Source organism: Pseudomonas sp. FG43, from assembly GCF_057809175.1.
In genome coordinates, this window is the sequence record NZ_JBMDJL010000002.1 from 229,080 (window position 1) to 459,765 (window position 230,686).

At 58.9% G+C, this 230,686-nt stretch carries 194 protein-coding genes, 1 tRNA gene, 2 pseudogenes and 1 riboswitch (2 of these 198 only partly in view); of the genes and pseudogenes, 79 read left to right on the forward strand and 118 right to left on the reverse strand.

Annotated features, from left to right (window positions below):
* From ACODS3_RS03850 to ACODS3_RS03860, 3 genes are all read right to left on the reverse strand, one after another.
* Positions 1-104: the 5' end (the start) of a DUF1345 domain-containing protein gene (locus tag ACODS3_RS03850; RefSeq protein WP_201003097.1), read on the reverse strand. Its footprint begins 550 nt before the window's first position; 104 of the gene's 654 nt are visible here — the first part of the coding sequence; its start codon is at positions 102-104; the stop codon falls past the left edge of the window.
* A 133-nt stretch (positions 105-237) separates the two neighbouring features.
* A complete protein-coding gene (gudD, locus tag ACODS3_RS03855) occupies positions 238-1,590 on the reverse strand; it encodes a glucarate dehydratase (protein WP_201017713.1) in 1,353 nt (450 codons plus the stop codon).
* A gap of 37 nt (positions 1,591-1,627) precedes the next feature.
* Positions 1,628-2,953 (reverse strand): MFS transporter, encoded by a 1,326-nt coding sequence (locus tag ACODS3_RS03860; RefSeq protein WP_201003353.1) that lies wholly within the window; start codon positions 2,951-2,953, stop codon positions 1,628-1,630.
* A 158-nt stretch (positions 2,954-3,111) separates the two neighbouring features.
* On the opposite strand from ACODS3_RS03860, the gene ACODS3_RS03865 reads away from it, so the two are divergent.
* The 4 genes from ACODS3_RS03865 (at position 3,112) to ACODS3_RS03880 (ending at position 6,693) form a co-directional block, all read left to right on the forward strand.
* A complete protein-coding gene (locus ACODS3_RS03865; protein ID WP_489033325.1) occupies positions 3,112-3,420 on the forward strand; it encodes a hypothetical protein in 309 nt (102 codons plus the stop codon).
* A 37-nt stretch (positions 3,421-3,457) separates the two neighbouring features.
* Positions 3,458-4,165, forward strand: a complete 708-nt coding sequence (locus ACODS3_RS03870) for a FadR/GntR family transcriptional regulator (protein ID WP_221607157.1) — start codon at positions 3,458-3,460, stop codon at positions 4,163-4,165.
* Positions 4,166-4,352: 187 nt separating this feature from the next.
* Entirely contained in the window at positions 4,353-5,444 is a 1,092-nt protein-coding gene (locus ACODS3_RS03875; protein ID WP_201017711.1) for a sugar diacid recognition domain-containing protein, read from the forward strand.
* A 112-nt stretch (positions 5,445-5,556) separates the two neighbouring features.
* Complete coding sequence (locus tag ACODS3_RS03880) at positions 5,557-6,693, forward strand: glycerate kinase (protein WP_489033328.1); 1,137 nt, start codon at positions 5,557-5,559, stop codon at positions 6,691-6,693.
* Between the two features lie 155 nt (positions 6,694-6,848).
* Here ACODS3_RS03880 and ACODS3_RS03885 read toward each other — a convergent pair whose 3' ends face one another.
* Positions 6,849-7,859: a LacI family DNA-binding transcriptional regulator gene (locus ACODS3_RS03885; protein WP_201003090.1), complete on the reverse strand. Its 1,011-nt coding sequence runs from the start codon at positions 7,857-7,859 to the stop codon at positions 6,849-6,851.
* A gap of 187 nt (positions 7,860-8,046) precedes the next feature.
* Here ACODS3_RS03885 and ACODS3_RS03890 point away from each other — a divergent pair, with 187 nt between their 5' ends.
* The 7 genes and pseudogenes from ACODS3_RS03890 to ACODS3_RS03920 all read left to right on the forward strand — a co-directional run bounded on the left by ACODS3_RS03890 (position 8,047) and on the right by ACODS3_RS03920 (position 15,664).
* Complete coding sequence (locus tag ACODS3_RS03890; RefSeq protein ID WP_489033330.1) at positions 8,047-9,225, forward strand: Gfo/Idh/MocA family protein; 1,179 nt, start codon at positions 8,047-8,049, stop codon at positions 9,223-9,225.
* Positions 9,222-10,298 carry a sugar phosphate isomerase/epimerase family protein gene (locus tag ACODS3_RS03895; RefSeq protein ID WP_304573892.1) on the forward strand — a complete coding sequence of 359 codons (1,077 nt, stop codon included), beginning with the start codon at positions 9,222-9,224 and terminating at the stop codon, positions 10,296-10,298. Before ACODS3_RS03890 ends, ACODS3_RS03895 begins: the two co-directional genes overlap by 4 nt.
* A 55-nt stretch (positions 10,299-10,353) precedes the next feature.
* Positions 10,354-11,589 carry an MFS transporter gene (locus tag ACODS3_RS03900; RefSeq protein WP_489033333.1) on the forward strand — a complete coding sequence of 412 codons (1,236 nt, stop codon included), beginning with the start codon at positions 10,354-10,356 and terminating at the stop codon, positions 11,587-11,589.
* 100 nt (positions 11,590-11,689) lie between these two features.
* Positions 11,690-12,490 carry a sugar phosphate isomerase/epimerase family protein gene (locus ACODS3_RS03905; protein ID WP_489033335.1) on the forward strand — a complete coding sequence of 267 codons (801 nt, stop codon included), beginning with the start codon at positions 11,690-11,692 and terminating at the stop codon, positions 12,488-12,490.
* 193 nt (positions 12,491-12,683) lie between these two features.
* Positions 12,684-13,451: pseudogene (locus tag ACODS3_RS03910) on the forward strand (MCP four helix bundle domain-containing protein); the annotation flags it as partial.
* 18 nt (positions 13,452-13,469) lie between these two features.
* On the forward strand, positions 13,470-14,309 hold the full coding sequence (locus ACODS3_RS03915) for a methyl-accepting chemotaxis protein (protein ID WP_405046113.1): 840 nt from the start codon (positions 13,470-13,472) through the stop codon (positions 14,307-14,309).
* Positions 14,310-14,419: 110 nt separating this feature from the next.
* Positions 14,420-15,664, forward strand: a complete 1,245-nt coding sequence (locus ACODS3_RS03920) for a D-mannose isomerase (protein ID WP_489033337.1) — start codon at positions 14,420-14,422, stop codon at positions 15,662-15,664.
* Between the two features lie 6 nt (positions 15,665-15,670).
* Here ACODS3_RS03920 and ACODS3_RS03925 read toward each other — a convergent pair whose 3' ends face one another.
* Complete coding sequence (locus ACODS3_RS03925) at positions 15,671-16,759, reverse strand: AbrB family transcriptional regulator (protein ID WP_201017703.1); 1,089 nt, start codon at positions 16,757-16,759, stop codon at positions 15,671-15,673.
* Between the two features lie 121 nt (positions 16,760-16,880).
* Between ACODS3_RS03925 and ACODS3_RS03930 the strand changes: the two genes are divergently transcribed.
* Both ACODS3_RS03930 and ACODS3_RS03935 read left to right on the forward strand, forming a co-directional pair.
* Complete coding sequence (locus ACODS3_RS03930) at positions 16,881-17,783, forward strand: LysR family transcriptional regulator (RefSeq protein WP_304573896.1); 903 nt, start codon at positions 16,881-16,883, stop codon at positions 17,781-17,783.
* A 96-nt stretch (positions 17,784-17,879) separates the two neighbouring features.
* Positions 17,880-18,098, forward strand: coding sequence for a hypothetical protein (locus tag ACODS3_RS03935; RefSeq protein ID WP_201017701.1), 219 nt, complete (start codon positions 17,880-17,882; stop codon positions 18,096-18,098).
* A 157-nt stretch (positions 18,099-18,255) separates the two neighbouring features.
* Here ACODS3_RS03935 and ACODS3_RS03940 read toward each other — a convergent pair whose 3' ends face one another.
* Entirely contained in the window at positions 18,256-18,750 is a 495-nt protein-coding gene (locus tag ACODS3_RS03940) for a nucleoside 2-deoxyribosyltransferase (RefSeq protein WP_489033340.1), read from the reverse strand.
* A 160-nt stretch (positions 18,751-18,910) separates the two neighbouring features.
* Here ACODS3_RS03940 and ACODS3_RS03945 point away from each other — a divergent pair, with 160 nt between their 5' ends.
* Complete coding sequence (locus ACODS3_RS03945; RefSeq protein WP_489033544.1) at positions 18,911-20,563, forward strand: VRR-NUC domain-containing protein; 1,653 nt, start codon at positions 18,911-18,913, stop codon at positions 20,561-20,563.
* A gap of 2 nt (positions 20,564-20,565) precedes the next feature.
* Here ACODS3_RS03945 and ACODS3_RS03950 read toward each other — a convergent pair whose 3' ends face one another.
* Positions 20,566-20,859 carry a hypothetical protein gene (locus ACODS3_RS03950; RefSeq protein ID WP_201017699.1) on the reverse strand — a complete coding sequence of 98 codons (294 nt, stop codon included), beginning with the start codon at positions 20,857-20,859 and terminating at the stop codon, positions 20,566-20,568.
* A gap of 415 nt (positions 20,860-21,274) precedes the next feature.
* Here ACODS3_RS03950 and pstS point away from each other — a divergent pair, with 415 nt between their 5' ends.
* The 4 genes from pstS (at position 21,275) to pstB (ending at position 25,034) form a co-directional block, all read left to right on the forward strand.
* The gene (pstS, locus tag ACODS3_RS03955) at positions 21,275-22,294 is read left to right on the forward strand and encodes a phosphate ABC transporter substrate-binding protein PstS (RefSeq protein ID WP_201017698.1); all 1,020 of its coding nucleotides are present in this window, start codon (positions 21,275-21,277) and stop codon (positions 22,292-22,294) included.
* A gap of 84 nt (positions 22,295-22,378) precedes the next feature.
* Entirely contained in the window at positions 22,379-23,374 is a 996-nt protein-coding gene (pstC, locus tag ACODS3_RS03960) for a phosphate ABC transporter permease subunit PstC (RefSeq protein ID WP_201017697.1), read from the forward strand.
* The gene (gene pstA / locus ACODS3_RS03965; RefSeq protein ID WP_201017696.1) at positions 23,371-24,255 is read left to right on the forward strand and encodes a phosphate ABC transporter permease PstA; all 885 of its coding nucleotides are present in this window, start codon (positions 23,371-23,373) and stop codon (positions 24,253-24,255) included. The genes pstC and pstA overlap by 4 nt, the downstream gene beginning before the upstream one ends.
* Positions 24,255-25,034: a phosphate ABC transporter ATP-binding protein PstB gene (pstB, locus tag ACODS3_RS03970; protein ID WP_025259634.1), complete on the forward strand. Its 780-nt coding sequence runs from the start codon at positions 24,255-24,257 to the stop codon at positions 25,032-25,034. The genes pstA and pstB overlap by 1 nt, the downstream gene beginning before the upstream one ends.
* On the opposite strand, the gene ACODS3_RS03975 is transcribed toward pstB, so the two are convergent.
* Positions 25,015-25,962, reverse strand: a complete 948-nt coding sequence (locus ACODS3_RS03975) for a LysR family transcriptional regulator (protein WP_201003064.1) — start codon at positions 25,960-25,962, stop codon at positions 25,015-25,017. The genes pstB and ACODS3_RS03975 overlap by 20 nt on opposite strands.
* A gap of 167 nt (positions 25,963-26,129) precedes the next feature.
* Between ACODS3_RS03975 and ACODS3_RS03980 the strand changes: the two genes are divergently transcribed.
* Entirely contained in the window at positions 26,130-27,134 is a 1,005-nt protein-coding gene (locus ACODS3_RS03980) for an alpha/beta fold hydrolase (protein ID WP_489033344.1), read from the forward strand.
* 66 nt (positions 27,135-27,200) lie between these two features.
* Here ACODS3_RS03980 and ACODS3_RS03985 read toward each other — a convergent pair whose 3' ends face one another.
* The gene (locus ACODS3_RS03985) at positions 27,201-28,034 is read right to left on the reverse strand and encodes an HDOD domain-containing protein (protein WP_201003060.1); all 834 of its coding nucleotides are present in this window, start codon (positions 28,032-28,034) and stop codon (positions 27,201-27,203) included.
* Between the two features lie 528 nt (positions 28,035-28,562).
* On the opposite strand from ACODS3_RS03985, the pseudogene ACODS3_RS03990 reads away from it, so the two are divergent.
* The 5 genes and pseudogenes from ACODS3_RS03990 to ACODS3_RS04010 form a co-directional block, all read left to right on the forward strand.
* Positions 28,563-29,594 (forward strand): annotated as a pseudogene (locus tag ACODS3_RS03990) (HAMP domain-containing protein); the annotation flags it as partial.
* A 93-nt stretch (positions 29,595-29,687) separates the two neighbouring features.
* Positions 29,688-30,452 carry a methyl-accepting chemotaxis protein gene (locus ACODS3_RS03995; protein WP_374063376.1) on the forward strand — a complete coding sequence of 255 codons (765 nt, stop codon included), beginning with the start codon at positions 29,688-29,690 and terminating at the stop codon, positions 30,450-30,452.
* A 125-nt stretch (positions 30,453-30,577) separates the two neighbouring features.
* Complete coding sequence (phnN, locus tag ACODS3_RS04000) at positions 30,578-31,144, forward strand: phosphonate metabolism protein/1,5-bisphosphokinase (PRPP-forming) PhnN (protein ID WP_489033346.1); 567 nt, start codon at positions 30,578-30,580, stop codon at positions 31,142-31,144.
* A 157-nt stretch (positions 31,145-31,301) separates the two neighbouring features.
* On the forward strand, positions 31,302-32,123 hold the full coding sequence (locus ACODS3_RS04005; RefSeq protein WP_489033348.1) for an alpha/beta fold hydrolase: 822 nt from the start codon (positions 31,302-31,304) through the stop codon (positions 32,121-32,123).
* A 149-nt stretch (positions 32,124-32,272) separates the two neighbouring features.
* Positions 32,273-33,568: a nitrate regulatory protein gene (locus ACODS3_RS04010; RefSeq protein WP_201017692.1), complete on the forward strand. Its 1,296-nt coding sequence runs from the start codon at positions 32,273-32,275 to the stop codon at positions 33,566-33,568.
* A gap of 3 nt (positions 33,569-33,571) precedes the next feature.
* Here ACODS3_RS04010 and ACODS3_RS04015 read toward each other — a convergent pair whose 3' ends face one another.
* Positions 33,572-33,763, reverse strand: a complete 192-nt coding sequence (locus ACODS3_RS04015) for a hypothetical protein (RefSeq protein WP_201017691.1) — start codon at positions 33,761-33,763, stop codon at positions 33,572-33,574.
* Between the two features lie 94 nt (positions 33,764-33,857).
* On the opposite strand from ACODS3_RS04015, the gene ACODS3_RS04020 reads away from it, so the two are divergent.
* The 3 genes from ACODS3_RS04020 to ACODS3_RS04030 are packed head-to-tail and all read left to right on the forward strand — an operon-like array spanning position 33,858 to position 36,916.
* Complete coding sequence (locus ACODS3_RS04020; protein ID WP_201017690.1) at positions 33,858-35,192, forward strand: CmpA/NrtA family ABC transporter substrate-binding protein; 1,335 nt, start codon at positions 33,858-33,860, stop codon at positions 35,190-35,192.
* 27 nt (positions 35,193-35,219) lie between these two features.
* Positions 35,220-36,095, forward strand: coding sequence for a nitrate ABC transporter permease (gene ntrB, locus ACODS3_RS04025; RefSeq protein ID WP_201003048.1), 876 nt, complete (start codon positions 35,220-35,222; stop codon positions 36,093-36,095).
* Positions 36,096-36,106: 11 nt separating this feature from the next.
* A complete protein-coding gene (locus ACODS3_RS04030) occupies positions 36,107-36,916 on the forward strand; it encodes an ABC transporter ATP-binding protein (protein ID WP_201017689.1) in 810 nt (269 codons plus the stop codon).
* Between the two features lie 68 nt (positions 36,917-36,984).
* Here ACODS3_RS04030 and ACODS3_RS04035 read toward each other — a convergent pair whose 3' ends face one another.
* The 9 genes from ACODS3_RS04035 to ACODS3_RS04075 all read right to left on the reverse strand — a co-directional run bounded on the left by ACODS3_RS04035 (position 36,985) and on the right by ACODS3_RS04075 (position 47,545).
* Positions 36,985-37,884 (reverse strand): AEC family transporter, encoded by a 900-nt coding sequence (locus ACODS3_RS04035; protein ID WP_489033352.1) that lies wholly within the window; start codon positions 37,882-37,884, stop codon positions 36,985-36,987.
* 60 nt (positions 37,885-37,944) lie between these two features.
* The gene (locus ACODS3_RS04040) at positions 37,945-39,465 is read right to left on the reverse strand and encodes an amidase (RefSeq protein WP_201017687.1); all 1,521 of its coding nucleotides are present in this window, start codon (positions 39,463-39,465) and stop codon (positions 37,945-37,947) included.
* A 50-nt stretch (positions 39,466-39,515) separates the two neighbouring features.
* Positions 39,516-40,688 carry a M20 family metallopeptidase gene (locus tag ACODS3_RS04045; RefSeq protein WP_489033354.1) on the reverse strand — a complete coding sequence of 391 codons (1,173 nt, stop codon included), beginning with the start codon at positions 40,686-40,688 and terminating at the stop codon, positions 39,516-39,518.
* Complete coding sequence (locus ACODS3_RS04050; protein WP_489033356.1) at positions 40,685-42,112, reverse strand: M20 family metallopeptidase; 1,428 nt, start codon at positions 42,110-42,112, stop codon at positions 40,685-40,687. The genes ACODS3_RS04045 and ACODS3_RS04050 overlap by 4 nt, the downstream gene beginning before the upstream one ends.
* Entirely contained in the window at positions 42,109-43,095 is a 987-nt protein-coding gene (locus ACODS3_RS04055) for an ABC transporter ATP-binding protein (protein WP_201003036.1), read from the reverse strand. The genes ACODS3_RS04050 and ACODS3_RS04055 overlap by 4 nt, the downstream gene beginning before the upstream one ends.
* Positions 43,092-44,093: an ABC transporter ATP-binding protein gene (locus tag ACODS3_RS04060; RefSeq protein WP_489033358.1), complete on the reverse strand. Its 1,002-nt coding sequence runs from the start codon at positions 44,091-44,093 to the stop codon at positions 43,092-43,094. The genes ACODS3_RS04055 and ACODS3_RS04060 overlap by 4 nt, the downstream gene beginning before the upstream one ends.
* 16 nt (positions 44,094-44,109) lie before the next feature.
* On the reverse strand, positions 44,110-45,018 hold the full coding sequence (locus tag ACODS3_RS04065) for an ABC transporter permease (protein WP_201003032.1): 909 nt from the start codon (positions 45,016-45,018) through the stop codon (positions 44,110-44,112).
* 8 nt (positions 45,019-45,026) lie between these two features.
* A complete protein-coding gene (locus ACODS3_RS04070) occupies positions 45,027-45,944 on the reverse strand; it encodes an ABC transporter permease (protein WP_201003030.1) in 918 nt (305 codons plus the stop codon).
* An 80-nt stretch (positions 45,945-46,024) separates the two neighbouring features.
* Positions 46,025-47,545 (reverse strand): ABC transporter substrate-binding protein, encoded by a 1,521-nt coding sequence (locus tag ACODS3_RS04075; protein WP_201017684.1) that lies wholly within the window; start codon positions 47,543-47,545, stop codon positions 46,025-46,027.
* A gap of 187 nt (positions 47,546-47,732) precedes the next feature.
* Between ACODS3_RS04075 and ACODS3_RS04080 the strand changes: the two genes are divergently transcribed.
* The 4 genes from ACODS3_RS04080 (at position 47,733) to ACODS3_RS04095 (ending at position 51,561) form a co-directional block, all read left to right on the forward strand.
* Complete coding sequence (locus ACODS3_RS04080; protein WP_201003026.1) at positions 47,733-48,641, forward strand: LysR substrate-binding domain-containing protein; 909 nt, start codon at positions 47,733-47,735, stop codon at positions 48,639-48,641.
* A 146-nt stretch (positions 48,642-48,787) separates the two neighbouring features.
* Positions 48,788-49,693: a GTP cyclohydrolase FolE2 gene (folE2, locus tag ACODS3_RS04085; RefSeq protein ID WP_304573910.1), complete on the forward strand. Its 906-nt coding sequence runs from the start codon at positions 48,788-48,790 to the stop codon at positions 49,691-49,693.
* Between the two features lie 11 nt (positions 49,694-49,704).
* Positions 49,705-50,265, forward strand: a complete 561-nt coding sequence (locus tag ACODS3_RS04090) for a gamma carbonic anhydrase family protein (protein ID WP_025259656.1) — start codon at positions 49,705-49,707, stop codon at positions 50,263-50,265.
* A 129-nt stretch (positions 50,266-50,394) separates the two neighbouring features.
* Positions 50,395-51,561 (forward strand): acetyltransferase domain-containing protein, encoded by a 1,167-nt coding sequence (locus tag ACODS3_RS04095; protein ID WP_201017682.1) that lies wholly within the window; start codon positions 50,395-50,397, stop codon positions 51,559-51,561.
* A gap of 790 nt (positions 51,562-52,351) precedes the next feature.
* Here ACODS3_RS04095 and ACODS3_RS04100 read toward each other — a convergent pair.
* Both ACODS3_RS04100 and ACODS3_RS04105 read right to left on the reverse strand, forming a co-directional pair.
* Positions 52,352-53,080: a DUF4198 domain-containing protein gene (locus ACODS3_RS04100; protein ID WP_489033363.1), complete on the reverse strand. Its 729-nt coding sequence runs from the start codon at positions 53,078-53,080 to the stop codon at positions 52,352-52,354.
* Between the two features lie 20 nt (positions 53,081-53,100).
* Positions 53,101-55,221 (reverse strand): TonB-dependent siderophore receptor, encoded by a 2,121-nt coding sequence (locus tag ACODS3_RS04105; protein ID WP_489033365.1) that lies wholly within the window; start codon positions 55,219-55,221, stop codon positions 53,101-53,103.
* A 322-nt stretch (positions 55,222-55,543) separates the two neighbouring features.
* On the opposite strand from ACODS3_RS04105, the gene ACODS3_RS04110 reads away from it, so the two are divergent.
* Positions 55,544-56,197, forward strand: coding sequence for a hypothetical protein (locus ACODS3_RS04110; protein WP_201017679.1), 654 nt, complete (start codon positions 55,544-55,546; stop codon positions 56,195-56,197).
* 79 nt (positions 56,198-56,276) lie between these two features.
* Here ACODS3_RS04110 and cuyB read toward each other — a convergent pair whose 3' ends face one another.
* A complete protein-coding gene (gene cuyB, locus ACODS3_RS04115; RefSeq protein ID WP_489033367.1) occupies positions 56,277-57,773 on the reverse strand; it encodes a cysteate racemase in 1,497 nt (498 codons plus the stop codon).
* Positions 57,774-57,784: 11 nt separating this feature from the next.
* On the reverse strand, positions 57,785-59,080 hold the full coding sequence (locus tag ACODS3_RS04120; RefSeq protein WP_489033369.1) for a dicarboxylate/amino acid:cation symporter: 1,296 nt from the start codon (positions 59,078-59,080) through the stop codon (positions 57,785-57,787).
* Positions 59,081-59,307: 227 nt separating this feature from the next.
* Here ACODS3_RS04120 and ACODS3_RS04125 point away from each other — a divergent pair, with 227 nt between their 5' ends.
* A complete protein-coding gene (locus ACODS3_RS04125) occupies positions 59,308-60,222 on the forward strand; it encodes a LysR substrate-binding domain-containing protein (RefSeq protein WP_201017676.1) in 915 nt (304 codons plus the stop codon).
* A 64-nt stretch (positions 60,223-60,286) separates the two neighbouring features.
* Positions 60,287-60,922 carry an OmpH/Skp family outer membrane protein gene (locus tag ACODS3_RS04130; RefSeq protein ID WP_201017675.1) on the forward strand — a complete coding sequence of 212 codons (636 nt, stop codon included), beginning with the start codon at positions 60,287-60,289 and terminating at the stop codon, positions 60,920-60,922.
* 87 nt (positions 60,923-61,009) lie between these two features.
* Here ACODS3_RS04130 and ACODS3_RS04135 read toward each other — a convergent pair whose 3' ends face one another.
* The 23 genes from ACODS3_RS04135 to ACODS3_RS04245 all read right to left on the reverse strand — a co-directional run bounded on the left by ACODS3_RS04135 (position 61,010) and on the right by ACODS3_RS04245 (position 90,371).
* On the reverse strand, positions 61,010-61,600 hold the full coding sequence (locus ACODS3_RS04135; RefSeq protein ID WP_304573915.1) for a biliverdin-producing heme oxygenase: 591 nt from the start codon (positions 61,598-61,600) through the stop codon (positions 61,010-61,012).
* 85 nt (positions 61,601-61,685) lie between these two features.
* Positions 61,686-63,809, reverse strand: coding sequence for a hypothetical protein (locus tag ACODS3_RS04140; protein ID WP_489033372.1), 2,124 nt, complete (start codon positions 63,807-63,809; stop codon positions 61,686-61,688).
* A gap of 3 nt (positions 63,810-63,812) precedes the next feature.
* Entirely contained in the window at positions 63,813-65,147 is a 1,335-nt protein-coding gene (locus ACODS3_RS04145; protein ID WP_489033374.1) for an efflux RND transporter periplasmic adaptor subunit, read from the reverse strand.
* The gene (locus tag ACODS3_RS04150) at positions 65,144-65,908 is read right to left on the reverse strand and encodes an efflux RND transporter periplasmic adaptor subunit (RefSeq protein ID WP_051427722.1); all 765 of its coding nucleotides are present in this window, start codon (positions 65,906-65,908) and stop codon (positions 65,144-65,146) included. The genes ACODS3_RS04145 and ACODS3_RS04150 overlap by 4 nt, the downstream gene beginning before the upstream one ends.
* Positions 65,898-67,595 (reverse strand): TolC family protein, encoded by a 1,698-nt coding sequence (locus ACODS3_RS04155; protein ID WP_489033377.1) that lies wholly within the window; start codon positions 67,593-67,595, stop codon positions 65,898-65,900. The genes ACODS3_RS04150 and ACODS3_RS04155 overlap by 11 nt, the downstream gene beginning before the upstream one ends.
* 23 nt (positions 67,596-67,618) lie before the next feature.
* Complete coding sequence (locus tag ACODS3_RS04160; RefSeq protein ID WP_489033379.1) at positions 67,619-73,237, reverse strand: beta-propeller fold lactonase family protein; 5,619 nt, start codon at positions 73,235-73,237, stop codon at positions 67,619-67,621.
* Positions 73,238-73,279: 42 nt separating this feature from the next.
* Entirely contained in the window at positions 73,280-74,809 is a 1,530-nt protein-coding gene (locus ACODS3_RS04165; protein WP_489033381.1) for a pilus assembly protein TadG-related protein, read from the reverse strand.
* Positions 74,810-74,925: 116 nt separating this feature from the next.
* The gene (locus tag ACODS3_RS04170; protein ID WP_201017668.1) at positions 74,926-75,504 is read right to left on the reverse strand and encodes a TadE/TadG family type IV pilus assembly protein; all 579 of its coding nucleotides are present in this window, start codon (positions 75,502-75,504) and stop codon (positions 74,926-74,928) included.
* A complete protein-coding gene (locus ACODS3_RS04175; protein WP_304573921.1) occupies positions 75,501-76,013 on the reverse strand; it encodes a TadE/TadG family type IV pilus assembly protein in 513 nt (170 codons plus the stop codon). Before ACODS3_RS04175 ends, ACODS3_RS04170 begins: the two co-directional genes overlap by 4 nt.
* Before the next feature lie 8 nt (positions 76,014-76,021).
* The gene (locus tag ACODS3_RS04180) at positions 76,022-76,903 is read right to left on the reverse strand and encodes a tetratricopeptide repeat protein (protein ID WP_489033383.1); all 882 of its coding nucleotides are present in this window, start codon (positions 76,901-76,903) and stop codon (positions 76,022-76,024) included.
* 26 nt (positions 76,904-76,929) lie between these two features.
* Complete coding sequence (locus ACODS3_RS04185; RefSeq protein ID WP_122320849.1) at positions 76,930-77,883, reverse strand: type II secretion system F family protein; 954 nt, start codon at positions 77,881-77,883, stop codon at positions 76,930-76,932.
* Positions 77,884-77,911: 28 nt separating this feature from the next.
* Positions 77,912-78,892, reverse strand: a complete 981-nt coding sequence (locus tag ACODS3_RS04190; protein WP_201002978.1) for a type II secretion system F family protein — start codon at positions 78,890-78,892, stop codon at positions 77,912-77,914.
* An 11-nt stretch (positions 78,893-78,903) separates the two neighbouring features.
* Positions 78,904-80,271 (reverse strand): TadA family conjugal transfer-associated ATPase, encoded by a 1,368-nt coding sequence (locus ACODS3_RS04195; RefSeq protein WP_201017664.1) that lies wholly within the window; start codon positions 80,269-80,271, stop codon positions 78,904-78,906.
* Between the two features lie 16 nt (positions 80,272-80,287).
* Positions 80,288-81,520: a CpaE/TadZ family protein gene (locus ACODS3_RS04200; protein WP_489033386.1), complete on the reverse strand. Its 1,233-nt coding sequence runs from the start codon at positions 81,518-81,520 to the stop codon at positions 80,288-80,290.
* 10 nt (positions 81,521-81,530) lie between these two features.
* On the reverse strand, positions 81,531-82,196 hold the full coding sequence (locus ACODS3_RS04205) for a CpaD family pilus assembly lipoprotein (protein ID WP_201017662.1): 666 nt from the start codon (positions 82,194-82,196) through the stop codon (positions 81,531-81,533).
* A 14-nt stretch (positions 82,197-82,210) separates the two neighbouring features.
* On the reverse strand, positions 82,211-83,737 hold the full coding sequence (locus ACODS3_RS04210) for a type II and III secretion system protein family protein (RefSeq protein ID WP_201017661.1): 1,527 nt from the start codon (positions 83,735-83,737) through the stop codon (positions 82,211-82,213).
* A 57-nt stretch (positions 83,738-83,794) separates the two neighbouring features.
* A complete protein-coding gene (cpaB, locus tag ACODS3_RS04215) occupies positions 83,795-84,721 on the reverse strand; it encodes a Flp pilus assembly protein CpaB (RefSeq protein ID WP_122320856.1) in 927 nt (308 codons plus the stop codon).
* A 20-nt stretch (positions 84,722-84,741) separates the two neighbouring features.
* Positions 84,742-85,299: an A24 family peptidase gene (locus tag ACODS3_RS04220; RefSeq protein ID WP_201002967.1), complete on the reverse strand. Its 558-nt coding sequence runs from the start codon at positions 85,297-85,299 to the stop codon at positions 84,742-84,744.
* Positions 85,300-85,323: 24 nt separating this feature from the next.
* A complete protein-coding gene (locus ACODS3_RS04225; RefSeq protein ID WP_201002965.1) occupies positions 85,324-85,524 on the reverse strand; it encodes a Flp family type IVb pilin in 201 nt (66 codons plus the stop codon).
* Between the two features lie 134 nt (positions 85,525-85,658).
* Positions 85,659-87,038: a sensor histidine kinase gene (locus ACODS3_RS04230; protein WP_489033390.1), complete on the reverse strand. Its 1,380-nt coding sequence runs from the start codon at positions 87,036-87,038 to the stop codon at positions 85,659-85,661.
* Positions 87,025-87,690 (reverse strand): response regulator transcription factor, encoded by a 666-nt coding sequence (locus ACODS3_RS04235; RefSeq protein WP_025259684.1) that lies wholly within the window; start codon positions 87,688-87,690, stop codon positions 87,025-87,027. Before ACODS3_RS04235 ends, ACODS3_RS04230 begins: the two co-directional genes overlap by 14 nt.
* Before the next feature lie 210 nt (positions 87,691-87,900).
* Positions 87,901-89,859, reverse strand: coding sequence for a DNA topoisomerase III (locus ACODS3_RS04240; protein ID WP_201002961.1), 1,959 nt, complete (start codon positions 89,857-89,859; stop codon positions 87,901-87,903).
* Between the two features lie 158 nt (positions 89,860-90,017).
* Complete coding sequence (locus ACODS3_RS04245; protein WP_304573927.1) at positions 90,018-90,371, reverse strand: ArsR/SmtB family transcription factor; 354 nt, start codon at positions 90,369-90,371, stop codon at positions 90,018-90,020.
* A gap of 150 nt (positions 90,372-90,521) precedes the next feature.
* Here ACODS3_RS04245 and ACODS3_RS04250 point away from each other — a divergent pair, with 150 nt between their 5' ends.
* Complete coding sequence (locus ACODS3_RS04250; protein ID WP_304573928.1) at positions 90,522-91,268, forward strand: glucose 1-dehydrogenase; 747 nt, start codon at positions 90,522-90,524, stop codon at positions 91,266-91,268.
* Between the two features lie 120 nt (positions 91,269-91,388).
* On the opposite strand, the gene nirD is transcribed toward ACODS3_RS04250, so the two are convergent.
* Together nirD and nirB are read right to left on the reverse strand one after the other, a co-directional pair.
* Positions 91,389-91,769, reverse strand: coding sequence for a nitrite reductase small subunit NirD (gene nirD / locus ACODS3_RS04255; RefSeq protein ID WP_201017655.1), 381 nt, complete (start codon positions 91,767-91,769; stop codon positions 91,389-91,391).
* Positions 91,769-94,327 (reverse strand): nitrite reductase large subunit NirB, encoded by a 2,559-nt coding sequence (gene nirB / locus ACODS3_RS04260; RefSeq protein WP_304573929.1) that lies wholly within the window; start codon positions 94,325-94,327, stop codon positions 91,769-91,771. The genes nirD and nirB overlap by 1 nt, the downstream gene beginning before the upstream one ends.
* A gap of 437 nt (positions 94,328-94,764) precedes the next feature.
* Between nirB and ACODS3_RS04265 the strand changes: the two genes are divergently transcribed.
* Together ACODS3_RS04265 and ACODS3_RS04270 are read left to right on the forward strand one after the other, a co-directional pair.
* A complete protein-coding gene (locus ACODS3_RS04265) occupies positions 94,765-95,259 on the forward strand; it encodes a GNAT family N-acetyltransferase (protein ID WP_489033394.1) in 495 nt (164 codons plus the stop codon).
* 60 nt (positions 95,260-95,319) lie between these two features.
* Positions 95,320-96,231: a LysR family transcriptional regulator gene (locus ACODS3_RS04270; protein ID WP_489033396.1), complete on the forward strand. Its 912-nt coding sequence runs from the start codon at positions 95,320-95,322 to the stop codon at positions 96,229-96,231.
* A gap of 196 nt (positions 96,232-96,427) precedes the next feature.
* Here the strand turns inward: ACODS3_RS04270 and ACODS3_RS04275 are convergent, their stop codons facing one another.
* The 4 genes from ACODS3_RS04275 to ACODS3_RS04290 all read right to left on the reverse strand — a co-directional run bounded on the left by ACODS3_RS04275 (position 96,428) and on the right by ACODS3_RS04290 (position 101,661).
* Positions 96,428-97,681, reverse strand: a complete 1,254-nt coding sequence (locus tag ACODS3_RS04275) for an OprD family porin (protein WP_489033398.1) — start codon at positions 97,679-97,681, stop codon at positions 96,428-96,430.
* A gap of 89 nt (positions 97,682-97,770) precedes the next feature.
* Entirely contained in the window at positions 97,771-99,075 is a 1,305-nt protein-coding gene (locus ACODS3_RS04280; protein WP_201017648.1) for a CitMHS family transporter, read from the reverse strand.
* A 117-nt stretch (positions 99,076-99,192) separates the two neighbouring features.
* Positions 99,193-100,503 (reverse strand): dicarboxylate/amino acid:cation symporter, encoded by a 1,311-nt coding sequence (locus ACODS3_RS04285; protein ID WP_201017647.1) that lies wholly within the window; start codon positions 100,501-100,503, stop codon positions 99,193-99,195.
* Between the two features lie 75 nt (positions 100,504-100,578).
* Entirely contained in the window at positions 100,579-101,661 is a 1,083-nt protein-coding gene (locus ACODS3_RS04290; RefSeq protein WP_201017646.1) for a 4-oxalomesaconate tautomerase, read from the reverse strand.
* Between the two features lie 167 nt (positions 101,662-101,828).
* Here ACODS3_RS04290 and ACODS3_RS04295 point away from each other — a divergent pair, with 167 nt between their 5' ends.
* Complete coding sequence (locus ACODS3_RS04295) at positions 101,829-102,719, forward strand: LysR family transcriptional regulator (RefSeq protein ID WP_027901660.1); 891 nt, start codon at positions 101,829-101,831, stop codon at positions 102,717-102,719.
* Positions 102,720-102,783: 64 nt separating this feature from the next.
* On the opposite strand, the gene ACODS3_RS04300 is transcribed toward ACODS3_RS04295, so the two are convergent.
* The 4 genes from ACODS3_RS04300 to ACODS3_RS04315 form a co-directional block, all read right to left on the reverse strand.
* Complete coding sequence (locus tag ACODS3_RS04300; protein ID WP_489033402.1) at positions 102,784-103,575, reverse strand: ABC transporter ATP-binding protein; 792 nt, start codon at positions 103,573-103,575, stop codon at positions 102,784-102,786.
* Positions 103,572-104,594, reverse strand: a complete 1,023-nt coding sequence (locus ACODS3_RS04305; protein ID WP_201017644.1) for a FecCD family ABC transporter permease — start codon at positions 104,592-104,594, stop codon at positions 103,572-103,574. Before ACODS3_RS04305 ends, ACODS3_RS04300 begins: the two co-directional genes overlap by 4 nt.
* Complete coding sequence (locus ACODS3_RS04310; protein ID WP_489033404.1) at positions 104,591-105,604, reverse strand: ABC transporter substrate-binding protein; 1,014 nt, start codon at positions 105,602-105,604, stop codon at positions 104,591-104,593. Before ACODS3_RS04310 ends, ACODS3_RS04305 begins: the two co-directional genes overlap by 4 nt.
* A gap of 133 nt (positions 105,605-105,737) precedes the next feature.
* Positions 105,738-105,935, reverse strand: a riboswitch (cobalamin riboswitch).
* A gap of 19 nt (positions 105,936-105,954) precedes the next feature.
* Positions 105,955-106,671: a FadR/GntR family transcriptional regulator gene (locus tag ACODS3_RS04315; RefSeq protein WP_489033406.1), complete on the reverse strand. Its 717-nt coding sequence runs from the start codon at positions 106,669-106,671 to the stop codon at positions 105,955-105,957.
* Positions 106,672-106,781: 110 nt separating this feature from the next.
* Between ACODS3_RS04315 and ACODS3_RS04320 the strand changes: the two genes are divergently transcribed.
* Positions 106,782-107,507, forward strand: coding sequence for a FadR/GntR family transcriptional regulator (locus tag ACODS3_RS04320; RefSeq protein WP_489033408.1), 726 nt, complete (start codon positions 106,782-106,784; stop codon positions 107,505-107,507).
* A 62-nt stretch (positions 107,508-107,569) separates the two neighbouring features.
* Here the strand turns inward: ACODS3_RS04320 and ACODS3_RS04325 are convergent, their stop codons facing one another.
* The 12 genes from ACODS3_RS04325 to ACODS3_RS04380 all read right to left on the reverse strand — a co-directional run bounded on the left by ACODS3_RS04325 (position 107,570) and on the right by ACODS3_RS04380 (position 124,755).
* The gene (locus ACODS3_RS04325; protein ID WP_122321208.1) at positions 107,570-108,292 is read right to left on the reverse strand and encodes an oligogalacturonate-specific porin KdgM family protein; all 723 of its coding nucleotides are present in this window, start codon (positions 108,290-108,292) and stop codon (positions 107,570-107,572) included.
* Between the two features lie 133 nt (positions 108,293-108,425).
* Entirely contained in the window at positions 108,426-109,190 is a 765-nt protein-coding gene (locus ACODS3_RS04330) for an ABC transporter ATP-binding protein (RefSeq protein ID WP_201017639.1), read from the reverse strand.
* Between the two features lie 10 nt (positions 109,191-109,200).
* Positions 109,201-110,040 carry an ABC transporter ATP-binding protein gene (locus ACODS3_RS04335; RefSeq protein ID WP_201017638.1) on the reverse strand — a complete coding sequence of 280 codons (840 nt, stop codon included), beginning with the start codon at positions 110,038-110,040 and terminating at the stop codon, positions 109,201-109,203.
* A 19-nt stretch (positions 110,041-110,059) separates the two neighbouring features.
* Complete coding sequence (locus ACODS3_RS04340) at positions 110,060-110,965, reverse strand: ABC transporter permease (protein ID WP_200985972.1); 906 nt, start codon at positions 110,963-110,965, stop codon at positions 110,060-110,062.
* Entirely contained in the window at positions 110,965-112,002 is a 1,038-nt protein-coding gene (locus ACODS3_RS04345) for an ABC transporter permease (protein WP_025259706.1), read from the reverse strand. The genes ACODS3_RS04340 and ACODS3_RS04345 overlap by 1 nt, the downstream gene beginning before the upstream one ends.
* A gap of 31 nt (positions 112,003-112,033) precedes the next feature.
* Positions 112,034-113,656, reverse strand: coding sequence for an ABC transporter substrate-binding protein (locus ACODS3_RS04350; protein ID WP_463531560.1), 1,623 nt, complete (start codon positions 113,654-113,656; stop codon positions 112,034-112,036).
* A 76-nt stretch (positions 113,657-113,732) separates the two neighbouring features.
* The gene (locus ACODS3_RS04355) at positions 113,733-114,887 is read right to left on the reverse strand and encodes a mandelate racemase family protein (protein ID WP_489033412.1); all 1,155 of its coding nucleotides are present in this window, start codon (positions 114,885-114,887) and stop codon (positions 113,733-113,735) included.
* Between the two features lie 375 nt (positions 114,888-115,262).
* A complete protein-coding gene (locus ACODS3_RS04360; protein ID WP_201017635.1) occupies positions 115,263-116,936 on the reverse strand; it encodes an ABC transporter ATP-binding protein/permease in 1,674 nt (557 codons plus the stop codon).
* Complete coding sequence (locus ACODS3_RS04365) at positions 116,933-119,755, reverse strand: M16 family metallopeptidase (protein WP_489033414.1); 2,823 nt, start codon at positions 119,753-119,755, stop codon at positions 116,933-116,935. Before ACODS3_RS04365 ends, ACODS3_RS04360 begins: the two co-directional genes overlap by 4 nt.
* A gap of 49 nt (positions 119,756-119,804) precedes the next feature.
* On the reverse strand, positions 119,805-122,639 hold the full coding sequence (locus tag ACODS3_RS04370; RefSeq protein ID WP_201017633.1) for a TonB-dependent receptor: 2,835 nt from the start codon (positions 122,637-122,639) through the stop codon (positions 119,805-119,807).
* Positions 122,640-122,794: 155 nt separating this feature from the next.
* Entirely contained in the window at positions 122,795-123,832 is a 1,038-nt protein-coding gene (locus ACODS3_RS04375; protein ID WP_489033416.1) for an AraC family transcriptional regulator, read from the reverse strand.
* Between the two features lie 8 nt (positions 123,833-123,840).
* On the reverse strand, positions 123,841-124,755 hold the full coding sequence (locus ACODS3_RS04380; protein ID WP_489033418.1) for a GGDEF domain-containing protein: 915 nt from the start codon (positions 124,753-124,755) through the stop codon (positions 123,841-123,843).
* A 335-nt stretch (positions 124,756-125,090) separates the two neighbouring features.
* On the opposite strand from ACODS3_RS04380, the gene ACODS3_RS04385 reads away from it, so the two are divergent.
* The 5 genes from ACODS3_RS04385 (at position 125,091) to ACODS3_RS04405 (ending at position 131,654) form a co-directional block, all read left to right on the forward strand.
* Entirely contained in the window at positions 125,091-127,607 is a 2,517-nt protein-coding gene (locus ACODS3_RS04385) for a TonB-dependent receptor (protein ID WP_489033420.1), read from the forward strand.
* Between the two features lie 61 nt (positions 127,608-127,668).
* A complete protein-coding gene (locus tag ACODS3_RS04390; protein WP_489033422.1) occupies positions 127,669-129,597 on the forward strand; it encodes a phytase in 1,929 nt (642 codons plus the stop codon).
* An 86-nt stretch (positions 129,598-129,683) separates the two neighbouring features.
* A complete protein-coding gene (tolQ, locus tag ACODS3_RS04395) occupies positions 129,684-130,394 on the forward strand; it encodes a protein TolQ (RefSeq protein WP_201002910.1) in 711 nt (236 codons plus the stop codon).
* Between the two features lie 10 nt (positions 130,395-130,404).
* Positions 130,405-130,851 carry a protein TolR gene (gene tolR, locus ACODS3_RS04400; protein ID WP_489033424.1) on the forward strand — a complete coding sequence of 149 codons (447 nt, stop codon included), beginning with the start codon at positions 130,405-130,407 and terminating at the stop codon, positions 130,849-130,851.
* On the forward strand, positions 130,848-131,654 hold the full coding sequence (locus ACODS3_RS04405) for an energy transducer TonB (protein WP_489033426.1): 807 nt from the start codon (positions 130,848-130,850) through the stop codon (positions 131,652-131,654). Before tolR ends, ACODS3_RS04405 begins: the two co-directional genes overlap by 4 nt.
* 20 nt (positions 131,655-131,674) lie before the next feature.
* Here the strand turns inward: ACODS3_RS04405 and ACODS3_RS04410 are convergent, their stop codons facing one another.
* The 3 genes from ACODS3_RS04410 to ACODS3_RS04420 form a co-directional block, all read right to left on the reverse strand.
* Positions 131,675-132,667: a FecR family protein gene (locus ACODS3_RS04410; protein ID WP_489033428.1), complete on the reverse strand. Its 993-nt coding sequence runs from the start codon at positions 132,665-132,667 to the stop codon at positions 131,675-131,677.
* Between the two features lie 121 nt (positions 132,668-132,788).
* On the reverse strand, positions 132,789-133,301 hold the full coding sequence (locus ACODS3_RS04415; RefSeq protein WP_025259719.1) for a sigma-70 family RNA polymerase sigma factor: 513 nt from the start codon (positions 133,299-133,301) through the stop codon (positions 132,789-132,791).
* Positions 133,302-133,459: 158 nt separating this feature from the next.
* Positions 133,460-135,085 carry an NADP-dependent glyceraldehyde-3-phosphate dehydrogenase gene (locus tag ACODS3_RS04420; RefSeq protein ID WP_489033430.1) on the reverse strand — a complete coding sequence of 542 codons (1,626 nt, stop codon included), beginning with the start codon at positions 135,083-135,085 and terminating at the stop codon, positions 133,460-133,462.
* 161 nt (positions 135,086-135,246) lie between these two features.
* Here ACODS3_RS04420 and ACODS3_RS04425 point away from each other — a divergent pair.
* The 3 genes from ACODS3_RS04425 to ACODS3_RS04435 all read left to right on the forward strand — a co-directional run bounded on the left by ACODS3_RS04425 (position 135,247) and on the right by ACODS3_RS04435 (position 138,059).
* Positions 135,247-135,322 (forward strand) — tRNA-Asn (locus ACODS3_RS04425).
* Positions 135,323-135,902: 580 nt separating this feature from the next.
* Positions 135,903-137,204 (forward strand): Nramp family divalent metal transporter, encoded by a 1,302-nt coding sequence (locus tag ACODS3_RS04430; protein WP_304573944.1) that lies wholly within the window; start codon positions 135,903-135,905, stop codon positions 137,202-137,204.
* Between the two features lie 360 nt (positions 137,205-137,564).
* A complete protein-coding gene (locus ACODS3_RS04435; RefSeq protein WP_489033432.1) occupies positions 137,565-138,059 on the forward strand; it encodes a hypothetical protein in 495 nt (164 codons plus the stop codon).
* Positions 138,060-138,189: 130 nt separating this feature from the next.
* Here the strand turns inward: ACODS3_RS04435 and ACODS3_RS04440 are convergent, their stop codons facing one another.
* Both ACODS3_RS04440 and ACODS3_RS04445 read right to left on the reverse strand, forming a co-directional pair.
* Positions 138,190-139,758 carry a sensor domain-containing diguanylate cyclase gene (locus ACODS3_RS04440; protein WP_489033434.1) on the reverse strand — a complete coding sequence of 523 codons (1,569 nt, stop codon included), beginning with the start codon at positions 139,756-139,758 and terminating at the stop codon, positions 138,190-138,192.
* A 194-nt stretch (positions 139,759-139,952) separates the two neighbouring features.
* Positions 139,953-140,828: a LysR family transcriptional regulator gene (locus ACODS3_RS04445; protein ID WP_489033436.1), complete on the reverse strand. Its 876-nt coding sequence runs from the start codon at positions 140,826-140,828 to the stop codon at positions 139,953-139,955.
* A 137-nt stretch (positions 140,829-140,965) separates the two neighbouring features.
* On the opposite strand from ACODS3_RS04445, the gene ACODS3_RS04450 reads away from it, so the two are divergent.
* Complete coding sequence (locus ACODS3_RS04450) at positions 140,966-141,391, forward strand: VOC family protein (protein WP_025259725.1); 426 nt, start codon at positions 140,966-140,968, stop codon at positions 141,389-141,391.
* A 92-nt stretch (positions 141,392-141,483) separates the two neighbouring features.
* On the opposite strand, the gene mqo is transcribed toward ACODS3_RS04450, so the two are convergent.
* On the reverse strand, positions 141,484-143,121 hold the full coding sequence (gene mqo, locus ACODS3_RS04455; RefSeq protein WP_201007284.1) for a malate dehydrogenase (quinone): 1,638 nt from the start codon (positions 143,119-143,121) through the stop codon (positions 141,484-141,486).
* A gap of 915 nt (positions 143,122-144,036) precedes the next feature.
* Here mqo and ACODS3_RS04460 point away from each other — a divergent pair.
* Positions 144,037-144,339, forward strand: a complete 303-nt coding sequence (locus ACODS3_RS04460) for a putative quinol monooxygenase (RefSeq protein ID WP_304573948.1) — start codon at positions 144,037-144,039, stop codon at positions 144,337-144,339.
* Between the two features lie 6 nt (positions 144,340-144,345).
* On the opposite strand, the gene ACODS3_RS04465 is transcribed toward ACODS3_RS04460, so the two are convergent.
* On the reverse strand, positions 144,346-144,840 hold the full coding sequence (locus ACODS3_RS04465; protein WP_201007281.1) for an Lrp/AsnC family transcriptional regulator: 495 nt from the start codon (positions 144,838-144,840) through the stop codon (positions 144,346-144,348).
* A gap of 142 nt (positions 144,841-144,982) precedes the next feature.
* Here ACODS3_RS04465 and ACODS3_RS04470 point away from each other — a divergent pair, with 142 nt between their 5' ends.
* Positions 144,983-145,933: a DMT family transporter gene (locus tag ACODS3_RS04470; RefSeq protein ID WP_201017620.1), complete on the forward strand. Its 951-nt coding sequence runs from the start codon at positions 144,983-144,985 to the stop codon at positions 145,931-145,933.
* 256 nt (positions 145,934-146,189) lie between these two features.
* Positions 146,190-146,639, forward strand: a complete 450-nt coding sequence (locus tag ACODS3_RS04475; protein WP_374063374.1) for a (R)-mandelonitrile lyase — start codon at positions 146,190-146,192, stop codon at positions 146,637-146,639.
* A gap of 69 nt (positions 146,640-146,708) precedes the next feature.
* Here ACODS3_RS04475 and ACODS3_RS04480 read toward each other — a convergent pair whose 3' ends face one another.
* Both ACODS3_RS04480 and ACODS3_RS04485 read right to left on the reverse strand, forming a co-directional pair.
* Positions 146,709-147,467: a carboxymuconolactone decarboxylase family protein gene (locus ACODS3_RS04480; protein ID WP_201017618.1), complete on the reverse strand. Its 759-nt coding sequence runs from the start codon at positions 147,465-147,467 to the stop codon at positions 146,709-146,711.
* Positions 147,468-147,486: 19 nt separating this feature from the next.
* Positions 147,487-148,071 (reverse strand): nucleotidyltransferase family protein, encoded by a 585-nt coding sequence (locus tag ACODS3_RS04485; RefSeq protein WP_463530783.1) that lies wholly within the window; start codon positions 148,069-148,071, stop codon positions 147,487-147,489.
* Between the two features lie 230 nt (positions 148,072-148,301).
* Here ACODS3_RS04485 and ACODS3_RS04490 point away from each other — a divergent pair, with 230 nt between their 5' ends.
* From ACODS3_RS04490 to ACODS3_RS04510, 5 genes are all read left to right on the forward strand, one after another.
* Positions 148,302-148,916 carry a TetR/AcrR family transcriptional regulator gene (locus tag ACODS3_RS04490; protein WP_304573952.1) on the forward strand — a complete coding sequence of 205 codons (615 nt, stop codon included), beginning with the start codon at positions 148,302-148,304 and terminating at the stop codon, positions 148,914-148,916.
* A gap of 79 nt (positions 148,917-148,995) precedes the next feature.
* Positions 148,996-150,105, forward strand: coding sequence for an efflux RND transporter periplasmic adaptor subunit (locus tag ACODS3_RS04495; protein ID WP_201017615.1), 1,110 nt, complete (start codon positions 148,996-148,998; stop codon positions 150,103-150,105).
* Positions 150,102-153,182 (forward strand): efflux RND transporter permease subunit, encoded by a 3,081-nt coding sequence (locus ACODS3_RS04500; RefSeq protein ID WP_201007271.1) that lies wholly within the window; start codon positions 150,102-150,104, stop codon positions 153,180-153,182. The genes ACODS3_RS04495 and ACODS3_RS04500 overlap by 4 nt, the downstream gene beginning before the upstream one ends.
* Positions 153,183-153,223: 41 nt before the next feature.
* On the forward strand, positions 153,224-154,516 hold the full coding sequence (fabF, locus tag ACODS3_RS04505; protein WP_201017614.1) for a beta-ketoacyl-ACP synthase II: 1,293 nt from the start codon (positions 153,224-153,226) through the stop codon (positions 154,514-154,516).
* A 76-nt stretch (positions 154,517-154,592) separates the two neighbouring features.
* Positions 154,593-155,177, forward strand: coding sequence for a flavin reductase family protein (locus tag ACODS3_RS04510; protein WP_201007264.1), 585 nt, complete (start codon positions 154,593-154,595; stop codon positions 155,175-155,177).
* 43 nt (positions 155,178-155,220) lie between these two features.
* Here ACODS3_RS04510 and ACODS3_RS04515 read toward each other — a convergent pair whose 3' ends face one another.
* Positions 155,221-156,612 (reverse strand): aldehyde dehydrogenase family protein, encoded by a 1,392-nt coding sequence (locus tag ACODS3_RS04515; protein ID WP_201017613.1) that lies wholly within the window; start codon positions 156,610-156,612, stop codon positions 155,221-155,223.
* Between the two features lie 102 nt (positions 156,613-156,714).
* Here ACODS3_RS04515 and ptrR point away from each other — a divergent pair, with 102 nt between their 5' ends.
* The 4 genes from ptrR (at position 156,715) to ACODS3_RS04535 (ending at position 159,313) form a co-directional block, all read left to right on the forward strand.
* Positions 156,715-157,602: a putrescine utilization regulator PtrR gene (ptrR, locus tag ACODS3_RS04520; RefSeq protein WP_201017612.1), complete on the forward strand. Its 888-nt coding sequence runs from the start codon at positions 156,715-156,717 to the stop codon at positions 157,600-157,602.
* A 65-nt stretch (positions 157,603-157,667) separates the two neighbouring features.
* Positions 157,668-158,366, forward strand: coding sequence for an alpha/beta fold hydrolase (locus ACODS3_RS04525; RefSeq protein WP_201017611.1), 699 nt, complete (start codon positions 157,668-157,670; stop codon positions 158,364-158,366).
* Positions 158,367-158,467: 101 nt separating this feature from the next.
* The gene (locus ACODS3_RS04530; protein ID WP_201017610.1) at positions 158,468-158,848 is read left to right on the forward strand and encodes a VOC family protein; all 381 of its coding nucleotides are present in this window, start codon (positions 158,468-158,470) and stop codon (positions 158,846-158,848) included.
* 69 nt (positions 158,849-158,917) lie between these two features.
* Positions 158,918-159,313 (forward strand): DUF4280 domain-containing protein, encoded by a 396-nt coding sequence (locus ACODS3_RS04535; RefSeq protein ID WP_025259740.1) that lies wholly within the window; start codon positions 158,918-158,920, stop codon positions 159,311-159,313.
* A gap of 136 nt (positions 159,314-159,449) precedes the next feature.
* Here the strand turns inward: ACODS3_RS04535 and ACODS3_RS04540 are convergent, their stop codons facing one another.
* From ACODS3_RS04540 to tssB, 11 genes are all read right to left on the reverse strand, one after another.
* Entirely contained in the window at positions 159,450-160,130 is a 681-nt protein-coding gene (locus ACODS3_RS04540) for a hypothetical protein (RefSeq protein ID WP_489033445.1), read from the reverse strand.
* Positions 160,131-160,167: 37 nt separating this feature from the next.
* Positions 160,168-160,713 (reverse strand): toxin-antitoxin system YwqK family antitoxin, encoded by a 546-nt coding sequence (locus ACODS3_RS04545; protein ID WP_304573958.1) that lies wholly within the window; start codon positions 160,711-160,713, stop codon positions 160,168-160,170.
* 11 nt (positions 160,714-160,724) lie between these two features.
* Positions 160,725-162,731 carry a type VI secretion system Vgr family protein gene (locus ACODS3_RS04550; protein WP_489033447.1) on the reverse strand — a complete coding sequence of 669 codons (2,007 nt, stop codon included), beginning with the start codon at positions 162,729-162,731 and terminating at the stop codon, positions 160,725-160,727.
* Positions 162,732-162,770: 39 nt separating this feature from the next.
* The gene (locus ACODS3_RS04555; RefSeq protein ID WP_489033449.1) at positions 162,771-163,892 is read right to left on the reverse strand and encodes a hypothetical protein; all 1,122 of its coding nucleotides are present in this window, start codon (positions 163,890-163,892) and stop codon (positions 162,771-162,773) included.
* 73 nt (positions 163,893-163,965) lie between these two features.
* Entirely contained in the window at positions 163,966-166,530 is a 2,565-nt protein-coding gene (gene tssH / locus ACODS3_RS04560; protein WP_489033451.1) for a type VI secretion system ATPase TssH, read from the reverse strand.
* A gap of 2 nt (positions 166,531-166,532) precedes the next feature.
* Positions 166,533-167,552: a type VI secretion system baseplate subunit TssG gene (tssG, locus tag ACODS3_RS04565; protein WP_489033453.1), complete on the reverse strand. Its 1,020-nt coding sequence runs from the start codon at positions 167,550-167,552 to the stop codon at positions 166,533-166,535.
* Positions 167,516-169,312, reverse strand: a complete 1,797-nt coding sequence (gene tssF / locus ACODS3_RS04570; protein WP_489033455.1) for a type VI secretion system baseplate subunit TssF — start codon at positions 169,310-169,312, stop codon at positions 167,516-167,518. The genes tssG and tssF overlap by 37 nt, the downstream gene beginning before the upstream one ends.
* Complete coding sequence (gene tssE / locus ACODS3_RS04575; protein ID WP_489033457.1) at positions 169,296-169,745, reverse strand: type VI secretion system baseplate subunit TssE; 450 nt, start codon at positions 169,743-169,745, stop codon at positions 169,296-169,298. The genes tssF and tssE overlap by 17 nt, the downstream gene beginning before the upstream one ends.
* Positions 169,746-169,760: 15 nt before the next feature.
* Positions 169,761-170,258 carry an Hcp family type VI secretion system effector gene (locus ACODS3_RS04580; protein WP_117164857.1) on the reverse strand — a complete coding sequence of 166 codons (498 nt, stop codon included), beginning with the start codon at positions 170,256-170,258 and terminating at the stop codon, positions 169,761-169,763.
* Between the two features lie 75 nt (positions 170,259-170,333).
* Positions 170,334-171,821 (reverse strand): type VI secretion system contractile sheath large subunit, encoded by a 1,488-nt coding sequence (gene tssC / locus ACODS3_RS04585; RefSeq protein WP_201001872.1) that lies wholly within the window; start codon positions 171,819-171,821, stop codon positions 170,334-170,336.
* 34 nt (positions 171,822-171,855) lie between these two features.
* Entirely contained in the window at positions 171,856-172,410 is a 555-nt protein-coding gene (gene tssB / locus ACODS3_RS04590; RefSeq protein WP_201001873.1) for a type VI secretion system contractile sheath small subunit, read from the reverse strand.
* Between the two features lie 194 nt (positions 172,411-172,604).
* Here tssB and ACODS3_RS04595 point away from each other — a divergent pair, with 194 nt between their 5' ends.
* From ACODS3_RS04595 to tssA, 5 genes are read left to right on the forward strand one after another with little or no spacing between them, the layout of a single operon-like run.
* Complete coding sequence (locus tag ACODS3_RS04595; protein ID WP_201017602.1) at positions 172,605-173,075, forward strand: YajG family lipoprotein; 471 nt, start codon at positions 172,605-172,607, stop codon at positions 173,073-173,075.
* A gap of 51 nt (positions 173,076-173,126) precedes the next feature.
* Positions 173,127-174,461, forward strand: coding sequence for a type VI secretion system baseplate subunit TssK (gene tssK, locus ACODS3_RS04600; protein WP_304573964.1), 1,335 nt, complete (start codon positions 173,127-173,129; stop codon positions 174,459-174,461).
* Positions 174,462-174,479: 18 nt separating this feature from the next.
* The gene (locus ACODS3_RS04605) at positions 174,480-175,250 is read left to right on the forward strand and encodes a DotU family type IV/VI secretion system protein (RefSeq protein ID WP_201017600.1); all 771 of its coding nucleotides are present in this window, start codon (positions 174,480-174,482) and stop codon (positions 175,248-175,250) included.
* Entirely contained in the window at positions 175,247-179,062 is a 3,816-nt protein-coding gene (locus ACODS3_RS04610) for a type VI secretion system protein (protein WP_489033462.1), read from the forward strand. The genes ACODS3_RS04605 and ACODS3_RS04610 overlap by 4 nt, the downstream gene beginning before the upstream one ends.
* Positions 179,059-180,132, forward strand: a complete 1,074-nt coding sequence (gene tssA / locus ACODS3_RS04615) for a type VI secretion system protein TssA (protein WP_201017598.1) — start codon at positions 179,059-179,061, stop codon at positions 180,130-180,132. The genes ACODS3_RS04610 and tssA overlap by 4 nt, the downstream gene beginning before the upstream one ends.
* Before the next feature lie 106 nt (positions 180,133-180,238).
* Here tssA and ACODS3_RS04620 read toward each other — a convergent pair whose 3' ends face one another.
* A complete protein-coding gene (locus ACODS3_RS04620; protein ID WP_489033464.1) occupies positions 180,239-181,156 on the reverse strand; it encodes a LysR substrate-binding domain-containing protein in 918 nt (305 codons plus the stop codon).
* A gap of 186 nt (positions 181,157-181,342) precedes the next feature.
* Between ACODS3_RS04620 and ACODS3_RS04625 the strand changes: the two genes are divergently transcribed.
* The 4 genes from ACODS3_RS04625 (at position 181,343) to ACODS3_RS04640 (ending at position 185,384) form a co-directional block, all read left to right on the forward strand.
* Positions 181,343-182,092 carry an SDR family NAD(P)-dependent oxidoreductase gene (locus tag ACODS3_RS04625; RefSeq protein WP_489033466.1) on the forward strand — a complete coding sequence of 250 codons (750 nt, stop codon included), beginning with the start codon at positions 181,343-181,345 and terminating at the stop codon, positions 182,090-182,092.
* Between the two features lie 93 nt (positions 182,093-182,185).
* On the forward strand, positions 182,186-183,490 hold the full coding sequence (locus ACODS3_RS04630) for an MFS transporter (RefSeq protein WP_201001881.1): 1,305 nt from the start codon (positions 182,186-182,188) through the stop codon (positions 183,488-183,490).
* Between the two features lie 17 nt (positions 183,491-183,507).
* On the forward strand, positions 183,508-184,368 hold the full coding sequence (locus ACODS3_RS04635; RefSeq protein WP_201001882.1) for a transketolase: 861 nt from the start codon (positions 183,508-183,510) through the stop codon (positions 184,366-184,368).
* The gene (locus tag ACODS3_RS04640; RefSeq protein WP_201001883.1) at positions 184,365-185,384 is read left to right on the forward strand and encodes a transketolase family protein; all 1,020 of its coding nucleotides are present in this window, start codon (positions 184,365-184,367) and stop codon (positions 185,382-185,384) included. The genes ACODS3_RS04635 and ACODS3_RS04640 overlap by 4 nt, the downstream gene beginning before the upstream one ends.
* A gap of 223 nt (positions 185,385-185,607) precedes the next feature.
* Here ACODS3_RS04640 and ACODS3_RS04645 read toward each other — a convergent pair whose 3' ends face one another.
* From ACODS3_RS04645 to ACODS3_RS04665, 5 genes are all read right to left on the reverse strand, one after another.
* Positions 185,608-188,763 (reverse strand): efflux RND transporter permease subunit, encoded by a 3,156-nt coding sequence (locus ACODS3_RS04645; RefSeq protein WP_489033469.1) that lies wholly within the window; start codon positions 188,761-188,763, stop codon positions 185,608-185,610.
* A 7-nt stretch (positions 188,764-188,770) separates the two neighbouring features.
* Positions 188,771-189,949 (reverse strand): efflux RND transporter periplasmic adaptor subunit, encoded by a 1,179-nt coding sequence (locus ACODS3_RS04650; RefSeq protein WP_489033471.1) that lies wholly within the window; start codon positions 189,947-189,949, stop codon positions 188,771-188,773.
* An 82-nt stretch (positions 189,950-190,031) separates the two neighbouring features.
* Positions 190,032-190,769, reverse strand: a complete 738-nt coding sequence (locus ACODS3_RS04655; protein WP_489033473.1) for a hypothetical protein — start codon at positions 190,767-190,769, stop codon at positions 190,032-190,034.
* A 198-nt stretch (positions 190,770-190,967) separates the two neighbouring features.
* Entirely contained in the window at positions 190,968-192,356 is a 1,389-nt protein-coding gene (locus ACODS3_RS04660) for a heavy metal sensor histidine kinase (RefSeq protein ID WP_304573971.1), read from the reverse strand.
* Positions 192,353-193,057 carry a heavy metal response regulator transcription factor gene (locus ACODS3_RS04665; RefSeq protein WP_201017591.1) on the reverse strand — a complete coding sequence of 235 codons (705 nt, stop codon included), beginning with the start codon at positions 193,055-193,057 and terminating at the stop codon, positions 192,353-192,355. The genes ACODS3_RS04660 and ACODS3_RS04665 overlap by 4 nt, the downstream gene beginning before the upstream one ends.
* A 301-nt stretch (positions 193,058-193,358) precedes the next feature.
* On the opposite strand from ACODS3_RS04665, the gene ACODS3_RS04670 reads away from it, so the two are divergent.
* From ACODS3_RS04670 to ACODS3_RS04685, 4 genes are all read left to right on the forward strand, one after another.
* Positions 193,359-194,528, forward strand: coding sequence for a PQQ-dependent sugar dehydrogenase (locus ACODS3_RS04670; protein ID WP_489033476.1), 1,170 nt, complete (start codon positions 193,359-193,361; stop codon positions 194,526-194,528).
* Between the two features lie 322 nt (positions 194,529-194,850).
* Positions 194,851-195,183 carry an antibiotic biosynthesis monooxygenase gene (locus ACODS3_RS04675; RefSeq protein WP_489033478.1) on the forward strand — a complete coding sequence of 111 codons (333 nt, stop codon included), beginning with the start codon at positions 194,851-194,853 and terminating at the stop codon, positions 195,181-195,183.
* Positions 195,184-195,262: 79 nt separating this feature from the next.
* Positions 195,263-196,549 (forward strand): NTP/NDP exchange transporter, encoded by a 1,287-nt coding sequence (locus tag ACODS3_RS04680; RefSeq protein ID WP_489033480.1) that lies wholly within the window; start codon positions 195,263-195,265, stop codon positions 196,547-196,549.
* A 134-nt stretch (positions 196,550-196,683) separates the two neighbouring features.
* On the forward strand, positions 196,684-197,592 hold the full coding sequence (locus ACODS3_RS04685; RefSeq protein ID WP_025259770.1) for an AraC family transcriptional regulator: 909 nt from the start codon (positions 196,684-196,686) through the stop codon (positions 197,590-197,592).
* 2 nt (positions 197,593-197,594) lie between these two features.
* Here the strand turns inward: ACODS3_RS04685 and ACODS3_RS04690 are convergent, their stop codons facing one another.
* The 8 genes from ACODS3_RS04690 to ACODS3_RS04725 form a co-directional block, all read right to left on the reverse strand.
* Complete coding sequence (locus ACODS3_RS04690) at positions 197,595-197,960, reverse strand: c-type cytochrome (protein WP_236249374.1); 366 nt, start codon at positions 197,958-197,960, stop codon at positions 197,595-197,597.
* A 30-nt stretch (positions 197,961-197,990) separates the two neighbouring features.
* Positions 197,991-200,228 (reverse strand): xanthine dehydrogenase family protein molybdopterin-binding subunit, encoded by a 2,238-nt coding sequence (locus ACODS3_RS04695; RefSeq protein ID WP_304573974.1) that lies wholly within the window; start codon positions 200,226-200,228, stop codon positions 197,991-197,993.
* Positions 200,229-200,242: 14 nt separating this feature from the next.
* Positions 200,243-200,716: a (2Fe-2S)-binding protein gene (locus ACODS3_RS04700; RefSeq protein WP_201017585.1), complete on the reverse strand. Its 474-nt coding sequence runs from the start codon at positions 200,714-200,716 to the stop codon at positions 200,243-200,245.
* A gap of 55 nt (positions 200,717-200,771) precedes the next feature.
* Entirely contained in the window at positions 200,772-201,494 is a 723-nt protein-coding gene (locus ACODS3_RS04705; protein ID WP_236250160.1) for an NADPH-dependent F420 reductase, read from the reverse strand.
* 11 nt (positions 201,495-201,505) lie between these two features.
* A complete protein-coding gene (locus ACODS3_RS04710) occupies positions 201,506-202,483 on the reverse strand; it encodes an aldo/keto reductase (RefSeq protein ID WP_201017584.1) in 978 nt (325 codons plus the stop codon).
* 274 nt (positions 202,484-202,757) lie between these two features.
* Positions 202,758-203,093, reverse strand: coding sequence for a hypothetical protein (locus ACODS3_RS04715; protein WP_201017583.1), 336 nt, complete (start codon positions 203,091-203,093; stop codon positions 202,758-202,760).
* 161 nt (positions 203,094-203,254) lie between these two features.
* Positions 203,255-206,368 (reverse strand): efflux RND transporter permease subunit, encoded by a 3,114-nt coding sequence (locus ACODS3_RS04720; protein WP_489033484.1) that lies wholly within the window; start codon positions 206,366-206,368, stop codon positions 203,255-203,257.
* A 15-nt stretch (positions 206,369-206,383) separates the two neighbouring features.
* Positions 206,384-207,589 carry an efflux RND transporter periplasmic adaptor subunit gene (locus tag ACODS3_RS04725; protein WP_489033486.1) on the reverse strand — a complete coding sequence of 402 codons (1,206 nt, stop codon included), beginning with the start codon at positions 207,587-207,589 and terminating at the stop codon, positions 206,384-206,386.
* 136 nt (positions 207,590-207,725) lie between these two features.
* Between ACODS3_RS04725 and ACODS3_RS04730 the strand changes: the two genes are divergently transcribed.
* Positions 207,726-208,421 (forward strand): TetR/AcrR family transcriptional regulator, encoded by a 696-nt coding sequence (locus tag ACODS3_RS04730; protein ID WP_201017581.1) that lies wholly within the window; start codon positions 207,726-207,728, stop codon positions 208,419-208,421.
* Positions 208,422-208,437: 16 nt separating this feature from the next.
* Here the strand turns inward: ACODS3_RS04730 and ACODS3_RS04735 are convergent, their stop codons facing one another.
* Together ACODS3_RS04735 and ACODS3_RS04740 are read right to left on the reverse strand one after the other, a co-directional pair.
* Entirely contained in the window at positions 208,438-209,739 is a 1,302-nt protein-coding gene (locus ACODS3_RS04735; RefSeq protein WP_201001899.1) for a cation:dicarboxylate symporter family transporter, read from the reverse strand.
* A gap of 69 nt (positions 209,740-209,808) precedes the next feature.
* Positions 209,809-211,164, reverse strand: a complete 1,356-nt coding sequence (locus ACODS3_RS04740; protein WP_122321231.1) for a class-II fumarase/aspartase family protein — start codon at positions 211,162-211,164, stop codon at positions 209,809-209,811.
* Between the two features lie 116 nt (positions 211,165-211,280).
* Here ACODS3_RS04740 and ACODS3_RS04745 point away from each other — a divergent pair, with 116 nt between their 5' ends.
* A complete protein-coding gene (locus ACODS3_RS04745) occupies positions 211,281-212,024 on the forward strand; it encodes a GntR family transcriptional regulator (RefSeq protein WP_122321295.1) in 744 nt (247 codons plus the stop codon).
* On the opposite strand, the gene ACODS3_RS04750 is transcribed toward ACODS3_RS04745, so the two are convergent.
* From ACODS3_RS04750 to ACODS3_RS04765, 4 genes are read right to left on the reverse strand one after another with little or no spacing between them, the layout of a single operon-like run.
* Positions 211,975-212,853 (reverse strand): sugar phosphate isomerase/epimerase family protein, encoded by an 879-nt coding sequence (locus ACODS3_RS04750; RefSeq protein ID WP_201017579.1) that lies wholly within the window; start codon positions 212,851-212,853, stop codon positions 211,975-211,977. The two genes, ACODS3_RS04745 and ACODS3_RS04750, sit on opposite strands and share 50 nt — an antisense overlap.
* 1 nt (position 212,854) lies before the next feature.
* Complete coding sequence (locus ACODS3_RS04755) at positions 212,855-214,096, reverse strand: NAD(P)/FAD-dependent oxidoreductase (protein ID WP_489033489.1); 1,242 nt, start codon at positions 214,094-214,096, stop codon at positions 212,855-212,857.
* 14 nt (positions 214,097-214,110) lie between these two features.
* Positions 214,111-214,431, reverse strand: coding sequence for a MocE family 2Fe-2S type ferredoxin (locus tag ACODS3_RS04760; protein WP_122321237.1), 321 nt, complete (start codon positions 214,429-214,431; stop codon positions 214,111-214,113).
* Between the two features lie 45 nt (positions 214,432-214,476).
* Positions 214,477-215,574 (reverse strand): fatty acid desaturase family protein, encoded by a 1,098-nt coding sequence (locus tag ACODS3_RS04765; protein WP_489033490.1) that lies wholly within the window; start codon positions 215,572-215,574, stop codon positions 214,477-214,479.
* 178 nt (positions 215,575-215,752) lie between these two features.
* On the opposite strand from ACODS3_RS04765, the gene ACODS3_RS04770 reads away from it, so the two are divergent.
* Positions 215,753-216,811, forward strand: coding sequence for a LacI family DNA-binding transcriptional regulator (locus tag ACODS3_RS04770; protein ID WP_489033492.1), 1,059 nt, complete (start codon positions 215,753-215,755; stop codon positions 216,809-216,811).
* Positions 216,812-216,942: 131 nt separating this feature from the next.
* On the forward strand, positions 216,943-217,440 hold the full coding sequence (locus ACODS3_RS04775; protein ID WP_304573983.1) for a hypothetical protein: 498 nt from the start codon (positions 216,943-216,945) through the stop codon (positions 217,438-217,440).
* A gap of 195 nt (positions 217,441-217,635) precedes the next feature.
* On the opposite strand, the gene ACODS3_RS04780 is transcribed toward ACODS3_RS04775, so the two are convergent.
* Positions 217,636-218,013, reverse strand: a complete 378-nt coding sequence (locus ACODS3_RS04780) for a hypothetical protein (RefSeq protein ID WP_489033493.1) — start codon at positions 218,011-218,013, stop codon at positions 217,636-217,638.
* Between the two features lie 16 nt (positions 218,014-218,029).
* Complete coding sequence (locus ACODS3_RS04785; RefSeq protein WP_489033494.1) at positions 218,030-218,809, reverse strand: DUF4198 domain-containing protein; 780 nt, start codon at positions 218,807-218,809, stop codon at positions 218,030-218,032.
* Between the two features lie 314 nt (positions 218,810-219,123).
* On the opposite strand from ACODS3_RS04785, the gene ACODS3_RS04790 reads away from it, so the two are divergent.
* Complete coding sequence (locus tag ACODS3_RS04790; RefSeq protein ID WP_489033496.1) at positions 219,124-220,680, forward strand: sensor domain-containing diguanylate cyclase; 1,557 nt, start codon at positions 219,124-219,126, stop codon at positions 220,678-220,680.
* Between the two features lie 42 nt (positions 220,681-220,722).
* Here the strand turns inward: ACODS3_RS04790 and ACODS3_RS04795 are convergent, their stop codons facing one another.
* Positions 220,723-223,833, reverse strand: coding sequence for a multidrug efflux RND transporter permease subunit (locus ACODS3_RS04795; RefSeq protein WP_489033498.1), 3,111 nt, complete (start codon positions 223,831-223,833; stop codon positions 220,723-220,725).
* A gap of 33 nt (positions 223,834-223,866) precedes the next feature.
* Positions 223,867-225,027, reverse strand: a complete 1,161-nt coding sequence (locus tag ACODS3_RS04800) for an efflux RND transporter periplasmic adaptor subunit (protein ID WP_201001910.1) — start codon at positions 225,025-225,027, stop codon at positions 223,867-223,869.
* Positions 225,028-225,205: 178 nt separating this feature from the next.
* Between ACODS3_RS04800 and ACODS3_RS04805 the strand changes: the two genes are divergently transcribed.
* Positions 225,206-225,757, forward strand: a complete 552-nt coding sequence (locus ACODS3_RS04805; RefSeq protein WP_201017567.1) for a TetR/AcrR family transcriptional regulator — start codon at positions 225,206-225,208, stop codon at positions 225,755-225,757.
* A gap of 69 nt (positions 225,758-225,826) precedes the next feature.
* On the opposite strand, the gene ACODS3_RS04810 is transcribed toward ACODS3_RS04805, so the two are convergent.
* The 5 genes in view from ACODS3_RS04810 to ACODS3_RS04830 are tightly spaced (at most 14 nt apart) and all read right to left on the reverse strand, a layout consistent with a single transcriptional unit that may run on beyond the window.
* Positions 225,827-227,215, reverse strand: a complete 1,389-nt coding sequence (locus ACODS3_RS04810) for an isochorismate synthase (RefSeq protein WP_489033501.1) — start codon at positions 227,213-227,215, stop codon at positions 225,827-225,829.
* Positions 227,212-227,535, reverse strand: coding sequence for an isochorismate lyase (locus ACODS3_RS04815; protein WP_025259794.1), 324 nt, complete (start codon positions 227,533-227,535; stop codon positions 227,212-227,214). The genes ACODS3_RS04810 and ACODS3_RS04815 overlap by 4 nt, the downstream gene beginning before the upstream one ends.
* A 14-nt stretch (positions 227,536-227,549) precedes the next feature.
* A complete protein-coding gene (locus ACODS3_RS04820; protein WP_489033503.1) occupies positions 227,550-229,121 on the reverse strand; it encodes a (2,3-dihydroxybenzoyl)adenylate synthase in 1,572 nt (523 codons plus the stop codon).
* A gap of 12 nt (positions 229,122-229,133) precedes the next feature.
* Positions 229,134-229,898, reverse strand: a complete 765-nt coding sequence (locus ACODS3_RS04825; protein ID WP_201001915.1) for a thioesterase II family protein — start codon at positions 229,896-229,898, stop codon at positions 229,134-229,136.
* 4 nt (positions 229,899-229,902) lie between these two features.
* Positions 229,903-230,686: the 3' portion of a Gfo/Idh/MocA family oxidoreductase gene (locus ACODS3_RS04830; protein WP_201001916.1), read on the reverse strand. The gene runs 299 nt beyond the window's last position; 784 of the gene's 1,083 nt are visible here — the last part of the coding sequence; its start codon lies beyond the right edge, outside the window; it ends in the stop codon at positions 229,903-229,905.

A 230,686-nucleotide genomic window follows, 5' to 3' on the forward strand; every position in this document is an offset into this window, starting at 1 on the left:
GTAAAGGTGGCGTGAGGATAGAGGAAGACTGAAGCGATGCCGCCAGTCAGGCCCAGTAGCGTAGCCAGGCTCAGGCGTGGGTGAGTACGAGCGATATGCAACATGACGGTCAGTCGCGACAAAATGTTGCACACACCATAGCACGTCATGATCCGGGCAAAAAAACGGCGCGTAAGGGGGTTACGCGCCGGTTGCCATGAGTAGAGAGGGCAAGACTGTTGATCAGGTATAACGGGGTCAGCGCACCAGGCAAGGCTGCTTGTTGTTGAACTCCCAGTTCGGAATCAGGAACTGCATGGCAACTGCGTCGTTGCGTGCGCCCAGGCCCATGCCTTTGTAGAGTTCGTGAGCCTTGTTGAGCTGGTCCACATCCAGCTCGATACCCAGCCCCGGTTTTTTCGGAACCTGCACATGGCCACCGATGATCTGCAATGGCTCTTTGGTCAAGCGCTGGCCGTCCTGCCAGATCCAGTGGGTGTCGATGGCGGTGATATCGCCCGGTGCAGCGGCAGCCACATGGGTGAACATCGCCAGTGAAATATCAAAGTGGTTGTTGGAGTGCGAGCCCCAGGTCAGGCCCCACTCGTTGCACATCTGGGCCACGCGCACCGAACCTTGCATGGTCCAGAAGTGCGGGTCGGCCAGCGGAATGTCGACGGACTGCAACTGGATCGCATGGCCCATTTCACGCCAGTCGGTGGCGATCATGTTGGTGGCGGTCTTCAGGCCCGTGGCGCGGCGGAACTCGGCCATGACTTCACGACCGGAGAAGCCGTTTTCAGCACCGCACGGGTCTTCGGCATAGGCCAGCACATGATGCTGGTCGCGGCACAGACGAATCGCTTCTTTCAATGACCAGGCCCCGTTCGGGTCCAGGGTGATGCGGGCATCGGGGAAGCGCTCGGCCAGCGCGGTCACGGCTTCGATTTCCTCGTCACCGCGCAATACGCCGCCTTTGAGCTTGAAGTCCTGGAAGCCATAACGGCTGTGGGCGGCTTCGGCCAGGCGCACCACGGCTTCGGGAGTCAGTGCTTTCTCGTGACGGACCCGGAACCAGTCGTTATCGGCATCCGCTTCACTGCGGTAGGGCAGGTTGGTCTGGTGCTGGTCGCCGACATAAAACAGGTAACCGAGCATTTCCACGGCATCGCGTTGCTGACCTTCGCCCAGCAGGGCGGCAACCGGTACTTCCAGATGCTGGCCGAGCAAGTCCAGCAGCGCGGCCTCCAGTGCCGTGACGGCGTGAATGGTAATGCGCAGGTCGAAGGTCTGCTGGCCGCGGCCTCCCGAATCGCGTTCGGCAAATGCCTGGCGCACATTGTTGAGAATCTTCTGATAAGTGCCGATGCTGCTGCCGACCACCAGAGAGCGGGCGTCCTCCAGTGTCTGGCGAATGCGCTCGCCGCCGGGTACTTCGCCAACGCCTGTATTACCGGCGTTGTCCTTGAGAATCACGATATTGCGGGTGAAGTACGGGCCATGCGCGCCGCTGAGGTTGAGCAGCATGTCGTCGTGACCGGCCACCGGCACGACCTGCAGGCTGGTGATGACCGGGGTTTTGCTGGCGGTATGTACGTTCTGAGTGTTCATGGTCTGATCCTGTAAAAATGCTCGTCCGGGCGAGTGATCAATGGCTGGTCGATGTCTGGACGGCGGCAACCGGTGTGGCGCCAGGCTTGGGCTTGTTGCGGGCGGCAAAGACGATGATCGCGGCAATGATCGAAGTTGCCGTCAGGCCATAGAGTCCGCCTTGAATCGAGCCTGTGTTCTGCTCAAGGATGCCGAAGGTGGTGGGTGCCACGAAGCCGCCCAGGTTGCCCACCGAGTTGATCAGGGCGATGACTGCCGCGGCGATCCGAGCATCCAGATAGGCTTGCGGGATTGGCCAGAACAGTGACGATGCCGACTTGAAGCCCAGTGCAGCGAAGCAGATGGCGACAAAGGCAAAGATCGGGCTGCCGGTGGTGGACAGGAACATCCCGGCGGCTGCGATCAGCAGGGCGGCGGCAACCCAGGCCTGCTGGTTTTTCCATTTGGCCGATAGCGAAGCGAAGGCGTACATGCCGATGATCGACAGCAACCATGGGATCGAGTTGAAGAAGCCGACCTGGATATCGCTCAGATCGCCCATTTTCTTGATGATGCTGGGCAGCCAGAACGTTGCTGCATAGATCGTCAGCTGAATGAAGAAGTAGATCAGGCAGAACAGAATGATCTGGCTGTCCTTGAGCAGCTTGCCCAGCGACGGCTTGATGGGGGTTGCCGCCTCGCGAGCCAGTTGCTCGTCGTCGATGGCCTTGACCAGGGCGTCCTGTTCTTCACGGGTCAGCCACTTGGCGTCGTGAGGCTTGGAGTCCAGCCAGAACCAGACAAAGAAGCACAGCCCTACCGAGAACATGCCTTCGATGAAGTACATCCACTGCCAGCCTTTCATGCCCAGGCCACTGATCTGCAACAGCAGGCCTGAGAGCGGACCGGCAATCAGCGAAGCAATGGCCGAGCCGCTGAGGAAGATGGCAATGGCCTTGCCGCGTTCGGCTCCCGGCAACCAGCGCGTGAAGTAGTAGATCACGCCCGGGAAGAAGCCGGCTTCGGCCACGCCCAGCAGGAAACGCAGGATATAGAAGTGGGTTTCGTTCTGAATGAAAGCCATGCAGGAGGCGACGATGCCCCAGGTGAACATGATGCGTGTCAGCCAGATTCGGGCGCCGACTTTTTGCAGCAGCAGGTTGGACGGTACCTCGAACAACGCATAACCGATGAAGAACAGGCCGGCACCCAGGCCATAGGCCGCAGCACCAATGCCCAGATCATGCTCCATGTGCGAACGCACGAAGCCGATGTTCACTCGGTCGATGTAGTTGACGATAAACATGATGACGAAAAGCGGCAGGACGTGGCGCTTGACTTTGGATATGGCCGAACTCAGGACCGGATCCTTGTGGTCAGCTATCCCGGGATTGGATGTGCTCAAGGTTGAATCTCCCACTCGTTGTTTTTATGCGGGTCTTTGCAAGATGTGTCCCTTGCATTGTCGGTCATCATACAAGTAAAAGTGTGTTGCGCAAGCCCCCTCGTCGCTTGGTCTGAGTCATTTTTTTCGTTTATGGAGTGAGTGATGTTCTGGGTAAAGAGTTGAATTTTTCAGGGGTTTTGTCGATTTATACCCTTTATTTGTTGGGTTTTATGGCTTTTTACGGAGTTTTTGATTGTGTCGTGGCAGGTGTTGATGAAGCGGTTTCGGTGAGTAGGTCGCACAAAAAAATCAGGTGGCGCGAAAGACGGTATTCTCAAGGATATGATTACTTGTCTGACAAGTTAGACAAGTGCCGATCCCTTGGCGAATGGGCACTTCAGGTGCTATCCGGTGGTATGATCCGGCCTATCGCCGACCTTGCATTTGTTGTTTCAGACAAGTGAGAAGGTCAGAAACCCGGTGTTTCAGGACATGACCGTCATGCAAGAACCCATCGCCTCCTCGAAGCGTCGCCAGCACAGCCTGGCCACCGATCTGGTCACGGAACTCAGCCAGCGGATTCTGCTGGGCAAGATTGCTCCCGGCCAGAAACTGCCGTCCGAGAACGAGATCGTTCGTGAGCATGGCGTCAGTCGCACCGTGGTGCGTGAAGCGATTTCCAAGTTGCAGGCGTCCGGGCTGGTCGTGACCCATCATGGCGTCGGCACTTTCGTGCTGGAGCGCAGCGACCAGACCGGGCTGCGGCTCAAGGTTGAAACGGTTTCCAGGGTGCGGGACATCATCGAGCTGCGCATCGGTCTGGAAACCCAGGCGGTGGCACTGGCTGCGCTACGTCGTACCGATGAGCAACTGGCGGCGATGCGTCAGGCGCTGGATGACTATCAGGATCTGCTGGCCAACGAAGACAGTTGTGTAGAAGCCGACAAGCGTTTCCACATGCTGATCGCCGAAGCGACAGGCAACCCGTATTTCATTGAAATCATGCAGCACCTGGGCAGCGCGATCATTCCCCGCACACGCATCGCCTCAAGCGAACGCGCCGGTGCCAGCATGGCTCCTCACGGCTATCTGGCCAACCTCGAACATGAAGCCCTGCTCAGTGCCATTCGCCGTAAAGACCCCGATGCAGCAAGGGCTGCAATGTGGACTCACCTGAGCAACAGTCGCGAACGCCTGGTCCCGCTGTAGGAGCAATCGGGCGGCGCTCCGCTCATTCTCGAAGACGGGGCATTTCGCGAATGAACTCGCTCCTGCGCCGTCCGCCTTGGGCTACAGACAAGCACCAAACTTGCAGGCACACTCCAGACCTCAATAAATCCAAAAATGTATCCCATGTCTATCCAGTCAAAGCCTTTCCCACTGCAGGTTTCCCTCCATGTTCGCCCTTGATCGAGTGCTGGCTCAGGACATTGTCGACCGGGCCATGGCGATTCTTCCGTACAACGTCAATGTCATGGACTATCTGGGCATCATCATCGGCAGTGGCGATCCCGAGCGTTTGTGTACCCGGCATGAAGGGGCGCAACTGGTACTGGCCAACAGTCGGGTGGTGGAGATCGATTCCCAGGCGGCACTGCATCTGGGTGGCGTCAAACCTGGTGTGAACCTGCCACTGATGCTCGACCACAAACTGGTCGGCGTGCTCGGCATTACGGGGGAGCCGGACGAGGTTCGGGTCTACGGCGAACTGGTGCGCATGACTGCCGAGATGCTGATGGAGCACCGTCGTCAGCAGGCTGATCGCCAGTGGCGTTTGCAGCGCAGTGAAGACCTGCTGGCCCGGTTACTGTTGCAGGATTGCCCGGAAAGCCTGGTGGATGAAGCCCGACAACTGGGTCTGCAACCTCACTTGCCGCGTCAGGCGGTGTTGATCCGTCTGGCCGAGCAGACTTCCACAGCGAGCCAACTGGTGGCCTGGCTCAATGGCCGCTACGCCGACAGTTGGTGTGTGATGCGCGAGCCGACGCTCTTGTACTGGTGTCGGGCGCAGGGCAAGGATCGGGACGATGCCTTGCTGCTCAAGCAGTTCGACGAACATGGCTGGCCGGTGCTACGCATGGCCACCGCAGAGCCATCGGCCGATCTGCCTGCCTTGCGCCATGCCTGCATCGCTGCGCAGGATCTGCTGGATTACGCCAGTCAGTCGCGCCCCGATCAGCGTCTGTTACGTCTGGGGGCTTATCGCCTGCCGGTGCTGTTCTGGCGTCATCGGCACGACTGGCTGGCCCGGGAAGTCGCCGAGCCGATTGGCCGTTTGCACAATCATGGTCAATTGCTGGAAACCCTGTGCAGCTGGTTCGAGTACAGCGGTGAGAGTCAGGCGTGCGCCGAAGCCTTGGGCATCCATCGCAACAGCCTGCGCTACAGGCTGGAGAAGATTGCCGAGCTTACCGGGTGCGACCCTTACAAGACGGATGATTTGTTGCGTTTGTACCTGGGTGTACAAATGACGCCAAGGTCTGGTTGAGCGCGAATTTTTGTTCAAATGACCGATAACCTTTGAGAATCATTGTGCGAAGGGCAGGCGGAAAATCCATGGTGGAGTGAGAACATCCCTGCATCGGATATGGAGAACAACAATGAAAATCGTCATCGCCCCCGACTCTTTCAAGGACAGCCTCAGTGCCCAGGCTGTCGCTACTGCCATTGCCAGCGGCCTCGCCGAAGTCTGGCCGACTGCCGAACTGATCGAATGCCCGATGGCCGACGGTGGCGAAGGCACCATCGAAGCCGTATTGGCCGCCTGCAACGGACAATTGATGAGCGCTGAAGTCCGCGGGCCTCTGGAAAGCCCGGTTCAAGCCCATTGGGGCTGGCTGCCCCACAGCCGCACCGCGATTATCGAAATGGCCATGGCCAGCGGCCTGCAATTACTGACCCTCGAACAACGCAACGCCTGCATCACCACGACTTACGGCACTGGCCAATTGATTGCCGCCGCGCTGGATGCCGGAGCGCAACGTGTGATCCTGGCCATTGGCGGCAGTGCGACCAACGATGCAGGCACTGGCATGCTATCAGCGCTCGGTGCTCGCTTTCTTGATGGCAACGATCAGCCGTTGGCACCGGGTGGCCTGGCATTGGCGCAACTGGCTCGCGTCGATCTGAGCGGGTTTGATCCGCGTCTGTCCGATGTACGCTTTGAAATCGCCGCCGATGTGGACAACCCGTTGTGCGGCCCGAACGGTGCATCGCATATTTTCGGCCCACAGAAAGGCGCATCTCCTGAACAGGTGCTGGCGCTGGATACAGCCCTCGGGCATTTTGCCGATCTGTCCGTGCAAGCTGTCGGTCAGGATCTGCGTGACAGCCCCGGCAGCGGTGCCGCTGGCGGCATGGGCTTTGCTGCCAAGGCCTATCTCAAGGCTTCATTCCGGGCGGGTGTGGAAGTGGTCGCCGATCTCACCGGTCTCGAACAGTCGCTGGTGGGGGCTGATCTGGTGATTACCGGGGAAGGGCGTTTCGATGCCCAGACCCTGCGCGGCAAGACGCCCTTTGGTGTTGCCAGGGTTGCCGCCCGTCATCATGTGCCGGTAATCGTGCTGGCCGGCACCCTGGGCGAGGGCTATGAGCGCTTGTACGAACACGGCATCAGCGCCGCGTTTGCCCTGGCCAACGGCCCTATGACCCTGGACGAAGCCTGCCGCAATGCCGCAAGCCTGCTGCATGACCGGGCACGTGATCTGGCGCGGGTCTGGCGTCTGGCGGGGTCTTGAACTGCATGGTCGGCCTGTGACCGCACAAGTAACACTCAGATCGCTGTCGCGGCCAAGGCCCCTCCCACAGTGGTGGATTGCACCCAGGCAGTTGGGCATTAACCCAGCCGTTGTGTCAGTTGTGGGAGGCAGCTTGCTGGCGACATGGCCTCTTATCACCGCCCTCTGAAACCAGGCGCAGCCGTGCTGTTACGTAACGTCAATTCAAACGGCAGTACGATATGGCGCTGTTCAATGGGCTTCTTTTCAATCAGTGCGATCAGCATCTCGACGGCAGTCTGACCGAACGCTTCGGCAGGCTGGGCGATGGTGGTCAGGGGCGGGTCGCAATAGGCCGCCAGCGGAATGTCGTCGAAGCCCACCAGTGAAAGGTCTTCAGGCACGCGCAAGCCTTGTTCCTTGATGCGTTTCAGTGCGCCGATGGCCATTTCGTCGTTCTCGCAGAAGAGCGCGGTGGGCCGTTCGGGTAATTCCAGTATGGCGCTCGCGCCGTCATAGCCGGCTTTGAGGCTGAAGTTGCCGTGGCAGATCAGCGTGGGGTCGAAGTCGATGCCGGCCTGTTCCAGAGCGTCAAGGTAGCCGGCCACGCGGTCGCGGGTCAGCGGGCTGCTTCTGGGGCCTTTGATCAGGCCGATTCGGCGATGTCCCAGGGCGATCAGGTGCTCGGTCATGGCTTTGGCCGCCGCATGATTATCCAGGCTGATGGTGGGATGGCGGCCATCCCTGATCACTTCGCAGGCGTTGACGATAGGCGGCAAGTCGGCGCTGGAGCAGGGCGTGTCATAAGGATCGTAAGCGCGCAGTTGAATCACGCCATCTGCCTGATGGGCATAAACCAGCTCGGCGAATGTCCGTTCGATTTCCTCGCGTCCCTGGGTATCACACAGCAGCAGTCGATAACCGGCAGCCTGGGCGGCCTGTTGAGCGCCGCTGATCACTCGGGCAAAGAAGGTGTTGGCGATGGTCGGCACCAGAATGACCAGATTGGCAGTCTTGCGAGAACGAAACTGCACTGCCATGAGGTTGGGGCGATAACCGGCCTGTTCCACGGCAGCATTGACTTTGTCGCGAGTCTCGGGGAGCACGCGCTCGGGGGACTTGAGCGTTCGGGACACGGTGGCTACCGAGACGCCTGCCAGGCGGGCCACTTCACGGATATTGGACAAAACCACCTCGTTTCAAGCTGTGTGGCCTGCGAGCTTACCGCAGGTTGGTCGTGTTCAGAAAACTTCCCGGACCCCGATTCGGGGTTTGACACCCGACATGGGAGGGGATAACTTCTCGCCACGATGTAACCGGTTACATTTCTGTAAAACCTGGGCTTGGCCTTGCTTCAAACAGAGAAGGTTCGCGATGAATGCAGCAATTCCAAAAATAAGAATGGGGTTTGTCGGCGGAGGTGAGGGCGCGTTCATTGCCAAGGCTCACCGCCAGGCCGCGGGGCTCGATGGGCGCTATGAGCTGGTGTGCGGCGCGTTCAGCCGGGATGCACAAAACAATCGCAACACAGGCGCGGCGCTGGGTTTGCCAGGGGCACGCTGCTACGACGACTGGCAGCACATGCTCGAAGCCGAGCGTGCGCTACCGGCAGACCAGCGCATGGAGTTGCTGGTGATCGTCACCCCCAATCATCTGCATGCACCCATTGCCAGCCAGGCGCTGAGCGCGGGGTTTCATGTGTTCAGCGAAAAACCCGCAGCGTTGAATCTGGCCGAGTTGCTGGCCTTGAAAGACGTTGTCGGTCGCAGCAATCGTCTTTATGGCCTGGCCCACACTTATCTGGGTTATCCGATGGTCTGGCAGGCCCGCGAGATGGTGCGCAGCGGCGTGATCGGCGAACTGCGCAAGGTCATTGTCGAGTACCCCCAGGGCTGGCTCAGCCAGGATGTTGCGGGGCAGGGCAACAAGCAGGCCGACTGGCGAGACCGGCCCGAGCAGTCCGGAGCGGGCGGTTGCATTGGCGATATAGGCACCCATGCCTTTTCCCTGGCGGAATTCGTGGCGGGTCAGTCGATTGTGCAGTTGTGCGCGATGCTGGGTGTACACATCGAAGGCCGACAACTGGACGATGATGCCTCGATGCTGTTCAAGATGGCCGAAGGCGCCAGCGGCGTGCTGATTGCCAGTCAGGTCTGCGCCGGTGAAGAGAACCCGCTCAGGATCCGCCTCTACGGCAGCAAGGGTGGTCTGGAATGGCGCCAGGAAGATCCCGCCAGCCTCATTCATCGTTCTCTCGATCAGCCTTTAAGCATCTTGCGTTCGGGCCTCGGCCAGCCCTGGTTGTGCGACGCCGCCAGTCAGCGCATGCGTTTACCCGCAGGACATCCCGAAGGTTATCTAGAAGCCATGGCCAACCTCTATGGTGATTTCGCCACTGCCATTCGTGCCGATATCACCGGCAACGATGCCGCCGGTGTGCCTGGCATCGACGTCGGGTTGCGCGGCATGGCCTTTATCGAAACCGTGATCGCCAGCCATCGCGGCGACGCCAAGTGGACCGGACTGGTCTGCACCCAAGGAGCACAGTCATGAGTCAGGCATCCACACGCTTGCGTGGGCCGGGCATTTTTCTCGCTCAGTTCATCTCCTCGGACGCACCGTTCGACACGCTGGCCAATATTGCCCGCTGGGCTGCGTCCCAGGGTTACAAAGCGATTCAGTTGCCGACGCTCGGCACGCAGTACATCGATCTGGCACGCGCCGCCGAAAGCCAGAGTTATTGCGATGAGTTGAAAGCCGTCTGCGCCGAGGCCGGGGTCGAGATCAGTGAACTGTCGACGCACTTGCAAGGCCAGTTGGTGGCCGTGCATCCGGCCTTCGACACGCTGTTCGATGACTTTGCACCGGCTCACCTGCGCGGGAAGCCACAAGCCCGTACCGAATGGGCAATCGACCAATTGAAGCTGGCCGCACGGGCCAGTCAGCGTCTTGGGCTGACGGCGCACGCGACTTTTTCCGGCGCGTTGCTGTGGCCTTATGTCTATCCATGGCCGCAACGCCCCAGCGGTCTGGTGGAGCAGGGCTTTGCCGAGCTGGCGAAACGCTGGTTGCCGATCCTCGATTGTTTCGAGGAGGCGGGCGTCGACCTTTGCTACGAGATTCATCCCGGCGAAGACCTGCACGATGGCGCTTCGTTCGAGCGTTTTCTCCAGGCCGTCGATCACCATCCACGGGCGACGATTCTGTATGACCCCAGCCATCTGCTGCTTCAGCAAATGGACTACCTGGGCTTCATCGACCGCTATCACGACCGGATTCGCATGTTCCACGTCAAGGATGCAGAGTTTCGTCCCGACGCCCGCTCCGGTGTTTACGGGGGCTATCAGGGCTGGGTCGAGCGTGCGGGCCGCTTTCGCTCTCTGGGTGATGGACAGATCGATTTCAAATCCATCTTCAGCAAACTGACGCAATACGATTTTTCAGGCTGGGCCGTGCTGGAGTGGGAGTGCTGCCTCAAGGACTCCGTACAGGGTGCCGCTGAAGGTGCCGAATTCATTCGCCAGCACATGATCACCAAGACACAGAAGGCATTCGACGATTTCGCCAGCGTGGCCGCCGATGAGCGATCCAATCGCCGGTTATTGGGGTTGCCACCCGACGCCTGAACCTACACCTGAACTCAATGCTGTTTACCGCTATAAAAATAAAACGGTGACTGTTATGACCAATATGACTGTGCGTCTTAGCACAATGATGTTCCTGCAGTTCTTTATCTGGGGAGGATGGTTCGTCACTCTGGGTACTTTTCTCTCCACCAGCCTGGGTGCCAGCGGCAGCCAGGTCGGAATGGCATTTTCTACACAATCATGGGGCGCGATTATCGCGCCCTTTATCATCGGCCTGATCGCCGACCGCTATTTCAACGCTGAACGTATCCTTGCCGTGCTGCACCTGCTGGGCGCGGTGTTGTTGTATCAACTGTATCGTGCGCCTGACTTCAGCCAGTTCTATCCGTACCTGCTGGGCTACATGATCATTTACATGCCGACCCTGGCCCTGGTGAACTCGGTGGCGTTCCGGCAGATGAAAGACCCGGCACTGGAATTTGCCCGTATTCGCGTCTGGGGAACCATCGGCTGGATCGTGGCTGGCGTGGTGATCAGCTTTGTATTTGCCTGGGACTCCCAGGCCGCTATTTCGTCCGGTGCTCTGCGTAGCACCTTCCTGATGTCATCCATTGCGTCTCTTGCACTGGGGCTTTACAGCTTTACCTTGCCAGCTACGCCTTCGCAGAAGTCCGACTCGCGCCGTGACGGTTTCAGGCAGTTGCTCGGGCTTGATGCCTTGGGTCTGTTGAAGGACCGCAGTTATCTGGTGTTCTTTATCGCTTCGATCCTGATCTGCATTCCGCTGGCTTTTTATTACCAGAACGCCAATACGTTTCTGGCGGAAATCGGTGTGGCCAACCCCACGGCGAAAATGGCTGTGGGTCAGGTTTCCGAAGTGGTGTTCATGCTGCTGTTACCGCTCTTCATTCACCGCTTCGGTATCAAGATTGCCTTGTTGGTGGGGATGCTGGCCTGGGCGTTGCGTTATCTGCTCTTCGCCTACGGCAATAATGGCGACCTGGCTTTCATGCTCTTCGCGGGCATCGCCTTGCATGGCATCTGTTATGACTTCTTCTTTGTCTCGGGCCAGATCTATACCGACGCCAAAGCCTCGGAACGCTTCAGAAGTTCTGCCCAAGGGCTTATTACCCTGGCCACCTACGGCGTGGGAATGCTGATCGGCTTCTGGGTTGCCGGGCATGTCTCCGATTATTACGCAGGCCCCGAGGGGCATCTATGGCGCAGCATCTGGTTATTCCCTGCGACCTTTTCACTCGGTGTCGTGCTGGTCTTTCTGCTGGCGTTTCGCGATTCGCGACCTGCCGGTATTGCGCTTTCCAAGTCGTGAATATACCAATAACCAATATAAGGAAGTTGCCATGGGTTTCATGAAGTCTGCCGCACTGTCTGCACTATTTATCGGGGTCGTATCTGGAGGAAGCGCAGCGATGGCTGCGCCGCCTTCAAGTGCAACCAGCCCGATTGCCCTGCAAATGTATACGCTGCGCAATGCCGGTACGCTTGAGCAGCAATTGGCGATGGCAAAAAGTGCAGGCTTTCGCTCGGTCGAGGTCGTGGGTAACCAGGGTGTTACAGCCAATGAACTCAAGTTTCTGCTGGATAAGTATCAGTTGAACGTGGTCTCTTCCCACGAACAGCTGGCAACCTTGCGCAACAATCTTCCCGCTACCATTGCCTTCAACCAGACCATTGGCAATAAGGTTCTGGTACTGCCCTGGCTTGATCCGGCCGACCGGCCAACCGATGCTGCTGGCTGGCGCAAGCTGGGTGGGGAGCTGGATCGTCTGGGTGCCAGGCTGCGCGAGTACGGCATGAAGCTGGCATACCATAACCACGACTTTGAAATGAAAAAGTACCAGGGCAAAACCGCCTTTGAGTGGCTGGTCAGTTCTACAAGGCCCGAGAACCTTTTGCTTGAAGTCGATGTGGCCTGGATTTATCGCGGCGGCCACGATCCGGCCCGTTTTATCAGACAATATGCCGGTCGACTGTTTGCCATCCATGCCAAGGACAACTCCGGAATCGGAGTGCGTGACGACGAAATGAACTTCGCACCCTTGGGTGAAGGGTTGTTGAGCTGGAAAGAAATCATTCCCGCTTATGAGCGCACCGATAGACCTCTCTATATCGTCGAACATGATCTGCCAAAGGACCCGGCAGCGATCATCACGACCGCAAGACAAAACCTGCTTGCCGAGTTGGCTGCTGAGCGGGCTTCCAGCAAGTGAAGGTATAAAACCGGGGCGGAGTCTGTGGGCGACAGGCTCCGTCGCAACAATGTCATTGACGTAAAGAGTGTTGTGGCTGTTTGAAAAATGATGTCGCCCGGCTCTCAAGAAGCGTCATGGCACGTCGATATGTTAGGTGGTTGTCTGACAACGCTGCTGCAAAACTGCCTTTCAAAATATAAGAGTCCTCGCCATGAACTTACGCAAATTGACTATCGCTCGCCGTGCGGGCCTGGGTTTTACCCTGATTTCCCTGCTGGTTGCGTTGTTGGGTTGGTTCGCTCTGGTACAGATGTCTGCGATTCGCCAAAGCGAGATTGCGGTTGAGACCAATTGGCTGCCTAGCATGCGCGTAGTCAACGACATTCGTGAAACCATGCTGCGTATTCGTACGATTTCCCTGCGTATGGCTCTGGACCCGGACCCGAAGAATATTCCTACCTATCGCAGTCAGATGGACGTGCGTAATCAGGATCTGGCCAAGAAGCTCGATATCCTCGACAAGTTTGTCGATACCCCGGAAGAAAAGGCCCTCGCCGACCAGTTCCGCGTCAGCCTGGCTGAATATCAGAAAGCCCTGGAGCGCTCATTTGTGCTCGCTGGCCAGAATGACAGCGCCGGCTTGAACAAGCTGCTGCTGGTCGATATGAAAACCATTGTCGATGGCTCGGGCAAACAACTGAGCGACATGGGTGAGTTCTACAACCAGAAGGTCGATGCCGAAGGCAAGGCCGCCGAGATTCAATATGACCAGTCACGCAATATCGTGATTGCGTTCGTGATCCTTGCCGCTCTGGGCACTATTGGTCTGGCTCTGTTGCTGACCCGCAGTATCGTCAGGCCGCTGGAGAGTGCAGTGTCTGCCGCCGAACATGTGGCCAAGGGTGATCTGACCCATGACATCGTGGTTGATGGCAGCGATGAAGTCACTCGCCTGCTGCGTGCGCTGGAGCAGATGCAAGCCAACCTGCGTCTGGCCATGCGCAATATCAGCAGCTCCGCCACTCAGTTGGCATCCGCTGCTACCGAACTCAACTCGGTCACTGAAGACAGCTATCGCGGCCTGAATCAACAGAACGCCGAGATCGATCAGGCTGCCACGGCCATCAACGAAATGACCTCGGCTGTCGAAGAAGTGGCACGCAACGCGGTGTCCACCTCCGATGCTTCCAACCACTCCAGTACCTCGGCCAAGGCCGGCCAGGCGCGGGTGATCGAAACCGTTCAGTCGATCCAGACCCTGACCACCAACGTGCAGGCCACTTCGGCACTGGTCCAGAACCTGGCCGATCAGTCCCAGGACATCGGCAAGGTGCTGGATGTGATCCGCTCCATCGCCGAACAGACCAACCTGCTGGCGCTCAACGCGGCCATCGAAGCTGCGCGGGCCGGTGAGTCCGGTCGTGGTTTCGCGGTGGTGGCTGATGAGGTGCGGGCACTGGCTCATCGTACCCAGCAGTCGACCCTGGAAATCGACACCATGGTCAGCGCCATGCGTAACGGTTCGGCGCAAGCCCTGGAGTCGATGATGACCAGCCGCGACCGTGCAGATTCCACGCTGTCGCTGGCTCAAGGTGCGGGTGAGTCCCTGAGCGAAATCACTTCGTCGATCAATCAGATCTCCGAACGCAACCTTGTGATCGCCAGCGCTGCTGAAGAACAGGCCCAGGTGGCCCGTGAAGTGGACCGCAATATTGTCAATATCCGCGACCTGTCCATGCAGTCGACTCAGGGCGCGAACCAGATCAGCGCCTCCAGCCATGAGCTGTCGCGCCTGGCTGCCGACCTGAATCAGGTCGTGTCCAACTTCAAGGTCTGAAGCAGAACCTTTACAGGTCCGCTTGCCGCTGACCGACCGTGGCGCGCATGATTGCCCACGGTCGGAAAGACCACCGGTAAATTTCTTATCGTTGGAGGCGGCATCGCGTCATGGACAATAACAACTACAACTTCAGCAGTTGGCTGCTTTCGCAACGTCATCATCAATGGCTGGCGCAGGAAGGTACTCGCCTGCTGACCTTCGCCAAGGCCTCGAAGCTGGAAAACGGCTTCGGCAGCCTTGATGGCTATGGTCGGCTTATGGTCGGCGCCACGGCCCAGACCATGAACACCGCCCGCATGACCCACAGTTTCGCCATGGCCCACGTTCAGGGTATTCCCGGCTGCGCTGCGCTGGTGGATCATGGCATCGCAGCCCTCAGCGGCCCCTTGCGTGATGCCGAGCACGGCGGCTGGTTCAGCGCTGCGCTGGAAGAGGGCGGCAAGACGGACAAACAGGCGTACCTGCATGCCTTTGTCGCTCTGGCTGCCAGCTCGGCGGTGGTGGCGGGGCGCGAGGGCGCACAAGCGCTGCTGTCCGATGCGATCCAGGTTATCAAGACCCGTTTCTGGAGCGACGAAGAAGGTGCCATGCGCGAGTCCTTTGCCCGGGACTGGCAGAGCGAAGAAGCCTATCGTGGCGCCAACAGCAATATGCACAGTACTGAAGCCTTTCTGGCCCTGGCGGACGTCACCGGTGACGTGCAATGGCTTGATCGTGCGCTGAGTATCGTCGAGCGCATCATCCACCAGCATGCAGCGACCAATGGCTTCACGGTCGTCGAGCATTTCAGCCAGTCCTGGCAGCCTTTGCCCGACTACAACCGCGACAATCCCGCAGACGGTTTTCGGCCTTTCGGCACCACGCCGGGGCATGCCTTCGAGTGGGCGCGTCTGGTCCTGCATCTGGAGGCCGCACTCAAGCGCGCAGGCCGTGCGACGCCGGACTGGCTGCTGAGCGATGCCCGCCAGTTGTTTGCCAATGCCTGTCAGCATGGCTGGGATGTCGATGGCGCGCCAGGCATTGTCTACACCCTGGACTGGGAGAACCGCCCGGTCGTGCGTCATCGTCTGCACTGGACGCATTGCGAAGCGGCGGCCGCAGCAGCCGCGTTGCTGCAACGCACCGGCGAAAAACACTACGAGGATTGGTACCGCCGCTTCTGGGAGTTCAACGAAACCCTGTTCATCGACCATGAACACGGTAGCTGGCGTCATGAACTCAACGAACAGAATGTGCCCAGCGCGGATATCTGGCCGGGCAAGCCGGACCTGTATCACGCCTATCAGGCCACTCTGCTGCCGGTATTGCCCTTGGCGCCAAGCCTGGCCAGTGCGCTGTCGGGCATGGGCTGACCGGCGTCAGTGCGCCGGTAAACGCTTGTCGGTCAGGCGGATGATCTGGCGGGCCAGGAAACTGCCGGTCAGGATCACCCCGAACAGGCGCAGGGTCTGCATCGCCAGTACAAAGCCAACGTCGGCGTGGGTGTCGATGGCAATGATCGCCATCGCATCCAGGCCGCCTGGGCTGGTGGCCAGGTAGACCGAGAGGTAATCCTTGCCCAGCATTGCTGCAATCAACCAGGCTGAAAGGGCGCACAGCACGATCAGCAGCATCGAGGCGAAGATCATCATCGGCAGGCGTCGCCAGACGTAGCTGATGGTGTCTCGGTCAAAGCGCAAGCCGATGTAGCAACCAATGGCGCCATACCCCATTGCCAGCAGCCAGGTGGGGATGGTGATCTGCAGCAGGCCGCTCAATTGCAGGGCACCGCCGAGCACCAGCGGCACCAGCAAGGCGCCGGCCGGCATTCTAGAACCCAGCAGCACACCGATCACGATGACCCCGAGGCTCAGCCCAAGGTCCAGAAGATTCATGCTTTGCAGCGCGACTTCGCTACTGTGCAGATCGGCGCCGCTGTCAGGCGCGCCCATGAAGCGGCTGACCAGTGACCCGACCACCACGACACACACGACGCGCACATATTGCATGGTGGCGACCACCCGTGAGTCGGCGCCATAGTCTTCGGACATGGCCACCATCGCCGATGCCGCGCCCGGCGAGGTTCCCCAGGCGGCCGTGTTGCTGGGGATGCCGGCAAAGCGCACCAGCACCAGCCCGACCACTGCGCTGAGTATGACGGTCAGGAGCGTGGCGAATAACATCACATGCCAGGACTGCATGGCGGTGATCAGCACGCCCATGGTCATGGCATGGGCGATCAACACACCCACCGCGCCCTGGCCCAACTGGAAGAGCTTTTTATTCATGCGAATGGTTGCGCCCGAGACGCCGAAGCCAATGGCTACCAGCATCGGCCCCAGAAACAGTGCTGCGGGAACATTCAGGAATTTGAGGAGTTGCCCGAAGGTGCCTGCAATCAGCAGCAGGCTTGCCCATTGGGCCAGAGGAGACAGCGTGGATAACGACAGGCTTGAAGCACGTGGCAAGGAGGTTCTCCCAGACTTTGGCTGGCCGGTCAGGAACTGATCGGACAGGGAGAGTATCGACACTCTAATCAATCAAGTCTATTTTCTAATAATCATGAATTGATAACTTTGGTTGATAGATATGGACCTGCGGGACCTCACTTATTTCGACACCATCGCCGAACTGGGCCATTTGGGCCGCGCTGCCGAAAAGCTCAATCGCAGCCAGCCAGCACTGACCAAAAGCATCCAGCGCCTTGAGGAGTCTTTTGGTACACGGCTGTTCCAGCGTGACGGGCGACGCATCAAGCTGACGCCGGTCGGCGAACTGCTGCAGGCCCGTGGCAAGGAGTTGCAGCAGAGCATTGCCCAGACCCAGCGCGAGGTCCGGGATTTCGCCAGTGGCATGGTCGGTAATATCCGCGTGGGGTGTGCCGCTACCATGGCCGAATACCTGATGCCCAAACTGACATCGGCCCTGCTGCAACGGGCACCGGACGTGACCTTCAAGCTGGTGGTCGGACAGGATGACCTGCTCAGTGAATCCCTGCGTTCGGGGCAACTGGACATGATTATCTGCTCGTTGATTCCTGATGACGAACAGGTCACCAGTTTCCCGATTCTCAAGGACGAGGCGGTGGTCATTGCCAGCGAGCATCACCCGATTTTCAAGGCGCCCATGCAGATGAGCGACTTGACGGCCTATCGCTGGGTGTTGCCGCCCATAGGCGTGTCCTCGCGCAAATGGCTGGATGCAATCTTTGCTGCCCAGGGTTTGCCGCTGCCTGTAGTGCAGATCGAGGCGAATTCGATTTCCCTGCTGCCGGGGTTGATTGCCCAAAGTAACCTGCTGAGTTTTATTGCCCGGGAATCGCTGGAGTTTGGCAAGAACATGCAGCATCTTCGCGAAGTGCGCCTGGAACAGACCACGATGAAACGCACCATCGGCGTGACGATGCGCAGAGGGGGGTATCTGTCTCCGGCGGCCCAGAGCATGCTGCAGATGTTGCGTGATAACGGAGGCGATTTTGTGAGCTGGGCCTGAGGTTTTGCGCTTTTATCCGCGGCTGCGTTAGCCTGTGGTTATGCAGATGCGTAGGACGTGTCTGATTTCATGAGATAAAACAGGAGCCCGACAGCGATGCAGACATTTTCACATTCACCGGACCTCTCTCTGTTTCCCCGTCCGGCACAGCATTTTGGCGGTGACCAGTCGCCTTTGAACGATGCCGATGCCGATGAAGACAATGACCCGGAAGGGTATCTGGACCTGGATATCCTGGGCCTTGATGATTTTGTCGATGCCGACAAGCTTGATCCGACGATCACGGGCGATATCGGATCAGCGACATTGGGGTGAGCCTGATTTTACCTACTCTGATTCGCAATCCGTGAGAGGGGCCGTGGCCGCGACAGCATGTGTGAAGATACTGAAAATGTGTTGCCTGTCAGCAGGCCGTCGCGGCCAAGGCCCCTCCCACAAGTGACATGCCTACCTTGACTGATCGGCATTACGCCTACTGTGCCAGATACCGGGCCAATGCTTCGACGCCTGACTCCGCACTCGGGCTGTTTCCCGCCCAGGTGCAGGCGAGCATCAGGTTGCGGGGCAGGTTGAAGTCTTCCACGATAAAACCCTGGCTGTCGAAGCCGTTTTCATCGTGAGGCACCAGTTCGAGCAAGGATGCCACAGGCTCGAAATATCCCCAGACCGGCTTGTTCAGCGCCACCGCCATGCCGACCTCGAAAGCGGTGCCGGAGTCGGGTTCCAGGCCGCGAAAGACATTGAGGTTGGCGAGCACCGCCGTGCAGCGCTGGATCATTGCGATGTTCATTGTGCAGATCAGTTGCGCCGTGTCGTGAGGGGAGAGGCCGGACGGCACTTCATTGTCGAACGGGTACAGGCCCTCAAGGCCGTGGCTGGTACACAAGGCTTTCAGATAGCGGCCATGTTCGATGGCGTCCTGGCGGAACACATCAAAACCTGCGAGGTAAACCAGCGGCGCTTGCATATCTGCTCCTTTGTCAAAAAAGTCGATCTTACGGCCCGCAGGCCTTTTCCCGAAATGCACCATTTATCGGCCAAGGGGAAAACCGGTGGATTCATGGCTGGAATCTGTACGGATAACCAGTATCCTTGGCCGCCTGTCCCTGCCGTATGTGACCGTATCCTTGAGCACTTCACCTCTCGACAATCCGTTTTATTACCTGGAAAACTTTCGTCAGGTACTTGGCTGGATCGTTCAGCGTTACGACGATTTGCTCGATGAGCAGGAGCGCCGGTTCATCAGTGATTTTGCCGGGCTGCCGACTCCCGCTCAGGGGTTGCTGGTGCGTATGGTCATGCGCAAGGGGACGCTGTTCCGGGCCAGCAAACTGAACTATGACGAGATTGGCGACACCCGCGAAGCCGCGTCGCCACTGCTGGCGCTGGGTTGGGTCGACTCACGTCCGGCCCTGGACCTGGAAGCGTTGTTTCAACTGCTGCGCAAGGACGAGCTGAGCCAGTGTTTCAAGGCCCATGCGGTCAAAGGCCCGGAGCGCAAGGCAGAGTGGTTTGCGCGCCTGCAGGCTGTGTATGACGTCGCCCAGCCTCTGGATCAATGGCACCCGGATCTGGACGATCAGGTATTCGGGCTGACGGTGATGCCGCTGTGTGATCGCTTGCGCCTGCTGTACTTCGGCAACCTGTATCAGGAATGGTCGGAGTTCGTGCTGGCGGATCTGGGAATCTATCGCTACGAAAAGGTTGAGTTTTCGCCGGACTCACGAGCCATCAGCGAACGGGTGGACATAGACGTCTGCCTCCAGTTGCATGCCTGTCGGGAAGCGCTGGGGCAGGGCGTGGAGCTGGCGTTGCTGGCTGAACAGGCGATAGCCATCGAGACACGCAACCCGTGGCTGCAAAGACGCTGCGCCAGGCTGTTGTTCCATATCGGGCAGCAGGCCGAGCGTTTACAGGAGTGGCCGCTGGCACTGGAAGTCTATCGCCAGTGCGATTACCCCGGTGCGCGTTCGCGACAGATTCGGGTCCTGGAACTGAGTGCCGAATACGCCCGGGCCATGGAATTGCTTGAACAGGCAAGGGCCGTTCCGCAGAACGATGCCGAGCTTCAGCATCTGCAACGCATTCTGCCGCGTTTGCAGCGCAAGCTGGGGCTGGCGGTCGAGAAGCGTGCAGCCGCTCGCAGCGTGTCACGTCTGGATCTGAGCGTGGTGCCGGTGCCGGGTCTGAGTGTCGAGTTCCTGATCCGCGAGCATCTGGCAGAAGAGGGCAGCGAGGTGCATTACGTCGAGAATGCGCTGATCAACTCATTGTTCGGCCTGTTGTGCTGGCCTGCGATATTCGAGCCGTTGCCTGGGGCGTTTTTCCATCCGTTTCACAGTGCTCCCAGTGATCTGCTCAGCCCGGATTTCTACCAGCGTCGTGCCGCACTGTTTGACGAGTGTCTGGCCCAACTGGAAACAGGTGCCTATCAGGCGACGATTCGTGAGCACTTCCAGAGCAAATCCGGCCTGCAATCGCCTTTCGTGTTCTGGAACGTTCTGACCCCTGAACTGCTGGAACAGGCGCTGCATTGTCTGCCTGCCGAGCATCTTGGCCACTGGTTTCGTCGACTGCTGCAAGACATCAAGGCCAATCGCACCGGTATGCCGGACCTGATTCAGTTTTTCCCCGAACAGCGTCGTTATCGCATGATCGAGGTCAAGGGGCCTGGCGACCGGCTACAGGACAACCAACTGCGCTGGCTGGATTTCTGTGCCGAGCATGGCATGCCTGTAGAAGTCTGTTACGTGCAGTGGGCACCCGATCAACTGGACTGATCTCAGTGATCCGAGGGTTTTTTATCATTGGCGGTACTGCTGTCGTTATCGCCGTTCGAGCCCTGAGTGCTGTCGCTGCCCATCCCGTTGGTTTGCTCCGGGTCAGGGACCCTGCCGTCTGCTTCGGGGCTGCTGCCGTCGGTGTTGTCTTCCTGATCGCTTTTCAGCTCCATGGCCGGGCTGTCCGGGTCATTGCCTTCTGGATGGGTAGGGCCGGTCGATCCTGCCCATGCACCTGCGCTCATACCTGCCAGTAAGGCCGCAATGCCCAAAGCCGCTATTCGGTTGCCGATCATGATGTGAGTCTCCAATGTTGGGTCGTTACCTGTCATTGGTCTGGCCTGGGAAAAGATAGGTGCGACGCTTCCGACCGATGGGCGGATCAAGACCTTGTCGCTATAAAAAACCATCTCCTGCCTGACATTGGTTCTAAAAAGACGTGCTTTCTTACAATTAAAAAACAGAGATGGCTCTGCGCCATCCTGATGAGATGGCAGATTGATATTTTTCGGGGTTCAGGAGGATACCCCCGTAAATACGGGGCTTTGCCGGTTTTTTATTGTGGGTGGGCGTAGGAGATCGACTACAAAAAACGCTCATTTCTGACACGAGTCGACTGATTGTCATTAAACAGCAACATTTCAGGTTTTAAATCCGCCTCGGGCCTCCTTAAGTGGACCACCACATTTTCTCCTGGACTGAGGTATTACCGTGATACTGCTGACTAAAAAACGCTTGTCGCTTCTGATCGCTTCGTTGTGCCTGAGTGGTGCTGCACATGCGACTGATGTCACTGGCGCTGGTTCGAGTTTCGTCTTCCCGGTTATTTCAAAGTGGTCCCAGGACTACAGCAAGGATTCTCCAAACCGCATCAACTATCAGTCGATCGGTTCGGGTGGCGGTATCGCCCAGATCAAGGCAGCAACCGTTGACTTCGGCGCATCCGATGCCCCTATGTCGGCAGCAGACCTGGAGGCCGCTGGCCTGGGTCAGTTCCCTAGCGTGATCGGTGGCATCGTGCCAATCGTCAACGTTGAAGGTGTTGAAAGCGGCGAGCTGAAACTGGACGGCGAGACGCTGGCCAAGATCTTCATGGGTGCTGTAAAGACTTGGGACGACGAGGCTATCAAGGCTCTGAACCCAGGCGTGACCCTGCCTAAAACCAACATCACCGTGGTTCACCGTTCCGACGGCTCGGGCACTTCCTACAACTTCACCAACTACCTGAGCAAAGTCAGCCCGGAGTGGAACGAGAAGCTGCAGTTCGGTTCCACCGTCAAGTGGCCGGTGGGTGTGGGTGGCAAGGGTAACGAAGGTGTTTCTGCCTACGTCAAGCAGATCAAGGGTTCTATCGGCTACGTAGAGTATTCCTACGCGGCTACCAACAAACTGGCCTACACCCAGCTGAAAAACGCTGCTGGCAAGTTTGTAACTCCGACTTCCAAGACCTTCGCCGCTGCTGCTGACACCGCAGACTGGGCAAGCGCCAAGGACTTCGGTCTGATCATGACCAACGCTCCGGGCGACGAAGCATGGCCGATCACCGCAACCACCTGGATCATCATGTACAAGAAGGCCAAGAACGAAGAGAAAAGTGCAGCCACTTTCGACTTCTTCAAGTGGTCTCTGGAAAATGGCCAGAAACAAGCAGAAGCACTGGATTACGTCGCTCTGCCGAAATCGTTGGTTGAGCGTGTAGAAGGCTACTGGAAAACCGAATTCACCAAGTAAGTGATTCAAGCCTGTAGCTCACCCCTGTCATTGGCCGCGATATCGGTTCGATGACAGGGGCTTTTTCTTGCGAGTGGACTCAACATGACTGAAAACACCCAATACCTGTCCGCTAACGTCTCTGATATCGACTCCGAAGGAGAGAGACGCGCCAAGCGGGATCATCGACATGACGCATGGTTCAGACGTTCGCTGCAAGGCGCGGCCATGCTGGTGCTTGCGCTGCTGGGCTGTATTGCCCTGTCGACCTTGTGGGGCGGTGCTCTGGCATTCGAGACCTTTGGTTTTGGTTTTCTGACCAGTGCCGAGTGGGACGTGAACAACGGCAAGTTTGGTGCCCTGGTTCCGATCTACGGTACGTTGGTTACTTCTTTCCTGGCTTTGCTGATCGCCGTTCCGGTGAGTTTCGGCATCGCTATCTTCCTGACGGAAGTCGCGCCGCCCTGGTTGCGGATGCCGATTGCTTCGGCCATCGAGTTGTTGGCCGGCATCCCTTCGATCATTTATGGCATGTGGGGGCTGTTCGTGTTCGGCCCGTTCATGGCTGAACACCTGTCGCCGTGGATCAACGAAAACCTGGGCGGCCTGCCATTTATCGGCACCCTGTTCCAGGGGCCGCCACTGGGTATCGGCATGCTGACTGCCGGTATCGTGCTGGCGATCATGATCACGCCGTTCATTACCTCGGTGATGCAGGAAGTTTTCCGCACCGTTCCGACGACCCTCAAAGAGTCTGCCTATGCGCTGGGGGGCACGACCTGGGAAGTGGTCTGGGACATCGTTCTGCCTTACACCCGTTCGGCGGTGGTTGGCGGTGTATTCCTGGGGCTTGGCCGTGCATTGGGTGAAACCATGGCGGTGACCTTCGTTCTGGGTAACGCCCACCAGTTCTCCGCGTCCCTGATGATGCCAAGCAGCTCCATCGCTTCGGTAATCGCCAACGAGTTCAACGAAGCCTACACCGACCTTCACCGTTCGGCGCTCATTGCTCTGGGCTTCCTGCTGTTTGTGGTTACTTTCATCGTGCTTGCCCTTGCACGTCTGATGTTGTCGCGTCTTTCGCGTAAGGAGGGGTTATGAGTAAGGCCGTAACCGGTAACGAGAGCCTGTACAGGGTTCGCGATATCAAGAACAAGATCGCAATGGTGCTCAGTTGTGGCGCCACTGCATTTGGTCTGCTGTGGCTGGTGTGGATTCTGCTGACCACCATCATCAAGGGCATCGATGCCCTGAACCTGCAACTGTTCTCCGGCATGACCCCGCCGCCGGGTGTCGAAGGCGGTCTGGCCAACGCCTTCTACGGCAGCTTGCTGATGTCCGGCATCGGTCTGTTGATCGGTACGCCTATCGGCCTGATGGCCGGTATCTGGCTGGCCGAGTTCGCCCGCTACTCGAAGCTGGGTAACGCCGTACGCTTCATCAACGACATTCTGCTGTCGGCTCCGTCGATTGTGCTGGGCCTGTTCGTGTACACCGTGGTCGTGCTGCCGCTCAATCAGCTCACGGGTCAGCAGGTAGGTTTCTCGGCGATTGCCGGTGCCCTGGCCCTGGCCCTGCTGGTCATTCCGGTTGTGGTGCGTACCACCGATGAAATGATGCAACTGCAACCTTCGACCATGCGTGAAGCTGCGCTGGCCCTGGGTGTGCCGCAATGGAAGCTGACCCTGCAAATCGTCCTGCGTGCCGCCAAGGCGGGCGTGGTCACGGGCGTTCTGCTGGCGCTGGCTCGTATCACGGGCGAAACCGCGCCGCTGCTGTTCACTGCTTTCGGCAACCAGTTCTGGAGCAGCGATCTGCTCAAGCCAATCGCCAGCGTTCCGGTGGTGGTCTTCCAGTACGCCATGAGCCCGTTCGAAGACTGGCACTCCCTGGCATGGGCCGGTGCATTGGTCATGACGCTCTTCGTTCTGATACTGAGTCTGCTTTCTCGCTTAATTCTTCTGCGCAATAGGGCGTCCTGATGAACAACCTTTCCCTTGCCAACGAAAAAACCAAGATTCAAGTGCGCGGTCTGGAGTTTTTCTACAACGACCAGAAGTCACTGAAATCCATCGACATGATGATTCCTGAAAAGCGCATCACGTCGATCATCGGCCCGTCCGGCTGCGGTAAGTCCACCCTGCTGCGCGTGTTCAACCGTATCTACTCGATGTACCCGAAACAGGAAGCGCGCGGCGAAGTGCTGCTCAATGGCGAAAATATCCTGGCGCCGGGCTATTCGATGAACCGTCTGCGCAGTCAGGTGGGGATGGTGTTCCAGAAGCCGGTGCCGTTCCCGATGTCGATCTTCGAGAACATTGCCTACGCTATTCGCCACCACGAAAAGCTGTCGCGTCGTGAAATGGAAGATCGCGTCGAGCAGGCCCTGCGTGGCGCCGCGTTGTGGGATGAAGTGAAGGACAAGCTCAAGAACAGCGCGACCAGCCTGTCCGGCGGTCAGCAACAGCGTCTGTGTATCGCGCGTACCATCGCACTGCGTCCTCAGGTCCTGCTGCTCGATGAGCCGACCTCGGCACTGGACCCGATCTCCACCGGGCGTATCGAGCAGTTGATCACCGAGCTGAAAGAGCAGTTCACCGTGATCATCGTGACCCACAACATGCAGCAAGCGGCCCGTTGCTCGGACTACACCGCGTTCATGTTCATGGGTGAGCTGATCGAACATGGCGATACCGACACCATCTTCACCAAGCCTTCCAAGACCCAGACCGAAGACTACATCACGGGTCGCTTTGGCTGATTCCCGCCAGGGTGGGCGCCGTCCGGTGCTCGCCCATGAATTCCTCGATCCGGCTGCGCAACCAGCGTTCTGCCGGATCGTTGTCCATCACGCTCAGCCATGTCATCGACAGATCCAGCCCCGGTGTACTGAACGGCAAGGGTTCATCGTGCAATAACCCCAGCGCACTCATGGCACTGGCCGTGAAGTCGGAGAGACCGGCAATCAGGTCGGTTCCGGCCATCAGCGCGGGCAGGGTAGTGAAGCGCGGCACGGACAGCACCACCTTGCGTTTGCGACCCAGAGCCGTCAGCCATTCATCGGCAAAGCTGCTGACGTTCGCCGCATGCGACACCACTACATGCGGGCGTGAGCAGTATTCATCCAGCGTCATGGGCGTTGATGACTTGTCGGCCCTTACCACGCGAGGCTGCACATTGCGCAACGGCTTGCGCTTGGCATTGGCTGGCAGGTCGCGGGTCAGGCAGATGCCCACGGTAATCTCGCCGGACATCAGCACTTCCGAGATATTCAGGTAGTCGACGTGCTTGACGACCAGCACCACGCCAGGTGCTTCCTTGCGGATTGCCTGTAGCAAGGCTGGCAACAGACCAAACTCCACATCATCCGACATGCCGATGCGGAAGGTCATGGTGCTGGCCGCTGGGTTGAATTCACTGGCCAGGCTCAGCGCCGCAGACATGGCATCCAGTGCCGGGGTCAGGTGTCTGAGAATTTCATGGGCGCGAGCGGTGGGTTCCATGCGATGGCCGACCCGGATGAACAGCGGGTCGTTGAGCAGGTTGCGCAACCGGTTGAGGGCTGCACTGATGGTCGGCTGACCAAGAAACAGTTTTTCGGCAGCGCGGGTCACATTGCGCTCTTGCATCAATGTCTCGAAAACCACCATCAGGTTGATGTCTGCCTTGCGCAGCTCATTGCGATTCATGGTTATTCCTTTGCACCAGGCCAGGTTGTACTTATAAAGGATGGCGACAGTCTATATGACTCGGCATTAACACTATGAAATGTCTGTCCGCGTGACAGGAGCAAATCTGTAGGCCAGCATGCTGCCTTCCCGCATGTTCACGCTCCATTTCCTACAGGAGGTTCTTTATGCGCGCTGTAAAGATCGCAGGTTTTCTCATGACACTTGCGTTGCCGGGTGCCGTGTTTGCCGAAACACCCAGCTATGGCCAGCAACTCGAAGGGTTCACCTATCCCCATACCCTGCATAAATTCAACTTCCAGTCCCAAGGGCAAGCACTGGAAATGGGCTATATGGATGTCGCGCCCACTGGCAAGGCCAACGGCCGCACGGCGGTGTTGATGCATGGCAAGAACTTCTGCGCCGCCACCTGGGAAGACAGCATCAAGGCATTGAGCGCCGCAGGTTATCGCGTCGTGGTGCCTGATCAGATCGGCTTCTGCACGTCCACCAAGCCTGGCTACTACCAATACAGTTTTCAGCAATTGGCAACCAATACCCAGGCCTTGCTGACCAGCCTGAAGATCGACAAGGTTTCGGTGATAGGCCATTCCACTGGCGGCATGCTGGCTACACGTTTTGCGCTGATGTATTCGCAACAGACCGAAAAACTGGTGATGGTCAACCCGATTGGCCTGGAAGACTGGAAAGCTCTGGGCGTGCCCTATCGCAGTATCGATCAATGGTATGAGCGTGAGTTGAAGGTGACTGCCGAAGGGATTCGCAATTACGAACAGAAGACGTATTACGACGGGCGCTGGAAGCCTGAGTACGACAAGTGGGTCGATATGCTGGCCGGTCTGAACAAGGGGCCGGGCCAGAAAGCGGTTGCCTGGAACTCGGCGCTGATCTACGACATGATTTTCACTCAGCCAGTGTTCTACGAATTCCCTAAACTCAAGGTGCCGACCGTGCTGATGATCGGCGATGCAGACACCACCGCCATTGGCAGCGATATCGCGCCACCGGAGGTCAAGGCCCGGATCGGCAATTACAAGGTATTGGGCAAGCAGGTTACCGAGATGATTCCGGGCGCCACACTTGTGGAGTTCAAAGGCCTGGGGCATGCACCGCAGATGGAAGATCCGGTCATGTTCAACAAGGCACTGGTTTCAGGTTTGCTCCTGAAATAGTCTTCGCGAATGAATTCGCTCCTACGCAAACCAGGCAGGAGCGAATTTATTCGCGAATAATGGGAATCAAGACAGCAATTGTGAAAACGCCTTGTCTGCTTCCAGCACAGGAGGCAGGCCGTTGAAGAGGGCGTCCAGGTCGATGCCTTCCATCAGCGGGCCGCTTGCTGCCTTCTGGGCTTCAGGCGTGGCGCCGCCACCGGTTTCCAGTGCGTCGGAAATCACGATGGCCTGAGCCACGATGCGTGGTAACGGGGCGTTGTCCGGTGCCTGGACCGGGTTGGCCTGATAGGCAATCGCCTGTTTGATGACGTGGGGCAAATGCCAGCGGTTGGCAAGCTCTGCGCCCACTTCCGGATAACCGAAACCCAGTTGCAGCGTTTCGATGGCTGCACGCCCCGGTGCTCCTGTGCGAGCGGCATTATTGATGCGCTCGGCCACTTGTGGCGCTCCAGTCTGGATCAGCAGTTCGCCAATGTTATGCATGACCCCGCAGGTGAAGGCGATTTCAGGATCTGCACCGGTCTGCTTGGCCAGCATCCGGCAGATCCCCGCCACCTGAAAGCTCTTGAGCCAGAAAGCCTTGAGGTCAAAACTCGGACCGGCCTTGAAAGCTCCCGTCACTGCCGAGGCCATCACCAGCGTGCGCAGGGTATTGAAGCCCAGACGCATGGCCGCGTCTTCGATACTGGATGACTCCCGGGAGCCGCGAAACCGTGCAGAGTTGGCCAGACGAAGTACCTTTGCGGCAATCACCGGGTCCTTTTCGATATTGCGGGCGATGCTTTCCAGGTTGGAGGAGGGGTTATCGAACTGCAGCATCAGGTCCTGGGCCACTTTGGGAATGCTGGGCAGGCTGTGCAAATCGTCAAACAGTTTTTCAAGAGTCATCGATGGCATCCTCGTACGTCGGATGATTCAACGATAGTCAGTTTTTTCCCCTCTGCACGTTTCCCGGCGCATTGTGAGAGGTGCATCTCAGCTCTGGCATCCGAAGCAAATCATCCGATGTATTGTCGACGCGATGGCAGGCCTTGCAAAAAGTATTGCAAAGTTTATGGGGCGTTTATGCCTCAAGTAATGGATATCCGTTTAAAAAATATGTGTACCTGAAAGCCTGATCATGAAGTCAGGATTGTTCGACACTTTATTGACGTCATACAACACGCTTTTAAATACGAAATATTGTCAGCCAGGTTTATTTAAATAAAGCGCCCAAATTGTCATGAAAAATGCTTGTGTGTATGATATTAAATCGCTCTGTTTTCGGGGCGAGCCGTTGCTGAAAGCTTTCCAGATTGTACGTACCTACTGACTAACAGCGGTTTTTGTCAATCCCCCTGGTTCGTAAAAAACGACACAGTTGTCAGGCTTTTCTGGTGATCGCTATATCTCCGTTTTGGTTTTTGCATGGAAGTATCCCTCATGATGAAAAGTTTAGGTTTCAGCAAGAAAATTCTGCTGGCTGCCGCGTTGATTGTGGTTGTCGCGTTTAGTGCGTTTATTGTCATAAACGACTATCGACAGCGCCAAACTTTGAAATCCAATGTCTTGTCCGAATTGCAGCAGTTAGGCAGCCTGACGACACAAAACATTCAGACTTGGCTGGAGAGCCGTTCGCATCTGCTGCAATCGATGGGTCAGCAGATTTCCGCCGATGGCAAGACGCTGCCTCAATTGCAGCGGGCAATCGGTTTGCAGGCGTACAGCGAGAACTTTCAGCTCAGCTATTTCGGCAGCACCGAAGGCGTCATGTTTTCCATTCCTGCCGGCAACCGCGCCGCCGATTACGATCCGCGCGCCCGTGGCTGGTACAAGGCCGCACAGAATGCTCCTGGCGTCATCGTCACCGAACCCTACATTGCCGCTTCCTCGGGCAAGCTGGTAGTCACCCTGGCGACTCCGGTCAAGATCCAGAACCAGTTTGCAGGTGTTGCGGGGGCGGACATTTCCCTGGACAGCATCAGCAAGACCATCAACTCCCTCAATTTCGGCGGGCATGGCTATGCGTTCATTGTCAGCGCCGATGGCAAGATCCTGATTCATCCGGACAGCAAGCTGGTCCTCAAGAACATCAGCGAAGCCTATCCGACCAATACGCCAAAGGTCGTGGCCGGGGCCAGCGAGATCGAGTCCGGCGGCAAGTCCGAGATCATTTCCTTCACGCCGGTTCAAGGCATCGCAACAGCGAACTGGTATGTTGCCCTGGTGCTGGACCAGGATGCGGCCTACGCGATGCTGAGCGAGTTCCGCACTTCGGCGATCACCGCCATGGGCGTGGTCGTGCTGGTGATCATCCTGCTGCTGGGCCTGCTGATTCGTGTGCTGATGCAGCCGCTGCATCAGATGGGCCGCGCCATGCGTGACATTGCGGACGGTGAAGGCGATCTGACCAAGCGACTGGCCATTACCTCTCAGGATGAGTTCGGTGAGCTGGCGCAATCCTTCAACCACTTCGTCGAGCGTATCCACACATCGATTCGCGAAGTGGCTTCCACTGCCGGGCAACTGGGTGAAGTGGCAACGCGAGTGGTCAAGGCTTCCAACTCATCCATGACCAACTCCGATCAGCAATCCAACCGTACCGAAAGTGTTGCTGCCGCGATCAACCAACTGGGCGCAGCCGCCCATGAAATCGCCCAGAACGCTGCCCGTACTTCGCAGCAGTCCAGCGATGCCAGCGATCTGGCCGGTGAAGGCCAGAGCGTCGTGCAGCAAACCATTGCGGCGATGAACGAACTGTCCGGCAAGATCAGCGAGTCGTGCGTCAACATCGAGAGCCTCAATGGCAAGACCGCCAATATCGGGCAGATTCTCGAAGTGATCACCAGCATTTCCCAGCAGACCAACCTGCTGGCGCTCAACGCTGCCATCGAAGCGGCTCGCGCAGGTGAAGCGGGCCGTGGCTTTGCGGTGGTAGCCGATGAAGTCCGCAACCTGGCGCACAGGACTCAGGATTCTGCCCAGCAAGTGCAGACCATGATCGAAGAGCTGCAGGTCGGTGCCCGCGAGGCGGTGGCGAACATGACCGAAAGCCAGCGTCAGAGCGAGGACAGCGTGAGCATTGCCAACCGTGCTGGCGAGCGTCTGGGCAGCGTTACTCGACGTATCGATGAAATCAACGGCATGAACCAGTCGGTCGCGACCGCAACCGAAGAGCAGACCGCCGTTGTGGAATCGATCAACGTCGATATCACGCATATCAACACCCTCAACCAGCAGGGCGTCGATAACCTCCGGTTGACCCTGGATGCCTGCAACCTGCTGGAAGAGCAGGCGGCTCGCCTACAGCAACTGGTCGGCAGCTTCCGCATCTGATCGGGTAAAAGAAGCTACTGAAAGTCCCCTTGAACGATTATCATCCGGCCAGTCTTTTACTGGCCGTGGTGTGAATCGCTCACCACGGCCTGCCGTTACCCGCAAAGTCTGGCGAGGGTGTTTTGATGGTGGGCAGGTTGATCTATCTCATCGGGCCGTCCGGCTCAGGCAAGGACAGCCTGCTGGATGCCGCACGGGAAACATTGACCCGCAACGGTTGCCGGATCGTGCGGCGGGTCATCACCCGTTCTGCCGAAGCTGTTGGCGAGGCGGCTCAGGCCGTCAGCGTTGAGCAGTTCGAGAGCATGCGCGAGCAGGGCGCCTTCGCCTTGAGCTGGCAGGCCAATGGTCTGCATTACGGCATTCCCAAAGAGATAGAGCAGTGGCTGCTTGAAGGGCATAACGTGCTTATCAACGGTTCAAGGGCTCATCTGCAACAGGCGCTGGTGCGTTACCCGAATCTGCTGGCGGTGCTGTTGACCGTTGATCAGCAGGTCTTGCGTCAGCGTCTGCTGCTACGAGGACGTGAGTCAGTCCCGGAAATCGAGGCAAGGCTGGAGCGCAATGCTTCCTTTGCCGTGAATGTGCTGGCCAGTAACCCTTCCGTGTTCCTGCTGGATAACTCCGGCGACCTGCAACAGACCGTCAGCAACCTCATCCGCTACATCGACAGCCAGCGCGAACCCGCCTGACCGAACCACCGGTCCAGTAGGGCACACCTATACAAGGCTGTGCCCTTATTCAGGTCTAGTCTCAATTCCCACACCTTCGATGCGTCGATTGCGTATTACGTCGCTCGAATGTCGTCCTTGTTCCTGTCACTGCTGCATAACATGAGGATTGATGTTTATGAGCCTGTTGAAAGTCAAAGATGGCACCGAGATCTATTACAAGGATTGGGGCACCGGGCAACCGATAGTGTTTTCCCATGGCTGGCCGCTGGATGCCGACGCCTGGGATGCCCAGATGAACTTCCTGGGCCGCCTCGGCTATCGCGTCATTGCCCACGATCGGCGTGGCCATGGCCGTTCAAGCCAGCCTTGGGACGGTAATGAAATGGACACCTACGCCGACGATCTGGCCGAACTGTTCGAGGCGCTGGACCTGACGGACGCTATTCTTGTCGGCCACTCCACAGGCGGCGGTGAAGTCGCCCGCTATATTGGCCGCCACGGTACGGAGCGGGTTGCCAAGGCTGTGCTGATTGGTGCTGTGCCGCCGATCATGCTCAAGACGGAGGCCAATCCCGAGGGCCTGCCCATTGAGGTATTCGATGGAATCCGCGAGGGTGTGACGGCCAATCGTTCGCAATTCTTCAAGGATCTTGCGACACCGTTCTATGGTTTCAACCGCGAGGGTGCTGATGTTTCACAAGGAACCATCGATACGTTCTGGGCAATTGGCATGCTGGGTTCGATCAAGGGCCAACTGGATTGCATCAAGGCGTTTTCCGAAACCGATTTCACCGAAGACCTGAAGAAATTCGATGTTCCTACCTTGATCCTGCATGGCGATGACGACCAGATCGTACCCATTTCCGCTTCTGCCATCAAAAGCGCAGAGCTGGTCCGAGGTTCGGTGCTGAAAATCATCCCCGGTGCTTCCCATGGCATGTGTACGACATTGATCGATGAGATCAACGGCTATCTGCTGGATTTCATCAAGCAATGACCTGCCTTTCGCGAGTGAATTCGCTCCTGCAACCCGCGTAGGAGCGACTTCAGTCGCGAAGACCAATTTCAAACAACATACCTCTTCCGGATTGAGGCATGGACCCGCTTTTGCATGGAGACCCCTAACTCCACCCGTGAAGCTATTCCATGACTGATAAAAACATGCCCGCAGCGTTGCGTTTCATGTTGGCTGCGCGCCGCAGCGAACTGGAAGGCCTGGAAGGATTGGCGTCTACCTGCCAGATGGTGACCCAGGTCGGCCAACTGGTGCATGCCCTGCAACGTGAGCGTGGTTATTCCAATATGTATCTGGGCAGCGGCAAGGCCCATCATCTGACCCAACTCGATGTGCTGACCGCCGAAGCCAAGACTATAGAAGCTCGGGTCCTGGTCTGTTTCGAGCGCATCGATCTGGACGCGGCCAGTGCATCCGACCGTGCCCGCCTGTTTAACCGCATTGCCTATGTCATGCATGGGCTGGATGAACTGCCGGGTTTGCGGCGACGCATTCGCGAGCAGCGGCTGACGCCTCAGGACGCCACCATGGTGTTGAGCCGTCTGATCGGTGGCTTGCTGGCGGTTGTATTCGAGGCCGCTGACACTGCCATCGACCCGGTGGTTACCCGCGTTCTGGTGGCGATGTTCAATTTCATGCAGGGCAAGGAACTGGCAGGGCAGGAGCGTGCCTGTGGCGTAGGTGGCTTTCTGGCAGGTTATTTCGATGCGGCTGCCCATGATCGCCTGGAACATCTGGTCCAGAGCCAGGAGCGCTGTTTCCAGACCTTCATCCAGTTCGCCGACGACGATGCCCGGCGTTTGTGGCGCAATCAGGAAAGCAGCGATTGCGTGGCGCAACTCGGGCGTCTGCGGGGGGTAGCGTTGAAGACCTCCGAGGCCGAGAAAGTCGATTCGATGCTTTCGGAGGTGTGGTTCGACCTCAATACCCTGCGCATCGATGCCATGCGCGATATCGAGATCTATCTGGCTGACGGACTTCTGGTCCGTTGTCAGGAGAGCATCAAGCAGGCTCGCGCCGATCTGGACAACCATCGACAATTGTTGACCCGTCTGGTGAGTCTGGAAGCTGAGGGCAGTGTCGATCAGGCGCGGCTGTTCAGTGTCCAGGCTATCGATATGGACAGTCCGCCAGCTGATGGCCTTGGGCCGCATCTGGGGCGTTCGGTTCTGGATCTGTTGCAGTCCCAGACCCAGCGCCTGCTGAGCGCCAACGATGAGCTTGAAGAGGCACGACAAGCCCTTAATGAGCGCAAGTTGATCGAGCGTGCCAAGCGCTTGTTGATGGATGAACATCAGTTGAGCGAAGGCCAGGCCTACGAGCGTCTGCGCCAGTCGGCAATGGAGCGCGGCCAGCGTATGGTTGATGTCTCCCAGACCCTGCTTGCCTTCGCCGCAGCTCGTCCGGCACCACGCAAGCGACATTGAGCCTTATGCACTTGCGCCGGGCAATCGGCGCAGGCAGCGCCCCACTACTGTGCGAAACGCTCCGGCGGTGGACAGCGATCCAGACGCTTCATCTTCGCTACAACCCACGCGGTTCATGGCTGCCGCAAAGCTGGCATGCAAACTGCTTTGCAGGTTATGCAAGCCGGGTGCTTCCAGACGAAGACCGCGGCACATAAGCGAATTCCGGACAACGGCGTCCACACGTTCATCGGCAAAGGCCTGGAGCGTGTGTACGCCGTTTTTTTATGCGTGTTTTTGGGGGAACGATATGGACGAGAAGCCAGATAGCCTTGAGCAAGACAGCCCGCAAAATGCGCCTCGGCGGTCTTTCCTCAAACAGTCACTGGGCTTGCTGGGTGGCGGCGCGGCACTGAGTATTCTGCCGCCGGGCTTGCAGTCCGTGGTCTGGGCCGCTGGCACCGATGGTCTGGAAACCACCACCGCCAAGCTGGGTTTCATCGCCCTGACCGATGCCGCGCCACTGTTCGTTGCCGACGAGAAAGGGCTGTTTGCCAAGTACGGCATGACCGGCGTCGAAGTGCTGAAACAGTCCTCCTGGGGAACGACACGCGACAACCTGGTCCTGGGATCGGCCAGCAACGGCATCGACGGTGCGCACATCCTGACGCCGATGCCTTATCTGATCGCCGCAGGCAAGATCACGCCCAACAACCGGCCGGTTCCGATGTACATCCTGGCCCGTCTGAACGTCGGTGGTCAGTGCATTTCCGTGGGTAGCGAATACGCCGACCTGAAGCTGGGCCTCGACTCGTCACCTTTCAAGGCCGCCCTGGCTGCCAAGAAAGCGGCAGGCAAGAGCCTCAACGCCGCGATGACCTTCCCCGGTGGCACCCATGACCTGTGGATGCGCTACTGGCTGGCGGCAGGTGGCATCGACCCGAACAAGGACCTGTCGACCATCGTCGTGCCGCCACCGCAAATGGTCGCCAACATGAAAGTCGGCAGCATGGACAGTTTCTGTGTGGGCGAGCCGTGGAACGGACAACTGGTCAACCAGAAAATCGGTTACACCGCCAACACCACCGGCGAGATCTGGAACAACCACCCGGAAAAGGCCCTGGCGTTGCGTGCCGATTATGTAGACGCCAACCCCAACTCGGCCAAGGCCTTGCTCAAGGCTGTGATGGAAGCGCAGATGTTCTGCGACCAGCCGGAAAACAAGGAAGAGGTCGCTCAGATCTGCGCCAAGCGCCGCTGGATCAATGCGCCTTACGAAGACATCGTGCAGCGCATGAAAGGCAACTTCGACTACGGCACCGGCAAGGTTGTGGAAAACAGCCCGTTCCTGATGCGCTACTGGAACGAGTTCGCGTCCTATCCGTTCAAGAGCCATGACCTGTGGTTCCTGACCGAGAACAAACGCTGGGGTTACCTGCCGCAAGGTTTCGACAGCCAGGCGCTGGTCGACAAGGTCAACCGCGAAGACATCTGGCGCAAGGCAGCGGCTGAGTTGAACGTGCCAGCGGCACAGATTCCGGCCTCCACCTCGCGTGGCATCGAGACGTTCTTCGATGGCAAGACCTTTGATCCGCAAAACCCGCAGGCCTATCTGGACAGCCAGACCATCAAGGCACTGTCTTGATCGTGGCCACTCGCTTGGGAGAAATCGATGAACGCTGAAAGTAAAAGCTTCAAGGCCGCGGGAACGCCCGTGTCTGTCACCGGCAAGCCTGCCAGTCGCTGGCCTGCCAGATTCAAGAACCTGCGTCAGTTTCTGATGCAGAGTGTATTGCCGCCGCTGGTGGTGGGTGCCCTGTTTCTGTTGCTGTGGCAAATGCTCTGCAGCGGGAAGGGCGCGGCCTTGCCGCCGCCGACTCAGGTCATCCATGAAACCTGGGAACTGATCATTCATCCGTTCTATGACAACGGTGGCAATGACAAGGGCATGGCCTGGCAACTGCTCGCCAGCCTGCAACGTGTTGCCTACGGCTATACGCTGGCAGTCATCGCCGGGATCAGTTTCGGGGTATTGATCGGTCAGTCGGCCTGGGCCATGCGTGCTCTGGACCCACTGTTCCAGATCCTGCGTACGGTTCCGCCACTGGCCTGGCTGCCGCTGTCGCTGGCCGGTTTCAAGGACAGCCATCCGTCCGCGATCTTCGTGATTTTCATCACCGCGATCTGGCCGATCATCATCAATACCTCGGTGGGCGTGCGCAACATTCCCGAGGACTACCGCAACGTGGCCAAGGTCCTGCGTCTCAATGGCGTGGAGTACTTCTGCAAGATCATGCTGCCTGCCGCGGCGCCTTATATCTTCTCCGGCCTGCGCATCGGTGTCGGTCTGTCATGGCTGGCGATCATTGCCGCCGAGATGTTGATCGGTGGCGTGGGTATCGGCTTCTTCATCTGGGATGCGTGGAACGCCTCGCGCATCAGCGACATCATCCTGGCGCTGATCTACGTCGGTGTCGTCGGGTTTCTACTCGACCGGTTGGTGGCCTTTGTCGGTCATCTCGTCACTCGCGGCACATCGGCCGGTTAAGGAGCATGCACATGAATGCGCAAGACAAGTATCTGAGCATCGAAAAAGTCAGCAAGACCTTCGAGCGCGACGGGGTTTCCAGCCAGGTCCTGACCGGCGTCAATCTGGATGTGGCACGGGGCGAGTACATCTCGATCATCGGCCACTCGGGCTGCGGCAAGTCGACGGTGTTGAACATTGTGGCCGGGCTGACCGAGTCCACCAGCGGTGCGGTGATCCTGGATGGCAAGGAGGTTCGCGCACCGGGCCCGGATCGCAGCCTGGTGTTCCAGAACCATTCGCTGCTGCCCTGGCTGACGGTCTACGAAAACGTGGCGCTGGCGGTCGACAAGGTGTTCAAGCACAGCAAAAGCAAGGCCGAGCGTCATGAATGGGTGTTGTATAACCTGGACATGGTCAGCATGAGTCATGCCCTGCACAAGCGCCCGAGTGAAGTATCCGGCGGTATGAAGCAACGGGTCGGTATTGCTCGCGCACTGGCCATGCAACCCAAGGTCCTGCTGCTGGACGAACCCTTCGGCGCACTGGATGCACTGACTCGTGCGCACTTGCAGGATGAGGTGATGCGTATCCAGAGTGAGTTGCAGAACACGGTGCTGATGATCACCCATGACGTGGACGAAGCGGTGCTGCTTTCCGACCGTATCGTGATGATGACCAATGGCCCGTCGGCGACCATTGGCGAAATCCTCAAGATCGACCTGCCGCGCCCGCGCAACCGCATCGCCATGGCCGATGACCCGCTGTACAACCAGTATCGCCATGCAGTGCTGAGCTTCCTGTACGAGAAGCATCGCAAGGTGGAGGCGGTGGCCGTCTGATCCCCGGTAGGAGCGAATTCATTCGCGAAAATGACAATTCGCGAATGAATTCGCTCCTACACAGATGTTTAAAACAGTGTCCCGATCCAAATCCACAACGGCAATGTCCCTGCCGACAGAATGGTGGTCAGGCAAATCGCCGAGCTGGTTTTCTGGACGTCCGGCACGGTCCGGGCAAAACCCAGCACATTGACCCCGGACGGTCCGGCAGCCATCAGCACCAGCACCGCCCGTGGCATGCCTTCTATGCCCAGCACGATACAGGCCAGCAACACCAGCAGCGGCATCAGCGCCAGTTTGGCGAAGGTGATACCCAAGGCCTCGGCGCTGGGTGTCAGCCGGTAGCTGGAAAGGTTGGCACCCAGCACGATCAATGCGCAGGGCAGGGCAGCCTGGGCCAGCCATGTGGTGAGGTGGTCCGCCCAGTCCGGTAATGCAAGGCCCGACAGGTTCAGCGCCACGCCCAGCAACAGGCCAATGATCATCGGGTTCGCCAGGCTCGCAATCAAAGAGCGCGAATTGAACGGTTCGTTGCCCGCAAAACTGTCGTACAGGCTCTGGAAGCTGAACAGCAACAGGCTGTGAACGGCAATCACGGTAAACAGCAGGACCAGCCCGGGATTGCCGAACAGACCGGCGATCATCGGAATGCCGATCAGCACGTTATTGGAAAAGCTCGCTGTCAGGCCGAAGGGTGTCGGTTTGCCGGCAAAGCGGTGGTTCACCAGATTGACCAGCGCAAACACCATCAATGCGGGTACGAAGTAGGCTGCCAGTATCCGTATATCCAGACCATCGTGCAGTGGCGCCTTGGCCATGCCGGTAAACAGCACCATGGGCATGAACAGCTTGAAGGCCAGATTGCTCAAGGCCTTGGTGCTATCGGGAGTGAGTGCTTTGCGGCGTCCCAGCACGTAACCCAGGACGATCAACAGAAATATCGGCAGGATGGCTTGGGAAACGGCCACAGATTCAAGCTCCTTGGGGGATGGCCGGGCATTATGGCGCTCTGGACCCGGCCATGCCTATCACATTGCCCCTATATCCGGCTTGAGCGTGCTCGATCCACCATAGATCGGTGGATGAGTGACGATATGGGTCAGATCCACCGCCGAATCCATCAGCTTTTGCAGGTCCGGGCGCGGACGTGACAGGCGAGGGTCGCCTGCGGTGGCCTGTTCGAGCGCCTGGGCGCAGGCCATCAAGACGGCATCGCCCCGGAAACCGCCAATCACTTGCAGACCGAATGGCATGCCCTTGTGGTCCAGGCCACAGGGGATCGAGACGGCAGGGTTGGTGGTCAGGGTGATGGTGTAGCACAGCGCCAGCCAGCGATAGTAATTGTCCAGCGGCACGCCATTGACTTCTCGCAGGTACAGCTCGGTCCACGGGAAGGGCGAAACCGGTGTGGTGGGGGAGAGGATCAGGTCATAGCGCTCGAACTGTTGCTGGAAGCTGCGGAAGATGCGGCTCTGTTCGCCATGGGCCTTGACGCAATCCTGCAACGACATGGCCGCGCCCATTTCATAGTTGGCGCGGGTGTTGGGGCCGAGTGCGTCCGGGTCACGCTCATGGGCATCCTGAAGACCGGCGACGAAGGCTTCGGCGCGCAACACGTCGAAGGTGCGATGGGCGCTTTCCAGATTGAGGTCGATGGCCTCGCAGGACTTGAACAGGTGCTTGATGGCATTGATTTTTGCCCGGAACACAGCGCGGATTTCGTTATCCACGGCGCAACTGCCAAAGTCTTCGCTGTAACCGACGCGCAACTGGCTCAGGTCGATGGAGCGGGGCGCAAACTCGTCGTTGTCGACGGTATAGCTCAACGGGTCGGACTGGCCCAGACCTGCCGATGCCCGCAGTTGCAGCAAGGTATCGGCCACAGTTCGGCCCATGGGGCCGACCACTGAAATCGGGGTCCAGCCAAGCTTCTTGCGCTCGCTGGGTACCAGACCCGGTGAAGGCCGCAGGCCAACGATGCCGCACAGTGCAGCGGGAATACGCAACGAGCCGCCAGTGTCGGAGCCGCTGCACAGCGGCACCATATCCACCGCCAGCGCAGCAGCCGAACCGCCCGATGAACCGCCAGCGTTCAGCTCTGGATCAAAAGGATTGCCGGTGGCTCCCCAGACCACATTGCGGGTGTTGGCTCCTGCGCCCATTTCCGGGACGTTGGTCTTGCCGACCATGATCGCCCCGGCACTGCGCAGACGGGTCACGAAGAGGTTGTCACGGCTGGGCACGTTGTCGCGAAACAGCGACGAGCCGTAAGTGGTCAGGACGTCGGCGGTTTCCTCCAGGTCCTTGATGCCGATGGGCAGGCCATGCAGCAACCCCAGCGGCTTGCCTTGCATCACCGCCTGTTCTGCCTCTACCGCTTCCTTGCGGGCCCGCTCGAAACAGGTGGCGGAAAAGGCGTTGATCTTCGGGTTCAGGGTTTCGATTCGCTGGATGCAGGCGTCCAGCAGCTCGACGGGGGAAAGCTGTTTATTGCCGATCAGGGCGCGCAGTTCGGTGGCGGGTTTGCTGAGCAGGTCGGAGTGAGGCATGAGGGCAGTCCTTGGAATAAACGGTGGGCTTTTCGCGAATGAATTCGCTCCTACGGGGTTGGTGTAGGGGCGGATGATTCATTCAGCGCCAGAATGGTCGCGACCAGTGCCTGGCCTCTTGGAACCAGGGTCGCCAGTTCCAGGTATTCGCGATCGGTATGCACCTTGCCGCCGACCGGCCCCAATCCACACAGGGTCGGGATGCCCAGGCTGGCAGTGAATCCTGAGTCGGCGCAGCCGCCGGTGAACTCGCCTTCCACGATGAAGCCCAGTTCGGTCGCCTGTTGCTGATAAAGACGCAGCAGGTCGGTGCTGTGTCGGGCCTCCATGGGCAGGAACGTGGTGGCTTCCAGCAGACGGGCCGATGTGCCGGGCAGCTCCTCTTCATCGACGATGGCCTGGATGGCCGTGAGAATTTCATCCCATTGCCTGAGTTCCACAAAGCGCACATCGAGCTTTGCCGTGGCGCTGGGGGCGACGGTATTGCTGGAAGTGCCGCCGGACATCAAACCGACATTGGTGGTGATGCCTGCCGCATAGTCGGTCAAGGCATGCAGCTTGATGATCTTGTGCGCCAGTGCCTGAATGGCGCTGGCGCCGTCGGCATGATTGACCCCCGAATGTGCGGCGCGGCCACTGACTTCGATGATCAGCGTGGCACCACCTTTGCGGGCGCTGACGACATTGCCGCTGGCGCGTCCCGGTTCCGGGTTGAGCACGGCCTGGGCTGCACGGGCATGACGTTCGATATGAACACGGGCACTGCCCGAACCGATCTCTTCATCGCCGGTATAGAGAATCTGTACCGGAAACGGCAACGGTGGCAGGCGTTTCAGGGCCTTGAGGGCGAAGCAGTTGAGCACCAGCCCGCCTTTCATGTCCGCCACGCCCGGGCCGTAGGCCAGTTTTTCATCCTTGGAATAGCCGCGAGTGGCGGTGGTGCCTTTGGGGAAAACCGTGTCGCGATGCCCCAGCAGCAGGACCGGCTTGCCCGGACCACCGGGCAGTTCGGCCAGCAGGACATCGCCAAAGTTCTCGATGGCGATACGTTCGACGCCGATGCCGTCGGCCTGCAGTTCGGCGGCGAGCAGTTCACCCACCGCGTCGACGCCGGCCTTGTCGTAGCTGTTGGAGTCGGTATCCACCAGCCGTTGCAGCAGTGACTCCATGGCATCGTGCTGTCCGGCGAGCCATTGGGTGGCCTGCTTTTGAGCTTCATTCATAAGGCGTTCTCCAGTGCCTGATGTTCGCGGGTCAGGCGTGCAGCATCATTGCCCAGGTCCCAGAACAGACCTGTCATGATTTGCAGGCTTTCCTTGACCACCGGCGCCAGCAGGTGTTCGTTGGGAGCATGCTGCGAACACGCCGGGTATGAATGTGGCACCCAGACCGTGGGCAGGCCAAGTACTTCTGCAAAAACGTCATTGGGCAGCGAGCCACCGAGGTTGGGCAGCAACGCGGGTTTCTTGCCGGTGGTGGTGGCCAGCGAATCGAGCGCCCATTCAACCCACGGGCTGTCGGGTGACAGGCGGGTGGCGTGCATGACATCGATCCGGCTTTGCTTCACCTCGACCTTGCTGAAACCGTGAGCGTCCAGGTGGGCGCGTACTGCCGGTATGAACGTGTTGTAGTCGCTGTCCACGACAAAGCGCATATGGCAGTGAGCAATGGCCTTGCCGGGAATAGCGTGAACCGGCGCTTCCGGGTTGCCGGTCTTGAAGGCCAGCACGTCCAGGGTATTCCAGCCGAACACCTTTTCGCTCAGGGACAGGCCTGGCTCGCCCCAATTCGGATCGATATCCGGGTCGCCAGGGCCGCCACCCACTTCGATATCCGCCAGGGCCTCACGCACTTTTTCAGGAATGGCCTTGGGCATCAGCCCGGCGACTTTCACCCGGCCTTTTTCATCCACCATGCTGGCGATGGCGTTGGCCAGGATGATGCCCGGATTGGCCAGCAGACCGCCCCAGTTGCCGGAGTGATGCGCGCCTTCACGCAAGTCCACGTTCAGCTCGAAATTGAAGACGCCCCGCGAGCCGAGAAACAGCGTCGGTCGTGACGCCGCCAGACGCGGACCATCGGAAGCAATGAAAATATCGGCCGCCAGTGCTTCGCTATGCGCTTCGCAAAATGCACGCAGGCCGGGGGAGCCGTCTTCTTCGCCCATTTCCAGCAGCAGCTTCACATTGAAACCCAGCTTGCCGTTGCGGGCCTTGAGGGTTTGCTCCAGTGCGGTCAGATTGATCAGGTGCTGGCCCTTGTTATCCGCCGTGCCGCGACCGTACCAGCGCTCACCACGTTCAACGACATTCCAGGGCGACAGGCCTTCGTACCATTGCGCGTCGTAACCGCGCACTACATCGCCGTGCCCATAGCTGAGCAGGGTTGGCAGTTGCGGGTCTTCGATGCGGTTGGCGATCATCAGCGGCCCGCGTCCGGTCACCGGGTTTTCATGAATCTGCACATTGAAACCCAGGCGCTCCACATGCGGCGTGATGAACTCCTTCAGATAGCGATAAAGCTCCGGCAGGCTGCTGGCTTCCTGGCTTTGGGTCGGGTAGGCGACACTGCTTTGCAGCAGGGCGAAGAAAGCGCCGTTGTCGAATTGTTCGCAGACGTTTTCGATAGCGTTCGAGCGACTACTCATGAGGCAACGAGCTCCAGGGTTTGAGGGGTGTCGCGAAGATGGCAGCGCACGGTTCCGCCCTTGACGGAAGCATTGGCCGGATAGTGTTGCTTGCAGGTGTCACCGCTGCTGGGGCAGCGCGGGTGGAAGGCGCAGCCGGTCGGGGGCGACATCGGGTTGGGGAAGTTGCCATGCAGGCCAAGGTCGGGAATGCCCAGATGCGGGTCGGGTGTCAGCACCGAGTCCAGCAGCGCCTGGGTATAAGGATGGCCAGGCTCGGAGAACAGCGATTCGCGGCTGCGCTCTTCGACGATGCGGCCCAGATACATCACTGCGACTCGGTCTGCCAGGTGTTCGATCACCGCCAGGTTGTGGCTGATCAGCAGATAGGTCAGGCCGAACTCACGCTTGAGGTCCTGCAACAGGTTGAGAATCTGCGCCTGTACCGAAACGTCCAGCGCCGAAGTGGGTTCGTCGCAGATCAACACATCCGGGCGCATGATCAGCGCACGGGCGATGGCCACACGCTGGCGCTGGCCGCCGGAAAGCTGGCTGGGATAGCTGTCGATCACGCGCTTTGGCAGGCCGACCACATCGAGCATTTCTTCGGTGCGCTTGCGGCGTTCGGCCGTGGTGCCGATGTCGTGCACGATCATTGGCAGGGTGACGATTTCACGCAGGGTCTTGCGCGGGTTCAGGGAAGAGTAGGGGTCCTGGAAAATCGGCTGGATGCGTCGCGCCATTTCCTTGCGGTCGGTGGCGGCCAGGTGTTTGCCGTTGACCAGCACGTCACCGCTGCTCGGTGGCAGCAAGCCCAGCAGCATCTTTGCCAGAGTGCTCTTGCCACAGCCGGACTCACCCACCAGCCCCAGGGTTTCACCGCGCATCAGGCGCAAGGACACACCATCCACGGCTTTCAGGGTGGCCGATGGCTTGAAGAAGCCGCGATTGATCTTGAACTCCCGACGGATATCACAGAGTTCCAGAGCGATATCTTTTTTCATGACAGTGCTCCTTCCCGGTGAAAGACGGGTGCTGCTGCGGGAGTGGCAAACAGGCAGCGGGCCATGTGGTCGTCGCTTTCCACGGGCGGTACGTGACTGGCGCAGGCTTCAATCGCTTGTGAGCAACGGTTGCGGAACGCGCAGCCCTGTTGTTCGCCTACCAGGCTCGGCACCAGACCGGGAATCGATCCCAGCGGCTGACCCGGTTGCGTGCGCCCCGGAATCGGGATACTGGCCAGCAGACCGCGGGTATAAGGATGCTGCGGGTTCTCGAACAACTGCACGGCGGGTGCTGTCTCGACGATTTGCCCGGCGTACATCACCGCAACCCGGTCCGCGATACGTGCCACAAGCCCCAGATCGTGAGTAATGAAGATCACGGCCATGCCGAATTCTTTCTGAAGGTCGCGAATCAGCCGCAGAATCTGCGCCTGAATGGTGACGTCCAGCGCTGTAGTCGGCTCGTCGGCGATGATCACATCGGGTTCGCACATCAACGCCATGGCGATGATGACCCGCTGGCGCAGGCCGCCCGACAATTGATGCGGGTATTGACGCAGGCGTTCGCCCGCATTGCTGATGCCGACCTTTTCCAGCATCTGCCCTGCACGCAACATGGCATCCTTGCGCGACACCTTGCGGTGACGCAGCAGGACCTCGCAAAGCTGATCGCCAATGCTGTAGGCCGGGTTCAGCGAGGTCATGGGTTCCTGGAAGATCATTGCCAGGCGGTTGCCGCGCAGGTCGCACATCTGGCGTTCGCTCTGGGTCAGCATATCTATGCCGTCCAGGCTGAGTTGCGTTGCGGTACGTTTTGCCTTGCGCGGCAGCAGGTCCATCAGCGCCAGGGACGTCAGGGATTTGCCGCATCCCGACTCGCCGACGATGCACAGCATTTCGCCGCGCTCGACATGGAAATCCAGGCCGCGAACGGCGTGCAGGGTTTCCTGGCCAAGAGGGATATCGACGCGCAGGTTTTCAACATGCAAGAGAGCCATGTCCGGATATCCTCTGTCAGTTGCGCCCATCGGGCAGGATCAAGTCACGCAGGCCGTCACCGACCAGATTGATACCCAGCACCAGCACCATCAGTGCGACACCGGGAATGGCGATGACCCAGGGGGAAAAGAACATGTAGGGCTTGCCCTCGGCGATCATCAGGCCCCAGGACGGAATCGGCGGTTGTACGCCCACGCCCAGAAACGACAGCGCGGACTCCAGCAGGATGGCGTGGGCCATTTCCAGGGTGGCAACCACGATCAGCGCGCCCACCAGATTGGGCAGGATTTCACTGGCCAGGATGCGAAAGGTCGAGCAACCCAACGCTTGGGCCGAGGCGACATATTCGGCATCGCGAATCTGTTGCACCGCCGCGCGGACCACCACTGCGAAACGGTCCCATAGCAGGCAACCAAGCAGAATGATCACCACTTTCAGCGAACCTCCCATCAGCGAGGCAGAGGCCAGCGCGACCATGACCACGGGCATGGCCAGGCGGGTGGTGATCAGGTAGCTGATCACGGCATCGACCTTGCCGCCGAAGTAACCTGCCAGCAGGCCCATGATGGTGCCAATCAAGCCGGAAATCAGTGCCGCCGAGAAACCGATGAACAGTGAGATTCGAGCGCCGTAAAGCAGGCGCGACAGGTAATCGCGGCCCAGCTTGTCGGTGCCCAGAATGTAATCCCAGGTGCCATTGGCCATCCATACCGGCGGCTTCATGCGCAGCATGACGTCCTGAGCGTAAGGGTCGTAAGGCGCAAGCCACGGCGCGAACAACGCGCCGAACAGAATGATTGCCAGCAGCAGCATGCCAATCGCAAAGCCGCGATGACGCAGGCTGTTGCGCAGGGACCGCAGGATGCTTTTCGCCGGTGGCTGGTAGTCGTTGATGACCAGAGCAGATGAAGTTGTCGTGCTCATGGGGCCTCCTATTTCACGCGAATGCGCGGGTCGAGCAGTGCGTTGAGCACGTCGGCCAGCAGGGTGAGAACGATGTAGATCACGGCAATCAGCAACACCACGGCCTGAACCACCGGGAAGTCGTCACGGGCGATGGCATCCCAGGCCAGTTGACCGATGCCTTGCAGGGAGAACACCGTCTCGATGACCACCGAGCCGCCGAGCATGAAGCCGAACTCCACGGCCGCCAGTGCGACCACGGGGATCAAGGCATTGCGCAGCGCGTGCTTGAACAGCACGGTAGAAGGACGCAGCCCTTTGGCGCGAGCGGTGCGGATGTAGTCGGAGTTGAGTACATCGAGCATCCCGGCGCGGGTCAGGCGCATGATGGCCGGCGTGGCGTAGTAACCCAGGGCAATGGCGGGCATCACAAAATGCGCCCAGGTGGCATTGCCGGAAACCGGCAGCCATTTCAGCGTGACCGAGAACACCACGATCAGCATCAGGGCAAACCAGAAGCTGGGCATTGCTTGACCCAGCACCGCGATGCTCAAGGCCAGACGATCGATCCAGGTGTCACGCTTGACCGCCGCCAGTACGCCCAGCGGAATGGCGATCAACAGGGCAATGCCTAAAGCCATGGCTCCCAGCCCGAGGGTGATCGACAGACGCGAGGCGATCAGGTTGTAGACCGACTCCTGAAAGAAGAACGAATCACCCAGATCCAGACGCAGCAGGTCGCTCAGCCAGTTGAAGTATTGAGTGACCAGCGGCTTGTCGAGGCCGTACTGCACACGGATCTGCTCGATCTGTTCGCTGGTGGCTTCCGGTCCGCCAATGGCGGTAGCCAGGTCACCTGAAAGGTGCAAGAGGGAGAAACTGATGACCGACACGGTAATCGCCACGCACAAGGCGATACCCAGACGGCGCAGAAGGAATCCAAACATGGCAAGTGACCTTGTATCCATGGGATGACATTGATGAGTGCGCAGTGGTGCCGCACTCACCGATTTACTTCAGGTGGCGCTTACTTCCAGCTCGACAGAACGAAACGCGGCAGTTCGTCCGGGTACGGCTTGAAGTTCAGGTCCGAGACATACGCATAGTTCATCGAGTAGTTGAACAGCGGTGCCCAGTAGGCCTGTTCGCTGATGCGCTGCAAGGCCAGGCGGTAATTGTCCTTGCGCACCTGAGGGTCCAGCGCGTTGTCTGCTGTTTGCAGCCAGCTCTGGACTTGCGGGTCCTTGATGTTGTCGTCCGGGTTGCCTTTGAACCAGGTACCGGCCGAGGCCGAGGTGTCGAGGATCGAGAACGAGCCCCAGGCCTGGAACGACATCGGCACCTTGCCGCCGCGTTGCTGGTCACGCAGTGCTGCGTATTTCAAGTAACGAAGCTTGGCGTTGATGCCTACGGCGCGCAGGTTGCCGATAATCGCTTCTACATAGTCGCGGTCACGGTAGGCGAAGATTTCAGTCTCGAAACCATTGGGGTAGCCCGCTTCCGCGAGCAGCGCCTTGGCCTTGGCCGGGTCGTAGTTATAGACCGTGGCAGCCGTGGTGTCGCAACCGAACTGGCCAGGGTAGCAGGCCACTTGCAGCGGCTTGCTTTCGCCGCCCACCAGTTGTGAAGCCAGACCCTCACGGTTGATGGCGTGGTTGATCGCCTGACGCACCTTGAGGTGTTTCATGGGCGAATCGGCGCTGGAGGTGCCCCGTGCATCGAGGATCAAAAAGCCGATACGCATGGTCCCGCCGCTGGTTACCACCAGGCTTTGCATGCCCTTGAGGCTTTGCGCCTGATCCGGTGCCACGCGCCAGACCCAGTCAACGCCACCGGTCATCAGCTCGGCAAGACGTGTTTCGGAGTCGGCAATCACCTTGAACTGGATATGACCGATTTTCGGCTGGCCTTGAGGGCTGCCCTGAAAGTAGTCCGGGTTCTTGTCCATGTTCACGCCTACGCCGCTGGTGATGGACGCAACCTTGTAAGGACCGGTGCCCACCGGTTTGCGGCTGAATTCGGCCAGGCCGACTTTCTCGAAATAGTTTTTCGGGAACATCGGCACTGCGTTGGACAGGTATTCGAGGGCGGCCGGGAAGGGCTTTTTCAGGTGCAGGCGAACGCTGTAATCCCCCAGTTTTTCTGCGCTCTTGATCCAGTCGACGTTCTGTATGGTGACGACTTTGGAGTCCGGCGAAACCACATAGTTGAGGGTGAACACCACATCGTCGGCCGTGAAGGCATCGCCGTTGTGGAATTTCACGCCCTGGCGCAATTCGAAATCGATGGTGCTGTCGTCGACCTGTTTCCAGCTGGTGGCCAGCATGGGTTCCAGTTGTCCGCTGTCGGGATTGCGATAGACCAGGTTATCCCAGATGAGTCGACCCAGAATGACGCCTTCGCGCAAGTCGTTGTGATAAGGACTGATGTTTTCAGGTTCACTGTCGGATGCGTAAACCAGCGTGTCATCGGCTTTGCCTGCGAAGGCGGAAAAGCTGCTGAACAAGCCCAGCAGCGCAATGCTGCGAGCGAAACCCTTGATGCCCATGCCGTCATCTCCAAAAGGCGAAGTGGTTGTATCAAAGGGCAGTGGATCGCAAATGCGAAAGGAGAAAGGGGTACAAGCAGGCAATGGTTTTATTAGGCCTCGACACGACTCTAGGCAAAGCGTATCAATGCCACAAGCACAATCTTTCGATACTTGCTTTGCCGAAAAGGCAATGCTGGAGGTGGTCATGCAGCTCTACGGTGTGCAATCCACGGCTTTGCGCTACTTTCTGGAAGTGGCGCGTTGCGGGTCTATCAGTGAAGCGTCCTTGCGACTGAATGTCGCGGCTTCGGCAGTCAGCCGGCAGATCGCCAAACTGGAGCGGGATCTGGATGCGGTGCTGTTCGAGCGACGCGCCCGAGGCATGGTGCTGAGCGAGGCGGGGATACGCCTGGCGGCCTATGCACGCAAATCCCAGCTCGAAGCCGAGCAGGTGGTACTGGAAATCACCGAGTTGCACGGCCTGCAACGCGGTCATGTGCGCATTGCCTGTTCCGAAGGCTTCGCCCTGGAGTTTCTGCCCAAGGCCATCGCGCTGTTTCGCCGGACCTATCAAGGCATCCATTTTTCACTGGAAGTCTGCGCACCGGCCCAGGCCACGGAAAAGGTACGCTCCGGCGATGCCGACCTTGGCCTGACGTTCAGCCTGACGCCGCAAAAGGAGATCAAGGTCGAATACATCCATACCGGAGCCATCTGCGCGGTGGTCAGCAACAACCATCCTCTGGCAGACCGTCCGGAGGTTTCGCTGGCAGAGCTTCAGCCTTATGCCATCGCCTTGACCAATACCGATACGACACTGCGCCAGTTGTTCGATATCTGCTGTGGTGTTCAGGGCCTGCTGTTCGATCCGGTGCTGACCAGCAATTACATTGGCTCCTTGTTGCGTTTTGTCCGGGAGGAGGGGGGTATCAGCCTCTCCAGTGAGATGACCCTGGACAGGCGTCTGCTCGGCAAGGAGCTTCGATCCCTGCCGATCAGTGACGAAGGCATGAAAGCCCGGCGTATCGAGTTGCAGAGCATGGCGGGCCGCAACTTGCCTGCGGCGGTCAGTGCGTTTCGGGACTTCCTGATCGAGGAACTTGCCAAAACATGAGTCGCAATACCTGAGCGGGCATGTCTGGTTCTATCGTTGTTAATGTTATAGTGTATCAATATGAGCTGGCATAACACGCCGCTCATATCGCTTACATCATGCTTCGTCCGTTGTGGCGAAGCAGGCCAACGAGATGACCGACTGACATGAATAACCCCCTCCCTGACGTTGCCCTGACGGAAGTTTCCGCAGCCCTGATCGCCCTTGACTGGGTCGGCATGCAAGGTGTCGAAGTCCCGATTCTGCTGAGCGAACCCGGTGTGGTGCATCCGATACATGCCTATGTTGATCTGCAGGTCGACCTGGCCGATCCCAGCGTCAAGGGCATCCATATGTCGCGCCTCTATACCTTGCTCGACAGCTTCGCCGTACATCAGCCATTCACCCCTGGCGCCATGGCGGCGCTGCTCGAAGCCATGGTTACCAGCCATGCCGACTGCCACTCCAGTCGCTCGCGGCTCAAGGTGAGTTTCAATCTGCTGTGCCGCCGACCGGCATTGAAGACTCAAGGCTTGAGTGGCTGGAAATCCTATCCGGTAACGTTGAACGCGGTCTGGACTGGAGGCAGTCTGTTACTCGATGCTGCGGTGGATGTCACGTATTCCTCGACCTGCCCGTGTTCGGCAGCCTTGTCGCGCCAGCTTGTGGAAGAGGCGTTTCTGGCGCGCTTTGCCGGTCAGGAAGCATTGAGCCCCGCTCATGCGGCGGCCTGGCTGCGAGAGAATGCCTCCTTCGCGACACCCCATAGCCAGCGCAGCGTCGCAACGGTCCAGGTGCGCATCCCGGAGCAGGCAACCGTGCTTGGCCTGATGGCGTTGATCGATGCCACCGAAAGCGCCTTGGGCACACCGGTGCAGACCGCCGTCAAACGTGCGGACGAACAGGCCTTTGCCCGCCTCAACGGCAAGAACCTGATGTACGTCGAAGACGCTGCACGCAAGATCCAGCAGGCACTGGAAGGGCTGTTCGCCGCGTCCAGTGTCAGCGTGCGTCACCTTGAAAGCCTGCACCCCCACGATGCTGTGGCATACACTTCCAACTATATGTCCTGAGGACTACCACCGTGATCCGCAAGAATCCTTCCGGCCATCTGCCGGTCATTGCCGAGTCGGCTTATATCGATAAAACCGCGATCATTTGCGGCAAGGTGATCATCAAGGACAACGTCTTTGTCGGTCCCTATGCCGTGATCCGCGCCGACGAGGTCAACGCCAATGGCGATATGGACCCGATCATCATCGGTGCCAATTCCAATATCCAGGACGGCGTGGTCATCCACTCCAAGTCCGGCGCGGCGGTGACCATCGGCGAATACACCTCCATTGCCCACCGTTCCATCGTCCACGGCCCCTGCACGGTGGGCGACCGGGTTTTCGTCGGCTTCAACAGCGTGTTGTTCAACTGTCAGGTGGGTAATGGCAGCGTCGTGCGCCATAACTCGGTGGTCGATGGCCGCGATCTGCCAGAAAGCTTCTATGTGCCATCCACCACACGTATCGGTCCGAACACCGATCTTTCGCAATTCCCGCCGGTAAGTATTTCAGCTTCTGAATTCTCGGAGGACGTGGCACATACCAATATCGATCTGGTTCGCGGCTATAAGGCCTTGCAGAACGAGTTCTGAATAACATAGCGCTGTCATGGGCAAGCCCGTCTGCGGCACAATGCGCGCGGCATTTTGTGCGCGCGAGGCTTGCCCGCACTCTTGAAACATCATGCACCTGTTACAGCTTCCCACGGACAAGAGCTTCCCATGACAACAGTTGTTCCCTCGACACCTGCGCCGTCTTCGCGATTGCGATCGATCGACGCCCTGCGCGGGCTGATCATTCTTTTCATGTTGCTGGACCATGTGCGGGAAACCTTCTTCCTGCATCGTCAGGTCAGCGATCCCATGGATGTCGCCACCACAGCTCCGGAAGTGTTCTTCAGCCGCTTGCTGGCCCATGTATGTGCGCCATTGTTCGTGCTGCTGACCGGGCTTTCGGCCTACCTGTACGGCGAAAAGTACAGTGGCCGGACTGACGTTTCCGCCTTTCTGCTCAAGCGCGGCCTGTTCCTGATTGCCCTGGAATTCACCCTGGTCAGCTTCGCCTGGACCTTCAAATTCCCGCCGACCATCATTTACCTTCAAGTCATCTGGGCCATCGGTCTGAGCATGGTTGCCTTGTCTGCGATGGTGTTTCTGCCGCGCTGGGCGCTGGTGGTGATCGGTCTGGTGATCGTCGCCGGGCACAACCTGCTGGACTCGCTGCATTTCGGTGTCGAGTCGGCCATGCATATACCATGGGCGATTCTGCATGATCGTGGCTGGATCGAAGTCAGTGACACCCTGCGTTTACGCACCTCTTATCCGCTGCTGCCCTGGATCGGCGTTATCGCACTGGGTTATGCCGCCGGACCATGGTTCACATCGAGTATGGATGCTGCTGCACGTCGCAGCCGGTTGTGGGTCTGGGGATTGGGCGCGCTGATTGGTTTCATGGTCCTGCGCGTGATCAACGGCTATGGCGAAAAGCCCTGGAGCGTTGGCGAAACCGGCGTACAGACGCTGATGAGCTTTTTCAATATCACCAAATACCCGCCGTCATTGCTGTTCATCAGCCTGACACTGGGCATTGGTCTGCTGGTGTTGATCTGGTTCGAGCGTATTCAGGAGAAGGGCTGGCTGAAACCGCTGGTGACCCTGGGCGCAGCACCGATGTTCTTCTACTTGCTGCACCTGTATGTGCTGAAGTTCCTGTACCTGATTGCCGTGGCGATCTGGGGCAAGAATCAGGGCGATTACTTCGGCTTCGATGCGATGTGGGGCGTATGGCTGAGTTCAGTGCTGCTGGCGGTGGCGCTGTTTCCGGCGGTGCGCTGGTTTGCCGGGCTGAAAGCGCGGCGGCGTGATATTACCTGGCTGAAATACTTGTAGGAGCGGACTTGTCCGCGAAGGCGGTATTACATCCGAGAGAGATACGTCGTTTGAAATGCCTTCGCGAATAAATTTGCTCCCATCAAACAAGACGCAAGAGCATGAATTAGAAAGTATTTTACGTAGGGTAAAACTTTACCCGGCGTACATATCCATTATTGGTATGTGCTGCTCCTACCGGTTCCGCCTTTACGGCGGCCCCCTTTGTTTCGGCAAAGGGGGGAAACCATTCGCTCCGGTTCGGCCCCGCCTTGGGGCGGGGTTCCCTCGCTCTGGCATTGCTCCGTGGGTACGCGCCGACGGGCCTTCCATGGCCCTGCGGCGCTTGCTCGGCGTCCTGCCTCGCACCCCACTGCACAATACCTCCACTCGGCCTTCACCCACGTCGCAATCGGCGGTGTCTGGAATATTTCTGATCACATCCCCAAAACACATCGTCTGCTGTTTCGCGAATAAATTCGCTCCTACGCACGATGGTGAGAGCACCGCAGAACGCGACGTGGGTGAAGGCTGAGAGGAGGTAGTGATCCGGTGGGAACTCTGCAGGGATGCAGAGTTAGCCGCACAGGGCCATGGATGGCCCATTGCGGCGACCGCCGGATCACTGCCGGAGCGAAGGAACCCCGCCTCAAGGCGGGGCCGAACCCGGAGCAGTGGCTTTGGTTACTTTGGCCGAAACCAAAGTGACGCGCCGTAAAGGCGCAAGGCGGCCTCAAGCCGAACCATTAATTTGGAAACACCTGCTGACAGCGCGGAGCCGAGGCGGCGGGTGATCTCCTACGGATTTGCATCAATCGTGATGTGCTTCACCCACGAAGGTCAGCGAGGTAAACAGGCCTCGCGCTTCGATATCGGCATTGTCCTTGACCGGCAGCGTCACTTCGGCCGCGATCACATTCAACCCCTCGTTACGCACCACCACATTGGCGCGACCTTCAGCATCGGTTTCGGTACTCACCACGTCCGGGGCGCTGCGATAATCCCCGAACAGCTTGATACCCGCCGCAGGTTTGCCATCCACCAGCACGCGAACCGGCAACGGTTTGCCCGGCCCGACCGTCAGCGGGTCGACCTGAGGCACGATCACGAACTTCAGTTTGTCGAATGACGGCAAGCGAGCGCCTTCCTCATAAATCGCCAGGCTGTACTTGAAGGTATGGATCGACTCGGTGCCGCCCGGTACCTTGCTGCGGCCTTCGTTGATCCATTTCTTGTCTTTGCTTTTGGTCCACATGCCGTTGTCCAGCGCCACAGACATCACCGCCACCGGCTTCAGGGGTTGCAGGCGTGCATGGTCGTCCAGACGCTGCACGGTAACCGGAACCATCCGGCCAGCAATATCATAGGCCCAGGCTCCGCTGACCTTTTGCGCCTTGAAGGCGTTGTCTTCTGCGCCATGGCCATAGACCACTTCAATATTGCCGCGACGCTGTTCGGTCCACAGACCGTGAGCGCTCGCATGGCCCGCGAAAAGGGCGCCCAGCAGGCTCAAGGCCAGAACTGATGGTTTGCAAATCATGATGCGTCCTTGTTTTCCGGTCAGAGGTTGAGGGTCAGGCTGACAGTGAAGTTGCGTGGCTCGCCGGGTGCGACCCAGTAATTGCTGTAGGAGCGCTCGAAATATTTCTCGTCAAACAGGTTGTTGAGGTTCAGGCCAACGGTCACGTTCTCAGTGGCCTTGTAATGGGCGAGCAGATCCACGGTATGGTAGGCCGGCAGCTCGAAACTGGTCCCGGCTTCACCGGAGCGATCCCCGACATACGTGAACGCAGCGCCTACATCCGAACCTCGCAGCATGCCCTCCTGGAATTCATAAACGCCCAGCAGGCTGCCACTGCGCTTGGCGACACCGAGGATCCGGCTGCCGGTCGGAATGGTCCGGTCACCCTTGGTCACTTCGGCATCGATGTAGGCAAAGGCCCCGATCACACGAATGGCGTCGGTCACCTGACCAGTCAGTTGCAGATCCAGGCCCTGGCTGCGAGCCTCACCGATGGCACGGTTACTGTCGGTGGAAGGATCGAGGGCCAGCACGTTTTCCTTCTCGATATGGAAGGCGGCGAGGGTGGTGCTCAAGCGATCGTCGAACAGCTCGCTCTTGATCCCGATCTCGTAACCGACACCTTCTTCCGGATCGAAGGTTTTACCTGAGGCATCCAGACCGTTATTGGGTTTGAACGAGGTCGAGGCGTTGGCGAACAGGCCGACTTGTGGCGTCAGTTGATACAGCAGGCCGGCGCGCTGGGTGAAGGCGTCATGGCGCTGTCTTGAGGTCGGGTTGGTTGCGGTAGGGGTGTAGTCATCGATCTGCTGATCGAAATGCTCGTAGCGAGCACCGATCATGCCGCGCAACTTGTCGGTGAAAACGATCTGATCCTGCAGGTTCAGGGCGCGGCTTTCGACGTGCTCGAAGAAGTCCGTACCGGTGCGGGCACCATTGGGTTTGGCCTGGCCATAGACCGGGTTGTAGATATTGATGGCATAGTTGCTGCCGCCAATATTGGTAACCCGCTCGTTCTTGCGGTAGTTCTCGTATTCGGTGCCGATCAGCACCTCATGCTCTAGCCCCACGGCGTCGAAACGGCCGCGCAGTTCCAGTTGGGTGATGCTGTCATGCCAGTTCATGTCGCGTTCGCGATAGCGGCGGTTGACGGTTTGCGAGTTGGCGCTCAACGGCCGGGATTCACTGGCGTAGCCCGACAGTTCGCCTTCCTTGTAATGGCTGGCCAGACGCAGCGACCAGGCATCATTGAGATGATGATCCAGCGCGACCTGAATCATGTTGTTGTCGTTATCGATATCGTCGTCCGGCTCGCCCAGAAAGGTCGAACGGGACATGCCGCTCCACTTGTTGTTCGGCGCGACGATGCCACGGTCGAAGGTCGACTTGTGGCGTACGAACTCGGTTTCCACCAACAGGCTAGTGTCGGGATTCAGCTGCCAACTGAAAGACGGGGCCACGAACACGCGATTGCTCTCGACGTGATCGCGGAAACTGTTGTTGTCCTCGACCGCCAGATTGACCCGCGACAGGACATTGCCTTCTTCATCCAGAGGTGTGTTGACGTCCAGCGCCGTGCGATAACGATCCCAACTGCCGGCACTGGTTTGCAGCGTGGTGAAGGCTTCGCGCTGCGGCTTTTTGGTCACGATATTGACCGTACCGCCCGGATCGCCACGGCCATACAGGCTGGCGGCAGGGCCTTTCAAGACTTCGATACGCTCGATATTGGCGGTGTCCGGAGTCGTCGGGTAACCACGGTTGGCGCTGAAGCCATCCTTGTAGAACTCCGAAGTGGTAAAGCCGCGAATGCTGTACTCGTAAAGGGTCAGGCCGCCGAAGTTATTCTGCTTCGACACGCCGCCAGCATAGTCCAGGGCGCGTTCTACACTGTTGCTGCCCAGATCCTTGAGCACCGAGGCCGGAACCACGCTGATGGATTGCGGAATATCCTTGATGGCGGTGTCGGTCTTGGTCGCCGTTGCCGAGCGCGTGGCCCGATAACCCTGAACCGGGCTGGTGGCCGTCTCATAGTGGTAATCGGAGGAGATGTTGACGTTGTCCAGTTCGAGGGTTTGCGGCAATTCTTCAGCGAAACTGACATTGCCCAGCACTCCGATTGCCAGGCTGGTCAGAGACGCGATTTTACGAGACGACATGGAGGATTTCCTGATAGTTATGGATACAATATAACATCTCCGTTGAGAATTATTACTGAGTGTGAATGTAACTGGATGTAAATTTTTTGCTCTGCCGATGCCCGTCGCCATGGCTTGCCGGCAGCGATGACCGATCACGCAGGTCCCACCGATGTCTGCAATGAGGAAATCCTGATCTGCGCTGGTGGTCGGGAGTGCATCGTGCAGTGGTAAGGATGTTCAGTTGATCCACTTGTACTTATATTGGCCAAGCTGTTTTGAGAGCAGAAGAGGGCTGACTCCTGGCCGTGTGTATCTGCAGAAACTCTATTGGGGTGATTTTATGAGTACGTTGTATTCGCTGCGCTCGTTCGTGAAAACAGAGGGTTCTGACGCCGAGCCCGTTGTCAGAGAGCACTTGGAGCTTCTGGTGCAACTCAGTGAAGCAAAGGCCGATTATTTCAAGATCAAAACGGCTTCTGACTTGCGTGTGTCGGGAACCACGGACAATGCTCAAGTCCCCATTGAAAGCATTCTGGAAACAGACTCCAGGGTATTTGCAGTGACAAGGATCGAAGGCGATACGATAAAAAACACCGTCGAGCCACTGATGGAAAAAATATCTCCGGGCGTGGGGAGCGGGGGGAAGAAAGCTGTCAATGCCATGGTGACAAACATCGTGTCCGGCTTTCTGGGGAATTCGGCAGCCTTTGGAAATACCGAAGAATATTACATTGTCTACGCCGAGCATAATGCGCTCATAAGGCTTGATATCCACCTGTGGAATCAGAAGGTGAATTTTTCAGGGGCGGTGAAGAAAGAGTTGAATGACCTGCTGGTAATGACCTACTCGAAATCGGCCATCGACGTGCAAAAACTTAAACTGAATACATTCATTGCTCTGTATCAGCGCCAGCTTTCTTCGATAAACCTCAAGATTGACATCGATGAGATATCCCGGATCAAAAGCATCTATAGCTTGCTTCATGACGCCTGATTCTCAAAAAAAGGTCGGTTGAAGCCAGCACTCAATTCATCCAGAGGGCGCTTGTGAGGCGCCCTTTACGTTTCACTTTTCAAGCCGCATCGATCTTTACCCTGACTGGCTTTTCACCCGCCAACTCAATGCATTTCAGCGCAAGAATCGTGGTCGGGTCGACCAGTGCGACATTGTGGTCCATTATCTGAAACGCCTCGCTGTGGGCCAGCACCAATGGCAATTCCGTGCAGCCGAGAATCAACACGTCAGCGCCCAGTTCACAAAGGTGCTCCGCCGCCAGCAGCAATTGCTCCTTGCAAAGACCTTCCGTGAATCCGGCCTTGATGCCGCGCTCGCCGTAGATGGCTTCCATGACCATGTGCTGATAATCGATCCCCGGCGTGATGATCTGTAGCCCTGCGCGGCTTGCCGCTTCGTGGTAGACCTGACTTTGCACCGTACCGGATGTGGCCAGCAGGCCGACGGTCTTGCCCGAACCGTATTGCTGCACGATCCACTCCACCGTCTCGGTCAGCATGTTGACGATGGGTACCCGCAAATGAGGCTGGATGCGTTCGACAAAGGCGTGAGCGGTGTTGCAGGGGATTGCGATGGCGTTTGCGCCGGCGCTTTCCAGGCGTTTGCAGGTTGCGTACATCGCCATGGTCGGGTCGGTTTCGTCGTGCAGCAAACTGGCGGTGCGATCAGGGATCTGCGGATTCTGCTCGACCACCATCTTGATGTGTTCCTGATCCTTTCCCGCTGGCGTATGGGCAACCACTTTGCCCATGAAGTCCACCGTGGCGGCGGGGCCTACACCGCCCACAATCCCCAGCTTGAACGCCAGGCGTGCAGGTTGGCCTTTCTCCAGAGTCGCAAAGCTTGCGTAGATCTCGTTGATATCCAGAACCGATACCCCGCGGCGCTGAAGCTCTGGGCAAACCAGCGATAGCTCCGTCATGCCGGGGATCACCACCGCAGCCCCTTGCGCCTGCAAGGAGAGACACGCCTGATAGACCGTTTCCAGAGGCGCGCCTTCAAGGTGACCGTCCTTGATGCCGTTGACGCCGTACATCGCGTCCATCAGCGCAGACTGTGCTTCGGCATCGGGATAAACGATCCTGAAATCCTGGCCCAGATACCGCTCGAACAGTCCTGAATGAGCGACGAAATCCGAAGCAATCACGCCCAGGGTCGTTCCGAGTTTGATCATGAGTCGAATGTGCCGCACCAGCGCCTGCATCATGTCCAGCACCGGAATGCCCAGCTCCTCCTGGATTTCGGCGCGGAACGTATGGCTGGCAAAGCAGGGAAGCATCACCGCATCGACGCCGCTTTCCTCGAACGACTTGCACACCTGGAACACATAGAACTTGCGTGACGTCATGTTGGCCTCCTTGTCCAGAGGCAGCAGCACGTCCTTGAACGGGTGCTGCTCGAACAGGAAGTGGTAGCGGCCCTGATCCTCAAGCACCGCTCTGGATTTGACCAGCTTGTAGAAGAGGTCACCACCAGCCAGCGAGCCCAGCCCACCGACGATACCCAGCTTGCGGACAAAGACACCCTTGCTGGCCGACCTGGATTTTCTCTTCATGACCCTGCTCCTCAGGCGACCGAAACCGGGTGTCCGGATTGGGCGCGCACATCTGTGTTATCTGCTGTTTCATCGGGATCTTCGTGTGGTTCGGATTTCGCGACCACGGCAGTGGCGATGCTGTTGCCCACGACGTTGGTGGCGGTGCGCGCCATGTCCAGGAACTGATCGATACCGATGATCAACAGCAGCCCGGCTTCCGGAAGGTTGAACATCGGCAGGGTCGCGGCGACCACGACCACCGAAGCACGAGCCACGCCTGCCATGCCTTTGCTGGTGACCATCAGCGTCAGCAGGATCAACAGTTGCTGGGTGAAGCTCAGGTCAATGTTGTAGGCCTGGGCGATGAACATGATGGCGAAGGCCTGGTACATCATCGAACCATCGAGGTTGAACGAATAACCCAGCGGCAATACGAAACTGGAAACCCGCTTGGGCGCACCGAACTTCTCCAGGGCTTCCATGGTTTTTGGATAGGCGGATTCGCTGCTGGCCGTCGAGAACGCCAGCAGGATAGGTTCGCGAATCAGCTTGCCCAGTGTGAAAACGGAGCGCCCGAGGAACAGATAGCCAGCACCAAAGAGCACAACCCAAAGGACGGCAATCCCCAGATAGAATTCGGCGATCAGCTTGCCGTAATCGACCAGAAGACCAAGCCCCTGAGTCGTGATCGCCGAAGCGATGGCTGCAAACACACCAATCGGTGCCAGGGCCATGACGTAATCGGTGATCTTGAACATCACCTTGGCCAGCTCATCGATGGTGTCGGTGATCCGTGTGTAACCGGCGCGCTTGACGCCAGCCAGCGCAAAGCCGAAGAACAGCGAGAACACCACGATCTGCAGGATCTCGTTATTGGCCATGGCCTCGGCAATGCTGCGGGGGAACACGTGGCTGATGAACACCTTGAGGCTGAAGTCGCCAGTATTGACCGGCACCGCCGCCGTCGCATGCTGGACGACTTCCATATTCAGCCCGGCTCCCGGCTGAAACAGGTTGACCAGCCCCATGCCGATTGTCAGCGAGATCACCGAGGCCGTCACGAACCAGGCCATGGCACGCATGCCGATGCGCCCGACCGATCGTGAGTTCCCCAGGCTGGCAATGCCGCCAACCAGTGTGGCAAATACCAGCGGTGCGATGATCATCTTGATCATGCGCAGGAAAATATCGGTGATCATCGAAAAGTACGAAGCAATCTGCCTGGCATTCTGCTCGTTCCCTGCGAAATGGTGACACGCCCAACCCACCAGCACGCCCAGTGCAATGCCCATCGCGATTTGCCGTGGAAGTCTGTTTTTCTTCACGAAGCTGTCCTCAAGTGGTTTTTGATTTTTTTATCCGGCAGGAGACAAATCAGATTCGCCCAATGGCTCTCGTGGCCCTGGTGCTAGCGGCGATTCTAGGGAAGCGTTCGGCGGCGATGATGAGTAATCATGCTAAACCCATGCGCTTTTGGAATAGTTGTTGAAATGGCAGCGATAGGGCCGCGAAGCCGACGTAAAATGCACTTCTCACAGCGGGAGATGCCTGTATGCAAATCAAATGGCTGGACGACCTTCTGGCTATCGCCGAGTGGAAGAACTTCTCCCGTGCGGCCGAAGTTCGCTGCGTGACCCAATCGGCCCTGTCGCGACGGATTCGGTCACTTGAAGAATGGGTGGGCGTCGAACTGGTTGACCGTGGCACCTATCCCGTGCGACTTACGGCTGCCGGAAGCGCCTTCTGTGAAGAGAGCCGCGAAGTGCTGGCAGGCTTGCTGAGACTGCGCTCAACCTTGCGTGAAGTTGAACGCATGCCTGGGCGTTCCATTCAGGTCACGGCCGGGCACAGCCTGTCGATGACGTTTCTGCCCAAATGGCTTTCGCAGTTTCAGCAACACAACGAGCAATTCAACGCACGGGTCGTGGCTGCCAACATCCATGACGCCGTGATTGCCCTGGAGGAGGGCAGTTGCGACCTGATGATCGTCTACCACCATCCCCTTGCGCCCATCCTGCTGAACGCCGAACGCTTCGGCAGCCTGGCCTTGGGGCATGACGCTTTCATCCCCTTGTGCGCCCCGGACAAGAAAGGCCAGCCCCTGTACCGCTTGCCGGGCAGCGCCGCAAAACCCGTCCCGCACCTTGCCTACACCGCAACGACTTTTCTGGGGCGCGTCGCCGATATCGTCATCAAGAACGGCCCGACGCCCGTCAAGCTGGAACGCTGCTACGAAGCCGATATGGCCATGCTCCTGATGCGCATGGCCATAGAAGGCTACGGCGTGGCCTGGTTGCCACAAAGCGCGGTTGTCGACGAGCTTGAACGAGGGTTACTGGTAAGAGCCGGTGGCGAAGAGTGGAGCACCCGACTGGAAATCCGCTCTTACTGCGCGATAGCCAATCAAAACCCCACCATGCGCAAACTCTGGAAAACGCTGGAAGGGGCTTCGCGGCTAAGTCAGTAAACGCTGTACTTTGCTGTGCTGCACGGGCATAAGAGCTGCAATTTTTTCACCTAAGGGAATACTCATGCACTACAAGACTCTTGCCGTATTGCTCCTCTGTCTGCCGTTATCGGCCTGTAGATTCGAGTTTGGTTCTCAACCTCCACTGCCTTGGGCGCAGGTGAAGAAATCCGTTATCGTTTCTGCATTGTCCGAGCGTATTCGTCAGGCTAATCCTTACCCGTCCGAGTTGGGTGATCCCTTGCAGCAGCGCACTGATCAGGAGCAACTACGCAGGCAGATCAGCGATTTGAGGCAGTCTGCTCTTTCACGTTGTATTGCAAGCCAGACGCCAGCAGGCACGTCCAAGCCCTCTACGGGAGCGATTCAAGGGTTGTCGTCTTATGAGCAAATCATGATTGCTAATGGAAGCTCCCCAACTGCTGCCCAACGTTGCTCACGGGTTGCGGAAGGCGATCAACTGGTTTCGGACTTGCGTGTTCGGCTTGCGGGCATGGAAGCAGTAGAAGAAAAAAGACGGCAATTCGATATCAATATCCGGAAGAAAATCGAGCAGGCGGCTGACGATGCGATAGAAAACTATGCCCGCTCGCAAAAGTACGAACTGGTAGTGGGTAGCGACTCCAGCATCGTGTTCAACGAGAAAAAGGTCGTGCTGGATATTACCGAGGCGGTTATCGAGTCGATCAAAAGCCGATAGTGAAATTTAGTCTTTCATGAGTGCTCCTTCGCGAATGAATTCGCTCCTACACGCTGTAGGAGCGAATTCATTCGCGAAGCCAATCCATCAAACCACGCCATACACCTGCTGCAACCGGTCACGATAGAAATCAAACGCCGCCCGTGCCCCGGCAATCACTTCCTTGTCCTGTTCTTCAGTCAGTTCCAGTGCATCCAGTTGCTGGACGAAGGCGCGCCAGTGCAGGGCGCGACCGTCTTCGTGGGCGGCAAGGTGGCGTGCGCCGTGGGTTTCGTTCAGGTCGAGCTGGCGGGTGTGTTTGAACAGGATTGCAGCACCCAGGTTCGAGCCTTCGCTGCAATACAGCCAGCCCAGTGCCTGATAGACCGAGCCGATGGCAGCCGGTGCCGGGGTGTGCGGTGTGGGAATCTGCAGATCGTTCAGGTCCGCTTCGACGGCCGGGAAGCGGTCGAGCTGGCTCAGGCCTGGCAGCAATTCGTTCAGGTTTTCATTGAGGTAGACCGGTTGCAGCGCACCATGAAAACCATGTTGCAGGCGCAGGAAGTTGCCGTAGTTTGCAATGCTCTGGAAGGGCTCGTTGCGCATGACCAGATCGTTGATGTTGTCGTGTTCGGTATGAGTCCCGGCTTTCAGTCGTTTGGCGCGTGATAGTGGTTCTGCAAGGGTGGCGGTGGACATGTCGGACTCCAGCGTGAAAGTAGAACTGCACGATAGAGTCCGCGTCAGGTGCCAACAATCGCGGGTCCATTAAGAGTTGTTAAGGTCAGAATGCGGCTTCGCGAATCAATACGGCGACCACATTCTGCCAGGCGTGAAGCAGCGGGCTGCGCGTCTCGGCGTCGATGCTGACGCTGCCTCTGAGGGCCTGTTGAATGTTCTGCGCAGGTCCACTCGGGCGCAGCAGAACCCGATACATCGCTTGTTCCGGGATGGGCTCATGTTCCTTGTTCAGACGGGTTGCGATAGCGCCCTGATAGTCCGAGGCCAGTTCGGGAGCCGAGGCCAGTTTGCGGACTGCGGTTTGCTCGACGCTGCTGACGAGCAGTTCGATGCGCGGGCGAGACAGGTCCTCGGGGTAGAACCAGGCACGATTGTCTGCCGCGATGCGATGCATGTCCTGCTCACCGACGAAGGCTTCGATCAATGCGCTGCCCGGTGCGGCGAGGGTCGCCAGCCACTCTCCCGGCGGTAGCCATTGGCCGACAGCCAGGGGCTCGGCGATATCGACGAGGATACCGTCGAAGGGCGCACGAATCTGCAACTGATCGATCTGGCTGCGCAGTGCGTTGTAGCGTTCCTGAGCGGTATCGAGTTCGCGTTGCACCACCGGTAAGCGGGCGGCGGCGTCTCTGTCCATGCGCTGGAAGCTCAGTTGCCAGCTCAAGGTCTTGATCTGGAGTTCAAGGTTGCTCAGCTCATGAGTCAGTGTGGGTGCCTCAAGGCGGAACATCGGTTGATCGCGCTGGATAATCTGGCCGGGCCGCACATCGATGCTTTGCAGCCGGGCACCGTTGGGCACCAGCAAGGTTGCCTGCTGGCTGGCGCGCAATAACGCCGGAGCCTGAACGCTGCTGCGCCATGGCAGGCAGACGCCAAGTAGCAGAGCGGCGAGCACAGCGGTGGTGATCAGGGTATTGCGGTTCATGCGGTAGTCCTTGCGGCGTCCGGCCCAGTGTTGCAACTCGCGAAAGATCGGCATCAGGATAAAAACGCCGATCTCGACGGCGAACAGCAGCAGCCCCAGCAACTTGAACGCGAAGTGATAGACCAGCAGGGCAATGCCCAGAAACAGGAAAAAGCGGTAGATCCAGGTGCCGAAGGCGTAGATCAGCAGCGTACGTTCCAGCCACGGCTCGAACACTTCAGGCCGTGGATCGCCCAGGCCGAACAGCCATTCGCGCAGACGCCAGCGGGCCAGAGCAAAGCCGCGACCTTGCAGATTGGGCACGTCCAGCGCATCGGAGAGCAGGAAGTAGCCATCGAAACGCATCAGGGGGCTGAGGTTGATCGCCAGGGTCAGAATCCAGGTGGTGGTCGCCAGCATGAAGGCCGCACTGCGCCAGGGGCCGTCAGGCAGAAAGCTCCAGAGCAGGGTCGCCCAGGCGGCCAGTGACAGCTCCACCAGCATGCCTGCCGCGCCAATCGCCAGACGCTGGCGACGTGCGGTCAGGCGCCAGGCTCCGGTGGTGTCGGTGTACAGCACCGGCCACATCACCAGCAAGGCCACGCCCATACTGGCTACCCGGCAACCGAAGCGTTTACAGGTGTAGGCATGCCCCAGTTCGTGAAGCACCTTGGTACAACCCAGGGTCATGGCCGCCAGCAGCGCGCCTTCAAGGCTGAAGAAGTGCAGGAAGGTATGCACGAAGACGTCCCACTGACGGGCGACCAGAATCAGGCCGGTCAAGGCTGCCATCAAGGTCAGAAGGGCAAAGCCGCGACTCATCAACGGTCGCACCCACGGCAATGAACGCTCCAGAAACGCATCGGGATTGACCAGCGGAATACGCACGAACAGGTAGTTGTGCATCAGCCAGCCGGCCCAGCCATGCTTGTTCTGCTGGCTGATTTTGAGCAGTCTTTCGTTGCCTTCCTGCCCTTGGATCCGGACCAGTTGCAGGTTGCCTAGAAATGCCGCGAAACCTTTGACGTCCTGAATGTCCAGCGTCAGGGATGTCTGGTGATTGACCGAGTCCAGCACCTTTTGGCTGTTGCCGGTTTCCCAGCGGGCCAGCATTTCCACTTCGGCCCAGCCAAGCCGGAAGAACTGCCCGCGAGCCGGGTCTTCAAGGGTCCAGCTTGGCGAGCCGTCGCGCAGCCTTGGACCGCGATGCAGTTTCAGTTCCTGGCGCAGTTGTGGCAGGTCCATGCTTGAAGGGCTGTGCATCACTTACAGCCCCACATGAATACGCAATGCCGCCAGCGGTCGACGCAGCAGGTAATAGAACAGCACCGTGGGTTCGGCATACAGCTTGGCGCTGCCTTTGAGGCCGATGCGGATGCGTGGGTCCTGGGTGTCGAAGGTGCTTTTCAGTCGATACGCCATGACGCCATCGGGGTTGACGCTGGCGCGGTAGCCGATGCGTTGCAGGGTCGCATCCAGGGGTGACGTGGGGTCGGTGTTCAGGAACAGTTTCACCGGTGTCTGCGCTTGCAGGGCAATGGCATCGGCGACGGGTAACTGGATTTCCAGATCGGCATCCTGGGGTTCGGCGATCAGCATGATGCGTTCTCCCAGGTTGACGGGGCGACCGATCCAGTCGCTGGGGTCATCGAAAATCGCGATGCCGTCACGGGGTGCTTCAATACTCAGGCGCTTGAGGTTGGCGGTGTAGAACTCGACATCGTTTCTGGCTTGTTCGCGCCGTCCTTGCAGGGTGGCCAGCGTGGCTTTGCTGCGTTCGTCGAACAGCGCCTGTTGCTGAGCCTGACGCAGTTCGGCATCGGCCACGGCGTAGGCCTGACGAGCCGACTCCAGATGATTGCTTTGCTCGCGGGTATCGAGTTGTACCAGCGGTTGGCCAGCGGTGACTCGCTGGTTCGGCTGAACCAGAATGCGGTCCACCACAGCCGTCAGCGGCGCGCGCAGCACGGCCGGGTCCCGGGCGACAATTTCTGCCGGTGCCAATACCGACTGGCGTACCGGTAGCATCAACACTGCCGCCATTGCCAATCCGGCGATCCACAGCAGGCGCTTGCGTCTGCGCAGTGGTTGGCGTTGTGGACGATGCCCCAGCAGGCTGCTCCAGGCATGGCCATAGCAATCCAGCAGCAGTGGAGCCAACAGCCGTTCTTTGTCGCGCAGCGGGGCATCGCGACTCAAGAGCAACGCTCCAAGAAGCGGGCCGCCTGCCTTTTGCAACGGCATCCAGATCAGGCGCTGGGCGCAATACTCGCTCCATTGCGGCTGGTCTTCGGCAGGTACTGTCGAAGCGGTCAGTTCATGAATATGCCGGGCATTGTCGGTCTGTTCCCAGCGGCGGCACTGGCGGTTAAGCCAGGTCACCATGGGGGCCTGTTGCTCCACGACGGCCAGCCCCGAGAAACCTTGTATGGTCTGGGTGTCGCAGCGCCAGAGGATGGCTTGCCGGTATTCGAGCAGCGAGTGGCTGTCGTTGAGCAGAATGAAGCTCAACGTTTGCAGGCTCTCGGCGGCGCGGACTTGCTGCTCCAACTGGACCAGCAAGGTCAGGTGTTCCATGGAACGGCTTTGCGCCTGAATCATGACTCACCCGGAGCCGTCAGTTTCGCCACGCCGCTCATGCCGGGCAGCAGGCTTTCATCGCTCTGGGTGATGCGCCCGAATACTTTCACCGACTGGCTGACCGGGTCGATGATCGCGCCGATCCGGCTGATCTGCGCCGGATAGTCCTTGCCGCTTTCGTCCAGATGCACGCTGAAGTTCTGGCCCGGTTTGAGCCAGCGCAACCAGTTGGACGGCACGATCAGTTCCAGCTCATAGGCGCTGTCATCGTAGATGCTCAGCAACTCCTTGCCTTCCGCGACGTACTCCCAGCGTTGCGCCTTGCGTGCCGCGACTCGCCCCGAGAAGGGCGCAGTGATTGCGCAGCGTCCCAGAATCGCCTGGTTGATACCGCTTTCGGCCCTGGCAACCGCCATGGCTGCCTGGGCCTGGGTGACATCGGCGACGCTGATGGAGTTGAGCTTGTCGAGGCGATTGGCGACTTCAAGCTTCTTGCGTGCGCCTTCCTGCACGGCGGCGGTGCGATTCAACTGCGCCTGATAGACACTGCAATCGAACGCCACCAGCCGGTCGCCTTTCTTGAATCGCTCACCTTCCTTGATGGACAGTTCGGTGATCTTCCCGGCGACCTCGCTGGACAGCGTGGTCTGGGCAATGGCGCTCAGTTGTACGCGCAACACTGGCTGGGTATCAGCAGCATGCGCCATGTTGGCGGCAACGCTGATCAGAATCGCCAGCCAGACTCGTGAATGCTGTCTGATGGAGGCAGGTTCAGCGTGCATTTGCCGTGCTTCCTTGCTCTTTGAGTTCCACGCCTTGCAACGAACCCAGGCTGTCGAACATATCGACTCTGGCAATCGGGGCAATGGCGACGGGTCTGGTGGAGGCCGGCCGGCTTTGGGCTGCGGTATTCAGAGGCGTTTCAAAGCGTGGGATCTGCACCTGACCGCTTGCCAGGTCGACCGCATTGCGGGCAATGGCCTGGGTCAGTTCGGCAATGCTTTCGCCTGCCAGACGCTGGTGCAGGGGATCGAGCCCGGCAGCCTGCTGAATGGCGCCGTAGGTGGCTTGCAACTCTGCGAAGCTACGATCACGGGTTCGTTTCGCCAGTACGGTTTCGGTTTCGATCCGTACCTTTTCCAGCAGGCTCTGGGCCTGGCTGCTGTAGGCACTTTCACTTTGCGCCAGAATGCCGTCCTGCAAACGTTGCAGCTCGTTGGAGCGCTCGAATAGCTTGTTGGCGCGCTGGTATTGCTGCCAGGCCACGTTGACCTGGGTCAGCACTGCCATACGCACGGCCTGGCGACGCAGTTCAGCCACGGCTTCGCGGGTTTCACCAGTCTTCTTGATCGACGAATAGGACAGCACGCTCATCAGGTTCCAGCTGATCTGCATGCCGGCATCGGCCCATTGCTCATTGACCAGATAGCTGTTGCTGTCACGGTTCAGGCCTGCGAACAAGTTGACGCCGGGCAACAGCTTGAGCATCGCCATGCGGGTTTCCAGTACCGCGTTGCGGGCCTGATAGGTTTCTTCACGGATTTCCGGGCGCTGGGTCATGGCCAGGGTTTCCAGATCATCCAGGCTGTAGGCCACGGCGGGCGCAGTCATGCTGGCATCGTCCGGGACGGCCAGGGTGTACTGGCTGGCAGGCGGAATGTTCATCAAGCCTGCAAGGCGTGCCTTGGCCAGCGCCAGTTCACCGTCCAGCACTTCCAGTTGGCGAATCATTTCCACCAGGCTTTTCTGGTAGCGCAACGAGTCGATAGGCGTCAGCAAGCGCTCGCGCTCGGTAACGCGGGCCTGATCCAGTGCGGCGCGGGCCTGCACCAGTGTCGATTGAACCTGCGGCTTGAGGCGTTGTGCGGTGGCGGCGTCCCAGTAAGCGGTGCGTACTTGCTGGATGATGTCGGCAATCACCCGGCGACGACGTTCTTCAGCCGCCAGGGTCTTGTTGGCCTGGACCTTGGCGCCGAAGTAGCTGATGCCGAAATCCAGCACGTTCCACGACAACTGCAAGTCAGCCGTATGGCCTGAACGATCAGAACTGGTGGAAGGTTCCAGCGACTGGGTGCGGGTACGAACCGATTCGCTGGACGAGCCCGCGACATTGTCCCGGCCACGCCAGCCTGCGCGAGCGGCCAGTTGCGGCAGCATCGACAGATTCTGGGTATCGAGCAGGCCTTCTTCCATGGCTTGTTCCATCAGGCCCACACGTTGTTGCAGGTTGTACTTCACCGCTCGCGCCATGGCTTCGTTGAGGCTGACCGGTCGGTTCAGGGGCTCTTGCTGATCGAACATCTTGCTGCGGTCGGCACTGGCCTGGGCCAGTTGCTGGTCCAGGCTGAGAGGTTCGGGTTTGACCGCGCAGGCGCTCAGGCCGGCAACGATGCAGCCGATGGTCAGGCACAGGACGGTCTTGCGCAGCACAAGGCCGGGCAGTCGCTGTTCTTGGGTGAGTCTGGACATTGTTGCGTTTCCCCTGAAAAAGATCATGCGACGCGCTGGTCGTCTTGGGTCGCTGCGTTGGCGACGGTTTCGTTCGATTCGTTGCCCACTATCGACAGCAGGTTTTCCAACAGGCTTTGGGCCTGATGAGCCAGGTTCAGGCTCGGCGCGCTGTATTGCAGTTGGGCGCGCAAGGCCTGTTCCGCTGCGGGCGCAGGTGGTGTGTTTGCCGGTTCTTGTTGTGTGGCTGCGCCTTGAGGGCGTTCACCGGTCTCGATCTGGACTGGCGTGCGTTGTTCCTGGCCTGAACGGTCGCGGGTGATCAGCACCAGATTCAGGCGTTGTGCGGCAGCCAGTTGGCGGTTATCGACAATCAGCTTGCCGCTGCGCGGATCGAAACGGACCCAGCTTGGCAAAGGCAGGCCATTGCTCATGCGCAGTTGCGGGCTACTCTGGGTGCTGGCGAGCAACGATGGCGGCAGTTGCATTTCGCTGTTTGCATTGCCGTTGGCTGCGACCTGCATCTGCCAGGTTTCGCCCGGACGTGCCGACTGGCTGGAGGCCAGGGTGTCGCTGAGGATGTTGCTACTGCCGAGCAATTGCTCGGTGACGCTGCGCTGACTCGATTCCAGGCCTGTGGAGTCGGGCAGGACAGTGTTCAGCGTGCTGTTTATCTCTGCTGGCAAGCCGAGCGGGCTGATGCCCGGTGGCAAGGACGTTTCTGTTTGCCGGACTTCATTGAACCCGCTTGGGCGCAGCCCCATCAGCGGCGCGGACTGCGCTGCAACGATAACCGGCTCGGTGACGTTGGTTGTCGGGGTGCTGCTGCCGGTATCCACGTCTGTTGGTGGCGGTGTAATGACGGTACCGCCGCCTGTATCTGGCGGCGTTACTACAGGAGGAACCACGACTGGCGGTGTCACTACAGGCGGTTCCACGACAGGAGGCGTCACCACTGGCGGCGTGATGACGGGCGTGCTGGTTGCCGTGATTGCGACGGTAAAGCTCGCGCTGTTCGAGGTCAGCAAGCCATCGTTGATACTGGCCACCAGTTCCACCTGCGCAGGTGGTGTAGCGGCGCTGTTGAGGTAGGTCAGGTGTTGCAGCACCGACTGGGCCTGCGCCTGGCTGACATCTTCAATGAAAGCGATGGTCAGGCGACCTTCGGTCTGGCTGAACGTGGCGATGGCTGTTCCGTTGAGCAGTATCTGGCTGCCATCGCTCGACAGACCAAGCGTTGCGGAAGGTTGCAGGCCAAACCGGTCTTCGGTGCTGGCACCTTCCTGGCGCGCCAGGGTGAGGGTGGCACCGTTGTAATTGCCTGCGCCATCGTTCAGCGCATCCAGCTCGGCATCGCTGACAAGCCCATTAGGTGCCAGCAGTACGGCATCGCCGCCCTGGGTGAAGTGCGGGGCGATGGTCGGGCTGCTCAGAATCACCACATCCGCGCCGGACCATTCGCTGCCCAGGGCATACAGGCTGCCGTCTGTAGCGCTGACGAGGCTGTTGAAACCCATGCTTGAAGTGTACGCACGAGTAAAGGTCAAGGCACCGGTGGTGGCATCTCTGCTGTACACCAACAAGCTGGGGTCATTGCCTTCATGGGCAAGGTACAGAGCGCTGCCATCGGCACTGAGAGTTATGTCCGCCAGCGAATAGACACTTCTCAACCCGTCCCTGACGGTGCCGCTCAGCGTCAGGCTGCCATCGACGCTGCGGCTGAAAATCCGGATCGAGTTGCTGTTCTTGTCCGAGACATACAGGAAGTCGCCTGCGCTGGACAGGGCAAGCCCGCCGATCGAACTGAGGTTTTGACCATTGCCCAGTGCCGTCAGCGAACCCGCATAGCTGAGTGCGCCGGTGGTTGTGTCGCGGCTTAAGATTGCGATGGCGTTGTCCCAGCTATTGCTGACATACACCGAGCGGCCATCGCTGGAAATCACCACGTCCGAGCTTTGGCCAATGCCGTCCGACAGGTGCCCCGACTGGCTCAGACCGCCCTGGGCATTGATCGTGAACGTGGTGATTCCGCTGTTTGCACTGTCGTTGCTGACCGCATACAGGGATCTGCCATCTGCGGACACCACCATTTGCCCGAAGTAGCTACTGCTTGTGTCGTTGCTGGCAGCAATGCCCACATAACTAAGTGCCCCGGTCGTGATATCGCGCTGGTACAAGGTGATGGTCGAAAGCTCGCCTGTCTCGGAAGTAGCCTCGAAACCGGCCACATACAGAAACCTTCCATCCGCCGACAGCGTGACCGAGAATACCCGGTCCATACCTTCAAGGAAGACGTCCCGGTCGCTGAAATACTGGTCGTCGCTGAAGCTGCCTTGCTCGACCAGGCCGTCTGCTGTTCTGGCGTAGATCGTCAGGGTCTTGCCGGCCACGATATAGACGAACTTGCCATCGCTGGAAGTGGCCATGGCTGAAGGTGCCGAGTCAACGCTGCCCGGTGTCAGTTGGGTGGGCTGAGTCGGGTCGGTGATATTGGGAGACGTCAGCACCGTTCCCGGGTTCGGGTTGCTGATGCCGGGAGCGGTATTGGCGGTCACATCGACTGTGGAGGCAATGTTCAGGTCGCTGACATCGGTTCCGCCATCCAGTGTGCCGCCGCTGTCCTGAATGCTGACCAGCGTCACGGTGCGGCTGCCGAGGGTCGGTGCCAGGCTGGCATTGCTGTAACGGATACCGTCGATCAGCGTTTGTGCCGCCTCGGTATCGATGCCGTTGGCCGGGGTGATGATCAATGTGGCGGTGCCTGCCGACAGGCTGACGGTGTAGGTGTAATCGCCGCCGGTTTGCGTACCGTTCACCAGTTCCACAAGGGTACCGTTGATGTTCAGGCGCTCCTGGCTGCCATCGCTCAGGCCGCTGATTTCCAGACGAAACTCAATGATGGATTGACCCTGTTCCACCGTTGAAATCTGCGTGTCGCTGAACAGCGCCGTGTTGTTGCCAAAGCTCAGGGTCGGGTCCAGCGCGGTGGCTGACAGCTCAGGCGCATCGTTGATTTCGGTCACGGTTATGGCAATGGTATGCGCGGTCGATGTCAGGCCATCACCATCGTTGATCGACAGGTTCAGGCTGATCTGGCTGCCCGGATCGCTGTTTTCATTGGCATAGGTAATCTGCTTGATAACCAGATTGGCATCGGCGGCGCTGACTGGCTGGCTGGAGGTGAAGGTCAGCACCAGTGCGCCGTCTACCAGGCTGAAACTGGCAATGACGTCGCCGTCCTTGAGCACCTGCTTGCCATCGGCGGAAAGCGTGAAGCCATTGCCGTCCTGAAAACCGAAGATATCGGCCGCATTGGCACCTTCGCTGCGCACGATACGGATGCTGGCGTCGCGGTAATCGCCATCGCTGTCCAGTTCGACATCGTTGAAGCCTGTGTCTGCGAGCAGTGAAATCGCTGCCGCTTTTTCGGTGTAGGCCAGGTTTGTCGGTACGTCACTGAGCAGCGGTGCGCTGTTATCGCGCATGGTCACGGTGGAGGTCAGGTTCAGCGCTGTGCTGTCGATACCGCCATTGGCTGTTGTGCCGTTATCGCGAATCAGCGTCAGGCCGACCACCCGATCAACGCCGGTGATGGTGGTGCTGTCGTTGTAATAGCCGATGCCGTTTACCAGCGTCTGCGCATTGGCCACGCTGAGGTTGCCGCCACTCAGGCTGACACTGGCGGTTGTGCCGCTGACGCTGACTTCATAACTCAGGCCGCTGCGTGTGATGCCGGTATTGCCTTGGGTGAGGGTGATGCGCGTGCCGTCAACGACCAGCACTTCGTTGGCACCGTCCTGTATACCGGTCACGCTCAGGGCCAGGCCGCTGACCGACTGGGCTCTTTCGCCGGTATTGATGACAGTGTCCTGAAACACGGCAACCGGGTTGCCTTGGGCGGAGTATCTGGGATCGGTGGCGGTGGTGGTCAGAGTGGGGGCGTTGTTGACGTCCACCAGACGCACTTCCACATTCAGCGAGGTGCTCGCGCCCTGGCCGTTGTCGAACGCCAGCACCATGACCGCCAGGCTGCCAGCGTCCGAACTGGTGTTGCTGTAGCCGATCTGCTGGAGCACCTGATTGGCCAGCGCGGTGCTGACCTGACCGGTAAAGGTGATGCTCAGGCTGGAGCCATTGACTGTCAGGTTGGCGATGGCCGTGCCGTTGTTCAGGATTTGCGAACCGTCACTGCTCAAGGTCAGGCTGCTGGTGGGGATAAAGCTCAAGGTGTCTTCGGCGTTGTCACCGCGTTGCGGCGTGACGCTGAAGCTTGCGCCGTTATAGTCACCATTACCGTTGTCGAGCGCGTCCAGGGTCGAGTCGCTGACCAGCGCATCGCTCAGCTTTTGTGGGGCCGTGCCTTCCAGGTAGCGGGTGCTGGCTTCCTGCAGAACGCTGATGCCAGAGCCCGTGACAATCACGCCGCCATCGGCACTTACCTGAATCGCGCTGGCGTCGCTCTGGCCACCGGCTGTGCTATTGAGCAGCATCAGGCCTGAGGTCGTGGCGCTGTAGCGATTGATGGTGCCGTCGCTGAGGGTGGCATAAAGCGTACTGCCGTTACTGCTCAGGGCTGTCGAGGTGATATTGGCCTGGCTTATGGAGTTCTGGACCACAAAGGACTGGTTTTCGACCCGGAACGTGACGATGCCTCCGGAGGTGGTGACATAAAGCGTCTGGCCATCGGGCGATGCATTGATCTGGCTGGGAGACTTGAGCGAAACCGTATTGCCAGCGCTGTCTCGCTGGCCATCGCGGATATAAAACGGCGAACCCAGGTTGCCGTCGGCGTCACGCTGATAAGCGATCAGGGTATGTGGGGGGGAGAAGGTCTGGGTTGTTACGAATACGTAATCTCCTCGGCTCTCCATGGCCGATATGGCGAACATGTAAGGTGGGCTCCATGACGTGTTCTCGACCAGATTCAGTCGCGTCAGACTGCCGCTGTCGCTATCACGGCTGAAGACATAGATCCCTTCGTTGCCGCTATCGACGGCATATACCGATTTGCCGTCGTCCGAGATTTCCAGTGTTTCTATCGTGAGGATGTAATGGCTTTCCAGGAAGACAAGGCTTCCCGTGGCCGGATCGCGGTTGAATACGGCAAGCGTGTCCGAATAGGACCTGCCGTTTGCACCGCTCATAAGGAGCGTTTCGCCATCCGGGCTGATTTTCAGATCAATGATTAAAGTCAGCTGAGTGTCGCTGGCCGTCAGGGTGTTGCTTAGCGTCAACGCGCCAGTCTCGGTATCACGTGTGAAGATGGCCAGCTCACCTGTTCTGCTGGCTGCATACAGGGTCGTGCCATCACTGGACAGTTCGGTATGTGCAATGTTGCTCAGGCCGCTGATTGTGCTCAGGGTTTCCAGGCTTGTCAGAGCGTCCAGACTCAGGTGGGCACCGTTATCGGTCGCCAGCGCTGTGGTGCGCTGGCTTGTGGTGGCGCTTGCCTGATCGTTGTCCGAAGTGCTGCTGTTTTCATGAGCAACGCTGGTTGCGGAGTTGTCCGCCGTTTTATCTGCTGCCGGACTGGCGCTCTGGGTTTCGCTGGCAGCAGCGACTTCCGTAGCCGTGGCTACCGCCGCTGCATCGAACATCATCCGGGGTTCGAGCGCCAGATACAGTCGCTGGAGGCGGGGACGGGCAGGTGAACGCTCAGTCATTGGGACAGTCCTTTGGGGCGTAGACGGAAATAGGGAGGCGCATCATTCAACCAGCAGCACGCGATTGGCCTGGCTCTTGAGTTCATTGGCAATGCTGTCGAAGGCGGCCTTCAGATCGCCGGAGGTATCCGATGAATTGCCTTCGATGACATGCAGGCGTTTGCCGCCATCGGTGCAGGGTGTGAGCCAGTCGGAAGCAATTGAGACAGGGGAAGTGCCGCCGGGCACACTGGTCAGTGGAGTGGTGGCGCGAACCACGGCATGGAACTCGACCCCGTTGTCACTGAATGACTGACAGATGTCGAGGAAGTCCTGAATGCTCTGGTTCTGGTCCTCGGTGGCAATGCCTGAGTTCCAGTTCAGCAGCAGCACGATGGCCTTGCGGTTAGGGCCGCTTCCATCAGGGTTGAAGTCCAGCGGATAGGTGTTGTCGCCCCAGCCGCCGCTGCCTCGCCAGTTGGGCGAAAGCGCACTGCCTGCCCAGAAAAGGCCAGGCATGACCTGCAAGTACCAGTCACCCCGGATTTCATCAAGGCGTCCGTCAAGTGCGCTGCGATCAGCTTCCAGAGGCAGCAGCGGTGCGTTGGGGATACTTGCATCGGTATCGACCAGGTTTTCCACACCATCGTCATTGGTGGCGCTGAGAGTAAAGAAACGGCGTTCTGAAACGACCGCACGCATGTTCTCGTTGCTGGAGATGATCATTCCGGCAACGACCTGCATCTTTGATTGGGCTGGTGAGGGAATCCAGTCGTATGACTCGTTGGTGTTCGTGCCCCTGTAAAACGCCAGGCGCCTGGCTCGACGGTCAGGAAACTGAGGGTTTCTCAAGTCACCATAGCGTTTGAAAAAACCATATTGATGCAGAAGGACGTTGCCGTAATCGGGTGGTGTAAGTGCACCAGGAGCTGACCACTCCGTCAGGCGAGGCTGGTTGGCCCGGCTGTATTGCGGATCATAGACGTTCACCTCCTGGCTGAACGGAACCAGAGCAACCCGCAGGTTTTCCTTGGTCTCGCGTGGCTGTCCGCTGCTGTCCGTGCCAAAGAGCCGGTCCAGAAAGTAACGGGCTGCATCGGTGTGCAGCTTTGAGTTGACGCCAATAGTCATGGCGTTCTCGATTTCCGACGAATCAATCGCCAACGCCACCTCCAGCGGCTTGCTGATCAACTCCGCCGTGGAATGCACGGTCAGGTCCTGACTGGCATTACCGCTGACTTGCGGGTCGTGACGGGACGTTGCGGTTACCCGGTAGGTGGGATTGCTGTCGGCGCTGCGTCCTTCTTCGACGGTGACTTCGCCCAGGTTGTCCAGAAGCTGCGCATCCATGCCCAGGTTCTGGCGCACATACGCGGTGGCAAAACCGGTGGGGTCCTTGCTGACGTTTTCATCGCCGTCGGCATTGGCCCGGCCGACGGCCAGGGCGGCGGCGTCGGTCGCGCGCTTGAGTTGCGAGGCGTTGCCGGTCATGCGCGTCAGGTCTATCGCGTAGGCACTGGCCAGTAACAGGCCGCCAGTGGCAAGAATCATGAAGGGCGCGACGTTACCGCGCTGAAGCTTGCGATTGAGCATGAAGCGGTCATTCCTGAAGGGATCAACAGGCCGCTATGACAGCAGCCTTGAGGTTTATACAAGAATAAGAATCTTTCCCAACTAGCAGCAAGGCTGGCTCCATTAAGAAGGCTTAATCAACTCTGGTCCGTGTCCAGACCGGCCTCCTGCGCCAGATCTTCAGCCAGTTGCAGGTCGCTGTTCTGCATGCGGTCCAGAGCGACGCTTTGCAGGATTCTGCCGCCAAACAGCTCGCTGCTCATGGCCAGTTCGGTACTGGCCTGGCAGGTCTGCACGATCAGCATCGAGACCGTGTCTTGCTGTGGCTCTTCGGAGGAAGATGGCGTTGGGCTGCTTTCGGGCAGCTCGCCGCTGTACTGGCTGCTGGCGAAAGGGTCATCGCACAGCCCGGTGGCATTGCCCCGTTGCAGATGCCAGACCACCTCACCGCTGCGCCGGACCTGAGCGATGAAAATCTGATAGTTGTCCTTGCGCGGGCCACGTATGTTCTCGATCAACTGTTCGAGGCCGCCACTGGTCAGCCGATCCTGAATCGCCAGGATCGAGGACAGCGTCGAGGTGCTGCGCTCCATGTCGGTCTTGGCGCGGCTGAGGTTGTAAAGGTCGGCGCAGACAAAACCTGTGCCAAGGATGATCGGCAGGGCCAGTGCAGTTTCCAGCAGGGCGCTGCCGCGTTGCCGCGTACGCTTGATCATTGATCGTTACCAATGAGGGCAGTGTTATAGAGGTTGCCCAGCACCTGACGGTACTCATAGGTAAAGCGGTCGGGCAGGGCGAGCAGTTTGGGCAGTGCGGTGATGTAGGTCTGTTGCAGGGTCACCTTGACGACAATCACCGGCTGGCTGCCGTCGGGCAGTTCCGTGCTGGACTCATCGTCGCTGGCGTCTTCCCCGCCCATGACTTGCAGGGCGCTGTAGGAAGTCGCATCGATCTGGATTTCATTGGCCTTGAGGTAGCCGTAGGACGCCAGCAGAATCCGCTCGGTGATCAGAGGCTGAAGCTGCTCGGTTGCCATCAGGTCGACTTTCTCGTGACGCAGGCCGCCCAGTGCCGAGTCCAGCGCCAGATTGCCGATGATCACCACCAGCGCAATGCGTGCCAGCTCGAAGAACATCATCAGGCCGATCAGGATCACCGGCATGATCAGCGCGGTTTCCACCGCTGTCACGCCGCGCTGTTGTCGTGGGCCTCGCAATAGATGCATGACCCGCTTCACTGTGGTGTGCCGAGGGCCAGCGGACGCTGACTGGCAGCGAGCAGTTCGGTTGCGGCAGGGGAGCCTGCATGGATGCGGGCGACGCTGGCCTGCAAGGCTTGCAGCAAGTCTTCGGTATTGGCATCGGGCAGGTTGCGACTCAGGGCCTGACGCGCCTGATCGTTATCGCCCTTGAGCAGATGCGCCAAGGCCAGGTTCAGCACCAGGCTGGGTGTGGCATTGAGGCTGGCGCCTTGCAGAAGCGTGATGGCCTGCTGAGGCTGGTTGCTGCTCAGGTAGGTCATGGCCAGATTGTTCAGCGCTGGCTGGTTGGACGGGTCGATCTCCAGTACTTGTTGAAACAGCTTCTGAGCCTGCTCGGTCTGGCCAAGGCTGTTGCTGGCCACGCCCAGACCATTGAGGCCTTCGGTGCTGTCCGGCTGGGCCTTGAGCGCGCAATTGAAATCCTTCACCGAAGCCTGAAGCTGATTCAGTGCCAGACGCGCACGGCCCATGCCCAGGCAGGTAATCAGGCTTTCGGACGGGCTGAGATTGTCGGCACCGCCAAGGGCGTGTCGGGCACGGCCGTAGAGTTCCAGCGATTGCTGCGGCTTGCGCACCAACGCCGCAACACTGGCGTATTCCAGCAGTTCCCGGGGGCTGAGTTGCTGGCGTTGATCCATCTTGGCGTAGACCTCGGTGGCTGCTTCGATACGCCCGTTATCGCGCAGCACGCGGGCCAGCCTCAGCGCTTCTGCGCTTTCCTTTTTGCTCAGGGGCGCGTTGGTCTGTGGCTGGGCATTGTTACGGTCGATGCCGGGCAGGCTGGAGCAGCCGCTTGCGCCGATGATCAGCAGCGAAAGCAGGGCGAGACGTGAAAGGGACAGAGGTGAGGACACGGTATTCTCCAGAGAAAAGGCAGGCATCAGTTTTGCGCCAGAGCGCGGACCAGACGGATCATCGCCGGGGCGCCCATGACCGCGATGATCGGTGGCAGGATCAGGACCATCAGTGGCACGCTCATTTGCGCGGGCAGCTTTCCGGCTTTTTCTTCAAGGCCCAGCACCAGGGTCTTGCGACTTTCATCGGCGATGGTGCGCAGTGCCTGTGACAGGGGAGTGCCGTAGCGCTCGGCCTGGATCAGGGTTCCCACCATGCTTTCGATTTCCCGGACGCCCGTGCGCTCGGCGAGGTTGAGCAATGCCCGTGAGCGGTCACTGACGATTTGCAGTTCGGCGAAGGTGTAGCGCAATTCATCCGCCAGTTCGGGAGCCGACAGCGCCAGTTCCCTGGCCACCACTTGCATGATGCGGCCCAGCGGCAAGCCGGCTTCGGCGCAGATCACCATCAGGTCCAGGCCATCGGGCACCGAACGGGCCATGCGCCCGCCGCGCCGCGCCGCCCGCCATTTCAGCCAGGCTTCGGGCAGGGTGGTGCCGACGAACAGGGCGATCAGGCCCATGGCCAGACCCTTGAGGCCGAAGCGGCTCTGGGCATCCAGAACACCAAACAGAACGATGCCCAGAAACAGCAGGCCGTTGGCATATTTGGCGACCATCAACAGACCCAGGCTGGCCTGAGCACGAAAGCCCGCCATGCTCAGCAGACGATTGAGGTGCTGGCGATCCTGTGCCGTGCCGGCCAGATGTTCGCCGGCCGAAGCCAGTGGCAACAGCAGGCGCCGGGCATTGGCGGACAGGGCCAGTTGATCGGTGCGCAGGATGTTGGCCTGGACCTGTTGCTGGCGATTGTCCTCGCTGCGGCCCAGGCGCAGGTCCAGGCTTTTCTCCGAAAGACCCAGGTACCAGCCGAGCAGGCCCAGGCCGGTGCCGGTCAACATCACCCCCAGGGCGAGCAGAATGAGCGTTTCGTTGGTCATGACTGTTGTTCTCCGCAAAAGCGAGCGTTCATCCGACTCGGCTCACCATCAGGTGGTTGATGACCAGCCCCAGCGTGACGCTGGCAAGGGCGTAGAACAGCACCATGTTGCCGGTGGGGTCGTTGAGCAGAAAGCGGAAATCCTGTGGGGCATTGATGTACATGTAGCCCAGCATGGCGGGCACCAGCGATGACACGATCTTGGAGGAGGCCCGTGCTTCGGAGGTCTTGGACAGAATCTTCAGTTGCAGCTCGTGACGGTCGCGCAGGGTGGTCGAGAGCCGGTCCAGGGTTTCGCCCAGACGGCCACCGGCTTCCTGATTGATGATCAGGATCACCGCGAAGAATCGGTACTCGGCCAGTGGCACGCGCAGGGTCGAATCCTGCATGACCCGCCGCAACGGCACACCCAGACGCAGCCAGTGGTCGATGATCGCGAACTCCACGCTCAACGGCCCGCTCAGATGATCGGCAACCAGTGCGAAAGCGTTGCTGATCGGTACGCCTGCACGGCAGGTGCGGGTGATGGAGTCGATGGCTTCAGGCAGGGACTGGCGCAGCTGCTTGTGGTACTTGGCCAGTGCCTGGCGATAGAACAGCGTGAACAGGGCAATGGCGGTGAATACCGCAATCAGGCTGCCGAACAGCAAGGGCATGGGCGTGTCGCGACCAATCAGCACTCCGGCGAAAAAGCCGCCGAGGCTGAATGCAATGGCCCGCGCCTTGAGCGTCTTTCGCCAGCCCAGCAGGTTCAGGTTGATCCACAGATGAGTGATGTGAGTGCCAAGCACGGGCATGCTGCCCAGCGGTGCGCTCTGCATGTCACGCATGATGCTCTCGACCTGGGTGTTCGGTGCATTCACCTTCACCTTTTCGCGCAGCAGTTGCTCCAGGCGCGCCGCACTTTCGGCGGCTCGCTGACGTCGCTTGCTCAGGCTCAGCAGCCCATAGAACGCGAACATGACGCAGGCGAAAACCAGCAGGGTGAGCAAATCGAGGACAGCTTGCATGAGGTGTCCTCTCAAAGGTCGCCAAACAGGTGGGCATGCTGGTTGTAGAACTCGGGCCGTTGGCCGCTGCTCACGTAGTCGCCCAGAATCTTGCCTTGGCTGTCGGTGGAGCGGACCTTGAAGCCGAACAGCTCCTGAGTCTGGATGACGTCGTTTTCCATGCCGCAGACTTCAGTGATCGAGACAACACGTCGTCCGCCGTCACGCTGGCGTTCGACCTGAACCACCAGGTTCACGGCACTGGCGATCTGGCGTCGAATGGCTTCCATCGGCAGTTGCATGCTTGCCATCATCACCATGTTTTCCAGGCGCATGATGGCGTCGCGAGGGGTGTTGGCGTGGACGGTACAGAGCGAGCCGTCATGCCCGGTATTCATGGCCTGCAACATGTCGAAGGCTTCACCGCCGCGTACTTCACCGAGGATGATCCGGTCAGGCCGCATCCGCAGGGCGTTGCGCACCAGATCGCGCTGATCGACCTTGCCGGTGCCTTCGGCACTGACCGGCCGTGTTTCAAGACGCACCACATGGATCTGTTGCAGTTGCAGCTCTGCGGCATCTTCGATGGTCAGGATACGATCGTCTTCGCTGATCTTTTGCGACAACGCATTGAGCAGCGTGGTCTTGCCCGCACCCGTACCGCCGGACACCACGATATTGAGCTTGGCAATCATGGCGCGGTTGAGCACCTGGACCATTTCCATCGACATGGCGTTACGTGCCGCCAGGGATTCCAGCGTCAGGTTGCGGCGCATGAATTTACGGATGGAGATGGTGGTGCCGTCGATGGCCAGCGGGTAAGTAATAACGTTGACCCGGCTGCCGTCAGCCAGCCGTGCATCGACCATGGGGTTGGCTTCGTCGATGCGTCGTCCTACACCGGCCGCGATACGCTGGGCAGTGTTGAACACATGCTCTTCGTCAAGAAACGTGATGTTCGACAGTTCCAGCTTGCCGAAGCGCTCGACGAACACCTGACCTGCGCCATTGACCAGAATATCGTTGACCGTGTCGTCGGCCAGCAGCGGCTGGATCGGCCCGATACCCAGCATCTCGTCCAGCATTTCGCTGGCGATCTGCTCTTCTTCGGGGCGCGACAGTTGCAGGCGGTTGTCATCGCAGATGCGCCGTATCTGGCTTTCGATCTGCTGACGCAGCTTGTCGCGCCCCATGGCCGCCGCCTTGAGCGGGTCGATCTGGTCATAGAGAAAACCGCGAATCAGGCGCCGGTTAAGGTTGGCGCCGCTGTCGGCATTCTTGCTGGCAGGGTTTGCCTTGGTCGTGTTGACCTTCTGCATCTCGATGACCGACTCGCTGCTTTCCTGCACGGGCAAGGGTGTCGGCGCGGGGGCAGGGGTTCTGGGCTTGCGTATCAGCATGATCCGGCTCCTTGTGTCAGGCCGCGTTACGACGGGTCAGGGCGCCTTTGAGGCGGGCCAGCACCGACGTCGCTGCGAGGGCATTGCCCGGTTTGCGGCCACAGGCCAGGTCCGCCAGATTCAGCAGGACCTGACGAAAGGCCGGTGCAGCGTCCAGGCGCAGCGGGCCGCTCAAGAGGCTGTCGCTCAGTGCGTGTCCGGCGTAAGGCAGGATCAGGTCCACACGTCTGCCGACGAAGGCCTCGAACTGTTCGCGGGCGACTGTCTGATGAGTGCCGTGGTTCTGGTTGACCACCAGCAGCAGTTGCTGGCCCTCGCTTTCGTCACCGATCTCTTCAAGCAGGCGCTGGGTATTGCGGGCGCCTTGAATGGTGAATTCGCTGAGCAGGATGCGGGTTTCGACGTGGCGCAACACCTCCAGCGCACCTTGCGGGTGGCCGGATGGCAGGTCCCACACCACCTGATTGAACAGGCGGCACAGGTTGGCGCCCAGCTCAAGCAGGTGATCGGTATCGATAGGGGCGAAATGGTCGGCCGAAGGTTCCTGGGCCAACAGATGCAGGCGGTCATCCAGACGAGTCATGGCCCGTTGCAGAAAGCGGGCATCGATCTCGCTGCTGCTCAAGGCAGCGGCCAGCCCGCAATCGCCCTGAGCCCCCAGCAGCAGGGACAGGTCTGCGTTGTGCCGGTCGTAATCCACGGCGGCCACAGGAATATGCCGTTCGTGTGACAGCAACAGGCTCAGCCCGGCGCTGACCGTGCTGGTACCCAGCCCGCCGGAGCAAGCCGTCACGGCAATGCTGCGACCGGTGCGCACCTGGCTGGTCTGGGGTTGCTGATGGATATTGCGCGCACGCTCCAGGCTGCTGGCCAGCAAGTCCAGTGGTACGGGTTTGCACAGGTAATCCACCACGCCGCTGTGGGTCAGGGCGCGGTACAGGTCGACATTCTGCTGGCTGCCGAGGGCCAGAATCGCACAGCCCGGATCGCACAGGCTCGACAGTTCAGAAATGGCCTGCAAGGGAAATTGCTCGCCATCCAGGTCCACCAGCAGCAGGCTGGCCCGCTGTTCGGCACACCAGGCCTTGGCCGCTTCGATTCCGCCGCTCAGGACCAGCGCCTCGGGCTGGCCCAGGCGCTGCAACTGTTCGGCGAAGCTGCGCTGGTCAGCCGTACTGGCGGCGAACAGGACCGGTGCCAGAAAGGTTTTGTCGCCGCTGGGCAGTACAGTGTTGGTCTTGTCGTTCATGGCGGCGTCCTCAGTCGTCCTGGGAGAAGTCGATGTTCATCAGTTCGGTGGTCTTGCTTTCCTGATAACGCTGCACGGCATTGTTGGCCTGATTGCCATCGGCGCTGTCCAGAGTGCGCGGGCGGACCAGGTCGCGAGGGTCGCTGACCATCCGCGCAATGTTGGCCCGGTTGGCACAACCAAGAGTGCCGACTGCCTGATAAGGGGTCATGGTCCAGGCATCGGCGTTGGCGATTCGGCAGTCGGGGATTTGCGCGACCATGGCCTCGGAAATGACCTGCAGATCCCAGCCGCCGGATTGCTCGGCAGCCTTGAGCTGGACCGGTGCCAGAATGATGCGACTGGCATCCGCGCCGCGTTCGTTCAGTACCCGTGTCAGACGTTTGGCCATCTGCTCACCCGCAGGGGTGAAGGGTTGCAGGGTCAGGCTCTGGTTTTTCAGACGACCCTGATTACTCAGCATCGTGTTGAGGTTTTCCAGGGATTCGGCAGTCAGCCCCTTACCCTGATTGACGGTGTTGAGGGAAACGCTCAGGGCGCTGGGGTTCACCTGAGTGACCGGCATCGGCGTGTTGGCAAAGCGCTTGGCGCGCAGTTCGTTGTACTGCGCGGTACAGCCCGCCATGAGCAAAGGCAGGCAGGCCAGCAGCGCGAGGCGGAAAGTGACAGGCTTCATTTTCAAGGTCTCCATCAGTACAGGTACCCTGCGCTGGCCTGGCGCGGCATCTGCGCATCCATGCCTGGCAGGCCGCGGCCCGGGGTTTGCAGTTCACCTTCGGTGACGGGGTCTACGACATAAGCGGTCGCCAGAATCACCAGTTCGGTGTCCTCTTGTGTGCTGGTTTCACCCTCGAACAGGCGACCGAGCAACGGCACGCCCTTGAGGCCCGGCAGGCCGCTGACTTGCTGGGCAACGTTGCTGCGCAGCATGCCCGCCAGGGCGAAGCTCTGGCCGCTGGCCAGTTCCACCGTGGTGTCGGCGCGCCGAACCTTGAAGGCCGGAATGGTCGAGCCGCCATCGGGCAGGGTCACTGCGCCGTCATCGGACAGGTCGCTGACTTCCGGTGCGATATGCAGGCTGATGCGGTTGGGCGAGAGCAGGGTGGGTGTCATGCGCAGGATCACGCCGTAGGATTTGTAGGTGATGCTGACGTTGTTGTTGGTGATGACCACGATTGGCACTTCACCGCCCGCCGCAAAGCCTGCGGTTTCGCCGGACATGGCCGTCAGGTTGGGCTCGGCCAGGACCGAAGCCATGCCTTCCACCGACAGGGCGTTGATCAGCCCGGTCAGGTTGCCGTCGGTGAAGCCGATGGTGTTGGCCGTGCGGATCAACTGACCGGCCTGGGTCGCGCCAGCGATGGTGCCTGCCGATGAGGCCGCGTCGGCGGCGTTGAACAGGCTGGTCGAAGAACCGGTCGCCAGACGGAACTTGCCGCTGTTCATGACCGAGTCCCAGTTCAGGCCCAGAGTATGGCTGAGGTTGCGGGACACTTCGACGACCCGGACCCGGATATTGACCTGTGCCGACAACTCGACCTTGAGTTGGTTGATCACTCGCGGTGCAGCAGGGCCGCCGCCTCCGGGCGCACCGGCTGGAGCGCCGCCACCCGGTCCACCTGCGGCGCTGTCACTGGCGCCGACGGCTGCCTTGACGCTGGCCATGACCTGACGGGCTTCGAGGGGCGTACGAACATGTCCACGAACGATCAGGCCATCGCCTGCCGCCGGTACGAAACTGACCTGCGAGCCCACCACTTCGTTTTCGATCTGTTGGCGCAGGCCTTCCAGATCGAAGCCTGCGACCAGCCGCATGGCTGCGATCACATTGTCGTTGGCGTCCAGTGCATACAGGGTCGTGGCGCCTGACCGCTGGGCGAATACGAAGACACTGCTCGGCGACGGCATCTGGAAACTGGCCACTTCCGGGTCGGCCAACAGCACTTTTGCCGCGGCGCGAGGCAGTTGCAGCAGGCGTCCCTGGCGCACGGTCAGGTTGACTGTCTGGGTTTCACTGATCTGTTGCAACTGGGCACGTTGCTGGGCTGTGATAACCGGCGTGACCGGGGTTTTGGCAGGCATGTCGTAGTTGTCCACGGTCGCCTGTTCGGCCATGACAACTGACGGGCTGACCAGTGTGGCGCTCAAGCCGAGGCCGGCGAGCAGCAAGGAGAGTCCGTTCCGGCCCGAAGCCAGAGGTTGCGCTGTGCGTTTCATGCTGTTTTTTCCGTAAGGGCGTCTGTCGGCGCTACACCGGCCGGCAGACGCAACTGATCAGTGTTTCGCCAGGTCCAGAACTTCGGTGGCCTTGCCCCTGAAGAGCTGCACAGTGGTGGCCGGCCCGGATTTACCCGCGCTTTTCTGCGAGGGATAAATGCTGGTGGTCTTGTTCAGGGTGGTGACTTCACCGCTGGTCAGCAGCTCGTCTTCGGTCTGCTCGACCGATGAGCGGATGGCCAGTTGCAGGTTGCCGATCTCCTTGGCGACTGCCAGTTGCTCGGCCGCCGACGGCGCGACTTCCAGAGTCACGGTTTCAAAGCTCTGGCGGCTGCTGGTGTTCTTGGCGTTGGGCGTGGTTTCCAGATCCCGGCGTACATTCAGGTCGCTGCGGGTGCTGTTATTCATTGCCAGCACGCGGATATCGTGAAGGATGGTCTGGGCGGCCAGAAACGGCGCGGCATTGGCGGTGGCGTCTGGCGCCTGGGTTTCCTGTTCGCGCTTGAGGCTCAGGATCACATCCACGCGATCACCGGCGGCCACCAGGCCGAAGTTGCTCTCCACTGCGCTGGTCGGCACGGATACGGCGCGCATGCCGGGCTTGATGACCGAGGCCAGAAAGCCTGGTTCGCCGGGGCGCACGACCACGCTGCTGGTCAGTGGCTGGCCGGCTTCGACCGGTTGACGCACAGTGGCGCCCAGCAAGGAGTCCTGCTTGTCCTGGCCTTCGATGAAATACAGGGAGCGCGTCATTTGTGCGGTTGCCGGTTGCCAGTCCAGGCTGCCTGCATCGATGAAGTCGCCCGGTTGCAGGTTGCGTGAAGCGACCAGCACCTGGCGAGTGGCTTCCTTGGGGGCGGCAGGTTGAACCTGTGCCTTGACTTCAGGTGGCTTTGGCGGTGCCAGCAAAGCCCGTGCGAGCAGAGCGGAGCCACTGGCGAGGACAATGGCCCCAGTCAGCAGAATGAGCGAATTCTTTTTCATCGAGTACGGCTACTGTGGGTTCAGGTGTGGATGGGAAACAGCAAGGTGAACAGCGCACCTGCTGCGATGGCCAGGCCGTAGGGAATACCTGCGGGGCGTTGAGCGTCATAGATGATCGGTACCGCGATAGCGTCTTGCGGCATGCGCCGGATCAGCCACATCACGCCCCTTGCAAGAGCGGCTTCGAGCATTTCCAGCGTGGGCAGTACCAGCGCCAGGATGCCGCCAGCCAGCGAGGTGATGATCAGGAAGGTGATCAGGTCTTCGCTGCCGATCCACAGGCTCAGCACGGTCATCAGCTTGACGTCGCCGCCGCCGACCCGTTCGATCATGTAGAGGCCGTAACCGACCAGCAGGACCAGCGCCGCGCCTGCCGTAGACCAGCCCATGGCAGAAATGACCTGCCAGACGCCCAGACCTGCAAAAGGGCCGATATTCAGGGGCGCCAGTAGTGGCAGTACCAGCCATCCCGCCAGCAATGCCAGCACCAGTCGGTTATGGATCTTGCGATACAGCAGGTCCGTGACCACGACCCAGCACAAGGCGGGTAACAGCAGAACGACGACAAGGCTGGTCATGGACGGGAATCCTGCGGGGTAACGTCAGTTGCTGCCGGTGCTGTTGTTGGTGGACCTGATCTGGTCGGCGATGCCACCGAAACGTTCCTTGAGCGCGCCGATGAACTGGCCGTCGGAGCCGAAGATGTAGCCGATGGCTGCGGCCATGGAAGCCGCCAGAATGCCGTATTCAATGGCGGTCACGCCGCTTTCGTCGCGAAGGAATTTCTTGAAGGAGTTGAGCATGGCGCAAGCCTGTGTGAGATGTCGGAAAAGGGAATCCCGACCGCAGTGAACAGCGGTCGAGGACGGTTCAATAAGGTGAAACGATACTAAGATTTATTCTCATTAAGCGGCAAGGCGGGGATCATTAAGAAGCCTTAAGGAATCGCCCGGCTCAACTGCAATTCGACACGCAGGCCGGGCTGGTTGTCGCTCAGCCGCAGTGAGCCGCCATGCAGTTCGCTGATGGCCTTGACGAGTGTCAGGCCGAGCCCGTTGCCGGGAATGTCGCCGGAGGTATGCAGGCGATGGAAGCGTTCCACCACCTGTTCCGTTGCAGAAGCCGGAATGCCTTCGCCGTGATCCGCCACGCCAAGGGTGGCGAAGAGAGGGCGATGCCGGGCAAAGAGCGTGATCGTGGAGTTGCGCGGCGCATATTTCAGTGCGTTGTCCACCAGATTGGCCATGGCCTGGAACAGCAGGGCGCGGTCGCCCCAGATCCGGCAGTCGGGGTCTATGTCCAGCACCAGTGGCGAGTTGCGATCATCGGCCAGGGGCAGGTAATACTCGCGCAGGTCGTTAAGCAGATCCTGGGCCGGAAACTCCTCGAACAGATGGGCGCAACGCCCGGTTTCCACTTCCCCGACCCGCATCACTGCGCGAAACAGGCTCTGGATACGTTCGCTTTCATCAGCGGCCAACCACAGGGCTTCGCGCACATCGCCAGTGGCGATTTCGGCTGCGCTGACCAGACGATTCTGCAATCGCGTCAGCGGCGTGCGCAGTTCGTGGGCGATATGGCTGGTCACGCCCTTGACCTCGGCCATCAGCTTGTTGATCCGCTCCAGATTGCGATAGATCTCGGTGGCCAGCCGGTCCAGCTCGTCGCCGCTGCGGTCATGGGGTGGAAAGGCCTGATGATCGCCACTGGCAAAGCGTTTCAGCGCGTCATGAATACGTTCTATGCGGTACAGCTTGCGCAGGCTGTAACGCAGGCTGAAGATCAGGCTGCCCAATAGCACCAGAAACAGGCCGGCACCGGCCATCAGTGGAATGATCTGGGTGCGCTCCAGCATCGGTTGCAGGTCGTAGGCGCTGAAATAGCGGCCGCCGTCGCGCAGCTCGATCACCAGCCCCATGATCTGCAGCTCTTTGTTGCGAATGTTTCGCCAGTTATCCGGGCAGCGTGCCGCGATGCAGTCCATGACTTCGTGCATCGTCGCATCGCCGGTCAGGACCTTGCCCTGTGGGTCCAGCAGCAGCGAATGACGCTCGCTGCGCCGGTCATAGAGGTCCCGCTGCCTGAGCAGTTCGGCAACCTGATGGCTGCTGCGGCTCTGGGTCAGTTCATGCATGGTGCGCACGTCGGCGAGGATCATTTCCCGCACGTGGCTGCGCATGACGCTTTCAAGCACGCAACCACTGCCGATGACCGACAGCAAGGCCACCAGCAGACAGGCAAATGCCATGGTGGCGGCTTGTTGAAAATTGCTGGTTTCAAGGATGTGGCGCAGCTCGAAACGACTAGCCGAGTTCATAGCCGATTGCACGAATGGTCCTCAGCAGACTGCGTTCAAAACCCTTGTCGATCTTGGTACGCAGCTTGGAGATATGAACATCGATCAGGTTGGTCTGCGGGTCGAAGTGATAGCCCCATACCTTTTCCAGCAACATGGTGCGGGTGACCGTCTGGCCCGGGTGCTCGGCCAGCACTTGCAGCAGGCGGAACTCCTTGTCGGTCAGGTCGATATTGCGTCCGGCCCGACATGCACTGCGCTGGCCCAGGTCGATGCGTAAATCTTCTATGTAGATCACTTCTTCCATAGCAGTTTGATTGTGCCGGCGAGCCAGCACCTCCAGGCGCAACAGCAGTTCGGTGAAGTCGAAAGGTTTGCCCAGATAGTCGTCCGCACCGGCACGCAGACCTTCGACACGGTCACTGGTCTGGTCGTTTGCCGACAGGATCAGCACGGGAGGGCGGGAGCGGCCATGGAGCCTGTTGAGCAGTTCGATGCCATCCATCCTGGGCAGCATGCGGTCCAGTACCACAACGTCGAACGCTTCCTGGGTGAGGATTTCCAGCGCGCCCTCACCGTCATGGGTCAACTTGCAGTTATGGCCGAACGCATGGAGTTTGCTGCCAAGCCAGTGGCTGACCGATATGTCGTCTTCTACCACTAATACACGCATGGTGGTGCCGCTCCCTTCTTCTGGTGGCAGTCATCTTCAAACGGAAAGCCAGATTGTAACAATTAAGATTCATTAATGTTAGTAAATGCTAATCATTATCATTATTGTGCTATCAATACGGCATTGATGTATAGGGGGGAAAGTGAAAAGCAGGGGGACAAGCCGCAAGCGATAAGCTGCAAGCTGTAAGCGGCGAGATACAAATGGGGGTCAGGCTTTCTTTGTTGCTCTTGGCGGGCGTTTGCCTTTGCTTGCAGTGGTTCCGGCCGCTTTGCGCGTGCCGGTCTTGCGTTTTTTCTTCCAGGGCGCTGCGCCACCGGCCGGGCTGGCGGGGCCGCTGATGGTCAGGCGCAGGCCGACGCAACGGGTGACCTGCTTGCTCATCCAGGCCGCTTGCTTGGCAACGAACTCTTCAAGGCTCATTTCACCGCTTTGCACCATATCCAGCGCCTGCTCCCAGATGGCGGTGGTGCCGGGGTCGGCAATGGCTCGGGGCACGGCATCGATCAGGCTGAACGCTGCGGCGGTGGCAGACAGTGCCTTACCCTGTTTGATCAGATAACCCCGGTCGAGCAGCCCCTGAATGATGCCGGCGCGGGTGGCTTCGGTACCGATCCCGGTGGTGTCCTTGAGCTTCTGCTTGAGCAGCGGGTCTTCCACCAGCCTGGCGACATTCTTCATGGCCTTGATCAGGTCGCCTTCGGTGAAGGGCTTGGGCGGCTGGGTCCACAGGTCCTTGAGGATGACATCGCTCACCGGGCAGTCACAGCCCTGAAACAGCGCGGGCAGGTTTTGCGGGGCAGGGGCTTCGCGACCTTTGGCCGGAGCCAGTGCTTCGGGCATGGCGCGTTTCCAGCCCGGTTCGATGATCTGTTTGCCGACAGCCCGCAAGGCCTGCCCGGCGCAGTCGAAGTCGGCCTGGGTCCGGTCGTATTCGTGGTTGGGCAGGAACTGCGCCAGATAGCGCGCGCGGATCAGGGTGTAGACCGCTCGTGGCTTGCCTGTCAGGCGCTCGATGCCTCGGGCGGCAGCGGTGGGGATGATGCCGTGGTGGGCGCTGACCTTGGCGTCGTTCCAGGCCCGTGAGCGGCGTTGCGGGTCCAGATGCCTGAGCAGTTCGCTCAACGCCGGATCGGATTTACCCAGCGCGGCGATGATGCCCGACGCTTCGCCATGCTGGCTCATGGGCAGATAACCGCAATCGCTGCGCGGGTAGGTGATGACCTTGTGGGTTTCATACAGGGCCTGGGCGATATCCAGGGTTTCCTGAGCGCCAAGGCCGAGTTTTTTCGAGCAGATTTCCTGCAAGGTGCCCAGATCGAAAGGCAAGGGCGCAGCCTCGCGAATCCGTTCGGTGCGCAGTTTTACGACCCTGGCGCTGGCGGCATTGCGAATCGCCTCTGCGGCCTGTTGCGCCAGTGGCTGGTTCAGGCAGCGGTCCTGATCGTCACAGGCATCCGAAGGCGCTCGCCACTGGGCAATGAATGCCTGGCCGTCATGCAGCAGCCTGACATCGATGGCCCAGTAAGGCACGGGTACGAAGTCGGCGATGCTGCGGTCGCGATCCACCACCAGCCGCAGGGTTGGCGTTTGCACGCGACCCACCGGCAGCACGCCCTGATAACCGGACTGACGACCCAGCAGCGTGAACAGGCGGCTCATGTTCATGCCGATCAGCCAGTCGGCGCGGGAGCGGCCAAGTGCCGAATGATAAAGGCTGAAGGTATCGGCACCGGGCTTGAGGGACGCCAGCGCCTTGCGGATCGAAGCGTCATCCAGTGCCGACAGCCACAAGCGCTGGATCGGACCACGATAGCGGCAATGTTCTACCAGTTCGCGGGCAATCATCTCGCCTTCACGGTCAGCGTCGGTGGCGATGATCAGCTCTCGGGCTTCACCCAACAGGCGTTTTACGGCCTTGAACTGGCTGGCGGTGCGGGGTTTGACCAGCATCTTCCATTTTTCGGGAACTATCGGCAGGTCTTCCAGCACCCAGCGTTTATAACGGGCGTCGTAGGCATCCGGTGGCGCGGTTTCCAGCAGGTGACCGATGCACCAGGTCACGGTGGCGTTGGGGCCTGTCCAGCAACCGTCCCCACGTCGGGTCGCGCCGAGGACGGCGGCGATATCTTTGGCCTGTGAGGGTTTTTCGCAGAGAAACAGCCGCATAACCACCGCTTGCATTGACGGGTTTTGAATGCGGTAAGGATGAACACTGAAAGCGTTGTGAGCAAGGTTTATCTGTATGGATATACAGATAAACCTTGTAGGCTCTAGACGAAATGTATCTACGCATCGGTGATGCTGCGTTGAAAAACAGGTCGGTGCTATTCGTCCGCCCCGGAAGGGTCGTTAACGATAACCGAGGCGTAAGCGTTGATAATCGCTGCAACCAGGCCCGGGAATCGCGCATCAACTTCGGCAAAACGCGAGTGGTTTCTCATCTCCACCCCATGGCGCTCACTACGGATCAATCCTGCTTCACGTAACACTCTGAAATGGGTGGACAGAGATGATTTCGGGATGACCCGATCACCCAGTCTGGCTACAACCGAGCAGGCTTTGACACTACCCGAAGTCAGGATCCTGGCCAGAATCGCTGCCCGGTTCGGATCAGACAGCGCATGGAGGATGGCTTGGGGTTGAACGTCCTCAATCGCAGGATGAAATATGGGTCTCATGGTCGCTTCACTTCTTGCTTGACCTGTAATCCTATAGTTCCTAATATCGGAACTAAGGAACCAATTGCTCTCTGACTCAGGAAAAGCATCGGTTCCGGTCTCAGTCTCAATTAATTTAATGTCGAAATTTAGCATGAAAAGGTATGAATCATGAAGAAACTGGCAGGTAAAGTAGCCGTTGTGACGGGGGCCTCAAAGGGGATTGGTGCCGGTATAGCCAAGGCTTTAGCGCAGGACGGCGCAGCAGTAGTGGTCAATTACGCATCGAGTCGCGAAGGCGCAGATGCGGTTGTCGACGCCATCAAATCATCTGGCGGCCACGCTATCGCGTTGAAGGCTGATGTTTCCATAGCGGCAGAGGCTCAAGCATTGATCGAGGCCGCTATAACGAATTTCGGCCGGCTGGATATTCTGGTCAACAACTCGGGCGTCTTTGATGTTGCTCCGGTCGAACACGTAACCGAGGAGCAGTATCGTCGCCTCTTTGACATCAACGTGCTTGGGGTAGTACTTACCACTCAAGCTGCCATCAAGCATCTTGGGGAGGGTGCAAGCGTTATCAACATTTCGTCATCAATTACCAGCCTGCGTACGCCTGGTACCTCGATCTATACAGCGAGCAAGGCCGCTGTCAATGCAATATCTGGCGTGCTTGCCAAGGAGCTTGCGCCACGAAACGTGCGGGTTAACGTCGTCAGCCCAGGCTTCGTGGTGACCGAAGGTACTACAGCCGCTGGCATCGTTGGCTCTGAGATGGCTGCGGGCATCATATCTCAGACTCCACTCGGTCGTTCTGGTACACCAGAAGATATTGCTCGTGTTGTGGCATTTCTAGCGTCCGATGATGCGCGCTTTGTAACGGGCGAAGAAATTACGGCCAGTGGTGGCCTACGCTGAACGCCCGTAATACTGCATGAGTTTTCGTTTGAAGCCTGGTGTGGTATTTCACAGCGACCACAGAAGAATCAGCCATACCCTTCTTGTGAAATAACACGCCAAGACTTGCCCTGAGATGGCCTAAACCGCGATTTCCACCTGTTCGCCATTCAGCCGTACCTGCCAGACTTCAAGTTGTTGCTCCGGGTATTCCACGCACGTGCCGTTGTGCAGACGAAAGTGCTGCTTGTACAGCGGCGATGCGATGACCAGTTCCCCGCCAATCTGCCCTATGAGGCCGCGGCCGATGACGTTGGCACCGGATTTGGGGTCGCGATTCTCTATGGCGTAAAGCTTTTCGCCTTCGCTGGTTTCAGGCAGGTAGAACAGCGCGACCTGTGCGCCATCGAGCCAGGCGACTACGCCGGAGTTGGCCACCAGATCCCGGCGCGAGCACAGGGTCTGCCATTGAGTGTGCGTGGCGGATGTTTTTTCGGCATAGGCCACATTGGACTGGCTCATCAGACCACCTCCTTGAACGGGATAAGGGCGATTTCTTCAGGTTTTGCAGGGCGGCGTTGCTCACGTTCCTTGACGAAGTGGACATCCGGGTCGCTGCGCTTGTCGTTGACGAAGGTGCGGAAGCGCTTGAGCTTTTCCGGGTCCTTGAGGGCGTTGGCCCATTCGCATTCATAGCGGTCGACCACCAGTTGCATCTGCGCTTCCAGCTCTTCGGCCAGCCCCAGGCTGTCGTCGATGATCACGGCCTTGAGGTAATCCAGGCCGCCTTCCAGCGACTCGCGCCAGACCGAGGTGCGTTGCAGCTTGTCGGCGGTGCGGATGTAGAGCATCAGGAAGCGGTCGATGTAACGAATGAGGGTTTCGTCATCCAGATCGGTGGCGAACAGTTCTGCATGGCGCGGACGCATGCCGCCGTTGCCGCTGACATAGAGGTTCCAGCCGTTTTCGGTGGCGATGACCCCCACATCCTTGCTTTGTGCTTCCGCGCATTCACGGGTGCAGCCGGAAACGGCGAACTTGAGTTTGTGCGGCGAGCGCAGGCCCTTGTAGCGGTCTTCGATGCGCAAGGCCATGGCCACGCTGTCCTGCACGCCATAGCGGCACCAGGTACTGCCCACGCAGGATTTCACCGTCCGCGTCGACTTGCCGTAGGCATGGCCGGTCTCGAAGCCGGCTTCGATCAGCTCGCTCCAGATATCCGGCAATTCGTGCAACTGCGCGCCAAACAGGTCGATACGCTGGCCGCCGGTGATCTTGGTGTACAGGTCGTATTTCTTGGCCACGGCGCCGATGGCAATCAGGCCGTCCGGTGTTATCTCGCCACCGGGAATGCGTGGCACCACCGAGTAGGTGCCGTTTTTCTGCATGTTGGCCATGAAGGTGTCATTGGTGTCTTGCAGTGGCACCAGCGAAGGCTCGGTAATCTGCCGATTCCAGCAGGACGCGAGGATCGAGCCCACTGCCGGTTTGCAGATGTCGCAGCCATGGGCGCCCTTGCCGTGGCGGGTCAGCAGTTCCTCGAAGGTTTCGATGCCTTCGACGCGGACCATCGAATACAGCTCCTGACGGGTGTAGGCGAAGTGTTCGCACAGGCTCTTGTCGACGCTGACGCCACGGGCGATCAGCTCATGCTCGAACACCTGCTTGAGCAAGGCTGCGCAGCCACCACAACCGGTGCAGGCCTTGGTCTGAGTCTTGATGCCGGCCAGATCGGTACAGCCTGCATCGATGGCCGAGCAGATCGAGCCCTTGCTGACGTTATGGCAGGAACAGATGGTCGCCGTGGCGGGCAGGGCATCGGCCCCCAGGGTCGGCGCGCCTTCGCCACGGGGCAGGATCAGGCTGGACGGGTCGGCGGGCAGGGGAATGCCGTTCTGCGCGTATTGCAGCAGGGTGTCGTAATAACTGTTGTCGCCCACCAGCACCGCGCCCAGCACTTGCTTGCCATCGGCTGAAACCACCAGACGGCGATAGCTGGAAGTGGCTTCATCGATAAAGCGATAGCTGACCGCTCCCGCCAGTGCGCCATGGGCATCGCCAATCGAACCGACGTCCACGCCCAGCAGTTTGAGTTTGGTGGACATGTCGGCACCGAAGAAAGGATCGGCTTCCTTGTCGCAAAGCTGTGCTGCAACGCTACGGGCCATCTGATAGCCCGGTGCAACCAGACCGAAGACGCTGCCATTCCAGGCGGCGCACTCGCCAATTGCATAAATATCCGCATCGCTGGTGCGGCAGTGTTCATCGATGGCAATACCGCCACGAGGGCCGAGTTCCAGTTCACACTGGCGAGCCAGCGCATCCTGCGGGCGGATACCGGCAGAGAACACGATCAGATCGGTTTCCAGGAATTCGTCGTTGGCGAAGTTCATGCGATAGCGATACTGCTTGCCGTCGCTGATCGACTGCGTGGCGCGGGACAGATGCACGCCAACGCCCAGAGCCTCGATCCGGGCCTTGAGGGCCGCGCCGCCAAGATCGTCCAGTTGCACCGGCATCAGACGCGGGGCGAACTCCACCACATGGGCTTCAAGCCCCAGGGATTTCAGGGCGTTTGCCGCTTCCAGCCCCAACAGGCCGCCACCCACGACTACACCGCGACGCGCCTTGCTGGCGGCGTAACGAATGGTGTCCAGGTCTTCGAGGGTGCGGTAGACCAGACGTGAGTCGCCTTGCGCACCTTCGATTGGCGGCACGAACGGGAACGAGCCCGTGGCCATGATCAGCTTGTCATAAGTGAAGCAGCCTTCAGCGGTGATGATCTCGCGACGATCCCGGTCGATCTCCAGCACTGGAACACCCAGGTGCAGGGTCAGCCCGGCTTGCTGATAGAGGGCCGCATCGCTCATGGCCAGGGATTCGGCATCGCGGCCGGTGAAGTATTCGGAAAGATGCACGCGGTCGTAGGCACGCTGGCGTTCTTCGCCGAAGACATGAATGCGATAGCGATCAAGGGCGCCGCCTGCGATCAACTGCTCGACGCAATGATGACCGACCATGCCATTGCCGACGACGATAAGGGTCTGTACATCGCTGAAGGGTAAGACTGTGGTGTTCATAGCAAGTCCCGGCCGAGGCCAATCAGGTTTTTCAAAGCCAAAAAAAAGGCGCCCGGAACCTTTCGGTTCCAGGCGCCTTTGCCTGTTATTCATCAAGTGTTTTGGGTGTCATCGGGCGACGTTGCCGGATGCACCGCCCGACCACATTCATGGTGGGGTTATCGGAGACTATGCAGGGGGTGTGCCAGCTTGCCCGAAGGCCTGTTTTCAAGGGGTTATGACTGGATAGAGCTGCGCAGGCCCGCTTTGCATTGGTGCGTCATGGGGCGGCAATGCTGTAAATCTGTGCATGAATACCCGGTAGGAGCGAATTTATTCGCGAAGATTATTCCAGACATATAGAGATGAATTGGATGTACCGGCCTCTCGCGAATGAATTCGCTCCTACCCGGTTTTGTGTTGTATTACCCTGCGTTACCCCAGCCAGGTCAGTTGTAATGAACATCACCATCACTGAAGTCCAGCCTGCCGACATTCCCCGCGCCATCGACTTTGTCATGGCGGCCCGCGCCGAAATATTTCCCATGCTCGATGCCAGCGTCGTTCCGGCTGATCTGGCCGACTTTGAACAGGTTTATCTGGACGCGAAGGACGGCAAGTTCCTGATCGCCTGCTGCGAAGGCGAGATCATCGCGGCTATCGGTTATCTGCCCTACGATCATCGCTTTGCCCAACTGGACTACGCAGGCCGCAGAGCGGTGGAGATTGTGCGTCTGTTCGTCAGCCACGAATTCAGAGGTGCCGGGCTGGCAGGGCGGTTATACGAAGCGCTCAAGGTGCAGGCCGATGCCAGTGGCGTCGAAGTGTTGTATCTGCACACCCACCCGTTTCTGCCGGGGGCGATCCGCTTCTGGGAAAAGCAGGGTTTTGTGACGGTCGATATAGAGGACGATCCGGTCTGGCAGACAACGCATATGCATTGTCTGCGCTGACCGCTTTACTGGCTGGATGAGTTGTATTTAACTCGTCCATATTTCAATGGAATTGGCCAGATGCTTGATCTCAATGATGTCGCGCTCTTCGTTCAGGTCGTGCGTTACGGCAGCTTTGCCGAGGCCGCGAGGCGCATGGGGATTCCGTCCAATACGGTGAGCCGTCGCGTCCAGCAGCTTGAGGCGCAATTGGGTTCCAGGCTGTTGCAGCGCTCGACGCGCAAGCTCACCCTGACCGATGCCGGGAAGACCTTTCACGAACGCTGTGCCGGTGCTGTGGATGATCTGGCCGATGCCGGTCAGGCATTGATGATGGGCAGTCAGGAATCCAGCGGGCTTATGCGTGTGGCAGTGCCTGCCGACTTCTTCGATGTCTTTCAGATGGAATGGGTCGCCGAATTCATGGCGTTGTACCCCAAGATGCGGCTCGAATTCGTACTCAGTGATGACAAGGCTGACCTGATTGCCGATCAGATCGATGTTGCGTTTCGGGGTGGGCCGCTCAACGATCTGGGTTATGTCAGTCGGCAGATTCTAGGTACCAGCAGCAGTGGACTCGTGGCCAGCCCTGCTTATATCGCCGAGCATGGGCAACCCGAAACCTTGCAGGATGTGGCTGGGTTTGACTGCGTAGGCTTTTCCCATCCCAGCGGTTTTGCCACATGGCGCCTCGACGGGCCTGACGGTGTTGAAGAAGAGGTTCAGGTGACCTGCCGGTTCATCGGCAATACTGCGCAATCACTGCGCAAGGCCTCAATGGCCGGGCTTGGCATAACCTTGCTTCCCGCCACGCTGACCCACGCGGATCTGCAGGCCGGCCGGCTGGTATTGGTACTCCCGCAATACCGGCGCGCGGGGCTCAGCCTGAATGCACTTTACCCGAGCCGCAAACATCTTCCTGCTGCGGTGTCTGCGTTCATGGATCTGGTCAAGGATAAGGTATGTCAGACTTTCTGCTGTCAGGCCGGGTGAGGTTCTGTTCTTTGACAAAGTCCACAAATGCCCTGAGCGGGGAAGGCAGGTAGCGGCGACCGGGATAGTAGAGATAAGGCCCGGAAAACGTCTGTTGGCTGAGCTGGAGGAGTTGGCTTGAACACTGTACGAGCTTTCTACGAAAAGCAGGCGAGTGGGGGCAGCCACAGAACCCCACTCGCCGAGCTGCCTGGCTTTACCAGAGCGCAATCTCATAGGTGATGTAAATCCGGTTGCTGTCACGCCCCCGTGCGTAATCCGAGCGGTAGACATAGTTGCGCAGCTTCATGCCCAGCCCTTTGAAGGTCCCGCCTTGCAGCACATAGGCCAGTTCGGCATCGCGCTCCCACTCGTGCAGCCTTGCCGAGCCGGACTTGCCATTGTCGCCACTCAGATATTTGGTCGTAAACGACAGGCCCGGTATGCCAACCCGTGAAAAGTCATAGCCATAACCGAGCATCCAGGTCTTTTCATCTTCTTCGATGAATTTGCCGATCCCGACATTGGTGAATGAGTACACGGTTGCGCCGCTTATATAAGGCAGGCCCGCATCCCCGCTCAGTGTCTGGTAACCGCCGCTGAAGCTGTGCCCGGCCAGAGCGTAGGTCAGTTGCCCGCTGAGCATGTCGTTATCGATCTTGCCATCTCGCGCCGCGCCGGCATCCACGCTATGGAAATAGCGCAGATCGCTGGTCAGCACGCCTTTGCCAATGGGCAGGTCGTGCTGGATCGAGGCGAAGTTCTGGCGGTAGAAATCCTCAAGCTCGCCATGGAAATAGCTGAGGCGAATGTTCTTGCCGAGCTTGTAGTCACCGCCGATATAAGAGAAGTCCGAGCCTTTGCCGGTAAAGCCGTCGGGAATGATCGAGCGGCTGTCCGAAGAGTCGCGCAACTTGAATTGATCCAGATGGCCGCCGGTGAGGGTCAGGTTGTCGATGTCGTTGCTGGTGAACTGGGTGCCCTGATAAGTCTGTGGCAGCAGGCGAGCGTCGTTGTAAATCAGCACCGGGTTTTTGGGCAGCAACGAGCCGTATTTGACGGTGGTCTTGGCCAGACGCATTTTTGCGGCTGCGCCCAGGCTGGCAAACTCATCCGCCGCACGTCCGTCGCCATGCACCGGCAGCAATCCGGTGCCGCTACGGCCCTTGCCCGAGTCGAGCTTTACGCCCATCAGCCCGAGTGCATCGAGGCCAAAACCCAGAGTCCCCTGAGTAAAGCCGGACTGATAGTCGAGCAGGAAGCCTTGTGCCCACTCGGTACGCTCGCTTTTGGCTGTACTCGCCGCACGGGCGCTCAGGCCGTTCTCGTCCCGGAAGTTTTCATTGAAGTAGACGTTGCGCAGTTGCAGCTTCAGCTTGCTGTCTTCAATGAAACCCGCAGCGCCGACACTGGCGCAGGGCAGGGCTCCCAACACGGAAAAAATGGCTCCACGCTTGAAAAACATACTCATGCTCAATACTCGTTGTTGTTATTGGAGGTGCAGTGATCCGCAGGTCCTTTTCAGGACCCGTGAGTAGTCGTGTTACGGGGTGGGTGAGGTCAGACGAACAGCGTCAGGGCTCCGGTCAGCAGAGCCAGGGCCGTGACCACAAGGGAGGTCAGCACCGCCCATTTCAAGGTGGCTTTCTGGAACTCACCGATGTCGCGGTCGATCATGCCGACCAGCAAGAGGGTCGAGGCCACCAGCGGGCTCATCAGATGTACCGGCTGGCCCAGAATCGAAGCCCTGGCAATTTCCAGCGGGCTGATGCCATAGGCGGCTGCGGCATTGGCAAGGATCGGTACCACGCCGAAGTAATAAGCGTCGTTGGACAGCACAAAGGTCAGCGGCATGCTGGTCAGGGCGACGACCAGCGGGAACAGATGCCCCCATTGCGGTGGAATCCAGTCCACCAGGGTCTGCGCCAGGGCGTCGACCATCTTGGTGCCGGAGAAGATCCCGGCGAAAACCCCGGCGGCGAAGACCAGCAGCACCACGGTCATGGCATTGCCGGAGTGGGCCAGGATGCGTTCTTTCTGAATATCCAGTTGCGGATAGTTGATCATCAGCGCGACGACGAAACCGATCAGGAACAGCACGGCCGAGTGCATCAGGCCCGTTACCAGCGCAATCATCACGGCAATGACCAGCGCCAGATTGACGTAGGCCAGTTTGGGGCGTTTGTGCGGCGTATTGCCCAGTATTTCGTCGATGTAGCAATCACCGCCGCCGCTCTGCAACTGCACGTTGCCTATGCGTTTGCGCTCGGCGCGGCCCAGCAGAAAGGCCGTGAACACCACCCAGGCAGCACCGCCGATCATGGTGGGCAGCAACGGAATGAAATACTCGCCGGCATCCAGGCCCAGCGCGGCAATGGCTCGGGTTGCAGGGCCGCCCCATGGCGTCATGCCGCTCATGATGCTCAGGGAAAGCATCGATATGATGCCGAGGATCATCGGGTTCATGCCAATGCGCTTGTACAGCGGCAGCATGGCTGCGCAGGTAATCATGTAAGTGGTCGTGCCATCACCGTCGAGGGCGACAGTCAGTGACAAGAGCGCGGTGCCCACCGCGATCTTCATCGGGTCGCCATTGACCCGCTTGAGGATCTTGCGAATCAGCGGGTCGAACAGGCCCGAATCGATCATCAGGCCAAAGAACAGGATAGCGAACAACAGGAGGGCCGCGGAGGGTGCGACCATTTTCAGGCCGTCGAGCATCATTTTGCCGGTGGTGCCGCCAAAGCCGCCAATGATTGCGAAAACGATGGGTACCAGAGTCAGCGCGACAATCGGAGACAAGCGTTTGGACATGATCAGGTAGGTGAACACCACGACCATGGCCAGGCCAAGAAAGGCAAGCATATGGATATTCTCTTGTTGTTATTCATGGGCAAGCGAATGCCGCCGGGCCTGCAGGGCATCGCGTGAACGATGCCTTGCCTGCTCGAATGGATATCGATTGATTTGTGTATGTGTGTGTCAGGTGCGCTCGGCAGCCTGCGCAGTGCTGTCCCATTGCGGGGTGTCAGGCGTGGCGGCGATGGCTTTCCCGTCGAGGCGTTGCATGAGTGCCTGGCGGTCACATGCGTTTTCCGACAGGGAGATCACCACCGTCGCGACGGCGTTACTGGCCAGACTGGTCAGCGCCCGGGCTTCGGACATGAAGCGGTCGATACCGATCAGCAATGCCAGGCCTGCCAGCGGAATATCGTGGATGACGGTAAGGGTCGATGCCAGGGCGACAAAGCCGCTGCCGGTCACACCCGCCGCGCCCTTGGATGACAGCAGCATGATTGCCAGCATGGTCAGGGTCTGCGTCATGCTCAGTTCTATATTGCACGCCTGGGCAATGAAAATGGCGGCCAGGGAAAGATAGATCGCTGTGCCGTCCAGGTTGAAGGAGTAACCCGTTGGCAGTACCAGGCCGACGACGCCTTTCTTGCAGCCCAGGGCTTGAAGTTTCTCCAGCATGCGCGGCATGACAGGCTCGGTTGAGGATGTGCCAAGCACCACCAGAAACTCTTCGCGAAAGTAACGCAGCAGTTTCCAGAGGCTGAAGCCGTGAGCGCGGCAGATTCCGCCCAGTACTACAAACACGAAGAAGCCGCAGGCGATGTACAAAGTCATGATGAGCTTGGCCAGCGAGCCCAGAGACGTAATGCCGTACTGGCCCACGGTAAATGCCAGGGCACCAAAGGCACCGATCGGAGCGAAGCGCATCAGGTACGAGAAGATCTTGAAGACCATGTGCGATGCCGATTCCAGCACATTGAGCACCGGCTTGCCACGCTCGCCCAGCGACGACAGGGCGAACCCGGACAACACGGCGATAAACAGCACCGGCAATACTTCACCCTTGTTGAACGCGCCGATGAAGGTGTCCGGGATGATGTGCATGAAAAAGTCCACGACACCCAGTTTCGCGGCGGAGTCGGTGTACTGGCTCAGTCCGGCAGTGCTGAGTTTTGCCGGGTCAATGTTCATGCCGACGCCTGGCTTGATCACATAGACCGCGATCAGGCCGATGAGCAGGCTGACCACCGTCAGGGCGAGGAACAGCAGCATGGTCTTGCTCATCAGGCGCCCGAGAGAGCGCTTGTCGCTCATGCCGGCAATGCCGGTGACGATGGTGCAGAACACCACCGGCGCGATCATCATTTTGATCAGCTTGATGAACGCATCGCCCAGAGGTTTCAGGGCGATGGCTTGTTGAGCCCAGAAGTGACCGACCAGAACCCCGAGGATCACGGCGCAGATAATCTGAAAGTAGAGCGATTTAGCGATTTTCATGTTGCATCACCCATTATTGGAGTTGTTCTGATGCGGTACTCGATGTCAGGCAGAGCACGATGCAGCTGTAAAACGTCAGCCCGCCAGCAGTTGCGCGGCCGGGGCATAGACCTCGCCGGAGAACAGGCGACGTGCCGTGCGAACCACCGAAGCGCGGATGGTTTGCCCGTTTTCTCCGACATAGGCCAGTGCGACCTGGATCGAACCGCTTGGGTGCTCGATTCGTACTTCTTGCAGGCGCGTGGCCCCGGTATTACCCAGCAAGCGGGCAACAACGGTGTCTTCGCTGACGCAGGCGGTGGCCAGGCCGATAGAGCCGGTAATCGCCAGGGCCTTATGACAGTTATGCGGCATGAAGTAGCGAACCTTGAGGGTGCCACCGGCGTCGGGCAGCGAAACCAGTACGGGTTTGGGAATCACTTTGTCGCTCACATCTCCCAGCCCCATGGCCATTCCCGCGCGCAAGCGTAAAGCTTCGAGCCTGCGCAGGAAATCCTTGTCGGCATCCAGTTCGGCGGGCGTTTCATCGCCACGCTTGCCCAGCAGGGACGCTTCGATGATGACCATGGGCATGGCCATGTCGATACAGGTCACCGGCACGCCGTCGAAGATGTCAGTCTGTTGGCCGGTGGGGAACAGCTTGCCGGTCTTGCTGCCGGCCGCGTCCAGAAAAGTCAGTTGCACAGGCGCTGCCGTACCGGGTACACCGTCGATGCGGGTCTGGCCTTCGTAGCTGACCTGACCGCCGGGTGTGTAAACATCGGCGCAGACGAAGGTGCCGGTGTTGAGGTTGCGAATCCGCACCTGAGTGACGTCGCCGCTCGCCTCGACCAGACCCTGCTCCACCGCAAACGGCCCTACAGCGCAGAGCATGTTGCCGCAATTGGGCGCAGTATCGACGCGGCGCTGGGAAACCATGACCTGCACGAACAGGTAATCCACGTCGGCATCTTCATGAGTCGACGGGCTGACGATTGCCACTTTGCTGGTCTGCGGGCTGCCGCCACCGATGCCGTCGATTTCCAGCTCATGGCCAGAGCCCATGAGAGCCAGCAGCAGTTCGTCGCGCTCGGCGGTCGAAGAGGGTAAATCACTGGCGAGAAAGACCGGCCCTTTGGAAGTGCCGCCGCGCATCAGGACGCAGGGAATCGGTTGCATGATTTCGGACTCTTGTTGATCAATTGGGGTAATTGATGTGTTGAAAGCAAGAGTCCCATGGATTTTTAAGCGTATCCAATGCAAAGATCGTAGCTATTATTCCACTTTGGTAAATAATAACTCGCTGGTCTTGAAGGCCCATCGCAATCCACCAAAAGGAAAATAATGTGGAATATGAGCTGCAAGATATTCGATCGTTCGTGAAAATCGCTGAACTTGGCAGCTTCCATGAAGCCGCTGAAGTGCTGCATATTTCCCAGCCAGCGCTCACCCGGCGAATCAAGAAGCTGGAGCAGGGTCTGGGCACCTCATTGCTGGATCGCACCACTCGCCGGGTCAGCCTGACCAGTGTCGGCCGCGATTTTTTCCCCAAGGCGCGACGGCTTCTGGATGATTTCGAGGACTCGATTCTCAATATCAGGGAGCTGGCAGAGCGCCAGATTGGCCAGGTGACTCTTGCCTGTATTCCCACGGCCGCTTTCTACTTTCTGCCTTCCGTGATCCGCCTGTACAACGAGCGTTACCCCAAGATCCGCATCCGCCTGCTGGACCTCAGTGCCAACGAAGGGCTGGAAGCCGTGTTGCGAGGGGAGGCGGATTTCGGCATCAACATGATGAGCGGGCAACACCCGGATATCGAGTTCGTGCCGCTGGTCAAAGAGCCTTTCGTGCTCGCCTGTCGGCGCGATCATGAACTGGCAAAGCGGGAGTCGGTTTCCTGGATCGAACTCAGTGAATATCGCCTGATCGGTGTTGGCCGCCTGAGCGGTAACCGGATGATTCTCGACCATGCGCTGGCCGGGTTGAGCTGGCGGCCAAAGTGGTTCTATGAAGTGCAGCACCTGTCGACATCGCTGGGCATGGTCGAAGCGGGGCTGGGCATATCCGCCATGCCCAGCCTGGCGATGCCGGCTGAAGGGCATCCGACCCTGGTCAGCGTTCCGCTGGTAGATCCGGTGGTTGACCGGACCCTGGGCCTGGTTTCACGGCGTGGCGCATCACTGTCGCCTGCTGCCGAAAAATTCGTGGCAATGCTGCTGGAGCAATGGCCTCAGTAAGGATTCAGCCAAGGCGCGGTTTACCCGCGTAGGAGCGAATTCATTCGCGAAGCGGTGTTCGTGGTCAGCAAGGCCGCAGACGCAGTATTCGTGCACCATCGAACGGATCGGTCAGCCAGTGGGCCCTGACGCCGAAAGTGCTATGCAAACGCTCGGGTGTCAGCACATCCACAGGCTTGCCCAGCGCAACCATCTGGCCGTTTTCCATCACTGCCACACGGTCACAATCCAGCGCCTGATTGAGGTCGTGCAGGGCAATGATGGTGGTGACAGGCAAAGACCTGATCAGCCCCAGAATCGACAGTTGATGCTGGATATCCAGATGGTTGGTCGGCTCGTCCAGTAACAGGATCTGCGGCCGTTGCGCCAGTGCCCGGGCGATATGGGTGCGCTGGCGTTCGCCGCCGGACAGGGTATGCCAGGCGCGCTTGATCAGATGCAGCATCCCGACATCCTGCAAGGCCTGGCGAACGATGGCGTCGTCGCTGTCGCTCCAGGGTTCCAGGGCCGACAGCCAAGGCGTGCGGCCCAATTCGACGGCGTCCAGTACGGTGATTGCGTCGCTGGTTTCAGCCTGTTGTTCTACTACCGCCAACAGTTGGGCGATATCGCGGCGCTTCATGCTGGCCAGTGCCTGCCCATTGAGCTGAACCTGACCGCTGGACGGCGACTGAAGGCCCGACAGCAGCTTGAGCAGTGTCGACTTCCCCGAACCGTTGGGGCCGACAATGCCAAGGGTTTCACCCGGCGCAATGCTCAGATTCACGTCCTTGAGCAAGGCCTTGTCCTTGAGCGAATAGCCAAGCCCTGAGCAATGCAGTACCGGCGTGCCGAGGATGGGCGAAAAGGCATTCATCGTGTGGTTTTCCCCCGGATAAGAATCATCGCGAAAACGGGTGCGCCGATCAGTGCGGTGATGACGCCAATCGGCAAGACCTGGCCCTTGATCAGGGTGCGGGACAGGATGTCGGCGGCAATCAGAAACAGTGCGCCGCACAAGGCGCTGAGCGGCACCAGCCGGGCATGGCGGACTCCGGCGACCATGCGCACGGCATGGGGAATCACCAGCCCGACAAAACCGATGGAGCCGACAATGGATACCATCACTGCCGTGACCAGCGCTGCCGAAGCGATCAGCACGATTTGCACGCGCCGTACCGGGATGCCGAGGGACGCTGCCGAATCGCTGCCGAAGGTGAATGCATCCAGTGCGCGCCGATGCCAAAGGCAGACCAGCAAGCCGATCAGCACCACCGGCACCGCCAGCCATACCGAATGCCAGCGCACGCCACTGAGGTTACCCAACAGCCAGAACATGATGCCTCGTGCCTGCTCGGCGCTGGCGGATTTGGTGATGAGAAACGAGGTCAGGGCATTGAAAAGCTGCGACCCGGCGATCCCGGCCAGAATGATATGCCCGGCTGCGGTCGGGCCATGGGAAGAACGGGCGAGCAGGGCGACCAGCGAGAAGGCCGCCACCGCTCCGGCGAAGGCTCCCGCCGACATGGAAATGGCTCCGGCGCCCAGGCCCAGAATCGCCACCAGCACAGCGCCCGTCGAGGCGCCGGCGGAGATGCCCAGCAGATAGGGATCGGCCAGCGGATTACGCAGCAACGATTGCAGCACCACACCGGAAATCGCCAGCCCCGCGCCACAGGCCGCCGCCACGATGGAGCGGGTCAGCCGGTAGTTCCAGACAATCCCTTCATCGATGGGGTCGAGCACATAGCCGGCAGCCCACAGTTTGTTCGCCAGCACCTGGAAGACCACAGGCAGGCTGATGCTGGTTTCACCGATGGCAGCGCCCGCAACAATGGCCAGCAGTAGAACCGCTGTAACCCAGAGCGTGTGGCCGAGCGCGGTGACCAGTTTCATTGGCCGGCGTTGTAGCGATTGGCGGCTTCGGCCAGTTCTTCTATGCCAGTGAACAGCCGGATGCTGGCCTGCATGGCATCGGCATCGATGATCACGATACGGCCATGCTTGACCGCCTCCATGTTGCGGGTCACCGGGTCGGATTTAAGGAATTCGAGTTTCTTGCGGTAATCGTCGGCCGGAAAGCGACGGCGATCCATGCGCGCGATCACCAGAATGTCCGGATTGGCCTTGGCGATGGTTTCCCAGCCCACGGTCGGCCACTCTTCATCGGACTCGACGATATTGCGCATGCCCAGGTTATTGAGCATGAAGTCCGGAATGCCTTTGCGGCCTGCCACATAAGGGTCGATGTTGATATCTGCGCTGGAGAACCAGAACACTGCGGACACATCCCGCTCCTTGTTCTGTTTGACGTTGGCGACCGCATGGGCCAGACGACTGCGCAGTTCTGCAACCAGTTGCTGACCGCGATCCTGTACGTCGAATATCCGGGCCAGTTGTTCGATGCTCTTGTAGATGGTGTCGATGCGGAAGGGCTCCAGGCGCGTGCCGTCGGCACCTACCAGATTGTCCTTGCCTTCGCAGTCGGACGGCATGATGTAGGTCGGGATCTTCAAGTCATGAAACTGCTGGCGGGTACCCACCACGCCCTGAGCGCCCACCATCCATTCAAGCTGGACGGCCACCAGCTCCGGGCGCTTGCCGATGACGGCCTCGAAACTCGGGTCGTTGTCCGCCAGGCGCTCGACCTTGTCGTTCTGCGCCTTGAAGCGCGGCAGCACATCGTTGAACCACAGCGAAGTACCCACCAGCTTGTCGCCCAGCCCCAGTTCGTAGAGCATTTCGGTCCCGGACTGGCCGATGGTCACTGCCTTGCGCGGCGCATGCTCGAACGTCAGCTTCATGCCACAGTTTTCGACAGTGAGCGGGTATTGAGTGGGAGCGGCAAGGCTCAGGGTGGACAGGCTCAGACCGGCGATGAGTGTGGCAAGGCGAGGCAGTGACATGTAATGCGATCTCCGTTTCGTACGTGCAGGGCGCAATGTACAGACAGGAAACACATCCCCGGCACTGCACGGAAGGCAGGGCAAGGCAGCCATGAACCGGCGCGCGGATGTCCTTCCCGGACACCCCGCCGGTCAGTAAAGTTGCAGGTCGGTAGGTCTCCTGACTGGCACGTCATTGCTTTGCTCCAGCCTTCCCGGAAATCACCAGTGGCCATTATGGAGTTGGCTCGATGCCTACAGTTGCGGGGGCAGTTTCGTTTGAGCCGCGCAGGTGCGAGGCTCTCGAATTCCCTGTTAGTTCCTCTCGGAAACCGACGGGGCGCGATGGTAAACGATAAGCCTTTTAGTGGCTAATCCTTTGCGCGAAAGCGCTGGAGGCAGTTGATCAGGTGCAGGCGCATCGCCGCCCTGGCCGCATCGCGATCCTGATGGGCGATGGCCGAGTAGATCTGCTCCTGTTCGCGCTGCTGGATATCCGGGTCATCCATGAGTTGAAATGACGGCACATTGCCGAAACCGACCCGTGCGCGAGGCAGGATGCTGTTGCCCAGTTGAGTCATGACATCGGTAAAGAAGCTGTTGGCAGTACATTGCACGATACTGCGATGAAACTCGAAATCGGCCTGGGTCGTATCGGTTTCGTTCTGGTCGCAGCGATGCAGCTCGTCCAGCGCCTTGCGTATGGCTTCAAGCTGCTCCGGTGTACGCCGTTGGGCGGCGAGGGCGGCAGACTCGGGCTCAAGGCTCAGGCGCAGCTCTATGATGGCTGCTGCATCGGGAGGGCTGCCGGAGATGGTTTCCGGAATCTGGAAGTCCCGGGGGCGCGAAGCATCGACCACGAAGGTTCCGATGCCATGGCGGGTTTCCACCAGCCCTTCGGCCTGCAAGCGCGACATCGCCTCGCGAACCACTGTGCGGCTGACACCGGTTTCCCGGATGATGACCTGCTCGGTGGGCAGCTTTTCACCGCTCTTGATCTCGCCTTCGCGGATCTTGCGCGAGAACTCGGCGACCAGTTGCTGGGTCAGGCTGGAGCGGCGGCCTGTAGGAGGGGAAGGGTGTTCCATGGGCGGGCTGATCGGGTCCGGGTCGGGGGGCTGAGTATAACCGGAGTAATGGCGTGTTTTGTGTCGTGATCGCAGCCTATACTGCGCCATTCGATCAAATTGAGGCTGCAATGTCGGACAACGTCGTTTCCTCGCAGAAAAACCATCGCCGTCTGGCTGAAACACTGGTCGACCGCTTTGCCCAGCGCATGCGCGATGGCGTGCTGCAGCGTGGCGAGAAGCTGCCTTCCGAGATCAATATCATGGAGGCCGAAGGGGTCAGCCGCACGGTGGTGCGCGATGCGTTGTCGCGGATGCAGGCGGCAGGGCTTGTCGAGACGCGCCACGGGGTCGGCACCTTTGTGCTGGACATGCCGCCACCTGAAGGTTTTTCGGTTGGGCCGGCGACCATTGCGACCTTGTCCGATGTGCTCAATCTGCTGGAGTTTCGCATCAGCCTTGAAGTCGAAGCGGCCGGGCTGGCTGCGCAGCGCCGTAGTCCTGAAGCCCTGCTGGAACTCAAGCGGGCCTTCGATGCGCTGCTCGAAGGGCCGGAAAAGTCCGGGACCACGATCAATGCGGACTTCCAGTTTCACCTCAAGATCGCCAAGGCTTCGGGCAATGCCTACCTGATCGACATCATGAAACACCTGGGCACCAAGCTGATTCCGCGTACCCGCATGAATTCTGCCTACACCGGGCAAAGTGACCGCAGCGCTTACCTGGCCGGGATCAACGCCGAGCATCGACAGATCTACAACGCGATTGCCGAAGGCAATGTGGATGCGGCCCGTTCGGCCATGTACCTGCACCTCAACGGCAGCCGCATCCGATTGCGGCGTACTCATAGCGAGTAGGGTTTGTTCGCGAATGAATTCGCTCCTACACCGCGGTAGGAGCGAATTTATTCGCGAAAGGATCACATAAAGTTGTACTGAATCCCCACTCGCAACCTCAGCTGGCGTTTGTCATCCTCGGAATCGACCTTGATATCGCCGATCTCGAAGAACGGCACCCATTGTTTGCTCCAGCGATACTTGAACGCCGCATTCTGTTCGTAATCGCTGGTGCCGTTGTCGTAACGGATATAGTCGGCATCGAAATAGGTGAGCTGGTACTCGTAAGTCCATGGTCCCTTGGTCGAGTAGTTGATCCAGATGTCATAGCGGTTGATCGACTGGTTGTCCATCGAGTTGTCGGGCATGGATTCGTTGATCCTGTCCCGGTCCAGCTTGATCGAGTCATAGCGGTAACGGCCTGAAATGCTCAGCGCATCGTTCACCTTGTAACCGACCTTGATGCCCGTCTTGTAAGACGTGGACTTCTCGATGCTTTCCAGTGCCAGGGAAGGCGTCACGGTCCATCTGTCGTTGAGTTTGTGCTGATAGCTGATCGTCAGTTCATGGCCGTTGCCGACGGTATTGTCGAAGGCCACATCCTGACGGTCACCCGCGGTCTTGTACTTCAGCTCACCTTCAAACCCCCAGCCACTGTCCAGGCGTGTGCCGAACTTGACCCGGTCGGAGTGCATGCGGGTGCTTTCCGCGTATTGATGTCGATAGTTGATATAGCCGCTGTCGGCATAGCTCCAGGCAGATGGCAACAGGGCGGACAGGGAGAGCAGAGCGATTGATTTTTTCATTTTTTTATTCTTGTTTGATTGAAGTTCTGGGTGTGTTGGAGCAAATCGCAGGCAGCCGAATCCCGTAGCCGTCATGGCCTGGGGTCACGCTGTCAGCGGGGTTCGGTTTTTCAGGTCGTCAGGCGACAACCGCTCAGCCGGTGAGGCGCACGTCCATGTCACGGCTGGCCTGGATCAATAATCGGGAGTACTCGTGCTGCGCCTGATTGTTGACCAACTGGCTGCTGTCGAGGGTTTCCAGCACCTGGCCTTGCTGCATCACGGCAACCCGGTCGCAGAGGTGCGCCACGACGCCCAGGTCGTGCGTCACCATCAGGTAGGTGAGGCCTTGTTGCTGTCGCAGGTCGGCCAGCAGATTGAGGATTTCGGCCTGCACGGAAACGTCCAGCGCCGAGGTGGGTTCATCCAGCAGCAGGACGCGGGGTTCCAGAATCAATGCCCGGGCGATGGCGACACGCTGGCGCTGACCACCGGACAGTTGATGCGGATAGCGAAAGCGGAAGCTTTCATTGAGACCAACCCGTGACAGCACTTCGCAGACTCTTCGGTCGCGCTCGCCGATGCGATGGATGCTCAGGGGCTCCTTGAGCGCTGCATCGATGGTGTGGCGCGGGTGCAGCGAAGCATAGGGGTCCTGAAAGACCATCTGCACGGTCCGGTAATGACTGGCGTCCAGATGACGGCTTACCGCCCGGCCGGCCACGCTCAGGCTGCCGGTCCAGTGCTGGTATTGCCCGGCCAGGCAGCGCAGGACCGTAGTCTTGCCCGAACCCGACTCGCCAACCAGCCCGAACGACTGGCCCTCTGCGACTTGCAGGTTAACGTCACGCAGCACCTGATTCAGTCCTGGACCAGTACCAAAACTCAGGTTCAGTGAATCGACTCTGATCATTGCCATGGGATCATTCTCAGTGGGTGAGCCAAAGGGGATCGCGTTGCAGGACCGGCAGGCTGGCGCGCGGACGATCCAGGCTGGGCAGGGCGGCGAGCAGGCCCTGTGTGTACGGGTGGCGGGCGTGGTCCAGTTCGCTGGCCGCCAGGGATTCAACGACTCGCCCGGCGTACATCACCAGCACCCGGTCGCAGAAGTGCCGCACCAGATTCAGGTCATGGCTGATGAAGATCAGCCCCAGATCACGTTCGCTGACCAGTTCTTCCAGCACATTGAGCACCTGACGCCGTACCGAGACATCCAGTGCCGAGGTGGGTTCGTCGGCGATGATCACTTGCGGATCGGTGATCACCATCATGGCAATCATGATTCGCTGTCCCATGCCGCCGGAAACCTCGTGGGGGTAGAGATCGTAAACCCGTGCCGGGTCGCGGATATGCACCTTGGCCAGCATGTCCAGGGTGCGTTCGCGGGCTTCCCGTGCCGAAACCTTGTGATGAGCCAGATAGGCCTCGGCAATCTGTTCGCCGACCTTGATCACCGGGTTCAGCGAGTATTTAGGGTCTTGCATGATCATCGACATGCGCCGACCGCGAATGCCCTGGATCTGTTTCTCGCTGCAACTGAGCAGGTCGATATCGCCGAAGCGCAGGGTCTTGGCGGTGATGCGGGCGCTCGACGGGTGCAGACGCAACAGGCTGCGCCCCACCGTGGATTTTCCGGAGCCGGACTCGCCGACGATGGCCAGTTTTTCCCGACCCAGATTGAACGAAACATCGCGTACCGCCGCCGTTGTCTTGCCAGCATTGGTGAATTCGACGCGCAAGTCTTCTACCGCAAGCTTTATCTGTGACATGGCTTTTACCTTGTTTTTGTTATTCGCTGCGTGGGTCCAGAACATCGCGCAGGCCATCACCCAGCAGGTTGAACGCCAGGCTGACCAGCATGATCGTTGCGCCGGGTGCTGCCACCAGCCACCAGCTTTCCAGCATGTAGCGTCGGCCGCTGGAGATCATCGCGCCCCATTCCGGCAGTGGCGCCTGTGCGCCCAGACCGAGGAAGCCCAGTGCCGCGGCGGTGAGGATGATGCTGGCCATGTTCATGGTCAGGCGGATGATCACCGAGGACAGGCACATTGGGATGATGTGGCGACCAATGATGCGCAGTGCCGATGCGCCCTGCAGCTTGACCGCCACCACGAAGTCGGCGTTGCGCAGCGACAGGGTTTCAGCCCGCGCCAGGCGTGCAATGGGTGGCCATGCGGTCAGCGCAATGGCAATCACCGCATGTTCCAGGCCCGGGCCGAGAGCGGCGATGAACGCCAGTGCCAGAACCAGGCTGGGAAACGAGATGAAGATATCGGTGATACGCATGAACAGGCTGTCGACCCAGCCGCCAAAGTAGCCGGATACGGTGCCGATCAGCAGCCCGATCGGGCCGACGATCACGGTCACCAGCATCACGATGTACAGGGTGATGCGTGAGCCATACACCAGACGGCTGAACACGTCCCGGCCATATTCATCGGTACCGAACCAGTTCTGTGCGCCTGGCGTGCGCAGGGCGGCTGACAGGTCCTGGGCGAGTGGGTCGTGAGTGGCAATCCATGGCGCGAAGAGGGCGACCACCATCAACGTGCTGATCACGATCAGGCCCGCCAGCGTCATCGGGTTGCGCAGCAGAAAGCGCAACAGGCGTGAGCAACTGCCGGTGAAGGCCGCGAAGCTTGAGGCGGGTGCCTGGATCATGGGTTTGGCGCTGCTTGCAATGGACGTATTCATCAGCGGGTTCTCGGATCGAAGACTTTATAGAGGGCGTCGCTGATCTGGTTCAGGATCACGAAGATCAGACCGATCAGCAGCACGCAGGCCATCACCGCATTCATGTCGCCCAGCAACAGGCTGCTGGTCAGGTACTGGCCGAAGCCCGGCCAGGCAAAGACCGTTTCAATCAGCACCGCACCTTCAAGCAGGCCGCCGTAGGCCAGGGCGACGATGGTCAGCAACTGCACGCGAATGTTGCGGAAGGCATGGCCCCAGACGATTCGCCGCTGCGACAGACCCTTGACCCGCGCCGTGATGATGTACTCCTGCGACAGTTGTTCGAGCATGAAGCTGCGGGTCATGCGACTGATGTAAGCCACCGAGTTGAAACTCAGGATCACCGCTGGCAGCAGGATGTGGCGCAGCGCGCTGCGAAAGGCCTCCCAGTCGCCGGACAGGGCAGTGTCGATCAGCAGCAGCCCGGAGCGGGTTTCGATCAGGCCGTCATAGGCCAGGCCGATACGTCCGACACCGCCGGCCCAGCCCAGCCAGGCGTAGAACACCAGGAAAGCCATCATGCCCAGCCAGAAGATCGGCGTGGAGTAACCGAACAGCGTGATGACGCGGGCAATATGGTCGCCGGTGCGACCCTGGTGGGTCGCGGCATACACGCCCAGCGGCAGGCCGATCAGCACGCCGAACAGGATCGCCAGGGTCGCCAGTTCCAGGGTGGCCGGGAATACCCGGGCGATGTCTTCGATGACCGGATGGCCAGTGAGCAACGCCTTGCCCAGATCCCCATGCAGCAGGTCCTTGAGGTACAGGCCGAACTGGGTCCAGAGCGGCTTGTCCAGGCCCAGTTCCTGATAGGCCTGAGCGTAGGCGGCTGCATCGGCGTCAGGTCCGACGATGGCCAGCACCGGGTCCAGCGGCATGACCCGACCGATGAAGAAAGTGAGCAAAAGCAGTCCGAACAGGGTCGCCGCCACTGATCCGCCGCGCCGGGTGCCGTTGGCGACCCGACTGCTCAAAAGTGAAAATGATGCACTCGACATAATGATTCCTGCCTTCGTTGAACCCATGAGGTCAGCGTTGCTTGTAGACATCCCGCAGGCGCGTGGTGGCTGCGCTGTGGCCCAGGTATTGGCGGACATCGGCGTGGATCACCACTTCGTCGGTCATTTGCGAGACCGGCATGATGGGGCCTGCCTTCTGGTCGTAGAGGGTCTGGATGCGCTGGTACAGGCTGAGCTGTCTGGCGGCATCGCGTTCCTGCTCGGCCTGCTCGATCAACTGGTTGATCTCGGCGTTGTAGAACGAGGTGCGCCAGCCCTGAAAATTGCTCAGCTTGGCCTGCTCGCGGTTGTCCGGGTTGTAGATCAGTGCCCGCAGGCTGGAATGGGGATGGCGTTCGGCGCCGCCGCCACCGCGACCGACCAGAATGTCGAAGCGACGATCCCGCATGGCACCGTAGATCTGGTTGCCGGTACCGGTGATGATCGTGGCCTGAATGCCAGCCTGAGCAAGGGTGGATTGCAGGCTGGTGGCGATGTTGATGAACGGGGAGTCGGTGAGTGAGCGAATGGTGATCTTGAAACCATCGGGATGCCCGGCCTCGGCCAGCAAGCGTTTGGCTTGTGTGACGTTGAGCTTGTAGCCCGGATCGTCCAGTCGCGCCGCCAGCCCTAGTTGCAGCGGGCGCTGATTGATCAGGCCGTAGTGAGGCATCACCACGTTATTGATGCCCTGATAGTCGATCAGCGAACGAATGGCCTGGCGAACCCGTATGTCCTGAAACAACGGCTGCTCCATGCTCAGGGCCACGTAATAGAGCGTGCCGCGAGGGATGGTCTGTACGCTGACTTCTTCAGAGCGGGTCAGGGCCTTGATATCGGTGGCGGCCATGCCGCGTGCCACATCCAGATCGCCGCGTTCGACCATCAGGCGCAAGGCCTGGGACTCGGTCATGTTGCGCATGATCACCCGGCGCATCTTGGCCGGCCCGCGCCAGTACTGGTCGAAGCGGGTCATGAGGATCACGTCGTTGGCACGCCAGATATCCAGCTTGAAGGCACCGGAACCTGCAGTGTGCGTCGTGAGCCAGGCTGCGCCCTGATCGTCACCCTGGGCATTTTGCATGGCCATGACGCGGTCGATGACAAACGCACTGGGCGAGGTCGCCAGGGTATTGAGCACCAGCAACGGGTCGGTGGCCTTGGGCAGGTCGAGAACGAAAGTCGACGGCCCTTCGGCGCGCATCAGTTGGCTGACGTTCTGCGCCGTATAGCCATAGGCTTTCCAGGTGGAGGCGAGGGCTTTATTGAGAGTGACCACGCGCTGCAGAGACCAGGCGACATCCTGGGCGGTCAGCGGGTTGCCGGAGTGAAAGGTCACGCCAGGGCGCAGGTGAAAGGTGAGGCGCATGCGGTCCGGGCTGATTTCCCAGCGTTCGGCCAGAGCCGGAATCAACTGGTCCGGGCGTGCGGCGTCCTGTTCCAGCAGCATGTCGTAGACATTGGAGTTGACCTCCGACACCTCAAGGCCGGTTGCGCCTGCGGGGTCCAGGGACAGGAGATTGATCATGCTCATGCCGACCACCAGTTGATCGACAGGTGTTTCTCCGCGTGCGGTGGCAGGCGGGGTGTGCAGAAATGTCGCCGTGAGGGCGAGGCATAGCAGCCAGGGCAGGCGCTTGGGCCAGAGTTTCATGGGGGCGGTCCTTTTTTATATTTATAAAGACACTTTGACGAGGGGCGCTCTGATCGCCCCTCGTGGTACAGCCGGTTCAGTAACGTTGCAGGGTGTGAGTCTCGATATAACTGAAGTTGATGTCTTCGCCCAGTCCCGGCTTCTGGGAAAGATGCACGTAACCGTCGCTGTCCATGGGGTCGACCAGGGTATTGAGGTAGGCCGGTACGTCATCGTACTCAAGGAAAGGGTGCAGCAGGCCGCGCTCGTACCAGCGACAGTTGCTGATGGCGCCGACCACACTCAGGTTGGCTGCGCCGTTGCCGTGGACCTCGCAGTCCATGCCGAACGATTCGGCCAGATGCGCGACTTTCATGCATGGCCCGATACCGCCAACACCTGCCACACCGGCGCGCAGGATGTCGCAGGCCTTGTTGCTGACCCAGCTGGCGCGGCTGTGGTACTTGCCGGCAATGCTTTCAGGTCCGAGTACCGGAATGTCCAGATTCGCGGCGAGCCAGGCATAGGATTCGCTGGAGTCTTCCATCATTGGCTCTTCGAACCAGGCAAAGTCGAGCTTCTGTAATTCGCGGCCTATATAAAGAGCGTCGGTGCGGCTGTACCAGTGATAGCCGTCGAGCATCAGGGCGATATCCGGCCCTACGGCTTCGCGTACGGCGGCGCAGGCCTGGACGTCCATCTGGGGGTTGGGCGCGAAGGAAATCGGTGGCATCCAGGTGTGCAGTTTGATGCCCTTGTAGCCGCGCTGGACCAGCTTCTCGGCGAACTGGCCGTATTCATCCGGCGTGGACAGACCGCCCGGCAGGTCATCGCCGCACATGGTCGAACCATAAGCCAGCACCTTGTCTCGATAACCGCCCAGCAATTTGTACACGGGCATTTTCAGGGCGCGTCCGGCCAGATCCCACAAGGCCTGCTCAACCAGCGCCAGGGCACGATCGGTAAACTGGCTGGCACTGCCGCGTTGCCAGTGAGCCAGTTCCTGCCAGATCTTTTCCCGGTTCATGGGGTTCTGGCCGATCAGCACCTTCTTCACGAATGACTCGATGATATGCGGGCGGATCAACTCGGGCGCACCAAAGGAAAAGCCTTCGCTGCCATCGTCGCAGGCGATGCGCAGCATGCCCATTTTGACCGGTTTCTCTTCGTCGGGATGGGCGTGGCCGGCGCTGTCTACAGCGCGCCGCGAAGGGTAGGAAAAGACATCGACACTGACAGAGATGATTTTCATGGGGGCCTTCATTGGTCTTGTATTTATAAAGGAGATTATTCGTATGTCGTCATACAACGTTGGGGCGATTATTTGCAGATATCGAGAGAACGGTCAATAGTGGTGTGATGACTATTTCGATTATTCGTGATTTTTATGAGGAATTATTGAGGTCATCATACAGGAAGGGAGGTGGATTCCTTGTTGTCGTCATACTTCTATGGGTCGAGTAGGAGCGGATTCATCCGCGAGACGTCATTGAAGTCGATATATTTTCTTCGGATGTACGGGCCTCTCGCGAATGAATTCGCTCCTACAAAAAATCCTTTTAATTCATTGCGTTGTATTTTTTACAGAGGCACCGGGAGCAGACGCTCCCGGCTTTTGAGGCGGGAGTCAGGCGGCGGTGGGTGTGAGGCTGGCCTGCAGATTCAAGCTGCGCTGGAAGAGGTTTGCAACACTGGGCTGATGGCTGATGCCGATCACCAGTGTGTCGGGCAGTTCCTGTTTCAGGATATTGAGCAGATGGCAGGCGCTCTGGTCATCCAGTTGATTGGTCGCTTCGTCCAGATACAGCGTCTGCGGTGCATACAGCAGGGCACGGGCCAGGCCCAGGCGTTGCTGCTCGCCACCGGACAGTTCGCGAGTCCATTCGGTTTGCTGTTCCAGGCGATGTTCCAGCTTCGACAGGCCGACCTGATGCAGCACCTGAACAAGACGTGCATCGGACGGGCATTCTGTGGCCGGGTAGACCAGCAACTGACGCAACGGCATTTGCGGCAGGTAAGGCTGCTGCGGAATCAGCAGGCTCGATCCGCCCGGCAGTTCCCAGTTCCCCCGGTAGTAGGGCCACAGGCCTTGCAGGGTGCGCAGCAGAGTGGACTTGCCCAGACCGCTGCGGCCTTCGATGCGCAGCCATTCGCCTGTCGTGGCGCTGGCATTGATGTTATCCAGCAGGACGCTGCCATCGGGGCGATGGATTTGCAGGTCATCGATACGCAACGCCACGGTGCGCTCGATTTCGCGAACCTGACCACGGGTTGCCTCAATCGCCTGCTGAAACTGGCCAAGCCGTTCCACCGTGGCGCTCCAGGCGGCGAGGCGTGGATAGACGTCGATAAACCAGCTGAGCGAGCCTTGCACCGCCGTAAAGGCACTGCGGATCTGCATCAGACCACCAAGAGTGATGGTCTTGGCCAGAAAGGCGGGCAGGGCCGCGAAGACCGGGATGATGCGGCTGACCCGGTCATAACTCACGGTGAAGAACTGCAGCTTGCGCATCCGCTCCATGAGCTGCCACCAGTTGCCGGCGATGTGTTCGAAACGTTCGCCCAGTTGGCGTTTCTCGACGGCTTCACCGCCATACAGCGCGATCTGCTCGGCATGGTCACGCTTGCGCAGCAGGCTGGCGCGAAAGTCGGCTTCGTAACGCTGCTGCTGAAAGTTGAGCGGCTGCAACGGGCTCCCGAGAAAGTGAGTGAACGCGGTGCCCAGCACGGTGTAAAGCACGGCTGCCCACAGCAGATAACCATGGATCGTGATGTCATGGCCCAGCACCTGAAAGTTCAGGACCCCCGAGAGGTTCCATAGCACGCCTGCGAAGGCCAGCACCTGAGCCAGGTTGATGATGAACGACGCCAGCAGCTCGACGCTGCGATCCACCAGCAGGTCCACGTCCTCGGCAATCCGCTGGTCCGGGTTATCCGGCTCGCCGGTCAGCCCCAGCCGATAGTAGGCCTGGCCCTGCATCCAGGCGTCGATGGTGGTTTTTGTCATCGCCCGGCGCCAGCGCAGCACCAATGCCTTGCGCAGCCATTCCAGGTAGACAACGATCACCACGTAGCCCGCGATGTACAGGCAGTACTGGCCCATCAGCGAGTACAGCGCTTCGGTCTTGAACTCGCCCAGAGTGTCGTAGAACGTCTTGCTCCAGGCGTTGATCCAGACGTTGATCTGCACCACCAGCAAGCCCATGCCGATCACACTGAGCAGCAACACCCACGACAGCCATTGTCTGCGGTCCAGCCAGTAGGGGCTGGCCAGGGCATAGAAGGTTTTCAGGGTTTTCATTGACCGGCTACCGCCTCTTTCGGTGCAGGCAGCAGGCGGAACTGGACCAGGTTCTGCTGATCGAACAGCTCACCGGCCAGACGCTTGAGCGCCGGAACTGTCAGGGCGTCGAGCAATTGCTGTTGCTGGCTCAGGTAGCGCGGATCACCCCAGTAACGATCACTGAGAATCAGGCGGCGCATCTGGGTCTGCGGATCGTCGCGGCGCAGTTTTTCCTGATGGATCAGGTTCTTGCGGGCGGCAGCGATGTCTTTTTCGCTGATGGTTTTCGACAGCCCGGCAAGCGTGGCCTTGGCCATTTGCCAAAGCTCTTCGACACGGGCCGGATCGGTACTGAAATTCAGGCTGCTTTCAATGCGTTGGGTCTGTTGATTGAGCGTGCTGTCAAAGTTCAGTCGATAGACCCCCGAGGCTTCGCCCCGAAGCTGCTGTTTGAGGGCGGCGAGGGCTATGTCCCGCAAGGTCGCGACTCGTGCAGCGTCCACCGGTGTCCAGGTGCGCGGGTGATAGCTGAAGGCTTGCAGCACGGCACGAGGTTCGATGCCGATGGCCAGTTCCTGAGCGTGGTAGCCGCTGCGCTGCTGTTGCTGGCTGGTCTTCAGGGCCTTGCCGCGAGGAATGCCAGCCAGTTCCTGTTCCACCAGAGGCTGGAGAACGCTGGCGTCCACATCGGCCATCAGGTAGTAAGTCACCGGTGCCTGGCTCAGGCGTTTCCAGTCCTTATCCAGCTCTTCAGGCTGTACGTTCTGCAATTGGGCGATGGTTGGCGTCTGCCAGTTGTCCTGGCCGTATTGCAGCTTGCGCAGGGCCTTGTCCTGTAGCTCTCGGACATTGTCGGTATTGCGCGACAGACGCCCGATCAGCTCGTCTCGCGCCTCCTCGAAAGCTTCGCTGTCGATGCCCGCTGGCGACTGGCTCAGGCGATAGGCTTGCAGCATGGCCAGAAGGCGCTGTTGTGCGGGAATGTCCTTTTTGGCGTCTATTGTCGAGAGATCCAGTTGCAGGCGGTCGGCTTCCTGATCGAGGGATAGATTCACCCCTTGCTCGCTGCGCCAGCGGCGGATCTGCTCTTCGTTCCAGCCTTGTGGAGCGCTTTGGCCAGTCAATTGCGCCGCCATCTGGCTGCGCCAGGCTGGAATCTCGGCGGTCATGAACCCGGCGCTGGAGTCTGCTTTCATCAGCAGTCGGTCATTGTCGCCATTGCGTTTGAGCCAGACCAGACGGTCGCCGTTGCTCAACTGCCAGTATTCGACTTTCTGCTCGGCGAATGCCTTGCGTTTCACGACCTGCCCTTTGGCCGTGGCCGCAGGCAAGGCGGGCAGGGCGTCGGGTTCTGTCGAGACGGTGGCAGCTTCGGCTTGCGGGGCGTCCAGCGGGCTGCTCTGGACCTGTGCCACCAGGCTGTTTACAGCCTCGGCCGTGGGCAAGGTCAGCGGTTTCAGGCCGGGAGCCGAGAGTTGCAGAACCCGGTCCGGGCTGTCGGTCCAGCTTTTCAGGCGCTGGTTGAGGTCCTTGAGTTCGACGGTGTCGAGCGCTTTCAGGTACTGCGAAGCGATGTCGTGTTTGGTGGAGACGATGCGATTCTGATTCGTTGCATCGTTGAGGTCCGTGATCCATTGCTCGAAGGTGCGTGGTTCGTTTTTCGCCAGCATCTTTTGCGCGACGGCGCGTATTTCTTCTTTCTCGCGACGCAGATCGGTATCACGCAGGCCATAGCGCCGCACCCGCTCGATTTCCGTCAGCAGTTGTTTCAATGCCACCTGGTGAGCGTCACCTTCCACGCTCGCAGCAATGCCCAGAACGCTGGAGTAGTCGCCGATCAGGCTTTTCTGCACGGTCAGGCTGCGCACGCCGGTTTCCCGAGGCTGGATACGCAACTGGTCCAGCAAGGCCGACAGGGTAATGCGGTCGATCAGGCGTTCGCGCAGGCCGTCCTGGGTGGGCGCACGACTGTCGGGCTCATGCAGGCGAAACAGCAAGGCCACTTGATTGCTACCGCTCTGGCTGTCCTGCAGGCGGACGATTTTCAGTTGCTTGTCCAGTGGCAGTTCCCGGTAGCTTTTCTCGGGCAATGCCCCTGGCCTGGCCTTGCCGAACCAGTGTTCGATACGGTTGGGCAGGGTCGCGGGGTCGATATCGCCGACAATGGTCAGCACCATATTGTTGGGCACATACCAGCGTTGTCCGAAGCTCTTGAGTTCAGCCAGCGTGGCCGAGCGAATCGCAGCTTCGTTGCCGATGGTGCGATGCTCCGGGTAGCGTGAACCGATGCGTTGTGAGGCGGTACGCTGATCGTTCATGCGCTGGGCGACACCCAGGCCGCCGCGCCATTCTTCGATGACGACCGGACGCTCCTGCTCCAGATTTTCCGCGGTGTAATCATGGGCCAGGGTCAGGGTCGAGAGCGCCTGCAAGGTCTGCTCGGTCTGGGCCGTGCCGCCGGTAGGGCTGAGCATGTACAGGGTGCGGTCGTAGTTGGTCATGGCGTTGTAGTTACGCCCCTGAGCCCAGCCCCACTGGTTCATGAGGCTGCGAATGTTCTCGCCTTGTCCGGCATGGCTGTAGAAATTCAGGTGCTCGACCATGTGGGCGACACCCACCTGGTCATCCTCTTCATCCACGGAACCGGCCTTGACGGCCAGACGTGCATCGATTCGGCCGGGCTGGCTGACTTCACGTACCAGACGATATTCCAGGCCATTGCTCAGATGACCGCGTACGACTTGGGAGTCCCAGGCCTGTGTTTGCGGGCTGCCGGGAAACTGGGCGCAGGCGCTCAGCATCAGCAAGCCCGACAGGCTCATGATTATTTTTTTCATCAGATCAGGTATCTCGGTTAAAGCGTTTGATCAATCGGTTACGCAGAGGTCAGAAGCGGTAGCCGACTTCGAGCCAGTACTGGCGACCGGTTTCATAGGTGGTGCGGGCACTGTTGCTGACTATCGGATTGACCTTGTCGGCAACGTTGGTCACGTCCACGGCAACGAATGCGGCCTGATCCTTGCCGGTGGGCAGTTCCCAGTCCAGGCGCATGTCCCAGGTAGGGGCTGCCTTGACGGTGGCTGTTTCGTACACGGAGTAGTCTTTGCCATCAATGGTCACGTCATCGCCTGTACTGATGATCTGGTCGTAGCCACCGCGGTAGCGAAAGAAGTTGCTCCAGGTCAGGTTCAGTTGCGGTATCTCGGTGATGGTGGTCATGCGAGCTGTCCAGGGCCGGTTGAAGTCACTGGCAGGCAACTCGTTGTATTTCATCTGTTTGCCGTCATAGATCACATCTTCGTTGGTATACAACTCGGAGTTGATGGCATCGTCATAGTTGCCATAGGCATCACGAGTACGGGACCAGTCGAAGGCCATCTGCACGCTGGTCCGGGTGCCCTGGAACTTGAGTTCATGCAAAGGGGTGACGCTCAGTGTGATGTTGTCGCTTTCGCTCATGCCTTCGTTGGTGTAGGTGAAGTATTCGGTCGCATAGCCGTTCTCGGCCGCCAATCCCTGGACACGAGCCGATGAGCGATTGATCTTGTCTCTGCCCTTGCGGTTGACATATTTCAGACGAAAGTCGGTATCCAGCCAGCGCTGATCGATGCCCAGAGTCAGTTCGTCGTCATAAGGAACATCAAGGGAGGTGAACTTGCTGGTGCTGGCCTGCCGGGTTCCTACCCAGGCGCCGGTCTGGGTTTCGCGGGCATAACTGGTATTGAGCGTGCCGCGTCCGTCTGCCAGCCGATACTTGAACAGGTTGCGGCCGTAGTAACGGTTGGCACCAAAGACCAGCACGGTGCTGCGGTCGCCGAACAGGTCGTAGTCGCCGGAAAAGCGCGGAGCAATGGTCTTCTTCTCCATATAGTCGTCGCCCTCAAAGCGCACGCCTGGACGCAGGGTCAGCTTGCCGATTTCAATCTTGTCCTGGGCGAAGAAGGCATATTTGTTTTCCGTCAGTTCAATCTTGCCGGCTTCATAGGTGGTCATCCGTGTGGCGTATTGCCGGATGTTGCCATTGAGCATCCTGCCGATCGAGCAAAGCGAGTCGTTACCGGCGCACGTGGCGACATTGTCCCGGCGGAATGTGGTTGCGGAGGTCACGTCGTCAAGGCGTTCCCAGGTTGCGACCTGGTGTGACAACTCCATGCCTGTCGTGAAGTTGTGAGTGGTGCCTGCAATCTGGATCGGGAACCAGTCGGCCTTGGTGTTATAGGTGATGCCGCGCTGTGTCTGTTCGAGCGACCCGGACGAGCCCTCGGCGCTGCGGGCTGTGTTGCTGTTGGGGTTGCCCCAGTTCTTTACGGTCGAGAAGTACCAGTTGATGTATTCGTCTGACTCGGCATCCCGCGAACTGTTCAGGTTGGTAAGCGCCAGTTTATTGGTCCAGACGGCATTGTCACCTTGCCACTTGGCGTTGATCGCGCCCTGAAAGCCACCGCCTTCTGTGGTGAAGCCGGAGTTGATGCGGTTGGCCCGAAAGTAAAAATTTTCCTGCGGGGCATAGGTCAGCGAGGTATCGAGGGTCAGTCGCTCGCTGGCATTCCAGTAGGTCTTGAGCAGGTAGTTGTCGATACGGCGTGTCTGGTCTTTGGTATTGGGGCTGGTATCACTTCTGTAGCCGTTATCGTAGACATTCAGCGGAATGGTGGCCCGTTTCTGGGAAAAGTTGAGAATGGCCCCGAAGTTCTCTGTCAGATGACCTTCCAGTGTGCCCCGCACAGTGGTTTTCTCGAACTGAGGCTGGTATTGCTCGTCCGTGGAGGTCTGGAAGCCTTCCTGGTCCTCGCCACTGATGTGGTATTTGGTCCATTCCGAGCGTGTCATGGACGCTGAAATCTTGCCATGCATTTCCTGGGTGGGTTTACGGGTAATGGCGTCTACCACACCACCATTGAAGCCCCCGTATTCAGCGGGGACGTTACTGTCGTAAACGCGAACTTCTTCGAGCAGGTCGGCATCCAGCGCAATGCCGTGTGAACGGCTGGGTGCCGAGTCGAACTGGCGAATGGAGTTGTAGTCGTGCTCGCCCGGATCCAGGTCGTTATTGATCGAGATGCCATCGATCATGAAGTTGTTCTGGTAGAACTTGGCGCCGTTGATGCTGATATCCGCCGGGTCGATTTCGCCGGGAGAATTGGAGCTTTGCTGAGCATTGTTGAATTGCACGTTTGGGTGCATGCGCAGCAGGGTGGTGATGTCGCCATTGGCACCGGGGAAGGCTTCGATGGCCTTGCGACCGATCACGGTCTGTCCCTGGAAACTGTTTTCTACCGGCTCACCCAGCACCACCGTGCTCTGCAACTCCATCGGCGCATCGAAGCCGCTGGTCCGGGTCAGGTGAAACACCAGGCTGCCATCTTCATAGCCCCAGCCGATGCCAGTGCCATGCAGCAGTTTCGCGAGGGCCTGTTCGCTGCTCATCTGGCCTTGTACGGCTTGTGAGTAACGGTTGCCCAGCAAGGCCGGGTCGACGCTGACTTGCAGGCCGCTCTGCTGGCCGAAGCTGATCAGCGCGGCCGAGAGTTCTTGTACCGAGATATCAAAACTATGGCGGGTTTGCAGGATTTGCTCACGCTCGCTCAGCGGTTCGCTGGCCATTACGTTCTGGCTGCTGATCATCCAGCACAGGCTCAAGGCGCTGAGTTGTGTGGCGTGATTCAGGTGTTTGCGAATCGCTGTGCCCAGGCTTCGCGATGGCTGAGTGTTCGGTGTCATCCCACGTCCCCGTACGGGCTTAAAACCCGCATTTTTGAATGAGAATTGATCTCAATGTTGTGTGCGAGTCAAAGGACGGGGCAGCGCGGGAAATTTTCAGAAAATAATTGAAAAAACTTCATGAAGGGCGGGCAGAGGCCATTCTCAGGTCGTTTTCAGTCGAAATTGAACAGGCGCTGGATCAGTTTCGGGGTACTGCCAGTCCAGCGTTTGAAGGATCGGCGGAAGTTGGCGGGGTCATTGAAGTTCAGGTATTCGGCGACGGCTTCATTGCTCAGACCCTTGATCTGATACAGGTGCAGGGCCACGTGTTTGCGGGCCAGATCGTGCTGGGCCTGGAAACTGGTGCCGTGTTTCTGCAGTTTGCGCTTGAGGGTCGCCGGGCTCATGGCGAAAGCCTGGGCGACCTGATCCAGGTTCGGTGCTTCACGCACGTTATCGCGCAGATAACGGTAGATCCGGTCCAGCAGGCTGGCGTACATGCCCAGCGTTTCCAGTTGTGCGCTGGCTTCCTGCTGAGCGACTTGCCCGGCAATCGGAGACGCGCCCGGCCATGGACGGGTCAGGCATTCTCTGGGAAGGCGCATCATGTCCAGTGGTCGCCCGAACGAGGTGTTTTCCCCCAGATGAACCCAGTACTGCTCGACATAGCGTGGCTCGTCATGACAGAAACTGCATTCCCAGGGCAGACGCTCACCGCCCAGCAGATGACTCATCGCGATCAGCGCGGTCATGCCGGCTTCCAGCACAAACCGCTGCTGCTCGCCTGCGCCGCAACTGTCCAGCCAGTAGAGATAGGCATAGTGCTCGTCCAGTTCCAGGCGCGGCGTCAGCAGCGGGCTGAGCAGCGCCTGCTGCTGGATCAGGATTTCCAGAGCCTGATGCAGATTTCGGGCATGGCGCAAGGCATGACTGGCTGCACCGTAATGGCCGGGAAACAGGCGCTGGCCAAACAGGAAGCTGGTGTCATCGGCGCCCATCTGCCGTTGGGCATTGCCGATCAGGGCGAAGAATTGTTGCGGGCTCAGGCGTGTCTTGCCTGCAATGATGTCCTCGTAGAACAGACCGGTGCCTTTGAGCAGGCGGTGGCTGTCGATAGCGCGCGACAACGCCAGGTCAATCAGCGTTGCCGGCTGGTAATGGCCGGGAATGAATCGGCTGTCGGTTTCGTACCAGTCGCTCTTGATGGTCATGGCAGGCCTCAGGCTATTCGCGGCAGAGGTTGCCGGGCGCGGGCCAGTGACAGGTTCAGGCGCTTGAGCAGGTTTTCGGGTGTTTCGTCCATGGCCATTACGGCGGCAGTGCTGGCTGACAGATGAAGCCGCTCACCCTGTTGCCGGGTCTTGTGGGCCAGCCCGGCAACGGCTTGCTGCAACTCCAGGGCAAACAGTTTTGCCTGGCTTTCGCCGGTATTGGGCAGCAGCACGACAAACCGGTCACCCGCCAGACGACAGAGCAGATCCTGGCGACGCAGGTTCAGCACCAGCAGATGGCTGAGGGCCGACAGCACTTCATCGCCTTCGCCATGACCGAACGACTGATTGATGGCGCTGAAATTGTCGATATCCACCACCACCAGTGACAGGGGGTGCTGCTGGCGCTGGCTCTGTTCCAGGCTGAGCACCAACTGGCGCTTGAGGTAATCGGCGCTTCCCAGCGGGGTGAGCTTGTCGAACAGCCGATGCTCGCGAAAGCCGCGCTCACGCTTTTCCATCTGTGCGCTGATTGCCAGTTGTTCCCGGTGCCAGTGATAGATACCGATGGTCAACAGAATCAAACCCACTGGCATCGGGCCGGACTCCAGCCAATGGTCCCAGCCGATTTCCTTGGGCAGGCGGATGAACTCGTCCAGCGCATCGATCCACCAGGAAAAGAATACGCAGCTCAGGCCCACGGACAGGTAATTGGTTACCCGACCGGCCGGGCGGCTCTTGAACACCAGAAACAGCCAGGTCAAGGCCAGCAGCGCCGAGCCGCCTTCGCCGATGATATCCAGCCATTTCCACTCGCTGACGTATTTGATATCGCCAAAAGCCAGGAATGCGAGCAGCCCCATATTGGCCGCGACCATCAGCAGGGCGAGTTTCCCGCGGTGGGGTTTGAGGATGCTGAACATGGCCTGACGGGCTCCTGGAGCGCTGAATGTCGGCCAGCAGAACAGATGACTGTGACAGTTGGGTGACGGCGCAAAGGGTCGAATCAGCTCATGGTGTGTGCCTGTTTTTCGCGAATGAATTCGCTCCTGCCGGGGCTTTAGGAGCGAATTCATTCGCGAAGCTCCAAAGACTCCCCACAACCCAAAGTCAAATCAGCTCATTTCACCCCTGAAACCCTCAATTTCAGGGGTTTTCGGCGTTATCTGTCACAGAACCGTCACGCCTGGACTCTAGCTTGCGCCTCCAGTTGCCGGGTCATTTGCCTGGCCCATCGTGAAGCCTGGAGAGGACAGACATGTACAAGCGCCGCAGCAGGGCACAACTGGTCGGCTACGCACTCAGCGCACTGGCCCTGGCGATTGCCAACGAGCGGCTTCAGGCTGCCGAAGTCAATGCCACCGAGCATGTCGAGGTGGTGGGGCAGGCGGCAAGTATCGATCAGGCCCTCAAGGAACAGCGCTCCTCGGACAGCATCAAGAGCGTGGTGCATGCCGATGGCGTGGCCCAATTGCCGGACCAGAACGTTGCCGAAGCGGTGCAGCGTCTGCCGGGCATCAGCGTTGAGCGTGATCAGGGTGAGGGCCGTTTCGTGACGGTGCGGGGCCTTGCCCCTGACCTGAACAGCGTGACCATCAATGGCACACTCGTACCGGCACCGGAAAGTGACCGTCGCGCAGTGGCGCTGGATGTCTTGCCCTCGGAGCTGGTGCAATCGCTGTCTGTCATCAAGACCCTGACGCCGGACATGGACGCCAACTCCCTGGGCGGCACGGTGGATGTCGAGAGCCTTTCGGCGTTCGATCACAAGGGGTTGTTCTATACCGGTAGCAGTGAAGCCAGTTATGACAAGAACAGCGGCCAGACCAGCCCGAAGTTTTCCGGCGCGGCCAGCAATCGCTTTAGCCTGGGTGATGGCATCGACAACTTCGGTGTCGCGGCGGCTCTCAGCTGGCAGAAGCGCGACTTCGGTTCTGACAACGTCGAAACGGGCGGTGCCTGGGATGGCCGGAGCCTGCAAGAGTTCGAGCAGCGCAACTACGACATCAGTCGCGAGCGTGCTGGCGGTGGCCTGAACTTCGATTACAAGCCGGATGATGTCAGCAGTTTCTACCTGCGAACCTTGTACAGCCGCTTCAAGGACGATGAGGTCCGTACCACCAATGGTTTCGAGTTCGCCGATGCGCAAAGCGCCGGTACGCTGGGCGATGCCGAAGGCACCCGCAAGCTCAAGGCCCGTACCGAAACCCAGGAGATCAAATCCTTTGTGTTCGGCGGTGAGCGCATGTACGACCTGTGGACTGTCAGCGGTCAGGCCGGTTATAGCGAGTCCAGCGAAGACAGCCCTGGCCATATCGCAGGCGCCACTTTCGTGGGCAACAATGACTTCGCCAACACCGGTTTCTACGACACTGAAACGCCGCGCCCCATTGTCGGCTCCGCTTTTTACGATGCCTCGAACTTCACTCTCGACAAGGTGGACTGGGAAAAGCAGAACACCAGGGACAAGGAAAAGAACCTGCGTCTGGACCTGGCCCGGGATTACGACTTAAAGGGGTATGCCTCGCAATTCAAGTTCGGTGGCAAGGTCAGCCGGCGTGACAAGACCAACGATCTGGAGGTCTGGAAATACGAGGACTTCGATACGCTGGGTTTCACTTCCAGTGATTTGAATCTGACGCAATTCCAGAAAGGCACAATCGATTACCGGCTGGGTAATTTCGGTAACGGCATCAGTCCCGGCGCCATCAAAGGGTTGCTGGGTGGCCTGAATGCTGCGGACTTCTACGATGAGTCGGAGTCGCGGGCCAATGACTTCACGATCAGTGAAGACATCAACGCCGGTTACTTCATGAACACCATCGATATCGATAAATGGCGCTTCATTGCCGGCCTTCGCTACGAAGGCACCGAGATGGAAGCCAAGGGAACCGGCGTACGCGACGGGGTGTTCGAGTCGAGCCAGACCCGACGCGATTACCACCACTGGCTGCCGGGCCTGCATGCACGCTATCAGATCGACAAGAACACCCAGTTGCGCGCCGCCTGGACCAAAAGCGTTGTGCGTCCGACCTTCGGGCAACTGGCCCCGGGTTTTGTGATCGATGATGACGAAGCCACTTTCGGCAATCCGGACCTCAAGCCACTGGAGTCCAGCAACCTGGACCTGGGCATTGAACGCTTCATGGGGCGCGCCGGCACGGTTTCGGCCTTCGTGTTCTACAAGGATATCCAGAATTTCGTTTACAACACCGATCTGGCGGGTACGGGGCAGTGGGCGAGTTTTTCCGAGGCCAACACTTACGCCAATGGCGACAAGGCCAAGCTGTATGGTCTTGAGCTGGCGTACTCGCAGAAACTCGACTGGTTGCCTGCGCCCTGGAATGGCCTGCTGCTGGGCGCCAACGCTACTTTCAGCCGCTCGGACGCCAGCATCAAGGGCTTCGACCAGAGCACGGGCACCAACCGCAAGCGCGATATCGATCTGCCGAGCCAGTCCGATACGGTCGGCAACCTGATTCTTGGCTGGGAAAACGACAAGCTCAGCCTGCGTCTGTCGGCCAACTACAAGTCGGCCTATCTGTATGAGCTGGCGGCCATTGGCGACAAGGACCATGACCTGTACGTCGACGGCCAGACCTTCATCGATTTCAGCGCTCGCTACTCGCTGACCAAGAACCTGAAAGTCAGTTTCGAGGCGCAAAACCTCACCGATCAGCCGTACTTCGTCTATGCCGGCCATCGCTCTCTCAACAGCCAATACGAAGAGTACGGCCCGACCTACAAGATCGGCCTGACATTCACCCATTTCTGATCGATACCGGCAGCCCTTCACCCGTGTTGCCGGATAACCTTGTGCAAGGATTCAAGTGTTCATGAAGATTTTGTTGCCACGTAAAGCGGGTTGCCTGTCGCTGTTGATCGGCCTGATGGCCGGGGCCGTACAGGCTGCGCCCACTCCCGAGATGAGCCTTGGGCGCTGGGCCGAAAGCGAGCCGTTCAAGGCCCAGTCCGTGGGTTTTCTGCCTGGCAGTGACGGGGCGAAACGCCTGGCCGCCAGTGTCAAATCCGGCCTGTTGCTGCTCGATGACAAAGGGCGCCAACTGGCCCGGCTGCCGGGTTCCTATCAGGCGCTGGATAGCCGTCAGAGTGGTGAGACGGCATTGGTGGCGACGCTGGACAACCTGCGTCAGCAACCGATGCTGAGCCGCATCGATCCGGCAAAGAACCAATGGTCAAAGCCTGTTTACCTGCCAGCACGGGATTATTCGGTCACCGGCTTGTGCCTGTATCGCGATGACGCCAGCAACCTGTTCCTGTTTCTGGTCGGCGACGAGGGCAAGGGTGAGCAATGGCTGGTCGGCAGCGGGGAGCACCTCGGCGAGCAGCCTCGCCTGGTGCGCAACCTGCCGCTGCCGCCCAATGCGGAGTTCTGTCAGGTGGACGACGCGGCACATCGCTTGTTCGTCAATGAGCAGAACATCGGCTGGTGGGCTTACCCGGCGCATCCCGAAGCCGATGTAGCCCGCACGCCGGTTGCCTTGCGTGAGCCGTTTGGCGCAATCAAGCAGGCGGCGGGGGCCATGGCGGTCGTCCCTGGTGGTTTGCTGGCGCTCGATCCCAAGGGCAAGGCCTTGCACCTCTATCAGCAGCAGGGCGATGGCGAGAGCTGGTCATCGGTAGCCGAACTGTCGCTGATGAACCTGAAAAAGCCTGAAGGCCTGTCGATTCATGAAAGCCAGAGTGGCCTGCAATTGCTGCTCAACGATAACGACGGCGACCGCTTGTTTGAAGGTGAGCTGAGCTGGAAGCCGAAACCGGTCGCTCTGGCTGCGCCGCTGCCCGGCGTGGCGGCTGTCGCTCAGAGTCAGCCGGTAGCGCGTCAGGGCGATGCTGCGGACGACCCTGCGATCTGGATTCATCCGAAAAATCCGGCCCAAAGTCGCGTACTGGGCACCAACAAGAAGCAGGGGCTGCTGGTTTATGACCTGAAGGGCAAGCAGCTTCAGGAACTGGCCGTCGGACGTCTGAACAACGTCGATGTACGGCCCGGCTTCATGCTGGGCAAGCAGAAGGTCGATCTGGCGGTTGCCAGCAATCGTGATCGCAACAGCCTGAGCCTGTTCAGCATCGACCGTAACAGTGGCGCGCTTCGCGAGGCGGGCGAAATTCCCACGCCGCTGGCGCAGATCTATGGCATCTGCCTGTTCCAGCCGGCCAGTGGCGAGCTCTATGCCTTCGCCAACGGCAAGGATGGCAGCTTCCTCCAATACCGGATCAGCGCGCCTGACGGCAAGGCCAGGGGTGAACTGGTGCGCAGTTTCAAGGTGGACAGCCAGCCGGAAGGCTGCGTGGCCGACGATCAGCGCCAGCGGCTGTTTCTTGGCGAGGAGGACGTTGGTGTCTGGGCGGTGGATGCCCGTGCCGATCAGCCCGCAACACTGTCCAGCGTGATCAAGGTCGGCGATGTGGTACATGCCGATGTCGAGGGGCTGGCGTTGTATCAGAGCGAGCAGCACGACTATCTGGTGATCTCCAGCCAGGGCAATGACAGCTATGTGGTGGTGGATGCCGAACCGCCTTATGCGCTGCGCGGCGCATTTCGTGTGGGCCTCAATGCCAGGCTCGGGATCGATGGGACTTCTGAAACCGATGGCCTGGAAGTGACCTCGGCCAACCTCGGCGGCCCATGGAGCAAAGGCATGCTGGTGGTTCAGGACGGACGAAAGCGCATGCCCGAGCAGGCGCAGAACTTCAAATTCATCCCTTGGGCCGATGTGGTTAAAACCCTGGCTCTGCCGTAAGTCGTTTGTCATCAAGCGGTGATAAACAATCGATTCATACAGGCACTGACCTTGACCGGAAGGTGCCATACATCAGGAATTCCACGATGCACGCCACGCTAGAACACATGACCCTCTGGGGGTTGATCAGCAATGCCAGCGTACTGGTCCAGGCTGTGATGCTGACCCTGCTGATGGCCTCGCTGACCAGTTGGTATCTGATCATCCAGCGCAGCCTTGCCTTGCGTCACGACGAACATTCCATGGATGCTTTCCAGCAGCGCTTTCGTCGCGAACCGGAACTGTCGCCGCTGTACAGCGAGGCCACTGAAGCCCGTGATCGAGCCAACGGCATTCAGCAGATATTCCAGGCGGGTTATGCCGAGTATCAGCAGCTCAGGCATCGTCCGGACATTGAACCCGATGCCGTGTTGTCCGGCGTCGAGCGTTCGCTTCAAGTGGCAATCAGCGAGCAGGAACTGCAACTGGAAAAGGGTCTTCAGTTTCTCGCCACGGTGGGCTCGGTCAGTCCGTACATCGGTCTGTTCGGCACTGTCTGGGGCATCATGAATGCCTTCATTGGTTTGTCTCAGGTGCAGCAAGCCACGCTGTCCACAGTCGCGCCCGGTATTGCCGAAGCCTTGATTGCGACCGCCATCGGCCTGTTTGCTGCCATTCCTGCCGTGATTGCCTACAACCGCTTTGCCGCACGCGGCCAGACCCTTGCGGCTCGCTACTACAGCTTTGGCAACGAAATGCAGGTGCGTTTGAATCGAACCCTGCAAGGCCTGACACGTACTATGGCCGCTGTGGCCTGAGGGACTTTCCATGCTGGTCAAACCTCAACGCAAACATGGTCCGAAAGCCGAAATGAACGTCGTACCCTATATCGACGTCATGCTGGTGCTGCTGGTTATTTTCATGGTGACTGCGCCGATGCTGACCCAGGGCGTGAAGATCGAACTGCCGAAAGTTGCCAGTGAGGCGCAGCCCACCGACACCAAGCAGCGCATCGTGACCTTGTCGGTCAAGGCTGAAGGCGGTTACTACTGGAACCTCGGGGAAAACGTCGACACCCATTCGCAGACCGATACCGCTGCCAGTCTGGAAGACATGCAAGACCGCATTGCCCGACTGGTGGCCGAACGTGCAGATACCCAGGTATTCATCCGCGCAGACGACAAGGCCGATTATGGGCGGGTGGTTGCCGCCATGGCCGCTTTGCAGCACAGCGGCGTGACTCATCTGGGATTGGTGACAGAGGCCCCGCAATGACCACAATGACACTGGAATTCGAGTCGTCTGGCTCCAGCGTCATGGACTGGAGCAGGTTACGTAACAACGGGCTGGCTGCTGCCATCGCCTTTGCTCTGCATGGCGCGCTGCTGGGTGGGTTGATGTTCGGCTGGAGCATTCAGGAAAAAACGCCCGAACCCGCCCGAACGATCACCACCCAGTTGTTTATCCTGCCGCCCGAACCGGCACCTGCCATGATTGCCCCTGCGTCGGTCATTGAGCCTGCGGTTGAGCCAGTGCCCGTGCCTGCCAGGCCCATCGAACCCGCCAGGCCACAGATCGATACACAACGTCAGGCCCGCCAACTCGAACAGGCCGCCTTGGCACGCAAGCGTGTCGAAGAGCAAAAGCGCGAGCAACGGCAACATGCCCAGGAGGCCGAGCAGCAGCGTCAGCAGGAACAACAGCGCGTGGCGCAGCAGCAGGCCGAGCAACAACGCCAGGCCGAACAGGCCAGACAAACCGCTGAACGCGCCCGCCAGGCCCAGCAACAAACAGCCGCCGCCGACAGCAGCCAATACCAGCCTCTGAGCAAAGAAGCCCCCGACTATCCCCAGCGCGCGCTGGACAAAGGCATCGAAGGCGACTGCACCGTTATCTACGACGTTTCCCCTCAGGGCCGCGTCGTCAACCCACAGGTTCAAGGTACCTGTCATCCGCTGTTTATCAGGCCATCAATGACCGCAGCGGAAACCTTCCGGTATCAGCCGCGGATTGTGGAGGGAAGGGCGGTGACGGTTTCGGGGGTGAAGAATACGTTTCATTACCGGATCAGTCAGTAAAGCAGTGTTCCGTTTCAAAACTACCGCGAGATCACCAGCACCCAAGGTCCCCAACCCTCGACCTTCGCCCCATGGGGCTGCGCCATTGCACGCAATGCGGCCTCGGGGTTGCTGGTGTCGTACACGCCGGTAATGCGTTTCTCGGCCAGTTGCGAGTCTTTCAGCCAGAGGGTGCCGGGCAGGTAGCGGCGCAGTTCGTCCACTATATCGGCCATGCGGGCGTTGTCGGCGACTAGCTGGCCGTTACGCCAGGTGGCGATGCGGTTGGCAGGCAGTGTTTGCAGTTTTGCCTGGCCGGTGCTGCGGTTGAAGTCCAGTAGCTGGCCTGCGCTCAGGCCTGGATTCAGGATTCGGTTTGAACCGCGCTCAATGACCTTTACCGAGCCATGCTGTACGCCAACTTCAATATTCTTCGCTTCCAGATCGACATTGAAGGCTGTGCCGGTGACGGTCACGTCGAGGTCTTGTGCGCTTACATTGAAGGGCTTGCTGCGATCAGGCTTGACCTCGAAAAAGGCTTGCCCGCACAGCAGGCGAATATCGCGGCGGGTTGCCGTGAATTCAAAGGCAATGGCGCTGTTGCTGTCGAGCACGGCGCGGCTGCCGTCCGGCAACTGGATTTCGCGTCGCTCGCTGGCGGTCTGGAAGTCCGCCTGCAAGGCAGTATTCAGACTGGGAGCCACGGCAGCCACGAGGCAGGCAGCAAGCGCTCCGCCTACGGCCCAACTCAAGGTGCGTCGGCGTCTTGGGCGGGCGACGAAAGGTGCGGGTGGTGCAGGGGCTGTCGCTACAGGTGGAACCGGAGGCCATTTATGGGCTGTTGCCGGAGTAAGCTGGCCGGTCAGGCTCCAGACACGTTCGGCCTTGAGCAAGGCTTCGGCATTTTCCGGTGCGGCCTGCAGCCAGTCCTGAAGCTCAGCCTGCAAGCGAGCATCGTCGGGCCCCTGCCGGACACGCATCAGCCAATCCAGGGCAATATCCAGACGAGCTTGGCGAGGTTCGGCTTGCGGCATGTCCGGCAAGACTCCAGCTGTAGAAAAGGCGTGAGAGGGTCGCACACTATGGCTCCCTTCTGCAAAAGACGTTTGGCTCGTGTTTTTTTTCAGATTTTCCTGAAAATTCTTTGAACGGGGCTCAGCCATTGCCTCGCTCCAGCCAGGCTGCGCAATGACTCAAGGCATCATGTACCAACTGGTGAGTCAGCCCGACCGAGATACCCAGAGCTGCTGCGATCTGTTGCAGGGTGTAGCCACCGAGACGATGCATCTCGAAAGCCATGCGGGTTCGCTCCGGTAATTGTGCCAGGGCATCGGAGACTTGTTGCAGCTCATCATGGCTGACCGCTTCCTGCTCGGGGGACGCAGTAGCGGCTGGTAGCTCCGCCAGCAGGGTGTCGCCGTCGGGCTGGCGTTTTTCGGTCGCAATACTGCGTGTCAGGTCCAGGGCCAGGTTTCGTACGATTCGATACAGATAGCCGACCGGATGGTCGATGGTGGTGTCTTGATTGGGGCGACCATTGAAACGCAGCCAGGCTTCCTGGACCACATCTTCGGCGCGAGCACGGCAGCCTACGATGGGCGCGGCATAGTCCACCAGGGCAGAGCGATGCGCCATATAAAGGTCGAGTTTGCTGGCGGACGAATCCACGGAGGTTAGTGCTCGTATCGCGTGGGGAGGTGCGACATGTCCTGCCCGAAAGTGGGCATGCTACCTGTTTTCGATAATCATTATCAAATGCGATTTATGTCTTTCTGCCACTGCATTGTCAGGGGCGCAGCCTTGCACTGCGCCCCTGATTCCGGACTTCAGAAGATATAGTCGGTGGTCAGGAAGCTGGACTCCCGGTTACGGATGATGTCGCTGATCAGTGTCTTGTTGCTGTCCTGGAACTTGGTCGCTACCAGCGTACGGATCGAGAACACGCGCAAGGCATCGTGAACCGACAGGGTGCCCTCGGCGGAATTCTTGCGGCCATTGAACGGGTACTGGTCCGGGCCTCGCTGGCATTGGGCGTTGATATTGATCCGGCCCACCTGATTGGCAAAGGCATCCACCAGTCGTCCGACCTGGGTTGAGTCATTGCCGAATATGCTCAGTTGCTGGCCGAAGTCGGAGTCGAGCACATAGTCGATCACGGTTTGCAGATCCCGATAAGCGACTACCGGCACGACCGGGCCGAACTGTTCTTCGTGGTAGACGCGCATGTCCGGTGTCACGGGGTACAGCAGGGCAGGGTAGAAGAAGGTTTCGCTGACGTCTGCGCCGCCTTCATTGACGACTCGGGCACCCTTTGCAGTGGCGTCGACAACCAGGCCTTGCAGGTAGTCAGTCTTGCCTGGCTCCGGCAGTGGCGTAAGGGACACGCCAGGCTCCCAAGGCATGCCGGGCTTCAACTGTGCCAGCTTCTGCTGGAACTTCTCCAGAAAACCATCCACCACATCCTCATGAACGAAGAGGATCTTCAGGGCTGTGCAACGTTGACCATTGAAAGACAGCGAACCGGTCACCGCTTCGTTGACGGCGTTATCCAGATCCACATCGGGCAGCACGATGCCGGGATTTTTTGCATCCAGCCCCAGCGCGGCACGAAGGCGGTGAGGGCGGGGATGCAGCTTTTTCAGGTCGCTGGCGGCCTTGTTGGTGCCGATAAAGGCAAAGATGTCGATCTTGCCGGTGGCCATCAAGGCACTGACCGTTTCCCTGCCGCGCCCGTAGATCACATTGATGACCCCGGCCGGAAAGCTGTCCCGAAAGGCTTCAAGCAGCGGACGAATCAGCAGCACGCCGAACTTTGCGGGCTTGAAGACCACGGTATTGCCCATGATCAGGGCCGGAATGAGGGTGGTGAAGGTTTCGTTGAGCGGATAATTGTAAGGCCCCATGCACAGCGTCACGCCAAGCGGTACACGACGGATCTGGCCAAGGGTGTCCTGTTCCAGCTCGAAACGACTGGAGCGGCGGTCCAGTTCTTTCAGGGCATTGATGGTGTCGACGATGTAATCGCAGGTACGGTCGAACTCCTTTTCCGAGTCCTTGAGGTTCTTGCCGATCTCCCACATCAGCAGATTCACCACGGCCTGGCGTTGTTCACGCATGCGTTTGAGGAACGACTCTACATGCTGAATGCGCTCCACCACACGCATTGTCGGCCAGCGACCCTGGCCACGATCATAAGCCTGAACCGCAGCATCGAGTGCCGTCATGGCCGTTTCTGCATCCAGCAGCGGCGTACTGCCCAGAATCACCGACTCAAGCCCCGTTGCACTTCTCAGACAAACCGGACTGCGCACCGGAGCCAGAGGCCCTTGCCATGATTGCAGTACACCATTGACCAGATATTCCCGCTGCTCGATGGCCGGGCCTGTACGGTACTGCTCCGGAATGTCGTCAGCGGTGGGGAACAACGTTTCAAGACGGTTAGCCTGGGTCATCTCGTTCTCCTTTCTGTGATAAGCGTTGCGGGGGCAAGCGAACACACTACGCCACAGCAAACCCACGACGAAACCCTGCGCCTGCAAATGACTGTTTATGCTCAATATTTTTTCAAGGGGATGCTTGACTTACCTATTTTAATCAGTAAGATAGCGCTCATTCCGCGATAGCTCAGTTGGTAGAGCAAGTGACTGTTAATCACTGGGTCCCTGGTTCGAGTCCAGGTCGTGGAGCCAGAATTTTGTGATGTAAATCAAGGTCTTGCGTCGTTTCTGCTGAAAGCGCATACCAATGACAGCTGATACGTCATTGGGCTTTCAGAAGTGAAAACGTCCAAGACCTTTTTTTATATCTGAAAACAAGGTCGCACTCCCTATTCTGACGATCCGGCGCCGTCTCTAATCAATCGATTCAGAGGCGTGCATCATGAGAATCGTATCCATCTTCAGGTGCTTTTACGCAGTCAGCCCCCTCACAAAGGCAAGTCCTGTAGGGTATTGGCGTTTGCTTTCTGATTCGCTTTTCAGCCATCGCTTCAAATGATGCCTCGGCCTTTTCTGTATTTTTTGGGGTGTGGTCACCGTTCCGTCCGAGGATCACCCCGGTTGCGTGTTGTTGCAGCTCTTCCAGTAATGCATGCACACGACCCGCATGGCTTCACGTGCCATAAGCACTGAGAAACCTTCATCAACTCTAGCTGACACCCTGGGATTGAAATATCTAAAAACACATTTTCTTCAGAAGTGTTGTACGACGTCTAATGAGTTGTGTTCGACTGCTATGGATCTAACAAAAACAATAATGGAGACATCCTCTATGGCAAGCATTCCTTCCGTTGAAGGTCAGGCATCCGGGCGCGCACAAAATCGATTTACACGAATGCTGAAACTGCTGGGGCCGGGCATCATTGCCGTACTGTCCTGGCTAGGTGCAGGTGATCTGATTACGTCGTCTGTCGCAGGAGCGAATTACGGTTACGCGATGATGTGGGTGTTGGCGGTTTCTCTGCTGTTGAGATACCTGATCGTAAACATCATTGCTCGCTTCCAGTTGTGCAACAACCAAGGTATGACAATCCTTCAGGGTTATGCGCAACTGAATCCCTTTTTTGCCTGGTTCATGCTTGTTTATGCCTTGCTGATGGGGCATTTGATGAATGCCTACATGATCAAAGGGGCAGGTGAGTCGCTGGCGATGCTGTTCAAGATCGACCACCCATTGCTCTGTTCGGTAGCGGTGGTGCTGGCTGTATGGATGCTGGTCGGTCGCAACATCTATTCAATGATCGAAGGCGTGATGAAGTTGTTGTTGGCTGTCATGACCCTGGCCTTTATCGCCTTGGCTGTCATGTCCGGCCCGGATGTTGTGGGTATTGTCAAAGGCACCATTGGTTTCAGTATCCCGCCGGATGAAGGTGTGCATGGCGCGCTGTTGGTTGCGGTATCGGTGATCGGCGCGGTTGCAGGTTCCATTGCAAACTTCGTGCATCCCTATGTCATGCGCCAGAAGGGCTGGGTAGGGCCTCAGCACAAGCGTGTTCAGCGTAACGATTTATTGTTTGCCGTGTGCGTCGGGATCGTCATTAACCTGGCCATCTGGATTGTCGGAGCGGAAATTCTGCGGCCAAACGGTATCGAGGTGAAGACCCTGGGTGACTTGGGCAAGGCGCTGGAAATGTTCTTTGGCCCCGCTGGTTGGTATGTGTTCTTTATTGGCGTATTCGCGACTCTGTTCGCCAGTATTTCAGGAAAAACCACTGCATTCCCGATGTTGATTACCGATGCGTTCCAGCATGTCAGCCCTGCTCGTCGCGAGAGGTACGGTAAAGAGTTTCACCATGACCCCATGCATAAGTGGTTCATGCTGTTCATTCTGGTAACGCCATTGATCTGGTCGCTGCCTGGCATGCCGGATTTCGTGACCTTGACCATTGGGGTCAGTGCGCTGAACATCATTGGTTTGCCGGTCATTTCGCTGGGCCTGTTGATCATGTCCAACCAGAAGTCGCTGCTGGACAAGAAATATCGCAATAACCTGTTTGAAAATATCGCATTGTTCTTCGCAACATGCCTGGCGCTCTGGGTCGCTTTCCAGCTGGGTGTCGACCTGTTTACCTGATACTGAGTCGCCGAGGAGGCTTATTGCCTCTTCGGCTCTCGGCTGCTTTGATCTTGGCCAAGGTGGCACGCATGCTGTCCATATTGCACCTTCGTTATGCGCTTGCTTCAGCAGCCGATACCATTCGTGTAACGTACCCGTGATAGTAGTGCATGAATATCAATTTCAGGGAGTTGTAATGCACTTTTCAAGCGGACGCATGACTGTATTGTTGTGCCTCACATTATGTTGTGTGGCTGCGTAACCAAAAATCTTAGTCATGAGAACCGACAGCGAGTTAAAACCGTCTGGCTTACCCCGGTAGAGTTTTCGCCGCAATATTTTCAATTCAACAGTATGTCTCAAGCTTGGGAGGCGGGTATGAGCGCAGGGGCCAATGCAGCCTCTGGTACTTCTCTTTATCCGACTGTCCTGTCCAGCACGAGTCTGTCGTCCGCACAAGCCGGGATCACCCCAAGAGAAGCCATACTGCTCAATATGCAGCGTAACGGTATTGATGTTGGGGCCATGCTGCGTGATCGCTTCAAGGCAAGAATTGCGCAGGAGAAGCTCTTTGTCGTTGTTGCAGATGAAGCGAGTGCAGATGCAACAATCGAGTTGAGAGGCGGCCAATGGGGAGTGTCTTTGGTCAACTTCAGCAAAGAGCTTTATCCGACGATGGGCGTCGTCGCTGTCATGAGGCGTGGCGATGAGCAGATATGGCGTAACTTTGAAACCATCACCGCAATGAGCGCCGGTAATGACAAGGCATTTACTCCAGAAAGGTATGCTGCTGACCCCGAGGCACTGCGTTCGGCGTTCAATCGTGCTATCGATCTGCTCACTGACAAGCTAATGGCGGATCTGAAGCAGTGATCCGGTTCGGGTGATGATACAGGGGATGCATTTTCTTGCTGTCGCCAGCTCTGCATCCCCATGAAATGTATGCGTGTCCCCGTGCCTGCACTGTTGCTGGCTATTGGTCGTGAACTATGGATGACGGCCCTTAGGCCCCTACAACCCGGTTGCGCCCATTCTTCTTGGCGTTGTAACTGGCCATGTCGGCAAGGCTCAGCAGTTCTTCGGCGCTCAGGTCTTTCGTCCAGGTGGCAAAACCGAAACTGGCGGTGACGCGGCCAGCGACATCGATTTCATGATTAGCTAAGGCCTGGCACAGCATATTGGCCAGTTTTCCGGTGTCTGCATGTGAGGTGAGCGGGCAAAGGATTGCCAATTCTTCTCCGCCGATTCGGCAAAAAATATCGCTGGAGCGCAGGCGCTGGCGAATCAGTGTGCAGACTTGTTGCAATACGGTATCGCCCACTCCATGGCCGAATCGGTCATTGATTGATTTGAAGTGGTCCAGGTCAAATGTGATCAGCGAGAAAGGGGTGGCGTAGCGTTTACCGGTGTCCACCAGTTGTTCCAGCGAACTTATGAAATGGCGGCGGTTATAGATGCCGGTCAATTCGTCGGTGACGGCTTGGGTCTGAAGTTTTTCTTCTCGGTCCTTGAGTTCGGTAATGTCACTGAACGAGCCGTACCAGATGAATGTCTGGTCCGGCTGGCGCTCGGCATGGGCATCTCCGCGTAGCCAGCGCACGCCTTTAACGGGTAGCACTACGCGGAAATCACACATCCAGCCATCGCCTGTTTCCACTGATGCCACAGAAACTGCCCTGATCAATGGCAAGTCATCGGGATGCAGGCGCTTGAAGAGTGGATTATCGGCGAAGTCAACGCCGATGACTGCATCGGCACTCAACTCGAAGATGTCTTCAATGCTGGGGCTGCAAAATGAAAAGTAACCGTCACCAGGCGCTCGCAAATGAAACTGATACAGCATATTCGGGATGTGTTGAGTCAACTGCGTAAGCAGTGCCTTGCTTTTCTGGACGCTGTTGAGTAATTCGATTCGCTCGCTGACGTCAATGATTACGCTGATGTGTTCGACTTCACCGCTATTTGCGTCGCTGAATCGCGCGTGGCGCAGTTCGCCGGTGAACTGGCTGCCGTCTTTGCGCCGATAAGTCCATTCGGTTGGTTTGCTGACTCCGTTGTCGTCGTTGGAGAGCTTGCGAATGAGCTGTTTGTCGGTCAGTGCAAGAAGGGCGGGGTCGGTTAGCAATTGTCGGCGTGCATCGATTTCTTCCTTTACATAAAGCATCTGAACATTGTTGCGGCCAAGCATCTCCTCGCGGTTGAAGCCGAACATGGCCTGGGCACCATCGCTGAAAAGCTTTGTCTCTCCTTGCGCGTTAGTCGTGACGACGGCAACCTGGGTGGCGGCATTGATCAGGTTGGTGATGCGTGCATTCAAGAAGCTGATCTGGTTTTTCTGTGCAATTAGTTCGTCGAACTGCGCCTGCGACTGCTTTTGGCGCAGGCATGTGGAGACGCACAGGCTGCCCAGAAAAAGTGTTTGAATGATCAGGGCGAGTTCGATGTAACTATTGGCCGGGTACTGGTCGGGAAGCCAGATCAAGGCCAAAGTAATGCCCAGACTCAGCAACAGACAAAACGCCAGCCCAAGAAAAAAAGCTTTGCTTTTAGGGCGCTGGACCGGGGTACTCATAAACACCTGCAAGATGACCTGGAAGGCTGTCAGAGCACATGCCCTGCTGGAATCGCGGGAAAATATCTTTAAAGCTTAAGGAAAGCCAGTGGGTTAATCGTTTCAGTGTGTGTGTTTACGGCAGATATCTACAGAGTCTTTCGATTTACGGACTTTTTGAAGAAAGTCGGTCTCTTCTGAAAGATTGTTGTGGTCTATCTATGCACCTGCACCAACCCCTCAACCAGTTCAATCAACAACCTCACCGGCTCGCTCAAGCTCTCCCTGGCCCGATGCACCAGCCCCACATCCCGATGAAACGTATGTACGCCTAAATCCAGCGCCCGCACTTCAGCGGGCCATTGCCGGTGGTCGGCTGTCTGGGGAACCAATGCCACGCCTACGCCATTGGCGACCAGTTTGATGATGGCTTCCAGTTCATCCAGCTCGCAGGCTTCGCGCAAGGTGAAGTGCATCTGGCGCAGGAAGCGGTCGACCTGTCGGCCGCCGAACGAGGTGCGGTCGTAGCGGATCAGGGGCTGGGTGGACAGCAGTTCGGCCCAGTCATCGCCGGGCAGGTGGCTTGGGACGATCAGGCGATAGGGTTCGCTGGCCAGAGCGGTCCAGCGCAGGTCGCTTTGCAGTGCGAAGGGTGGGCGGATGATGGCCGCCATGTCGATTTCGCCGGCATCCACCAGGTTAACCAGTTGCATGGATACACCCGGTATGACGCGGGTGCGACATTGAGGCCATTGGCGGTGGAAGGCTGCCAGTGCATCGGGGAGCAGTGAGCGCTGGACCGAGGCAATTGCGCCGATATTGACCAGTATGCTCTCGGGTTGTCCGCTGGCTGTCGAGCCAAGGTTGTTGTAGAGGCGGATCAGTTCCTGGGCTTGCAGGAGGGTCTGATGTCCCATTCGATTTAGCTGTGCCGAGCGGCCCTTGCGGTCGAATAGCTGATAGCCAAGTTCGGTTTCGAGACGTTGCATCTGTGCGCTGACGGCAGCCTGTGTCAGGCCGATCCGGTTCCCGGCGGCGGCGAAAGTGCCTTCCTGTGCGACCGCCACAAGGGTCTTCAGCTCACGAATCATTGATAAATCTCTTTTGTCAGTCTGAGAAATATATATTGATTTTATTGTTGAGTCGCGGCTTCTATGATTTCTCCAGTACTTGAACAGCCGCAAGCAAGCCCTTGCGGTTGATAAAAACCAAAAGCCTGGAGTTTCCGATGAGCCTTTCTCCCTTTCACCTTGCGATCCCCGTCTACGACCTTGCGGCTGCGCGTTCCTTCTATGGCCAGGTTTTTGGTCTGGAAGAAGGGCGCTCCAGTGATCACTGGGTCGATTTCAATTTCTATGGTCACCAACTGGTGATTCACGAAGCGCCGAAGAACGCAGTGCAGGAAAGTGCGCATAGCAATCCGGTGGACGGGCATGACGTACCTGTTCCGCACTTTGGCATCGTGTTGCAGTGGGAGCAGTGGGAGGCGCTTGCCGAGCGTTTGAGGTCGTTCGAGACTCGTTTCGTGATCGAGCCTTACATCCGCTTCAAGGGGCAGGTGGGTGAGCAGGCGACGATGTTTCTGCTTGACCCTTGTGGCAACGCACTGGAGTTCAAGGCGTTCAAGGATATGGGGCAGTTGTTCGCGAAGTAGGCGTCAGGAGGGAAGGTAGGGGAGGCGGTAAAGCGGTATTTCCCGGCTACAGAAAAAAGCCCCATCAAACCAGGTTTGATGGGGCTTTGGCATTACAGCGCCATATCAGTCGCTGCGTTGCTTTCGCGTGGCTTGGCAGGTGTTGCTGCCGGAGCCGGTGCTGCAGCGCCAACAGCTGGAGGTGCTGGCAGTTGCAGGATTTCGCTGGTGTAAGCCCATTCCTTGGCAACCTGATCAGGATGATCGTTCAGCTTGGTGCCGTAGCTTGGGATGATCTGGTGCAGCTTTTCCTGCCAGGCAGGGGTTGCAACCTTGTCCTTGAAGATCTTCTCCAGAACGCCCAGCATGATCGGAGCTGCGGTCGATGCACCTGGCGATGCGCCCAGCAGGCCGGCAATGCTGTTGTCCTTGGAGCTGACAATCTCGGTACCCAGTTTCAGGACGCCGCCTTTCTCTTCATCACGCTTGATGATCTGAACGCGCTGACCTGCCTGCCACAGACGCCAGTCTTCTTTCTTGGCGTTAGGGAAGTACTCTTTCAGGGCTGCGAAGCGATCATCATCGGACTGCATGAGCTGGCCGGCAAGGTACTCAACCAGTGGGTATTCCTTGATGCCTACCCGGGTCATTGGCCAGACGTTGTGCAGGGTGGTGCTGGTCAGCAGGTCCAGATAAGAGCCTTCTTTCAGGAACTTCGTGGAGAAGGTCGCGAATGGGCCAAACAGGATAACGCGCTTGCCATCCAGTACGCGGGTGTCCAGGTGAGGAACCGACATTGGAGGCGCACCAACCGAAGCCTGACCATAGGCCTTGGCCATGTGCAGATCGGCGATCTGTGGGTTTTCGGTCACGAGGAACGAACCACCAACAGGGAATGCGCCGTATTCCTTGGCTTCAGGAATGCCGGACTTCTGCAGCAGGTGCAGTGCACCACCGCCAGCACCGATGAACACGAACTTGGCGTCGGTTTCGGTTTCCTTGCCGTCTTTCAGGTTCTTGTAGGACACGCGCCACGAGCCATCAGCATTACGCTTGATGTCTTCAACTTCGCTCGACAGTTGCAGATTGAAGTTAGGCTGGTTCTTCAGGTGGCCCACGAACTGGCGAGTGATTTCGCCGAAGTTCACGTCAGTACCGATCGGAGTCCAGGTAGCCGCGATCTTCTGGTTCGGGTCACGCCCTTCCATCATCAGCGGAACCCACTTCTTGATCTGCTCCTGATCTTCGGAGTACTGCATGGCGCTGAAGAGAGGGTTGACCTTCAGTGCTTCATAGCGTCTTTTCAGGAACGAAATGTTCTTGTCGCCCCACAGGAAGCTCATGTGCGGGGTGTAGTTGATGAACGAACGCGGGTTTTTCAACACACCGTTCTTGACCTGCCACGCCCAGAACTGGCGGGAGATCTGGAAGGATTCGTTGATTTCGATGGCCTTGGAGACGTCGATCTTGCCATCTTTTTCTGGCGTGTAGTTCAGCTCGGCCAGGGCAGAGTGACCAGTACCGGCGTTGTTCCAGCCGTTCGAGCTTTCCTGTGCGACGCCATCAAGACGTTCAACCATTTCGATCGACCAGCCTGGCTCCAGCTCATTGAGCCAGATACCCAGGGTCGAACTCATGATTCCCCCCCCGATGAGCAAAACGTCTACTTTTTTTGCTTCAGCCGCATGCAAGGGCATGAGACCCATCGACATAGCCAGGCCCAGCAGAGCCGTGTTCATTTTCTTCAACATACTGTGATCCATATGATAAACGCCATCCGCTCTCTACTTCTGTTTATGGGAGCCATGGCGTGTCGCATGCTATGCCGCATGCGACAAACTCTCACACCCACAAGGACTAGAGATGGACATACAAGGCCAATACAATAACGCTTTAGACCTCACTTTTATGTCCTCCTGCGCTGACTTCTTATCATCATTGGCTTCAGCGGCTTGAGTGACACATAGTTCTGTTGGTACGGCTCTCGTGCAGAAAAGACATCTGCCTGCACTCGCAAGCCATACCCATCAGCTTCCTCACGGAGTTGCGACGCCTGGTCGGTACGCATAGACACGTCTGGGGTGTCTTTGTCCGTCATCAAGGCTGCCGCGACATGCTACGGTGACCTGCGTGTCATAAGCTCATCATCGTCAGATCTGGCGAGCGCGCGCATGCTGCCATGTTCTGTCAGGCTCTCCAAGTCGGCGATGACTCGGCATTTTCGCATAATGTGAACCTTTGGTGCGAGTTGCCATCACGTTCTAGAGCCTTGTCCTGCCTGTCCTGTCGAGCCTGATGTAATCCAGAAAGCGCTTTTTGGGAGCCGTTAACCTGAAAATGAGAGCGTTTTCCTGCCATTGATAGCAAGCTAAATATTACAGGATGTATCCAGGATTAAGGCCTGATCAGCGAGATTGACCCGTCACACAACGACGTTTTCCCTCTTTTCGGGCATCTGAAAGCACCTGACTATCTTGTTTTCGGCCTGTCTGGCCCGAAGTTTAGGGGCGTGATCCTCTGGCATGAATGGCTTATTGATGAGTCGAGTTCATGAGTGCATTCGGCTGAACCTTATAGTCATGAAGCGGCTTGATCGTTAAGTTCACTACCGGGATAGAAATCAACCACCTGAATGCATGGCTCGGGTTTCGCGGGAGAGTGCTGTAATGCATATCAATGCCATGAATGCATTGGAAATTCGTTTCATCGAAGACACGGACCCGTTTTTCGAGAGTCGTGTGAAGCTGCACATTGCCCAGCTTCAGAGCGCGCCAGGATGCCTTGGGTATGCGCTTGGCCGAAGCGCCAATGAGGATTGTCTGTGGATTCTGAGCGGTTACTGGGCAAGTGCTTGCGACATGACGGAGCATTTCAGCGGCGCAGCCATGTCGGCGTTGATCAATTCCCTGATCGAGTGTGGCGCGAACCTGACGTTTGTCAGCTTCGCCACTCCTCAGGCTGAACATTGAAGCGGGTTATCTAGGTTCTGAGAGCGTCAGCCCGTTGGGCGGCAGCGGCAGGGCCGTCTTGTAAAGCACCTGCTTGAGGGCAAAGCTGGAGCGGATATTCGCGACCCCCGGAATCTTCGACAGGTGATCCAGAATGAAACGCTCCAGGTCCTGAATGTTGGCCACCAGAATGCGCAGCAGATAATCGGCATCACCGGTCATCAGGTAACACTCCATCACTTCCGGGCGATCTGCCACGGCCTGTTCAAATAGCCGCAAGGCGCCTTCGACCTGTTTTTCCAGGCTCACATGGATGAATACATTGAGATGCAGGCCCAATACCTGAGGGTCCAGCAGCGTCACTTGCCCCTTGATCAGGCCCGCTTCCTCCATGGCCTTGACCCGATTGAAGCAGGGCGTAGGTGAGAGATTTACCGAACGACCCAGGTCCGCATTGGTGATGCCAGCATCCTGCTGCAGGGTGTTCAAAATGCTGATATCGGTCCGATCCAGTTTTTTCAAAAGAATAAACCTCTGTGAAAACGTGATTTTGCAGAGATTACATCTTTGATCCGTTCGATTGATAGCAAAGAAGGGAGAAACTTTCTCCCGATACGCCAGTTAAAATTTTTCCCTCGAAACGCGCTTCCACGAGGGGAGAAACATGCCGGACGCAAGCAAGCACAACACCATGGTGACTGACTCGACTCATGCGCAGAGTCTGGTGTCTTCTTCCAAGGCCAAGGGCGTGCTTTTACTGGTCATGGCAATCCTTATCTGGGGTGCCAACTGGCCGGTCATGAAAACCGGCCTTGAGCACATTACCCCTGTCTGGTTTTCAACCTTGCGCTTTGCTACCGGTGCAGCCTGCCTGTTCGCATTACAGATGGTGACCGGCAAGCTGCGGCTGCCCACCCGGCAGGATCTGCCGTTGATCCTGAGTGTCGGTCTGCTGCAAATGCTGACTTTTACCGTGCTGGGCGCGATTGCCATGACTCAGGTGCCTGCCGGGCGCTCTGCCGTCCTGGCCTACACCACGCCGTTGTGGGTGACGCCGATTGCCGTCATGTTCCTGCGTGAAAAACTGTCCACTCGGCAACTGATCGGCACGCTGTTGGGCGGCGTCGGTGTCTGTGTGCTGTTCAACCCCCTGACTCTGGACTGGGGCAACGGAGCACTGGTGAAAGCCAACCTGATGCTGCTGGCTGCTTCATTCTGCTGGGCAATGTGCATCCTGCATCTGCGTTACTCCAAAAGCACCACCAGTGCCTACCAACTGGCACCCTGGCAGATGCTGGTCGCCACCGTTCCCTTGATCGCCCTGGCTTACTTCACCGAAGGGCCTTTCACGGGGGATGGCTCCAGAACCTTGTGGGAGATCCTGATCTTCATGGGGCCTCTGGCAACGGCGTTCTGCTTTTGCGCGGTCAATGCCGCCAGCATGTGGCTTTCAAGCACCAGCATGTCGACGGCGATGCTCGGGGTTCCGGTTGTGGGGTTGTTGATGTCGGTGGTCTTCATGGGCGAACAACTGACGATGACGTTGATTGTCGGGATCATGGCAATTATCGGCGGCATCCTGATCGTGACGGTCAAGCGCTCCAGCGCTGCCTGATGTTGCGCATTGATGAGGTTGGCTCATGGCGGTTAGCTGATTCAGGTGACTAATCACTGACTCTTCAGGCTGATAGATTGGATATGTCGTATCGCCCCAAAGGGATACGGCAAAATCGACGCAGCCGCCTCCAGAGTGGGCATGAGTCAGGCAACTCTGTGATTGACGACCTTCATGCCCCGCCGGCGCGCTCATCCATGTAGATGGAGGACTGTAATTGAAGACGCTTGCAGCAACAGCACTTTCCCTTTCCCTTCTGGCAACTGAAGCTCACAGCGAGACGAGCCCGGTCGTGACCGTCACTCAGAACGGCTCCCAACCTTCGGCCAAGGGGCCGGCTGACTATTTCACAGGTCAGGTGCGCGTGGATGCTCCTTTCAAGGGGACCGGCGATGCACGAGTCGGTGGCGCGACAGTCACTTTCGAGCCGGGCGCACGTACCGCCTGGCATACCCATCCATTGGGCCAGACCCTGATCGTCACTGCGGGGACGGGCCTGGTTCAGCAGCAGGGGCAATCGATCAAGACCATCCGCCCCGGCGATACGGTATGGATTCCGCCCAATGTCAGGCATTGGCATGGTGCGACTGCGAAAACCGGCATGACTCACATCGCCATTGCCGAGTCTCTGGATGGCAAGGTCGTTGAGTGGATGCAGCAGGTCAGCGAACAGGAATACGCTCAGGCGGCTGCCCTGGATAAATGATAGTGAGCGTTTTGACGAACCCCGCAGAATTGCCACGGTGACTCTGCGGGGTTCTGGTTCGAGCCGGTTTCAGCTCTTGCGTGACTCGAAGACTTCCTTGAGCACCGGCACGGCGGACATCGCTTTCGGCCAGCCCGCATAGAAGGCCAGGTGCGTCACCACTTCCGAGGCCTGGGCCTGGGTCAGGCCGTTATCCATGGCGCGATTCAGGTGAAACGTCAGTTGCGCCGACTGATTCTGGGTGATGAGCGCCGCGACGGTGATCAGGCTGCGATCCCTTGGGCTGAGCTCGGTATTTCGCCATAGATCGCCGAACAGAACGTCATTGGTGTAGTGGGCGAGATCCGGTGCCACAGAGCCGACGGCATTTTCGACACTCTCCCGGCGCTTTTTCTCGCTTTCCTCATTCAGCGTCAGACGCTCCTTCGACGGCGGCTCGACTGTAAGGCCTCTTTCGGCAAAGACCTTTTTCGCTACGGCTGCTGCTGACATTGCATTGGGCCAGCCGCTATAAAATGCGAGATGGGTAATCAGGGCGCTGATTTCGCCGGGTTTCAGGCCATTGTCCAGACCCAGATTGATATGGCCGGTCATCTGCGCCGTTTGCCCGCCAGCCAGCAGAGAGGCCAGGGTGATCAGGCTGCGGTCACGGGGTTCAAGGTCTTTGCGTTTCCAGACTTCGGCAAACAGCAAGTCTGTCGTGTAGCTATATAGCTGTGGCGCGACTGCCAGAACATCCGGCGAAGGCTTGGGGTCCGGCTTGGGTGTGCCTTGACTGGCTTCTGCCATTGAACACGCGAGAAAGGTCGCAGCGGCTAAGTGCTTCATGGTGTGGGCTTCCCTGATTTCAACTTGAGTGAAGTTGCTCTGGCGTATCGACGTCGCGCACGGTGCCGGGATCATCCGTTGCCATGAGGTCGCATGCCGAGGCATTGGCTGCCAGCAATGTCTTTGCGCCCTGATCGCCTTTGAGCAAAAGAAGTTCTGGCCAGAATTGGCGGCCAATGATGACCGGGTGCCCGCGCTGTCCGGTATATACCGGCTGGGCGATACGCTGTGGATCGGCCAGTTGCACAAGGCTGCGCAACGTCGCGGTCTGCAGCCATGGCATGTCGGCGAGCAGGACGGCGACAGCGATGGCAGGCGAGGGCATCAGCGCCTCGATACCGCTGGCCAGGCTGTGGCCCATGCCGAGGTCGGCCTGTTCGCTGTGCACGATGCCGACATCGGGCACAATCCCCAGTGCCTGCGCATCGTCATCGCTGCGCAGTACCACCCAGACTTCATTGAAGGACTGTCTGGCCGTGTCGATACTGGCTTGCAGCATGCTGCGCCCATCGGGCAGAAGTGCCCGGCGCTTGTCGTCAGCAAAGCGCTTGCTGCGCCCGGCTGCCAGTATGAGGCCGATTACGTGAGGTGCAGACTCATTCATCCGGAGTCCTTGAGGGCAGGAACAGAGTTGAACAGGCATCATAGAAGATGGTCAGGGATTCATTAAGCTCGCAAGACGGGATGGAGTCATGAGCTGTTTTCATGAATGAATGGATAGCAAACAGGCAGGAACGAATTCATTCGCGAAAGGGCCAGAAGGTAGAAAGTAATGACCAAATTGAAATATAGTCACTCGTTGTCAATCAGCGTCACGCAGGCCAAGCCGGGAAAATGACTGAAAACATGAATGCATCCCCCTCACGCGGTCCTTCGGATCATAGCGTTCGCGACCAGATCGTCGAAGCCGCCACCCAGCACTTCGGACACTATGGTTACGAGAAGACCACCGTGTCCGATCTGGCCAAGGCCATCGGCTTTTCCAAGGCCTATATCTACAAGTTCTTCGACTCCAAGCAGGCGATTGGCGAGGTTATTTGCGCGAACCGGCTGGCCGCCATCATGGAGATCATCGATGCGGCTGTTGTGGATGCGCCGACCGCTTCCGAAAAGCTGCGGCGCATGTTCAAGGCCTTGCTAGAGGCGGGCAGCAATCTGTTCTTCCACGACCGCAAGCTCTATGACATTGCCGCCGTTTCGGCCAGGGACAAGTGGCCCTCGGCGCGCGAGCATGAAGCGCGCCTGCGACAACTGATCGAGCAGATTGTCCGGGAAGGCCGGGAGGCCGGCGAATTCGAGCGCAAGACGCCGCTGGACGAGGTGACCAATGCCATTTATCTGGTGATGCGCCCCTACATCAGCCCCGTGCTGTTGCAGTACAGCCTCGATCTGGCAGATGAAACGACGGCGCATCTGTCGGCATTGATCTTGCGCAGCATGGCGCCTTAGATAGAGTTGTGACTATTGACTTAATTGGTCACTAGAATGAGAATCTGGCTCTGGATAATCAATCTGAGCTCGTACACTCATGTCTCGTCGCCGACCTGCTGTCATTGCCCTTTGTTTATTGCCACTCGTCCTGACAGCGTGTGGCGACTCTTCCGTCGTTAATGATCCACGCACTCAGGCGCCTCTGGTAAGAGCCGCTACCGTTCAGGATTCATCGGATATTTCACGCTCCTTCACCGGTACAGTCGCGGCGCGCATTCAGAGTGATCTGGGTTTTCGCGTCTCGGGCAAGGTGCTTGAGCGTCTTGTCGATACCGGCCAGAGCGTCAGGCAAGGTCAGCCGTTGATGCGTATCGACCCGGTGGACCTGGGCCTGCAGGCCAAGGCACAGCAAGAGGCTGTCATCGCCGCACAGGCACTGGCCAGGCAGGCTGTCGATGACGAAGCACGTTATCGGAATCTGGTCGCTACCGGCGCGGTTTCGGCCTCTACCTACGCTCAGATAAAAGCAGCAGCGGATTCAGCGAAGGCGCAACTCAGTGCGGCGCAAGCCCAGGCCAATGTGGCCAGGAACGCCACAAGCTATGCCGTTCTGCTGGCCGATGCCGATGGTGTCGTGGTGGAAACCCTGGCCGAGCCCGGTCAGGTCGTCAGTGCCGGACAACCCGTGGTAAGGCTGGCGCGGGCAGGGTTGCGTGAAGCCATTGTTCATCTGCCCGAGACTCTGCGCCCGGCCGTGGGCTCCGTGGCACAGGCCACCCTGTATGGCAGCAGCCTTGGGGCAGTGCCTGCAAAACTGCGCTTGCTCTCCAACGCGGCCGATCCCGTGACTCGGACTTTCGAGGCGAGGTATGTGCTAGAGGGCGCGATGGCCAGCGCACCCTTGGGAGCGACTGTCAGCCTCCAGATCGCTTATGGCACAACGTCCATTCAAGCACTACAAATACCAATGGGCGCGCTTTACGATCCGGGCACTGGTCCGGGCGTGTGGAGCATTTCCGGCAAGCCTTTAAAAGTGAGTTGGCAGCCTGTTCAGGTGCTTGCCCTGCACGACGATGTGGTGCGAGTAACCGGCAATCTCAAGGCCGGCGAGCAAGTGGTGGCATTGGGAGCCCATCTGCTGCATGACGGCGATCAGGTCCGGCTGAACGAAACGCTTGGTGCCAAAGTCGCCGGGAGCCAGCCATGAGCGAAGGGCGTTTCAATCTGTCGGCGCTTGCCGTTCGCGAGCGCTCCATCACGCTGTTCCTGATCTTTCTGATTTCTGCTGCCGGCATTCTGGCTTTCTTTGGCCTTGGGCGTGCGGAAGACCCGCCGTTCACGGTCAAGCAGATGACGGTGATCACCGCATGGCCTGGCGCTACAGCCCAGGAGATGCAGGATCAGGTCGCCGAGCCGCTGGAAAAACGCTTGCAGGAACTGCGCTGGTACGACCGCACGGAAACCTACACGCGCCCGGGCATGGCTTTCACCATGCTGTCGCTTCTCGATAGCACGCCGCCTTCGCAAGTGCAGGAAGAGTTCTATCAGGCACGCAAGAAACTCAGTGACGAAACCAGGCTCTTGCCGGCGGGTGTCATTGGGCCGATGGTCAACGACGAGTTTGCCGATGTGACCTTTGCGCTTTTTGCCTTGAAGGCCAAAGGCGAACCGCAACGGCTGCTGGTGCGCGATGCCGAGTCATTGCGCCAGCGCCTCTTGCATGTGCCTGGGGTCAAGAAGGTCAACATCATTGGTGAGCAGGCCGAACGCATTTTTGTGTCCTTCTCCCATGATCGCCTCGCAACGCTGGGGATTTCTCCTCAGGAGATATTCGCGGCCCTGAACAGCCAGAACGTGCTGACACCTGCCGGTTCGATCGAAACCGACGGGCCGCAGGTTTTTCTCCGTCTGGACGGCGCTTTCGACAAGCTGAAAAAGATTCGTGACACACCGGTTTCGGTACAGGGCCGCACCCTGAAACTGTCGGATGTGGCGACGGTCGAGCGCGGCTATGAAGACCCGGCCACCTTTCAGGTGCGCAACAACGGTGAACCCGCCCTGTTGCTGGGTATCGTGATGCGCGAAGGCTGGAATGGCCTGGATCTGGGCAAGGCCCTCGACGCCGAGACTGCGAAAATCAACGACGGCATGCCGCTGGGCATGACGCTGACCAAGGTGACCGACCAGTCGGTGAACATCAGCTCATCGGTCGATGAGTTCATGGTCAAGTTCTTCATCGCGCTGCTGGTGGTAATGCTGGTCTGCTTCCTCAGCATGGGCTGGCGCGTGGGTGTCGTGGTGGCGGCGGCTGTGCCATTGACGCTGGCAGTGGTGTTCGTGGTGATGGCGGCCACCGGCAAGAACTTCGACCGCATTACCCTGGGCTCGCTGATCCTGGCGTTGGGGCTGCTGGTGGACGATGCCATCATCGCAATCGAAATGATGGTGGTGAAAATGGAGGAGGGCTACAGCCGTATGGCCGCATCGGCCTATGCCTGGAGCCACACGGCAGCGCCTATGCTCTCCGGCACGCTGGTGACCGCTATCGGCTTCATGCCCAATGGCTTCGCCCATTCGACGGCAGGCGAGTACACCAGCAACATGTTCTGGATCGTGGGCATCGCATTGATTGCTTCCTGGGTGGTGGCCGTGGCGTTCACGCCTTATCTGGGCGTGAAACTGCTGCCGGACCTCAAACAGGTCGAGGGTGGTCATGAAGCCATCTACAACACTCCCAACTACAACCGTTTCCGCCGGTTCCTGAGAAGCGTCATTGCGCGCAAATGGCTGGTTGCCGGTACGGTGATCGGAGCCTTTGTAGTGGCGATTCTCGGCATGGGGCTGGTCAAGAAGCAGTTCTTCCCGACCTCGGACCGTCCGGAGGTGCTGGTCGAAGTGCAGATGCCGTACGGAACCTCCATCGAGCAGACCAGCGCAACTGCTGCCAAGGTCGAAGCCTGGCTGCAAAAGCAGAAGGAGGCCAGGATTGTCACGTCTTACATCGGTCAGGGTGCGCCACGTTTCTACCTGGCGATGGCGCCTGAACTGCCTGATCCGTCCTTCGCCAAGATTGTGGTGCTGACGGACAGTCAGGAGGCGCGTGAAGCCCTCAAGTTCCGTCTTCGCGAGGCGGCTGCCGATGGGCTGGCACCCGAGGCACAGGTCCGGGTCACGCAACTCGTGTTTGGCCCGTATTCGCCGTTCCCCGTGGCTTATCGCGTGACGGGGCCTGATCCCTTGAAGTTGCGTGAAATCGCTGGCCAGGTTCAGAAGGTCTTGCAGGCGAGCCCGATGATGAGGACCGTCAATACCGACTGGGGGCCGTTGGTGCCTGTGCTGCATTTTTCACTGGATCAGGATCGCTTGCAGGCGGTCGGCCTGACGTCGAATGCCGTCGCGCAACAATTGCAGTTTCTGCTCACTGGAGTCCCGATTACAGCGGTCCGGGAAGATATCCGTTCGGTGCAAGTGGTGGGCCGTGCAGCGGGCGACATACGCCTCGATCCCGCGAAGATTGCCGGTTTCACTCTGGTGGGTTCGGCCGGGCAGCGTATCCCGCTATCCCAGGTAGGCGATGTCGACGTGCGGATGGAAGACCCTATCCTGCGACGCCGTGATCGTACGCCAACCATCACCGTACGCGGTGACATCGCCGAGGGTTTGCAGCCGCCCGATGTTTCCAGTGTTGTCCTGAAACAACTGCAACCGGTGATCGACACACTTCCTGATGGCTACCGGATCGTGGAGGCAGGATCAAGCGAAGAGTCGGCCAAGGCCAGCAAGGCAATGCTGCCGTTGTTCCCGATCATGATTGCTCTGACGTTGCTGATCATCATCCTCCAGGTGCGCTCGATCTCGGCCATGGTCATGGTGTTCCTCACCGCACCGCTGGGGTTGATCGGCGTGGTGCCGACCCTGCTGCTGTTCCAGCAACCGTTCGGCATCAATGCCCTGGTCGGCCTGATCGCGCTGTCGGGCATCCTGATGCGCAATACCCTGATCCTGATCGGCCAGATCCACGACAACAAGGCCCAGGGGCTGGAGCCTTTCCGTGCAGTGGTGGAAGCCACCGTACAGCGTGCCCGTCCCGTATTGCTGACGGCATTGGCGGCAATCTTGGCCTTTATCCCGCTGACCCATTCGGTGTTCTGGGGAACGCTGGCCTACACCCTGATCGGCGGCACCTTTGGCGGCACCATCATGACCCTGGTGTTCCTGCCGGCCATGTACGCCATCTGGTTCAGGATCCGTCCTGATACCGGATCCACCGAAAAGGCAGCATGACCCGTGTCATGGCTGCCAACAGTGTAATGAAGAGGTTTTGAATGACTGATTTCACGGCTCAAAAACGAATCGTAGTGACGGGTGTCGGGATTGTCGGGCCACTGGGATGTGGTGTGGAGGAGGTCTGGAAAAGACTGCTGGCAGGACAGTCCGGCATTCGCAACCTGGCGCAGGACATCACCGAGGGCACAGGCGTTGCGGTAGGCGGGCAGGTGCCGTCGCTGGAGGAGGATGCCATTGCCGGTTATGACCCTGACCGTCTCATTTCGGCCAAGGACCGCAAGAAGATGGACCGTTTCATCGAGTTTGCACTCGTTGCTGCCCATGAGGCTCTTGAGCAAGCGAACTGGCATCCAGTCGATGAGGCCGGGCAGCAGAGGACTGCGACCATCATTGCATCGGGTGTGGGTGGTTTCGGTGCCATCGCCGAGGCCGTAAGGACTACCGATGCGCGTGGCCCTCGCAGATTGTCGCCATTCACGGCGCCGTCCTTCCTGGCCAACATGGCGGCCGGGCATGTTTCCATCAGGCACGGCTTCAAAGGCCCGCTCGGCGCACCAGTGACCGCTTGCGCAGCAGGCGTGCAAGCCATTGGCGACGCGGCTAGGCTGATCAGGAGCGGTGAGGCCGATATCGCTGTTTGCGGTGGGACAGAGGCTGCGATTGATCGAGTGACCCTGGGCTGCTTTGCGGCGGCTCGGGCGCTGTCTACAGGGTTTGCCGAGCAGCCGCAGGAAGCCTCGCGCCCCTTTGATCGTGAGCGTGACGGTTTTGTCATGTCCGAAGGGGCCGGGCTGCTGGTCATCGAGTCTCTTGAACACGCTTTGGCGCGTGGTGCCACACCTCTGGCGGAACTGGTGGGCTACGGCACCAGCGCCGATGCCTATCACCTGACGGCTGGCCCCGAAGATGGCGGGGGAGCCCGGCGCGCCATGCAACAGGCCTTGCAGCAGGCTGGTTTGAGCCCTGACGACGTTCAGCACATCAATGCTCACGCCACTTCGACTCAAGTGGGCGACAAGGGCGAACTGACAGCCATTCGTTCGGTATTCGGTGCGGGGTCTGGCGTGGCGATCACGTCGACCAAGTCCGCTACCGGGCATCTGCTGGGCGCGGCGGGCGGCATTGAAGCCATCTTCACGGTATTGGCATTACGCGATCAGATCGTGCCGCCCACGTTGAATCTGACTCACCCGGATGAGGCCGCAGACGGGCTTGAGCTTGTCGGCCTGAACGCCCGAAAACTGCCGCTGACCCATGCGCTGTCGAACGGGTTCGGCTTTGGTGGTGTGAATGCCAGCGTTGTCTTTCGTCGTTGGGAGCCTTCCTTGTGAAAGTCGGGGCTCTCCACAGAAAGGCTTCGTATTCAGTAGACTGTGCCTTTGCACTGCCTGTACTGAAGGAGGTTTCGTGGATAACCCTATTCGCCCAGTCGAGCTGGAAAAGGCCTACCGGCTGATAAATCACGGCCCTGCCGTACTGGTTTCTGCCAGCCATGCCGGGACGGATAACGTGATGTCGGCTTCATGGGCCTGTGCCCTGGACTTTTCTCCGCCCAAGGTCACGGTGGTCATCGACAAGATGACCAGAACCCGTGGGCTTGTCGAGAAGAGTGGCTATTTCGCTCTGCAGGTGCCGACGGTTGAGCAGGTACAACTGACCTATGACGTCGGGACACAAAGCCTTGGCTATATGCCCGACAAGCTGGAAAAGTCAGGTGTCGAGCTGTTTCGTATTGAAGGGTACGAGACTCCGCTGGTGGCGGGCTGTTCGGCCTGGCTGATCTGCAAGCTCGTTCCTGAGCCCCATAACCAGCAGACCTATGATTTGTTCATCGGCGAGGTTGTGGGAGCCTGGGCCGATGAGCGGGCGTTCAAGGATGGCCATTGGGCTTTCGAGACGGCCGATCCTCGTTGGCGCAGCCTGCACTACATCGCTGGCGGGACTTTCTACGCTATCGGTGATCTGGTTCGGGTTGAAAGCGAAGAGGAATAAAAGGGTGTAAAAAACGGGGGGAGCGCAAGGCTCCCCCGATCGATCAACGGCGATCCAGCCATACGGTCTTCGCATTGCAGAACTCTCGCACGCCGAAGTGTGAAAGCTCACGACCAAAGCCGCTTTTCTTCACGCCGCCGAAGGCAACACGCGGGTCGGAGGCGCAATAACCATTGATGAACACACCGCCTGTTTCCAGCTCGTCAGCCAGTTGTTCGGCAAGTTCGACATTGCGGGTGTAAATGGTCGAAGTCAGGCCGAATTCGCTATCGTTGGCCAGTTCCAGTGCATGTCTGGCATCGCGGGCGGTGATGATCGAAGCCACCGGGCCGAACAGTTCTTCCTTGAAGGATGTCATCTGGTCGGTGACATCACTCAACACCGTGGGCTCATAGAAGTTGCCAGCGTCTTCGGCCTTTTTACCGCCCAGCAACAAGGTCGCGCCTTCGGCCAGAGTGGCCTGCACCTGAAGATCCAGTTCGTCACGCAGATCGAAACGGGCCATGGGGCCGATATAGGTTTCTGTGCTCGATGGATCGCCAACTGCCAGCAGGCGAGTGGCTTCGACGAACTTGCGGGTGAAGGCTTCAACGATGCCCTGTTCGACGATCAAACGCTTGGCTGCCGCACAGACCTGACCGGTGTTCTGATAGCGGCCGATAACGGCGGCTTTCACGGCTTCGTCCAGGTCGGCATCGTTGAGCACGATAAAGGGATCGGAGCCGCCCAGTTCCAGTACGCATTTCTTCAGGGCCGCACCTGCCTGAGCGCCAATCGCAGCCCCGGCCCGTACGCTGCCGGTCAGTGTCACGGCGGCAATGCGCGGGTCGGCAATGGCGCGGGATACACCTTCCTGAGCCACGTTGATCACTTCAAACACGCCTTGCGGGAAACCGGCTTGCTGGAGTGCGTCGCGTATCAGATAGGCGCAGCCCATCACGTTGGGCGCATGTTTGAGCACGTAAGTGTTGCCGGCGAGCAAGACCGGAACGGCACCGCGCAGTACCTGCCAGACCGGGAAGTTCCAGGGCATGACCGCCAGGATCGGGCCAAGCGGGCGGTATTCGATACGCGCCTTGTTGTTCTCGACCAGTGTCGGTTCCGGTGCAAGCATCGCCGGGCCATGGCTGGCGTACCACTCGCAGAGCTGCGCGCATTTCTCGATTTCGCCACGGGCTTGAGCAATGGGCTTGCCCATTTCCCGGGTGATCATCTGTGCCATTGCGGTCGCGTTGTCGCGTAATGCCCTGGCCAGCGCAACCAGCAGTTGAGCGCGTTCATCGACCGTCTTGCGTCGCCATAGTGCATAACCGTCGGCCGCACGGGAAAGAGCGGCATCCAGTGTCGAGTCGGACTCAAACGCATAGTGGCCGATCTGTTCGCCGTTGGCCGGGTTGATCGAGATTGCATGGGTGTGGCTGGAAATCTGTGTCATGACGCCATCCTCTTGTGGGTGGGAATGGGGCCAGAGTATCGTCGTGCTATGCTTTGCGAAACTGAATAATAATGATTATATCGTTCACGTTTGGAGAATGAATTGGATCTCGTCCAGCTTGAAATATTCAAGGCCGTCGCCGAGCAGGGCAGCATCAGCGCCGCCGCGCAGCACATCCATCGGGTGCCCTCGAACCTGACCACACGAATCAAGCAGCTGGAACTCGACCTGGGCGTCGAGCTGTTCATTCGTGAAAAGCACCGCTTGCGCCTGTCACCGGCTGGCTGGAATTTTCTGGACTACGCCCGGCGCATCCTTGCGCTGGTGGAAGAAGCGCGAATGGCCATTTCCGGCGAAGAACCCCAAGGCCCGTTTTCTCTTGGCTCGCTGGAGAGTACGGCAGCGGTACGTATTCCGGCGCTGTTGGCGGCCTATAACCAGCAATACGCCAAGGTCGAACTGGACCTGTCCACGGGGCCGTCCGGCACCATGATCGATGGCGTATTGTCTGGCCGTCTGGTGGCGGCGTTTGTTGATGGGCCGGTGCTGCATCCGGCGCTGGAAGGCGTGCCGGTCTTTGAAGAAGAGATGGTGATCATTGCGCCGCTCAACCATCAGCCCGTGACGCGGGGGCTGGATGTGAATGGCGAAAGCATCTACGCCTTTCGCGCCAACTGCTCATACCGTCATCACTTCGAGAGCTGGTTCACCGACGACGCCGCAGTGCCGGGCAAGATCTACGAAATGGAGTCCTATCACGGCATGTTGGCGTGCGTCAGTGCGGGCGCGGGCCTGGCGCTGATGCCGCGCAGCATGCTCGAAAGCATGCCAGGCTGCACCACCGTCAGCATCTGGCCACTGTCCGAGAAGTTCCGTTTTCTGCAGACCTGGCTGGTGTGGCGCAGGGGCACTGTTTCCCAGAGTCTGACGCGGTTTGTCGAGTTGCTGGAGGCGCGGGGCGGGCCTGCTCGTAACGAGCAGCTTCAATGATGTGCCGAATGAGGTTCGGAAGATGTCATGTATGAGTATTTTTCTTTTGCCCCAGGAGAGCCACGTTGGCTTGCAATAACATTCCTCTCGTTCTTTTGCCCGGCCTGCTGAACGATGAGCGACTTTGGGCTCATCAGACGGCTGCTTTCGAGTCTTCACGCAAGGTTTTCGTTGCGGATCTTTCTCAGGATGACAGCATCGCGCAAATGGCCCGGCGCACGCTGGAACAGGCTCCGCCATTTTTTGCCCTGGCGGCCTTGTCCATGGGCGGATATGTGGCGATGGAAATCATGCGTCAGGCTCCCGAGCGGGTGGTGGCACTGGCCTTGTTCGACACCATGGTCCGGCCAGACAGCGAGGATCGAGCCAGAGTCAGGCGTGGCCTGCTGGAGCTGGCGCAACTGGGCAAGTTCATGGGTGTAACACCTCACTTGCTGCCGCGTATCATTCATACCCGTTGCATAGGCACTGCCGCTGCACAACAGGTCATGGATATGGCGCAGGCCATTGGCAGGGAAGGTTTCATCCGTCAGCAGCAAGCGATCATCGAGCGTCAGGACTACAGTTCTCTTCTGGAGACGATCAGCGTGCCGACCCTGATTGTCGTCGGCGAGAATGACGAAATAACACCTCTGGCAGAATCGGAGTTCACCCATCGGAGCATTGCCGGTTCGCGTCTGGTCGTCCTTCCCGAATGCGGGCATCTGCCGCCTCTGGAATATCCGCAGCGTACAACCGAGCTATTGCAGGAATGGCTTCTGTAGGAGCAATCGGGCGGCGCTCTGCTCATCCGCGAAGACATCCTTCTTCGCGAATGAATTCGCTCCTACCGATTTTTCGTCCACTTTTTTGTGAGAGGAACACCATGCTTATCGATCATCTGGACCACCTGGTCCTCACGACTTGCGACGCGGCAGCCTGTCAGGATTTCTACACCCGTGTCATGGGCATGAGCCTGGAAACCTTTGGCAATGGCCGTATTGCCTTTCGCTTCGGCAATCAGAAGATCAACCTGCATGTGCGAGGCCACGAATTCGAGCCCAAGGCGCATCTGCCGGTACCCGGTGCGCTGGATCTTTGCTTCATCGGTGCCAGGCCTCTGGATGAAGTGATCGTTCATCTCCAGCAACAGAACTGGCCGATAGTGGAAGGCCCGGTGCAAAGGACCGGAGCCACGGGGCCGATCCGTTCGGTGTATGTCCGGGACCCTGACCTGAACCTGATCGAGATATCCGAGTATTTGTAAGGGGCTTGATTGGCAGGCCAATGACCTTGCGCTATTTTGTCCTCCGAACCTCTCTCCAGGTATCTGCCGATGTCATGCCCGCAAGTTTGTGCCGGAGCCACGTTGCAATGCAGTTTCGGCGCTGCGCCTACCGTATTGAACGTATTGCCGACCAATCGCGTGCTGACCAGCAGCATGCCGGCGGCGACCATCATGGATCACATCCCGTTGGTCAACATTCCCACCTTCGGAATGTGCATGAGCACAGCCAACCCCATGGTGATCGCGGCCACGGCGGCAGCATTGGGGGTGCTTACGCCAATGCCTTGCATTCCCGCAACGGCCTCGCCATGGATTCCGGGCGGTGCGCCAACGGTGTTATTGGGCGGTATGCCGGCAATCGACTCCAACAGCATGCTGATGTGCAACTGGGCCGGGGTGATCAAGATTGTGATGCCGGGTCAGGTGCAGATGTTGATTCCCTGATCTACGAAAGCTGATTGTTTTCAAGGGCGACTAGATAAGTGTATTGCCGTGGTGGTCTAGGCAGTCATCCCGCTCCACTGGGAGCGGGGGCGCGAGCTGCTTCCGACTCTGCGCACCTTACAGGTTCGGTGCCGGACTAGCCTTGGATCTTTTCAAATTTTTCGAGCTGTACCTTCAGGTAGTCGTGCTGTTTGCGGGTGAAGCCCAGGTTGTGGTCCAGCTTGCGATCTTTTATTTCGGTGATCTGAGCTTTGGTCGTGATGTTGCCAATCTGCGCGAAACCTTCGCGATGCAATGCGACGACCGATGAGTTGCCCTGTACACCAGCCTCCTGATGGGGCTTTAGCGTATCGCCGAGATTGGAAACCAGTTCGGTTAAAAACGTCAGCTTGATTATTATGGAGCCGTCATCGGTGGCGTTCTCATTGCCGAATGCCATGACCTTGAGCAAGGAGGAAGACATCCAGTAGCGATAGAGATCGGTGTTGAGGAAGTCGAAGACTGGCTTGAAGGGGTCGGTCTTACCACTGATTGCGCTCCATTCGCCTGCCGACATCTTGCGGTAGTAAACATTCGGCACGCAGGTACCGGATACTTTGAGCATTCTGTCGAAGCTGTTGGCGTCGAACATCGTGGTACTGAGCCACAGATCCTTGAGATCTTCCCGGGTCTTGGCCAGCATACGCCGCTGGCTGTCTGCATTACGCCATTGGTTGTAAAGGCTCTTGGTAATGCCAGGGTTGTGGGGTATATGACCCTGATTATGAGTTTCGGTCATCGTCGCGTTCCACTTGCCTGTCTTGTTGCTTACGCGCATTGGATACTTTCCTTGAATTAGTTTTGGGTAGCATCGGTCAGGACTGCGCAGGCGACACATTATTCATCCACCACCAGCGCAGGTGTGAAACCGGTTTGCCCTTGGCATCCAGCGGGCGGCCGTCATCGGCGAATTGTTGTTCCTGATCCAGCAACTGGCCATTCAGGTAGCGGGCCTTGAAGGATGCCTGGCCGTTGGTGTGGAAACGCTGATACAGCCCGTCGCGCACACCGTCCTTGTAGTGCTCCAATTCCGCCAGTTGCCCGTCAGGATAATGAATGCTGGCCTCGCCATGCAGCAGGCCCATTTTATAGGTGGCCCGACGTTGCAACAGTCCTTCGGGCGAATAGAAATTCGCGATGCCATGCAGCTTGTCGTTCACGTAAGGCAATTGCGCGGAAACCCGGCCGTTGGGGTGGTAGGTGAGGCTCATGCCCTGCAACTCGCCCTGGCTGTAATTCAGGTTGGCCAGCGGTCGGTTGTCTTTTTCGATTCGCAACGGCCCATCCAGTTGGCCATCATTCAAGCGTCCGGCCAGTTGTGCATCACCGCTTTGTACATCCACTGTTTCAGTCTTGGCCATGGCTCAGGATCTCAATTGACTTGTACCAGGCCGCCCTTGATGGTCAGCATGCCGCCGCCATCCACGGTCTGTGACGCTGCGGCCTTGTTGGTCAGGCTGATGCCTGCGTCGTTGGTCATGGTCGTGCCTGCTTTGTTTTCCAGCGATGTGCCTGCCTGATTGGTCAGGGCCGTTCCCGCCTTTTGGGTGATCGAAGTGCTGGCCTGCACGGCCAGATCGGCACCGCTCTTGATCGTGAAGCTGCCGCCGCTTTCCAGGGTGATGGTGCCGCTGACCTTGAGGGTCAGGTTGCCGTCCACGGTCAGGCTGTAATTGCCTGTGACCTTGTCGGTGTAGTTGCCGCCGGTGCTATGGGTCTGGTCGCCGCCGACCTTGACGGTGCGAGTGTCCTTCACATCCAGCGTATCGCTACCGGTCTGGATGGTGACGCTGCGTTTGCCCTTTTCCAGCGTGACGGTTTCATCGCCTTCCTTGACGGTGCGGGTACGTGCGTTCTGTACGGTCAGGGTTTCATCGTGGCCGACGGTGACTGTGGTGTCGTTGAGCACATTGGTCTTGAAGTCCTTCTGGGCTTGCAGAAAGACTTCCTCAGCGTCTTTCTTGTCCTCGAAACGCAACTCGTTGAAACCGCCGCCGCCCTTGGAGGAATTGGTCTTGATCCCCGATTGCGTCTGGTTGGCGGGCAGGGCATAGGGCAGGGCGTTGTCGCCGTTGTACACGCAACCGCTGACCAATGGCCGGTCGGGGTCGCCGTCGATAAAGGTGACGATCACTTCCTGGCCGATGCGCGGCACGAACTGCATGCCGAACCCCTTGCCGGTCCAGGGCAGTACCACACGCACCCAGCAGGAGCTGGTTTCGTCGCTCTTGCCGTCGCGGTCCCACGGGAACTGGATCTTGATCCGGCCATATTCGTCGGTCCAGATTTCCTCGCCGGACTTGCCGACCACGGTGGCCGTCTGGGTGTGCATGCGCGGTTTGGATGTCATCCGCGCCGGGCGATAAGTGGTGGCCTTGGGGATAGCCTCGAAGCGGTTGCGATAGCCTTCATGGCTAGCTTCATGAGTGACTGCTGTCACCACCCAGTCGATATTCAGGGTCGCATCGTCATGGCCGCTCAGAGTGAAAAAGTGCCCCGGCACCAGCCAGCGACAGTCGCTTTCACCGACAAAGCGTTTCTCCTGACTGCGCAGCCCGTCGACCCGCTGTTTGGTCAATGCATCGCCCCGTGCCTTGGCGATATAACCGCCCGGATGCTCATACATCGACAACGGCCCGGCCTTGGCTTCCGCCTTGCTGTAAAGCGAAGTGGTGGGTGTGGTGAACTCATAATCCGAGGCTGAATACACCCCGGAAACCGCCTGTAACACCAGTTGCCCGGAACGAATCCCGTGCAGTTCCCGATTGCCCATTCCCTGACCCAGATACTTCACCGCCGGCCCGTTGGGAATCGCTGGAAACGCATCGTTGTTATCCGCCAGCACCAGCGTGTGCTTGCCTTCCTCATGGGTGAAAAACCAGAAAATCCCTTCCTCTTCCAGCAGGCGCGACACAAACGCAAAGTCGGTTTCGCCGTACTGCACGCAATACTCACGCGGCGTGTAACTGCCGGTCAGCGACAGCTTGTGATCGCTGAATCCGTGGTCAGTGAAGATCGACGTCACGATGTCCGACGTGGAGAGGTTCTGAAACACCCGGTTATTGCTCGCCAGCGTCAGCCACCACAACCATGGCCGCAACAACACCTGATAACGATCCGCCGTTGCGTCAACCGGAAGCTGCCGGATCTCCGCCACCAGCGCATCCATTGGGCGCAGCATCGCATCGTTATGCAGCGTGGTCGTGACGTGAGTGGCGATAGCGGAAGTCAGCGTCAGCGCAGTGTCGGCCTGGCCATGCAGGAAATACTGCCCCAGCGCATTGAGGGATTCCTCGCCGCTGATGACGTCTGGATACAGCTCGGTGAGGGCTGAGCCGGTCAGGGAGAGGGTGGTTGTGGTGTCGGTGGCGCGGGGCATCAGGTGGTCCGTTTTTAGTATATTCGTTGATTTCGTGTTTTATTTTATTATGTTTAGTTCGGGGTAGTTTACGGGGGGGAGTAGTTTTAGATCAAATGTGCGTATTCTTTCCTTGACCAGTTCTTCAAAGCCAATAAGGATTGCCTCTTTGTTAGCTGAGGGTGTAAATTTTTTTTGGGAGACACAAGACCAAAACCATTTGACCAGTAAGGATGCTTCTTTTTTACTTACTGTTGAGTCTTTTGAGCCTGTGGTGACGGGTATTATTTCTTTCCAAGTGGTGTGTTCTATGTGCTCTTTGGTTTCGTTGTATGAGTCTGTATGCGCCATTGGCCATTTGCCTGCTACTTTTGCCTTTTCTTCATCAAGTACCGGGTTTTCAACTAATGTAGGGTCCCATAGTATGTTTGACCATGTGTATTTTTTATTTTTTCCATATGTGGCTTGGGATTCTATTAGGTCCAGTAAGACTAAGCCCATTAAAAATGATAAAGGATTTCTGGCTGTTTCAGCGATGAACATTGCACCTGTGGCTAGCGATATTGCACCGCCATCAATTGTTGCGGCTTTGCCAGATAATAAATTTCTCATTTCTTGAGAAACTGCTTTTCCTCCATCGTTAGGTAGTGTGCTTATGCTAATGGCTATTGATTGATAAGAGGTCTCTGTAAAAGCATTGTGTGCTCTTATGTTGTCTTCACCTGGAGAAAATAAATATTTGTTTCTTCCTTTTTCATTGGTTTTTCTTAATTCGTCTACGCTTTCTCTTTTGTTTATGGGGATTTTTGTATTTTCTTTAAAGATTCTTTCTGCTTCGCTACCTGCTGCGTCTGCATTTGATTTTATGAGAGCGTTAAGATCGGTTTCTGAGCCCCAGTCTTCGATGTAATTGTTGACTTTTCTTCTTCTTATTATTCTGTTTCCGATTTTGTACCAGCTATTATAGTCTTTGAGAGGGTTTCGTGCGCAATATATCCAGTGCTCTGGGGTGCTCGCTTTAAATGGGTCTGTAGGTGTTCCTGTCCCGTTAGGCGCTGTTCCTACTTGGCTGGATAAAATTCTCCAGGCTTTTTCTCTAAGCTCCTTTCCTGAAATTATAATTGGGTCTGCAGGCGGGTTTATAGAGAAAAAAGTTGGAAGAAATACTACAGATCCTGCCATGTTTTTGCCTCATTTGTGTGTGGGTTTTTAATCTGATTTGTGTGGTTTTTTTAGGTTTTTGGGGTGTTGAAACTCACTCCAACACCCACTCCGCCAACTTCCCCGTCACCTGTTTCATCAACACATTCTCAATATCCCGTGCCCCAGCCCCGCTGCATTTTGCGAGCACGGCCTTGACAATCCCGTTATCAAAATCAAACTGTTTACCCGTGGCGGCCTTGTACCGGCCACGCAGTTTCTCCAGCTTGGCCAGCACGATCCCTTCCAGTGTCGCTTCATCCAGCGGGTGATAAGGCACCACTGTCATGCGCGCAAGAAAGGCGGGGCGAAAGGCTTGTAGCAGGACTTTGTGCAGGCGTTCGTTGAACGGGTCGCTGTCGAGTTCGGCGGTGGGGGTGTCGAGGATCAGTTCGGCGCCAACGTTGCTGGTGGCGAGCATGACGGTGTTCTTGAAGTCCACCACCAGGCCGGTGCCGTCTTCCATGACGCCTTTGTCGAACACGTTATAGAAAGCTTCCAGCACATCCGGGTGGGCTTTTTCGATTTCGTCCAGCAGCACCACTGAATAGGGTTTGCGGCGTACGGCTTCGGTCAGCACGCCGCCGGTTCCGTAGCCGACATAGCCAGGTGGTGCGCCTTTGAGCTGGCTGACGGTGTGGGCTTCCTGGTACTCGGAAAGGTTGATGCTGATCAGGTTGCGTTCGCCGCCGTACAAGGCATCGGCCAGGGCGTAGGCGGTTTCGGTCTTGCCGACGCCGGTAGGGCCGGGGAGCAGGAAGACGCCCACTGGTTTCTGTGGGTCGGTCAGGCCGGCGCGGTAGGCTTGCAGGCGTTGGGCGATGGTGTCGAGTGCGGCTTTCTGGCCCATGACCCGCTGGCCCATGCGCTGCCCCAGGGTCCGCACGGCATGGGCTTCGTCGGCGAGCATCTTGCCCACCGGGATGCCGGTCCAGCCTGCAATCACGGCGGCGACGGTCTTGGAGTCGACCTGTTCGGGCACCAATGGATCGTCCTGGCGAATGGCATCCAGCCCGGCTCCCAGACGCACCAGTTCGGAAGCCAGGTAATCGATGCGGCTGTCGGTGTCCGGGTCGCGTTTTTCGAGGTCGGTATTGGCGTCCACGCGCTCGCTCAGGGCCAGCAGTTCGCGACGGGTTTCCAGCAGTTCGCGCACGGCCTCGCGCTCTTCGCCCCAACGCACTTCCAGTTCACGGATGGCTTGCAGGTTGCTGCCGGATTCGCTTTCCAGCGTGGTGATGCGCTCCCGATGATCAAGACCGGTGGCCTGCTCGCGACGCAGGCGTTCGACTTCCTCCTTCAGGCTTTGCTGGCGATGGCGCAGGCTTTCCAGCGGCGGAGGGACGTCGTGCTGGCCGAGGGCGACGCGGGCGCAGGCGGTGTCGAGGATGCTGATGGCCTTGTCTGGCAGTTGACGCCCGGAGATGTAGCGGTGTGAGAGTTTCACCGCATCGTGAATCGCTGCATCCAGCACTTGCACGCCATGGTGCTGCTCCAGTTTGGTCGCTACGCCACGCAGCATTTCCACGGCTGTAGCTTCGTCCGGCTCTTCCACTTGTACCAACTGGAAACGCCGGGCCAGCGCCGGGTCTTTCTCGAAATACTTCTTGTATTCCATCCAGGTGGTGGCAGCCAGGGTGCGCAGTTCGCCGCGGGCCAGAGCGGGTTTGAGCAGGTTGGCGGCGTCGCTGCCGCCTTCCGCGCCACCGGCTCCGATCAGGGTGTGGGCTTCGTCGATAAACAGGATGATCGGTTTTTCTGCGCTGCGTACCGCATCGATCACACCTTTGAGACGTTGCTCGAATTCGCCCTTGACCCCGGCACCGGCTTGCAGCAGGCCAAGGTCGAGCACGCGCAGGCTGACATCCTGCAAGGACGGCGGCACGTCACCGGCAGCAATGCGCAACGCCAGGCCTTCGACCACGGCGGTTTTACCCACGCCCGGCGCACCCACCAGAATCGGGTTGTTCTGGCGACGGCGCAGCAGGATGTCGATGCACTGACGGATTTCCCCGTCGCGGCCGACGATGGGGTCGATACGCCCGGCGTGGGCATCGGCGGTCAGGTCCTGGGTGTATTGGTCGAGAGTCGAGTCTTCGACGGTCTTGGCCGGCGGAGCCTTGCCCGGTTGGCCAGGTACGGCGATGGCGATATGTTCGCGAGAGGGTTGCGCCCATTCCTGCAAGTTGTTGCGCAGCACATCCCGGGGAATGCGCAGCAACGAGGATGCGCTGTTGAGCAGCAGGCTGCGACGTTCATCCCTGTCCAGCAGGGCCAGCAGCAACAGCCCTGAACGAATGCTTTGCTGGCCCATGACGCTGGCCTGCACCACGGTGTCTTCCAGCAGGCCGATGGTTTGCGCGGACAGTGCCGGAGTGCGGGTACTGCCGGATTTGAACAGTTCCAGCGCCTTGTTGATTTCTGCGGTCAGCGCATCGCGCTCCAGGCCGAAACGCGGCAGCAGGCAGGCCAGGTCGCCGCCCTCGATATCCAGCAGTTCCAGCAGCAGGTGCTCGATTTCAACGTAGTGATGACCCCGTTGCAGGCAGCGCTGCGCGGCGCGTTCCAGAGCGCGGCGGCTGTCGGCGTTGAGGCGTGCTATCAGGCTGCCGAGTTCCATATTCAGGACATCTCCGGTTGGCGCAGCCGTGTATCGATGCGCTGCAGGTCTTGATTGGGTTTTTTGCGCAAGCCACCGTTCCAGTTGAGAGTCGGTGGATTCTCTAGATTCATGACCATGGGTTCGGCACCCGATACCAGCAAGGTCAATGAGCAGTCCAGATCGGGGCCGAAATACAGCGCCGCCATGCTCGCCAGCTGCTGATGGGCTTCGCCTTCGGGCAGCAGGCGTCTGGCCTGCGCGTTCTGCAAGGGGCCTATGGTCAGGCGAATGCCTGCATGTTCGTCCCATACACGGGTTCCGGCGATGGCGGTGCTGCCCAGTTTCAGGTTGCGGCCACCGGGTTTCAGCAGGCTGCGACTGGCTGGCGGAATGCTGCGCCATGCGCCTTCATACGCGCTGATCTGTACCGGCAGGCCGAAATGCTGACGCACGATGGCAGCAAAACCGGCCAGCGAGCGACGGCCGCCTGAGTACAAGGCGCTACGCGCCATGATCGCGGCATCAGGCAGTGCCTGGCGTTCCTGCAATGATTTTGGCAGCAGGCCGGTCAGAGCGCGTAACTGCGCCTGCACAGGGCTGGCTGAAGGCACGGTGAACCCAAGCGCCACGCGATGCTTGCGCAGCACCCGATAGAGCAGGCTGAGCAGGCGATGCTGGAACAGGTCGAGAAACTCGGCAGGCGCATGATCCTTGGCGCGGGCGCGTTGTTGCAGCCATTCCTGAAAGGCGTACGGCAAAGGACCGTCGGGGCCGCCCAACCCAAAGATCGGCGTCGTCAGTACCGGTTGCTGGCCGGGTTCCTGGGTCAGGTTTTCGACTTCGCTGGAGGCAAACAAGGGCGTCAGCGGGCCGCGCAGGCGGATGGCTTCGGCCTGGGGTGAGGTGCAGGTGCCCAATGGCGAAGCCTGCGGGTGCTCGCGCTCCAGAATCAGCAAGGCCTGCAACAGCTCGAAAGCCTGTGGCTCCTTGCGCAAGACCTCGCTTAGAGGGACAGGGGCATGCCGGCCTGGGGTTGCCATGTCTTGACCTCCTTGTCCGAGTTGACCAGCACCGTACGTACGAAGCGGTTGGCGGTGGCGTAAAGCGAGAAGAATTGCGCCAGCACTGCCGAGAACAGCACGGCGCTATTACCGACGAAGTGTTCCGGGTCCAGTTGCAGGCTGACTTCCAGCCCATTGCGCCAGCCGCGCCAGGCATCTTCGCCCACCTGGGCGATGACCCGTTCGCAGGTCATTTTTTGCAAACCTTCGATCTGCCGACGAGCACTGGCCTCGTCGCGCAGGTTGTGCAGGCTGAGGATTTCCTTGAGGGCTTCCAGCGCCCTGGGGCCTTCCACCAGTGACAGGTGGTTGAGGTTCAGTTGCGAAATCAGACGCCAGCGTGAGTCACCACCCAGATGCGGAGAGCTTTGCGAACTGGGCGGGTTGATCAGGCTGGCCTTGGCCACCGGGCCGGGCCGCTCGAAGCTCAAAGGGGTTCCAGCGCTCAGGCTCTGGGCCAGATGACGGTTGGTGCAAAGCAGCTCCGCCGTCAGGCTGTAGTTCGGTGCGTCGAGCAGCGGGTCGAAGCGGGTGTCGACCAAGCTGAGCATCAGGTCGCTGCCCAGACGGTTGGGCGTCAGCCCGGTGATGCGTCGGGCATGCCAGTACAGGTTGCTGTCGCCCAGGCTGTGCTGGCTGCCGTAATAGGCCGGCACCGGGCGTACGCCTTGGGGCGATGCGGCGCGCATGCCACGGATGCTGTGGATCTCGACGCTGTTCTCGCGATGGCTGTCGGCAATCAGCCGGTATTCGCTTTGCGTGCCGTCCGGACGCAATGGTTCGGAGGTGCGCGGAAACAGGTTGATCACTGGTGTGCAGCCCATTGCGATATCGCTGGCTTGCAGATGCAGGCGAGCCTGAGGAGCGCGGTCGAAGACGATATACAGATAAAGCGTGCGGCCTTCGACATGAGCCGTGTTCAGGGGAATATCGAAGAAGTGGAATTTTTCCGGGAAGGCAAAATATTCGGCGAGCAAACGCATGCCTGGGTGGACGCCGTCTTCCTCTGGCAACAGGGCTTCGTCATTGGCGAAACCGACAATGTGCGGCAGGTCGCCATGGGCGACTGGCTGACTGCCCGGTGCGCCGCTCAAGACCTTGACGGCATGGGCGCCCAGCAAGTCGTACAGCGCGGCATTCACCACCGGTGATGCGTCCAGATGCAGGCGCAGGTGCTCAATGCTCAGTTGCGCCCAGTCTGTTGTTTCTCCCAGGCATTCCAGACTCAGGCGCAGGGCCGAACGGGCCTGGATCACACCGGTCAGGGCCTGTGTTTCTTCAGCATTGAGCAGCACGGCTTCGCTGATCTGAATGGGCCACAAAGTCACTTCGGCGCTGGTACGAAAGTGGATGCTTTCACCCTTGGTCGTGGTGACAAACAAGGGCGTATCCCGTGGCAATGCATAGCCCGCTGCGAGGTTGCCTTTGCTCGGGTCCGGCTCGAACCGGACGATGCTGCACGAGGGCAGGGGCCTGATGGCCAGCGGATAAAGCTGTTCCAGCAGGGCGTTGCTGAATTCGTCGTAGTCGTCATCCAGGCGTCGTTGCAGGCGTGCGGCCAGAAGGGCGAAGCCTTCGAGCAGGCGCTCCACATGCGGGTCCTGGCTTTCACCGGGAGACAGTTCCAGGCGTCGGGCGACTTTGGGGTAGCGGTTGGCGAATACGCTGCCGGCATGTCGCAGCCAGGTCAGTTCGCGTTGGTAATAATCAAGCAGTTGCGGATCAATCGAGTCGCTCATGGCTGACCTCCAGCCCGGCTTCCGAGGTCTGAACCGCAAAGGCCACAGGCCATTCCTGACGGTCATGGCGCAGGGTGCCGCTCAGGCGGATATCCAGTTGCCGGGGATGCCCTGGCATGGTTTGCACATCCACACCGGTCAGGTGCAGTCGCGGCTCGAAATGAGTGATTGCAGCGCGGATTTCCCGGGTCATGCGGCGTCGATCATCGCTATTGCTGGCTTGCAAGGCACTCCAGTCGGCAATGCCATAGTCGAGCAGGGTTGGTGGCGTTGTCATGTTGCCTGAAGCGCGGCGGGTATTGAGCAGGCGCAACAGTTCGGTCCGGACCGAGTCGGCCAGAGCCTGTCGGTCGAAAAACCTGGTGTGTTGCGTCTGCTCCTCGCTGAAAGCCAGGCGCTCGAATAACGGCGGACGAATGCCTGTGCCTGGCATGGCGAGTTACCTTTCTTAGCTGGCTTTCTTGTTGGCGGCCAGGTCCCAACTGGTGCCAGCCACGCCTTCTTTGGTGCCATCGTCTTTCTGGGCTGTCAGTTCCCATTTGATCTTGGTGAAGTTCAGCGAGATGGTTTCCACCGGTTTGCCACCGGCACCGCCGCTGACGCTGACGTTGGACAGCACAACGTTGTCCAGGGTGTAGACAATGAACGGCATGATCTGGCCGCTGCCTTCGGAGGCGTTGCGGCCAATGGTGATCTTGGCGGTAGCGATGGGCTTGCCCGCGCAGCAGTAGCTGTTGAGGTTGGGGGTGGAGCTGTCGACGAACTTGGTCAGGGTGAACTCACCGACATGGGGTTTACCCGAAGTACGCTCCGAGTTGCTGACGTCGTTGGTCACTTGCATGGCAACGTTATGGCTGTAGGACATGATTTCGATCTTGTCCGTGAAGCCTTCCAGCATGCTGTCGCCTTTAATATCGTCACCCAGATCCAGAATGATCGCATCCATCGGGTGTAACTCCTGCAAATTGGCAAAAAGAAAGTGGGGGAGAAGCCCTGCGAGCCAGGCCCGCAGGGCTCAGGGTCAGGCTGCTACCGGCGGCGGCAGACTGGCAACCAGACGGATCGAGGCGGTCAGTTCTTCCAGCTGGAAGTGCGGACGCAGGAACACCGTGGCGCGGTAGGCACCTGGCTTGCCGGCGACCTCGGTGATGTCCACGCGCGCTTCACGCAGCGGGTACTGGGCCTTGATTTCCTGCGGCGCGTTGTCGTTGATCAGTACGTAATCCGCGATCCAGTTGTTGAGGTAGGTCTGGACGTTGTCGCGGGTCATGAAGCTGCCGACCTTGTCGCGCATGATCACTTTCAGGTAGTGAGCGAAGCGCGAAGCGGCGAGCACGTACGGCAACATGGCGGAAATCCGCGCGTTGGCGTTGGCTTCGTTGGTGTTGTAGAGCTTGGGCTTGTTGGTCGTCTGCCCGCCAAAGAACACGGCAACATCGCTGTTCTTCTTGTGGCAGAGCGAGATGAAGCCCAGGTCGTTGAGTTCTTTCTCGCGACGGTCGGTGATCGCCACCTCGGTCGGGCACTTGAGCGAGATATCGCCCGAGGAGGTGCGGAAAGTATGCGCTGGCAAACCTTCGACCGCGCCACCGCCTTCTGCACCGCGAATCGCTGCGCACCAGCCGTATTTGGCGTAGGCCTCGGTGATACGTTGGGACAGTGCCCAGGCCGCATTGCCCCACAGGTATTTGCTGTGGTCGGTGCCGGTGACGTCTTCGACGAAGTTCATGCCTTCAACCGGGCTGGTGTCCGGGCCGTAAGGCAGGCGCAGCAGGAAGTTCGGCAGCACCAGGGAGACATAACGCGAGTCTTCGCTTTCGCGGAAGGAGCGCCACTTGATCAGTTCCTGGCTCTCGAACACTTTGGCCAGGTCACGAGGCACTGCCAGTTCGGTGAAGCTGCTCATGTCGAACAGGCGCGGGCTGGCTGCGGCAATGAATGGCGCGTGAGCCGCTGCCGCGACGTTGGACAGCTTCTCCAGCAGGCCGATGTCCTGTGGGTGACGGCCAAAGGTGTAGTCGCCGACCAGCACGCTGAACGGATGACCGCCGAAGGTGCCGTATTCTTCTTCGTAGATTTTCTTGAACAGCGAGCTCTGGTCGAATTCGACTGCCTTCTCCAGATCGGTCTGCAGTTCTTTCTGCGAGACGTTGAGCAGGCGCAGTTTCAGGCGGGTGCTGGTTTCGGTGTTCTGCACCAGCGAATGCAGGCCGCGCCATGAAGCTTCAAGCTTCTGCAGGTCCTCGTGATGGAGGATCTGGTTGAGCTGGTCGCTGATCAGCGAGTCGATCTGGCTGATGCGGTCGTTGATCATGGCGACGGTGTCTTTATCGACCGCCATGCCTTCATCCAGGACCTGGGTGGCGAACTCGGCGAGCATGTCGCGAGCGTAGCCTTGCTGGCTGTCGTCATGCGCCATGCGACCTTCGGCGATGATCTTGTCCAGCAGGGACAATGTTTGGGTGGAGCCTTCGCTGCCTTGACTCTCAGCGCTGGTTGACGTGGCCATGGTTAATCCTCCGCGAATAGGTGGGCGATGACGATCAGGCTTGCGGTTCGGCTGGCGGCTCTTCAGCTGCTGCCGGTGCATCAGCTACCGTTTCGCTTTCCGGACGGGCCGATTTGATCTGTTGCAGGCCTTCGGTATTGGCGACGACATCTTGCAGCAGCTTGTCCAGATCGTCGTTGCCGTCGAGCTTGGTCAGCAGGTCGCGAAGACGCTGACGGGCTTCGAGCAGGCGACGCAGAGGCGTGACTTGCTTGACCAGATTGATCGGGTCGAAATCGTCGATATGGCCGAAGCGCAGTTCGACGTTGAGCTTGCTGCCGTCACCGCTGAGGGTGTTGTCGACCTGGATAGCGGTGCGTGGAGCAATGGAGGCGAGGACTTCATTGAAGTTGTCGCGATCGATTTCAACGAAACGTCGATCGATCAGTTTTGGCGGGGGAGCATCAGGTTTGCCTGACAGATCGGCCAGGATGCCGACTACGAGAGGCAGTTCCTTTTTTTCGATGGCATTACCGATTTCTACGTCGTAAGTGATCTGAACACGAGGCGGGCGGACCCTGTCTAGCTTGTGCTGAGTACTCTCGGCCATGGTGGCTGAACTCCGATGCATAAGGCGGGCGCAATGCAACGGTTTCCCAATGCTCGCATTCCCTTGCTTGACCGCAGAACAGAGCCGCACGGGTCTAATTCTGCGATCCTCTAAAAATTCGTCATGGTGGCGAATTGACCTTGATGCTATAACAGGAACGGCTAAAAGCAATACAAAATTTTTCTTGGACAATCATGACCGTAAAACAGTTCATATACCGACAATGGATTGCCGTATTGCTGGCTGTTTTCATGCTCACGGGTTGTTCATTCTTGGATCCAAAAATAGGCGTCGATTCACTGATTCTGGACGTAGCCCTGCGTGCCAATGATGACTCGCCTGTCGCTGTCGATTTCATCGCCGTCAATGACCCGGACCTTCTCAAGCAACTGTCAGGCCTGACCGCCAGCCAGTGGTTCAGCGAGCGTGATCAGTTCCGCCGTGACCACCGCCAGAACATGGCTGTCTGGGGCATGGAGCTGGTGCCGGGACAACTGATCGAATCCGGCATCTTCCCGCTGGACGGCAAGCCCGCCGTAGGGTTACTGGTTTTTGCCCATTACAATACGCCCGGCGCGCATCGCCTGCGGCTCGATGGCCAGCGCAGGATATGGCTGAAATTCGATAGTCGGGAAATGACGCTGTTCGACGAAAATGCCCATTGAGTATCGCGTCGCACTGACCATGCGCCACACACAGGATGTCAAGGAAACCTTATGAGCGTGCTACCTGATGCAGTCTGCTGGCACGAAGGCATGCAATTGCTGCCCCAGCATTTTCAGTTGCAAGGCTTGCGGGCCGAAGTGTTGGCCGCCCATCTGGCCCAGGCATCCAACCCTTGGTACTGGGGGGTTACAAACCTTGATCTGGACCCTTCGGCCCTGTTTGCCGGGCAGGTCCGTATTCTGGCCCTGGACGCTACCTTGCCTGACGGCATGCCGCTGAGCATTCGTGCCGGATCGGGGCCGATGGTCGAGCTGGATATCAACGAGGCTGCCGCCGCATCTCCGACTGCGACTGTGATGGTCTACCTGGCGGTCAGCCCTTTGTGGCGCGCCGGTCAGTTGTTGCCGCTCAAGGGTCGCCTGCAATCGGTGCTCGGCGACTCGCTGCCGGATCTGGCCAGTGGCGAGAACCCGGAAACCATAACCGTATGGCGACCTAACCCTCGGCTGGTCACCGAGGCCAACAAGGCTGACTCCATCTGCGTGCCTCTGCTGCATCTGCGCAAAGAGGGTGGTGGTTTCGTGCAGTTGCCCTATGTCGCGCCGACACCGCTGATCCTGCCCGAATCCTTGCTAGGCCGCAGAGTCGCGGCCCTGTGTGCCCGCACCCGTGAGAAATGCATGTTTCTGGCCGGACGTTTGCGTCAGGCCCAGCAGGCGGGTAATCAGGACGATGCCGAGGAAATCCGTCTGCAATCCGCTGCGCTCTGGGCCAGATTGCCCGAGGTGGAAGGTGCCTTGAGCAGTCGGGTCGCTACGGCTCAAGGTCTGCATGGATTGCTGCTCGGCATGACCGGCAGTTGGTCGGTACTGGACCCGATTTCTGGTGTGCCTGCTTATGCGCCGCTGGACTTTCTCGACCTGTATCGCGGCTACGACCAGGTACTGACCTGGCTGGAGCGCACTCTGGACCAGTTGCGGGTCGGCTTTCGCAGCGTGCCTTTCGAGCAGGCCGAGCATGTCTTTTCCATTGCACTGCCCGAGCAAAAGCCTCGCCAGCGATTGGTGGTCGGCTTGCGTATGCCGGCCGGTGCGTCCGAGCAGGCAGCAATCGACTGGCTGGGCAGGTCGATCATTGCTTCCGGCCCGCATATACCGGTGCTGGCCCGCCAGCGCATGAGCGGCTTGCCCCATCAGGCGATGAGCCGTCAGGAGCAGGTTGCCTACAGCACGGGCGACGACACACGGCTGTTTGTCATCCAGGCCAGTGGTGAATGGTTCGACCCGACACAGCCGTTGCACATTGTTTCATCTACTGCAGGAGGCGCAGTCAGCCCCTGGCAAGTCGTTCTGTTCATCGACAAAACCACCAACGAATCCGCCTGAGTACGGTAGGGAAGTCGTATGCCTGAAGGGAATGCCGTTTCGCGGGTGCGCGCCATGCAGGATGCACCGTTGAGTAGCGCTTTTCGTGAGGCGTGGCAGCAATGGCTGACCGCCTGGAACGAGTTGGACAAGAGTAGCGAAGATACCCCGAAGCTGGTCGAGACCGTGGCCGAGCTGTCGACCCGGATCACACGCCGACTGTGGCGCAATGCATTTTCCAATGTAGGGGATTCCGCGACTCAGCAAATGAAGGCCATGGTCTATGCCTTTGTCGCGCTGGTGGATGAAACCCTGTTGTTCGCCGACTGGTCGGGGCAGAGCGCCTGGCAGGAAAAGCCGCTGGAATCGCGCCTGTATTCAAGCCGCCAGGCCGGTCAGCGGCTGCCGCTGGAAATCAAGCGCTTGCTCGATGAGCAGGTTTCCACCAATCGGGACCTGGGCAACGTTTATCTGTTGTGCCTGATCCTCGGTTTTCACGGGCACTTGCGTGGGGAGCGCGGTCAGGCTCTGCACGAAAAATGGCGTCATGCGCTGTTTACCTTCACTCGCCAGCGCGAGCCGGACTATGCCAATGTCAGCCAGTTGCTGGCCGAACCTTCCAGTGTTGCGCCACGTCAGTTGCCGTTGCGTAAATCCCTGCCTGACGGCTTGCGCCTGGGGCTGGTGATTCTGGCGTTCACGCTGCTGTTTATCGGTATCGGTCAACTGTTCTGGCATGACATCGGCCAGCGTCTGGAGCCGGTCCTGCATCTGGCGACTCCCTTCGCCGTTGTGGAGAGCCTGTCATGACGCTGGAAATGCTGGGCTGGGTGATCGGCATCCTGGTCGTCCTGCTGATTGTGCTGTTGTGCATCTGGTGGTTGCGTACCCGTGGCGGTGCAGCGATCCGCAGTTTCCATTTTGCCGTGCGCCAGATGGAGAAGGACCAGGGCGTACGCGATCACTATCAGACCTCGTGGCTGTTGATGGTCGGCGATGAGGCCCAGGGCTCGCAGTTGTGCTCGGCCTGGAACCTTTCGCCCACGGACAAGCCGGCATGGTTCGGCCGTTGGTGGTCCGATCCCGAAGGCGCGGTGCTGGTTGTGCCGCAGTCTCTGTTCATGCCCGAAGAAGGCATGAAACTTCAGGGTAACGGCTGGGCGAGCCTGCTTGGCCTGTTGCTGCGCATCCGTGGCCAGCGCCCGCTGGACGGTGTGATCTGGAACATCAGCGCAGCCGACCTTCTGGATGGCGAGCGTGCGGCCTCGCTTGGGCTGGCGGCGCGTCGGCGCTTTATCGATCTATTGCAACGCCTTGGGCTCAGTGTGCCGGTGTATGTCGTGATCAACGGCATGGACGAGATTCCCGGCTTTCAGGATCTGGTCATGGCCTTGCCGCAGGACACCCGCCAGCAGATTCTGGGCTGGAGTTCGCCTTATGACCCGGAAATGGTCTGGCAATCCCAGTGGAGCGATACCGCGCTGGACTCCGTGATTCAGGCACTGTCTGAAGCGGTGGTCCAGATCGGCGCGTTGTCAGGTCACTTGAGTGGTGAGCTGAGTTTCCTCCCCGAGCGTCTGAAGGATTTGCGCCGCTCTCTGCAAATGCTGCTGGAGCCGGTCTTTCAGGGCAATGCCCAGGGCGAGGCGGTGCGTTTTCGGGGGCTGTACTTCACTGCCGATCAGGCGTCGGCTCCGGGCCATGAAACGCTGTCGGCAAGCGATGCACCGGCCATGCAGAGCGTCTTCGCTTCGTCGCTCTGGCAGCATCGCATCAATGCCGAGCGCGGGCTGGCGCAACCGGTGCCGCGCCTTTTGCATCTGCGTCGACGCTGGCAGCGGGTCACGGCCATTGGGGCGCTGGTCTTTGGCGTGATCTGGGGCATTTCCATGCTTTGGGTCTGGCGCTATTCGATTGATGAGGCCGATGAACTGTCCCGCTTGTTGCAGGAGGCCCAGCGCAGTTACGTGCAGGTCAACGATGACGCGCACCGGCAGGAACTGACCCGCAGCAATGTGCAGGCCTTCTGGAATGTGCTGCAGAACGCGCCGCGCTGGCATTTCGCTTCTCCGGTTTATCCAAGCTCCTGGTTCTCCTCGCTGGATACCCGTCTGGACGGGGTCTTGCGGCATATGTCCATGAGTCATATGCGCCAGCCTTTGCATGACTTGCTGCTGGCCCAGACCAACGAATTGCTGGCGATCACCGACAGTGACCGGCGCTCCGTTCAGGAAGGCGATGACCCTGCGTTGTGGCAGAGTTACGTCAAGGCCAGGGATCTGGTGGAGCGGGCGACTCGTCTGGAGCAGATGAGCAATCTGTACAGCCTGTCGCTGAGCAACCAGAAAACGCCTCTTGATGAGCTGGTGCCTCTGAGCAATAACGCCTTGAGCCTGAACCTCAATGCGGGCACCTTGCATCGTGAGTCGTTCTACAACCGGCTGATGGTGGAAAAGGGCACTTCAGTCCTGCAACCGCTGGACCTCCTGGCTCACCGCAAGGAAGTGACTGGCAATTTCACCAAACTGATGGAAAAGTGGCTGGTTCAATACTATCGGGCGGACAACTTCATCACCGCCGCCGGTTATCTCAAGCTGCATCTGGAACGTCTGGAGTCGAGCACCGATAACAACCTTGAAGAGCTGGAGCGCATCAAGGACCTGATCGATGATTTGCAGGCGGTCATCGACCTGATCAATGCGACCTGGAGCCGTGGCAAGGGGCAGGAACTGGTGCCGGGTTATCTGGCCATGATGGACAGCGTCAGGAAAAGCAAGCTGCTGGGGCCACAGGTTGCTCAGGATCTTGAAAGCCAGGCGGCTCAATTGCAACACAGCTTCAAGGGACAATGGATCGCTCAGGGGGCCGCGAGCAATAGCCTGCTGACCCAGAGTGGCAGCGGGCAACTGACCTTGCAGGAACGGGTTTCGCAACTGCATGCGGCCATCAACTCGTTACTGCGGCGCGACTTTGTGGCCAGCGCGCTGCGTCAGGATGGCAGTGGTGAAAACGGCCCGGCGCAGCATGTCGATAACGACGGCCTGAGCATCGCCCTGAATCACTACAACAGCTACAAGCTGTATGCCCGTGAAGAGCTGCCGAATATTCCGGCCATGTATCGTCCGGCCATGTTGAGTACCGCCGAGGAAGCTGCCGCCGACTCCATGTGGTCGAGCCTGAGTACCCATGCGTCTTCGTTGACGGCTCAGGAAGAAGTCCAGCTTTTCGATATCCGGACCGATCAGGCACTGGCGCTGCACAAGGCCTTTATCGAACTCAAGCACCCCCAGCTTGCCATCAGCCTGCAGAACTACCTGAACCGGGTCGCACTGGCGGATATCTCGGCTGCAACCGGAATGGTGCTTGAGCAACCGCTGTTCCGGGACCGTGCCGATATCAGTGAATGGGATGGCGGGAAAAACTTTGGTCTGCAATTGTTGCGAGCCACGGATGCCCAGGATCTCAAGCGTGGTCTGGACCAGCAATTCGTGGTGATCTCCAAGATCACCGAGCAGCATGCACCGGCCGTGGAGTGGCTCAAGACACAGTTGCAGAACCTGCCGCTGGTCAGCGTCGAGGAAGTGACCCGGTTTGCCTCCCTGAGTGAGGAAATGAACAAGTACAAGGCGCAGAACCCGTCGAGTTCTCCAGCCTTGATCACTCAGTTGCTCAGTCGTGACTTCAACGACATGGACGAGAACACTTGCCTGGGCATCTTGCAGTCGGCCAATGTGCCTGTCAGTACCGGGCAGTTGACCCAGCGCTGGCTGACCTTGCAGCAAGGGGCTCTGCGCCGTTGCCAGCTCTTGCAACAACAGCAGGGCACGGCTGCCTGGAACGCACTGGCCAGCTATTTCAATCAATACCTGTCGGGGCGTTTCCCCTTCGCCCACGACTTGAGTGCGGCGGATGCCGACCCGGCGCGGGTTCAGCACTTCCTGACCCTGATCGACGAGCGATTGCCTCAGGCTCAGGACGGACTCAAGAATGCCCAATCCCGCGACCGGGCGGCGGCTGCCGAGTTTCTTGAACGCCTGAAGCTGGCCCGACCCTGGCTTGGTGCTCTGCTGCTGCGCGACAAGGCCGGTCTGGTGGGTGCGGACATGGAAATCCAGTGGCGCACCGATCGTGACAGTGAGCGCGGTGCCGATCAGGTCATCAACTGGAAACTGGTTTCAGGGAACCGTGAGATCAGCTATCCGGGCCAGGCGCAGCAGGTCCTGCACTGGAATGTCGGTCAGCCGCTGAGCCTGATTCTGCGCTGGGCCCGGGATGGCACTCAGCGCCCGGTCAATGACCCTTTGCAGTCAGACCTGCGTGTCAGCGGGCTGGAAGCCGAGTGGCAATACCTTGGGCCGTGGTCGCTATTGCGCCTGATGAGCGCCCATGTATCGGTGCAGCGTCAGCCCAATGTCGATTACACGGAATTCCCGTTGTCGCTTGAGGTGCCAGTCCATGCGCCTGCCAATGAGGAAAACCAGACCCTGATGTTCGTGCGCCTGTCGTTGATGAGCCAGGGTGGCAAAGCTCCGTTGTCGATCCAACCCTTGCCGGTGCAGGCACCTCGCTCGCCATTCGGCTCGGCCCCTCGTTCTGTAGTTGATGCTGGAGTGTATCGATGAGTCAGCTTTCGTCACGGGTCAGCGAACTGCTGGAGCCCCTGTTTGGTCACTCGCCCTGCGGCGTGAACCTGCGCCACGAACCCATCTATGACCGCTTGCGCCAGTTGCGCCGCGAAGACGATGCCAGCTTGCCGATGGGCGTCTGGCAGGCGGACATCAAACGGGCCGACTGGGGGCAGGTGGAAGCGATTGCGACCTCGGTACTGCTCAAGGAAAGCAAGGACCTGATGATCGCCGCCTGGCTGGGCGAAGCCTGGTTGCACAAGGATGCCAGGCCTGGAATCATCGATGCGTTGAGCCTGCTGATCGGCCTGTGCGAGCGCTATCCGCAGGAGCTGCACCCACAACCCGCCGATGGTGACTTGTCATGGCGAGCGACGCCCCTTGAGTGGATCGTGCGTCGCTATACCGAACTGCTGCGCACGCAATTTCAGTTGTTCGAGAGTCGGGAAGGAGAGTTTGCCGGTTATGTCCTGAGTGACTGGCAGCAACTGCAACGCAACCGAGTGCAGGTCAACGACAGCAAGGCGTCCAGAATAGCGGCCGAAAACGCTGCTGGCGATCAGGCCCGAATCAATGAACGGGTACGTGCCACGCCGGTTGCCTGGTGGTTGAGCAGCTTTGAAGTCACCCAGGCGGCGTTGCAGAAACTTGAGGCGCTGGACAACTGGAGCACCCAGTACTTTGCCGAGGATGGCCCCTCGTACGCGCCCCTGAAACAGACGCTGGTATCCCTGGCGGCACTGTTCAAGGAATTCATTGCCATGCATCCACCACAACCCTTGCCGCCGGAAACCGAAGAGGCCTCAGCCGACATGACGCTTGATACCCCGCTTGAGTCGAACGCCGGAGCACGAGCATTCAGCGAGCCACGCAATCGTGAAGAGGCCTATCGGCAATTACTGTTGATTGCCGATTACCTGGCTCGCAACGAACCCCACAGCCCGGTGCCTTACCTGATCCGCAAAGGCGTGGAGTGGGGCAACAAACCCCTCAAGGAACTGCTTTCGGAACTGATTACATCCGATGCCGAGGCAAGAAGGGTCTGGGCGTTGTTGGGGGTGCTTTAAGGACCCCGTTTCACCTCATAAACTCTTGCTGTCTGGAATGTCGCCTTCGCGGATAAATCCGCTCCTACGGGGTTGATGTAGGAGCAATTCATTCGCGAAAAAGTCCCTAATACGAAAAATCCCCGCCCAACTCTTCCTGCATCCACTCCAGAAATCGTTTCACCCTTGGAAAGTTGGCATGTGCCTTGGGGAATACCAGATGGTGAGCGGTAATCGGCGCGCTCAACTCTTCGGGCGATACAACCACCAGATCGCCACTGGCCAGATACTTCTGGGCCAGCAGGGTACTTTCCAGTGCAAAGCCAAGACCCTGACTGGCCGCTTCGAGGGCCATGTATGAGCGGTCGAAACTCAATGGATAGGGCTTTTCCGGTCGGGAAAGGCCGTGCCGGGCAAACCATTGTGGCCAGTTGATCAAGGTGGATTCGGACAGGATCAGCGGGCTGTCGAGCAGGTCCGCTGCGCTCTGGACGGGGCTTTTTTCCAGCAGCGCCGGTGAGGCCATGACCGCGATCTGTTCGTTGCGCACCGTGCGCACTTCAAGCGTCGGCCAGTTGGGCAGGCCATGGCGGATATCCACGTCGATCTTGTCGCGGCTGAAGTGCAGGGATTCGTAGGAGCACGACAGGTTCAGCTGGATATCGGGGTGGCTCTGGCGAAACTTTTCCAGGCGCGGCATCAGCCACAGGAAGCCGAAGCTAGGCGCCGAATGCAGCCGCAGGCAGTCCAGGCTGATATCACTGGCAGCCCGTTCGGTGGCCACGGCAAAGCTGTGCAGTATCCCTGAAATCTCCGACAGGTACTGTTCGCCTACAGGCGTCAGGCTCACGCCTCTGGCCGTGCGCAGGAACAACTGGCGACCGATCATCGATTCCAGCTTGGCCAGTTGATGGCTCACAGCCGAGGGCGTCAGGTTGAGCTGTTCGGCGGCGCGCGCCACATTGCCGAAGCGGGCAGTCTGCTCAAAGGCTTGAATGGCCTTGAGCGGTGGCAGATTGAGTGAAGGGTCGCCTGGGGTATGCATGCGGGTATCCGGCCTTGGTCAGCTTTTCTTTGCGTCCAAATATCACCGATTCATTTGCCGAGTGCTGATTTTTTTTCAGCACTTGCTGAAAGTCGCGTTATTGCTCAGGTTCGGGGTGGGGCACAAGCTGGGTCATCGATTCGACTTGGGTCGATCCAATAAAAACAATTCAGGAGAACCCTGCCCATGATTCTTCAAGACAAGATCGCAATCATCACCGGTGCCGCCTCTGCACGAGGCATTGGCCGAGCCACTGCCGCCACTTTTGCCCAACAGGGTGCTCGCGTGGTCATTCTGGACCTGGACGAGTCTGCCGCCCGTGACGCCGCCGCTTCGTTGGGTGAAGGTCATCTGGGGCTTGCTGCCAACGTGGCGGACGAAGCTCATGTCTCTCAGGCAGTCGCCCGCGTTCTAGAGCACTTCGGCCGTATCGACGTGCTGGTCAACAATGCTGGTATCACCCAGCCACTCAAGACCCTCGACATCGGTCGCAGCGATTACGACAAGGTGCTGGATGTCAGTCTGCGCGGCACATTGCTCATGTCCCAGGCCGTAATCCCGGCCATGCGCAAGCAGGCCAGCGGCAGCATTGTGTGCATGTCTTCGGTTTCCGCCCAGCGTGGCGGCGGTATCTTTGGCGGCCCTCACTACAGCGCAGCCAAGGCCGGTGTGCTGGGGCTGGCCAAGGCCATGGCGCGGGAACTGGGACCGGACAATGTGCGTGTCAACTCCATCGCGCCGGGCCTGATTCACACCGATATCACCGGCGGCCTGATGCAGGATGAACGTCGTCACGCCATTATCGAAGGCATTCCGCTCGGGCGTCTGGGCGTGGCTCAGGACGTGGCCAATGCGGCGTTGTTCCTGGCCAGCGATCTGTCTTCGTACCTGACCGGCATTACCCTGGATGTGAATGGCGGCATGCTGATTCACTAAACCTGCGGGCTTGCCTTGCCCGCACTGTTCTGTATCGACGATACCGCCGGGTCACGAGCCTGGCGGTCAATAAAAACAAGAGATCAGACCATCATGACAACGACCACCCTGTCTGCGGACGCGGTCACCACCGTGCGTTCCAACGCTTATCGCAAGACCGCCTGGCGACTCATGCCGTTCCTGATGCTGTGCTACCTGTGCGCCTATCTGGATCGGGTCAACGTCGGCTTTGCCAAATTGCAGATGATGAACGACCTGGCCCTCAGCGAAGCGGTATATGGCCTGGGTGCCGGCATGTTCTTCATCGGCTACTTCCTGTGTGAAGTGCCCAGCAACATCATCCTGCACCGTGTCGGCGCCCGGATCTGGATTGCCCGGATCATGATTACCTGGGGCATCATTTCGGGGCTTTTTGCCTTTGTGGAAACGGCCTGGCAGTTCTATGTCCTGCGCTTCTTGCTGGGTGTTGCCGAAGCTGGCCTGGCTCCCGGCCTGTTGCTTTATCTGACCTACTGGTTTCCGTCCTATCGTCGTGCGCGCATGACGGTGCTGTGGTTTGTCGCCATTCCGTTGTCGGGAATGATCGGCGGGCCGCTGTCAGGCTGGATCATGAACAGCTTTGCCGGTTATCACGGCTGGGCGGGCTGGCAATGGATGTTCGTCATCGAGGCCATTCCCACCGTTGTGGTCGGCTTGATGGTGCTGGGCTATCTCAAGGACGGCGTGCATCAGGCCACCTGGCTCAATGACGATGAAAAAGCGCTGGTGCTGCGCGAGCTTGAAGAAGACAACAGCCAGAAAGTCGTCCATGAATCCACAGGTGCCTTTATTCGCGACCGGCGTCTGTGGTTGCTGGCGGGCATCTACTTCTGCGTGGTCATGGGCCAGTACGCGATCACCTTCTGGCTGCCGACACTGGTGCGCAATGCCGGGGTGTCCGACCCGTTGCACATCGGTCTGTTGAGCAGCGTGCCTTACATCTGCGCCATCTTCGCAATGTTGTTGATGGGGCGCAGCGGTGACAAGCATCGCGAGCGGCGCTGGCATCTGGTGATCCCGATGATTGCGGGTGCTGCTGGCTTGAGCCTGGCGGCAGTGATGGGCGGAAACCTGCTGTTTTCGATCATGAGCCTGTGCCTGGCTGCTGCCGGAATTCTGTCCGCGTCTTCACTGTTCTGGATGTTGCCCACCACGCTGCTGGGCGGTGTATCGGCGGCGGCTGGAATCGCGGCGGTCAACAGTTTCGCCAACCTTGCCGGTTTCTGTTCCCCCTATCTGATCGGCTGGATCACGACCACTACCGGCTCCAGTGCCATTGGCATGTACTTGATTACCTGCGTGCTGGTCTTTGGTGCCTTTCTGGTTCTGCGTGTCCCGGCTGCCTTGGTCAACCGCTAAGTTGAGGAGTTTCCCGAATGACTGCTACTGATTTACAAACCGGTGCCCTGACACTGGCGCAACGTGCTCATAACATCCGCCGCAATGCCTTGCGCATGGGGCAGGTTCAAGGCCAGGGCTATGTCGGCCAGGCACTCGGCGCTGCCGACCTGCTGGCAGTGTCCTACTTCCACGCCATGAACCTGCGGCCCGAAGACCCTGAGTGGGAGGGCCGGGACCGGTTCTATCTGTCCATCGGGCACTATGCAATTGCCCTGTATGCCGCGCTGATCGAGGCCGAAATCATTCCTGCCGACGAGCTGGAAACCTATGGTGCAGATGACAGTCGCCTGCCCATGTCAGGCATGGCGGCCTATACACCGGGCATGGAAATCACCGGTGGCTCACTGGGCCATGGGCTGGGTATCGCCGTGGGAGCCTGCCTGGGGCTCAAGCGCAAGGCGTCGTCTTCCTTTGTCTACAACCTGCTGTCCGACGGCGAATTGAATGAAGGCTCCACCTGGGAAGCGGTCATGTCCGCCTCCCACTGGAAGCTCGATAACCTGATTGCCATTGTCGACGTGAACAACCAACAGGCCGACGGCCATTCCAGCGAAATCCTGGCGTTCGAGCCTATCGTCGACCGCTGGCAGGCCTTTGGCTGGTTTACCCAGCGGGTCGATGGCAATGATCTGGAGGCGCTGGTCAAGGCCTTCGATGCGGCGCGCAATCACACTGGGTCACAGCCGCGGGTCATCATTTGCGATACCCGCATGGGCAAGGGCGTTCCCTTCCTGGAAACCCGTGAAAAGACCCACTTCATTCGTGTCGACGAGCACGAATGGGATATTGCACTGGACAATCTGGACGCTGGGCTGGAAACCGGGAGAACCGTATGAGCACCTTGAAAAACACCGCTTCCGGCAGCGAAGCGCCGAAGAAACGCCTGACCACCTCGGCCATGATCGCCTCGATTGCCTCCGAAGGGCAGGCAACCCGTCCGGCTCCCTTTGGCCATGCCCTCGCAGCGCTGGCCGATCAGCGTCCGGACATCGTCGGGCTGTCTGCCGACCTGTCGAAATACACTGACTTGCATATCTTCGCCAAGGCTCATCCCGAGCGTTTCTATCAGATGGGCATGGCCGAACAGTTGCTGATGAGCGCCGCAGCGGGCATGGCCCGTGAGGGCTTTGTGCCGTTTGCGACCACCTATGCGGTGTTCGCCTCGCGTCGGGCCTATGACTTCATCTGCATGGCGATTGCCGAAGAGAACCTGAACGTCAAGATCGTCTGTGGCTTGCCGGGCCTGACCACCGGTTATGGCCCGAGCCACCAGGCCACCGATGATCTGGCGATCTTTCGCGCCATGCCGAACCTGATGATCGTCGACCCTTGCGATGCACTGGAAATCGAACAGGCAGTACCCGCCATTGCCGCTCACCAGGGCCCGGTCTATATGCGCCTGCTGCGCGGCAACGTGCCTCTGGTGCTGGACGAGTACGGCTACACCTTCGAGCTGGGCAAGGCGAAAACCCTCAGGACCGGCAACGATGTGCTGATCATCTCCACGGGCCTGATGACCATGCGCGCCCTTGAAGCAGCCAAACAGCTTCAGGCCGATGGCGTGGACGTGGCGGTATTGCATGTCCCGACCATCAAACCGCTGGATGAGCAGACCATCCTGGCCGAAGCCCGTAAACCGGGCCGACTGGTGGTGACGGCTGAAAACCACTCGATCATCGGAGGCCTGGGCGAAGCGGTGGCGGGGGTTCTGCTGCGTAATGGCGTAACCCCGACCTTCCGGCAGATTGCCCTGCCGGATGCCTTCCTGGATGCCGGAGCCTTGCCGACGCTTCATGATCGTTACGGGATTTCAACCAACGCGGTGAGCCAGCAGATAAAGGCCTGGCTCTAGCCAAACAGCGCGCCTGCCTTGCGCAGGCGCGCTCTACAGGCTAATGCCGATCAGTAAAGGCATACATGTCACCTGTGGGAGGGGCCTTGGCCGCGACGACCAACTTACAGGCAACTCATTTTCAGCGCCTGAAACCTGGCTGTCGCGGCCAATGCTCCTCCCTCGGATTGTGATTCCAGCCCCCTATTTTCAAAGTCAGCCGCTTGACTGATTGGCATTAGCTCTACAGGCTGGCATGCCGATGCAAAGGTCGGTTGCCACCCAATTTGCGCATCGCGACATAGAACACCGGCGTCAGCAAAAGCCCGAAGAACGTCACGCCAATCATCCCCGCAAACACCGTAACCCCCATGACATAGCGAACCTCTGATCCCGCACCGGTCGAGTAAAGCAACGGCAGTACCCCCATGATGAATGCCACGGATGTCATCAGGATCGGGCGCAGCCGCAGGCGGCAGGATTCGATGGCGGCCTGGAGCGGTGAGCGGCCATTGAATTCCAGTTCCCGAGCGAACTCCACGATCAGAATGGCATTTTTCGCTGAAAGCCCTACCAGAACCATCAGGCCGATCTGCGTGAAGATATTGTTGTCGCCCTCTGTCAGCCACACTCCGGTGAGTGCCGACAAGAGCGCCATGGGCACGATGAGGATAATTGCCATCGGCAAGGCCAGACTTTCATAAAGCGCGGCCAGTACCAGGAACACCAGCAGGACAGCCAGCGGGAACAGCCACCAGCCGCTGCTGCCCGCAAGAATTTCCTGATAGGTGAGGTCGGTCCACTCGAACGCTATGCCTGGCGGTAGCGTCTGGGCGGCAACTCTTTCCACGGCCTCGCGAGCCTGGCTGCTTGAATAACCAGCAGCGGCGGCTCCACTGACATCGGCGCTGGGGTAACCGTTGTAGCGCATTGCCCGTTCCGGCCCATAGCCGGGCTGGATCGACAGCAAGGTTTCCAGAGGAATCATTTCACCGCTTTGCGACCGCACCCGCAGTGCTCCGACATCCTCTGCCTGGGCGCGGAACTCGCCATCGGCTTGGGCGCGAACCGTGTAAGTGCGACCGAATTGAGTGAAGTCGTTTACGTAGAGGCTGCCCAGGTATATCTGCAATGTGCTGAAGATTTCATTGACCGGCACCCCCAGTTGCCTGGCCTTGACGCGGTCCACCTCCGCCCGCAATTGCGGAACGTTTACCTGAAAGCTCGAGAACATGCCGGTCAGTTCGGGCGCCTGAGAAGCTGCGGCGATGAAGCGCTTGGAGGCTTCGTCAAGCGCGGCATACCCGAGTGCTGCACGGTCCTCAAGCTGAAGCCTGAATCCGCCCGTCGTTCCGAGACCACGAACGGGAGGCGGGTTGAAAAGAATGATACGGGCCTCTTTGATTGCCGAAAACTCGCGGGCCAGCGCAGCAGAAATTGCCCTGGCGCTATGGGCTTCACCTACACGTTCGTCGAAGGGCTTGAGGTTGATAAAGGCAATGCCCGCATTGGAGCTGTTCGTGAAGCCGTTCACCGACATGCCGGGAAAGGCCAGCGATGCGCGAACATCCGGGTGGCGCAAGGCAATGTCGCTGGCTTGCCTCACGACTTTCTCTGTACGGTCCAGGGTTGCGCCATCGGGCAACTGGATAACCGCAAGCAGATAGGTCCTGTCCTGAGCCGGCACAAAACCGGCTGGCACGGTGCGAAACAGCAGCACGGTGACGCCCACAAGCAGCATGTAGATCAGCAGAAGCGATCCCTTGTGTGTCAGAGCTGTACGCACACTAGTGCCATAACCTTGCGCACCTCTGCTGAACAGCCGGTTGAACCCATGGAAGAATCGACCGAGAAATCGGTCCATGACCCGTGTCAGCCAGTCCTTGGGTGCATCATGGGACTTGAGCAGCAGGGCGGCCATGGCCGGAGACAATGTCAGGGAATTGAAGGCCGAAATCACCGTCGATATGGCGATTGTCAGGGCGAACTGACGATAGAACTGGCCGCTGAGCCCACTACTGAAAGCCAGGGGCACGAATACCGCACACAGCACCAGTGCGATGGCAATGATCGGGCCCGAGACTTCACGCATGGCCTGATAACTGGCCTCCTTGGGCGTCAGGCCTGCTTCAATGTTGCGCTCCACGTTTTCCACGACGACGATTGCATCATCCACCACTATGCCAATGGCCAGCACCAGGCCGAACAGCGTCAGGGTGTTGATCGAGAAGCCAAAGGCCTGCATCACGGCAAAGGTGCCGATCACTGACACCGGAACGGCCAGCAAGGGAATGATGGAGGCACGCCATGTCTGGAGAAAGAGGATCACCACGAGCACCACCAGTGCGACCGCTTCCAGCAATGTGGTGGTTACAGCCTCGATGGAAGCGGTGACGAACTGCGTGGGGTCGAAAATAATCCGGTAGTCCACACCTTCAGGCATCTGCTGTTTCAGTTCGGCCATGATCCGTCGTACTTCGTTGCCGATTTCGACGGTGTTGGAGCCGGGAGCCTGTGTCACTAACAGCGCCGCAGCGGGCTGATTATCCATCAGTGCCCTGGCGGCATATTCGGCGCTGCCCAGTTCGATCCGGGCGATATCGCGCAGGTGAGTCACGGCACCGGTGGGGCTGGTGCGCACCACGATATTGCCGAACTCCTGAGTATCCTTGAGACGCCCCTGCACACTGATCGACATCTGTGTAACGACATCGCTCGGGCTGGGACTGGCACCGATGATGCCTGCCGCTGCCTGAAGGTTTTCCTGACGGATCGCGGTCACGACATCGCTTGGCGCCAGCCCGCGTTCACTCAGCTTCTGAGGGTCCAGCCAGATGCGCATTGCATATTCGCCAGCTCCACGCACCTGGATGCTTCCGACACCCTGAATACGGGTGAGCCGGTCGCGCACATTGAGGATCGCATAGTTGTTCAGGTAGGCCATGTCGTAGCGTTCACCCGGCGAATACAGGTGTACCACCATCGTCAGGTCGGGCGTGCTTTTTATGGTGGTTACGCCGAGCCGCTGGACCTCTTCGGGCAATCGGGTTTCCGCTTGCAGGACCCGGTTCTGAACCAGTTGCTGAGCCAGATTCGGGTCCGTTCCCAGCTGGAAGGTCACCGTCAGCGTCAGCAGGCCATCGGTTGTCGCCTGGCTGCTCATGTAGAGCATGTTCTCGACGCCGTTGATGGCTTCTTCCAGTGGCATGGCCACTGTCTGTGCAATGACTTCCGGGCTCGCACCCGGAAACCGGGCACTGACCACCACGGTCGGCGGGGCAACTTCCGGGTATTCGGACACCGGTAGCAATGGAATCGCGACCAGGCCTGCTACGACCACCAATATCGAAAGGACGGCGGCGAAGATGGGACGGTCGATGAAAAACCTTGAAATATTCATCTGGGCTTCAGATCTTGTTGGAGGCGAGGGATGAGCTGTTATCGATAACGGGTTGAGGCGTTACAAGCGCTCCGGGACGCACACGTTGCATACCATCGACAATGATGCGGTCGCCTTCAGCCAGCCCCGAGGTCACGATGCGTTGCGTATCGACCCGCGCTCCAAGCGAGATCTGCCGATAACTGACCTTGTTCTGGTCATCAAGGATAAGTACGTAACGTCGATCCTGATCCGTACCAATTGATCGTTCCTCTACCAGAATGGCCTCACGGGCTTGCACCTGTCCTATTTGCAAGCGGGCGAACTGGCCAGGCACAAGCTGCCCGTCTGGATTTGCCAGCACGGCGCGCATACGCACCGTGCCGCTTTGTGGGTCGATCTGGTTGTCGAGTAACTGCAAGCGGCCTTCGGTGGCCTGGAAGCCTTGGCCGGTGACGCGCACGGGAACATTGGCCAGTTGATCGCGCTGGGAGAATGTATCGAGCGCTCGCACGACCGCCTGTTCGTCGGCGTCAAAGCTCAGGTAAATCGGATCTACCGATACCAGAGTCGTCAGCACAGGACCTTCCGGGCCTGCGGCTACCAGATTCCCCGTAGTGACTTCGCGACGTCCGATCCGACCCGAAATAGGTGCTCGTACCTCGGTGTAGCCGAGGTTTATCTGCGCCAGCCGCAGGTTGGCCTGAGCGGCCTTCAACTGTGCATCAGCCTCCAGCGCCTCGTTTTCGCGCTGCTCCAGAATGTTCTGGGCAATGGCCCGGGCAGGCCACAGTTTTCGTGCTCGCTCGGCCTCACCCGAGGTGTAGAGCTTGCGTGCTCTGGCGGAGGCGACCTGAGCTTCTGCCTGTGCAACTGCGGCGGCATAGACCGCGGCGTCAATGGTCAGCAAAACATCCCCTTGCTTGACCAGTTGACCTTCTTGAAAACGGATTTCCTTGATCTGGCCAGCCACTTGAGGACGTATGAGCACGCGATCAACGGCTTCCAGGCGCCCTGAAAAATCGTCCCAGGTCCGTATCGTGTTCTTTTTTACCTGCATCACGGCGACAGCTACCGGAGCAGCCGCCGCTGCCGGCGGTGTGCTGGAGCCTGACAGCATCGGGGTGTACCAGACTGCAATACCTGCACTTGAAGCAAGGGCGATGAACAACAGGAGCCTGGGTACTCTCGCAACTCGAATGCTCATGGATATAGCTCCGTTGAGGGATTCATGGGACAGGGGGATTAAGGGGAAAAGCGGTAGCGGCGTGCGGATAGCGAACGGGGTATCAACTTCCTCTATTTCTTTCGATCGAACGGCTTTTGAATGGCAAGTGGTGAGTACGGCTGCCCATCGCGTTGACGATGGCATTACACAAGGCCCGCACGAAGGGTACGTAACTCACCTGGCCAGGCTGGCAGGCATTGAGGTCTTGATCGGCATCTATCAGGTGTACCGCGATTTGCCTGGGTAACAAGGACACGAGCGGCCAGCTATTGCGACTGGCATCCACCGGGTATGGGTGACTTGTGGTCGGGCCGATATCGCATGACGTCACAAGCGCTACGCCCATCAGGCAAGCGCCTTCAAGCTGTGAGCGCATGCGTCCTGGACTTTCAAGCGGGCCGAGGTCAGCAGCAATCACAGCTTCATGAATGATCAAGCGACCCTCATCACTCACCTCTACATCGAGTACCACCGCCATGTATGTCGATGAGTCGTAGTGTGCGGCGATGCCCTGTGCTCTTCCTTTTCGTGAAAGCTTGCCCCAGTGGCCTTTGTCCGCCGCTTCAGTGATGACATGGCGAAGTCGATCGGCATCGAAGGTCGATGGCTTCGATGCCTTGTCGATCAAGGCAAGCAGATAGTCTTTCTGATCGATATTGCCGCAAGCTGTCCTCTCTGCAACCGAGCGCTGCTCGGCAAATACGGACAGCAGAAAATTCTTCCTGCCCTGATTACTGTCAGGCACAGGTTGCCATTTGAATGGGGTCAGGACGCTATCGTGGGTATCAGGGTGGCTCATATGCGTTTCTCCTTCCGGCTGATGGCAAGAGGTTCTGCCAGACGCTAGCCCCTTCACTGGCACTGATAGCGCGTCTTTCACGCAGGCATCAGAGCAGCAATCATGTGGTTACTTTAGAGAGGAGGAACTGACGTCAGAGTGACTGGCGGCTGACAGGAACATGTCAAACGCCAGGCTGATCAAGTCGGGGGGATCGGGTCAGACAGGTGCCATTCTTGAGGTAGGCGGGTCGATCATTACCGAGAAGCCGAAAGTATTGAGGCCGTTTTCACTTCGGGCAAAAACGATACCGCCATGCATGGACGCAACAGCGCGGACAATGGAGAGCCCCAGGCCGTGATGCGAGTCACTTCGGGCGCGGGCGGCATCGGCCCTGTAGAAACGCTCGAACAGGCGCTGCAGATGCGTATTGTCTATGTGCTCGCCCACGTTGGAGACGCTGATCTCGACATGTTTTTCCTTGCGGGCGAGATTGATGGTCAGCGTGCTGGAGACCGGGGCGTATCGTGCTGCGTTTTGCAGGAGGTTGGCCAGGGAGCGGTGAAAAAGGCGCTTGTCTACCTGGATCCGCATGTCGCCGTGAATGGCGAGAACCAGATTCTTTTCTATCAGTACCGGCTCCAGGTATTCCACTGTCTTGGAGGACTCTTCCTGAAGGGAAACCTCACTCAGTTCGGTGATTCTCTCGCCGCTCTCGGCACCTGCAAGAAACAGCATGTCGTTCACGATACCGCCCATGCGCTCCAGCTCTTCGAGGTTGGACTGAAGAAGATCCTGAAGCTCATTGATATCACGATCATGGGCCAGTGCGACCTGGGTCTGGCCTATCAGGTTGGTCAGTGGCGTGCGCAGTTCGTGGGCCACGTTCGCATTGAAGCCTTCAAGTTGTTGCCATGCCGCTTCCTGCCGACTCAATGCACCATTGAACGAGGTCGCAAGCTCTTGCAGTTCATTGGGCAGTGCCGTGGTGTCCAGGCGTTTTTTCGAGTCGCCGGGAGGCAGATTGTTGGCTTGCTGGCTGAGCCTGCGCACCGGTGCCAGACCCACCCGTGCTACCCAGTAACCGACCAGCGCCGCCAGAAGCATTGCCCAGGCCGAGGTCATGATCAGGGTGTGGGTGAACTCCCCCAGCGTAACGCAGAAGGGCATGTAGTCCAGGCCGATGATAAAGCGCAGTTCCGGACGAATCGCCGAGGCCGGAATGGTCTTGATCATCAGGAACATCCGGTTCTTGTCGGCAATATCCATCACTGCCGTACCATCGGGGTGCCTGGACCAGTCCTTGCCGTCCGGCATGGGGCCGCCATAGCTGAAATAGGTGTCACCGGCCAGGACCCAGTGGCGCACACGTTTGTCCGACGGCGTAAGGTCGTCCAGTTTTTTGTGCAGGCCAATCCAGTCTGCGCGGCTCTCGTACTTGGCGACAGCGGGGTCCAGCATGAAATGGCGCAGAGCCAGTTCATTGCTGATCTGGCCCTGAAGCGATTCTTTCAGTGAGTTGCGCAGCAGGACCGCGCTGACCGACATGATGAGCGCCATGGCCAGAGCAAACAGCAGCGCCAGCCGTTTCGAGATCGATAGTTTCATGGTGTGACGCTACTTTTGATGCCTGGGGTTTCGCGCTTTTCCAGTACATAGCCCATGCCGCGCACGGTATGCAGCAACTTGTTTGGATAAGGCGCGTCGATTTTGGCCCGCACTCGCTTGATTGCTACTTCGACTACATTGGCGTCGCTGTCGAAGTTCATGTCCCATACCTGCTCGGCGATCATCAACTTGGAGAGAATTTCACCCTGATGCCGAGCCAGCAGGCTCAGCAGGGCGAACTCCTTGGCGGTAAGGTCCAGGCGAATGCCTCCGCGCATGACCTTGCGGGCTTGCAGGTCCACTTCCAGATCGTCGATATGGATGTGTGTCAGGTCTATCGCATCGCTGCTGCGACGTATCAGCGCCTGGATGCGGGCGACCAGTTCGGCAAATGAAAAGGGTTTGCCCAGATAGTCATCGGCACCTTCCCTGAGCCCCCGGACCCGGTCATCTACAGTGCCTCGCGCGGACAGCATGATGACCGGTGTTTTCTTCTTCTGGCGCAGGCCTTCCAGAACACCGTAGCCATCTTTGCCTGGCAGCATGATGTCGAGAATGATGACGTCGTAATCGATCTCCACGGCCAGATGCAGACCGTCGATGCCATTGCTGGCAATGTCGACGGTATAGCCCAGCTCGCTCAGACCGCGATGAACATAGGAGGATGTCTTTTCTTCATCCTCAACCATCAGCAGACGCATTCTGTACTCCTGGTGCGCAGCCTTGCATGGCAGTCGGCTGCTTCGAATAAGGGGAATTATCAGCATTACAGGGTAGAGGGGATGCATGTCTACAACCTGACCGCTACCTGACATTTTTGTCAGTAATCGCTGCCCGGCAGCATGACATCAGCAGCAGGCACAGGGGTGTGTGCCTTGCCGGAAAATGACTTTGTCGGTTTGCCGTCAGTTAACTGTCACCTTGCCGTCAGCGACGGAATCTTAAATTCGGGCCTCAATACTCACCCAGTTGCATCGCGTCGTCAGCGAGTCATGGAGCTCTATGAGAAGCTTTGGAAGTAAACGCCCTCGTCATCACCTGATACTCGTCAGCGGATTTCTTGCTCTGATTGCACCGCCATCATTTGCAAAAAGTGCCCCGAATGCCGGCCAGCAGCAACCCAGTATTTCCCGCCCGTTTTCGGTAACGCCGGTTGCCGCATTCAGGGAGCCCAGGGCAATCGCGTTCCTGCCTGATTCCCGGCTTCTGGTCACCGAAAAGGCAGGTCGCCTGTTTATTACCACCCAGGATGGCGTAAAAAAGGAGGTCGAAGGTGTTCCGCAGGTTCAGTACGGCGGACAAAACGGGTTGCTCGACGTCGCGGTTTCACCCACGTTTGACCAGGACTCCAGCATCTACCTGAGTTTTGTTGAGCCGGTAACGGGAGGCAGCGGACTCGCATTGGCCCGAGGCCGGCTGGATGAGACTGAGCAGGGCGCTGCGCTGAAGGATCTGACGGTCATCTGGCGGCAGGAGCCCAAAGCCATGGGGAGTCAGCCGGGCGGGGTCATCGCGTTCTCTCCTGACGGCCAGCACCTTTTTCTGACCTCAGGTGACAGACGCCACCCCGACTCGGCCCAGGACCTGGACTCTGCATTGGGGAAAGTGATTCGTCTTGACCTCGACGGCACGACACCTGCTGACAATCCCATGGCAAGCCGGGGCGGGGTAAGGGCCCAGATCTGGACCAGCGGGCATCGAAACCCTTACGGACTGGCTTTTTCAGCTGATGGAAAGCTCTGGCAGCATGAAATGGGACCCCAGGGTGGTGATGAACTCAACCTGCTGCAAGCAGGGAGAAACTACGGCTGGCCGGTAGTCTCGAACGGCGACAACTACGGCGGCTCGCCAATACCGGACCATGATCAGGACAGACGTCCCGAGTTCGCTGGCCCGGCGCTATTCTGGACCCCGGTCATATCTCCGGCAGGCATGAGTTTTTACAGCGGCCCATTGTTCCCTGAGTGGAACGGCTCTGCGCTGATCGGATCGTTGTCGGCAACCGGCCTCATCCGGGTTTCCATTGATCAGCGCGGCATTGCCAGGCAAGAGGACCGCTGGAACCTAGGCAAGCGAATCCGCGATGTCGCCGTGGCGCCTGATGGTGCTGTCTGGCTGGTAGAGGATGGGACTGGAGGGATGCTGGTCAATCTCAGGCCCGACCATCAGTGACGTACTAATGGCAAGTCTCGCCCGAATGGAAGGGCAATGCGCTGGCGGGATATTTGCCTGGTCGGGTGCTGATTGACTATACCTTCCATGTGCTGGAGCGATGAGCTGTCCCGTCGTTTTGGGCACTCTGCCACTTTGAAATGATTTGTAATCTTTGTTGTTTTTCGGAGCAGGCGAGTAAAACTCCGTTGAATCGAGCAATCAATAGCGCCGATCAGGCAATCGATCAGGCCTTCAGCGCAGGATACTGCGTCAGGCTGCACGGGATCTGAGTTTCTGCTGAGTGATCCTGGCCCCAAAGACTGCCTTTTGGAGACCGCTCATGAGCCTTTCAACTCACGATTCCCTGTTCAGTCAGTTCGTCGATCCGCTTCACGCTCAGGATCTGGCGGCGGCATTGATTGCTCGCGCTGAACGTTTTACCTGTTTTTATCCGGGATTCATCAGTGCTCACGTCAATGTCAGTGAGGCGGGCGACAGAGTGCTCATGCAGTTTCTGTGGTCCTCCGTAAATCAGGGCCAGCAAGCGATTGAGAAAGCTCAAGCCATAGAGCCGGACCTGTTTCAACTGGCCCGCCAACACCACTCCCGCGCGCTGTTGTTCAGCGCTTTCAATACGGTTGCGCGAGTGCAGGCGCAGCCGGTGTTGTCTTGAGTGCCCACATGACCCGTACAGGATCTTTCGCCATGTCTCTTGTTATTCATTCACCCGTTTCAGCGCTTGGTACCGGGTTTTGATATCTGCCAAGGCATTCAAATGGACAAACGTCCAGCCGTCCGAGCGAGCTGCGCTTTTGCTGGGGTTCGCGTTTCATTTCTGCGTCCTGGCCAGCTATTACCTGGTACGCCCTCTACGTGATGCCTTGGGGCTGGAGGGCGGTGCCGACAAACTGCAATGGCTGTTTACGGCGACCTTCCTGGTGATGCTGCTGATGGTCCCGTTATTTGGCGCATTGGTTTCCCGCCTGCCTGCGAAACGTTTCGTGCCTTTGATCTATCGGCTCGTTGCGTTGACGATGCTGATATTCGGTGTGCTGATTGCCAACCGGGTTGCGCCAGTCAGAGTCGGGCAGGTGTTTTTTGTCTGGATCAGCGTCTACAACCTGTTCATCGTCTCCATTTTCTGGAGTGTGCTGGTAGATCGATTCTCCAGCGAGCAAGGTCGACGACTGTTCGGCTTCGTGGCGGCGGGAGGAACCCTGGGGACTTTCGTCGGCCCGTTACTCGCTGCGGGAATGGCGACCAGGCTAGGGCCGCTGGCATTGACCTTTGCAGCGGCGTTGCTGCTTGAACTGTCCGTGCGTTGCTATCGGGGGCTTCTGTCTCGCACCGAGGCGCAATCCATAAGCCCGTTGCAGAGTGAGCGAAGCATGGGCGGCAGTGTGCTGGCGGGCATCACGCTGATTTCGCGCTCGCCTTATCTGCTGGGGCTGGTCTTGTTCATGCTCTTGCATACCACGGCAGCCACTTTCCTGTATTTCGAGCAGGGCCGGATTGTTGCCGGCAGTTACTCGGATGTGGGCAGCAGAACCCGGTTCTTTGCCATCATTGATCTGGTCGTGTCAGCGCTGACCCTGATTTTCCAGCTCTTGCTGACGGGGCCGCTGATCCGGCTGGTCGGTGTCGGTGGCGCGCTGATCTCGCTGCCGCTGGCGACCATCGTGGCGTTTACTGCAATGGCCATGGCTCCCGTTCCTGCGACTGTTGCGTTGGCGCAGGGCTTGCGTCGCGCCATCGAATTCGCCGTGGTGCGTCCAGCCCGTGAAGTGCTCTGGACCGTCGTCACCCGCGAGGAAAAATACAAGGCAAAGAATGTGATCGAAACCCTGGTGTACCGGGGTGGCGATGCGGCCAGTGGCTGGTTGTCCGTTGGATTGACGGCGTTGGGCGCAGGTTTTGGCGCTTTGGCCATCGTCATCGTGCCCGTCGCTGGTCTGTGGGGCGCGTTGTGCCTCTGGCTATCCAGACGGCACCGGGAAAGGGCGTCTGTCGACACACAGGTAGCCCATGAGAAATCCTGATTTTCAGGTCGTGCAGCAAGCCTCGAAATGGCTTGAGCAAGGCCCGGCATACATTGTCCGCATTACTGATGGAGTTGTTCGTGGCCAGTTATAGACCTGCCAGTTATAGACCTGATAGTGCCAAGGAGTCGAACGTGCAGTCTTCTTTCGAAAACAATCAGACCAGCAGCGATACCAGCCAGCTCGCCCACGTGGTGAGCCAGCTGCTGCGCAGTGAAGGGGACCTGGTCACCGCGATTCCCGGCCTGAGCCTGCATCGGCGCAAGGCCGCTACGTTGCCAGTGCATTGTATTTACGGTCTGGGGATCGGTGTGACCTTACAAGGCGGCAAGCAGGCCATTGTCGGGGATGAGGTGCTCGCCTATGACCCTGGCCAGTCGATGGTGACCAGCATCGATTTGCCGGTGTTCTCGAATGTCACCAAGGCCAGCGTTGCCAAACCGTTTTTGGGCATGATGCTGACATTCGACAGTGCCACGGTCATGCAGGTGGCCGAGCGCATGCAGTTGTCGCCGCGCATGAAAGACGACGAGTTTCGTCCTATCACCGTACAGGCGCTGGACGCTGGCGTACTCGATGCGTTGAGACGTCTGGTCGATCTGCTTGGTGAGCCGGATTTACTGGCGTCCATTGCTCCGCTGATCAAGGAAGAGATCATCACTCGTCTTCTGAATGGCGCGCATGGCCCGCAATTGCTGCATATCGTGGCTGCCGGTTCACCCAGAAATCACATCGCCAGAACGGTTGCCTGGCTGAAGCTGAATTTTCGGGAAACCCTGCGTATGGACGATCTGGCGGAACATGCCCATATGAGCCCATCGACTTTTCGCCAGCACTTTCGGGCCGTCACGGGGATGAGCCCGTTGCAGTACCAGAAGCAATTGCGGCTGCAAGCGGCCCGGCAGTTGATGCTGAGCCAGAATATCGATGCGAGCCGCGCCAGCGGGTTGGTGGGTTATGAAAGCTCGTCGCAGTTCAGTCGTGAATACAGCCGATTGTTTGGTGCACCGCCGCAGCGGGATATCAAGCGGATGCGTGTGTGATGCTAGGGTGCGCCATCCAGTAGCCACTGCGCGATCGACTTCAGATCGGCATCGGAAACCTGGGCTTGCGGGGGCATCGACATTGGTCCCCACTTGCCGGTGCTGCCCGATTTGATACTGGCGGCTATTTGCTCTGCTGTCGTGCTGCCGTCGCTATACTTTTGCGCGATTTCCTTCCAGGACGGGCCAACGACCCTTGCAGCGGGCTGGTGGCAGGCGGTGCAGACATAGCGCTGGGCCAACGCCTGGCTGGCTTGGGCCTGTGCTGGCAACAGGAGGCTGGCAAATGCCCCTAGAGACATGACCAGTGCGGCAATCATGACGCCTTGCGGTTTGTGAGCAGATTTCGGGTTCAGATAGTAGGTCAATTGGTTTTCTCTCTATTGATCAGCATTCGCTTACGCGAGTTTGAAAGGCAGCTCACGCAGCGGTTTGCCAGTGAGCCGGGCAATGGCGTTGGCGAAAGCCGGTGCGAGAGGGGGGAGGCCAGGCTCACCGATTCCTGTCGGCGGCTCGGCGCTCGGCACGACATGTACAGCGAACTCAGGCATGTCAGTGATGCGCGGCACGCTGAAGTCTGCAAAATTGCTTTGCTGCACTTCTCCGTCTTTCAGCGTGATTGCGCCGCCTGGCAAGCACATCGACAGGCCCATGACGGCTGCACCTTGTACCTGGGCTTCCACGCTGCGCGGGTTGACCGCGAGGTTGCAGTGCACACCGGCCGTGACATGGTGCAGCACCGGTTGCCCGTCACGTACCGAGGCTTGTACTACGTAGGCGACAATCGAACTGAAGGACTCATGCACGGCCACTCCCCAGGCACGGCCTGCGGGTAGTTGAGCCTTGCCATAGCCGCTTTTTTCCACCGCCAGTTGCAGGGCGGCACGGTGGCGTGGGTTTTGATCGGCGAACAGGCGCATCCGATAGTCCACAGGGTCCTGGCCGGTTGTCCGTGCGATTTCATCAATCAGTGTTTCCATCACGAAGGCGGTGTGAGTGGAGCCCACACTGCGCCACCATAAAACCGGAACGTTGAGTTTCGGATGGTGCACGGTCAGGCGCATGGGGAACGGATAGGGATCACGCATGCCTTCCGTTGCGGTCCTGTCGATGCCGTTCTTTACCATGCCGCTGAACATGGTATCGCTGGTGATGGACTGCCCGACCAGAACATGGTCCCAGGCCAGCACGTTGCCTTTGTCGTCAAAACCGATATGTGCGCGGTGCAAATGCATGGGGCGGTAGTAGCCACCCTTTATATCGTCCTCGCGACTCCAGAGCGTACGCACTGGTACATTCAGACCTGCTGTCCGGGCTGCCTTGGCCACTTCACACGCGAGTACAACGATGTCGCAACTGTGCAGGCCACGCCGACCGAAGCCACCGCCAGCGATCTGTACATTCACGTTTACCTGCTCAGGCTTGAGGTCAAGAGCGCGTGCGGCAGCCGCATTGTCTGTGCCGGGAAACTGGGTGCCCACCCAAAGCTCGGCGCGCTTTTCAGAAAGCTGGACGGTACAGTTCAACGGCTCCATGGGCGCGTGGGCCAGGTACGGGAACACAAACTCCGCCTGCAATTGATGCGGCGCTGTTGCCAGCGGCGTCATGTCGGCCTCGAAGCTTCGCGGGCCGGGGCGCTCTGCCAGCTCTCGGTACGAAGCCAACTGCTTTTCGCTGTCTACCTTTTCGAGGTTTGCGGTATCCCATTGCAGCTTGAGTGCATCGCGTCCCTGTCTGGCTTGCCAGTAACCGTCAGCCACCACCGCCACGCCTTCTGCGCCGCGATCGAGCGGAATACGCAGCACGGCTTTTACGCCTTTCACTGCACGAGCTGCACTGTCATCCACCGAGCTAAGCCGGGCACCAAAGATCGGTGGGCGCGCGACCACGGCGGTGAGTTGTCCAGGCAGGCGCATGTCGATGCCAAAATCCTGCTGGCCACTGCTTTTGGCCTTGGCGTCGATACGTGTTGTTGCACGGCCGATGATTCTGAAATCCTTGGGGTCCTTGAGCGTGACTTTTTCCGGTACGGGCAATGCCATTGCGGCTTCGGCCAACTCACCGTAGCTCGCCTTGCGGCCACCCGGCCCGATGACCATTCCTGACTGTGTGTGCAGGCTTGTCACGTTTACCTTCCAGCGCGTGGCTGCTGCCGTGAGCAACATGGCGCGTGCTCGTGCGCCCAGTTCGCGGTACTGGAGGTAGCTGTTCTTGATTGAATTCGAGCCGCCGGTAAGGTGCATGCCGAAAGACGGGTCTTGATAGGCTGCGTCGCTGTTGCCGTTGCGACTGCGCACCAGGCTCCAGTCAGCATCGAGTTCTTCGGCCAGAATCATTGGCAGGCCGGTTTGTACGCCCTGGCCAAACTCCAGCCGGTTGATGGTCACCGTCACTTCACCGTTGGAGGCAATCTGCACAAAGGCCGACGGCTGTTGCGAAGGTTTGAGAGGTGCCGGGCCAGTGCTGCCGCTTTCTGCCATTGCCCAGTGGGGAAAGGCACCGATGGCCAGCCCGCCGATACCGGCCATTTTCAGGAAATTGCGTCGTGCCAGCATGACCGGTTCGCGCTTCTGGTCACGTTCAAGCAGGTGTTGCAGCGCACGTGGCAGCTCATCCGGGACGGTTTCGTTGAACATGATGAAAGCTCCAGTCAGGCAAGAGTTTGAGCCGCGTCGGCCACGGCTGCGCGTATGCGGGCATAGGTACCGCAGCGGCAGATATTGCCGACCATGGCGGAGTCGATTTCCTCAGGTGTCGGCTGCCTGCCCTTGGGCTGGGCCTTGAGAAAGGCGGTCGCACTCATGATCTGCCCGCTCTGGCAGTAACCGCATTGCGCTACGTCGTGCTTGACCCAGGCAGCATGAACCGCTGCACCTATGGGGTCGTGGCCATCGGTTGCGCTTTCGATCGTGACGATTTTCTTGCCCAGGACTGCCGATATCGGAGTCACGCAGGAGCGTATGGCCTGTCCGTCCAGATGCACTGTGCAAGCACCGCAAAGCGCCATTCCGCAGCCGAACTTGGTGCCGCTCAGCCCCAGAGTGTCGCGCAAGACCCAGAGGACAGGCGTTGCGGGGTCTACATCGACTACGTGGTCTTTACCGTTGATATTGAGGGCGCTCATGGTGTGTCTGCTCTCAGTGATTGGAGGGGAACGAGTCTTTCAAACATGCAGGTGCTCAGGTGCCCGCTGGCAAACCCAGCAACTGGCGCAACTCAACTGCATCGGTATTGGCCCTGAACCCAGGGCCACCCCGTTGAAAGGTACGGGCCGTGGCCAGGTTGCCGGTGATGACCGGTTCGCAGCCAATGTCACGGGCCAACCGGGCTGCCACTTCCAGCGCCTGTGAGTCATTACTGGCGATGGGTACGCCCAGCTTCGCTCCCTGGCCACGCGCAGAGGCACTTACAGAAGTCGCATCGACAGCGCTGAAAGCACGAACCAGTCGGGTCCCGGGCAAGTATCTGGTTGAGGTTTCGCCTACGCCATTGGCATAGGCTTCGCGGGACAAGGCGTTGCCTTCATCGGGAGGCGGGTTGGTGGCATCCAGGACTATCTTGCCGCGCAGGGCAGGGGCCAGATCCTGTCCCAGTTGCACTAGCGCGTTATAAGGCACGGCAAAAAACACCACGGTTCCGAACTCTGCCGCCTGCTGCGGGGTACCTGTCGACGCTAGTGGCCCCAGTTGTTTGACCATCGGCTCAAGTTCCGACGGGGTGCGCGACGAAAACATGACCTCATGACCCGCTTGTACCCAGAGCCGGCCGAGAGTCCCGCCATGTGAGCCGGCACCGATCACCCCGATTCGCATCCTGGGCTCGGCATGACTTGTGGCAGGGAAGAGCCACAGCGTTGATAAAACCATAATGGCCATCAGAACAGCGCGACGAATAGTTGGCATGAAAACGATCCTCAAAGGTCTATTGCGGCCATTCCTTCTTCACTATGGCGCTCGCCTGCAGCAGGCGTGAGATTGTTCAGGCGATGGATTTGCCCGGCACTGAGCTCAAGCTGATCCGCCGCTGTGTTTTCCTCGACTCGCGACAAGTGTTTGGTGCCTGGAATCGGTGCAATGTCGTCACCCTGAGCCAGCAACCATGCCAGCGCCACTTGAGCCGGGGTCGCATCTGACTCGTCAGCCACAGCCTTTACCTGCTCAACGATGCGCAGGTTACGCTGGAAGTTTTCGCCGATAAAACGTGGGTTGGTCTTGCGCCAGTCATCGTCACCAATCTGCTCGGGAGAACGGATTGCGCCGGTGAGGAAACCGTGGCCCAGTGGTGAATACGGCACAAAACCGATGCCCAGTTCTCGCAGCAATGGCAGTAATACCGCCTCGGGATCACGGCTCCACAAAGAGTATTCCGTTTGCAGGGCGCTGATCGGGTGTACTGCGTGGGCTCGGCGGATTGTGGAGGGCGAGGCCTCGGACAGGCCGATATGGCGGATCTTTCCCTCTTTGACGAGGTCAGCCAGTGTCGCAACGGTATCTTCGATTGGAGTATCCGGATCGACACGATGCTGGTAGTACAAATCGATGTAATCGGTACCCAGGCGTTTCAGCGAACCTTCGACGGCGGTGCGGATATTCAGCGGGCTGCTGTCGAGCACTCCAGGCCCACCGTTCGAGTGGGAGACAATCCCGAACTTGCTGGCCAGCACGACCTTGTCGCGACGTCCTTTGATGGCCCGACCCACCAGTTCTTCATTGATATAGGGGCCATAGATTTCGGCGGTGTCCAGGTGAGTGACCCCTAACTCAAGCGCCCTGTGAATGGTTCTGACGGAGTCATCGTCGTTGGCTGTCCCGATATCATAAAAGGCCGACATCGACATTGCGCCGAGCCCTATACGGGAAACTTCGAGCCCCCCAATGGATATATATTTCATAGGTCAGTTTCTCAAACGGGTATGAGCATGCAGCCCACAAAGGTGATGAACCGTGACAGGGTTCCTGCGAGGAACTATAGGGCGCGGCACATTTCCCGAATTACCCATTACGCTCGAATCATTGCCTAAAAGAGCGAGAGTGCGAGAGGTGTGTCGGCATGTTTGCGGGGGGAAGGATCGGGCGGGTATCAGAAAACAAAGAGCCCGATCGGGTCGGGCTCTATGGGGCGATGGGCTGAATCGAAGGTGTCATTGATGGCCTGGTGTCAGCCGATCAACTGCAAGCTTCCGCATGAAGATATTCGGCAGTGGAATCACGAATGATTGGCCCCATGCTGCTGACAGGGTGCGATTGTTCCATGATCTCAAGCGTTGCGCCGGTGCCCACCAGATTCACCGTGCGGTTCTGGCAGTCATAGACGCGCTTTGAGTAGATCACGCCCAGGAAGCCTTCACGTTTGGTGACGATGACACGCTGTCCGGCTGTGCCGCTTTTTTTCACCACAGCGTAAGTGCCGATCGGGTCACCGGGAACGGAAATGGTTTTCTCGGTGGCATTGGCCGAGAAGACTGGGATCAGTAGAGCCAACAAACAAGCATGAATTCTCATCGGTGCTCCTGCGGATGAACTGTGTTGCTCATTGGATCCAAAATTTACTCTCGGATTATTGTTCTGGGTAGCGGGGGAACATGCCTTTCGTCGTTTTGGTGGCTGATATGACCTGCCGTTCGTCGTATGGCAGGTCATACCCGTGAGTCCATGGAACTTTTTCAAACAGCTTCCTTGCTGTCCTTGCCATGGAAAATGCGCGACACCATCACGTAAAACAGCGGAACAAATATGATCGCCAGGATCGTGCCGGACAGCATGCCGCCGATGACGGCGGTGCCCAGGGCATTTTGAGCGCCTGATCCGGCACCGTTGCTCAGTACCAGAGGAACGCAACCGAGAATGAACGCGATGGAGGTCATCAAGACCGGGCGCAGGCGCATACGGGCTGCTTCGAGTGCCGCCGCGACCAGTGTCTTTCCAGCTTCGTGCTGTTCTTTGGCAAACTCGACGATCAGGATGGCGTTCTTTGAGGCCAGGCCGATGGTGGTGAGCAGGGCGACCTGGAAATAAACGTCATTGAGTTTCCAGGTCAGCATCGCACCCAGCAATGCACCGAATACACCCAGAGGGATCACCAGAATCACCGAAACAGGGATCGACCAGCTTTCATAAAGCGCTGCCAGACAGAGGAACACGATCAGGATCGACAGGCTATACAGGAGTGTCGTCTGGCCGCTGGACGCTTTTTCCTGACGGGAAAGGCCTGTCCACTGGAAACCTATCCCGGCTGGCAACCTGGCGATTGCTGCCTCAACGATCTCAAGTGCCTCGCCGCTAGAGGCTCTGCCGGGCATGCCCATGCCGAGGATTTCGACCGACGGCACGGCGTTGTATCGCTCAAGGCGTGGGGAGGCCAGCATCCACTCACCTTTGGAGAAGGCATCGAACGACACCATGGTGCCGGCACTGTTGCGCACATACCAACGACGGATATCTTCCGGCAGCATGCGGTAGGTGGCTTCGCCCTGCAGCATCACTTTCTTTATCCGGCCCTTGTCTATGAAGTCATTCACATAGCTGCTGCCCCAGGCGTTGGAAAAGACGGTATTGATGTCGTCAATCGAAACGCCCAGGCTTTCAGCCTTGTGCGTGTCGATCTCCAGTTTGAACTCCGGCGAGTCTTCCTGGCCGTTGGGGCGTATGGCGACCAGTCGATTGTCCTTGTGCAAGTCGGCCATCAACTGGTTGCGTGCCTGCATGAGCGCCTCGTGCCCGAGATTGGCCTTGTCTTGCAGCATCAGATCAAAGCCCGTTGCGTTGCCGAGTTCCGAGACGGCAGGCGGCGCGAAGGCAAACACTCTGGCGTCGCGAATGCCTGCAAAGAAGGCCCCAGCCTTGGCTGCCACAGCGGTCACGCTCTGATCCTTGCCAGTTCTCTGGTCCCAGGGGCGTAACTTGATGAAGGCAAAGCCGACGTTCTGCCCGCTGCCAGCGAAGCTGAAGCCCATGACGGCAAACATGCCTTCAACCGAGTCCTTCTGGTCCACCAGGAAATGGTGCTCGACTTCACGCAAGACTTCGTTGGTGCGGGTCTGTGTTGCGCCCGGCGGCAACTGGACGAGGGCAAACAAGGTGCCCTGATCCTCGTCAGGCAGGAACCCGCCTGGAAGTTTGCTGAATCCGAATACGACCGCGGCCAGTAACATCGCGTAGACAACCATGTAGCGCCGTCCCTTGCCCAGCATGTGCATGACGATGCCCTGGTAGCGTTTGTTGCCACGGTCGAACATGCGATTGAACCCGCCAAAGAATCCTTTATTGGTCAGGCCATGGGAGGGTTTGAGCATTGTCGCGCAGAGTGCCGGGGTGAGCACGAAGGCCACCAGCACCGAAAGCGTCATCGCCGAGACGATGGTGATGGAGAACTGGCGATAGATCACGCCGGTTGAGCCGCCAAAAAAGGCCATAGGTACGAATACAGCGGCCAGAACCAGCGCGATGCCGATCAGTGCGCCGCTGATCTGTGTCATGGATTTGCGTGTGGCCTCTTTGGGAGACAGGCCTTCTTCCTCCATCACCCGTTCGACGTTCTCCACCACGACGATAGCATCGTCTACCAACAAGCCAATGGCCAGAACCATGGCGAACATGGTCAGCGTGTTGATGGTGAACCCGAAAACCGCCAATACACCAAAGGTGCCGAGCAACACTACAGGCACCGCGATGGTCGGGATCAATGTGGCGCGCAGATTCTGCAGGAACAGAAACATCACCAGAAAGACCAGCGCCACAGCTTCGACCAGGGTATTAACGACCTGCTTGATCGAGATCCGCACGAAGGGCGTCGTGTCATACGGCTTTTGGACTTTCATGCCTGGCGGGAAGAACTTTTCCTGCTCGGCGAGGCTGGCATCGATTGCCTTCACTGTATCCAGTGCGTTGGCACCGGGGGCCAGTTTGATGGCCAGGCCGGTCGCCGGTTTGCCGTTGTAGCGGCTGGAAGTGGTGTAGGACTCGGCCCCCAATTCTATTCGTGCGACATCCTTGAGGCGTACCTGGGAGCCATCGGTCTGGGTGCGCAGCAGGATGTTTCTGAATTCCTCAGCTGTCTTGAGTCGAGTCTGAGCGGTAATCGTTGCATTGAGTTGCTGGTTGGGTGCCAGTGGCAAGCCGCCTAGCTGACCGGCCGATACCTGGGCGTTCTGAGCCTTGATCGCGGTCGTGACATCAATGGGCGTAAGCCCGAAGTTGATCAGCTTGTTCGGGTCGAGCCAGATGCGCATGGCGTATTGAGACCCGAACAGTGTGGTGTCTCCGACTCCATCCAGACGGCTGATCGTTTCCTGCACGTTAGCGGCCACGTAGTCGGCGAGGTCCGTATCGCTCATGCTGCCGTCTTCTGAGGTGAAGGCGAGCACATTGAGGAAGTTGGTCGCTGACTTGGCAACGGTGACACCTTGCTGCTGGACTTCCTGCGGCAGCAATGGAGTGGCCAGCGATAGCTTATTCTGCACTTGTACCTGTGCAGTGTCCGGGTCAGTGCCGTTCTCGAATGTCAGGGTAATGGTGGCGGTGCCCGAGGACTCACTGGTCGAGGCCATGTAGCTAAGCCTGTCCAGCCCCTTCATCTTTTGCTCGATGACCTGGGTGACACTGTCTTCCAGGGTTTTCGCCGAGGCTCCGGGGTAGGTAGCGGTGATGGCGATTGCTGGCGGTGCGATGCTGGGGTACTGCGCGATAGGCAATGTGAGAATCGACATGATGCCCGCTAGCATCACGATAATGGCAAGTACCCATGCAAAAATGGGTCGGTCGATAAAGAAACGCGACATAGGGGGCCGTCCGGCTTAGTTCGAGGCGCTGGCTGGCGCTGATGAGAAAACGTTCGCAGTAACAGCCTTGGGCTGCCAGGGCGTTGTCTTGACTTCGGCACCCGGTTGGGCGCGCGGGATGCCCTCTACCACCAGTTGCTCACCAGGCTGCAAGCCTGAGCGCACCAGCCATTGGTCGCCAACGGTGCGGTCGGTATCCAGTGTCCGGAGTTCGAGTTTGTTGTCTTTGCCGACGACATAAGCAATGGGTTTGCCTGCGCTGTTACGTGATACAGCCTGCTGCGGGATCAGAATTCCGTTCTGTTGCGTGCCTTCCTGCAGAATCGCGCGTACGTACATCCCTGGCAGCAACTCTGCCTGTGGATTAGGGAAGACGGCCCGCAGAGTGATGGAGCCGGTCTTCTGGTCCACGGTGACGTCCGAGAATTCCAGGCGGCCTTCAAGCGGGTAGTCACTGCCGTCCTCCAGCTGTAACCGGATTCTGGCGGCGGACTCACCGGATTTTTCCAGCTCACCACGAGCCATTGAGCGCTTGAGACGCAGCAGCGATGCGCTGGGCTGAGTGACGTCTACATAGATAGGGTCAAGTTGCTGAATGGTGGTCAGAGCCGTGGTCTGGCTAGCCGTTACCAATGCCCCGGGTGTGACGGTCGACTTGCCGATGCGCCCGGTAATAGGAGCGGTGACTCGGGTGTAGGCAAGGGTGATACGAGCGCTTTCGACGTTCGCCTTCGCCGCATTCACATCGGCATTGGCTTGTCCCAGTTCAGCGTCAGCATCATCGTATTCTTGCTGACTGACGGCCTTTATTGTCACTAACTCCTTGTAGCGTTCGGTCTTGAGGCGCGAGGAGCGCTGAGTGGCTTGCGCCTTGCCGAGGGTCGCCACGTAATTGTCGTAACTTGCCTTGAACGTCGCCGGGTCAATCCGGTAGAGCGTTTCACCCGCCTTTACATCAGCGCCTTCGCGGAAGGTACGCTCCAGAACGATGCCGCCTACCTGAGGGCGAACTTCGGCGATCAGGTAGGGAGTCGTGCGGCCCGGAAGCTCGGTTGTCAGGTTGACGGGCTGAGCCCTGACCGTCGTGACACCCATCACCGGCGTTCCTTCAGCAGGCGGTGGCCCACCGGGTGGATTGCCGCATGCCGTCAACAGCAGCGGCGTTGCAAGCACAAATACAAGAGCAAAAGGCAGGCTGGTACGACTGGCAGCAGGGCTCAAGGTAGTTCTCCGGCGGGCGAGGGGGCGATTAAAATATAAACGGTACGGTTCGGTATACTAATAACGGCTTTTTTAGGCGTCAACTTAAACTGCCCAGTTTGGTGTACTATTGGCGTCCGCCTATAAGGAGTTTTTTATGCGCGTCAGGACAGAAGCCAAGCGCCAAGCCATTCTTGAGGCTGCTTCTCAGGTTTTTCTGGAGTCTGGTTTCGAGGGGGCGTCGATGTCTCAGATCGCCGCTCGGGTCGGCGGATCAAAACGCACGCTATACGGTTATTTCGCGAACAAGGAAGACCTCTTCGTCGCTGTTGCGCATAACGTTGCCGAGGGTTTGCTAGGTTCGCTGTTTGACTCCCTTGCAACTACCGATGAGCCACTTCCTGTGGCATTGGCAAGGGTCGGCTACAGCTTGAGCAGGCTGATGACCGATGAGCAGACATTGCAGATCATGCGCACGATGATTGCGGTGTCCGGGAGAAGTGATATAGGCGTAATGTTCTATGCGACGGGGCCTGCCAAAGGACTGCAAGCGCTTGCCGACTATCTGGAGCGGCAGATGGAGGCTGGCATGCTCAGGCGCAGTGATTCGATGGTCACCGCTCAACACTTTCACTCATTGCATCAGGCTGAAACCCTGCTGCCGGGGCTGCTGGGCATCCTCAAGAACCCCACCAGCCAGTATCTCGGCGAGTCTACAGTGCGGGCGTTGGGTGCATTCCTCAATGCCTATGCGCTGCTTGATCACCCCTTGTCGAATGAGCAACTTATACAGGCGGTGAAACGTGCTTCGCACGCAGAACAGGAAAAGCCCCGGATTGCTCCGGGGCCTTGATGCCTTACTGCTGAATTTACAACGCAGCCTGCGGACTACGCCCCAGCACACGGCTGTATTCAGCCTGGGCTGTCGCTTCTGTAAACTCGCCCGACCATTTGGAAACCACCACTGTTGCGACGCTATTGCCAATGGTGTTGCAGGTGGCGATGGCCATGGACATGAAGCGGTAGACCCCGAACAGCAGCGCCAGGCCTTCGGCTGGCAGTACGCCGATGGCGGTCACTGTCGCGGCGAATACCACAAAGCTGCCTCCCGACACGGCGGCGGCGCCTTTGGAGGTCACCAGCATCAGGGCGATGATGCCCAGTTGTTGCTCCCAGCTCAGCGGCACGCCGTAGGCATTGGCGATGAACAGCACACACAGCGACATGTAGATGGACGTGCCGTCCAGGTTGAAGGCATAGCCGGTAGGCAGTACCAGGCCCACGCTCTGCTTGGAACAGCCGAACTTCTCCAGCTTTTGCAGCAGGCGTGGCAGGGCGCTTTCCGAGGAGGCCGTTCCCAGAACGATGAAGATTTCATCCTTGATGTACTTCAGGAAGCGCCACAGGCTGAACCCGGAAATACGGCACACCACGCCCAGCACTACAAAGATGAAGAAGGCCACGCAGACGTAGAACATCAGCACCAGATTGGCCAGCGACATCAGCACTGCCGTGCCGTTGCTGCCGACGGCGTACGCCACCGAGCCGAATGCACCCAGAGGCGCGAACTTCATGATCAGGTTGATGAACTCGAAGAAGCACTCGGAGATGCGATTCAGGCCATCCTCGATGACTTCCCGGCGTTCCGGCTTGAGTGCCAGCAGCGCAAAACCGAAGAACACCGAGATCACCAGCACTTGCAGCAGTTGACCGCCGGAGAAGGCTCCGACGAAGTTGTCCGGGAAAATCCCGTAGATGAAGTCCAGCGTCGAGGTTGGAGCGTGGCCCTTGGCGATTGCCGCACTGGCCGCTGCCGAGGTGTTGCTGCTCGGGTGTGCGTCATGCATGCCTGAGCCGATCTGCAGCAGGTTGCCCCACAACAGACCCAGAGCCAGAGCAATGGTGGACACGATCTCGAAATAGATCAGGGCGCGCAGGCCCACCTTGCCGACCCGCTTGATATCGCCGGCCGAGGCGATGCCATGAACCACGGTGAAAAACACCAGTGGCGCAACAGCGGTCTTGATCAGCTTGAGGAAGATATCGCCGAGGATCTTGAACTTGGCCGCCAGCTCCGGAGCCATGAAGCCGAAGGCGATACCCAGCACCATCGCAGCGATGACCTGAAAGGTCAGGTCCTTGTAGAACGGTTTCTTGGTGGTCGTGGACATGATTGCAATCTCATTGTTTTTATTGGCAAGCAAAGGCAATGACCCGGCCTTGACCGGGCCTTCGGAGGATCAGCGTTTGACAGAGCCCTCTCGGGCCAGGGCGATATCGACCATCTGCGGGGCCAGGCCCAGATAGTTGGCCGGATCGGTCAGACGCTTGAGCTCCTCGATGTCCAGTTGTGCGGTGGCTTCGCCTTGGGCGAGAAGGGCGTCGAGCAGGCTGATGCCCTGATCGTTGGCCATGCGGCAGGCGGTATACACCACGTCATGGGCGACCTGGCGACCCAATGCCGGAGCCAGTCCCATCATCACCGCTTCGGCCACGATCAGGCCTTGGGTCATGTCCAGGTTCTTGCGCATGCGCTCGGGGCGTACTTCAAGCCCGGCGAGCATGAAGGTCGCCTGGCCCAGGGACGCGGCGCTCAAGGCGAAGGCTTCGGGAATGGCGATCCATTCGGCCTGCCATGGGCCGGTGGAGCGCTCGAAATCCTGAATCATGGCGTCGAGCATCAGGCCTGCCTGCTGGCGTACACCCTTGGCGGCGGCATACATCAGCTCGCAGGAAATCGGGTTGCGTTTCTGCGGCATGGTGCTGCTGGCACCACGTCCCTTGACGAAGGGTTCGTACACTTCGCCCAGTTCGCTGGTCATCATCATCATGATGTCCAGCGCGATCTTGCCCAGAGAGCCGGTGACCAGCCCAAGAAAGTTCAAGGTTTCGGCCAGCCCGTCACGAGCGACATGCCAGGTCGCCTGAGGGACGCCAAGGCCCAGCTCGGCCATCAAGGCTTCCTGCACTTCCAGGCCCTTGTCGCCCAGCGAGGCCAGGGTGCCTGCGGCCCCTGCGAACTGACCGATTTCCACCCGCGGGCGCAGTTCCACCAGACGCTCGGCATGGCGGTCGAACATGCTCAGCCAGACGGCGCATTTGTAGCCGAAGGTGATCGGCAGGGCATGTTGCAAGTGAGTCCGGCCAGCCATCGGGGTATCGCGATAACGCTGGGCCAGACCGGCCAGCAGGTTGCGCACGCTCTGGATATCACGTTCGACGATGGCCAGGGCTGCGCGTACCTGCAACACCACAGCGGTGTCCATGATGTCCTGGGTGGTCGCGCCCCAATGCACATAGCGTCCGGCTTCGCCGCAGGTTTTGGACAGTTGTTCGACCAGAGGCAGGATCGGGTAACCGACGATTTCGGTTTCGTGCTGCATGAGCGCCAGATCCAGCGACGAGTAAGTGGCCAGTTCGGCGATCTGCTCGGCCGCCTTGGCGGGGATCACGCCACAACGGGCTTCTGCACGAGCGAGGGCAACTTCGACCTCGATATAGCGTTCGATCAGGGCTTTGTCGGAAAACACGGCGCGCATCTCGGCGGTGCCGAACATATCGCGAAAGAGGGCGGAGTCGAAGACGGTGCTGGACATGAAGAGATACCTGATATGTTGTTATTGGTCGGACATATTATAAATGTCCGTACATAATTCTTGCCCGCTCGCTGATACACTGTCAACTCGCAGAAAGACCGGGACTGATGAAAGGTATGAACCAGACGCGCTATGCGGTTGTTGCAAAGGACCTGCTGGAGGGCATTGCCAGCGGCCGCTACCCGGTGGGGAGCCTGCTACCCACCGAGTTCGAGTTATGTGAGCTTTATGACGTGAGCCGCCATACCGTGCGTGCGGCCATCACCCAGTTGCAGAATCAGGGCCTGGTATCACGACGCAAGCGGGTGGGGACGCGGGTCGAAGCCAGCTCGCCGAGAGGCGGCTACTCGCATTCATTGGCATCGGTGTCGGATCTGGTTCATCTGGCCGAGACGCAGGTGCGCAGCATCCAGAACGTTCGTCATTTCGTTGCGGATATCGCCGAAGCCCGGCGTCTGGGGCTTGAGCCGGGGGAACACTACTTTTGCGTGTCGAGCATTCGGGTCGACCAGCAGAACATCAATGCGCCTTTGTGCTGGACGGATGTCTACGCGCAGGATGGCTACTCGGCCGTGATCGAACTGGCCGAGCAGCACCCCGACGAACTGATCGCGGCACTGATCGAGCAGCATTTCGGTCGCCATATCGACGTGGTGGACCAGCAGGTGCGAGCGGTGCTCCTGACCCCGGAAATCGCCAGGAGCCTCAATGCCGAGACGGGCTCGCCCGGCCTGAAGATCATTCGCCAGTATCGAGACGATTCAGGGGCCTTGATGGTGGTGTCCGAAACCATTCACCCGGATGACCGCTTCACACTGGTGGTGCAGATGAAACGCGAGAAGAGTACTGGCGCCGGCTAGCCTGACATTCTTTCCAGACCTCGCCGATCAGTTGTTTGAGCAACAGCGCCTCGGCCCAACGGTCGGTGATATCACGTCCGTCCGGGCCGGTGATTGCATAGGGCGGCGGGCCGAGTTCGCAGGTAAATGACAGGCTGCCGGTTTCGCCGAGCGGGCGGTTCAGCCAGTCCTCGATGCCGTAGCGCCAGAGCTTGAGAAAGTAGTCCAGCCAGGGCCGATGCTGGGCAAAGGTGATGGGTATTTGCACCTGTTCACTGTTGGCGACCCGGCCATGAAAACCCCAGCTATGGCGCAGAATGGTCTGCAAATGCTCTTCGTCTTGCGAGGCCGCAGGCACGGGCAGTTCCCGACCCACGACGTAATGGGACAGATCGGCCAGGAGCTTGAGGTCCGGCATCTCGGCGAGGATATCCAGGGTGAACAACAAGTCGCTGGTGATGCGATAGCGATGGGTTTCCAGCAGGATCGGAAACGCTGCCTGCTCGGCCAGTCGCTGCCAGCCCTCTATCAGGTCGATGGCCTGGTGCAATGTCCGTGGTTGCGCATCCGCTTGCAGGGTGAGGTGGTGGCAGCCGTAAGGTGAAATCACATCGATGGCTCTGGCCAGATCGTCCACGGTACGCGGAAACAACTGGCCTTCGATCTGCAAGCCCTGAGCGTTGGCAGCAGAGGCTAGCCGCTTCACATGCCCGGGGACCCAGAAGTGATCGGTGATGCCGTCAAACCCTGCCGCCGCGATTTTCTCCAGTTGCGCCTCAAGAGAGAGGTCGCATTGCCCCTGATGATCGAGCATTGCCCAGAGTGACTGAAAGATCAGGAATTCACGCATGTCAGCTCCTCAGCAGTTGCTTGAGTGGCATATCGGGATTGGCCAGTTGCCCCGCATCCAGGCTGATCTGACTGCCGATCAGCCGTTCGCAAAGCTTGATGTCCTTGGCGACGCTGTTACCCGGTCCCCAGCCGCAGGCGCCGATCAGGCGTTGCTGCGGGTCGAGGTAAAACAGCACGAAGCCGTCCGCCGGGGTGACACGTGTGCCATCAGGCTCGCTATTTGAAACCTGCCCCACGGTTTGCAGCCCCCAATCGTACTGATCGCTCCAGAAGCCGGGTACATCGTTGAATGGCTGCCCGGCACCCAGCATATTCAAGGCTGCATGTCGCCCTTGGGCTTCGGCATTGCGCCAGGTTTCCTGACGTTGAAAGTCACCCTCGGGGTGCAGGCGGAACTCGCAGACATCCCCGGCGGCAAAGATATCCGGGGCGCTGGTACGCAATTGTTCATCGACACGAATGCCTTGCCCGACCTCAAGACCTGCTGCTCTGGCCAGCTCGATATTGGGTTGCATGCCAATACCTGCGACCACCAGGTCACAGGCAAACTGCTCGCCGTTGACCAGTTGCACGGCCTCTACACGGGGCGCGCCCTGCAAGGTTTCAATGGCTGCATTCAGACGTACGTTCACGCCGTTGCGTACATGCAGTGCCAGCAGGGCGGCGGAAACAGGCCCTGGCAGGACTCGACCCGCCAGACGCGGCCCGGCCTCCAGCAAGGTCACCTGGCAATCCAGGGCTCGGGCAGTGGCCGCGACCTCCAGGCCGATGAAGCCGCCACCGATCACCACCAGACGAGTTCCCGGCTTGAGCGACGTTCGCAAGGCAATGGCTTCGTCATGGGTCCGAAGGTAAAGCAGGTTGGCGGGCTGCTGCACAGTAATGGGCAACTGCCGTGCCCGGCCACCGGTGGCAATCAACAGGCGGGCATAATCCAGCCAGTTTCCGTCGGCCAGTTGCAGGCGATGACGGGACGGGTCCAGTGCTGTCACCGGGTTGCCCGACAGATGCTCGATGTTCAGTTCGGCCAGCCGGGCCTCATCGCAGAGGCTGCATGCAGCAAGGTCCATCGTACCCTTGAGCAACTCCTTGGACAGTGGCGGACGCTCGTAGGGCAGGTGCCTTTCATCACCGATCAGCACCAGACGACCGCTGTAACCCTCGGCCCGCAGAGTCAGGGCCGCACGGCCACCGGCATGCCCGGCGCCGATGATCACCAGTGGAGCGTCATGAGCAGGCATGGCGATTCCCCCTTTCATGAGGTGAGGCCGAGCAGGACACGTCCCGCTTCGACCCGGACCTGATAGGTCTTGAGATTGACGCAGACCGGAGCCCCCAAGGCCTGGCCAGAGCGGTAATCGAAGCGTCCATTGTGTTTGGGGCACTCGATTACATGCGCCATCACCAGCCCGTCGGCGAGGTGAATGGCCTCATGGGAGCACAGGCCGTCGGTGGCGAAGAACTCACTGTCGGCAGAGCGGTAAACCGCATAGGTGCGCTGGGCATGGTCGAAACGAATGACATCTTCTTCGTCTATGTCGTCCACAGCGCATACGTCGATCCATTGGTCGGTCATGGCAATCTCTCTTGTTGTTTTTCGTGGGATCCAGCGAGGGGCCGTTCAGGACTCGGCAAGTGCCTGTTCACTGCTTTCCCGGCGTGGTTGCAACGGGCGGCGAACGAAGTAGGTCGGGTCCTTGCGCTGTTTCCAGACCGTTGGAAGGATCTCCCTGAAAGCCTCGAACAGGCTGCGATAGGGCGGCGGACAATCGTCGACTATTTCGGCATGAAGTTGGGCCAGGGCGTGATAAGGCACCATGGGAAACATGTGATGTTCCAGGTGATAGTTCATGTTCATGTAGAGGAACCGAAGCACAGGGTTCATATAAATGGTTCGGCAGTTAGTGCGGTGGTCCAATGTATCTTCGGCCAGCCCTACATGTTGCGTAATACCGAAAAGATAGGAAAGCCAGCCGCCATAAAGTGACGGTAGACCGATAAACATCAACGGCAGCCAACTGTGCAGATAGAGTGCTGCCATGATGGTCAGGGCATAGATCACCAGCCAGATCCGCGCCGCACGAAAGACCTTGGGCAGCTCGGATTCAGGGATGAAATCCCGTTCTTCATCACTCGCATGGCCCTGGGCATGGCGCAGGACACCGCGAAAGGTTTCCAGGGCGCGGGGCAGGCTGAGCAGGTTCAGAAACATCTTCAACAGACTGGGCGGACGTGGTTCGACGATCTCCGGGTCCCGTCCGACGATGATGGTGTCGGTGTGATGACGGGCATGGCTCCAGCGCCAGACATGGGGCTCGAAGATGCACATGAAACTGGCAATGTGATAGACGACATCGTTCATCCAGCGGGTCTTGAAGGCCGTGCCGTGGCCGGTTTCATGCCAGCGGGCATTGGAGGCTGTGCCATACAGCACGCCATAGACAATGAAAAACGGCACGCAGGCCGAGCTTCCCCAGAACCAGTAGCCACCCCAGCCGGACAGCCCCAGCGTCAGAAACCACAGCGCGGTATCACGCAGGGCCGGACCATCGCTGCGTTGCATCAACTCTTTCATGCGCTTGCGAGGGACAGGGCATTGATACCAGGTGGCCGAGACCAGACCTTTTTGCGCGGCACGTGCTGCCTCTGGACCGGTCAGTCGATAATCCCGGCGCTTGTATTGAATATCCTGTTCAAAGGCTGAATCGTGTTCAGGCATTTTATTATTCTCCGCAAGCATGTTTATTGTTGGAACTTGCCGCGATGTTTGTTTGATTGCATCGCTGGAGAAAAGAGTAGGCAGTTGCAGTAAGTCACTCAATCCCTTGAATTCATTCTCTATCAAGCTATCATCCAGCCCCGGAGCGGAATGATAGTTTTCTATCAAGGGATCAAACATGAATAACAAGAAACGTCCTACGATTGCCACAGTGGCCGAGCGTGCCGGGTTGAGTGTCGCCACCGTGGACCGGGTGCTCAACGACAGGGCACCGGTCAGCCCGCAAACGGCCGAGCAGGTGCTGCAAGCGGCCGAGTCGGTCGGTTATTTCGCTGCCCGGCTGATTGGCCAGCGAATTCGTGAACGTCGTCCTCACTACCGTTTCGGCATCCTGTTGCTGGGGACGGCCCAGGCGTTCTACGCCAATCTTGCCGCCGCCATCAATGAGGCGGCGCGGGCCTGGCCCGATGCGAATCTCACGTGCCACTTCGAGTACATCACCGACCGCACACCGGCTGTCATTGCCGGGCAGATCGAACAACTGGCGGTGAAGTACGACGGTCTTGGCGTGGTCAGCTTTGCCCATCCGCTGATCAACCAGACCATCACGCAGATACGCGCTGCCGGCGTGCCTGTCGTGGCCTTGCTGTCGGACTTTCACGACACCCGGCAAGGGCCTTATGTCGGGCAGGACAATCACCAGGTCGGGCGTACCATGGGCTGGCTGGTCGCGCACTTCGGGGGGGCCCGCGAAGGTTGTGTCGGTGTATTGATGGGCGGGCATCGCTTTCTGGGACATCAGGCCCGTGTCGATGGCCTGCGCAGCTACCTGACAGAACATGCACCGCAGTTGCGCATGCTGGAAGCGTTGGTGAACATGGATAACGACGACATCACCGAGGAGGCCACGCTTGACCTGCTGGCCCGCCATGACGATCTGCGTGGCCTGTGCGTAGTCGGAGGCGGGGGAGATGGCATCATCAAGGCGTTGGCTCAACTGCCCGAGCGGCCGTCGATCTGCAGCATCCTGCTGGAGTCGACGCCCCTGTCATGTCAGGCCCTTGAGCAGGGCGTGGTCAGCCTGGTCATCGATTCGCAGCCACTGCTAATCGGCACTTCCCTGATCCGGTTGCTGGTCGAGTTGCAGGAGGCACCAGTCTTTGATCCAAAGCGGCATTGTGTTCATGTGCCTTTGCAGATAGTGACGAGTGAGAATAGTGGGGCTTTGGGCTGTTGAGGTATGGCCGATGCTTTTGGCTTTTGGAATGGCATCCTGCGGACTTGATCGGAGAATCCTTAACTCAGCACTATTGCTTACCACAAAGCAGTCGATAACCAACTTGCTTCCTTTCCTCGTTTACCACCGGTGTGAAATTGATCAAACCCTTTCTATTCTTATGCTTGGCATTGTTGGCGGGCTGCGTTGGTCACTACCAGCAGCCAGCACCAAACGCTGCGCATGCAACCCTGATTGCCAAGTGGAGCACCAACGCCCTCATTTCTGGAGGCTTCCAGGCGTACGATGCGTATTATGACAACCGTTGTACCGACACAGACGAAACCGGTGTGCTGGGTGCCGTTTCGGAATCGGAGCCCGAAAAAAATCGATTCTTTATCAAGCCTGATCGACGTATTTACTTGATCGCCGTGAGCTCGGGCACAAAAATCCACCAGCCCACCCCGGGTTCACTGATTGGCAAAACCTGTTTGAACGTCAGCAGCTTTGTTCCCAAAGCTGGAGCGACCTATCAGATGAGCCAATCAACGCCTGAGCAGGGTTGCTCGTTAAAAATCCTGGACATGCATACTGGCCAGGTGCCCGAAACGCTTGTGGTAGAGACAGTTACCAAAGAATGTGGTTTGTAGCGATTGCCAGAATTCGTAGGCGGTGGCGGCTGCGCAGCGCAGCAGTTCGCAGATGTGCAGCAGGGATTCTTCGAGGTAAGGAACAGGTGGGTCGGGGAGTACTTTTTTACGGTCGAGATAGGGGCAGGTCCATCAGAAATATCCTGCAAGCAGGGTAAAAACCGAGGCCAGTCTTGAATGCCATATTCAACCCCATCACGGAATCTTGAACCGCGCACTGACCTTGGTCTTGCCATCCGCCAGGGTCAACAGGGCGCTGACCCGTGATCCCGATTTGAAACTCACGCCCCGGCTTTGCAGTTGATTGCCGCTGAGCGCAACAATATCGGTCTTTGTCCGGGCATGGCGGGTGGTGATGGTGAGCACGCCCGTGACATTCGCGGCACTGACGGGCTCATCGTGATCAGTCAGGTACAGATCGACCGTATCGCCCTCAGCAACCATTTCAATGGCGACCAGCCCGGCATCCTCGATCAGGCCACCGTGCTGTGGCTGGGGGACACCATGGGCACTGGCCTGGCTCATGAGCAGGGCGCAGGTCGCGGCCAGCAGGGTCTGGAAAACAGCTTTCATGACAAGGCTCCATCAATCACTTTTTGTTCAGGCGAGCGATTTCAGACGCTGGCAGGCTTGAGTCTGCGCGGGGCAGAGGTGCCAGGCCTGTATTCTTGTGGAAGGAGAGCGACGAGCTATAGGCCAGGATGTCGTATTTCTCCTTGTTGCCATCAAGGCCGATACGTTCTCCACCCTCCGAGCGGTCGCGGTATTCGATACCCAGCACATAGGTGCCTTTCCAGGGCAGCTTGAAGCTGACCTTGCCTTCGCCATCTGTATTGGCCAGCCGCACCCAGCCGGAGCCCGAAGACAGGGTCACGGGAACATTGCCCAACGGGTCTTGCAGGTGAAAGACCTGAAACTCCACTTCATCGCCCTTTACGACGCCTGTCGGCACGATATCCAGGTCCAGTTCGGGCTCGCGTACACGAAAGTCGCTGACCCAGCGGGTGGCTGGTGTCCAGTAGGCGCTGACGGTCTTGCCTTCGTCCTTGACCTGAAAGATCGGGTACTGCTTGTCGACGGCCAGCAATGAATCATTCTTGCCTGGCTTCTGAGCGACCGAGAAATGGTCGCGTTCGAGTTTCATCTTCAGCGGGACCGTACCTGAGGCGCTTGTCCACTGAGCTTCCAGGGCCTTGAAGCGATCCATGCCGCCGGGTGTGACTTCCAGCATGTTGCTGTCATATTCGCCGTAGTAGAACGTCATGCTGCGGTCCGGGGCCTGCTCGAACCAGATCTGGTGAGCCTGTACAGAGTGGGCTGCAAGCAGGATTGCCGAAGCGGCAAGCAAGGTGCTCAGGGTTTTCTTCATGACGGTTTCATATCCATTGGGCCAAGCCGGCCAGAATACCCAGCGAAAGCTTCTGTGTCAGGCTTGTGCGAGCTTTTTCAGAGCTAAGCTCATGATCTGGCCGCCAATTTTTTTCGTATGAGGCCCAAAGCTTTTTCCGTTCAAGGCCGGAACACGTCTACTGTTTCAATAAGGAATATGGACTAGGGATGCGAGCAAATCTTGGAAATGATGGCAAAAGAATGGTACAGGGTTGGTACACATCATGAGTGCGCAGGTTCAATGATGAATCCGTGTACGTCGAACATGTTTTCAACCTGCCTTGGAGGCTGCCTTTGAAGAGTGATCTTCGTCTTGCCTCATTGCTGATTTTTGTTGTGTGCCTGTGCGTCGTGTTACTGACGGTATGGCAGATAGTGACGGTTCGCCAGAATACGCTGGTGAGTATCGAAACCAATACCGTCAACCTCACCAGTGCCCTGAGCAACTACACCGAGGGCATGTTCAGGCAGAGTGAGCTGATGCTGGTCGGCCTTATCGAAAGGGTCGAGAAAGAGGGTGTCGGCGAAAAGCAGATCGACCGCCTGAGGTCGGTGGTTGCCCAGGAAATGGCAACGCTGAAAGCGTTGAACAGCGTGGTGCTGTATGACGCAGAGGGCAACGGGGTCTTCCTGAGCAACCGGCATATCCCCAGGATGGGAGGCGAAGATCGCGAGTTCTTCATGTACCACAAGAATAACCGCGACCGAGGTGTATTCATCGGCCCGGCTTTTCAAAGTCGTGTCACGGGGGCCTGGCTGGTTTCGATCAGCCGGCGAATCGACAATCCTGACTCAGGTTTTGCCGGCGTCATGCTGATCACCATCAGCATCGATCATTTGCTCAAGTTCTACTCCAATATCGATGTCGGGCACACCGGGGTCATCAGCTTGAGTTCGGCGCAGGGACGGCTGTTGGTCAGGTATCCCTTTCGAGAGGCTGATATCAATCGCGATCTGTCCTCGGCACCGATTTTTGCCATGACCCGGAAGAGCCTGTCCGGTACGGCCGAGTTCATTTCCAATGTGGATGGTGTGGATCGTCTCTATGCATTCAAGAGGAGCGAATATTACCCGTTGGTGACCACGGTGGCGGTAGGGCGCAACGAGGCCATGGAAATCTGGTGGAGCCAGGCCCGGCAGTCGATTGTGGTGGTGCTGGTGCTATTGGGGTTGCTGGTTGGATTGGGGATTCGCCTGATTGGCCACATCCATCGCCGCATACGGGCCGAAAGCGAACTGCTGGTTTCCCAGGCCGCGCTGATCGAGCTGAACCAGAGCCTGGAACTTCTTGCCTCTCAGGACAAACTGACGGGGTTGGCCAACCGCAGGCGCTTCGATCAGTTTCTGGATATCGAATTCAAGCGGGCCAAGCGCGAGCGGCGTGCCTTGTCGCTGATCCTTATCGATGTGGATTACTTCAAACTCTATAACGACCATTACGGCCATCTGGCGGGTGACGAGTGCCTGAAGATCATCAGCCGGATCATCGAGCAATGCATAAGACGCCCTGGAGACATGGCGGCCCGCTATGGCGGTGAGGAGTTTGCGGTGGTCATTCCCGATACTGACGAGGCGGGTGCCAGCGCGGTCGCCGAGGCGATTCTGGAGCGCATCCGCACTCAATGCATCGAGCATATATCGAGCCCCTTCAACATCGTGACCATCAGCCTGGGGGTTGCAACGCTTGCGCAGCGCAATGAGCCGGTAAATCAGGAAGGGTTGATCGAACTGGCCGACCGGGCGCTGTATTCGGCCAAGTCACAGGGCAAGAACCAGGTGAGCATGGCGTCGAAGTTCCTCCTCGACGTCAGCCCGGCCTGGTCACAGATCACGGCAAGAAATAATCCGTAGCGAATTCATTCGCGAATGAGCGGAGCGCCGCCCGATTCTCTCCTACTCGATTGCATTGGGCTTGCGGCGTAATACCGACAGCACCCAGACAAAGAAGATCGGCACCAGAATCACGCCCAGCAGGGTCGCACTGAGCATGCCGCCAATCACGCCTGTACCGATGGCACGCTGGCTGGCAGCTCCGGCACCGGTAGCGATGGTCAGCGGGACGACACCCAGGATAAAGGCCAGCGAGGTCATGACGATCGGGCGGAAGCGCAGGCGTGCTGCCTGGAGAGCCGAATCGCGTAGGGAATGTCCCTGTTCCCACAGTTCCTTGGCGAACTCGACGATCAGAATCGCGTTCTTCGCTGCCAGACCGATGATGGTGATCAGACCAACCTTGAAGTACACATCGTTAGGCATGTCGACCGCCGTTACAGCCAGCACTGCACCCAAGGCGCCGACCGGTACGATCAGCATCACCACCAGCGGGATCGCCCAGCTTTCATAAAGCGCAACCAGCAACAGGAACACCACCACCAACGCCAGGGCGAACAACACCGTTGCCTGGCCGCTGGCTACTTTCTCCTGATAGGAGAGGCCGGTCCACTCATAGCCAATGCCCGGTGGCAACTCGGAGACAATCCGCTCGATCTCGGCCATCGCCTCGCCAGTGCTGACACCCGGCGGGGCATCACCCGAGATCTTGAACGCCGGATAGCCATTGTAGCGGGCGATCTGCACCGGGCCTTCCTCCCAGTGAGTGGTGACGAACGCAGCCAGTGGAACCAGTGTGCCGCTGCTGTTGGGAACATGGAGTTTCAGAACGCTTTCCGGTGTCATCCGCGAGTCCTGATCGGCCTGAACCACGACTCGTTGCTGTCTGCCGGCGTTGGCAAAGTCACTGATGACCGAGGAGCCAAATGCCGTGGACAGGGCATTGTTGATCGACTCGAAACTCACCCCCAGGGCGCGGGCTTTTTCCCGGTCGATATTCAGACGCAGTTGTGGTGCTTCGGCCAGGCCTTCCATCATGGCGTAGAGGATTTTCGGGTTGCCATTGGCCTTGCCCAGCAATTCATTACGTGCTGCCAATAGGGCTTCGCGGCCCAGACCTGCACGGTCTTGCAGGCGCAGGGCAAAACCGCCCGACGTGCCAAGGCCTTCGATTGGCGGTGGTGTAACGGCCATGACCGTACCGTCGCTCAGGCCGGCGAAATGCTGGTTGAACGCTGCTGCTTCGTCGGCGGCCGACTGCCCCTTGCCGCGTTCGGACCAGTCCTTCAGGGTCGGGAAAGCCAGGCCGGCGTTTTCGCCCATGCCGGAGAAGCTGAAGCCCAGCAGCATCGTCACCGCGTCGTTGCTCTCCCGGGACATCAGGTATTTTTCCAAGAGTTGCGCAGTTTCATCGGTGCGCGCACGGGTCGCGCCGGGCGGTAGTTGCACGTCGACGATCAGGTAGCCCTGGTCTTCAACTGGCACGAAGGATTCCGGCAGACGCAGATAGAAAAAGCCCAGCAGACCGACGATGCCCACATACAGCAGCATGTAACGGCCCGCACGTTTGAGCATGCTTGAACTCAGGCGCTCGTAGCGGTGGGTCAGCTTGTTGAACAGACGGTTGAAGCCACCGAAGAAACCGCGCTTCTCGTGATGCCCGGCCGGGATCGGCTTGAGCAGAGTGGCACACAGTGCGGGTGTGAACGTCAGGGCCAGGAAGCCCGAGAACAGGATCGACACCGCCAGCGACAGCGAGAACTGCTGGTAGATCACGCCCACCGAACCGCCCATGAAGGCCAGCGGCAGGAACACCGCAGCCAGCACCAGGGTGATGCCCAGAATCGCGCCTGACACCTGACCCATCGCCTTGACCGTCGCGGCCGCCGGGGACAGGCCTTCTTCGGCCATGATCCGCTCGACGTTCTCCACCACCACAATGGCGTCGTCCACCAGAATACCGATGGCCAGTACCATGCCGAACATGGTCATCATGTTCACCGAGAAGCCCAGCAGGTACATGATCGCCAGCGTACCGGCCAGACAGACTGGCACCACAATGGTCGGGATCAGGGTGTAGCGGATGTTCTGCAGGAACAGGAACATCACCAGGAACACCAGCACCATGGCTTCGATCAGGGTGTAGATCACCTTGTCGATGGCCACACCCACGAACAGCGAGGTGTCATAGGGAACGGAAAACTCGACATCGTCCGGGAAATTCACCGACAGCTCGGTCAGGCGCTGTTTGACCGCCTTGACCGTCTCGATGGCGTTGGCGCCCGGCGATAGCTGAATGGCAGCCGCTACGGCACGCTTGCCGTTCAGGCGCGACTCGAAGTTGTAATCCTGGCTGCCCACGGCAAGGCGTGCGACATCGGACAGATGCACGGTGGAGCCATCCTGATTGGCGCGCAACACGATGCGCCCGAACTCCTCGGGATTATCCAGAGTGCCCTTGACCGCCAGCGTCGCGGTCAGCTCTTGCAGGGACGAGCCGGGGGTACTGCCGAAGCTGCCGGCAGGCACCTGAACGTTCTGGCCCTGAATTGCGGTGTTCACGTCATCGATGGACAGCCCGAAACCCACCAGCTTCTGCGGGTCGATCCATACGCGCATGGCGGCTTCGGCGGCAAAGAACTGCAACTTGCCGACACCGGCCACGCGGCTGATTTCATTGTTGACGTTACGCGCTGCATAGTCAGCCAGGGCAACGGTGTCCTTGTTGGTTGAATCACCCTTGTAACTCAGGGTGAAAATCATCAGGAAACCAGAGCTGGCCTGTTCCACTTGCAGGCCCTGGCTCAGGACAGGTTGCGGCAGGCGTGCTTCGGCTTTCTTGATGCGGTTCTGTACTTCGACCTGTGCCATGTCCGGGTTGGTGCCCGGATTGAAGGTCACATTGATTTCGGCAGAACCGGTTGAGTTGCTGGTCGACTCGTAATACAGCATCCCCTTGGCGCCGTTGAGTTCGTCCTCGATGACGCTGGTGACCGAGTCCACCAGCACCTTGGCGGAGGCGCCCGGGTAGGTGGCAGTCACGGTGATCTGCGGCGGAGCCACGACCGGGTATTGCGCCACCGGCAATGACGGCAGCGCCATCAGGCCTGCCAGCAGGATGAACAAGGCAACGACCCACGCGAAGTTGGGGCGCTTGATAAAGAACAGTGACATAGAAGGTTATCCTTGATCGCGCTGAAGTCGGCCTTACAGAGCCTTGGCCTGCTGTTGAGCGGGTTGCGATTTGGGGACTACCTTGTCACCAGGATTGAGGCCGGTCATGTTGCCGACGATGATCTGCTCGCCTGCGCTCAACCCTTCGGTGATCTGCCAGCGCGAGTCCTGCATCGCTCCGGTTTTCACCGGTCTGGCTTCCACCGTTCCATCCTTGCCGATGACCAGCACCTGGGCTGCGCCGTCGCTGGAACGCTTGATGGCACGCTGAGGAATCAGGATCGCGTTATCGCTTGTGCTCTGTGGCGTGCGAACCCGCACATACATGCCTGGCAACAATATGCCTTCGGGGTTGGCGAAGCGGGCGCGCAGGGAAACCTGACTGGTGGTGCGGTCTACCTCGATGTCGGTGAACAGCAGCGTGCCACGGCTCTGGTAATCGGTACCTTCGACGCTCAGGGAAAGGGCATCTTCACCGCCCTTGGGCAGGCTGCCGTTCTGGATGGCGGTACGCATGCGCAATGCATCGGCCACCGGCTGGGTGAAGTCGGCATACACCGGGTCCAGTTGCTGGATGGTCGCCATCAGCGTGGTTTCGCCCTGGCCGACCAGCGCACCTTCGGTGACGGTGGCTCGGCCGATACGCCCGGAGATCGGCGCCTTGACCGTGGCATAACCCAAGTCCAGCCTTGCTGTCTCGACATCGGCCTGGGCCGAGCGTTTTGCGGCAATGGCGTTTTGCAGTGCGGCCCTGGCGGTGTCGTAGTCCTGCTGGCTGACTGCTTCGATTTTCACCAGGGGTTCATAGCGTTTGACGGTGGCCTGGGTCTCGAACAGCGTGGCCTCGGTGCGGGCCAGATCACCCTGGGCCTTGGAAAGGGCGGCCTTGAACGGAGCAGGGTCGATCTGGAACAAGATGTCGCCAGCCTTTACATCGGCTCCTTCCACGAAGTTGCGACTGAGCACGATACCCGCGACCCGGGCGCGCACCTGGGCGACTCTAACCGGCTCGATGCGGCCGGGCAGTTCGTTGATCAGGGTGAAAGCCTCGGTCTTGACGGCAACAGACTCGACCTCCCGTGGTGCGCCTGACGCTCCCCAGCCCTGTTGGGCTTTTTGATCACAACCTGCCAGGCCCAATGCGGCCAGCAGCGTCACAACCGGAATAACACGCCATTCGCGCAACGTACTCATGCTTTCACCCGGGCAACGCCCATTAGTCGCTAAAGTTGCGAATGATCTGTTTTGTACTAAGGTGAGTCAATATTGACTCATATGAATCTTTTGTGAGCAATTGTTAATGTTCTTTGAGGAAATGGGCTTTTTCTGCACAATGCCCGCCATGCCATTTTGACGAGTGAAAGACCACCCAATGGATTTACCCGCTGCTGATGAAAAACTCCTGAAAGCTCTGGCTATCGCGCTTGTCGAACATCCAGCAGGCACGTTCAAGGACATCGCCGAGGCTGCCGGCGTGAGCAAGGCTACCCTCAATCGCTTTTGCGGGACCCGCAGCAACCTCATCGAAATGTTGCTCAACCATGGCTCGTCGCTGATGAACCAGGTCATTGAAGCCTCGGATCTGGAGCACGCTGCACCGCTGGATGCATTGAGCCGTCTGATCGAAGGGCACCTGACCCATCGTGAAGTGCTGGTGTTCCTGTGCTTTCAATGGCGCCCGGATTCCATGGACGAACGCTGTGGCGGCACCCGCTGGATGCCGTATTCGGATGCTTTGGATGCCTTCTTCCTGCGTGGTCAGCGCGAGGGTATTTTCCGGATCGACATCGGCGCACCGGTACTGACGGAAATCTTCGCTTCCCAGCTGTTCGGGCTGGTGGATGCAGAACGGCGCGGCCGGGTGGCGCGCTCCGGTATGGCAGCATTGTTGATGCAGTTCTTCTTGCAGGGCGCGGCGAAGTAAGGACAAACCATCTGTCGCGGGCAAGCCCCCTCCCACGGGATTGTGGGAGGGGGCTTACCCGCGACGGCGTCATCCAATCCCCATCATGCCTCCTGACAACGCCTCGCGCATGGTCTGCATCTTCAGATCACTCTCCCGATATTCGCTCTCCGGCTCAGATTCACTGACCAGCCCGCACCCTGCAAACAGGGTCGCTCTGTTGCCGTCCAGCAGGGCAGAGCGCAGGGCGACGGCAAATTCGCCGCTGCCGCGATCATCCAGCCAGCCTACCGGCCCGGCGTACCAGCCACGATCCAGATGCTCGTGATTGCGTATGTAGTCCAGTGCCTGATTACGCGGCAAACCGCCTACCGCCGGGGTCGGGTGCAGGCTTTCGACCATTGCCAGCAAGCGGGCGTCTGGCGCGAGTGTGCCCTGGACCGGCGTCAGCAAGTGCTGGATATGCGGCAGTTTATGCAGCCGTGGCTGGCGAGCGATATCCAGTTCCAGGCAGTGCTGGCTCAGGCACTCCCTGAGGCTGGCGACCACCATTGCATGCTCGGCGTTGTCCTTGCGGCTGGCGAGCAATTGCTCTCCCAGCCGCGCATCGTCAGTGCTGTTCTGGCCGCGTGGTGCTGTGCCCGCCAGGGCCATGGTCTGAAACGCCTTGCCTTGTACGGTAAGCAGGCATTCCGGTGAAGCGCCGACAAAGCAACTGTCCTGCCGAGCGAATGCAAACAGATAGGCATTGGGTTGTTTGTGCAGCAGACGTTGCATGACCTGATGCAAGGGCTGCGCAGCCGGTACGTTTTGCGAACGGGCCAGCACGACCTTTTCCAGGTCGCTGCGCTGGATCCAGCTCACAGCATTACTTACATCCTGCTTCCACAAGTGCGCCATGGACAGGCGCACATAGTTGTCGACGGGCGCAGCCTTGACGGGTACCGGTCTGGCGAGAACGGTCGCCCACTCGTTGACAAGGCTGTCGGCCAGTTGCTCACAGACGGTGCCTTGCGCCACCAGCACATTGACGATCAGGCGTGTCTGGCCCTCGTTCTCATGCAGCTCGAAGCGCGGCAGGGTCAGCGCAGCATCGGGAAAATCACGCCATAACCGGGTTCTGTGATGGTGCCTGTCGAAGGCGAAACCACCGAACAGCGCCGGACGATGCGGGCCATGGACGACGGCGTCGGCTGCCAGGCTTTGCCAGCGATCTTCAAGCAGTTGCCAACTGTCGGTGCTGCGGGCATTGAACTCATGAGCAAGGCCCAGCCCCAGGCGATATTGCGCCTGAGCCTTGACGTGCCACAGGCTGGCCGGTTGCAGATGTTCCCGGTTGGCGCTGAACAGCGTCAGTGGCTCGACCTCCGGCGATGGCGTCGAGAATGACGCCAGCACAAAAGGCCGCTTCGGGCTGACCCGCTGCCGGGCTTCGTCCAGGCATTTCAGCAGCCCGTCGAACGATGGGAGTGGGTTCATTGTTCACAAGCCTCCGGATGCAGGGTGCGCCAGTGATTGATCTGCTGATTGATGAACCAGTGAATCAGGTCCTTGAAGAAATCCTCGGTCTGATCCACAGGCAGCCCCGCCTCGGCGGCCCATTGGCGCCGTTCTTCGAGCATGGCCACGACCCGCTCCGGGGCGGGAATGCTGTGTTCGTTGGCCTTGAAACGGGTAGCGGCCTTTACATAGGTCAAGCGTCGGGCAAGCAGACTGACGATCTGCTGATCAATGCTGTCGATGCCTTGGCGTATGTCGCCCAGGTTCTGGCAGTCAGGCGCGGACTTGATGGCACTCATGGAAAACTCCGGATTCACTGAGCCATGACGGCGAGTTGGCGTTTGTCTATCTTGCCCACGGCGGTCAATGGCCATGCCGCGACCCACTCGAACTGATCGGGCAGTTTGTCTTCGCCCAACCCGCATTCGCGCAACTGGTCACGCACCTGTTGAGCTGCGCCCGCAGGTTGCTCTCCAAGAATGAAGGCGCAGATGCGCTCGCCCAGCAGGGTGTCCGGCACGGCAACCACAACGGCCGCCTCGACTTCGGGCAGGGTATTGAGGTGGGATTCGATCAGTGCGGCAGAGATCTTTTCACCGCTGCGCTGGATCTGCTCCTTGATCCGGCCTTCGACGATCAGGTTGCCTTCCGGCGTCCAGCGTGCCAGGTCGCCGCTGCGGTAAAAACCATCCGGGGTGAAGCTGACGGCGTTGTGGGCTTCGGCCCGGTAATAACCGGCGATGGTGTAGGGGCCACGGGTCAGAAGTTCGCCCGTCTCGCCCGGCGCGACGTCCTGCAAGTCAGCGTCCACCAGCCGTACTTCATCGAATGGCGATAGCGGCCTGCCTTGGGTGTTGAGCACGATATCCAGAGCGTCGGACGGCCGGGTGTAGCACAGCAGGCCCTCGGCCATGCCGAATACCTGTTGCAGGCGACAGCCCAGGGAGTCCAGCAGTTGTTGCGCCAGAACCGGGTCGAGTCGCGAACCTCCGACCTGCAGAAGTTTCAGGCTCGACAGGTCGCTGTCTTCCCATTCCCGGCCTTGTGCCCAGAGCTGCGCCAAGGGCGGAACCAGCGCCACATGGGTGACACGTTCGCGTTCGATCAACGGCATTGCCTGATCGCAACTGGCGCTTTCGCCCAGAATGACCGTCGCGCCTGCCGCCAGACTGCCCAGTATGCCGGGGCAGGCCAGGGTGAAGTTATGGGCGGTCGGCAGAACCGCGAGGTACACGCTGCTGCTGTCGATTTCGCACATTTTGGCCGAGAGGGAAAAGTTATAGGCGTAGGCTGCATGGCTGCGCGGAATCAGTTTGGGTGTTCCGGTGGTACCGCCAGAAAGCAGCAGCAAAGCCGTATCGAGTGGATTGATGACCGGCCATGCCGGGCAGGGCGCATCCAGGGATGACAGCGCCGTGAAGGCTCCCGGTTCTCCATCGACAATCACATGGCGTAACGAGTGCTGGCGCTCGACGATGCCTGCCGCCATTTCCCGGTAATCGAAGTCACGGATACGGTCGGGAATCAGGTAGGCCACCGGTTCGGCCAGTTGGCACAGCGCTTCGATATCCTGGGCGCGTTGTGTGGGCATGGTCAGGACCGGCAGCGCGCCGATGCGCATCACGGCGAAAAAGGCGCTGACAAAGGCAATGCTGTTGGGCAGTTGCAGCATTACCCGGTCACCGGCCACGATGCCCAGCGCCGCCAGCCCGCCTGCGAGGCGTTCGACCCGTTGCTGGAGTTGCGTGTAGCTCATGCGCAGTTCGCCCGAAACCAGAGCGGTGCGCGAACCCTTGGCCTGAGCCCAGTGTTGCAGGCGCTGGGGCAGCGTCAGGTCGAGGTAAGGTTGCAGCGGGTCATTGGGCAAGGTGTGTTGTGTGTTCATGTCCGGCTCCCGTTAATGATGGAAAGGGCTGATGCTGTTCTCGATGAAACCGAGAACACGGGCCGCAAAGGCCCTGGGACGCTGAGTCAGATAAAAGTGATCGCCTGCCATGGCGTGTTGCTGGTGATCGCCACACAGCCACTGGCTCCAGGCCGCCACTTCCTCGGCATCGGCCTCGGGGTCGTGACTGCCGTGCAGCAGCAGGGTCGGGGTGTGCAGTTGCTGGCGCTGGGGATCAAGCAGGCGGTGATAGCTCTCGGTGGCCTGGAAGTCGGCGCGCAGCAACGGCATGAACAGCATCAGCAGGTCGCGGTCTTTCAACAGCGCCTCGCTGCAACCACCAATGGCGACCAGTTGCTCGATAAAACGCTGGTCATCCAGATGGCTGAGCAGGCGTCTGCCACTCAGATGCGGCGCATGGCAGGCAGACAACACCAGCCCGGCGGGCGGCTTACCGGCCTTTTCCAGCAGCAGGCAGGTCTCGAACGCCACCTGAGCGCCCATGCTGTGCCCGGCCAGGATCAGCTTCTGGCGCTGCGGGTTGGTCAGCGCCTGAATTTCAGCGGCAAGGCTTTCGGCCAGTGGCTGGACCTGACGCACGCAAGGTTCGTGCATGCGCTGGTCGCGTCCCGGATAGATCGCCAGCGAAAGGTCCAGCCCCAGTTCGTCCAGGCCACGCCAGCTCTGGAATGCACCGCCGCTGGCTCCGGCGAACGGGCAGAGCAGCACATGGGTGTCGCAGTTATCGGCCTGAAGATAAGGTCGCAGCATGCCCATGGACTCAGACCTCCACTCGCAGTTGGTCGGCATCGATGATGCGCGGCGGCGTGGCCGAACGCTGCTCGGCAGGCCCTGCGCAGCGCAGGGTTTCCTGCCAGAGCCGGGCCAGGGCGAGTTGGTAGTCGCCGCTCAGGCTTGCAGCGACAGGTTCGCCCTGAATGCAGGCTTTCAGGTGTTGCAACAGCCAGGTGACGCCCGCAGGGCCTTCGATTTCATGGGCGCTGCGCCAGTGGCTGGCTGCCGGGTGCAGGGGTAATGCCGTGGCTCGCTCAAGGTAGTTGGCGGTGCTGGCGTAGAGCGTCTGCCGATCGTCGTTGTGAGTGTCCGCATGCAGCGCGGGCGTCCAGTTGACCGGGCCATAACTGGCGTCCAGCGACAGGTATCCGCTGCTCCAGGCCAGGTTCAACTGATGCATGACCAGGCTGTGCAGGTCGGGATCGTCGGGGTCCATCCAGCTTTGCAGGCGCAGCAGTACACGGCTGCCCGGCAGATTGAGCGACAGGGTGTGAAAATCCGTGTCGCGATCCACCAGGCTCACGCTGGCCTGTGCCGCCAGCTCGCAGCCCAAGGCTTGCAGCAGCAGGTCCAGGCTCGAATAGAGCAACTGGCGACTGGTGGTCAGTTGCGCCAGTTGTGGTTTCTGGCCATCCAGCAACTGGCTGACACGTTGTGCTGCACCGGTCCAGCAACGACCGGCTTCGGTATGCGGGTAGAAACTGTTGACGATGTAATGCAGCCCCGACTGTGCGGCCAATTGCTGATGACGGGCGATTTCATCCGGGTGA

Excerpts from the sequence above, each read along its gene's own strand:
- gudD (WP_201017713.1), bottom strand. The coding sequence starts at position 1,590 with ATGAACACTCAGAACGTACATACCGCCAGCAAAACCCCGGTCATCACC.
- ACODS3_RS03870 (WP_221607157.1), top strand. The coding sequence starts at position 3,458 with ATGCAAGAACCCATCGCCTCCTCGAAGCGTCGCCAGCACAGCCTGGCC.
- ACODS3_RS03875 (WP_201017711.1), top strand. The coding sequence starts at position 4,353 with ATGTTCGCCCTTGATCGAGTGCTGGCTCAGGACATTGTCGACCGGGCC.
- ACODS3_RS03880 (WP_489033328.1), top strand. The coding sequence starts at position 5,557 with ATGAAAATCGTCATCGCCCCCGACTCTTTCAAGGACAGCCTCAGTGCC.
- ACODS3_RS03890 (WP_489033330.1), top strand. The coding sequence starts at position 8,047 with ATGAATGCAGCAATTCCAAAAATAAGAATGGGGTTTGTCGGCGGAGGT.
- ACODS3_RS03895 (WP_304573892.1), top strand. The coding sequence starts at position 9,222 with ATGAGTCAGGCATCCACACGCTTGCGTGGGCCGGGCATTTTTCTCGCT.
- ACODS3_RS03900 (WP_489033333.1), top strand. The coding sequence starts at position 10,354 with ATGACCAATATGACTGTGCGTCTTAGCACAATGATGTTCCTGCAGTTC.
- ACODS3_RS03905 (WP_489033335.1), top strand. The coding sequence starts at position 11,690 with ATGGCTGCGCCGCCTTCAAGTGCAACCAGCCCGATTGCCCTGCAAATG.
- ACODS3_RS03915 (WP_405046113.1), top strand. The coding sequence starts at position 13,470 with ATGCGCAATATCAGCAGCTCCGCCACTCAGTTGGCATCCGCTGCTACC.
- ACODS3_RS03920 (WP_489033337.1), top strand. The coding sequence starts at position 14,420 with ATGGACAATAACAACTACAACTTCAGCAGTTGGCTGCTTTCGCAACGT.
- ACODS3_RS03930 (WP_304573896.1), top strand. The coding sequence starts at position 16,881 with ATGGACCTGCGGGACCTCACTTATTTCGACACCATCGCCGAACTGGGC.
- ACODS3_RS03935 (WP_201017701.1), top strand. The coding sequence starts at position 17,880 with ATGCAGACATTTTCACATTCACCGGACCTCTCTCTGTTTCCCCGTCCG.
- ACODS3_RS03940 (WP_489033340.1), bottom strand. The coding sequence starts at position 18,750 with ATGCAAGCGCCGCTGGTTTACCTCGCAGGTTTTGATGTGTTCCGCCAG.
- ACODS3_RS03950 (WP_201017699.1), bottom strand. The coding sequence starts at position 20,859 with ATGATCGGCAACCGAATAGCGGCTTTGGGCATTGCGGCCTTACTGGCA.
- pstC (WP_201017697.1), top strand. The coding sequence starts at position 22,379 with ATGACTGAAAACACCCAATACCTGTCCGCTAACGTCTCTGATATCGAC.
- pstA (WP_201017696.1), top strand. The coding sequence starts at position 23,371 with ATGAGTAAGGCCGTAACCGGTAACGAGAGCCTGTACAGGGTTCGCGAT.
- pstB (WP_025259634.1), top strand. The coding sequence starts at position 24,255 with ATGAACAACCTTTCCCTTGCCAACGAAAAAACCAAGATTCAAGTGCGC.
- ACODS3_RS03975 (WP_201003064.1), bottom strand. The coding sequence starts at position 25,962 with ATGAATCGCAATGAGCTGCGCAAGGCAGACATCAACCTGATGGTGGTT.
- ACODS3_RS03980 (WP_489033344.1), top strand. The coding sequence starts at position 26,130 with ATGCGCGCTGTAAAGATCGCAGGTTTTCTCATGACACTTGCGTTGCCG.
- ACODS3_RS03985 (WP_201003060.1), bottom strand. The coding sequence starts at position 28,034 with ATGCCATCGATGACTCTTGAAAAACTGTTTGACGATTTGCACAGCCTG.
- ACODS3_RS03995 (WP_374063376.1), top strand. The coding sequence starts at position 29,688 with ATGACCAACTCCGATCAGCAATCCAACCGTACCGAAAGTGTTGCTGCC.
- phnN (WP_489033346.1), top strand. The coding sequence starts at position 30,578 with ATGGTGGGCAGGTTGATCTATCTCATCGGGCCGTCCGGCTCAGGCAAG.
- ACODS3_RS04005 (WP_489033348.1), top strand. The coding sequence starts at position 31,302 with ATGAGCCTGTTGAAAGTCAAAGATGGCACCGAGATCTATTACAAGGAT.
- ACODS3_RS04010 (WP_201017692.1), top strand. The coding sequence starts at position 32,273 with ATGACTGATAAAAACATGCCCGCAGCGTTGCGTTTCATGTTGGCTGCG.
- ACODS3_RS04015 (WP_201017691.1), bottom strand. The coding sequence starts at position 33,763 with ATGTGCCGCGGTCTTCGTCTGGAAGCACCCGGCTTGCATAACCTGCAA.
- ACODS3_RS04020 (WP_201017690.1), top strand. The coding sequence starts at position 33,858 with ATGGACGAGAAGCCAGATAGCCTTGAGCAAGACAGCCCGCAAAATGCG.
- ntrB (WP_201003048.1), top strand. The coding sequence starts at position 35,220 with ATGAACGCTGAAAGTAAAAGCTTCAAGGCCGCGGGAACGCCCGTGTCT.
- ACODS3_RS04030 (WP_201017689.1), top strand. The coding sequence starts at position 36,107 with ATGAATGCGCAAGACAAGTATCTGAGCATCGAAAAAGTCAGCAAGACC.
- ACODS3_RS04040 (WP_201017687.1), bottom strand. The coding sequence starts at position 39,465 with ATGCCTCACTCCGACCTGCTCAGCAAACCCGCCACCGAACTGCGCGCC.
- ACODS3_RS04045 (WP_489033354.1), bottom strand. The coding sequence starts at position 40,688 with ATGAATGAAGCTCAAAAGCAGGCCACCCAATGGCTCGCCGGACAGCAC.
- ACODS3_RS04050 (WP_489033356.1), bottom strand. The coding sequence starts at position 42,112 with ATGAGTAGTCGCTCGAACGCTATCGAAAACGTCTGCGAACAATTCGAC.
- ACODS3_RS04055 (WP_201003036.1), bottom strand. The coding sequence starts at position 43,095 with ATGAAAAAAGATATCGCTCTGGAACTCTGTGATATCCGTCGGGAGTTC.
- ACODS3_RS04060 (WP_489033358.1), bottom strand. The coding sequence starts at position 44,093 with ATGGCTCTCTTGCATGTTGAAAACCTGCGCGTCGATATCCCTCTTGGC.
- ACODS3_RS04065 (WP_201003032.1), bottom strand. The coding sequence starts at position 45,018 with ATGAGCACGACAACTTCATCTGCTCTGGTCATCAACGACTACCAGCCA.
- ACODS3_RS04070 (WP_201003030.1), bottom strand. The coding sequence starts at position 45,944 with ATGTTTGGATTCCTTCTGCGCCGTCTGGGTATCGCCTTGTGCGTGGCG.
- ACODS3_RS04075 (WP_201017684.1), bottom strand. The coding sequence starts at position 47,545 with ATGGGCATCAAGGGTTTCGCTCGCAGCATTGCGCTGCTGGGCTTGTTC.
- ACODS3_RS04080 (WP_201003026.1), top strand. The coding sequence starts at position 47,733 with ATGCAGCTCTACGGTGTGCAATCCACGGCTTTGCGCTACTTTCTGGAA.
- folE2 (WP_304573910.1), top strand. The coding sequence starts at position 48,788 with ATGAATAACCCCCTCCCTGACGTTGCCCTGACGGAAGTTTCCGCAGCC.
- ACODS3_RS04095 (WP_201017682.1), top strand. The coding sequence starts at position 50,395 with ATGACAACAGTTGTTCCCTCGACACCTGCGCCGTCTTCGCGATTGCGA.
- ACODS3_RS04100 (WP_489033363.1), bottom strand. The coding sequence starts at position 53,080 with ATGATTTGCAAACCATCAGTTCTGGCCTTGAGCCTGCTGGGCGCCCTT.
- ACODS3_RS04105 (WP_489033365.1), bottom strand. The coding sequence starts at position 55,221 with ATGTCGTCTCGTAAAATCGCGTCTCTGACCAGCCTGGCAATCGGAGTG.
- ACODS3_RS04110 (WP_201017679.1), top strand. The coding sequence starts at position 55,544 with ATGAGTACGTTGTATTCGCTGCGCTCGTTCGTGAAAACAGAGGGTTCT.
- cuyB (WP_489033367.1), bottom strand. The coding sequence starts at position 57,773 with ATGAAGAGAAAATCCAGGTCGGCCAGCAAGGGTGTCTTTGTCCGCAAG.
- ACODS3_RS04125 (WP_201017676.1), top strand. The coding sequence starts at position 59,308 with ATGCAAATCAAATGGCTGGACGACCTTCTGGCTATCGCCGAGTGGAAG.
- ACODS3_RS04130 (WP_201017675.1), top strand. The coding sequence starts at position 60,287 with ATGCACTACAAGACTCTTGCCGTATTGCTCCTCTGTCTGCCGTTATCG.
- ACODS3_RS04135 (WP_304573915.1), bottom strand. The coding sequence starts at position 61,600 with ATGTCCACCGCCACCCTTGCAGAACCACTATCACGCGCCAAACGACTG.
- ACODS3_RS04140 (WP_489033372.1), bottom strand. The coding sequence starts at position 63,809 with ATGCACAGCCCTTCAAGCATGGACCTGCCACAACTGCGCCAGGAACTG.
- ACODS3_RS04145 (WP_489033374.1), bottom strand. The coding sequence starts at position 65,147 with ATGATTCAGGCGCAAAGCCGTTCCATGGAACACCTGACCTTGCTGGTC.
- ACODS3_RS04150 (WP_051427722.1), bottom strand. The coding sequence starts at position 65,908 with ATGCACGCTGAACCTGCCTCCATCAGACAGCATTCACGAGTCTGGCTG.
- ACODS3_RS04155 (WP_489033377.1), bottom strand. The coding sequence starts at position 67,595 with ATGTCCAGACTCACCCAAGAACAGCGACTGCCCGGCCTTGTGCTGCGC.
- ACODS3_RS04160 (WP_489033379.1), bottom strand. The coding sequence starts at position 73,237 with ATGACTGAGCGTTCACCTGCCCGTCCCCGCCTCCAGCGACTGTATCTG.
- ACODS3_RS04165 (WP_489033381.1), bottom strand. The coding sequence starts at position 74,809 with ATGCTCAATCGCAAGCTTCAGCGCGGTAACGTCGCGCCCTTCATGATT.
- ACODS3_RS04170 (WP_201017668.1), bottom strand. The coding sequence starts at position 75,504 with ATGATCAAGCGTACGCGGCAACGCGGCAGCGCCCTGCTGGAAACTGCA.
- ACODS3_RS04175 (WP_304573921.1), bottom strand. The coding sequence starts at position 76,013 with ATGCATCTATTGCGAGGCCCACGACAACAGCGCGGCGTGACAGCGGTG.
- ACODS3_RS04185 (WP_122320849.1), bottom strand. The coding sequence starts at position 77,883 with ATGACCAACGAAACGCTCATTCTGCTCGCCCTGGGGGTGATGTTGACC.
- ACODS3_RS04190 (WP_201002978.1), bottom strand. The coding sequence starts at position 78,892 with ATGCAAGCTGTCCTCGATTTGCTCACCCTGCTGGTTTTCGCCTGCGTC.
- ACODS3_RS04195 (WP_201017664.1), bottom strand. The coding sequence starts at position 80,271 with ATGCTGATACGCAAGCCCAGAACCCCTGCCCCCGCGCCGACACCCTTG.
- ACODS3_RS04200 (WP_489033386.1), bottom strand. The coding sequence starts at position 81,520 with ATGAACGACAAGACCAACACTGTACTGCCCAGCGGCGACAAAACCTTT.
- ACODS3_RS04205 (WP_201017662.1), bottom strand. The coding sequence starts at position 82,196 with ATGAAGCCTGTCACTTTCCGCCTCGCGCTGCTGGCCTGCCTGCCTTTG.
- ACODS3_RS04210 (WP_201017661.1), bottom strand. The coding sequence starts at position 83,737 with ATGAAACGCACAGCGCAACCTCTGGCTTCGGGCCGGAACGGACTCTCC.
- cpaB (WP_122320856.1), bottom strand. The coding sequence starts at position 84,721 with ATGAAAAAGAATTCGCTCATTCTGCTGACTGGGGCCATTGTCCTCGCC.
- ACODS3_RS04220 (WP_201002967.1), bottom strand. The coding sequence starts at position 85,299 with ATGACCAGCCTTGTCGTCGTTCTGCTGTTACCCGCCTTGTGCTGGGTC.
- ACODS3_RS04225 (WP_201002965.1), bottom strand. The coding sequence starts at position 85,524 with ATGCTCAACTCCTTCAAGAAATTCCTTCGCGACGAAAGCGGCGTGACC.
- ACODS3_RS04230 (WP_489033390.1), bottom strand. The coding sequence starts at position 87,038 with ATGAACTCGGCTAGTCGTTTCGAGCTGCGCCACATCCTTGAAACCAGC.
- ACODS3_RS04235 (WP_025259684.1), bottom strand. The coding sequence starts at position 87,690 with ATGCGTGTATTAGTGGTAGAAGACGACATATCGGTCAGCCACTGGCTT.
- ACODS3_RS04240 (WP_201002961.1), bottom strand. The coding sequence starts at position 89,859 with ATGCGGCTGTTTCTCTGCGAAAAACCCTCACAGGCCAAAGATATCGCC.
- ACODS3_RS04245 (WP_304573927.1), bottom strand. The coding sequence starts at position 90,371 with ATGAGACCCATATTTCATCCTGCGATTGAGGACGTTCAACCCCAAGCC.
- ACODS3_RS04250 (WP_304573928.1), top strand. The coding sequence starts at position 90,522 with ATGAAGAAACTGGCAGGTAAAGTAGCCGTTGTGACGGGGGCCTCAAAG.
- nirD (WP_201017655.1), bottom strand. The coding sequence starts at position 91,769 with ATGAGCCAGTCCAATGTGGCCTATGCCGAAAAAACATCCGCCACGCAC.
- nirB (WP_304573929.1), bottom strand. The coding sequence starts at position 94,327 with ATGAACACCACAGTCTTACCCTTCAGCGATGTACAGACCCTTATCGTC.
- ACODS3_RS04265 (WP_489033394.1), top strand. The coding sequence starts at position 94,765 with ATGAACATCACCATCACTGAAGTCCAGCCTGCCGACATTCCCCGCGCC.
- ACODS3_RS04270 (WP_489033396.1), top strand. The coding sequence starts at position 95,320 with ATGCTTGATCTCAATGATGTCGCGCTCTTCGTTCAGGTCGTGCGTTAC.
- ACODS3_RS04275 (WP_489033398.1), bottom strand. The coding sequence starts at position 97,681 with ATGAGTATGTTTTTCAAGCGTGGAGCCATTTTTTCCGTGTTGGGAGCC.
- ACODS3_RS04280 (WP_201017648.1), bottom strand. The coding sequence starts at position 99,075 with ATGCTTGCCTTTCTTGGCCTGGCCATGGTCGTGGTGTTCACCTACCTG.
- ACODS3_RS04285 (WP_201017647.1), bottom strand. The coding sequence starts at position 100,503 with ATGAAAATCGCTAAATCGCTCTACTTTCAGATTATCTGCGCCGTGATC.
- ACODS3_RS04290 (WP_201017646.1), bottom strand. The coding sequence starts at position 101,661 with ATGCAACCGATTCCCTGCGTCCTGATGCGCGGCGGCACTTCCAAAGGG.
- ACODS3_RS04300 (WP_489033402.1), bottom strand. The coding sequence starts at position 103,575 with ATGAATGCCTTTTCGCCCATCCTCGGCACGCCGGTACTGCATTGCTCA.
- ACODS3_RS04305 (WP_201017644.1), bottom strand. The coding sequence starts at position 104,594 with ATGAAACTGGTCACCGCGCTCGGCCACACGCTCTGGGTTACAGCGGTT.
- ACODS3_RS04310 (WP_489033404.1), bottom strand. The coding sequence starts at position 105,604 with ATGTCACTGCCTCGCCTTGCCACACTCATCGCCGGTCTGAGCCTGTCC.
- ACODS3_RS04315 (WP_489033406.1), bottom strand. The coding sequence starts at position 106,671 with ATGGAACACCCTTCCCCTCCTACAGGCCGCCGCTCCAGCCTGACCCAG.
- ACODS3_RS04320 (WP_489033408.1), top strand. The coding sequence starts at position 106,782 with ATGTCGGACAACGTCGTTTCCTCGCAGAAAAACCATCGCCGTCTGGCT.
- ACODS3_RS04325 (WP_122321208.1), bottom strand. The coding sequence starts at position 108,292 with ATGAAAAAATCAATCGCTCTGCTCTCCCTGTCCGCCCTGTTGCCATCT.
- ACODS3_RS04330 (WP_201017639.1), bottom strand. The coding sequence starts at position 109,190 with ATGGCAATGATCAGAGTCGATTCACTGAACCTGAGTTTTGGTACTGGT.
- ACODS3_RS04335 (WP_201017638.1), bottom strand. The coding sequence starts at position 110,040 with ATGTCACAGATAAAGCTTGCGGTAGAAGACTTGCGCGTCGAATTCACC.
- ACODS3_RS04340 (WP_200985972.1), bottom strand. The coding sequence starts at position 110,965 with ATGAATACGTCCATTGCAAGCAGCGCCAAACCCATGATCCAGGCACCC.
- ACODS3_RS04345 (WP_025259706.1), bottom strand. The coding sequence starts at position 112,002 with ATGTCGAGTGCATCATTTTCACTTTTGAGCAGTCGGGTCGCCAACGGC.
- ACODS3_RS04350 (WP_463531560.1), bottom strand. The coding sequence starts at position 113,656 with ATGAAACTCTGGCCCAAGCGCCTGCCCTGGCTGCTATGCCTCGCCCTC.
- ACODS3_RS04355 (WP_489033412.1), bottom strand. The coding sequence starts at position 114,887 with ATGAAAATCATCTCTGTCAGTGTCGATGTCTTTTCCTACCCTTCGCGG.
- ACODS3_RS04360 (WP_201017635.1), bottom strand. The coding sequence starts at position 116,936 with ATGAAAACCCTGAAAACCTTCTATGCCCTGGCCAGCCCCTACTGGCTG.
- ACODS3_RS04365 (WP_489033414.1), bottom strand. The coding sequence starts at position 119,755 with ATGAAAAAAATAATCATGAGCCTGTCGGGCTTGCTGATGCTGAGCGCC.
- ACODS3_RS04370 (WP_201017633.1), bottom strand. The coding sequence starts at position 122,639 with ATGACACCGAACACTCAGCCATCGCGAAGCCTGGGCACAGCGATTCGC.
- ACODS3_RS04375 (WP_489033416.1), bottom strand. The coding sequence starts at position 123,832 with ATGACCATCAAGAGCGACTGGTACGAAACCGACAGCCGATTCATTCCC.
- ACODS3_RS04380 (WP_489033418.1), bottom strand. The coding sequence starts at position 124,755 with ATGTTCAGCATCCTCAAACCCCACCGCGGGAAACTCGCCCTGCTGATG.
- ACODS3_RS04385 (WP_489033420.1), top strand. The coding sequence starts at position 125,091 with ATGTACAAGCGCCGCAGCAGGGCACAACTGGTCGGCTACGCACTCAGC.
- ACODS3_RS04390 (WP_489033422.1), top strand. The coding sequence starts at position 127,669 with ATGAAGATTTTGTTGCCACGTAAAGCGGGTTGCCTGTCGCTGTTGATC.
- tolQ (WP_201002910.1), top strand. The coding sequence starts at position 129,684 with ATGCACGCCACGCTAGAACACATGACCCTCTGGGGGTTGATCAGCAAT.
- tolR (WP_489033424.1), top strand. The coding sequence starts at position 130,405 with ATGCTGGTCAAACCTCAACGCAAACATGGTCCGAAAGCCGAAATGAAC.
- ACODS3_RS04405 (WP_489033426.1), top strand. The coding sequence starts at position 130,848 with ATGACCACAATGACACTGGAATTCGAGTCGTCTGGCTCCAGCGTCATG.
- ACODS3_RS04410 (WP_489033428.1), bottom strand. The coding sequence starts at position 132,667 with ATGCCGCAAGCCGAACCTCGCCAAGCTCGTCTGGATATTGCCCTGGAT.
- ACODS3_RS04420 (WP_489033430.1), bottom strand. The coding sequence starts at position 135,085 with ATGACCCAGGCTAACCGTCTTGAAACGTTGTTCCCCACCGCTGACGAC.
- ACODS3_RS04430 (WP_304573944.1), top strand. The coding sequence starts at position 135,903 with ATGGCAAGCATTCCTTCCGTTGAAGGTCAGGCATCCGGGCGCGCACAA.
- ACODS3_RS04435 (WP_489033432.1), top strand. The coding sequence starts at position 137,565 with ATGAGCGCAGGGGCCAATGCAGCCTCTGGTACTTCTCTTTATCCGACT.
- ACODS3_RS04440 (WP_489033434.1), bottom strand. The coding sequence starts at position 139,758 with ATGAGTACCCCGGTCCAGCGCCCTAAAAGCAAAGCTTTTTTTCTTGGG.
- ACODS3_RS04445 (WP_489033436.1), bottom strand. The coding sequence starts at position 140,828 with ATGATTCGTGAGCTGAAGACCCTTGTGGCGGTCGCACAGGAAGGCACT.
- ACODS3_RS04450 (WP_025259725.1), top strand. The coding sequence starts at position 140,966 with ATGAGCCTTTCTCCCTTTCACCTTGCGATCCCCGTCTACGACCTTGCG.
- mqo (WP_201007284.1), bottom strand. The coding sequence starts at position 143,121 with ATGTTGAAGAAAATGAACACGGCTCTGCTGGGCCTGGCTATGTCGATG.
- ACODS3_RS04460 (WP_304573948.1), top strand. The coding sequence starts at position 144,037 with ATGCATATCAATGCCATGAATGCATTGGAAATTCGTTTCATCGAAGAC.
- ACODS3_RS04470 (WP_201017620.1), top strand. The coding sequence starts at position 144,983 with ATGCCGGACGCAAGCAAGCACAACACCATGGTGACTGACTCGACTCAT.
- ACODS3_RS04480 (WP_201017618.1), bottom strand. The coding sequence starts at position 147,467 with ATGAAGCACTTAGCCGCTGCGACCTTTCTCGCGTGTTCAATGGCAGAA.
- ACODS3_RS04485 (WP_463530783.1), bottom strand. The coding sequence starts at position 148,071 with ATGAATGAGTCTGCACCTCACGTAATCGGCCTCATACTGGCAGCCGGG.
- ACODS3_RS04490 (WP_304573952.1), top strand. The coding sequence starts at position 148,302 with ATGACTGAAAACATGAATGCATCCCCCTCACGCGGTCCTTCGGATCAT.
- ACODS3_RS04495 (WP_201017615.1), top strand. The coding sequence starts at position 148,996 with ATGTCTCGTCGCCGACCTGCTGTCATTGCCCTTTGTTTATTGCCACTC.
- ACODS3_RS04500 (WP_201007271.1), top strand. The coding sequence starts at position 150,102 with ATGAGCGAAGGGCGTTTCAATCTGTCGGCGCTTGCCGTTCGCGAGCGC.
- fabF (WP_201017614.1), top strand. The coding sequence starts at position 153,224 with ATGACTGATTTCACGGCTCAAAAACGAATCGTAGTGACGGGTGTCGGG.
- ACODS3_RS04515 (WP_201017613.1), bottom strand. The coding sequence starts at position 156,612 with ATGACACAGATTTCCAGCCACACCCATGCAATCTCGATCAACCCGGCC.
- ACODS3_RS04530 (WP_201017610.1), top strand. The coding sequence starts at position 158,468 with ATGCTTATCGATCATCTGGACCACCTGGTCCTCACGACTTGCGACGCG.
- ACODS3_RS04535 (WP_025259740.1), top strand. The coding sequence starts at position 158,918 with ATGTCATGCCCGCAAGTTTGTGCCGGAGCCACGTTGCAATGCAGTTTC.
- ACODS3_RS04540 (WP_489033445.1), bottom strand. The coding sequence starts at position 160,130 with ATGCGCGTAAGCAACAAGACAGGCAAGTGGAACGCGACGATGACCGAA.
- ACODS3_RS04545 (WP_304573958.1), bottom strand. The coding sequence starts at position 160,713 with ATGGCCAAGACTGAAACAGTGGATGTACAAAGCGGTGATGCACAACTG.
- ACODS3_RS04550 (WP_489033447.1), bottom strand. The coding sequence starts at position 162,731 with ATGCCCCGCGCCACCGACACCACAACCACCCTCTCCCTGACCGGCTCA.
- ACODS3_RS04555 (WP_489033449.1), bottom strand. The coding sequence starts at position 163,892 with ATGGCAGGATCTGTAGTATTTCTTCCAACTTTTTTCTCTATAAACCCG.
- tssH (WP_489033451.1), bottom strand. The coding sequence starts at position 166,530 with ATGGAACTCGGCAGCCTGATAGCACGCCTCAACGCCGACAGCCGCCGC.
- tssG (WP_489033453.1), bottom strand. The coding sequence starts at position 167,552 with ATGGCAACCCCAGGCCGGCATGCCCCTGTCCCTCTAAGCGAGGTCTTG.
- tssF (WP_489033455.1), bottom strand. The coding sequence starts at position 169,312 with ATGAGCGACTCGATTGATCCGCAACTGCTTGATTATTACCAACGCGAA.
- tssE (WP_489033457.1), bottom strand. The coding sequence starts at position 169,745 with ATGCCAGGCACAGGCATTCGTCCGCCGTTATTCGAGCGCCTGGCTTTC.
- ACODS3_RS04580 (WP_117164857.1), bottom strand. The coding sequence starts at position 170,258 with ATGGATGCGATCATTCTGGATCTGGGTGACGATATTAAAGGCGACAGC.
- tssC (WP_201001872.1), bottom strand. The coding sequence starts at position 171,821 with ATGGCCACGTCAACCAGCGCTGAGAGTCAAGGCAGCGAAGGCTCCACC.
- tssB (WP_201001873.1), bottom strand. The coding sequence starts at position 172,410 with ATGGCCGAGAGTACTCAGCACAAGCTAGACAGGGTCCGCCCGCCTCGT.
- ACODS3_RS04595 (WP_201017602.1), top strand. The coding sequence starts at position 172,605 with ATGACCGTAAAACAGTTCATATACCGACAATGGATTGCCGTATTGCTG.
- tssK (WP_304573964.1), top strand. The coding sequence starts at position 173,127 with ATGAGCGTGCTACCTGATGCAGTCTGCTGGCACGAAGGCATGCAATTG.
- ACODS3_RS04605 (WP_201017600.1), top strand. The coding sequence starts at position 174,480 with ATGCCTGAAGGGAATGCCGTTTCGCGGGTGCGCGCCATGCAGGATGCA.
- ACODS3_RS04610 (WP_489033462.1), top strand. The coding sequence starts at position 175,247 with ATGACGCTGGAAATGCTGGGCTGGGTGATCGGCATCCTGGTCGTCCTG.
- tssA (WP_201017598.1), top strand. The coding sequence starts at position 179,059 with ATGAGTCAGCTTTCGTCACGGGTCAGCGAACTGCTGGAGCCCCTGTTT.
- ACODS3_RS04620 (WP_489033464.1), bottom strand. The coding sequence starts at position 181,156 with ATGCATACCCCAGGCGACCCTTCACTCAATCTGCCACCGCTCAAGGCC.
- ACODS3_RS04625 (WP_489033466.1), top strand. The coding sequence starts at position 181,343 with ATGATTCTTCAAGACAAGATCGCAATCATCACCGGTGCCGCCTCTGCA.
- ACODS3_RS04630 (WP_201001881.1), top strand. The coding sequence starts at position 182,186 with ATGACAACGACCACCCTGTCTGCGGACGCGGTCACCACCGTGCGTTCC.
- ACODS3_RS04635 (WP_201001882.1), top strand. The coding sequence starts at position 183,508 with ATGACTGCTACTGATTTACAAACCGGTGCCCTGACACTGGCGCAACGT.
- ACODS3_RS04640 (WP_201001883.1), top strand. The coding sequence starts at position 184,365 with ATGAGCACCTTGAAAAACACCGCTTCCGGCAGCGAAGCGCCGAAGAAA.
- ACODS3_RS04645 (WP_489033469.1), bottom strand. The coding sequence starts at position 188,763 with ATGAATATTTCAAGGTTTTTCATCGACCGTCCCATCTTCGCCGCCGTC.
- ACODS3_RS04650 (WP_489033471.1), bottom strand. The coding sequence starts at position 189,949 with ATGAGCATTCGAGTTGCGAGAGTACCCAGGCTCCTGTTGTTCATCGCC.
- ACODS3_RS04655 (WP_489033473.1), bottom strand. The coding sequence starts at position 190,769 with ATGAGCCACCCTGATACCCACGATAGCGTCCTGACCCCATTCAAATGG.
- ACODS3_RS04660 (WP_304573971.1), bottom strand. The coding sequence starts at position 192,356 with ATGAAACTATCGATCTCGAAACGGCTGGCGCTGCTGTTTGCTCTGGCC.
- ACODS3_RS04665 (WP_201017591.1), bottom strand. The coding sequence starts at position 193,057 with ATGCGTCTGCTGATGGTTGAGGATGAAGAAAAGACATCCTCCTATGTT.
- ACODS3_RS04670 (WP_489033476.1), top strand. The coding sequence starts at position 193,359 with ATGAGAAGCTTTGGAAGTAAACGCCCTCGTCATCACCTGATACTCGTC.
- ACODS3_RS04675 (WP_489033478.1), top strand. The coding sequence starts at position 194,851 with ATGAGCCTTTCAACTCACGATTCCCTGTTCAGTCAGTTCGTCGATCCG.
- ACODS3_RS04695 (WP_304573974.1), bottom strand. The coding sequence starts at position 200,228 with ATGTTCAACGAAACCGTCCCGGATGAGCTGCCACGTGCGCTGCAACAC.
- ACODS3_RS04700 (WP_201017585.1), bottom strand. The coding sequence starts at position 200,716 with ATGAGCGCCCTCAATATCAACGGTAAAGACCACGTAGTCGATGTAGAC.
- ACODS3_RS04705 (WP_236250160.1), bottom strand. The coding sequence starts at position 201,494 with ATGCCAACTATTCGTCGCGCTGTTCTGATGGCCATTATGGTTTTATCA.
- ACODS3_RS04710 (WP_201017584.1), bottom strand. The coding sequence starts at position 202,483 with ATGAAATATATATCCATTGGGGGGCTCGAAGTTTCCCGTATAGGGCTC.
- ACODS3_RS04715 (WP_201017583.1), bottom strand. The coding sequence starts at position 203,093 with ATGAGAATTCATGCTTGTTTGTTGGCTCTACTGATCCCAGTCTTCTCG.
- ACODS3_RS04720 (WP_489033484.1), bottom strand. The coding sequence starts at position 206,368 with ATGTCGCGTTTCTTTATCGACCGACCCATTTTTGCATGGGTACTTGCC.
- ACODS3_RS04730 (WP_201017581.1), top strand. The coding sequence starts at position 207,726 with ATGCGCGTCAGGACAGAAGCCAAGCGCCAAGCCATTCTTGAGGCTGCT.
- ACODS3_RS04735 (WP_201001899.1), bottom strand. The coding sequence starts at position 209,739 with ATGTCCACGACCACCAAGAAACCGTTCTACAAGGACCTGACCTTTCAG.
- ACODS3_RS04740 (WP_122321231.1), bottom strand. The coding sequence starts at position 211,164 with ATGTCCAGCACCGTCTTCGACTCCGCCCTCTTTCGCGATATGTTCGGC.
- ACODS3_RS04745 (WP_122321295.1), top strand. The coding sequence starts at position 211,281 with ATGAACCAGACGCGCTATGCGGTTGTTGCAAAGGACCTGCTGGAGGGC.
- ACODS3_RS04750 (WP_201017579.1), bottom strand. The coding sequence starts at position 212,853 with ATGCGTGAATTCCTGATCTTTCAGTCACTCTGGGCAATGCTCGATCAT.
- ACODS3_RS04755 (WP_489033489.1), bottom strand. The coding sequence starts at position 214,096 with ATGCCTGCTCATGACGCTCCACTGGTGATCATCGGCGCCGGGCATGCC.
- ACODS3_RS04760 (WP_122321237.1), bottom strand. The coding sequence starts at position 214,431 with ATGACCGACCAATGGATCGACGTATGCGCTGTGGACGACATAGACGAA.
- ACODS3_RS04765 (WP_489033490.1), bottom strand. The coding sequence starts at position 215,574 with ATGCCTGAACACGATTCAGCCTTTGAACAGGATATTCAATACAAGCGC.
- ACODS3_RS04770 (WP_489033492.1), top strand. The coding sequence starts at position 215,753 with ATGAATAACAAGAAACGTCCTACGATTGCCACAGTGGCCGAGCGTGCC.
- ACODS3_RS04780 (WP_489033493.1), bottom strand. The coding sequence starts at position 218,013 with ATGAAAGCTGTTTTCCAGACCCTGCTGGCCGCGACCTGCGCCCTGCTC.
- ACODS3_RS04785 (WP_489033494.1), bottom strand. The coding sequence starts at position 218,809 with ATGAAGAAAACCCTGAGCACCTTGCTTGCCGCTTCGGCAATCCTGCTT.
- ACODS3_RS04795 (WP_489033498.1), bottom strand. The coding sequence starts at position 223,833 with ATGTCACTGTTCTTTATCAAGCGCCCCAACTTCGCGTGGGTCGTTGCC.
- ACODS3_RS04800 (WP_201001910.1), bottom strand. The coding sequence starts at position 225,027 with ATGAGTACGTTGCGCGAATGGCGTGTTATTCCGGTTGTGACGCTGCTG.
- ACODS3_RS04805 (WP_201017567.1), top strand. The coding sequence starts at position 225,206 with ATGGATTTACCCGCTGCTGATGAAAAACTCCTGAAAGCTCTGGCTATC.
- ACODS3_RS04810 (WP_489033501.1), bottom strand. The coding sequence starts at position 227,215 with ATGAACCCACTCCCATCGTTCGACGGGCTGCTGAAATGCCTGGACGAA.
- ACODS3_RS04815 (WP_025259794.1), bottom strand. The coding sequence starts at position 227,535 with ATGAGTGCCATCAAGTCCGCGCCTGACTGCCAGAACCTGGGCGACATA.
- ACODS3_RS04820 (WP_489033503.1), bottom strand. The coding sequence starts at position 229,121 with ATGAACACACAACACACCTTGCCCAATGACCCGCTGCAACCTTACCTC.
- ACODS3_RS04825 (WP_201001915.1), bottom strand. The coding sequence starts at position 229,898 with ATGGGCATGCTGCGACCTTATCTTCAGGCCGATAACTGCGACACCCAT.